The organism is Dehalococcoidia bacterium (assembly GCA_030018455.1).
In the GTDB taxonomy this organism is placed as follows: Bacteria; Chloroflexota; Dehalococcoidia; order DSTF01; family JALHUB01; genus JASEFU01.
Map to the genome: position 1 here is coordinate 115,343 of JASEFU010000002.1, position 230,150 is coordinate 345,492.

Genomic DNA, 230,150 nt, shown 5'->3' on the forward strand with positions numbered 1-230,150 from the left:
GTGACAGGCGACGCAGACGCTACCGTTGTCGTAGCTGGTGTCGCCGATGGTGTCGCCGTTTGTGTCGACGTTGACGAAACGGCTCTTCTCCAGGAACACCCAAGCATCGGAGTGGGCGTCGTGGCACTTGCCGCAGTCGGGCTGCATGCACTTGAGGCACGACGTGCTGGCGGGAGCCTCGCTGAACATGCCCTCGGACTCAGGGAAGCGCCCGTCGCCGTCGGTGTCGGTGCCGGTCTCGTTTTCAGGGCAGCGACCGTCGTGATCGGCGTCGTAGCAGCGGTCCCCCTGCGGGTGGTTGTGATAGTTGGGGTTCACGATGTAGTCGCCGGAAGCGACGGCTTCATCGTGACAACTGAAGCAGAGGGGAAGGATCACCGAGTCGCCGGCGTAGCCGCCGTACGGGGCCTGGGCCCACAGGTAATCGCCCTGGGCCTTGTGGGGGATGTGACAGTGCTCGCATGTCGGAACGTCCGCGGTGCCCATGTCGTGGGCGGTGCCGTAGATGTCACCCTTCCCCGCCTGGCCGACCCCAACGATGAGCAGGGCCGCGGCCGCCGCCGCCAGCGCTACTGCCAGAGGGATTAGCTTCCTGTTCATGACATACCTCCCGCCTAGTATTTCCCGACTAGGTTGCATTGCGTGACCATTCTCACACAGGGGAAAGCGGCGGGTCATAAATTGTCGTGAAAAAGTGGTCTTCCCGCAGGTAGAGAACCGTTCACCTTTGGGTGAGCGCATCCCGGACGCGCCGCCCCGGCGTTTCGCAGCCGTGCGCTTCGCCGTTCGAAGGGCCGCCGTTCCGCAGGCAGTAGCCGTCGCCGTAGTGGGTGATGATGTATTGTGGGTGTCTTGGGTCGACCTCGATCTTGCGACGGAGCCGGTAGACGTAAGTCTTCAGGTACTGTGGCTCGTCGTGGTACTCTTCGCCCCATATGCTGGTCAGCAGGGCCTTGTGACTGACCACCTGCCCCGGGTGCCGCGCCAGCTCCTCGATAATGCGGTACTCCTTAGCGGTCAGGTAGAGCTTTTTCCCCTTCAGTGTCACCTGTCTTCGGACGAAGTCAACCGTCAGGTCGCCGCAGTGAAAGACATCCGGGCGGTCGCCGCCGTTCGCTCCGCCGGCGCGGCGCAGCAGGGCGTCGACGCGGGCCATCAGCGTCCGGTAGCCGAAGGGCTTGGTGATGTAGTCATCGGCGCCCGATTCCAGCCCCTGCACCACGTCCTCTTCGCGGTCCCTGGCGGTGAGATGGATGATGGGCGCCGAAGTCCGCGCCCGGATGTGACGGCACACCTCGAAGCCCTCCATATCGGGCAGCATGACGTCGAGCACGATGAGGTCCGGCCGTTCCTTCTCCACCATCGCCAGCCCCTCCGTGCCTGTGACGGCGGTGATCAGGCGGTACCCGGGCCGGTAGACCTGGAAGGCCACCTCGAGGACCTTGAGGAATTCCTTCTCGTCATCCACCAACAGTATTTTCATTGCCTGTCACCTTCTTTCCGTTGCCGTTGCGTGGCAGCGCGAACGTGAACACAGTGCCCTCGCCGGGCGCGCTCGTCGCCCAGACGCGCCCGCCGTGCAGATCGACGAGCCGCCGCACGATGACCAGCCCGAGGCCGTGGCCGTCGCGCGCGAAGGGGCGCCGCCCTCCGTCGAGGAGACGCTCGAGGCGCTCGCCGGGGATGCCGGGGCCGTCATCCTCCACCGCCACGCTGACGCTCTCGCCCTCGTTTTTCGCCCGGACGGTGATGTGCGTTTTCTCGGGCGTATGGCGGGAGGCGTTGGCTATCAGGTTGAGAAGCACCTGCTGAACGCGGTCGGGGTCGCCGTTGACCGGCGGCAGCCGCGACGGCAGCGCCAGCGAAAGCTCCTGCTCCTTCCCCTCGAGCATCGGCTGCACGCTGTCCGCCACTTCCATGATAAGCGGTCGCAGGTCGATGGCTCGGCGGCGGAGCGTGAGGTTCCCCGCCTCCATTCGGGCGAGGTCCAGCAGGTCGGAAACGCGGCGGCTCATGCGGTCGATGTTGCGGGCGATGACACGCAGCAGCTCCTGGCGGGGCACTTCCGTGGGCTTGCCGGTCTCGTCGAGGAGTATTTCCGTGGCGTTGTGTATGAGCGTGAGAGGCGTCTGTATCTCGTGCGAGGCCATGGCCAGGAACTCCGCCTTGCCGGCCTCGGCGTCCTGGAGACGGGCGGCCATGGAGTTGACGCCCTGTGCCAGCCGTCCCACCTCATCGGCGGAGTCGATGTCGACGCGCTGCCCGAAATCGCCCGCCCCGATGCGTCCGATCACGGACACCACGCGCTCCAGCCGCGAGGCGATGGCGCGGGCGGTGGCGAACCCGAGCACGAGCAGCACGAGCGGCACGATGAGCGCCGCCGCGATACCGGCGCCGAGCACCATGTCGCTGGGCCAAACATCGGACCTGGGGACGAATACGGCGGCCGTTACCCCGCTTTCCGTGCCGAGTGAGTCTACGACGTCATAGGCGGCGGCGTAGGCGCGCCCGTTCACCGCCGACCCCCCTTTGACCGGCCCATCGCCTGCCGGCTGCGGGGGCGGAGGAGGCGCAACGGTGCTCTGGCCGTGCAGATTGGAAAACGTGCCGGCAAGGAGCGAGCCGTCGCGGTACAGCGCGAGCTCGACCGAGGTCGACGGTTTGAGCTCCGTGAGGAGCCGTTCCAGCAGGCGCCCGGCGACGACGTACCCGCGCGGGCTCCCCGTTGACGGAACCGGGGCCGCGACTGCCAGCACGGCGCCGCCCTGCGAAGAGACAATGCCTGCCGTCCCGTCGCCGCTGAGGCCCGCGAAGTCGCCATCAGAAAGGACCCGCCCGGCCCCGACGGCAAGCGTCCGGCCATCCGCCGCGAGCACCTGGAGGGCGTCGAGGGAGCCCGCCCCGTTCGCCAGTATGTGCGATAGCGCCGCGCCGTCGTTCGCCGCCAGGGCCGCCGCCAGGTCCGGCCTCTCGCTCAACGCGAGGGCAGAATCGCGAAGGCGGTCCGTCTCGTGGTCGAGGTGAAGCAGGAAGAGGGAACGGGCGCTATCGAGCCTGAGGTCGACGTTCTCCGACGCCGCCTTCTTTGCCAGGGGCAGCGCGAAACCCACCACGACCACTGCGGTCAGCACGATGAGCAACGAGAAGGGTATCACGATCTGAAAGCGCAGCGGCAGGTCGAAGAAGCGCGTCTTCACGGCGTCCCTCCCCCGGCCGGCGCGGCTGCTTCTTCCCCGTTCAGCCCGAAGAGGTCGTGGGCGGCGGCCAGGTAGTTCGGGTCCGCCCCCTGCGATTTCAGACGGGTGACAGGGGAGTGCAGCAGTTTCTTTACGATCGCCTGCGTCAGGGCGTCGATGCGTTGCCGCTCCGCCGCCTCGAGGTGACGCAGGCGACGGAATGTCTTCTCCATCTCCTGCCGGCGGATCTCTTCTGCTCTCCGCCGCAGCGAGACGATGGTCGGGACGGCGCGCAGCGACTGCCACCAGTCGAGGAAGCGCTGCGCTTCCTCTTCCACAATCGCCTCCGCCCTGGCCTTCTCCTTCTCCTGCTCCTCGGGAGTGACGGGGCACATCGCGCCCAGGTCGTCGATGTCGTATAGCTCCACACCCGGTATCGCGCGGACGGCGACGTCGATGTCGCGGGGCACGGCGATGTCGATGAGCAGGAGGGGGCGTCCGTTGCGCTCCGCCATCGCCGCGGCGACGCGCTCCTCACCGATGAGGAACCCGTCCGACCCGCTGGCGCTGATCATCACGTCGGCGGCAGCGAGCGCTTCGTTCAGACGCGAGAAGGGGACGGCTTCGGCGCCGAGTTGCTGCGCAAGGTCGACGGCGCGCTCGCCGGTGCGGTTGGTGATGACGAGGCGGCGCGCCCCCGCCTTGACGAGGCTGCGCGCCGTGAGGGCGCCGGCCTCGCCCGCGCCGAGGACAAGCACGTCGCGCTGCGAGAGGTCGCCCGTGATGCGCTGGGCGAGCGCCACGGCTGCGGAGCTCACAGACTTGCCGTGGTGGCAAACGAGCGTTTCGCTGTGCACGCGGCGCCCCGCGCGGATCGCCGAGTGGAAGAGACGGCTGAGGACGCCGTTGCACAACCGCGCTTCAGCGGCGAGCGCGAGCGTGCTCCGCACCTGCCCCAGGATCTCCGATTCGCCGAAGATCATGGAGTCGAGGCCCGCGGCCACACGATGCAGGTGGCGCACCGCCGCTTCGTTGCGCAGATAGTACACGTGGCGGGCCAGGCAATCGGTGCGGGCGCCTGTCGCGCCTTCGAGGAGACGGAGGGCGTCGTCGCGCTGCCGCTGCGGGCCGTCGGCGAGGAAGTAAAGCTCCATCCGGTTGCAGGTGGAGAGAGGAACGCCGTTGCCTACATGCTCGCGCAGGTAGGCCAGCGCCTGTGGAAGCTCCTCCGTGCCGAGAGTGAATCGCTCCCGCAGGTAGAGCGGCGCCGTCTTGTGATTAAGCCCGACCAGTACGATGTCCATTTTCGTTTGCCTGACGCCCGGTCAAGTAAGGTCGTAGTAGGCCCTCTGGAACCACTGGTTCAGGTAACCCCACTGTCCGAGCAACAGTAGCACTCCCATCCCGATGAGCAGCGCGCCGGCGACGCCATTGACGACGACGGAATGCCTCCGCACCCAGGAAAAGACGCGCAGCGCGGAAGCGAAGCCCAGACCCGCCAGAATGAATGGGATGCCGAAACCCAGCGAATAGACGAAAAGCAAGAGTCCGCCCCTTCCCGCCGTCTCGGTGGCGCCGGCGTAGAAGAGGATCGATCCGAGGATGGGGCCGACGCACGGCGTCCACGCGAAGGCGAACGCCATGCCCAGCAGCACCGGCGCCGCGGGGCCGAGCACGTCGGTGGGAACGTTCATGCTCCACTCGCGCTGAAGCCAGGCGACACGCGGCAGCCCCATCACCGTCAGCCCGAAGAAGACCATCGCCGCGCCCGCCACCTGGTACATCGTCGACCGGTGCTCCTCGAAGAAGCCGCCGAGGAGCGAGACGGAGGTGCCGAGCAGGACGAAGACGAGCGTGAAGCCGAGCATGAACAGGACGGAGGTCCACAGCGCCCGCATCGTCGCCCGGACGCGGCCGCCGGCGTCGACGGTGCTCCCCGCCACGTAGGCCAGGAAGCCGGGGGCCAGCGGCGCCACGCACGGCGACAGAAACGAGACCATCCCCGCCGTGAAGGCGATGCCCCATCCCGGCTCCGGCACGACGCCTGTCACCGCTGCACCTCCTCGATGAAGGCGGAGAGCGAGTCCGTACTGAGCGGCCCCGCGTACTTGAGGACGATGACGCCCTCGCGGTTGATGAAGAACGTCTCCGGCACGCCGGTGGCGCCGTAGTCGAAGTAGATGCTGCCCTCGTCCGGCCCGTTGGGGTAGGTGATGCCGAACTCCTCGATGTACTTCCTCGCGTCGGCGTCGTTGTCCAGCACGTTCACCCCCACAAACACGACCCCCTCGTCCCGGTAATCGCGCCAAGCCTGCTCCAGCTCGTCCGCCTCATCGCGGCAGGCCTCGCACCAGGAGGCCCAGATATTCAGGACCACCGGTTTCCCGCGGTTCTCGGAGAGGGTGAAGCTTCCGCCGTCGAAGAGACTGAGGGTGAAGTCGGGGGCCGCGCGGTTGAGGCGAAGCGGCCCGGCCCCGGCTTCGCCCTTGTTGGCGAGACCGTAGGCGAGCAGCGCCACCAGCCCCAGGGCGACGGCGACCACGAAGGCAAAGCCGAGGCGGCGCGTCCAGCGCGCCCACGCCGGAATATGGGCCCCCTCGCCTGCCGCCGCTTCTTCCTCAAATGTCATTCCGCTCATCCCGCCGCCTCACGCGTGATACCGGCGACGAGGCGTTCGGGCTGCTCTTCCGCCTCTCCGACGCGCGTCCCCTGCAACGTCGCCTTGAGGAAAGTCACTTCTTTGCGCAGCGCCTCCGCCTGGCCGGCGAGACGAAACAGGTACACGACAAGCCCCAGCCAGACGGCGCCGTACGCCAGCGCCAGGTACCAGACGTCGCTCATGGCTAGCCTCTCCTTTCCTCCATCCAACTGATGCGCCTTCTCAGCTCTGTTACCTCCTGACGGGAGCGTTCCAGCATCGAGCGCAAGAGCGTCAGGTGCAGGAGGACGGCGCTGAAGGCGGCCAGCGATAGGAACAGGGCGGGGAGCATGGCTGGCTCCACGCTGAAGCCGTTGCCCGTCAGCACCGTCGGGTGCATGGTCCGCCACCACCGGATTGACATGAAAGCGATCGGGACATCCAAGAACGCGATGATTCCGAACACGGCGGCGAACGTCGCGCGTCGCTGCCCCTCCTCCACCATGCTCCGCATCACCAGATACGAAACGTATATCAACCAGAGGAGGAACGTCGTCGTCAGGCGGGGGTCCCACGTCCACCAGGTGCCCCACGTGCTCCGCGCCCAGATCGAGCCCGAGACGAGGGCAATGCTGACGAAGACCACGCCCGTCTCCGCCGCCGATACGGCGACGACGTCCCAGCGGGCGGACTTCGTGCGCAGATAGGCGACGCTTGCCGCAAAAACAATGAAGAACGCCAGGAAGGCCGCCCACGCCGCCGCAACGTGGAAGTAGAAGATGCGCTGGATGTCGCCCATCGCCGCCTCGGTGGGGGCGATGACCAGCGCCTCGGTCAGCGCCGCCAAAAGCAGCGCGGCGGCGAGGACGGGCAGGCCGAACCGGAGCCCGGGCAGGCCGGCCGTCGCGGAGCCGGCGAGAGCGTTCAATCTGATGTTCACGAGGCCATCTCCTCGATAACGTACTCGAAAAGCGGCGGGCAGAGCGTCAGGAAGAGGGCGTCGAACGCGGCCAGCACCGACAGCGCCGGCAGGAGCTCGCCCCACGACTGGCCTTGCAGAGCGATGCGCGTCCCCTCCACAGCGGCGATGATCAGCGGTATCGCGACCGGCAACAGCAGCAGGGGGAGCATCAGCTCCCGTGAGCGCGTGGTCACCGCCATCGCCGAGAAAAGCGTGCCGACGGTGACGAAGCCCAGCGTGCCGAGAACGACAATGACGATCAGTCCCGGTGACAGCAGGGAGGCATCGGCGAAGACGGCGAAAAGGGGCAGCAGGAAGAGTTCGAGCGCCGATGTCAGCAGCAGCGCGCCCGCCGCCTTGCCAATAAAGATGACGCTGCGGTCCATGGGGGCGAGGAGCAGCCCTTCCAGCCCTCCCTGCGCCCTCTCCTTGGCGAAGACGTAGCTCAGCCCCATCATCCCGGCGAGGACGATGGCCACCCAGAGGACGCCCGGCCCCGCTGTCTCCTTCATCTCGCCACCGAGATCGAACGCGAAGTTAAAGATGACAAGCGTCAGCAGCGCGAAGACGAGGCTGCCGCTCAGCGCCTCGCGGCTGCGCAGCTCGACGCGCACGTCCTTGGCGACGATCGCGAGCGCAAAGCCGAGCGACGACAGAAAGCCGTCAGCGGGCTGCGCTTGTGTGGCTGAAGTAGACTTCCTTAAGGCTTCCCACATCTAACTCGTCTCGCTTGCCGTTGAAAACAATTTTGCCCCTGTCCAGCACGGCCACGCGGTCGGCCAGGTCCAGGGCGCGCTCCAGGTTATGGGTGGTGAGCAGCACAGTCCGTCCCTGGCCGGCGGCGCGTGCCAGCATATCGACGACGAAGGCCACCCACTGCTGGTCGAGGCCGGTGTCCAGCTCGTCCAGCAGGAGGACGAGCGGCTCGTGGATCAGGGCGCGCGCCAGCGCCAGCCGCTGCTGCATGCCCCGCGAGAGGGACCGCTGCAGCGAATGCGCCTGCGCCGTCAAACCGACCAGGCGCAACTGCTCCCACGCCCGCTCCCTGGGGTCGGACAGCCCGTGTAGGCGGGCGTAGAAATCGAGGTTCTCCAGCGCCGTCAACTCGCCGTAGAGGAACGTCTCGTGGCAGACGACGCCGATCTGCTGGCGGGCCTCCGTCCGCTGCCGCAGGATATCGAAGCCGGCGATCCGCGCCGTCCCCGATGACGGGCGCAGCATGGTGCTCAACACCCTTATCAGCGTCGACTTCCCCGAGCCGTTGGAGCCGACGATGGCCAGGCGCTCGCGGGGACGGACCGTGAGGTCGACGCCGCGCAGTGCGGCCACCGGCCCGAAGTTCTTCCACACGCCGATTGCCTCGATGCCGCCGTTCGTGGCGGCGGCCGGCTGAGAAGGCGTGCTGGCGGCAGCGACGGCGGCGTCTTTCGCTTCGATCATGGCTGTTTCCCTTTTAAAGGCGTCCCGCAGCCGGCGCAAAAGCGGTCGTCGGGCTGCGCGGGCGCGCCACACTCCGGGCAGCCTCCGCCCAGGCGGGCGCCGCAGCTCCAGCAAAAGCGGTCGGAGGCGCCCTGCGGCTTTCCGCAGGAAGGGCAAACGCGTTCGGCCGCTGCCGCGGCGACGGTCGCGCGCTCCGCCTCTTCAGCCTTCGTGGCGTCGTCGAGCTGCTGGAGTACGCTCGCCGCCTCCCGGCGATAGCGTTCGCGGAGACCCTGGTAATCGGAGTCAGAAAGATTTCCCAGCTCGTGCTCGAAATCGAGGTCCTTTATGGCTTGATAGGCGGAGTCGCGCCTGCGCAACAGGGCGTCGAGCCGGGGCGACCCTTCCCCTTGCGCCGCGAGAGCGCGCGAAGAGCCGACGAGGGGCCAGCCCACAACGGTGAACGCCACCAGCATCAAAACAATGATTGCGAGGTAAATCATCGGCCGTCACCCCAGTCCAGCCGGCCCACGTCCTGGTCGACCCGTTCTTCGTAAGCCTTCAGCTCATCGGGCGGCGGCGCGGGCGCGGCCGCTTCCCGCCGGACGCCACCGCGTCGGGTCCAGAACCAGGCGAGGCCGGAGATGAACACGGCCCCCGCCGAAAGCGCGAGGAACGGCGCGACCCATGCCGCCAGGCTGAAGCCGCTCTTTTGCGGCACGGCGAGCACCGCTTCGCCGTAGCTCGCCACGAAGTAATCGAAGATCTCCTGCTTGCTCTTGCCCTCGTCGATAAGACGCTGGATCTCCGCGACCATGGCGTCGGAGGTGGTGCACGGCATCGACTCCTGGCAGGCGGCCACTGTCATGCCGCAGCCGCACAGGCACATCAGCTCGCCCGCTACCTGGCGGAGCGTCGGCGGCTCTTCGGCGACAGCGCTCTCGAACGGCGTCGCGAGGGTGAGCGCCAGGAAAGCGGCCACGAGGAGGAGCCATCTACGCACGGCCCGCCTCCAGCTCTCCGACCGGCGCCCGCGCAGGCAGCGTTGCGCGGCGGGACCCGCGGCTGTCGGGCCAGAGGGCGACGAGCGTGCCCGCGACGATCACAGCGCCGCCGATCCATATCCACATCACGAGCGGCTTCACCTCCACCTTCAGGATCGCTTCCCCCGCCTCCGTCCAGCCGATGAGGGTGACGTACAGGTCTTCCCGCAGCGAGCTGCGCAGCCCGATGTCGGTCACCGGCTGCTCGTCCTGCCCCTCGAAGCGCTTGCTCGTCTCGATGGTGCCGGCGTCGCTTCCCCCGCGTGACACGTCGAGCATCGCCGTCACCTTCACGGAGTTCGCGCCCGCCGTCTCCTTCAGCTCCCGGAACGTGACCTCGTAGTCGCCGGCCTCGATGCTTTCGCCGGGAGCGACCGTCCGCTCCGCGCCGGTGGAGAACATCTGCGAGGCTGCGATGCCCATCGCCAGCAGGACGACGCCCAGGTGGACGATGTGTCCGCCGTAGCGCCGTCGGTTCTGCCGGACCAGACGGGGAAGAGCGGTGACGATGCTGTCGCCGTGGCCCCGCAGGCGGGCGCGGACGCCGCGCCAGAACTCGAGCGCGATCGCGCCCACGACGAAGGCCAGCGCCGAGAAAGCGATGAGGGCGTATGGGGAGCGCATCCCCAGCACGTACAGGATGAGCGCCACCGGCAGCGCCGCCGCCACGGGGAAGACGAAGTTGCGCGCCAGGTTCTCCAGCGACGCCTTGCGCCAGCCGATGAGGGGGCACACGCCCATCAGGACGATGAGCGCGAGAAAGATCGGCGCCGTCGTCTGCTCATAGAAGGGCGCGCCGACCCCCACCTTCACGCCCCTGATTGCCTCCGACAGCACAGGGAACATGGTCCCCCAGAACACGGCGAAGGCGGCCGCCAGCAGCACCAGGTTGTTGGCAAGGAAGCTCGCCTCACGCGAAACCAGGGAGTCGAGACGGTGCTCGCTGCGCAGGCGGGGAAGACGCGTCCAGAGCAGCGCCAAAGACCCCACCAGCACGAGGCCGGTAAGCGCCAGCAGGAGCGGCCCAACGGCGCCCGTCGCGAAGGCGTGAACGGAGCTGAGCATCCCGCTTCGCGTGAGCAGCACCCCGAACAGGCACAGCACATACGTAACGATGATGAGCAGCATGTTCCAGACCTTAAGCATGCCGCGCCGCTCCTGGAGCATGAGCGAATGGAAGAAGGCAGTCGCCGCAAGCCAGGGCATGAACGCCGCGTTCTCCACCGGGTCCCATCCCCAGTAGCCGCCCCAGCCGAGGACGGTGTACGCCCAGAGCATCCCGAACAGGTTGCCGAGACTGAGGAAGACCCAGGCGACAATCGTCCAGTTGCGCGCGGAGCGGAGCCACCAGTCGTCGAGACGCCCGCTGATGAGGGCGCTCATGGCGAAAGCGAAGGGGACGGTAAAGGTCACGAAGCCCAGGAGAAGGGTCGTGGGATGAGAGAACATGTCGGACGTGCGCAGCAGGGGGTTGAGGCCCATCCCTTCCGAGAGCGCCATGGGCATCTTCTCAAGCGGGTTGGCGGCGAAGGAGATCATGCCGAGGAAGTACGCCAGGATGCCCGTCAGGACGGCGACCACGTACGGCATCATCTCGCGGTTCCGCCGCCGCCCCTGGACAACGACGATCACGCTCAGCAGCGAAAGGACCCAGGCCATGAACAGCATCGAACCGGCCTGTCCCGCCCACCAGCCGGCCAGCGTATAGCTCGCGGGCAGGTCGGAGCTCGAGTACTCGGCCACGTACGCGATGCTGAAGTCGCGCGCAAAGAAGGAGTAGACGAGCGCGGCTGAGGCGAGCGTCGTCAGGCCGAAGACGACGAACACGGCGTTGCGCGCGCTCAGCCACAGCTCGTTGATGCGCGCCCTGCCGCCCACTAAGGCGGCGACCGCGCAGTACACGGATAATATGAAAGCGGTGATTATTGCGGCGTGACCGAGCTCCGCCATGATCAGTCCCCTCCCTCCGCCGCGGCGGACTCCTCCGCCTCGTACTTGCTGGGACACTTCACGAGCAGCTTGTCGGCCTCAAACGTCCCGCTGCGGCTCAACCGCCCGTCGACCACCACTTCGGCGCCCTGTTTGAAGGCGTCGGGAACGGCGCCTTTATACACGACCGGCAGCGGCGCCCCGCTCTCGCTCGCCATGGCGAAGCGGAGCGTGTTCGTCGCCGGGTCCTTCTCCGCCGAGCCGTCGACGACCTTGCCCGCCAGGCGCACCTGCTCCTCGAAGGCCCTGTCGCCGCGGGCGCGCAGCTCGTCAACGGTCAGGTAGTACATGGCGGCGCCGCGGAATGCGACGAATCCCAGGTAAGCGAGAGCGCCGAGCGCGATCACCCCCACCAGCAGGAACCGCTTCGGCGGCAGCGCTGCCCAGCGCGACCGCCGCTGCTCCGGCTCGATGACCTGCTCAGGAGTCCCGTCCGACATCTCAACACCGCCTCGTTTCTTCCGCTACCTCAGATTGGCGAGCGCCTCGGAAAGAAACGCCTGCTCAGCGCCCGGCGGCGTGGCGACCCACACCACGCGTGTCTTCGCCTGAAAGAAGAAATGATGCCCGTTGGCGTCTCTCGCCGCGTACATGGGCATCCCCTCGAACTTGTTCTGGGTCAGCCCCTGGTAAGGCGAGCCGCCATCTTCGATGGCGCGGACCATTGCGTCGAGCAGCGCGAAGGCGCCGTCTTCGCTGGCGGCTTCGGCTACCCACACCGTGCCGCCGCCCTCGTAGCGCCCGATCCAGGCGTCAACTATGTCGAGGCCTTTGCCGTGCAGCCGGTCGACCTCCGCCATTGCCTCCGCGCCCGTCACCACCTGCATCAGCTTGCGGCCCGCGAGTTGCGGCGGCGCGGGCGTTGTATCCCCGCTGGACCCGCCGCCGGAGGCCGAGCGAAGCCCCAGCACCGTCGCGCCCCCTGCCAGCAGCAGCGCGGCGGCCAGCGAGACGCCGAGGAGCAGCGCAAAGCCGCGGGAGCGGGAAGGGCCGGGCCGGCGGAGCAAACGTCTCATCGCCGCTCCTCCGTGCGGCGTACCGCCTGTCCGCAGGCGGAGCAGAAACCGGCGCCACGGCGGGTGCGCGCGCCGCAATGCGCGCAGTAGGATGCTTCTTCATCGGGCAGAATGCTGGCGTCGGCGGCCCCTGCGCCGGACGGGGCCAGGCGGCGGGCGCGGACGCGGCGAATCAACGCTGCGTACAGCGCGAAGGCGAGAACGGCGGCGGCGGCGACCCCCAGAAGGAAGAACGGGCCTTCAGGGATGCCGGCGGGACTGCTATCGCCGGCAGGCAGCGTCGAGGCTGCGAACGCTGAGACCGACGGCTCGTCCGTGTCACGGCTGTAGGCGATCTGGATGGTCACGGGCTCGCCGGCGCCGAGACCCTGGTAGTTGTAGCTGTGATGGCGGAACCGTTCGTCGCCGAGTGTCTCCGCGGGCGCCGGCGACAGCGCGAAATCGGAGGCCCCCCGCGGCTCCTGCACGAAGAGGTCGAGGTTGTCGACCGGATAGGGGGGCAGCAGGGTGAAGTCAAGGGAGCGCTCGCCCGCCCCGGAAGTCGAGCCGTAGTAAAACTCGACATAAATGATAGGAGTCACAGCCTCGTACGTCAGAAGTAGGCTGTCGCCGTCAGGCTGCGTGGAATACTCGCCGCAGACGTACTCCTCGGTGGCGGAGCTGACGGAGCACGCCCGCTCGACCGTGGCATCGGCGGGTATCTGCAGGCGCATCTCCAGAGGAAGGGGGACATCCTCGTTCAGCTCGCCGTAGTAAGACACCAGCACCCGCGGCTCGTCGTACTCGGGCATGACGGCCACCGCCAGCCTGGTAAAGCGCGCGTTGCTCTCGGCGAGCGCCGGCGGGGAAGCGAACGCTGCGGCGGCCGCTACCAGCGCCATGACGCCGAGCATGGCCACAATCTTCGCCCGACGGCGGCCGGCTACGGAAGTACACCTCATCGCATCACCAACATAAAGAGATGTGCACTATTTCCCGCCTTGAGACGCGAATATGGGAGGCAAACTCCCGGACTGTTCATTTTCTTCACCTTTGCAGAGTAGGAGATGACAAGAAGGTCAACAATGGCACCATCGCCCCATATAGGGGGCCGGAGGGTGCCAATCTCATTCCACCCTGCGTGTCAGTCGGGCGGCGGTGGACGAGGGCGGTGTGAGAGAAGCAGGGGGCGGTTACGCACGCGCGCGCCTTAAGTGATACGCGAACCTCAACAGATTGACACCCGTCGCGGCGCCACATGGGACGTTAGGGCCATTGCCGCCCCTGTCGAAGTGTCCTAATTTCAAGGACGAAGCGAATAGACGGCTGTCGGATGAAGACCAGGCAATGAGTCTATCCATAAAGCTCGGATTGCCGGCCCTCGTGGGCGTGCTCGGCGTGCTTGCCGTCATGGGCTATCTGGGCCTGCGCGCCGTCGGCGAGAGCACGGACCGCGCCATGGACGAACGTCTCGTCCTCGCCCGCATGATGGCGCAGGACCTCGACCAGGACATCTCGCAGGGGCTGCGACTGCTCCAACAGACCGCCTCTGAGCTCTCCCCCGCTTCATGCGCCGATTGCGCGGTGGACGCGGCCGCGATCTTGGAACAGCTCCACCGCTACGCCGGCCCGCACACGCGCAGCACCTTCCTCCTCGACGCGGAGGGCAACGTTCTCTCCGCCGTCTCCGCCGATGGGTTCGCGGGCGCCCCGCCCGGTGGCTACCCCAACGTCGCCGAGACGCTGCGTAGCGGCAAGCCCGCCGTCTCCGGCGCCGTCGGTTCCGACGGCGAGGGCGACTTCATGGTCTCGCTGTCGGTCCCGCTCCTCGATGCTGACGGCGACGTCGCGGGCGTGCTCGGCACCACGTTCGGGCCGACCTCGTCGTTCCTGCAAACGCTGCTCTCGCCTGTCGACCTCGGCGAGACCGGTTACGCGCAGGTCATAAACGAGCGCGGCCTGGTGATGGCCACCAGCGATGCCCGTCGTGAGGACAGCAGCTTTCCGGTGACGGCGCACGCCGCGCGCTTCGCCCGCCTCATCGAGGAGGGGGAGCAGGGAGCGTGGACGTGCCATCGCTGCCACGAACCGGGGGGAGAAGGAGGGCGGCGCCGCGATATGACGGCGTTTGTGCCCCTGACGGCGGCGCCCTGGGGGATCGCCATCCGCCAGGACGAGGGCGAAGCGTTCGGTCCCAGGAACCACCTCCGCAGCGAGGTGCTGTTCTTCGGCGGCGCGGCCCTCGGCCTCTCGCTGGCAGCGGCGCTGGTGATCGGCCGCGTCCTCACCCGCCCGCTGCGACGGCTGACGCTCGCCTGTGAGCGCATCGCCGGCGGCGACCTCGACGAAAGCATCGCCGTCGGTGGGAAGGACGAGATCGGGCAGCTCGGCGCCGCCTTCGAGTCGATGCGACGCCGGCTCAAGGAGTCGCGCCGCGAACTCGAGGAGCGGAGTAAAGCCCTCGCCATCCTCGAAGAGCGCGACCGGATCGCCCGCGAGATGCACGACAGCCTCTCCCAGGTGCTCGGCTACATCCGGCTCGCCACGACCGTTACCGAGGAGCGCCTGGACCGTGGTGACATACCGGCCGCGCGGGAGGAGCTGCGGGAGATGCGACAGGCAAGCCGCGACGCCTACGAGGACGTGCGGCAAGGCATCCTGGCGCTGCGCTCGAGCGGCACGCTGAAGAAGGGCTTCCTCGCCGCCCTCGAGGAGTTCCTCGATAGCTATCGCACGCAGACGAAGCTGGAGGTTGAGCTCGCCGCCGCCAACGGAGAAGCGGTGGGCCTCAGCGAGGCGGCGCAGGTGCAGCTACTGCGCGTCGTCCAGGAAGCGCTGGCCAACGTCTGGAAGCACGCGCGCGCCCGCAGGGTGGAGGTCGGGATCGAGCGCGGGAACGGCACGTTGCGCGTCAGCGTCGCCGACGACGGCTGCGGATTCGACCCCGCGGAGACCGCCTCCAACGGCCACCGCTACGGCCTTCAGATAATGCGGGAGCGCGTCGAGAGCATCGGCGGCGCCCTCGAAGTGGTGTCCCGCCCCGGTTTGGGCACCCGCGTTATCGTCGAGGCGCCGGCAACTGTCAGCGAGGAAGAATCATGAAGCCGCTCAGGGTCCTTCTTGTCGACGACCACATTCTTTTCCGCAAGGGGCTGCGCGGCCTCCTCTCCGCCCGCGACGACATCGAAATCGTGGGCGAGTGCGGCGACGGCGCGGACGCGGTCGAGCAGACGCGGAGGCTCGCGCCCGACATCGTCCTCATGGACATCCGCATGTGCGGACTCGACGGCCTCGAAGCGACGCGTCGCATCGCGGCGGAGATGCCGGACGTGAAGGTGGTCATGCTCACGGTGTCGGAGCAGGACGACGATCTGTTTGAGGCGATCAAGAGCGGGGCGCGCGGCTACCTGTTGAAGAACGTCGAGCCGGAAGAGCTGCTGCGCCTCGTGCGGGCCGTGGCCGACGGCGAGGCGGCCCTCTCACCCGCGGTGGCCGCGAAGATGCTCGATCAGTTCAACCGCGGCCCCGAGCGCGAGAGCGAAGGCGCCACCGGGGAGCAGCCGCTGACGGAAAGGGAGAAGGAGGTGCTGTCGCTGCTGGTGGAGGGACTGGGGAACAAGCAGATCGCCCACCGCCTCTCCGTCAGCGAGAGCACGGTGCGCAACCACCTTCACAACGCCCTCTACAAGCTGCGCCTGGAGAACCGCATCCAGCTCGCACTCTACGTGTACAAGCAGGGCCTGGCCGGCCAGCGCCCGGCGCAGCAAAGATGAAGACTCGCAGAGACGACACCTTTTCGCTGGTACGCAACCCCCTGAGCCTGCTGGGAGCCATCCTCGCCGTGCTCGGGCTGGGGGGACTCGTCTTCGTTCTCGGCATCAGCTTCCTTCAAGTCCGTCCCAGCGCCTACGTGAGCGCCTTCGCCGTGATCTTCCTGCCCGCGCTGGTAGTCATGGGGCTGCTGGTCATACCCGCGGGCATGCTGTGGGAGCACCGGCGTCGCGCCAGGGCTGCCCGCCGCGGGGAAGGCATGCGCCCGGCCCTCCGCATCGACTTCGAAGACCCGCGTCACGTGCGGGCGGCGGCCTTCTTCAGCATCGCCACTGTTGTCATTCTCGCCGTGCTGGGGGCCAGCGCCTACCGCGCCGTCGAGTTCATGGACTCCCCCACGTTCTGCGGCGAGACCTGTCACCAGGTGATGGCGCCTCAGTACGAGACCTACAAGGAATCGCCCCACGCGGAGGTGGCCTGCACGTACTGCCACATCGGGCCGGGCGCCGACTGGTACGTACAGTCGAAGCTGTCCGGCGGACGCCAGGTACTGGCGACCCTCCTCGACACCTACCCGCGGCCGATCCCGGCGCCCATCGAGAACCTGCGGCCGTCGCGCGATACCTGCGAGGACTGCCACTGGCGCGAGCGCGCCTACGGGCTGCGCCTCCGCGTCTTCCACTACTACCTGGCGGACGAGGACAACACCCTCGAGATCTTCCCGCTCGTGTTCCGCGTCGGTACCGGCGGCGACCGCGCCCGCGGTGTCCACTGGCACACCTCCGCCCGCCTCTGGTACCGTCCGGCGACGGAAGACCGCCAGACCATCGCATGGGTCGGCCTCGAAGAGGACGGCGAGATCGTGAGGGAGTTCGTCAACCCGAAGGTGGAGAGCGGCGCGCCCGAGATGCCAAGGCGGCTGATGGACTGCATCGATTGCCACAACCGCGCCGCCCACGACATCCCGTCGCCCGTCGATCTCGTCGACGAGGCGCTGGCGGCGGGACGGCTCGATTCGAGCCTCCCGTATTTGAAGCGGCAGAGTCTCCGCCTCCTCATGGCCGACCAGGCCGACCCCGACGCCAACGAACTGCGGGCCCTGTGGACAGAGGATTGGTTCCAGCAGCTCGCCCGTTTCTACGAGGAGGAGTACCCGGACGTGGCGCGCGAGAAGGCAGACTCGATCCAGCAAGCCATCGATGAGCTGGAGAGAATATCGGAGGAGGTCATCTACCCGGGGATGAACAGCACCTGGCGCACCTACCCCGAGAACCTGGGGCACCCGGGAGCGGGCAAGGGCGACCCTGGGTGCTTCCGGTGCCACGGGGCGCTCGTCGAGGCAACGACGGGCGAGCCCATACGCGGGTCGGAGCAGGGGCTGACCGATTGCGTGGCCTGCCACAAGCCGGGCGCCATCACCGAGGACCCGGCCATAGGCGGGATACACGTCCTCGGGCCGGGCGAAGGCTGCGACCTCTGTCATTTTATAGTGCCGCTGGAGGACATTCCGGCCGGCGTCGTCGACCTTCCCGTTCGCTAAAGGGACGGGCCGACGGCGCGGGCCGCAGTTGGAGGGCAGTGAAGGTGTTGAGAGCAGGAATACGTTGCACGGCTGGAATCATTTCCCGGCGCAGGCTCATCGCGCTGGCGAGCCTCGCGGCGCTCGTTGCGACGGCGGTCTGGGCATCGCCCGCCGCGACGGCGGCCCCCGCCGCGCAGGAAAGCCCGCGGCTGCAGAGCCTCGATATCGATTTGTGGCCGGAGTACGACCGCCCGGCAATGCTGGTCATCCTCCACGCCGCCTTGCCCCAAGACGCCGCCCTGCCCGCCGACCTGTCGCTGCGCATTCCCGCGACCTCCGGCGGGCCGTCAGCCGTCGCTTCCGCCGAGACGGAAGGGGGACGGCTCATTAACCTCGACTACGAGACCGTCGAGGAAGGCGACGCGCTCGCGCTGAAGATAACCACTCCCGACCGCTTCGTGCAGATCGAGTTCTACGATGCCCTCGCCACCAACACCGCCGACCGCAGTTACACCTACGTCTGGCCCGGCGACCTGGCGGTGGATGAGTTGACGGTGCGGGTGCAGGAGCCGCTGGGGGCCGCCGGCCTCTCGGTCGAGCCCGACATAGGGGCAGGGACGCTCGACCAGGACGGCTTCGCCTACAGGAGCGCTTCGCTGGGGGCAATGGAGAGCGGCCGGACTCTCTCGATATCGACGAAGTACCAGAAGAGCGACCCCCGCACCTCGCTCGAGATCCTGAACGCGGCGAGGGAGGCGGACAGCGGCGCGCCTGTTTGGCTGCTGCCCCTGACGGTCGCGGTGCTCGTCGTCACGGCGGCGGGAGTAGCGGTCTACTGGCGGTCGCGTCACCAGCCCGAGCCGCTCCCGCTGGAGACGGGCAGGGCGTCGCGTCGTGCTGCGGCGCGGCGCGCCCGGGCGCAGCGGCAGGCGTCGAGCGGCTTCTGCACCCAGTGCGGCCGCGCGCTGCGGGAGGGCAGCCGCTTTTGCTCTCGCTGCGGGGCGCCCGCCCGCGCGGGCTAGCGCCGGGCGGGGAAAGGGGCGCTGGGGTCAGGCGTCGCAAGCTGGCCCGGTTGCGCCGGCCGCCGGATTCGCCGCAGGTTCCCGAGAAGGGGTACCGCCACTCTCGCGCTCTCATGCCGGATGATCCGCGTCTGAATCGAAGCTCTATCCTGTTTTTTCGCAAAATTGGCCGGACGTGCTCTTGACACAGCGTTGCGGGGGGCGATTATAATGACTACCAAAACGATAGGCATAGTTCCGCCAAAGGACGCAGCCCATGAAGCTCTCCACCAAAGGCAGATATGGCGCCAGGGCCATGCTCGACGTCGCCACGCACAGCGACGAGGGCTTCTGTCATCTCAAGGACATCGCGCGGCGGCAGGAGGTGTCGAAGAAGTACCTCGAACATCTCGTCACCCGCCTGGAGGCGAGCGGACTGCTGAGAACGGCCCGCGGCGCCGGGGGCGGCGTCGCCCTCGCGAAGGCGCCGTCCGAGATCACCCTGCTCGACATCCTTCACGCCCTTGAAGGCTCGCTTGCCGTCGCCGAGTGCGTCGACCGCCCGGAAATCTGTTCCCGCTCCCCTAACTGCGCCACCCGGGACGTGTGGATAGAACTGGGCGGCATGGTGAGCGAGTTCCTGAAATCGATCTCGCTCGAGGAGCTCCGCGAACGCCAGCGGCAGAAGGAAGCGCCCGCCCTCACCTACTCCATCTAGCGGGCAACGGCACAAGGAGGAAAGTCCCATGAGCGTCACTGTCCACATTCCCCTTCCCCTGCGGACCTTGACGGGCGGCCGCGCCGAGACGGAGGCAACCGGCAGAACGGTGGCCGAAGTCATAAGTCATCTCGATTCCCTCTATCCCGGCGTGGCCGACCGCATCTACCAGGGCGGCGCTACGCCCAACCGTTTCGTCTCCATCTTCGTGAACAACCAGGACATCCGCCTGCTCGCGGGCGAGCACACTCCCGTCAGTGACGGCGACGTAATCACGATACTGCCGCTCATCGCCGGCGGGCGGCGCGACGGACAGCCCTTGACGCTGTACCGGCCCGACCGCTACTCGCGCCAGATGATCTTCCCCGGCATCGGCAGGGCGGGCCAGGAGAAGCTCGCCCGCAGCACCGCCGTAATCGTCGGCTGCGGCGCCCTCGGCACCGTGACCGCCGCCTCCCTCGCCCGCGCCGGCGTCGGCTCCCTCCGCATCATCGACCGCGACTTCATCGAGTACCACAACCTGCAGCGCCAGGTGCTGTTCGATGAGGAAGACGTGCGGATGAAGGTCCCGAAGGCGATCGCGGCGGAACGCCACCTGCGGGCCGCCAACTCCGAGATCGAGGTCGAGGGAGTCGTGGCCGACGTCAACTGCCGCAACGTGGAACGCCTCGTGCGCGGCGCCGACGTCATCGTCGACGGCCTCGATAACCTGGAGACGCGCTACCTCCTCAACGACGCCTCCCAGAAACTCGGCATTCCCTGGATATACGGCGCCGCCGTCGCCTCCTGCGGCATGATGATGGCCATCGTGCCCGGCCGCACGCCCTGCATCCGCTGCCTCTTCCCTTTGCCGCCGCCGGTGGGACGGAACGCGACCTGCGATACCGCCGGCGTCGTGAACGCCGCGCCGATGCTTGTGGGCGCGCTGCAGGCGGCGGAAACGATCAAGCTGATGTTGGGGGTAGAGACGATGGGCCTGGTCAGCGTCGACGTGTGGTCGGGCCAGTTCAGCCGGCTGGACGTCATACCCAGGCCCTCTCCCGATTGCCCCGCTTGCCAGGGCCGTTATGATTTCCTCGACATGCAGACCGGCGCCCGCACCACCTCCCTCTGCGGACAGAACTCGGTGCAGGTGCTGCGGCCCGCCGATGAGCTGCTCTCCTTCGAAGAGCTGGCGCGCGTCCTGCGCCCCCTCGGCGACGTCGAGTACAACGAGTTCATGCTGACCTTCAGCGTCGACGGCTACGAAATGGTCGTCTTCCTGGACGGGAGGGCAATCGTCAAAGGGACGGACGACGAGTCCGTCGCCCGCGGCCTCTACTCCAAGTACATCGGGATGTAAAAGGCGAGAGGGACATGATCTACCTCGATAACGCCGCTACGTCGTGGCCCAAGCCGGAAAGCGTCTACCAGACCATGGACAGCTTCTTGCGCGAGAAGGGCGCCAACCCCGGCAGGTCGGGGCACCGCATGGCCGTGGCCGCGGAGCAGGTTATCGAGGAGACGCGGACGCTTGCCGCCCGCCTTCTCAACGCCCCCGCCGAGAAGGAGATCGTCTTCGGCGCCAACTGCACGGAAGGGCTCAACCTTGCCCTCCGGGGGCTGCTCCGTCCCGGCGACCACGTCGTTACCGACGCCATCGGCCACAACTCGCTGGTCCGCCCCTTGACGCGCCTGGAGCGGCTGGGCGTGCGGGTTACGCGGGTCGCGCCGGCGCCGGGAAGCTTCTCAGTGTCGCCGGAAGCGGTGGCTGATGCGATCACGCCGTCGACGCGGCTCATAGCGTTGACGCACGCTTCCAACGTCACCGGCGTCGTGCAGCCGGTCGAGGAGATCGGCGGGCTGGCGCGGAAGCGCGGCGTTCCTTTGCTCATCGACGCCGCGCAGTCGGCGGGCGTCCTGCCGCTCGACGTGCAGGCCGGTAACATCGACCTCCTGGCGCTGTCCGGCCACAAGGGGCCGCTGGGCCCGACAGGCACGGGCGTCCTCTACGTCAGCAGCCGGTTGGAGCTGGAGCCGCTGAAGGAAGGCGGAACCGGCACGGTGTCGGAGTCGGAAGAGCAGCCGCTCGACCGGCCCTCCCGCTACGAGAGCGGCACCCCCAATACCGTCGGCATCGCCGGGCTGGGGGCGGGCCTGAGGCACGTGCTTTCGGAGGGCGTGGAAACGATAAGACGCCGCGAGCTTGAGCTGACCGCCCTGCTGCTCGATGGTCTGGCGGCGAACCCGAAGGTCACCGTCTACGGGCCGCTAGACGGCAACCGCGTGGGCGTCGTTTCGTTCCGCATCGAAGGCTGGAGCCCGGGCGACGCGGGCGCCGTCCTCGACCAGGCGTTCGATATCCAGGTCCGCACCGGGCTGCACTGCGCGCCCGCGGCCCACCGCACGCTCGGCACTTTCCCCGAGGGCACCGTGCGCGCGAGCGTCGGCTGCTTCAACACCCGCGACCACGTCGAGGCGCTGCTCGACGCCATCGGGCGGATCGCCCGGGCCGAGCCGGCGGCGCCGCGGTTTTCGGCCAGGCTGTAGAAACGATTGTGAGGGAACGATGGCAAAGATAGCGCAAGACATAACCGAACTCATCGGCAACACGCCTCTCGTCCGGCTGAACAAGCTTGCGGAGGGGTCGGCCGCGACGGTAGTGGCGAAACTGGAATCGTTCAACCCCTGCGGCAGCGTGAAGGACCGCATCGGCTACTCCATGATCGCCGCCGCGGAAAAAGAAGGGCTGATCCGCCCCGGCAGCGTCATCATCGAGCCGACGAGCGGCAACACGGGGATTGCGCTCGCTTTCGTTTGCGCCGCCCGTGGCTACCGCCTCGTCCTCACCATGCCCGACACGATGTCGATAGAGCGGAGGCAGCTCCTCGCCGCCTTCGGCGCTGAAGTCGTCCTCACGGAGGGCGCAAAGGGGATGCGCGGCGCCGTCGAGAAGGCGGAAGAGCTGCTGGCGGAGACGCCGGGCGCGTTCCTGCCGCAGCAGTTCCGGAACCCCGCCAACCCCGAGATCCACCGTCAGACCACCGCGGAGGAGATCTGGCGCGACACCGACGGCCAGGTCGACATCCTCGTTTCCGGCGTGGGGACCGGCGGGACGATTACGGGCGTCGCCGAGGTAATCAAGCAGCGCAAGCCGTCGTTCGCGGCGATCGCCGTCGAGCCGGAGGACTCGCCCGTCCTTTCGGGCGGGAAGCCGGGCCCCCACAAGATTCAGGGGATCGGCGCCGGCTTCGTGCCGGAAGTCTTGAACATGGGCGTCATCGACGAAGTGATCCGCGTATCTAACGAGGACGCGGGGGAGACTGCGAGGCGGCTGGCGCGCGAGGAAGGAATACTGGCGGGAATATCGTCCGGCGCGGCCGCCTGGGCTGCCCGGCAAGTGGCGGGGCGCCCGGAGAACGCGGGGAAGCTGATAGTGGTGGTGCTCCCGGACACCGGCGAGCGCTATCTTACGACGTGGCTGTTCCGCACCGAGAACGCCACCACCCCACGGATCTGACACCAGGGGAAGCGCTGTCAGCGTCTGGAGGGAGGCGGAGATCATCATCAGGCGAGGACTTTTGCATCGCGGCAGATGGGTGGGGCTGATTGCGGCCGTCTCGCTCTCCGTGCTGGCGGTGGCCGCCGGAAGCTTCCTGCCGTTTCCAGCAAGCACTCCCCAGACGCGCGAGATCACGCTGGAAGCGAGGCGGTTCGCATACTCGCCGGAGCGGATCGAGGTCAACAAGGGCGACCGCGTAATTCTGACCGTCGCCTCGCAAGACGTGACCCACGGGGTCTACGTGGAGGGCTACGGCGTCAAGGCGGAGGCGGCCCCCGGAGAGAACACCGTCCTCGAGTTCGTGGCCGACAAACCCGGGACCTTCCGCATCCGCTGCCCCGTGAACTGCGGCGAGCTGCACCCGTTTATGATCGGGCTGCTCACCGTGCGGCCGAACAGTCCGTTCATCGGGGCGGCAATGGCGGTGCTCGCCATAGGGCTGGCTGCGACCACCCTCGGCTGGTGGCGGAGAGGACGGGACAGTGCTTAGGGTGGCGGAGAGGCCGTGTCCGACGGCGACGGCAGAGAGCCGCATCGATCTGCTGCGATGGGGGCCGCTGAGGCGCGCTCTGACCCACCGACTGTTCCCCTTCGTTCTCGTGTTGCCAGCGCTTTTCGCGTTCGTGCTCGTCATCCTCACCGGCCTGCTGGGCACGCCGGTGGGCAGCGCGAACTTTTCGATAGTCTTCACCTGGATCGTCTGGTGGGGAGCCCTGATCCTGCTCCTCATACCGCTGGGAGCGCGCGCCTGGTGCTCGGTGTGTCCGCTTGCCGCTACCGGGGAGTGGGTCCAGAGGCGGGCCATCCTTGTCGCGGGGCGCCGCCCCCTGACGCTGAGACTCGACTGGCCGCGCTCGCTTCGGGGGCTGTGGGTCCAGAACGGCGCCATCGCCGGCATGGCCGTGTTCAGCGTCGTCATACTGACGCGCCCGGCCGCGACGGCGACAGCGCTGCTCGCCCTCTCGCTGCTCGCGCTTGGGCTATTCCTCGTCTTCAAGCGCCGCGCGTTCTGCCGTTACGTCTGCCCCATGGGCGGCTTCATCGGCGCGTACGCGGGCGCGGCGCCCCTCGAAGTGCGGGCCGTCGATCCCGACGTCTGCCTTGCGCACTGCGGCCCGAACGCGAAGGAGTGTCTGAAGGGATCGTCCGCGGGGTTCGGGTGCCCCTGGTTGGAGTACCCGGGCACCATGGAGCGCAACCTGTACTGCGGCATGTGCGGAGAGTGCGTGAAGACGTGCCCGAAGGAGAACGTTGCCCTCAACCTCCGGCCCTTTGGCGCCGATCTGTTGGCGCCGCGCTACCGGACAGACGAGGCGCATAAGGCGGTGATGCTGCTGTCCGCCGCCCTCCTGTATTCGGCGGTGATGGCGGGCCCCTGGGGCTGGCTCAGGGACTGGGCGAATCTGGGCAGCGGCGAGCCGGCGACGTTCCTCGCGTATGCCGGACTGCTGCTGGTCGCGATGCTGGCGCTGGCGCCTGGCGCCTTCTTCGCCGCGGCGTGGCTGGGGAAGGCGGTATCGAGGGCAAGGGAGGCTTCCGACCGGCGGCTGTTCGTCGCTTTCGCGTATGCGGCGGCGCCGCTCGGCCTCGCGGCCTGGGTCGCCTTCAGCCTCGATTTTCTGTTCGCCAACGCGTCGAACGTCCCGCCTGTGCTGTCGGACCCCTTCGGTTGGGGATGGGACCTGTTCGGCACGGCCGGCTACGCGTGGGAGCCGTACGCGCCCCGTGTGCTGCCGTACCTCCAGGCGCCCGTTCTGGGCGTTGGGCTTGCAGCGTCGATATCGGCGGCCCGGCGCGCCGCCGGCGCATGCCTGGGAGACGAAACGGCTGCGCGGCGCTCAGTCGTGCCGGTGGCGGCGCTGCTCACGCTGATCGCGCTGATATTCCTGTGGCTGTTCATGGGATAGCGTGGGCAGGAAGAGATGAGAAAAGAACTGCCTGTCATCGTCGGGGCGTTCGCCGAGGAGGAGCAGGCCGACGCGGCAGTCGCCGGGTTGAAGGCTTTCGACCTTGAACCCGACCTCATCGGGGTGTCGATGCGGGTCGACGGGCGCGCCGGCGACGCGGTCCATCTCGTGGGCGTGATGGCCCCACCGCGCCTTCGCGGGCAGATCGAGCGGTTATTTCTGGCCTGCGACGCGCTCTTGCTCGGAGGCCCCGCCGAAGCGCTCGCCGCCTTCGGCGCCGTGCCGCATCCCGGCGTCATCGAGGACGGCGACGTGAAGCTGCCGTCGGGGCGCGAGTACCACGATTCGACGAACGGGAGAGCGAGATGACTGCCCGCGCGCTCGAGAAGCTGGCTCTGGGCCTGGTCATGCTTGTCATCGCAGGCCTGCCGGCGGCGACTGTCGGCTACCAGCGGTACATCGGGGGCGATTCGGGCAATGGGTTCACCCTCGTCGCCGGCGAGAGCGCCTGGACACCCGAGACGCTCCGGGTACGGCAGGGCGAGCTTGTCCGCCTCCGTCTCACCAGCAACGACGTCGTGCACGGCTTCCTGCTGGAAGACCACGACGTCGCTGTCGATGCCGTGTACCCCGGGGAATTCACGTCTGTGGAGTTCGTTGCCGACAAGGCGGGCCGCTTCGGGTTCGTCTGTACCAGGGTGTGCGGCGAAGGGCATCACCGGATGTGGGGAGAGCTGATCGTGGAGGCGGAAGGGTGAAGCAGTGACTTTGACGGCCGCCCGCACACCGGCGCGGCCCGCGGAAGAGGGGAGCGAACGCGCTCCGGGCGTCCCGGGATGTGTTCCAGGACGGTGAGAGAAAGGCGTAGACAAATGAAAAAGTCGGACCGACATAATAGAAGACGTAAACGCGGACTGCAGCGACGCCTAGGTCTCTGGGTGGCAGCGCTGGCGGGGACGGTGGCCGTCGTCGCGGTAGTCGCTGCCTGGGTGGCTACTTCGCAGGGCGGCGCCTCGTCGAACGAGGCCGTGACGGCTGGCGAAATCCGCGAATTCCCAGCCTTCGCCTACACGTCAGACGCAACGCTGGCGGGATATCGGGCGGCGGTCGCGAATCAGGACCTCTTCACACAGATGCCCTGCTACTGCGGCTGCGGGATGCACTCCATCGCCCACCACAACCTCAAGGAGTGCTTCATCAAGCCGGATGGCAGCTTCGAGAGTCATGCGGCGGGCTGCCGGATATGCGTCGATATCGCAGGGGACGTGATGAAGTGGCAGAGCGAGGGCCAGAGCACGCGGCAGATCCGGCAGAACGTCGACGCGAAGTACAGCCGGTACGGCCCTTCTACCGACACGCCGCCGGTGACCGAAGGATAGCCCGAGAGGGCGCTCCACGACGCCGCCGCGAGAGTCATGGGCGGCAGACGTCGCCGCGCACCACGTCGTGTTGCGCCCAGTCCGCTCCGCGCTCGAAACTGAAGACACGATGATGACGCGAATTCAGCGCGAAAAACGAACGGTCGGCGCGATGATCGATCTGTACTGCCGCGCCAACCACGGGGCATCGGACGGGCTCTGCGCAGAGTGCGCAAAACTCCGCGACTACGCCTTCGCTCGCCTCGACCGCTGCCCCTTCGGCGGCAAGAAGCCCACCTGCGCCAAATGCCCGGTCCACTGCTACAAGCCGGACATGAGGGACGAGATCAAGCGTGTGATGCGCTTCGCCGGCCCGCGCATGCCAGGGCGCCACCCGCTCCTGGCGCTGATGCACCAGCTCGATTCGCTGCGCGGCAATCGAAGCCGCCGAGAGCGCAGGTCGACCGGCTAGCGGGCGGGGGAGGCCTTCTCCTCTTCGCGGGAGGCGCGCCGCCAGGGCAGCAGCCCGAAAAGCAGCCTGAACGTCATCTGGACGGCGAAGACCATTACCGCCACGGGCAAGAAGAGTATGAACGCCAGGCCGGCGATGGGCCCCAGCACCATCACAACCGCCAACGGAACCCGGTAGTAGACCGCGCCGTCGTCGGGGAGGTGACCGCCCCCCTCAGGGAGCTGGGTCAGGTCCCATGCCCTCTTCTTCAGGTAAATGCCCTCAGGAGCGGGCTGCCCGCCGCTATAGGTCTTTATTAGCTTCCCCTTCATCTCAGTTTCCCCTCCCGGTCAAGCCGTGCTCTCGTCTTCTAACCGGATCCTACGGCGGGCCGGGCGAGACCAGGAAGAGTCGCCTGTCCGTCCGGAGAAATGCAAACGCCTCAAACGCGGCCAAAAAACGCCCTACTTGCATACGCCTTCTGCACAAGACTGGCGGGAGCAGCCAGACGCAAAGCGGTAGACGGTGGCAGTGTGTGGATTGGAGGGAAGCCGGCGAAGCTAGCGGCCGATGTCCACGAGGCCCGCCCGGATCGCGAGCTTCACCAGCTCCGTGCGGTTGTGGACTTCCAGCTTCTCCATGATGCCGGCGCGGTGGTTGGCGACGGTCTTCGCGCTGAGAAAGAGTAGGCCGGCTATCTCGCGGTTGCTCCGCCCCTCGGCCAGGAGCTTGAGGACTTCCTTTTCGCGGCCGCTCAGCCGGTCGAGCCGCCGCTCCACCTCGTCGTCCTCGCCTTCCCTGAGGTAGCGGTCGATCACCGCTTTCGTGACCGAGGGGTGCAGGAACGATTCGCCGGCGTGCACGGCGCGAATAGCGGAGACAAGCTCGCTGCCGGCGGCCTTCTTGACGATGTAGCCGGCGGCACCCGCCTTGAGCATCTGGAGGACGTACTCCTTGTTATCGTACTGGGTGAGGACGATTACCTTCGCCGGCGACCGCCGCTGACGCAGCTCCAGCGCCGCCTCCAGACCGCCCAGCCGTGGCATCGCGATGTCCATGAGCACAACGTCGGGGGCGAGCTGTACGGCCTTCTCCACCGCCTCCACGCCGTCCGCGGCGTCGCCCACCACCTCCACGTCGTCGTGCGCGTCCAGCAGCGCCCGGATGCCGTCGCGGAGGACGGCGTGGTCATCCGCTATCAGGACCCGAATCTTGCGCATCGTCGTCACTCTCCCTTTCGATGGGAACGACGGCCCGCACCCGCGTTCCCTTGCCCGGCCGCGAGACGATCTCGATGCTGCCGCCGAGGAGCGTCGCCCGCTCTTCCATCCCCATCAGTCCCCAGCCGGAGTGTTTTCCCGACGCTTCGCCTGTTGCCGCGACGTCGAAGCCCTCACCGTCGTCCTCCACTTCGAGCGCGACGCGGCTTTCGTCGAACGTGAGCGTCAGGGCGACCGCGGAAGCGCGGGCGTGGCGCGCGACGTTGTTGACCGCCTCCTGCCCGATGCGGAACAGGGCGGTCTCCGCCTCGGCGGGCAGCCGGCGCTCCTTCCCTTTCACCTGCAGGCGGACGCGCACGCCCGCCGGTTGCAGGCGGCTCTCGGCGTACCAACGGAGACCGGCCACCAGCCCCAGGTCGTCGAGAACGGACGGGCGGAGGTCGTAGATCAGCCCGTGGACGCGCTCCAGCGTCTCCACCGCCAGTTCCTTGAGCGACGCCAGCCTTCGCTGCAGCCCGGCCGCGCCGCTCTCCGACGTCAGGGAGGCGGTCTCCAGCCCGACGGCGAGGGCAGTCAGGCTCTGGCTCGTCTCATCGTGGAGCTCGCGGGCGATGCGCCGGCGCTCTTCTTCCTGAGCGCCGATCACCTTCTTGAGCAGACGGCCGCGCGCCGCCTCTTTTCGCTTCAGCTCCTCGTACAGGGCGGCGTTCTCCTCGGCGACCGCCCGCAGGCTATCGCGCGACTCCTCCAGCTCGCGCGTGCGCTCCCGGACGCGCAATTCCAGCTCGCGGCTCTGCGCCTGTATCGTTTCCAGCGATTCGCTGAGCTTGATCCGCATCACCTCGAAGACCATCGCCAGGTGGCCGATCTCGTCCCGCCCCAGGATGGGCACGCGCCTCGAGAGGTCGCCGGACGCTATCCTCTGCGCGGCGTCCGTCAGGGCCGCCACCGGCCGTGTGACGCTGCGTACGGTTGCCCAGCCGAAGAGCAGCGCGAACGAGAAGGCGCCGACGCCCAGCCACAATGCCCGCTCCTTGAGCCGACGCGCGGGGGCCAGCGCCTCATCCTCCGACTCGCGGATGAGCACTCCCCACGGCGCTGACTGAAGAGGAGCGAACGCCATCACCTCCGTCTCGCGCTCTTTCCCGTTTTCGGACTCGTGGCAGTCGTGGCAGGTGCCCGACGACGTCCGGTTCTCCTCGATGAGCGCGGCCACCTGATGACGGTGGTCCGTCGTTTCGAGCGTCTGGTCGGCGCGGGTGCTGGCGAGGATCGCCCCCTCGCCGTCCACGATCTGCGCGTAGCCGGTCTCGCTCAGCGACGCGAGGTATATGACCTCCTGAAGGTTGCTGCCGCTGAGGCCGATGTCGCCGCCGACCAGTCCGACGAGCTTGCCGCTGAGGTTGCGCACCGGCACCACCATCGAGACGGCGGGTCCCCCGTCAGCCACGGCGGCGGTCAGACCGGACACGGCGCTCGCCCCGCTTTCGAGGGCGTCCGCCACGTGAGGGTTGGTGGAGATGTCTTTCCCCAGCACGGACGGCGTTTCGGGCTCGATCCACAGGAGGCGGCCGCTCGCATCGGTGAGATAGACGCCGCGGCTGAAGATGGTGCCGAAGAAGGCGCGGCGCAGCGCCCGCCGCTCCGGCTCGGGGTCGGCGTCCTCGAGGTCGAACCCATCGCCGAACGGGACTTCGTCCAGCGCCTCCAGGCTCTGGCGCACGACGTAGTCGACGTGGCCGCCGGTCGCCTCGGCGAGGGCGCGGCGCTCGTCAACGGAGCGGTCGATGCTCTCCGAGACGGCGAGCAGGCTGATGATGCTGAAGGCGACGAGTATAGCGACGATGCCGATGGTCACCAGAAGCATGATGCGCCACTGGAGGCTTCTCCTGATGATCCCGGGTCGGCCGCCTCGAGGGGTCTTGTCGCCGTCGAGCCCCTGGCCCATCGCGAGTCCCCCGCTACCCGCCCGGCGGCTTCTCCGCTGTGCCGCCCGCAGCGGGCTCCGACGACAGGTGCGCGGGGAGCTCCTTGATGCCCATCAGGCGCATGTACTCGCGCAGGTGCTCCTCGATCATCCTTTCGCGCGATATCTTGCCGTTGATCATCGACTGGTCGAGAGGAAACACGTTCGGGCTGAAGACCACGCTGTAGAAGTGCCAGATGACGATGACCAGGAAGGCGAGCAGGGCTTCGCCGCTGTGCGTCTCCTTTGCCGCGGCCACAAACTCGCCGGGGAGCACGCGCGTGACGTAGGTGGGAAACCAGAGCATGAGGCCGGTGGCGATCATAATGACGGCCCCGAATACGATCCCCCAGTACTCGAAGATCTGCCGGAAGTCGTAGCGGTCGAACTCCGGCCGGCGGGAGCTGAGGCCGACGGAGTAGCGCAGCCAGTCGAACGCATCGAGGAAATCGCGGGGCGTCGGTATCATCGAGGGAGTGAAGCGCTTCAGAGCAACGGACGCCGCTATCGCTCCCAGGTGGAAGCTGGACTCGAAGATGAAGAGGGTGGCGAAGATACGGTGGAAGAGGCGGACGTTATCGATGCCGCCGAGCGCGGAAATGACCCACAACGAAGGGGCGGCCTCGTGGAACTTCTGGGGCAGGCCCGTCGTGACAAGAGCAAGGAACGTGAACACGAGCACCCAATGCTCAAGCCGCTGCCCCAGGGTGAAGCGGAGGAACTCCTCCGGTTCCGGAACCTCGCGTATGCCCTCTCTGTGCGCCTCTGCCTTTATCATCTCGGCGTCCCCCTATCGATTGCGGGCCAGCCGCCACAGATCGACCATGATATACAGGACCAGCCCGCCGACCATGAAAGGAATGAGAAAGCGGTAGTACGTCTTGACGAGGTATACCAGGGTCGCCTTGTCTAAGCTGGGCTCGTAGTGCGACAGCCACGCGGAAGGGAAGTTGACGGTGGCATCCGGGTGGCACTTGCGACACGTGGTCAGCAGGTTCTCCTTTATGACGCGCGACTCGGGATCGTCCACGGCCTTGATGTCGTGGACGCCGTGGCAGTCGCTGCACACGGGCTGGTCGGGCCAGACGTCCGTCCCCTCCTTCTGGTAAAAGCCGACAGTCTTGCCGTGGAAATCGTCGAGGTACGTCTTGAGGACGTTGGAGGAGATACCGTATTTGTCCATCAGCTCCTTGTCGGCGTGGCAGCCGGCGCAGAGATTGAGCGAATCGAGCCGGAAAGAGGCGGTCGTAGCGCTGGGTATGTTGTGGACGCCGTGGCAGGTTGTGCACACGGGCACGTCGGGGTTTTCCTCACGTAGAGCGGAGCCGTGGATGCTGGAGCTGTACGCCTCGTAAATGCCTTCGTGACATTTTGAGCACGCCTGGGCGATCTGCGTCCGTGATTCGCGGATCGGCGTGGCCGCGTGGGCGGTGTGGCAGTCGGTGCAAAGCGGGGCGTAGGTGAAGCCCTTCGAAAGCGCCTCGAAGTGCACGCTATCGAGGGTCAGCGTGTAGTTCTTGAAGTGGCAGCGCTTGCACAGCTCGTACTGCGCCTGGGAGTACTCCCGTCGCCCGGAGACCTCCGGCAACGGGTGAGGGTAGCGGCGGTTCCGCTCGTGGCAATCGAGGCAGTTCAGCTTGTCGCCGTGGACGGAGCTGCGATAGGCCTCTTCATTGAACGTGAGTGAAAGAGCATCGCCGTTGGGGAACGTCATCGCGATCTCAGGCCGCAGGTGGCAGCGCAGGCACGACGCGTTCGGGTCCTGGGCCGGCGGCGAGGGCGGCGGCGCGGACTGCGCGACCGGGGCCGCGCGCAAGAAGACCAGGCCAAGGGAGGCGGCAGCGCATGCGCCCAACAGCAGCCGCGAGAGCGCGCCCCGTTTCCGTCTGTTCATGACCCGCCTCCCGCCGGCCCGAAAGCGTCGCTTTCCGCTCCGCGGGCACGGGCCGCCTGGTCGCCGGAGGAAGCCGCCCGCCGCTTTGCCGCCTCATCGATGGCCGCCAGCTCCAGCGGGTGCTCCTCGGCGTAGAGGCGGCGCTGCATCTTGCCGGTGAAGATCGACCGGTTCAGGGGGAAGAAACGCGGGTTGAAGTGGACGAAGAAGAAGTGCACAACGAATATCCACAGCACGGCCAGCACCGCCTCGTCGCTGTGGGCGAGGAAAGCCACCGAGATCATGTCGCCGGGAAGGAAGCGCGCGGCCATCGTCGGGAACATGAGCATCAGCCCGGAGAGGCCTATCACCGGCATCCCCCAGAAGATCGCCCAATAGTCGAACTTTTCCCGGTAGCTGAAGCGCCCGAACTTCGGCCGCTCCGACGAATGGCCGAACCAGAACTGCAGGTCCTGGAAGAAATCGGCGATATCTTTGGGCGCGGGAATCATCCAGATGGGCAGCGGCTTCTTCAACACCAGCGAACCGAAGGCGACGTACCCCAGGTGGTAGACGCAGTCCGCCAGCATCACCAGCCCGGCGAAACGGTGGATGGCGCGGGCGCTATCCAGCCCTCCCCACGCGTCGATGAGCCAGCGGCTCGCGCCCCACTCGGAGAACTTCTGCGGCAGGCCGGTGAAGGCGAGGACGAGGAAGCAGGCCATCATCAGGAAGTGCTGCGCCCGCTGATGGACCTCGAAGCGAAGGATTTCCTGCGAGGGATGGGCCGAATCGAGACCTTGCGCCCCGGCGGGCCGATTTCCCGCCGGGTCGCCGGATGCGCCTGAGAGCGCGACATGCCGGTGGCCGCCGGCACCTCCGCCGACGCCGGGCCCGCCGGACGAGGGGCCTCGTCCGTCGCCATCGCCGTGGCCGTCGCCGCCGCCGCCGCGCCCCGTCAGCCAGCCGAACCCCTCGAGCCCGACCATCAGCAGCCCCAGGCCGACCACCGATGTGGTGAGGATGAAGAAGAAGCGCTCGCCGTAGTAGACAAGCGGCGACTCGTCGGCGGAAGGCTCCTGGTGATAAGCGAGGCTGCGCGCGAAGCTCTCGTTCGCGTCGGAGTGGCAGCGGGCGCAAACGATCGCCAGGGTCGCCGCGCTGCGCACGGGCGACGTCCTGTCGTCCACCCTCTTCGCGTCATGGCTGCCGTGACAGGTAGCGCAGGTGGCGGGACTAAGGGCGGAGAGGTCGGCCCGCGAGAGGCGGAGCGCTTTGGCGTGGGGGCTGCCCATGTAGGTCTCGAACACGTCCGTCTTCAGCCCGTACCGCGCCATCAGCGCCTCGTCGGCGTGGCACTTTCCGCAGGTGGCGGCCACGTTTTTTCGGTACACGGGCGACTGGGCCGACAGGACGGGCTGAATTGCATGGCCGGATCCGCCAGGATTGTGGCAATCGAGGCAGGTGGCGACGTGGGCGTCGGAGTGGACGCTCCTCGCCTGGAGCGCCTGCTCTTGCCGGTGGCAGCGGCCGCAAAGCTCGATCACCGCCTGCCCCTCGATGCGGCGGCCGGCGTCGTCCTCGTCGTGGGTGGAGTGGCAGCTCGCGCAGTCGACCCCCTCATGCACGGAGGAGGCGAGCGGCGCCTCGTCCACGTACAGGCGGCGGCCGGGGTCGCTCTCGCTCACCGGCGGGTTGTCGGCGTTGCCGTGGCAGCCGAGGCAGCCGCTGAGGTCGACGGCGCTCTCGCTCTTCGGCGGCTCGCCGACCTGGCTCCTGCTGGCGTAGACGACAACGCCTATGCCCGCGAGCACCGCGCAGGCGACCATGAGTCCGAGAAGGTACGCGAGCGGCTTTCCCACAGACACTTTTCCATCCATCCTCTAGCCGAATACCTCGTCGTAGAGCAGCAGCATGGCGGAGACGGCCACTACCGCTCCGAGCAGGAGGAGGAAGAGGTCGCGCAGCCCGGACAACACCCGCCATCCGGAGGCGAGGACGCCGCGGACGGTGCTGGCCTCGCTTTCGGGGCTGAGCCGGCGCACCAGGCCCGCCATCCCCGTCACGGCAAGGTATGCCCCCGCCAGCATCACCGACCAGCAGGACAGGTACGATACGATGAAACGGGCCGCCTCCAACCGTCATCTCCCTTCCATTTGCCCTAGACAAGAGCCTGGGCAAGCACCACTATCCCCTGCGTCACGAGGGCGAGACCGGCGCAAAGGAACGCCAGGCCGGGCACCAGCATGCGCGGGCTCCCGTTCCGTCCGAGGCGCGGCAGCCGCCCGCTCACGCGGACAGCGACGCCGGACAGCCGGGAAATGCCCAGGCCCACGAGTTGCAGGCCGACAGCAGCGGCCGTGCCATAGGCGAGCATCCGTAGCGGCGTCAGGAGGTCACTCATGCCGCTCCCTCGAAAGCTCGCCGCGCTTGCCTGCGCCCGCCTCCCGAAGGGCGCGGAGCAGGTCTTCCACCTTCGCTACCTTCATCTGGCTGTCCCTGTAAATATGAAGAAGGTTCTCCGCTGGGCAGAGGCGGACTACCGCGCCGCCCGGGTTGCAGTCGAAGATGGCGGACGCAGTGGCCAGCGATTGCGGTTCGTTGATTTCGCTGGCCAGGATCACGACATCGGGTCGCAGCGCAGCGATGCGCTCCATCCCCGCCTCGATATCGATCTCGGAGCCGACGACGCGCAGCCCGCGCTGCCCCCGCAGCAGGGTCTCGACGCCGCGGGCGAGCAGGACGTGGCGGCTCAGGATGAAGATGCGCTGCGTTCTCATCGCACCCATGCTAGACCGCATGCAGCGCCGCGCCATCGTACCGGCGATTCAAATCAGAGGGTACTTACGGTCAGCCGGAGGAGCGGATTTCCTAGACGGACGTCTAGACGATTAAACGCCGCGGCCATGGGTGGGATCGGCGTGTCTGTGGTGAGGCCCCGAGCCAGACGGAGCGGGCGACGGGACTCGGGCCCGCTTGCCGGCAGGCAGACCCGCGACCCTCCGCGGCCTTGCGTTTGGACCGCATCTCCACTTTCAGAGGGACGTTGGTGGCAGCCCCACCGTCTTCTACTTCGTTGGGTATCCGGGACGGGCTGCGGGTGGGCCAACGGGTCACCGCTCAGAACAAGCCGCCTGTGGTGACACCGCCGCCCACACCCAAACCGTCACCCACCACCATGCCGAAGCCGCCCGCCTGTTCGGGAATATCGTTAACGACTGCGTACCCGCAAGCAGCTCGTGGACCCGTGTCCGGCGACTTCAACAACGATGGGTACGACGATCTGGCGGTGGGGGTGCCCGGCGAGGATGTGGGCGCCACTGCTGATGTTGGAGTGGCCAGCATCACCTACGGCTCTGCCAGCGGCCTACAGGCGGGCGGGAACCGCATGTGGTATCAGGGCCTGGACGGCATCCAGGGTGCTGCCGAGGCGGGGGATTCATTTGGCGGGTTGCCCCTGACCTGCTCGCTGGGCTGAACATCCGGCTTTGTGGGGGCGGACGACCCTGTGTCCGCCCCCACATCATCACCTGCCCCTGCGCCGATGCAAAGCATTCCAACAGCTTCGATCCGCCGAAGGATCTCCGCTGTGCTCCGCCATTGACCGCTCCGCGACTCGGGCAGCCAATCGGAACTGTAAGAAATCTCCTCCTTCCTGGTGTAACAGGCAGAGACAGAAACAGATCCACTTCAGAAGGAGCAGCCCGTATGAGCGTCTCGAGACGAGCGCAGTAATGCAGCACGCCATTCAGTCCCTCACCGATAACGAACTAGAACGCTTCACTGCGAGTGGCAGTCGTGATGCGTTCGGCGAGCTATACGAGCGCCACTGCGGGAGAGTATACGACTTCCTGCTCCCCATGGTCCGGGACGAGGACAGAGCGGCCGACCTGACTCAGGAGACGTTCATGCGAGCTATGAAAGCCTTGTCGAAGGAACGGGCGGGACGAGCAGCCTTCTGCACTTGGTTGCTGACCATCGCCCGCAACCGCGCCGTCAACGAAATCGATCTAGAGAAGCGGAGTGTTCCCCTGGTCGAGGAGGAGAGCGACGAGGGGGCGCCAGGGTTTCCATGTTGTGGACACGAAAGGGCTAGGGAATCCCGAGGAGGCAGCTGAAGCGACGGAGATGGCGGCGCCCGCGCGGGAGGCCGCAAAAGCGCTCGATCCAAGTATTCGCTGCTTGACCTCCACGTCCGCCAGGGCCTCGACAGCGCCGAGATTGCCGCTGTTCTTGGCGTGAGCAAAGGGAACGCCTACACGATGCTCAGCCGGCTCAAGGACGCCTTCGAGGAAGCCGTCGCCAGTCTGGTGATGTTTAGGCGGGGGCGCCGCTACTGCGCAGAGTTGCATCGCCTCACCAAGGAATACCGAGTTGAGGGCATCTCAGCCTCAGCCCGCAAGCTCATCGCGACACACCGGCGAATGCGCCGTCTGCCAGGAGCGGCGGCTACGGCTTGTTTCGGCCGAGAGTGTCCTGCGGTCGCTGGTTCCTCTGCCCCTCCTGCTCAAGAAGAGAACTGCCGAGACAGCGACCCAAGCGTGGCCTTTGGTCAGCGGCGGAGCGTCCGGAGCGAGTGGGGTCGGTGGCAGCTGGGTGCGGTTGTCTCGCAGTGGCGGCCTGGTACAATCGCAGAAGTACGTCCGCAACAACCTGCGCCAAATCCCCCTGTGCCGCCGGGAGCCCGTTCTGCACAATTCGACGTTCTGGGACCACGCTCCCGCATCGCGCGCCGCATGCATCGATGGCTTGTTACCAGCGCCGGGCCTGCAAGAGGAACGGTAGCTCGAAAAGCAGAGGGTCGGAGAGCTTTCAATACAAGAGGCCGGGTGAACCCCCGGCCTGACTGCGTCTACCGCATGTGGAGCGGGAAACGGGACTCGAACCCGCGACCCTCTGCTTGGGAAGCAGTGACTGTTGCGGGTTCATCCGGCGCGCTCGAGGGCGCGGGCGAGGCGGTCGTGAGGGCCTCGGGACCTAGCGGCGCGAACGGAGCGCTCGACGTAGGAGAGGGGGCGGCGGTCGGCCTTCGAGGGCCTCCCGGGCTTGCGGGGCTTGGCGGGGATCCCGCGGGTGATGACGCCGGCCTTGATGAGGGTGACGGCGCGGTGGAGGTTCTGCAGGGCGCGGTCGGCGTCGGGGGAGTTGAGGGCGCGATAGAACAGGCGCTGGAGCTGCTGGCTACGGCGCCCGTGCTTAAGGGCGTTGAGGTTTCCTCGGGGCGCGCCCGCGCCTGATCGTCTTCCTCCGCGCATTTTTGGGGGGTGTTTCTGAATCTGGCGTTTGATTGTTTGGGCGGGGCGGGCGCCGTCAAGGGCGCGCGTGAGCGCGGGCCGGAGGCCTCGGAGACCCTTGACGGCGTGGTGGTGGCGACGATCGCGGTCGCCGTCGCCGCCGTCGACCGTCGGCGGCGACGGCATACCTAACCGCCGCGCCCACTTCCTGCCGCGACGGCGGGCGGCTGCGAGCACGAGGGCGGCCCGCTGGTCGAGCTAGCTGGTCGTTTCGAACATGGCCCGGGGGCATCCGTGGGGCACCGATACTTTCGGGCCGCCGGAGGGCCGCACCGCCCGCCGGATTGTAGCACGGGGTGGCTGCTGGCTTCGAGGGGAGCCCGCCGCAGGCGGGACCCGCGAAGCGCCCGCGAGCCGGACGGCGACGTGGGCGCGAGCGGATCAGCCAAAGAGCGCGCGGCGGGTGGGCGGGCAAGCGCGATACCGCTTTGACGACGACGAACGACGGCAGGCGCGCCGTGCGGTGTGGCGTGGAAGCGGGCCGCGAGAGCGGGCCGCGCGGGCGGCTCCCGGGCCGTCAGGAGGCGGCCTTGCGGGCTGCGCGGGTGATTTCGGGGGGTGTGTCGTCGTCGACGAGCACGGCGGCGCCGGTGGAGTAGAGGGTGAGTATGAAGCCGCGGGGGTTGTCGGCGAGGTAGCGGTCGGGGTGGCGTTGCGCGGGGAGGTCGGGGCGGTTGAGCTTGACGATGACGGTGAGGGCGCCGTTGTCGCGGTCGACGAGTACGTCGGTGAGACGGCCGTGTTTGACCTTGAGCATGTCGTCATTGTAGCAGGCGGCCCTGGGCGGCTGCGGGCCTTCGGGCGATGGGGCTGAAGCGGGCGTGCTGGGCGCGGACGTCGCGTAGGTCCATGTCGACGTATCGCTTCGTGGTGTCGATCTGGCGGTGGCCGAGGATTCGTTGGAGGGAGAACACGTCGCCCCCGGCGGTGATGTAGAGGCGGGCGAAGGTGTGGCGTAGGAGGTGGGGGCCGCCGGGGATCCCCGCGCGCTTGAGGGACCGGCGGACGGCTTGGGAGACGCCTGAGGGGGTGAGGGGGCCTTTGCGCCCGGCCCAGAGGGTGGTTGCGTCTCCGAGGCCGACGAGGGCGGCGAGGACCTGCGGGCTGACGGGGATTTCGCGCATTCCGGTTTTGCCGGTGACGAGGGTAGCGGGGCCGAGGTGGGCGCGGGAGAGGGTGGCGACCTCGCCGATTCGGAGGCCGGTGTCGAGTAGGAGCAGCAGCAGGGCGCGGTCGCGGCGGGCTGCGGGGCCGGTGCGCGCTGCTGCGGTGGCGAGCAGGTGGTCGACCTGGTCGTCGGATAGGGCGCGGGGGAGTAGCTGGCGGCGCCGGGGCGGCGCGAGCTCGAGGGCGGGGTTCGGGACGCCGAGGCGTGCCGAGGCCCAGCGAAAAAACGTGCGCCAGACGCGAAACACGTCGTGGCGGCTTTCGGGGGATAGTGGGAGTGCGGCGAGCGCGTTTTCGAGGGGCTCAGGGGCGCTAGGGAGCGCGTGGGAGGCGTTTTTGAGGGGACGGAGGGCCCAGAGGTAGGCCTGCAGGGTCTTGGGCGCGAGGTTGCGGGCCCTGCAGGAGGCGATGAAGGCGTTGACGGCTGCCTCTGTGGTCAGGGTTTCGGGCGGTGGCGCTGTTCTACGAGCCATCGGATGAAGCCGGCAGGGTTGCGGATTGCGCGGCGGTCGCCTTCGTAGTAGTCGCGGACGGCGCGCTGGATTGTGTGCTGTCCGTACTGGGCGACGAAGGCCTCGGCGCCCGCGAAGCCGAACATTGTTCGGAGGTAGTCGACGAATTCGAGTTCGTCGGGCGAGAGGGGGATCGCGCGCGCGTGCGGGGGCGCGCCCCTCCCCTCCCCCCTTTGTTGAGAGATCCCCTCCCGGGCCCGTTGTTGAGAGAGAGAGGGATGATCCTCACTCTCTCTCTCAAGATCCAGACCGCGCGCGTGCGCGTGAAGCGGGCGGGGGCGGGCGGGCGCGTCGAGGGGTGGTTTGCGGTCGAGGTGGTGCGGCTGGCGGGTGTGTGGAGACTGCTGAGCGGGCATTTCGGCCCCCCTTTCGTGGTGTAGCTGAGCCGAGGGTAGCGGGGGCAAAGCTTAGCGTCAAGGGGGTAGTTGGGGAAGAGGCCCCGGCCGTCAAGTAGCTACACCTGGGGGCCGTACGTTGGCCTCTGCGGACTCGAGGCCTCTCCCGGCATTTTAGCATGTGGAGCGGGAAACGGGACTCGAACCCGCGACCCTCTGCTTGGGAAGCAGATGCTCTGCCAACTGAGCTATTCCCGCTCGAATCTCATTGTATGAACGACACCCGCGACTGTCAACGGGGTCACGCGGCAGCCCGGCACAAAGCCCACCGGCGCGAAGAGTGACGACGGATAGGCTCCGGGTCACCCGTCGCGCAGCCACCTCAGGAACCGCGACGCCTCGACTTCTTTGCGCCATCGCTGACGCGTCTCGACGAGTTCTTCCGTGCTCTCCGCAACGCGGCAGCGGCCGTCGCTAGCTCTGTGGCCGCTGGCTGAAGCGACGGCCGAAGAGCGCGCTCGCCATCGTGATCCGCAGCATCTGGACGGTGCCCCCGGCGACCCGCCACGCCAGCGCATCGCGGTGCATCCTCTCCACCGGGAACTGTTTGCTGTACCCGTACCCGCCGAGCACCTGCATCGCTGTGCTCGTCACCTCGGCCGCCATCTCGTTCGCGTAGCACTTGCCCATGACCGACTCGAGGATCGAGGGGAACTCGCGGCCCGCCCCGCACGCCGCGCGATAGACCAGCAGACGGGCGGCGTCCAACTTCATCGCCATGTTCACGACCATGAACTGCACGTCCTGGAACTCGCAGATCGGCCGGCCGAACGCCTTCCGCTCCAGCGCGTATGCCCGCGCCTCCTCGAGCGCGCCGCCCGCGACGCCGAGACACATCGCCGCGTTGCCGCAGCGCTCCAGGTCGAATGTCGTCATCAGCTCGCGGAAGCGGCCCGCTTCCAGCACCACGTTGCCTCTCGGCACCCGCACGTCGTCGAAGATGAGGTCGCACGAGGGCATGCCGCGGAGCCCCATGAACTGCTCCTGCTCCCCGAACGCGAACCCGGGCATGCCCTTTTCGACGATGACCGCTCCGATACCGCGCGCGCCCGGCTCGTTCCCAAACCGGCAGTACACGAGGTAGTGGCTCGACTCGCCGCCGCCGGAGATGAAAGTCTTGCGCCCGTTCAACACCAGGCTGTCGCCGTCTTCCACCACCCGCGTCGAGAGCGACGTCAAATCCGAGCCCGCCTCCGGCTCGGTCATGGCGACCGACACGCTAAACTCACCACTGCACACGCCGGGAATAATGGCCCGCTTCTGCGCATCGCTGCCGAAGCTATCGATAACCTTTACCGGCCCGATATTCGACTCGAACACGGGCGTCGCTATTACCGGACTGAACTTCGCCAGCTCCTCGATGGCAAGGATGGCGTTGATCCCCGGCCGTCCGCCGCCGCCGTACTGGGGTGACAGGGTCATCCCCAGCAGGCCCAGGTCCGCGTACGTCTCCACGAGATGCCTCGGCAACTCCCCCGTCCTGTCGACCTCCGCCGCCAGCGTCCGCAGGTTCTCGCGCTTGCCCAGCTCCCGCAGCGTGTTGACGAGCATGCGCTGCTCTTCGTCCAGCTCGAAGTCCATGGCTGCCTCCCCTTGTCTTTGGCCCGTGGTTGCGCCAGTGTAGGTGCGCCTCTTCGAAGGTGTCAAGGCGGGCGACCCTTGGCGCGGCCTGAATGGTTCCGCTCTTCGCTCCGACGATATAGACTGTCAGCGTCTCTTTGACTGCGACTCGCGGCGGTGGCAGCAAAGTCGGAAGGAGCGCCCCGGACGACATGCCGTTTGCGAAGATAAACGGGTTCGATATGCACTACGAAGTGCAGGGCGAAGGGCCGCCGATCGTCTTCGCGCACGGCCTGCTCAGCAGCATCGCGATGGCGGAACTGCTCGGCGAGGTGCCGCCCTCGCTTTTCGGTGAGTTCACCATCATACGCTACGATTCTCGCGGCCACGGCGAGTCCGGCTACACTACCGCCGTCCGCGACTACATGTGGGACACCCTCGCCGAGGACCTCCACGGCCTCTTCCTCCATCTCGGGCTGGAGAGCGCGCACCTCAGCGGCAGCTCGATGGGAGGGGGAGCGGCGATAGTGTTCGCGCTGAGGCACCCGGAGATGGTGCGAAAGCTGGTACTGCAATCACCGCCGCCGATCGGGCAGCGAGAGTCGTCGTACGGGGCGGCGCTGTTTGGCGGCCTGGCGCTGCTCGTCGAAGGACTGGGCCTCCGGGAAGCCGTCGACATTGCGCTGCGGCTCAAGCCCTGGTGCGACGTCAAAGAGGCGGCGCCCCCCGTCTTCGAGTGGATCCGCAACTGGCTCCTTTCGCTGAAAGAAGAGGCGATCGTGCCCGCCATCCGTGGTGTCGTGCACGGGCCGGCGCTATCGGGGGAAGACTTCGCGCGGATTGCGGCGCCCACGCTGCTAGTCGCCCACCCGGACGACGAAATTCACCCCCTCGAATCGGCGGAGTTGCTGCACAGCCTCATCCCCGACTCGCGCCTCGTCGTCGCGCCCAACGGGCTGCACTTCATGCTCCACCGCGACGAGCTGGGGCAGATCATGAGCGACTTCCTGAAGGAGTGATGCGGGCGTCGCTTTGGGGCGCGACCGGCGAAGGGCAGATCGAGGACGGATAGTGCTAGCGCGCCACTTCCGGCGCCTCCCGCAGGCGCGACTCGTTCCGACGGCCGTGGAGCCAGCCGGCCGCCACGCCCAGCGTCGCGAACACGACGCCGAGGAGCACGAAGCCGATCCCCGTGTGTATCGGGAGCCAGATAACGTCCTTCCCTAGGGAATATAGCTGCGCCGTGAGGTAATCGCCCTCGCTCTCCGACGCCAGCTTCAGCGCGAACCGCACACCCACGGCCAGCAGGAGGTAGGGCAGCGCGGCCGCCATCAGTATGACGCCCAGCGCCGTGAGCCTTCCGTACCCGCGACTGAGGAGCACGAGGACCAGCGTGAGCACGAGCGTCGCGCCCAGCAGGGCCGCCGTCACCACGCGCGCGATCTCGTACGTGTCCTCTGTGACCAGCCCCACCGTATACCTCACCGCACCCGGCGCCGACAGCAGCGATATGTCCCCCGACGCAGCCTCCCGCTCCTCGAACGCGGCAAGACCCCGTTCGTAGAACCTGTCGGCCGAGCGCGACAAGATCACCTCGCGCAGCTCTCCGGTGGAGAGCCGCTGCACCTCCTCGCCCGAAAGCGGCACGTCTATCGGATAGTGCGCGAGCCTCAGCTCTTCCTCCGGCGACTCCTCGGCGGCTGCCCTGAGGTCGTCCTCGCTCTCCACCAGCAGGGCGTCGATCTCCGTCAGGCTGGCAAGCGCGCGGTGCAAAGTCTCAGAGGCGGGTTCGGGCGACGTTATCTGAAGTATGTTCACCGAGAGGAGGAGCGCGCCCATCACCGCCACGAGGATCACGCCGCTCCCCCACGTGAAGAGAGTGCGCCAGAAGCCGCGCGAGACGCTGACCGTGAAGGACGCGGCCGGGGGCTCGGTGGTTATCGTGTTGTCGCCGGCGCTCGCGCCCATTCGCCTCCCTCCGGCGCCTCAAGCCATCCGCACTACAAGCGTGCCCGCAATACGGTCGTGCAGGCCCCGTCGCTGCTCGTCGAAGGCCATTGCGCCGAGGGCGATGAGCGGCGAGAGCAGCGAAAGCAGCGCCAGGCTGACGGTCACGACGAGGACGACGACGTTTAGGGTGAGCGAAGTCGCGAATATCGCCAGGAGGGCCCACGGCACCGCCAGCAACGGGTGGAACAGGAGAGGGTCAAGCAGGAGGATTCGGGCCGCCGCCTGCCCGAGCGTCAGCCCGCTGCCGTTGGCGCCCGCCACTCGTATCCCCACGATGTACTTGCCCACGCTCTGCCCCTTCCACATCAGCAGCCACAGGTTGAAAGCGAACCAGAAGGGGACAACCGCCACTATCATGCCGAGAGAAGTGTAGAAGGCCGAATCGGGCGGGTCCACCTCGCCGAAGTCGCTGCGCAGGAGGAGCTGGAAGAGCGAGGCCGTGAGGAAGACGGACGAGAAAGCCAGCAGGATTATCGTGTCGAACAGAAAGGCGACTACTCTCGCTTCCAGTCCGGCGTAGCGGGGAACCGGTGCTGTCATATTCTCATGTCTCCGCGCGCTGATTATATCACGCCCGGCGAAGGCGGCTCAAAGAAGGACAGTGGTCATAATCGACTCGACATAAGGTCGCCGCTCGGGAAAGCCGACGGCGGGGAGCGTGCGGCCCGCCGCGCTCATCGATGGCCACGACGCGGCGAGGCGGTGTTGTCGGGTGACAAACCCTGTGCTAGACTGCTTTTATCGGTTACGCTCTAAATGACTGCCCTGCTCTCCATGCTCAGACGCGTTCCCCAGGCGCCCTCCCTCATCGCCGTCGCCCTCATCGTGTTCTTCTCGCTGCTCGCAAGCTGGCGCTTTGTCGTCCTCCTCGGCCTGCCCCTCTCGCCCGACGATTACGACCTCGCCGGTTGGGAGGTGCGGCATGTCACCAACAAGTGGCTGCACGCCCTGGGCAGCGTGGGAAGGGAAGGCCCCAATGTCGAGGAGGAGAACGCGGCAATCGACGATTACATCCGTTTGCAGAAGCAGGTGGAGGAACTGGAGGCGGGGCTGGTCCGGCTCCCCCGGGACAATCCCGGCGCGCCCGAAAACGAAGCGCTGCTCGCGGAACTGGAAAAACGCCGCCGGGAGAGAGACCGTTTGGAGAATGAGGTCGAAGCGGCGATCGAGCGGCGGCTAAGCGACGAGATCGTGCGCCTCGGGCTCCAGCGCTCGCTGCCCCTCTTCTCCAACGTCCGCTGGGTCTTTCCGCCGGTCGACATCGAGTTCGACAGCCCCCCGTGGGTGCTGGTGAAGTCACCGAGGAGGGAAATCCGCCTGGAGAGTGCCCGGCTCCTCAACATCGATCTGACGCTCGAAGAGGTGCTGGAGCTGGAAGAGGCGTCCGAGGGCCCGGACACTTCGGCGCTGGCGGTGAGCAGCGGTGGCGTCGCCACCTATCCCAGCGTCATCCCGCCGATGGACGACTACGCCCGCACCCTGGAGCTGGCCGCCCACGAATGGCTCCACCAGTACCTTTTCTTTCAGCCGCTGGGCGCCCGGTACTTCGGCGGGACGGCGGTAAGGACGATAAACGAGACCGTGGCCGACATCGCGGGGGAGGAGATCGGACGGCTTGTCCTCGCGAACGGGCCTCTTCCGCAGTCCGCCGCCCAGCTGGAGACGGCGCCGCCCGCCGAAGACAGCGACGGAGAAACATTTCAGGTGATGCGCCAGCTACGCCTGGACGTCGACCGTCTGCTCGCCGAAGGAAGGGTGGACGAGGCGGAAGCGCTGATGGAGGAAAAGCGCCTCTACCTGGCCGAGAACGGGTACTACGTTCGGAGAATAAACCAGGCCTACTTCGCCTTTCACGGGCTCTACGGCACCTCGCCCGCTTCCAGCAGTCCCATCGGCCCCAAGGTCGAGAGGCTACGGGAGTGCGCCCCTTCGCTGAGGGAATTCGTCAGGTCGGTATCGCAGGTGACAAGCGAAGGGGACCTGGACAGGCTCTTGGAGGAGTGCGAGGCGGCTGCTACTCCACCCTGATCTCTGTCCGGCGCGCTTTCTGCTCCTTCTCTTCCTTTTCCGTCAGGCCCGCGAGCGCGGCGTCGATGAGATTGCGCATCGCCATCAGCATCTCCTTGCGCGCGCTCAGCAGGTGGCCGCGCACCTCCGGCGAAAACATGCGCATGCCCGGCTTCCTGATGCGCAGGACAATCTCCTCGTCCTCAGTCAGCTCGCACTCAAACACCTTTTCAGCCATATCGGACCTCCTGGGGCCGCTAGTCTTCCGGCCGCAAGAAACGGATGATAAGCTCATCTCCCTCAAGTTTAGCACTCGTATTTTCCAGCGCCAGCAGGGCCCGCGGCAGGATGATGTTTCGCTTTTGCGTCCCCACGTGCACGATGAGCTCATCGGCCACGCGAGTCAGCCGGATGTTCTCCTTCTCAGCGAAGGGAAGCTTGAGCCGGAGCACGAAATCGCCGTCCTCTTGCGAGATGTCCTGTGCCCGGCCCTTGAACTGAATCGGCGTCGGGTCGTCATCCCCGTAGAGGGCTTCCGCGAAGCGGGCGAGCATCTTCATGCCCACGACCTCCTGCTCCATCAGCGGCGCCCTCAGTATGGGCAACGGGCTGAACGCCTCCTCCACCAGCCCGTAGTACTGCTCCTGCGCGTCCTTCCACTCAGAAAAGTAATCGTCGACCACCTCCTGCGGTATGAGGCGGTTGCAGACCACGAGGTCGGTGCGGTAGCCGTAGAGGTTGAGGTAGGTGTAGGTGCGCTGCGTCTCCTTTATCACCATCTTTTCGGGGTTGAGGACGAGACGCACGGAGCAGGTATTGCCGTCGCTGAGCACCTCCCGCATGTCATCGAGCTTGTCGAAGAGGTTCTTCACGGCGTCGAAGACCTCGTCCTCGGGGAGAGGCAGGTCGGTGACGCGCTTCAGCACGGGCCGGGCGATGCGGGCGGCGGTGCGCTGTATCGGAAAGATGCGGTGCAGCCACCAGCGCGTGACGTCGGGGAAGCTGAGGAGGCGCAGCGTCTCGGCGGTGGGCGCGCAGTCGACGATGATGATGTCGTATTCATTCTCGTGGTAGTAGTTCGTGAGTTGGATGAGGCCCGCCAGTTCCTCCATGCCGGGGAGGATAGCCATCTCTTCCGCCAGCACTTCATCGACGCCGCGCCAGGCCATGACGATCTTGATGTAGTTCTCCAGCGTCCCCCAGTGGGCCTCGGTCTCGCGAAAAACATCGAGCTCCTGCCCCCACAGGTTGTCGGCGATGGGGACGATGCCGGCGCCGATCGGCCTGTCGAACGAGTCGCCGAGGCTGTGGGCGGCGTCGGTGCTGAGCGCGAGCGTCCTGTAGCCGAGCTGCGCCGCGCGAAGGGCGGTCGCCGCCGCGACGCTGGTCTTGCCGACGCCTCCTTTGCCCGTATAGAGGATGATTCTCATGAGTCTCGGCCCCCTTGCGCGCAGGCGAAGCGCGGCGTCTTCATTGTCTCCGGCGGGGTCGGGCCTCTGTGCCCGACCCGGGCCCGATAGCGGACGATACTTCGCCGGGCGGGTTGTTTGTCCCCGTCCGCCGGCCGGGCTGGCGGCACGCGATTTCTCTGTCGGGCGCCACCTCTAATTTAGCGCAAGTGGTACAGGACGTCGACCACCGCCGTGTTGGGCCGGGCGAGGAGGGCGCGCTTCAAGCGCAGCGCCGGTTGATTGTGAAGGAGCCCCTGCCAGACGTGGACGGGCACGAACTCCGGAAGAACGACGGTGATCCGCGCGTTTGGGTTGGCGCGGTCGACGGCGTCGATGTACGCGAGGAAGGGCGCCACGAGGGCGCGGTAAGGCGACTCGACGATCACTATCGGCACGTCGGGGATCTTCTCCTCCCATTCGGCCCGCAGTTGCTCGGCCGCCTGCAGGTCGTCGGTCACGTGGACCGCCGTCACGTCGTCGGAAAGGGAGCGAGCGTAGTCGACAGTGCGGAGGACGGCGCGGTTCACGCCGTCGACGGGGACGATCACCGTCTGACCGCGGCCGTTGCCCACGGGCGCCTCTATCTCCCGCAGGTCCGTGTCGCGCACCGCCAGTTGCTCGCTCACCCGTGTGTAGTGGTGGTGGATCCGCTGGAACAAGAGCACCAGGATGGGTATGGCCACGAGCACCATCCATGCTCCCTGCGTGAACTTGCTCGCCGCGATAATCACCGCTACGGTCGCGGTCGCCGCGGCGCCGATGCCGTTGATGATCATGCTTCGTTTTCGGCCACGGTCATCCGAACGCAGCCAGTGTCTCACCATGCCTGTCTGTGACAGGCTAAAGCATATGAACACGCCGACGGCGTAGAGCGGTATGAGCCGGTGGGTCTCGGCCTGGTATATGACGAGCAGGCTGCCGGCGAGCAGTCCCAGAAGAAAGATTCCAGTCGAGAAGGCCAGCCGGTCGCCGCGGAAGGTCATGTGGTAGGGCAGAAACCTGTCCATCGCCATCACCGAGGCCAGACGGGGGAATCCGGCAAACGCCCCGTTTGTCGCCATCAGCAGGATGAGCATCGTCGCGACCTGCAAAACGTAGTACGGGGGCGTCTCGCCGAACGCGGTCTTCCCTATTTGCGAGACCACCGTCGGCTGCTCAACAGGGACAATATCGAACAGGTTGGCGAGCGCCGTGAGGCCGAGGAAGAATGTCGCCAGGATCGCCGCCATCCATACGAGCGTCGTGGCCGCGTTTTTCGATTCCGGAGGCTTGAACGCGGGAACACCGTTGGCCATGGCCTCTATGCCCGTTAGCGCGGCCGAACCGGACGAAAAGGCGCGAAGGACAAGGAAAACCGTGAGAGTGCCCGTGGTCGTCTCTGCCGTCTCTGCTGCCAATGGTTCCGCTTCCGCCCCCAGGGCATACCTGATAAACCCGGTCACCAGCATCGCGCCGAAGCTGACTATGAACAGGTAGGTGGGGATTGAGAATATGTTCCCCGACTCACGGACGCCGCGCAGATTGCCGAGGACGATGATCGACACCAGGAGGACAGCGAGCAGGACCCGCTCGTCGTAGAGAGCCGGCGCTGCAGACGTGATTGCCGCCACACCGGCGGATACGCTGACAGCCACCGTCAGCACGTAGTCCACCATCAGCGCTGACGCCGCCACCAGCCCCGGGAGCACCCCCAGGTTCTCTTTGGCGACGGTGTACGAGCCTCCGCCGCCGGGGTACGCACGGACCGTCTGGCGGTAGGAGAAGGCGACGGTGATCAGCAAGGCGGTGATAGCCGCCGCGATGGGCAGAGAAGCGTTGAGGGCGCCGCTGCCCGCAAGAATGAGGACGAGCAGGATCTCTTCTGTGGCGTATGCGCTGGAGGAGAGGGCGTCGGACGAAAAGATGGCGAGCGCCCGCACCTTGTCCAGCCGCTCGTGGATGGCCTGCGACGTCGCCAGCGGCGAGCCGATGAGGACCCGTCGCAGTCCGGACCAGATCTGGCCGGGAAGGGTCCGCGGCCGCAGGAGGACGGCGGTAGCCTGGAGGTATGCAGGCGCCATGCGCTTCAGCGGCTGCTGGGAGCTGGGGGTGATGCGGACGTAGCGTGAACCCGGCTTGGTGCCGCGCCGCACTTCGTAGAGCTGGAGGTCGGGCCTCAGCGGTTCCTGGCGACGCGGCACGCGGTAGACGCCGCGTCGCTCCATGTCATCGTGTCGCTGTCTGTCGGGAGGCGGCTCCGGAGGCGTGCTCACTTTGTTTGGCCAGTTCTCCTCGTTAGTGCCTTCCGGGCCCCGGCGTCGTGATGGCTACAGGCGTCGGTGTCGGTGTCGCCGTCGATCGGGTCGTCACCGAGCGCGGAGTGGGCGTAGGCTTCTCCTCCTCGGCGACGACTTTGACCGTGACCATCGTGATAAGCTCGCCCCGCGCCCTGTCCTTGACCACCAGCCTGAGAACGTAGGTATCGGGCGCGAGGCCGCTCGTGTCCCATGCTCCCAGTGTCGTGTCTGAGAGGGGAGTGTTCGACTCGTGGATTACCGTCCACGATGACGGGGCGGCGCCCTGTCCGAATTCGAGACGGTACCATTCGAATTCGCCCGAGACCGCCCGTCCCGTTATCGTTACCGTGCCTGAGAGCTCCGCCCCTTCTGCGGGCGACATAATGGCGATGGGGATTTTGTCGGGGGTACTGATCTCCCTCGGCGGCGACGCGGCGCCCAGCTCCTTTGCCCATTCGAGGGCCCACTGTCTCTGGCCTTCGGGAAGATTATCCGGGATGACGAGGAACACCCGTTCCTGTATGAACTGCGGCGGAGTAGTCTCCCCTGCCAGCAGTCCGTTGCGGATATCGATCTTGACGGGGCGCCACCAGTCGTCCTTTTCCTTCGGCAGGCTGCTGGCGACGAAAAGGTCCTCGATGACCTTGCCGCAGTGCTCGCTGGGCAGTTTGCCGGAGGGGAAGCAGACCTTTGCCTTCACCACGCCTTCGGGCTTCTGGAAAGTAGACGCGGGCTGTCCCTCGAGGGCGGCTACCATAAAGTCGCGCAGGCTCCGCCACGAGATCGAGGTGCTGCTGATGTTCCACATGGGCGAGTTGTCGGCGTTGCCGGCCCAGACACCGACTACCAGTTCCGGCGTGTACCCCATGGCCCAGGTGTCGCCGATAGCGCGGCTGTTTTCGTAGGGCTCGCTTGTTCCGGTCTTGATGGCGGCCTGGCGTCCGGGGATACTGAGTCCGCCGCAGCCGAACGTCGCGCACTGGGCCTGCGGGTCGGAGAGTATGTCGGTTATCAAGTACGCGTATTCCGGCGGCACTACCGGCACGTCCACCCGCTCCTGATTGATGTCGAACAGCACCTCTCCCGAGGCGTCCACGACCTTCAGGATCGAGACCGGATCGATCTGCCTGCTCCCTTCCGGCAGGTCGAGCGCCGTCGCCACGCCGCGCATCACGCCGTTGTTCGCGAACACGGAATAGCCGTACACCATGTCCACCAGCTTAACGTCGACGCCGCCGATGGTCAGAGACGGCCCGTAATGTCCTTCAAGCTCGGTCAGGCCCATCTTCCTGGCGGTCGCCACCACATCTTCGACGCCCGTGGCGAGGATCGTCTTGAAGGCGGGGACGTTCAACGAGTTCCCGAGCGCGTTGCGGATGCTGATCGGTCCCTTGAAGTCGCCGCTGGGGTTGCGAGGCGTGAACACGGAGCCGTCGGCCTCCGTCCAACTGATGGGAGTATCGAGTATGAGGGTGCCGGGGCCCCATCCCAGCTTCATGAACGAGGTTATGTAGGTAAACGGCTTGAGCGCAGAGCCCGGTGAGTTGAGAGCCTGCGCCATATCGTTGCGGCCCAGGATGTCGTCGCGGAAGTAGTCGCGGCTGCCCACGTAGACCAGTATTTCGCCCGTGCGGGGGTCCATCGCCACCAGGGCGCCGTTGTGGCCGCCGGAGCTCTCGAACGTCGTAATCCATTCCTCGAGTATTCCTTCCGCTTTCTTCTGGAGGTCGAGGTCGAGAGTTGTCGTGACTTCCAGTCCTCCGCGGTAGACCGCCTGGTGGCCGAACCTGGCCTCCAGCTCCGGCTGTATGTACGACAGCACCCAGTGGGGTGCGTCGATGTCGAACCAGCGGGGGACGACCTCAAGCGGCGTGTTCACGGCTATCCAGCCCTCTTCGGGCGTGATCTTCCCTTTCTCCACCATGAGCAGCAGGACCTGGGTGCGCCGCGCGACCGCCGCCTCGGGGTTTTCCAGCGGGTTGTAGCAGCTCGGGCAGGCCGGTATGCCGGCGAGGAGCGCAGCCTCAGCGAGCGTAAGGTCTTTCGCCTTCTTGCCGAAGTAGCCCTCGGCGGCCGCTTCCACGCCGTTGTAGACGCTTCCATACGATATCTGGTTGAGGTACCACTCGAGTATCTGGTCTTTCGAGTAGCGGTTTGTCAGCTCCAGCGCGTATACGGTCTCCTTCAGCTTGCGGGAGATAGAGCGTTTCTGCCGGTCTTCCTCGGAGATGTAGATGTTCTTGACGAGTTGCTGCGTGATCGAGCTGCCACCGGTACCCTGGAGGAAACCGAGCTGGCCGGGGAAGAAGTTCTCGTAGGCGGCGCGTAGCAGACCCTTGATGTTGACGCCGGGGTTGGAGTAGAAGCTGGAGTCCTCCGTGGCGATCGTGGCGTCGATGAGGTAGGGGGAGACCTCCGAAAGCGGCACCGGACGCCGCAGCCCCGCGAGGTCGTCGACGAACTCATAGAGCAGACGGCCGTTGCGGTCGTATATCCTCGCGCCGCCCGACGACTGCTTCGCGAGCATCTCCTCCATCGGGAGGAGGTCGTTTGCGTAGACGCGGTAGATGATGAAACCGGCGGTGGCGACGGCCGCCGAGCCGATGGCGAACAGCCCCAAAAGGATGAGCGGAAGGAGGACCCAGAAGTTGAGCCTTTTCCTGTCCTTCCCGTTGCGGCTGCGCCAGCGGCGGCGGCGGTTGAAGAGTCTAGCCATTGTTGGTCGTCCTCCCTCCGGCCTTCTCGAGGATGAGGAGGTGGGAGAGGCCGAAAGCCCTCAGCCACGTGTTTTCCAGGCGATATAGTATCGCCCTCAGCGCGCCACCCAACAGTCTACTGCGGGCAGCGATGTTGTCGAATCCGGGGTAGACGATTGTGTGCGTTACCCACGACACGTCGAGCGCATGGGTGAGCGATCGCAGGTTGCCCCTGGTGTATGCGCGGACGTGCGGGGCGAGACGGCGCCGCAGAAAGTCCGGCAGGTAGTTGACAAACGGTATGTTGCCGAAGATGTACCGTTTGCCGATGAAGACGCCGTGCGTCTCGAACGGGTAGAGGCGGTTGGGAGCGTAGACGACGATCTTGCCCCCCGGCCGGGCGACGCGCGTCGCCTCGCGCAGTGTCGCCGCGTCGCTGGAGACGTGTTCGATGACCTCGTTCAGGAGGACGGCGTCGAAGGTGTCATTTCGGAAGGGCATACGCTCGGCGGCGGCGAGGACGAGGTTCGGAAGGGACGCTGAACCACGTCTTACGTGTTCGATCTCTACGTCGATGCCGTACACCTCCGGCGATAGCTCGCGCAGCCGCCGTACGTAGGCCCCGATTCCGCACCCGACGTCGAGGATGCGGGCGTTCTCCAGAGCGACATGCCGGCGGATGAGCGCCAGCCGGCGCTCCTGCCCAGCCCTCCACACGTAGCTCGGCCGGCCGCGCACCGCGGCCTTCGGCGGAGCTCCTGCCATCTGCGCCTCGCTTCCCGCCAATTGCATAATGGTATCACTGCGCCCAACGATATTCAACGTCGATTGTCCCGCCCCAACCCCGATGCTATAATCGCAGGCAAAGGGACTCAGAGGGAAGGAATTGGGTCTTACACGCGAGGAAGTGGAGCATCTGGCCAAGCTGGCGCGGCTGGGCCTCAGCGAGGCCGACAAGGCCAGGTTCGAGGAGCAGCTTTCGGAAATACTCGACCACTTCGACGTCCTGCGCCAGATCGACACTGAAGGCGTTCCCCCTACGGCGCACACGCTGCCCCTGGAAAACGTCTACGACTCCGACCACGCGCGGCCCTCGTTCCCGTCTGACGATATCCTGGCGAACGCGCCTTTGCGTGAAGACAGCCTCTTCCGGGTGCGCGCCATCCTCGAATGACGCGGCCTTTACCCGCGCCTTGCTCTTGCACAGGAGGGATTTCTGGACCTCTGCTATCTCACCATTCACGAAGCGGCGGCGCTCCTCTCGAAACGGGAGATATCCTCCCGCGAGTTGACGCAGGCGGTGCTCGACCGCATCGCCCTGGTGGAGGACAGCGTCAAGGCTTACGTCACGCTCACGCCCGAGCTCGCGCTCAAGCAGGCGGCGCACGCCGACGCCCGCATCGCTGAGGGCGCGGCTACGCCTCTTACGGGCATCCCCGTCTGCATCAAAGATGTCATCTGCACGAAGGGCGTTCCCACTACCTGCTCCTCGCGCATGCTCGCCAACTTCGTCCCCCCGTACGACGCCTCCGTCACGCGACGCCTTCTCGACGCGGGCGCGGTGATGGTGGGCAAGGCAAACATGGACGAGTTCGCGATGGGCTCGTCGACGGAGAACTCGGCCTTCTTCCCCACGCACAACCCGTGGGACCTCGAGCGCGTGCCCGGCGGCTCTTCCGGCGGCTCGGCGGCGGCGACAGCGGCGGGCGAGTGCATTTTCGCCCTCGGCTCCGACACCGGCGGCAGCATTCGGCAGCCGGCGGGGCTTTGCGGCGTCGTCGGACTCAAGCCCACCTACGGCCGCGTCAGCCGCTTCGGCCTCGTCGCCTTCGCCAGCTCGCTCGACCAGATCGGCCCCATTACCCGCGATGTCGAAGACTGCGCTATCGTGCTCAACCACATCGGCGGCTACGACCCCTCCGATTCCACCTCCGCGAACGTGGAAATGCCCGACTTCGCTTCGTTCCTCCAGCGCGACCTCAAGGGCGTACGCATCGGCGTCCCGAAAGAGTACCTCCCCGACGAGATGGACGCGGGCGTGCGGCAGGCCGTTGTGGAGGCGATCAAGGTCATGGAGTCGCTGGGCGCGAGCGTCGATTGGGACGTCTCTCTTCCCAGCACGCCCTACGCTCTCGCCGTGTACTACATCATCGCCCCCAGCGAGGCGATGGCGAACCTCGCCCGCTACGACGGCGTGAAGTACGGCTTCTCCTATCAGGAGGGCGAGAGCATGTGGGACAACATGGAGAAGACGCGCCAGTTCGGCTTCGGCGACGAGGTGAAGCGGCGCATCATGCTCGGCACGTTCGCGCTCTCCGCCGGTTACTACGACGCGTACTATCTTAAGGCTCAGAAGGTGCGCACGCTCATCCGTCGCGAATTCGACGCCGCGTTCGAGAAGTACGATGCGCTGGTAACGCCGGTGAGCCCGACGCCCGCGTTCCGTCTGGGGGAGAAGGTGGACACGCCGTATCAGATGTACCTGAGCGATATCTTCACCCTGCCCATCAACATCGCCGGCATACCGGGGATATCGGTGCCCGGCGGGTTCTCGGAAGGGTTGCCGGTGGGCGTGCAGATACTGGCGAAGCCGTTCGACGAGGGGTCGCTCTTCCGGGTTGCGTACGCGTACGAGCAGGCAACCGAGTGGCACAAGTCCCGCCCGCCGCTGTGAATGTTGCGTCCGCAGGGTGCGGCGCCAGGGGAGTGCAGAGGGGGCTTCCCCTCTGCTGGGCCTGCCTGCCGGCAGGCAGGTGGGAAGATAGACGTTGATGTTTCGGCGACCACGCCGACGCAGCTTGCAGGCACAAGTCTGATTCCGCTGTCGGACGCCGGAGACGACGAGGGAGGGAAAGATGGAGCTGAATCCGGCGCAACAGATGCTCGCCAAGGGCTACCACTGATCGGAGTCCGTCCTCACGGCCGTGTGCCGTGAACTCGGGGTCGAAAGCCCGCTTTTCCCGCGTATCGCCACCGCCTTCGCCGCCGGCATGGGACGCACCGGGGAGGTCTGCGGCGCCGTCGTCGGCGGCATCATGTGCATCGGCGTCGCCCACGGCCGCGACAAGAGCGACCAGCCGGACGACAAGGCCGTGCTGCTGACCCGCCGCTTCCTCAGCGCCTTCCGCGACGAGATGGGCGAGGTCCACTGCCGCGCCCTTACCGGCGTCGACTTCACGGTGGAGGAAGAGGTCCAGCGGTTCCGCACCTCTGACATACCTGTCAGGGTGTGCCTCCGCGCGGGCGGGCTCGCGTACGACCTCGCGCTCAAGCTGATACGAGAGGAGTAGCGGCGAGAGGTGGCGGAAGGCGGCCCCGTTCGCGTCGGGTGCTACTCCGGTGGACGCTACGGCGAGCGTCCACAATGGGTGGAGAGCGAAGGGCTGCGACGCAACGTCGTCAGCGTCGACGCGGAGCGCCGCCAGCCGGAGCGTCACGTGTTCGAGGTCACCCTGGAAGACAACGCGCGCATGGTCTTGTATTATTACCCGCATAAAGACGTGTGGCTGGGAGTTGAGAGATGACCGATTACATTCACTGCGCCGACGGCACCCGTCGCGGCTACGTTTCGCGCCGCATCAACGCCATCGCGCCCTCGGGGATACGCCGCTTCTTCGATCTGCTGGCGGAGATGGACAACGTCATCTCCCTCGGGGTCGGCCAGCCCGACTTCGTGACGCCGGACATCATCCGCAACGCCGCCATCCGCTCCATCGAAGAGGGCGAGACGCATTACACGTCCAACTACGGCATCCTCCGGTTGCGCGAGGCGATCTCCCGCCACATCGAGCACCACTACGGCGTCTACTACGACCCGGCGACGGAGATCATCGTGACCACGGGTGTGAGCGAAGGACTGAACATCGCCATGTCGGCGCTGGTCGACCTAGGCGACGAGGTCCTCGGCCCCGACCCGCACTTCGTGGCCTACCCGCCGGCCGTCGTCCTCGCCGACGGCGTCTTCGTCCCCATCCCCACGAACGATGCCAACGCCTTCAAGATCCGCGCCAGCGACATGGAAGAGGGCATTACGCCCCGCACGAAGGCCATAATCCTCGGCTACCCGGCGAACCCCACGGGAGCCGTCATGGAGCGCGACGATTTGCTGGCGGTGGCGGAGGTGGCCGAGAAGCACAACCTGTTCGTGATCTCCGACGAGATATACGACCGGCTGGTCTACGGCGGCCACAAACACGTCTGCGTCGCCTCCCTGCCCGGCATGCGAGAGCGCACCGTCCTCCTTGGCGGCTTTTCGAAGGCGTACGCCATGACCGGCTGGCGCCTGGGCTACGTCGCCGCCCGCGCCGACCTCGTCGAGGCGATGATGAAGGCGCACCAGTACGTTATGATGTCGGCGCCGACGACCTCGCAGTACGCGGGACTGGAGGCGCTGGCGCACGGCGAAGAAGACGTGCGGGGCATGGTCTCGGAGTACGACAGGCGGCGGCGGCTTATCGTCAAAGGTTTCAACGACATCGGGCTGAAGTGCTTCGAGCCGCGCGGCGCCTTCTACGCCTTCCCCTCGATCAGCGTCACCGGCCTCTCCGACGAGGCGTTCGCGGAGATGCTGCTCATGGAGGAAAAGGTGGCGGTGATACCGGGCTCCGCGTTCGGGGAGTGCGGCGCGGGGCACGTGCGGGCGTGCTACGCGCAGTCGTATGAGCTGATCGAGGAGGCGCTGGAGCGCATCCGCCGCTTCGTGGAGCGCCACAAGCACGGCGCGCGCTAGCTAGGGCGGCGTAGGCGTCGCGGTAGGAGTGGGAGGCGCACCGCCCATCGCCTCAGGGTAGCGGAGCCAGTCGCCCGCCACCCAGCCGCTGCGCCCCTGCGGACGCCACCACTGGAAGCCGTCTACTTCCACAGGGCCTTCTTCCAGCACCAGCTCCGTGCCATCTGCCAGGCAGTCGACCGCCGCTTCCTTGAGGCCGGGCGCGACTCTCACGTTCAGGCAGTTGCCCGTGCCGGCAGTGACCACCGTCGCGCCGACCTGCAGTGGCCAGGGCGCGCCCGGCACTCCGGCCGTCTCCGGCTTTACGGGCAGCGTCAGATATACTTTCCAGCCCCTTCCTTCCGGCTCCAGGAACACCCACAGGTTCAAGTCGTATGAGCTCGCGCCGACGAGGAACGCCTTGCGTCCGTCCTTCTCGCCTTTGTACGCCGAGCACAGCTTCCCCTCTTCCTTCGGCTGGAGGGTCGCGCCGCAGTCACCTAGGTACTCCTGGCCCAGCGTCTCGCGCACGTACGACTCCAGCACCTGCTCGGCCGTGACCGACTCCTCGGGCGTGACGACGGGCGTGGGCGTGGGCTCCGCCTCGTCGCCGCCTCCGAGGCCGAAGGCATCGAAGCTGACCGCGGCGAAAGCGACCACGGCGACGAGTCCTGCCACCCCGCCTCCCAACATGAGCAGCCGCATTGTCGAGGAACGCTTTCCGAGAGGTGGCAGATTACTCATGTTCGTCCCCCCTCTTCACCACTCTGCCGCCAGGGCCTGCCCGCCGCCAGCCGGAGAAAGTCGGAGTGCACGTGGCCACCTCCGGCGATGATCCCCTCGCTGAAGATGCTTACCGGCCCACCGTCGCGATCGGTGATGATGCCGCCCGCCTCTCTCACCAACAGAATACCCGCCGCGATATCCCATGGGAAGACGTTGTTGTGGACAAAAAGGTCGTAGCGCCCGCAGGCAGCGTATGCTATGCCGAGGGCGGCGCTGCCGGGGATGCGCACGCTCTGCATCCCCGGCCAGAGGGCGCGCACGAGCTCGAGCATGTAGCCGGCGCGGATGTCGTCGTAGCCCATGTCGATGCCGAGCACGGACGCCTGGAGCGTCGCCTTCTCGGAGACGCGGATGGGCTCGCCGTTTAGCCGCACACCCTGTCCCTTAATGGCGTGGAACATCTCGTCGTGGTTGGGGTCATATGTGACGGCGAGGACGGGTTCCCCAACGTAGCAGAGGGCGAGGTTGATGCAAAAGAAGGGGATGCCGCTGGCGTAGTTGCGCGTACCGTCGAGGGGGTCGAGGACCCACGTCCAGCCGTCGGCTACGTCCGTGCCGGCGGGATGGCTTTCCTCGGAGAAGAGGGCGTGGTCGGGGAACTCGCGGGCGAGGATACGGACGACGTGGGCTTCGACTGCGAGGTCGGCCTCGGTGACGATATTGCCGCGTCCCTTGACGGCGATGTCCTGCGGCTTGCGGAACATGTTGAGGGCGATGCGTCCGCCCTCTTCCACGCACCGCCTCGCCACTGTCAGCGCACGGGAAGAGTTGCCGCTAAAGGGTAGCACTTGTTCTGGCATTTTGACGGCGGACGCCCCGACAGAATCCTAGCTCACGTAGAGACAAGTGGCAAAAGTAGGCAGCGGCCACACCGAACGGCCCTGGTCAAGACAACCTCTCACGCCACCAGCGCTTGGTGTGTTGCGCCCAGATACTTGGGGACCACAGGGTTTGGAAAGGTTCTAGCATAAGCGCCGCAGCCCCGCTGGCGGAATCGAAAGGAAAATTGCTACATCCGCTCCGGCGCGGCGACGCCCATCAGCGACAGCGTCCGCCACAACGTGAGCCGCGCCGCCTCCACCAGCTTCAGCCGCGCCTTCGTCAGCGGAACGTCGTCCGTCACCACCCGGCAGCGCTCGTAGAAGTCGTGGAAGGCGGTCGCCAGGTCGAGCGCGTAGTGCGGCAGGTGGTGGGGCGCCAGGTTGCGCGCTACCGCCTCCACGAGCTCGGGGAGGCGCAGCATCTTGCGGATGAGCGCCAGCTCCTGGGGCTGCGTGAGCAGGCGCGTGTCGCCGTCGCTGAAATCGATGCCGCGTTCGCGCGCCAGCTTGAGGATGCCTGCGATGCGGGCGTAAGCGTACTGAACATAGTACACGGGGTTCTCGGCGCTCTGCTGCTTCGCCAGCTCGAGGTCGAACTCGACGGTGGCGTCCGCCGAGCGCATGAGGAAGAGAAAGCGGCAGGCGTCCCTCCCCACCTCGGCGATGGCCTCCGCGACGCGCTCGACCCTAGGCAGCGATGAGAGAACAGGAGAAAGGCTGCCGGAACGCGGCCTTTCTCCCCCCGCGTCCTTTTCCTTTCAAAGCGCCTCTCTGCTTATAATGGTCGTGCAGCCCCGACGGAGACCTTCAGGCAGGGGCAGCGTGATCCCGCCCACGTCAGATTTGAGGAAAGGTGACGGCGATGTCAGACAAGACCGCCCTCTCGGAGACCAGCGCCGGCAGTGATCTCGAAGCCCTCTTTCGACCGCAGAGCATCGCGGTCGTGGGGGCTTCTTCAAACGTGAGGAGCCAGGGCTACGAGTACGTCGAAGGGCTCGTCAAGTTCGGATTCCCGGGCCCGATCTACCCCGTCAACCCCAAGCTCGACGAGTTGCTCGGCCTGAAAGCGTACCCGCGCCTTCAGGACATCCCCGGCGGCGTCGACTTCGTGATTTCCGCCGTCCCCGCGAGCGCCGTCTTCGAACTCGTGGAAGGAGCGAAAGAGAAAGGGGTCAAGCTCATCCATTTCTTCACCGCCCGCTTCAGCGAGACCGGCCGCGCCGACGCCATCGAAATGGAGCGCGAGCTTCGGAAGAGAACGCAGGAAGCAGGTATCCGCGTCATCGGGCCGAACTGCATGGGACTGTATTACCCAAAGCAGCGCATCACCTTCGACCCCATGGTGCTGGAAGAGGAGCCCGGCAACATCGGCTTTCTATCGCAGAGCGGCAGCCACGCCTTCCGGGTCATCGGCAGGGGGAAGAACCGCGGACTGCGCTTCAGCAAGGTCATCAGCTACGGCAACGCCCTCGACTTGAATGAGGTCGATTTCCTCTACCACTTCGCCGATGACCCCGAGACGGAGATCATCGCGGCCTACATCGAAGGCCTGCGCGACGGCAAGCGCTTCTTCGAAGCGCTACGGTATGCGGCCTCCCGCAAGCCGGTGCTGGTGATGAAGGGCGGGCGTACCCCGGCCGGCCATGCCGCCGCCTCCTCACACACCGCAGCCCTCGCAAGCGAACGCTCGATATGGAGGGTCGCGGTCGAGCAGGCGGGCGCGCTCGAGGTCGCGAGCCTGAACGAGCTCATCGACCTGCTGGTGGCCTATCGCTGCGCGGGCCCGGTGAAGGGGCGGCGCGTCGCAGTGCTGGGCGGCGCCGGCGGCGGCACCGTCGAGGCGGCCGACCTCTGCGCCGAGGCCGGCCTTGAGCTAACGCCAGTTCCCCAGGAGATCAGGGAAGCCCTGCGCGACAAGCTCCCGCACGCTTGGGACTGGATCGGCAACCCGCTCGATGCGTCGATACTCGGCTGGGGGCCGCTGCGGGCGAACGAGATGGACATCCTGGGCATGATGGCGGCCCACCCCGCCTACGACGGCGTGCTGCTCAACTTCCACGTCGAGCGGGCGCTGCACCGCATGGGCCTGGAGAAGCTGCCCCCGGAAGCGATAGAGATGGTGGCGCGGCTGGGCAGGGACAACGATAAAGCGCTTGTCCTCGTCGTCGAGGAGCCGGAAGCGCGAGAGGAAGAGCGGGTGAGGGCTGTCCTCGAAGCGCGCGACCAGCTCGCGGCGGCGGGGCTCGCCGTCTACCCCGACATCGAGCGCGGCATCCGGGCGATGGGACGCTACGTGTCGTACGAGATGCAACGCGCGTCCCGCTGACGCGACACAGCCGGCGCACCGCGTTCTGCAACGTACGTTTTGCCCTGAGCCTCGTCGAGTCCGGCAGCAAGAAGACTTTCTGGCAAGGAGGCAGGATGTGACAGATAAAGGCCACGGCTTCAGCGCGCGCGACGGCTGGTTCATCGACCCGCAGGGACGGCATGCCATCCTGCGGGGCGTCAACCTCAGCGGCAGCTCTAAGGTGCCCTACACCCCCAACGGCGCTACCCACCTCGGCGCCGAAATCGAGGGCTGGCGGGACGTCAGCTTCATCGGGCGGCCGTTTCCGCTCGAGGAGGCGGACGAGCACCTGGGGCGCATCGCCCACTGGGGTTTCAACGTCCTGCGGCTGCTCGTCACCTGGGAGGCGATCGAGCACGCTGGCCCACGCCGATACGACGAGGCGTACCTCGACTACGCGCGCGAGGTGGTGAAGAAGGCGCGAGAGCACGGGCTGCTCGTCTTCATCGACCCCCACCACGACGTCTGGAGCCGCTGGACGGGCGGCGACGGCGCCCCCTTCTGGTGCTTTGAGTGGGCGGGCCTCCTGCCGGAGCGCTTTCTCGACGCCCAGGCGGTCGAGGTCGACGCCATCGACTGGCCGTACAACTACAACCGCGTCCCCATCGCGACCATGTGGACGCTGTTCTACGGCGGCGACACGTTTTGCCCCGGGCTTTCAGGCGTGCAGGAGCGCCTGCAATCGCACTACATCGACGCCATCTGCGCCCTCGCCGAGCGTCTCGCGGACCTCGATAACGTTCTCGGCTACGACACTTTGAACGAGCCCAGCGGCGGCTACATCGGCCGGGGGCAAGACCTGGCGGAGCCGCCTCCCGCTGTGGGTGGCCGCGGAGAGCGCCCTTTCTCCTGTCTCGACTACCTTGCCGCCGCCGACGGCCACACCATCACCGCTGCAAACGGCGCCGTCCTCAACCCGAACGGCGTTTCCATCTGGAAGGACGGCTGCCCGTGGCGGAAAGCGGGTGTGTGGGACGTGGATGGTAACGGGGAGCCGGTGTTACGTTCGCCGGAGCATTTCCAGCAGGCCGGGGGACGGACGGCGACGGCATGGGACTTCATGGTGCCGTTCATGCAGCGCTTCCGCGACTCGCTGCGGCGCGTCCATCCCGGCTGCTTCGTCTTCATCGAGGGGGCGCCGCGCGACATCAACACTCCCTGGGACGACCCCGACCCGCTGGTCTGCAACGCCCGCCACTGGTACGACGTCGTAACCCTTAGCACTCGCCGGTTCGACCCAAGCGCCTACCGTACGTTTTCCGGTGATGTCCTTTCCGGCGTAGAGCAGATCGCCGGGGAGTTCACGCGCCAGCTCGCGGTCATGCAGTCGATCTCTCGGGAGCGGATGGGCAATCCGCCGATGCTTCTGGGAGAGTTCGGCATCCCCTATGACATGAATGACGGCGAGGCCTATCGCACGGGCGACTACGGCGCTCAGGAGATCGCGCTGGACGCCAACTACCGCGCGCTGGAGGCGCTCCTGCTGAACTCCACGCAGTGGAACTACACGCCCGACAACACGCACGAGCACGGCGACCAGTGGAACAAGGAAGACCTCTCGATATGGAGCGCCGATGACGGCCGCGACCCGCGCGATCCTGACGCCGGCGGACGGGCCGTGCGCGCCTTCTGCCGTCCGTACGTCCGGTGGGCAGCGGGGCGCCCCCTGCGCATGGCGTTCGACCCCACAAGCAGCGTCTTCGAGGCATCGATCGAGAGCGACGCGCGGGCGGCGGGCCCAACGCTGGTCTACGCGCCGCGCCTGCACTATCCGGGCGGCCCGCAGGTAGAGGCTTCGAGCGGCACGGCCTTCTATGATGAAGCGACGCAGATGATAACGTGGAAGGGGCACTCAGGCACGGCTGAGTTGCGGTTGCGGCGAAAGTAGAAAAATGTGCCTCTGCGTCTCCTAGTCCTTGTCGATCCAGTAGTCGTACTTGAAGAGGCCGAACCCGTAGCAGGTCGGCGTGTAGCCCTTGATGTAGTCGTAGGCGCACCAGTGGCCGTACGGCTGGTAGAGGTGAAGCGTAGGCCCGTGCCGCTTCAGCACCAGCCTTTGCGCTTCCCACGCCAGCTTCTTCCGTTCCTCGTCGTCGATCGTTTGCTGCGCTTGGTCGAGGATGGCGTCCACCTCCGGATCGTCCACGCCCAGGTAGTTCCGGTCCGTGCGGGTATCGCCGTGGCTGTGGTGCGACTGCAGCGGTATCTCGTCCGTAATGTAGGGGTAGTGGGTGAAGACGGTGGTCTGGAAGTTGCCGAGCATCATGTTGGAGAGCCAGGCGCCGACCTCGCCGGCGTCGATGTCGATGGTGATGCCGGCCTCAGCCAGGTTGGCCTTGATAATCGCCGCCTGGTCGGGGAAATCGCTGTAGTTGCCGATGCTCAGCTTCAACCGCAGCCCTTCCTGCCCGGCAGCGGCGAGGAGCTGCTTCGCTTTCGCGACGTCCCGCTTGTAGGCCGCTTCCACCTCCTCCTTCGGCAGGGCGGTATCGAACGCCGGCGGCACGGGGCCCGCCAGCTCGCCGTCGCCGAACTGCAACCTGTCGATCATCGCCTTCCGGTCGAGCGCGATGTCGAAGGCCTCGCGCACGCGCTGGTCCTTCAAGGCGGGAGCGTTGTTGGCGTTCATGCGGAGACAGCCATAAGCGCGGTCGAGGTAGCGCGTGACGGTCGTGCCGGGAACGCCCCTGACAGCGTCGGCCTTCATTTTGTTGCTGGCAACATAGATGTCGATGGCGTTCGCGCGGTACGCCGCCTGAATCGACGCCTCGTCCGGTATGACCCTCAGACTGTGGCCATCAACGTAGGGGTAATCGTGATAGTAGAAGGGGTTGCGGACGACTTCGAGCCCTGTGTCCTGGCTGAACGAGCCGAGCATGAAGGGGCCCGTGCCGATAGCGTGGTTTGTGAGGTCGCCGAACTCCTCGACAGCCTCGACGGGGATGACGGCGCACATGCCCACGAGGTTCAGCAGGTAGGCGTACGGGTTCTTGGTGCGGGCGGTGAATGTGACGTCATCGGGCGCTTCGTACCTGTCGACCCACGTGTCCCAAGATTCACTGGCGCCGGGCATCGACTTCTCGCGGTCGACGCTATGGACGACGTCGGAGGCGACGAACGCTCGGCCGCTTGCGGGCGGGATGTCCTGGAAGCGCACGTCGGGGCGCAGGGTGAATATCCATTCCAGCCCGTCGACCACTTCCCACGAGGTTGCCAGGTCGCCCACCGTGCCCCGCCAGTCGGTGTGCTGGACAAGGACGCTGTAGAAGAGGCCGGCCAGCGGCGAGCCTGCCGCCGTCATGGGGTCGAGGCTGAGGAGCACCGTGCTTGCCCTGCGTATCGTTCCGCCTCGCTTCGGCTCTCCCTGTTCGGCCGGGACGGTTGCGGGCGGGCTTTCCTTCTCCTCGCCGCCGCAGCCCGCAAGCGCCATGCCGCCCGCGGCGATGGTTGTGGCGGCGCCGCCCAGAAAGGCCCTGCGTGACACCCTCGATCTGCCAAACATCTTCGGTACTCCTTCAGTCCTGGGTTCGCTCCCAACTCATCTTGACTCTAGCCTTTGTCCAGCCAGTAGTCATACTTGAAGAGGCCCAGGCCGAACGCGCTCGGCTGGAACCCCTTCAAATAGTCGCGCACACAAAGATAGGCGTAGGGCTGGTACAGGTGAAGCGTGGGGCCATGGCGCTTCAGGACGAGGCGCTCCGCCTCCCAGGCGATCTGCTTTCTCTCCTCGTCGTCCACGGTTTGCTGCGCCTTATCGAGCAGAGCATCCACGTCGGGGTCGTCCACGCCCAGGTAGTCGCGTTGCTCACGGGACGACCCCAGGCTGTGGTGCGACTGCAGGGGGATCTCGTCGGAGAGGAACTTGAGGTGAGAAAAGACGGTGGCCTGGAAATTGCCCAGCAGCATGTTGGCGAGCCACGTTCCGAGCTCCGCGGGCTGAAGGTTGACGTTGATGCCCGCTTCCGCGAGGTTGGCCTTGATGATCGCCGCCTGGTCGGGCATGTCGCCGTAGTTCCCCATGCTCAGGTCAATGCTCAGCTCGTCGTGGCCGGCCGCCGAGAGAAGCTGCCTGGCCCTGGCGACGTCCCGCTTGTAGGCCTGCTCGATCTCCTCTTTGGGCAAGGACGTGTCCCAGGCGGGAGGGACAGGGCCTGCAAGCTCTGCGTCGCCGAAGTGCAATCTGTCGATCATTGCGCGGCGGTCGAGCGCGATGTCGAAGGCCTCCCGAACGCGCGGGTCTTTGAACGGCTCGAACTTGACTGCGTTCAAGCGGATGCAGGCGTAGGCGCGGTCGAGAAACCGGTGAACGGCGACGCCCTTCACATCCTTTACGGCCTCGGCCTTAATCCGGTTGCTCGCGCCGTAGGTGTCGAGGGCGCCGGCGCGGAAGGCGGCCTGAATGGAGGCTTCATCGGACATGACGCGGACGCTGATGCCGTCGAGGTAGGGGAAATCATGGTAGTAGCCGGGGTTGCGCACCATCTCAAGCCCCTTGTCGCGGTCGAACTCCGACAGGACGTAGGGGCCGCTACCCAAAACGTGGTTGCGAAGGTCGCCGAACTGATCGACAGCCTCCATGCAAACGATGCCCGATATCGTGCTGCCGACCAGCGTGGGAAGGACGTATCCATAAGGGGTCTTAGTGCGCAGGACGAATGTGCTGTCGTCGGGCGCCTCGTACCGGTCAACCCACTGGTTCCACGTGCCCGTGACCGGCAGCGACCTGTAGCGGTCGATGCTCTTGACAACGTCCTCAGCGACAAGGCGGCGCCCGTTCGCGGGCGCGACGTCCTGGAAATTGACGTCCTGACGCAGCGAGAACACCCACTCGAGACCATCGACGATCTCCCACGACGTGGCGACGTCGCCCACGTTTCCCTGCCAGTCAGTAGCGTGCACGAGGTAGCTGTAGAAGTAGGGCGCTGTGCCAACCCCCTCCGTGGTCTGCGGGTCGAGGCTCAGTATGGTGGCCGTGATGGCGACGCGGAGAGTCCCGCCGCGCACGGGCTGGCCGGCAGGCGGGGTGTCCGTCCCGGAGACGGCCGGCTGTTCGGCGTCCTCGCCGCCGCAGGCCGCGAGAGCCAGGCCGCCCGTTCCGGCAGCAAGGGCACCCCCGAGGAGTCTCCGGCGCGTAAGCCTGGTATTCGATAGAGAGCGCATTGTTTTCCGTCCTTGCACTTTCGGGATCGCGCGTATTATATTGGGCCGCGTCGCTTCGGCCAACGGGTCAACGCGGGCCGGTGGATTCACGCATCTTTCACGGAACGGCGAGGAGCTTTTACGTCTGCTGTATGGCCCTCCGGTATTCTTGCAGAGAGGCACGCGATGACGCGCGAGACGCTGCATATCAGAGCGCCGGAGTTCCCGCCGGGCGCTACTTGGCTCCAGGGCGGGCCTTTGAGCATGACGGAACTTCGCGGCCGGCCCGTCCTGATCGATTTCTGGGACTACACCTGCATAAATTGCATCCGCACTCTGCCCTACCTGAGGGAGTGGCATAACCGCTATGCTCCGATGGGGCTCACGATCGTTGGGGTGCACTCTCCTGAGTTCAGCTTCGCGCGACAACGCGGCAACGTGGCCAGAGCGGTGCGGGAGATGGGGATCGAGTACGCAGTGGTGCTGGACAACGACTACCAGATATGGCAGGCCTACACCAACCGCTACTGGCCGGCGAAGTACCTGATCGATAAGGACGGCTACATCCGGTTCTACCACTTCGGCGAGGGGGCATACGCTCAGACGGAGGAGAACCTGCAGGCGCTGCTCCTGGAAGCGTCGCCGGGACTGGAGCTGCCGGAGGTGATGGCGCCGGTGCGCCCGGAAGACGGGCCGGGAGCCGTCTGCTACCGGGTTACGCCGGAGCTGTACCTGGGGTACGAGCGCGGGCGCATCGGCAACGTAACCGACCTGCAGGCAGACCGTCCGTCGCGTTACCGCGACGCCGGGCGCCACGTGGAAGGCTTCGCCTACCTGGACGGTGACTGGCTTCTGGCGAGCGAAAGCCTGGAACGCCCCCCGGGGTCAGAGGGCCGGAGCAAGCTGACCATGCGCTACATGGCGAAAGAGGCAAACCTGGTCATGCATCCGCCGCCGGCGCCGCCCGGCGAGGTGGAGCTGTTGCAGGACGGCAACCCGCTGTCGGAGATGGCAGCGGGGCCGGACGTGCAGCGCGAAGGCGGTCGCACGTTTGTGGTGGTAGACGAGCCGCGGATGTATGAGCTGGTGAAGAACGATGACATCGGCGCGCACGAGCTTACGCTCGTCACCGAGAGCGACGGCATCCGTCTGTTCGCCTTTACGTTCGTGAGTTGCATGGCTGAGGCCGCGTAGCGCGCGGGGACTCCCGGGCGCCACTTCCGAGCAGGCTTGCCCCGGCCGCGAACAGGACGCCTGCGCTGCTGCCGGCCGCCGCGCGTCAGTGCCCCATCATGCCTGATCCCTGAAGATGGCGACGCCGTTCTTGACTGCCGGCTCGCCGCGGGCGTTCAGTACCTCGAAGAACGCCGTTTCGCATCCATCCTGCGACGCCGATACTTTTTCGCAGACGACGCGGATTGCGCTGCCGGGGATTACCATTGCCCGGAACTGTCCCGCCAGGCGCGCCAGCCGCGCCGGATCACCGCCCGCGACACGGTTAACGAGCTCGCGCGCCGCCAGCGCCATCGTCAGGCTTCCCTGCACGATGATGTCAGGCAGCCCTGCCGCCAGCGCGAAGCGACGCTCGGTGTGGATAGGGTTCCAGATGTCGGCGCACTCGGTGTAGACGTGGGTCGCCTCTCTTGCGATGGCGATCTCCGCCGTCCAACCTGTCTCCCCGTCGGCGATGCGCTCCGGCAGCGGCGGCGTCTCCTCCAGCGTCACCTCTTCGCCGTCGGTGCGCGCGCCGCGAATGATCGCGCCGTCGTCCACCGTCGCCACCAGCGCGCCCGCCGCATCTCGCATCTGATAGCGGGTAAGGAGGTAGACCCCCGGTGGTATCTGGCGCACCGCTATCCGCCTGCCCTGCACCGTGAGCGTATCGCCGGCGCGTATCGCTCTCTCCCAACGGAGATCGGTGGCGGCATGGACGCCGCGTATCGGGGGAGCTGTGCCCTGGTACACGCCCGGCATGTTGCGGCTGTTCCACTGCAACGAGTAGACGAGGCAGGGCGGCGCAAGAACGCCCTCGGGGGCATCGTCATTGAAATAGCGGGGGTTAAAGTCGCCAACGCCGGCCGCGTACGCCTGCGCCACGCGCACCGTGATCTCGTACGTGCGCGCCACCGTCAGGCACCCCGCGGATGCCGTCGGCACAACCCACTCATTGCCGGGCTCCATTCCTGTATTGCCCCGTTTCCAGTGCGAACAATGCAAAGGTCTGCAGAAGAAGCCGCTGTCGGCGGCAATAACCTAGCACGGCGTCGAGAACGTGTCCAGCGATGCCGCGTCGGGCGGCGGCGCCAGCGGGCCACGCGACCGGGCGCGTCGAGGGTAAGGCCGGCTTGGGAGGCGTTAAGCGGCCGCGGCTACTCGCAGGGCCTGAGGCTTACGTTGACGATCTCCTCGTCTCCGTCGGCCGTGAGGTGCCTTGAGAGCGACCCCGTCACCTTCGCCTCCAGGATGGCGGGATCGGTTTCCCCGTCCACGCGGGCACGCAGCAGGGCCCACGACGTCCCGCGCTCCTGCACCCGCAGCTCCCGCAGGTCGCGCACACCTTCGAGGGCGTCCAGCACCTCCGCCGTGTCGAGCGGACCCTGCGCCTTCTCGACCCGCAGCTCAATCGATTGGAAACCGCCGTTGGAGGAAGGCGCTGGGGCCGGGCCGCCGACCTGCACCAGTTGCAGGCTCGCTTGCAGACGGCTCACCACTGCCGACAGCTCCTCCATTGCCGGCAAGATGGATGCGAGCGCTTCCTGGCTGCGGGCCGCGGCCAGCTTTATCTGCTCCATCTCACTGATGACGGTGGCGATGCGCCCGCTGAGCGAGGCTTCCTCCTCCGCCTGTGTGGCCGCGACGGTTTCGCCTCTTGCGGGGATGCTCCACCCTTCTTTGCTTGCGGCTTTCGTCATAACCTCTCTCCCCTCCTCTTTCAACGACCCGCCGTTTTCTTTGCCCGTCCGGGCATGCATTGGTGACCTTCTGCCCCGGCCCGTCGGCTCGAGGCGTTGGGTCTGCTGGGGCGGACGCCCCTTGTCGAGCAGGCGCACGCTCGCCCTTAGCTCGGCGAGCGCCGCCTTGTCCAGCGTCTTCCTGTTGCGCAGCACCCTGTCGCACGACTCCTGGCCCGCCTCCGACCACAGCCAGTCGACAAGCAGGGCGTCGTGTTTCTCGCCGGCGCGCAGCGCCTTCAGCGCCTGAGGGATGCGCGCTTTCGGGGCGCCTCGCCAGTCCCGCGTTAGCTCATCGAATTCCTCTGCCAGCGCCAGCACCTGTCCCTCTATGGGCGGTTCCTTGCCGCGCTTTGAAAGCGGCTGGCTATCGTCATACCCCGGACGCAGCCCGTGCAGGACGTTTGTCGCTATCTGGAGCCAGCGCCACGTCCAGAGCTTCTCTTCCCACAGCGCTGCCTCCTGGCGTCGCCCCGCGGGTCCCGGCAGCGGGACGGGAGCGACCCGAGACAGCGCCGAGAGGAAGGCAGAGGCGCGTATCGCGGCGGTGTTCCACTCCGACAGGCCGAGGAACGAGGCCATGTCGTCGCCCAGTTCTGCCACCCGCGAGTAGCGCTCCCAGGCGGCGGGCTCCTGATCGTAAAAGGTGACGCACAGCTTCTGAAGCCAGCGGACGTCGCGGGACGGCTTGAGACGCCACTGCTGAAGGAGCAAGGCAAGCCTGGCTACCGGGTCGTCGACTGTTGGGGCGGCTCGTTGTTCAGCGACCATCCACAGAGTCTCCTCTCCCCATTTACCTCTTATACAATCGGCAATAGGGCCGGATCGTGAACGGGCCGCGCTCTGGAGCGAGGCGGGCAGCCGGTGTTAGCATAATGCCGCTGGACCAGCAGGGACTATCCGTTTCCGGGTCGAGGCAACAGAAGGCGAGGAACGAGATGACCACCGTCCGTACAGTGAAAGGCCCCCTGGACGCCAGCGAGTTGGGGAGCGCCCTGACCCACGAGCACATCGTCACCGGCTCCGCGGGCATGGAACGCTACCCCGGCCTCTTCAACGCGAAGGAAGCGGTCGAGTGGGGCATCGAGGCGCTGTCGCAGGCCAAGCGGGACGGCATCGATACGGTGATCGACGTGACGACGGTTGACCTTGGCCGCCAGATAGACATAATCCAGCAGGTGGCGGAGAGGTCGCCGGTGAACGTCATCGCCTGCACGGGCGTCTATCGCTGGGTGCCGCCGCCCCTCTGGGGCTTCGATCCCGACGGCCTGGCTGAGCTCTTCTTGCGTGAGATCGAGGACGGCATCGAGGGGACGGACGTGCGGGCGGGCATTATAAAGATCGCCTGGGACGAGGAAGCGCTCGCCCCGTTGCTGCGCCCGCGGTTCGAGACGATTGCTCGCGCGGCCGCCCGCGCCTCGAAGAAGGGGGGCGTGCCCATCTCCTGCCACACGCTTGCCGCCGCCCGCCTCGGCGAGCCGCTGCTCGACATCCTCGAGGAGGAAGGGGTTGCGCCGGGCGCAGTCTACCTGGGTCACAGCAACGATACGAGCGATCTCGACTACCTACTGGGGCTGGCGAAGCGCGGCGCCGTTTTGGGAATGGACCGCTACTTCGCGGGAGTCGTCCCGTCCTGGCGCGAGCGCTCCGCCTGCGTCAAGGCGCTGGTCGAGGCCGGCTACGGAGAGCAGGTCTGCCTCTCGCACGACCACGCGGCCTACGGCCTGTGGGCATCGCCGCCCAACCGCGACCCATCCACGTACTCGTTCGTCCCTGCGCGCGTCCTGCCGTGGCTGAGGGAGAACGGCCTCACGGAGGACCAGATTGAGGGGATTATGGTGCGGGCGCCGCGGCGCATGTTCGAGGAGGCGGCGTCGCAGCTTTCGAGATAAGACTGGAGGAGGGACGGGATGATTGACGACAAGTACCTTGCGTCGCGACCGGAGGAGGTGGGGATCGATAGCGAGAAGCTGGAGAAGGTGTTCGCCCGCGCCAAACGCGACGTCGACCAGGGGGTGCTGCCGAGCGCCCAGGTCGCGGTCGCGCGGCGGGGGAAAGTGGCCGGCGTCCGCACCTTCGGCAGCGCTGTCCAGGGCGGCGCGGAGAAGCCGGCGACCAACGAGACGCTGTACTGCATCTTTTCCTGCACGAAGGCGATGGTGGCCGCCGCCGTCTGGAAACTGCTCGAGGAGGAGCTGCTGCGGCTCGACGAGCGCGTGGCCGACATAATACCGGAGTTCGGGACGAACGGGAAGGACGTGATAAGGGTCGAGCACGTGCTCCTGCACATCGCCGGCTTCCCGTACGCGCAGTACATTCCCACCTGGCCCGATGACCGCTCGCGTCTCCTCAAGGCGTTCGCGGAGTGGAAGCTGGAGTGGGAGCCGGGAAGCCGCTGGGAGTACCACCCCACGTCGGCGCATTGGGTCCTCTCGGAGATTATCGAGCGCCGCACCGGCGTCGACTATCGCGCCTTCATCCGCGAGCACATCCTCGATCCTGCGGGGGCGCGCGAGTTGTTTATCGGCCTGCCGCCGGAGCACGACGGGCGCGTGGCGGACGTGATGCACGTCGGCGAGCCGGTGCCGCCGCCCGGCGGGTGGCGCGGCGTGACGCCCGACGCCATTCTCTCCTTCAACCGGCCGGAGGCGCGGCGGGTGGGCATCCCCGGCGGCGGCGGCATCGCCAGCGCGGCCGAGCTTGCCCTCTTCTACCAGCCGCTGGTCAACGGCGGCGAGACGGTCGACGGCAAGCGTCTGCTCAAGCCGGAGACGATCGAGTTCGCGACAACGGTGCGGACCACGGACCGACACCGCGACCCGGTGACGGACGTGCCGGTGAACCGCGGCCTCAGCATAATCGTCGGCGGCAGCGACGGGAACGCGTACCTGCGCGGCTTCGGACGGGTGGGCTGCGAGCGCGCTTTCGGGCACGGCGGCGCCGGCGGCCAGGTCGCTTGGGGCGACCCGGAGACGGGGATATCGGTGGGTTATTGCACGAACGGCTTCGTCGACTGGATGACGCAGGGGCGGCGCGTCACGGCGATATCCAGCCTTGCGGCCTCCTGCGCCGTCGAGGGCTGAGCCGCGCTATCGGGGAAAGGAGAGAGACCAAGCCCCTCGGCCGGGGAAAGGAGAGGAGCACGTGGAGAAGGTGATCATCAGCGCCGCGCTGGCCGGGGCCGCCACGCGAAAAGAGCAGAACCCCGCGGTCCCGTATACGCCTCAGGAGTTCGCGGAAGAGTCCTACAAATGCTGGAAGGCCGGCGCGGCCATCGTCCACATTCATGTCCGGGACCCGAAGACCGGCGCTCCCACCGCCGACATCCCGCAGATCCGGGAGACGATCGACGCCATTCGCAACCGCTGCCCTGAGCTGATCATCAACATGAGTTCGGCCATCGGGGCGTGGGGAATCACGCCGGAGCAGCGGATCGCTCCGATCGTGGAAATGAAGCCGGAGATGGCCTCTCTCAACACCAACTCCATGAACTTCGCCATTGCCGATCACAAGACCGGGAAGATTTACGGCGAGAGCATCTTCGAGAACACCTTCAAGATGCTCGTCGATTTCGCCGTCGCCATGAGGGAAAACGGCGTCAAGCCGGAATGCGAAGCGTACGATTTCGGGGGCATCTACAACGTACTTCTGGTCAGGAAGCAGGGGATCTTCGTCGAGCCCCTGCACTTCCAGCTCGTCTTCGGAGTCGCGGGCGGCGTCCCCTTTTCCCCCATGAACATGGTCCACATGCAGAGCCTCTTGCCCGAGGGAGCGACCTGGTCCACGTGCGGCGTCGGTCCCAATCAGTTCCCCGCCGCGATCATGGCGTCCATCATGGGTGGTCACATCCGGGTGGGACTGGAGGACAACATCCGCGTCCCCGGGGGGAGGCTGGCGAAGGGCAGTTGGGAGCAGGTGGAAGTGGCAAGGCGGATCGCTGAGCTGGCCGAGCGCGAGATCGCCAGCACCGATGAGACAAGGGAGATGCTGGGCCTCAGGCGTCGGTGAGAGGATTCTCTGCAGCGGGAACGCCTGTCGTCGACGGCATCGTCACGCACTTGTAGTATCGAAGGAGGACCGCGATGAAAGCGCCGCGCGAATGGGAAACCGGGCTCGTGGAGGTGGCCGACGGTGTCTTCGCTTACGTCCAGGCGACGGGCGGCTACTGCATCAGCAACGCCGGCCTGATCCTGGGGGACGACGACGCGCTTATCGTCGATACCCTTTTCACCCCGTCGATGAACCGCGCTTTCCGGGCCGCCGTCCGCCGCGTTACAAAGAAGGCGCCGCGGCAACTCGTCCTTACTCACCACCATATCGACCACACGCTCGGCAACTGCCTCTATCCGGAGTGCCGCATCATCTCCCACGCGAAAGCGCGCGTCGAAATCGAGCGCTTCGGGCTGCCCGACTACTTTCTGCAGATGGTGCCGCAGTTCTGTGACGAGATCCGCGACGTTCCGGTGCGTCTTCCCGATGTCACGTTCGAGGGGTCGATGACGTTCCACCTCGGCGGGCGGCGCGTCGAGCTGCTGCACTTCGGGACGGCGCACACGGTCGGGGACATCGCCGTCTGGTTGCCGGAGGAGCGCGTCCTCTTTGCCGGCGACCTCGCGTTCTTCTGGGTCACGCCCGTCGCCTTCGAGGGGCACATCAGCAAGTGGATTCGCGTCATCGACCGCCTGCTGGAGATGGAGATCGACGCCGTCGTTCCCGGGCACGGCCCCGTGGGCGGCCTCGACGACCTGCGTTCGGTGCGCCGGTACCTGGCGCTGGTGCGGCGACAGGCGCGGCGGGCGTATAACCGGGGCCTTGATGAGCGGGAGGCGGCGCAGGGGCTGCGCCTGGGCGAATTCGCGTCGTGGGGCGAGCCGGAGCGGGCGCGGGTTAACATCCACCGGCTGTACAGCGAATTCCGCCACGAAATCTAGTCCCCGGCCTCGAGGGACGGACAATGGAACGAAGAGTCGAGTACTATTCGCAGGGGGCGCGCATCAGCGCCGTCCTCTACACGCCGGACGGCGCGCCTGCCGGCGAGCGGCTGCCCGCCGTGCTCCTATGCCACGGCTTTACCGGCATCAAAGAGCTCATCCTCCCCGACTACGCCCGCCGCTTCGCCGCCGCCGGCTACGCCGCCCTCGCCTTCGATTACCGCGGCTTCGGCGAGAGCGAGGGCGAGCGCGGACGCCTCATCCCCCTGGAGCAAGTGGCCGACATCCGCAACAGCATCACTTTCCTCGAGACGCAGGACGAAGTCGACCCGCAGCGCATCGCCCTCTGGGGCACGAGCTTCGGCGGCGCGAACGTCATCTACGTCGCCGGCATCGATCCGCGCCCGAAGTGCGTCGTGGCGCAGGTGGGCTTCGGCGACGGCCGCCGCATGCTCTCGCGCGCGACGCCGGAGCAGCGGGCGCTCGTCGACCAGGTAATCGCCGCCGACCGCCGCCAGCGCGTGCTAACCGGCCACGGCGCGAAGATCGACCCCTTCCTCGTCTTGAGCGACCCCGATTCCGTTGCCTTCTTCAACGAGGCGTCGAAGGCCCTGCCGCAGCTCAAGACCGAGATAACGCTCGAGACGGCGGAGGCGACGCTGGAGTACAGCCCGGAGGAGGTCGTCGAGCGAATCGCGCCGCGCGCCCTGCTGCTCATCGCCGCCGAACGCGACGAGACGACACCCGCCGACGAGTTCCGAGCGGTCTACGAGCGGGCGCTGGAGCCGAAGAAGCTCGTCGTCATTGAGGGGATACGCCACTACGAGGTCTATTCAGGGGACGGCTTCGAGCGCTCCGTGCGCGAGGCGCTGGACTGGTTCGAGCGCTATCTGTAGTCAGGCCTGCTCTCTGTGGCCCTTGTGCAGGTCGTGGCCGCGCCTTTCTTCCACGCGGTGCATCGCGCGGCCCTTATCGGGGTGCGGGTCCAGTATGACGCCGTATATCTCGCGGCCCTCGTGTCCCTCCGGCAGGTGCTCTGTTATCGGAAGACCTTCCGAATTACAGAACAGCATTCAGTGGCAGTACTTGAAGCGCTGCATCTCCTCGCAGGGACACGACCACACGCTCGACTTCGCCTCCTCCGCCTTGTCCTCGTAGAAGTTGCAGGGGCAAAGCGGGCGGCCCACCTCGTCGATGTGTTTGGCGAGACCGATTACGAGGTACTCCGTGATCGCGGGGTCGGGGTGCAGGTAAGCGCCGGCCTTTTCGGCGTAGCGTTCCGCGAACCGTCGCATCTTCTCGACGTTCGCCGCCGACGCCTGCATGCGGTCTTTCTCCGTCGGGCGCTCGATGGCCAAGTGTCTCTCCTTCTGATTCTACCGTCCAGTCTAAAGAACCCTACACGCTCGTTCAACCGATATCGGCTGGCCGGAGTCGCCGGCAAAAGGGGGAGCCCTGAGGGGGAATTGTCCCCCTCAGGCAGGGGTTTCAGGGGATGTGCCCCTGAGAGGCAAGACGCTTGTGGGCGGGTGGGTGGGAAGAAAAGCGTTTATGTTGACGGCCGCGGCAGCGAACACAGCAGGGCGGCGATAGCCTCTCCCACCATTGACCCTCACGTCTGTGAGAGTATACTTGCCCGTAAGTCCGGCCTTTCGAGCAGCGGAAGACAAAGGAGGATTACCATGGAGTCTTCCCCGTACTGGCGTCGTTTTTCTGAGCAACGTCTTTCCCGGAGGAGGGCGCTTAAGGCGGGGCTTGTCGGGCTTGGGGGAGCAGGCGTCGCCCTTGCTGGCTGCGGCGGCGGCGAAGAAGAGCCCGCAGCGGAAGGGACGCCGGCGCCCGAGGGGACGGCCACGCCACGCCCTTACGGCACGCCGCGATACGGAGACCGCCTCATCCTCGGCCTGAGCGCCGACCCCGGCGGTCTCGACCCTCACCTCTGCGTCACGTGCTACTGGGTCGCGGGCAACATCCACGGCTTCATGTACAGCGTCGACATCCGCGATCAGAGCACGCAGCTCCAGATGGCAGAAAGCTACGAACGCGTCGACGAGGTCACGTACATCTGGAAGCTCAAGCCGGGGATCAAGTTCCATGATGTCGACCCGACGTTCGGCCGCGAAGTCGTGGCCGATGACATCGTCTACAGCATGACGCGACGCCGCGACGACCCGGCCTCGCAAAACGATAAGCAACTGCTGCGCGACTTCACCGCCAGCTTCGAGGCGACCGACAAGTACACCTTCCAGTTGGTAACCACGCGCCCCTACGCGCCCGCCTACGACGAGATCGGCAACCCCAGCTACGCCATCGTGCCGCACGAGGCGGTCGAGAAGTGGGGCGACCTCCAGCACCACGCCGTCGGCTGCGGCGCCTTCATACTGCGCGATTTCGTCAAGGCAGAGAAGGTCATCCTCGACAGGAACCCCGACTTCTACATGAAAGGCCTGCCTTACACCGACGGCCGCGATTGGATCATCGTGACCGATCCCTCAACCCTGCTGCAGGCGTTCAAGACCAAGCAGCACGACTACACGACCGCCGCCCTCGACAAGCTGAAGGTGCAGGACCTCAAGAAGATAGAAGGCGTCATCGTTCGCGAGTCGGACAACTTCTGGCACCCGACGCTGCTCCTGCGCGTCGACAGGCCCCCCTTCGTGGACAAGCGAATGTGGGAGGCGGTCGACCTGGCGGTAGACCGGCAGGACCTGATCGACAAGATCGCGTTCGGCGACGGCAAGTTCGCCGGGCCGATAGTCGCCGACCTCAAGTACTGGGCGCTGCCCCAGGAAGAACTGCGCGAGTTCTACAAGGTCGACCTCCAGAAGGCAAAGCAGCTCATGGAGGCGGCCGGCTACGGCGACGGCGTCACCGTCGATGTGCCGGTGGAGAACGTCACCAACATGGCCAAGTACGCCGAGGTGGTCAAAGAGCACCTCGCGAAGATCGGGATCAACTGCAACCTCCAGCTCAAAGAGCTCGGCGTCTACCTGGCGCAGCATTTGTACCAGGGCAACTTCCAGATGACCTGGTACATAAACCTCCCCTACGTCGAGCCCGATAGGCCGCTGGGCAACTGGTTCAGTAAGGGCGCCGCCGGCTTCAACTTCGCTGGCTACAACAACCCCGAAATGGACGAATGGGTGTGGAAGGAGCGCTCGGAGTTCGACCCTGAGAAGCGGCGGGAAATCATACATGAGGCCCAGCGCGCAATGATGCGCGAGCACGGCCCGCAGATCAACACCACGACCTCGCAGGGCTGGGTCGCCTACTGGGACTGGGTCCACGGGCCGGAGACCTCGGCGGGTATGGGGAGCTGGGGCTGGCTGGGCGTCGATACGTACCTGACGGACCGGCACTAGGCGGCGGCGGGAGAACGTAGCGCGAGGCATCGCTCCTCGTCGCGGCGGCTGGCCGTTGCCCTGCGCTAAGAGCTGAGGCTTCTCGCGCCACCGTTGTCTGCGGCGGTGGACGGGGTCCTGACTGCGGCGCTTCTCGGAGACCAGGGCGCCTCCGCTTTTCAACGCACGGGGGCCGAGGGCATCGCATCCGCAAAGCATCCAAGGAGGTACCATGTCCGACCTTACTTCGCTCGACGCCACCGCCCAGGCCGATCTCGTCCGCCGCAAAGAGGTGAAGCCGATTGAGCTCGTCGACGCGACGATCGAGCGCATCGAGCGCGTCAACCCACAACTGAACGCTGTCATCCTACCCCTCTACGATCGCGCGCGGCAGGCTGCCGAAGGCCCCCTTCCGCAGGGCCCTTTCACCGGGGTGCCCTATCTTCTTAAAGACATCATCGCATCTTACGCCGGCGTCCCGCTTACCAGCGGCTCCGCCTTCACGAAGGACTTCGTCCCCGACCACGATAGCGAGCTCGTATGCCGCCTCAAGAAGGCCGGACTCATAATCGTCGGCAAGACGAACACGCCCGAGCTCGGCATCCTCCCCACAACGGAGCCGCGGCTCTTCGGGCCGACCCGCAACCCCTGGGACACGACCCGTACTACCGGCGGCTCCAGCGGCGGCTCGGCTGCCGCGGTCGCTTCCGGCGTCCTGCCGATGGCGCACGCCAACGACGGCGGCGGCTCCATACGCATTCCCGCCTCCTGCTGCGGGGTCTTCGGCCTGAAACCCACCCGCGCGCGCAACCCTCTCGGCCCTGACCTCGGAGACATCCAGAGCGGCCTCGTCGTCGAGCACGCTGTCACCCGCTCCGTCCGCGACAGCGCCGCCCTCCTCGATGCCACGTGCGGCCCCGACGTCGGCGACCCCTACTGGGCGCCGCCGCCCGCGCGGCCGTTCATCGAAGAGGTGGGCGCCGACCCGGGCCGGCTGCGCATCGCCTTCACCACGAAGACGCTCACCGGCGCCGACGTCCACCCCGACTGTGCGGCCGCTGTCGAGGACGCCGCCGCCCTCTGTCAGGAGCTCGGCCACGAGGTGTCGGAAGGGGCGCCGGAGATTAATATCGAGGCGCTGACGCCCGCCTTCATGGTCCTCTGGGCCGCCGGCTGCGCCGCCAACATCGACGGCGTAGCCCTCCTCACCGGCCGCGTGCCCACGCCGGACCAGTTCGAGCCCCTTACCTGGGCGCTCGCCGAGCAGGGACGTTTGCAGAGCGCGCCTGCCTACGTGCTTTCCGTCGGGATCCTCCAGCGGGTCGCGCGGGACATCGCCCGCTTCTTCCTCGATTACGACCTCTGGCTGACGCCCACGCTGGCGGAGCCGCCGGTGCCGCTGGGCTCGTTCGATTCGCCGCCGGAGAACCCGTTGCTGGGCATGATCCGCGCCGGTGAATTCGTCCCCTTCACGCCCATCTGCAACGTGACCGGCCAGCCCGCGATGTCGGTGCCACTGTACTGGAACGCCGAGGGGCTGCCCGTGGGCACCCACTTCGTCGCCCGCTTCGGCGACGAGGCGACCCTGTTCCGGCTCGCCGCCCAGCTCGAAGAGGCGCGTCCCTGGGCCAACCGCCACCCGCCCGTCTGGGCCGGCGACTGAACGCGACGGAATGCAGGCAGACGATGACATGGCCCGGGCGGAGGAGACGTGCCCGCGCCGGTGGGGCCGCGGAAGACTCGTCGCGGTGGCCGTCGCGGCGGTGGTCGTTGCCCTGCTGCTGCCCATCTCCGGCCACGGCGACTTCTACCTCAGCACCTTCAACACGTCACTCATCCTCACCGACCACCCGAACTTCTACCATGCCCTCGCCGACGAGCCTACCGGCGTCCTGCCGACGGGCCTCTCCGGCGGCCCTTACGGCCCCCTCTTCTACTACCCCAACGCCGCCTGGCTCGGTCTCCTCGATGCGCTCGATCTGGTCAACGTCGGCGGCTGGCAGCACACCACGCTCGATACCGTCCTCCGCGACGTTCCTGTCACCTTCCTGCTCAAGCTTCCCTACCTCGCCGTCTACGTCCTCGTTGCCCTCGTGATGCTGCGGCTCTTCGACGACCGGCGCGGCGAGACGGCCGCCCTCCTCTGGCTCGTGAACCCTGCAGTCATTCTCTACGCGCTTCTGATGGGGCAGAACGACGCCTGGGCTTTCCTGGCTGCCGTCTTCGCCCTGCTGCTGGGCAAGCACGCGCTGGAGCGAACGAACGCGGGGAAACAGCGGGAGACCTTCTTGCTGGCGCTCGCGGCCGCCGCCGCCCTCGCAGCCGGCGCGGCGACAAAGCTCACCCCGATCCTTCTCGTCCCGCCGTTCGCCCTCGTCCTCGGCCGAAGTCTCCGGCAAAAGGCGGCGATAGCTGTCGCCGGCGGCGCCACCTTCGCGCTGCTGGTGCTACCCTTTCTCTGGACGTCGTTCTTCTGGGACTACGGGCTGTTCGGCACGCAGACCGGCAAGGCGGAGCGCGGCGATATCGCGCTGTTCGCAGCCCTTTACGCGCTGCTGGTGGCGTTCCTTTTCGTTCAGCGGCGCCGTCCCGCCGGCCAAGCGTTCCCCATGCTGGTCTACTCGTTTCTCGCCGTCCATGCCCTCATCTACTTCTTCCCCGACTGGAACCCGCAGCGGTCGATACTCATGGTCGGCGCCCTCGCCCTCGCCGTGCCCCAGAGGCGTGTCTTCCTGCTCCCCTACCTCGCAGCGACCGCGTACGCCCTCGCGCTCACGCTCGAGCACGGCAACGAGCTGGGGTCGGCGCTGTTCGCGCCCCTTACCGAACGCGCGCTCAACTTCCCACCGCTCGAACACGCCGTGCCGCGCGAGCCCCTGACGACGATTCTCTTCTGGCTCGGCGGCCTCTCGTGGGTGGCGGCCCTCGCGTGGCTGTGGCTCCAGCGGATGCGGCCGGCTGCATACGCGCCGTCGCCTTTTCTGGCGCCGGCGTTGCTCCTCTCGCTCGGCGGCTATCTCGCAGCGGTGTTCACGGTCGGCGGAGAGGTAGCGGTTGAAACGTTTCCGGAAGGGTCGACGCCGCAAGTCGTCAATGCTGGTGACATCTTCGCCTTCTCGTTCTTCTCCAGCCGCGACGACGTTCGCGCCATCAGCTTCAGCGTTCTGCGCGGCGACGCGCTCGCGAAGATGGCGGTTGTAGACGGCGACGGCACGGTGCTGGCATCCAGCGAACGGTTCTCGGTGGAGCCGGGACTGAACCGTATCGAGACGGGGCATATCGAGGGGGCGAAGGGGCGGCTCTTCCACGTGACTCTTATTCCCGAGGAGCCGCTGGAGATAGAGATGCGGCAGGCGCCGGCGGAGATGGCGGTGGCCTCGGCAGCGCTGAACGGCGAGGCGCTGGAGGGCACCGCCGGCTTCAGCGTCCACGTGCGCACCCCACGCTCCGCCCTCCTCTCGGACGCCGCTTCGCGTCTGGGCGACGAGTGGAAGAGCGTCGCCGCCAGTCTCATCGTGTGCCTGGGCGCCGTGGGTCTGCTGGCTGCGCCGGGCCTCGCCCTTCTTCCCGCGCGCGCCCGCATGCGATCGCCGTAAGAGAAGATGGCGGTCTGTTGGGGATGCCCGGCTTGGCGGCGGACGTGGAGCGAACCCTCGCTAGCGCAGGTTGCGGGCGGCCTCGACGAGCGCCTCGTTCAGCGACGGGTGCCAGTGCGCGATGTCGGCGAGCTCGTCGACAGTGTTCTCCAGAGCTATCGCCTGCGCCGCCAGCCCGATGAGCTCGCCGGCGCCCGGCCCGAGCACGTGGACGCCCAGTACCTCGCCGTCCGGTCCCGCCAGCAGCTTCACGGCTCCTTCGGCCCGGCCGCGCGCCGCGGCGCTCGAGTTTGCGGCCAGGTCTGCCATCCCCGTCCGCGCGTCGAGCCCCTGCTCTCGCGCCTGCGCCTCGTTCAGCCCCACCCACGCCAGCTCCGGCTCGGTGTGAAGGGCGCGGGGCACCGCACCAAGACGCACGCGCGAAGCCAGCCCCAGGGCGTTCTCGGCGGCAACGCGGCCCTGCAGCATGGCGGCGTTCGAGAACATGGGCCGGCCCGTGACGTCGCCGACGGCGAAAATGTTCTCCACATTTGTCCGGCAGGCGGCGTCGACGCTGATGCCGTCCGGCGCCGCGCTCACGCCCGCCTCCTCCAGCCCCAGCCCTTCGAAGTGCGGCCGACGGCAGTCGGGCGCGGCGATGACCTCCGCCGCAACCCGCTCGTCGCCGATCCCTTCGACGGCGACCAGCGCTTCCCAGGCGGCGCCGTTGCCGCTCACCTCTTTGACCGTGCCGTTGAGTATGACGCGCACTCCTGCTGCCGCAAGCGCCTGGAGCAGATAGTCGAGCATCTCGCGGTCGGCGCCGGGCAGGGGATCGTCGCTTTCGTCCACGACTGTGACGGCCGTCCCGAAAACAGCGAGGACGAACGCCTGCTCCAGAGCGAAGCCCAGCCCCTCTGGCCCGCCGCCGAGGAAGAGGGCCGACGACGGCGCTTCGGGGAGGCGCAGCGCCTGGTCCATCACCAGCACCTCGCCGGAGTAACCGGGGACGAGCGGCGGCTGCGGGCGCGCGCCCGTGGCGATGACGAAGGCGCGCGCGGAGAGCTCGACGGCGCCGCCTTGCTTAAGACTGACAACCACCGAACGCGGCGAGGCGAACCGCGCAACCCCCTCGATCAGCTCGATTCCGCGGCCGCGCAACTGGTTCCGGATTCCATGGGAGATGCCGCCGACGATACGGTTCTTGCGCGCCTCCGCCCGCGCAAAGCTTGCGCCTTCGCCCAACGATAGCACGCCGGCAAGCGCCAGATCCTGCGCTTCGATGCGCGCCCGCGCCGTCTCCAGCATCACTGTGTTGGGCAGGCAGCCGAAGTTAACGCAGTTGCCGCCCGGCAAATCGGCCTCGACGATGGCTACGCTCGCCCCCAGTTCCGATGCGCGCAGCGCCGCCGCGTGCCCGCCCGGCCCGCTACCGATAACAACGATGTCTCTCTCTTCCACGGCCCGTCCTTTCTCAAACGTCGAGCGGCAGGAGCTTTGGGTTCTCCAGCAGTTCCGTCAGCCGCGCCATGAACCGCGCCGCCGGCAGCCCGTCGATGACGCGGTGGTCGAACGTGAAGCTGTACGTCATCACCGGCGCCGCCACCACCTGACCGTCGCGGACGATCGCTCTTTCGACGATGGCGCCCGTGCCCAGGATGGCCGACTGCGGCTGGTTGATGATCGGCGTGCCGAAGCCCCATCCGCCGCCGAACGCGCCCAGGTTAGTGATGGTGAAGGTGCCCGCCGCAACGTCGTCGGGCAGGAGCGCTCCCGACCGCGCCTTCTCCGCCAGCGACGACGCCTCCCGGCTTATCTCGATGAGCGACTTCTTATCGGCGTCCCTGATCACGGGCACGATGAGTCCTTCTTCGAGCGCCACCGCCATCCCGATGTTGATGTCTTCCCAGGTGACGAGCTCGTTGTTGATGATGCTGGAATTGACGATCGGGTTGTCGAGGAGCGCCCTGGCGGCGGCGACGATCAGGATGTCGGTGTAGGAGATGCGGACGCCCAGGTCAGCTTCCCGCTTCACCAACTCGTTGCGCGCTTTGACCAGCTCCGTGGCGTCGATCTCGCCCATCGACGTAAGCTGCGCCGAGACCGCGAGGCTGCGCTGCATGTGCTCGGCGATGGCGGCGCGCATGCCCCGGAGCGGTGTCTTCCCTTTCACGCGCCGCCCCTGGTAGGCGATCTCGATCTCGCGCGCCCGCGCCTCGATTGCCGCCTCCACGTCCTCCCTGATGATGCGGCCGCCTGGCCCCGTGCCGGCTATGGCCGTCACATCGATGCCGTGCTCCTCTGCCAGCTTCCGCGCCAGCGGCGACACGGCTACCCGCTCGCCCGGGGCGCGCGGCGGCGCTGCCGCTCCTGCGCCGGCTGCGGCAGGCGCTCTCGCTGGAGGAGCGGCGCCTGTGGTGTATAGCTCCTTCGGCGGCTCCTTCTGCAACTGTTCCAGCTCCTCCTTCGTTGCCGCTATCAGGCCGACGACGCGTCCGACGGCCGCCTTCACGTCCTGCTGCACGAGGATGTGCACAAAGCCCGATGCCGCGGCCTGCACGTCCCACAGCGTCTTCTCCGTTTGGATGACGAGAACGACGTCGCCCTTATTGACGTGGTCGCCCTCGGCCACCTTCCACTCGACGAGCGTGGCCTCAGTCATTGTCATGCCCAGCTTCGGGATCGCTATGTATTCAGCCATTTCAGTCCCTCGTTCGATAAACGGTCTACCTGCGGAAGAAGCCCTTCGCGGCGGCCTGCCTCACCGTCTTGACGACGTCGATGACGCGCGGGCCGTCGCGCTGTAGCCGCAACCTGACGTCTTGCCCCGCCGCGACGTGGGCCTCGCGCTCGCCGTCCAGCGCGATGAGGCAGGGCGTGGTCTCCACCGCTACTTCTTCGCCCAGAGCGACCACAGCGCACGCCTCTACGCCGATCTCCCCCACGACGCCCGGCAGCACAGGCGCCCGGACGCGCTCGCCGCCGCTCCCGATCCTGAGGTGAAGCCCGCAGTCGTCGTCGGGCCCGACAGCGCGAAGGCAGCCGCCGATGGACGATAGCCCCATCGTCCCCGGCTCCGCGCGCGTGCAGACGATTTCCCGCACCTCCGACATGTCCCACACTGCCTTCGAGCCGACGAACGGCTGGTCGAGCACGACGGCGTCGATGAGCGCCATGTCCCGCTCGGCGCCATCCTCGAGGAGCAGCAGCCGCTTGTGCACGCTGCTCACCTCCTCCACGTCGACGGCGCCCATCGCGATTATGCCCGCCGCCACTCCGGCCGTCGTCGCCTCCACCATGAGAGGGAAGACGTTGTTGGTGCCGGTGGAGACGGGGACGAGCGGGATGGAGCGGTCGCCCTTGACCACGGCGCGGTTCGTGCCGTCGCCGCCCAGAGTGACGACGCAGTCGACGCCGCGCTTGCGCATCAGCGCCATCGCCGCTGTGGAGTCGGTGTGAGTGGCAGTGAGCGGCATTTCGAGCAGCGACGTCTGCGCTCGCAGCCCGTCGGCAGGGAGGCCGGCGAGCGCCGCTTCGCCGAGGCCACAGTAGTCGGGGGCGATGACGATTTCGCCCACGCCGGTCGAGTCGATGCCGAGGATGATGCGCTTGAGCAGGTTGATCTTGTCGCGGTTGCTGGTGACGCCGGCATACGCGACGAGCCGTCTGATGTCCTTGCCCGCCGCCGGGTTAGCGATGATTCCGACTTTGCCCATGGCCTTACGGCCCACCCAATTGATCTCGCTGACTTCTGCTCCGGCCCGGCGCGCGTGCGTGTGGGCGGCGTTGGGCGTGGTCGCCGCAACATGGGCGCCGATCTTCCCACCCACCCGCCCACAGGCGTTTTCTGGGGATCTGGGGGACACCCCTGCCCTGCCGGCAGGCGGGCCCAGACCCCCGTCAGAGGGGAGAACCCCCTCTGAACTCCCCCAGTTGGGGGTCTATCGACTCGCTAGGCGCGGCCGGTCACGGCTTCGATCGCTGTCACGAGGTCCTTCGGCTGCGGTAGCACGTACTGCTCCATGTACCCCGCCGCTATTGGCAGGTTCGCCGCTCCCACTCGCTGTATCGGCGCGTCCAGCGCGTCGAACGCGTGCTCCATCACCTGCATCGCGATCTCCGCGCTCACGCCGCACCGCTTCGTGTCTTCGTCCGCGATCACCAGACGTCCCGTCTTCTGCACCGACCTGACGATGGTGTCGATGTCGAGAGGCTCCAGCGTTCGCGGATCGATTACTTCCACGCTCACGCGACCCTCGAGCTCGCCCGCCACGGCGAGCGCGGCGTGCACCATCGCCGACGTGGCAACGACCGTGACGTCTGTCCCCTCGCGCTTCACGTCGGCCACGCCCAGCGGCACCGTGTAGTCTTCTTCGGGCACGTCGCCCTGCACGCCCAAAAGCCGCTTGTGATAGAAGTAGACGACGGGGTTGTCGTCCCTGATCGCCGACTTCATCAGCCCCTTCGCGTCATACGGCGTCGATGGCACGACCAGCTTGAGGCCGGGAACGTGCATGATGTAGGACTCGGGGCACTGCGAGTGCTCCGGCCCCAGCCGGGCGCCGCCGCCGATGCAGGCGAGGAACACCAGCGGCAGGTCCACCTTCCCGGCGTGAATGAAGCGCCACTTGGCGGCGTTGTTGATGATCTCATTGCCGGCGATGTACATAAAATCCGCGAACATGAAGTCGGCGACGGGACGGTAGCCGGCCATCGCCGCCCCCACGCAGGCGCCGGCGACGGCGGTCTCGCTGAGGGGGGTGTCCATCACCCGCTCCGGGCCGAACTGCTGCATAAGCCCTGTAGTGATGAAGAAGGCGCCCTGCTGGACGTCCTCTCCCAGCACGAAGACGGACTCGTCTCGCGCCATCTCTTCCGCCAGGGCCTCTCTTATCGCCAGCAGATAAGGCAACTGTCTCATCTCTCACCCCTTCTATCCCGCGTACAGCATCCCGTCGAGCAGCGACGGCTCGGGCAGGGGGCTCTCCAGCGCAAAGCGCTCCGCTTCCTGTATCTCCGCCGTCGCCTCCGCGTCGATCCTGTCCAGCTCTTCCTGCGTCGCCACGCCCTGCCGGACCAGCTTCTCGGCGAAGAGCTTGATGGGGTCGCGCCGCTTCCAGGCCTCGATCTCTTCCGGCGGCCGCGGGTCGGCGTGGGACACGTCCGGTATCCCTTCGGCGTGCGCCCGGAAGCGGTACGTCTTGCACTCGATGAGCGACGGCCCGTCGCCCGCCCTAGCGCGAGCGACCGCCGCCTGCACGGCTTCGTGCACTGCGATCACGTCCTGCCCGTCCACGACGACGCCGGGGATCCCGTAGGTCGCCGCGATATCGGCGATATCCTCCCTGGGGAAGGCGTCCCTTATCGGCATGAACTGGGCGTAAAGGTTGTTGTGGCAGACGTAGACGATGGGGAGCTTCCACAGGGTCGCGAGGTTCATCGCCTCGTGGAGGGTACCGCGGTTGGATGCCCCGTCGCCGAAGAAGCAGACGACAACCTGTCCGGCGCCCCTCTTCTTCGCCGCCAGCGCCCACCCCAGTGAAAGGGGAAAGGCGGAGCCTATGGTGCCGGCGCCGCCCAGCATGCCGCGTTCCGGCTCGACGTAGTGGTTGGCGGCGATGCCCAGACACGACCCAGTGCACTTCCCGAAGTGCTCGGCGATGAACTGCCGCGGAGAGCCGCCCTTGCCGATTACGTGAGCGATGCCGTGCCCGCGGTGCTGCGCGTAGACGTAGTCGTCGTCGCGCAGGAACGTGCAGCCGCCGACACCCACCGCCTCTTCGCCCTGGCCGCTATGGAAGAACGAGGCCGTCTTCCCCTCAGCGATCCCCTTCACTATCGTCTCGTCGACACGACGCGCCCGCAGCATGTTCCGGTAAAGGGTGAGAAGCTGTTCTTTGTCCAGTGCCATCTCCCGCTCCTCCTCGGTTCTCGCTTCACGATCAAAGCCGCCGCCGGGATCCGGTTACGGCTTGAGGACTACCTTGATGCACTCGTCCGCGGAGAGGGCCGTCTCGTAGGCCTCCTTCGCCCTCTCCAGCGGGAACTCATGTGTCACGAGGCACTGCCGCTCGACCCTTTTGTCAGCGATGAGCGCAAGCGCCTCGCGGAACTCGTCGAGCGTCCATGCCCACGAGCCGATAATCGACGCCCCTTTGCGCACGAGCAGTGCGGACTGGATTTCGACCGGCCGCTCCGGCACGGCGACGACGATCACCTTCCCGTTCTCCTTAACCAGCCGCAGCCCTTCTTGCAGGCTCGACCCTTCCTGGCCGATGGCGGCCCCCGCGCAATCGAACACGACGTCGACGTTTGCGGCCGGCTCGGCTGTCTCCGTCCAGCCGATGGGCACGGAGCCCGTGAGATCGATGACCCGCGCGTAGGCGTCCTCCCTGGCGGCGTTGATGACCACTTCCGCGCCCAGCTCCTTCGCCATCTCCAGCCGCCTGTCTGACAGGTCGACAGCGATGATCGTGCCCGGCGCTTTCGCCTTCAACACCTGGATCATGCCCAGGCCGATGATGCCGACGCCCAGCACGACGCACGTCTCGCCGCCGCCGACGTTCGCCAGGCCGACGGCGTGCACGGAGTTCGCCAGCGGCTCGACCGTCGCCGCCTCCTCGTAGCTCACGCTGTCGGGGAGACGGAACACGGCAGGGGTCACGAGCGCCGGTATGCGCACCAGCTCGGCGTTGCCCCCCATGAAGATGGACGTGACGCGATCGCCGACGCTTATCCCGGGCACCTCGCCGTTCACGTCCGCCACGTCGCCGCTGAACTCATGCCCGAGAATGCGGCCGGAGTCGATGGGGACGCCCAGCTCGGGAAAGAGACCGTGCTTGTAGGTATGGAGGTCGGAGCCGCAGATGCCGCAGGCGCGGACCCTAATAAGCACGTCGCCCGGCAGGAGAACGGGATCGGGGACGTCTTCCGTCCTCACGTCTCGCGGGCCGTGGAAGACCGCTGCTTTCACTTCTGCCCCACTTTCCGGCTTCAGTTCATCTGGGCGCCGCCGTCGACGTTTAGCGCCTGCCCGGTAATGTTTTTCGCATCGTCCGACGCCAGGAAGGCGACGGCCCGCCCGATGTCCTCAGGCGTTTGCTCTCTCTGCATCGCAATCGTCCCCGAGACCGCGAAGTCAAAGACCTGCTTCAGCTCCAGGTTCTCCAGGCCCGGCATCTCGTGCCGGATCTCGGCGGCGAGCTGCTCCCACATGCTCGTCCAGATGATCCCCGGACAGACGGCGTTCACGTTGACGCCGTAGGGCGCCATCTGCGCCGCCATCGACTGCGACAGGTTGATGACGCCCGCCTTCGTCGCCCGGTAGGGAATGAGGAACCAGGGGCCGCCGCCCTGTCTGCCGGCAATCGACGCCACGTTGATGATCTTTCCGTAACGTCGCTCTATCATTTGCGGCGATATCGCCCTGTACGTCAGGTAGTAGGCGCGGAGGTTCACTTTGTATACGTAGTCCCAGTCTTCGACCGTCTCCGGCTCCCCCGTCTGCCGTCCCGGACGGGAGCCGGCCCCCGCGTTGTTCACGAGGATGTCGAGCTTGCCGAACTCCTTCAACGCCCGCGCCATCATCTCGTCGATCTGTTCCGGCACGGAGACGTCGACCTGCAGGGGGAAGCAGCGCGGCCCCAGTTTCGACGCCTCTTCGGCGACCGCGCGCGCCCGCTCGAGATCGATGTCCGCCACCGCGACAGCCGCCCCTTCTTCGGCGAGACAGAGCGTTATGCCCCGCCCGATGCCGCCCCCGCCGCCGGTCACCAGCGCCGTCTTGCCCTCCAGCTTCATCACGACACCTCCTGTCCGGAGAAGGCTTTGCCAAATCTTAGCACAGTACCTCTATAAAGCACTGCAACCGGAATCGTTGAACGATAGCGGCAGCGGCGTTGTATACTGCTTTTGCGCACCGGACAGCATGTCGATTCAGTCTCTCAGGAGGAACCGTGCCCGACCCCTTCGATCCCCTCACAATTGGACAGATGTCTATCCCCAATCGCTTCATGCGCTCAGCCACTTGGGACAGCACCGCCACCGATGACGGCGAGGTCACTGACGACTCCGTTCGCATTATCCGCGGGCTGGCCGAGGGCGGCGTGGGCCTCATCGTCACGGGCTACGCTTACGTCTCCGACGAAGGCAAGGCCGCCGGCCGCCAATACGGCATATCCCACGACCGGCACGTCGCCGGGATGCGGCGCCTGGCGCAGGCCGCCCATGATCACGGCGCGCGCATCGCCGTGCAGATAGCGCACGGCGGTCTGAACCTCGGCCTTCTGAGCAAGAAGGAAGGCGTCGCCCTGGCCCCGTCTGAGATCGAAGGCCACCGCTGGCCGCACCGCGCCATGACCGGCGATGAGGTGTGGGGGCTGGTCGCGGCTTTCGCTGCCGCCGCCGCCCGCGTCAAAGAGGCCGGCTTCGATGCCGTCCAGCTCCACGGCGCCCACGGCTACCTGATTAGCCAGTTCCTATCGCCGCTCATGAACAAGCGCACGGACGAGTGGGGCGGCTCGCCGGAGAACCGCCGCCGCTTTGCCGTCGAAGCGCTGAAGGCGGTGCGAAAGGCGGTCGGGGCCGACTACCCGGTCATGGTCAAGATCGGGCTGCGCGACCGGGCTGACGGTGGCCTCACCCTCGATGAAGGGCTGGCGGCGTTGAAGGCGTTGACCGACGCCGGGCTCGACGCCGTCGAGATCAGCACCGGCTTTGGGGGACGCTCCGCCGCCGAGAGGCCCGAGGCCCCCGAACACGTCTACTTTCGCGACGACGCCGTGGCCGCGCGGCGCGCCGTCGATATCCCGCTCATGCTCGTCGGCGGCATACGGCGGTTTGAGACAGCCCGCGAGATCATCAAGAGCGGCGACGCCGACATGGTGTCGCTGGCGCGGCCGCTGATTCGAGAGAGCTCCCTCATCGCCCGCTGGCGGGACGGCGACAGGGCGCCCGCGAAATGCCTGAGCTGCAACAAGTGCTTCAGCTTCGGCATGCGCGGCGAGCCTCTCGAATGCGGTGAGGAGTACCGACTGCGACAGGAAGCGGCCGCCGGCGGCGCCGCAGACGCTTAGCGAGTTGGCGCCGTCGCAGCAGAGCGCTTCGAGGCCTCCGCGCCTGCGTGTCTGAGAGGCTGAGGGTCTTAACCCTCAGAACCGTCCAAGCCGGCACAGCGATGACATACCGCCCGGTACCGCCGGCCGAAAACGCGATAGAGGAGCACAACGATGACTGACGCCGTAATCTGCAACCCCGTGCGCACACCCGTCGGACGCTACGGCGGCGCGCTCAGAGACGTTGACGCCGAGACCCTCGCGTCCATCGTCGTCGCCGCCGTCCTCGAACGCAGCGGGCTTGACCCGTCGTTTATCGACGACTGCATCTTCGGCCAGTGCTACCCCAACGGCGAGAACCCCGCCATCGGGCGCCTCGCCGCCCTCCGCGCCGGCTTGCCCGTCGACGTGCCCGGCTTCCAGCTCGACCGCCGCTGTGGCTCCGGTCTCCAGGCGATCTGCCTCGCCGCCATGGAGGTGCAGACGGGCGTAGCCGATGTCGTCCTCGCCGGCGGCGTCGAGAGTATGAGCAACGCCGAGTTCTACGTCATCGGTACCCGCTGGGGACCCAACCGCGGCAACCTCACCCTCTACGACCGGCTCGACCGCGGCCGCGTGACCGCGGGAAGCGCCCGCTACATCGTCGAAGGGGGCATGCTGGAGACGGCGGAGAACCTGCGAAAGCAGTACAACATCCCGCGCGAGGAGCAGGACGAGTACGCCCTCCGCTCCCATCAGCGCGCCGTTGCCGCCTGGGATGCCGGCAAGTTCGACGCCGAGACGGTGCCCGTGCCCGTCACGTCGCGAAAGGGCGAGACGACGATGGTGACACGCGACGAGCACCCGCGCGCCGACACATCGCTCGAGAAGCTGGCGGCCCTGCGGCCCATCCGCGCCCGCATCGATCCCGAGTCCACCGTCACCGCCGGCAACGCCAGCGGCGAGAACGACGCCGCCGCCTGCTGCATCGTCACCTCGTCGGAGAAGGCGGTCGAACTGGGCCTGCGGCCCATGGGCAGGCTGCTCGGCTGGGCGGCCGCGGGCGTCCATCCGGCGTATATGGGTATCGGGCCTGTCCCCGCAACAAAGAAAGTGCTCGATCGCCTGGGGATGAGCCTGAAGGACATGGACCTCATCGAGCTGAACGAGGCGTTCGCCGCCCAGGTTCTCGCCGTGACCCGCGAGTGGGGCTTCAAGGAGAGCGACTTCGACCGGACGAACGTGAACGGCTCCGGCATCTCCATCGGGCACCCCGTAGGCGCGACAGGAGCGCGTATAATGGCTACGTTGCTCCACGAGATGGAGCGCCGCGACGCCCACCTGGCGCTGGAGACGATGTGCATCGGCGGCGGGCAGGGCATCGCCGCGGTCATCGAGCGCGTCGTCTGACAGGCGGCAGAGGCAAATGGGGGTCGGGCGGGCAGGATGCCGCGTCCTTCAGGGCGCGGCGCCGGAAACCGCCGTCATCGAGCGCGTCAGATGGTCGATGCTGGCGGCGGAAAAAGCCGTGGCGTTGGAGGAGTAGGATGACCTCGTTCCGTCGCACGAAGATTGTCGCCACGCTTGGCCCCGCAACCGATGACGAAGCCGTGCTGCGACGCCTGCTCGAGTCCGGCGTCGATGTCGTCCGCCTCAACTTCTCCCACGAGGACCGCGCTGCCCACGGCCGTCGCATCGCCCTGGTCCGGCGCATCGCTTCCGAGCTGGGGCGCGTGGTTGCCGTGATGCAGGACCTCCAGGGGCCGCGCATTCGCGTGGGCGAGATGGCCGGCGGCAAGCCCGTGCGGCTAAAGGCGGGCGAGCGGCTCGACATAAGCGCGCGCCCCGTCGAAGGGACGGAAAGCGTCATCTCCACCAGCTACGAGAAGCTCCCCCAGGTCGTCCGGCCCGGCGATCCCGTCCTTCTCAACGATGGTCTGCTCCAGCTCCGCGTTACCGCCGTCCACTCCGACCGTGTCGAGACCGTTGTCGTTCAGGGCGGCGTGCTCTCGGCCCGCAAGGGCGTCAACCTGCCGCAGTCCACCATCGACGCGCCCGCCCTGACCGCGAAAGACCGCGACGACCTGCGGTTCGGGCTGGAGCAAGGGGTCGATATGGTGGCCCTCAGCTTCGTGCGGCGCCCTCGGGACGCCGACCCGGCGCGCAGGCTGATGCGGGAGCGCGGCGCCAGGGTTCCGCTGCTCGCCAAGATCGAGAGGCCGGAGGCGCTCGACGCCCTCGACGGCATCCTCGGCGCGTTCGACGGCGTGATGGTCGCGCGCGGCGACCTTGCGATCGAGGTGTCGCCCGAGAAGGTACCGGTGGAGCAGAAACGCATCATCGAGCGGGCAAACATAGTGGGGAAGGCCGTCATCACGGCCACCCAGATGCTGGAATCGATGACGCGCAACCCCACGCCAACGCGCGCCGAGGCGTCGGACGTCGCGAACGCCGTGCTCGACGGCAGCGACGCGGTCATGCTCAGCGCCGAGACGTCGATAGGGCGCTACCCCGTCCTCGCCGTCCAGGCCATGGACCGCATTATCCGGCAGGCGGAGACGCTCCCCGTGAGCGCGCCCGTCTCCCGTCGCCGTGGCCGCGGCCATGCCGTCGCACGCGCCGCCGCCACCCTTGCCGTCGAGGTCGATGCCCGCGCTCTTGCCGCCTACACGCGCTCCGGGCGGACGGCGCGCACCCTCTCGAAACTGCTCCCGCCGCTGCCGATCTTCGCCCTCACCGACCGCGAGGCGATGGCGCGACAGCTTGCTCTCTGGCGCGGTGTCTATCCCCTATTTGTCGAGGGCACAGAGCATATCGAGGAGGTGACGGCCGAGATCGACCGCGAACTGGGGCGCAGGCAGTTGCTCGCGCCCGGCGACCTCGTGGTCATCGTCGGCGCCGCCCCACAGGCGCCTGCCGGCGAGACGAACTTCATCCGTCTCGTGGCTATCTCCTGACGTCCGGCAAGAGAGGAGTGCAGAGGAGCACCCCTCTGCCGGGGGTTTCAGGGGGTGTCCCCGGAAAAGATCTCTCGCGGGTGGGAGGGCCCGCCTGCAGGCAGGCAGGTGGGAAGAAGAGCGCTCATGTTACGGCGACATCGTCGCACGCTGTCCCTTGGCCCGGACGTCCGCTCTCGAAGGAACGGCTGCCTCGGGGAAGTGCACACGGCGGCGTAGCTCGGATTCGCCCTCCCCGCTATAATTGGGCGTATGGAAAGTCCTTCTCTTGCCCGGCAGCTGGAGTCGATCTTCAACCCCGGCCCGGTCGCCGTGATCGGCGCTTCTAACACCCCCGGCAAGTGGGGGTTCAACATCTTCAGCCGCGTCATCGCCTCGGCCGCCGTCCGGCAGGTCTACCCGGTGAACAGCCGCGCCCGCGACGTTCTCGGTGTTCCGGCCTATCCGAGCATCCTCGATATCCCCGGTCCCGTCGAGCTGGCGATAATCGTCGTCCCCGTCGAGAGCGTCCCGCTGGCCATGCAGCACTGTGTGCAAAAGGGGGTGAAGGCGGCCGTCGTCATCACCGCAGGCTTCGGCGAAGTGGGGGAGGAAGGCAAGGCGGCGGAGCGCGAGATCGTCAGGATCGCCCGCGAGGGCGGGCTCCGGTTCGTCGGCCCGAATTGCATGGGGCACTTCAGCACCGCGAGCAAGCTCTTCACCACCGGCGAGGTGGGCGAGAACGCGATACGCGAGGGGCCCATCGCCTGCGTTTCCCAGAGCGGCAACTTCGGTGGCTACATCCTCCGCCGCGGCGCCGAGATGGGCGTCGGCTTCAGCAAGTTCGTCAGCACGGGCAACGAGGCCGATCTGCACCTGGAGGACTACATTGAGTACCTGGCGCAGGATGAGCAGACGAAGGTGATAACCACCTACGTCGAGGGGCTGCGGGACCGCCGTCGCTTCTTCACCCTCGCGAAGGAGGTGACGCGGCGCAAGCCCATCGTCGTCATGAAGGTGGGGCGGACGCCGCAGGGGGCGCAGGCCGCGTGGTCGCACACGGCGGCCCTTGCCGGCGAAGACGCGGTGCACGACGCCGCCTTTCGCCAGTCGGGGGTTATACGCGTGGAAGAGATCGACGAGATGTTCGATGTCGCCGTTGCGCTTATTGGGCAGCCACGGCCGCGCGGCCGTCGCGTCGCCATACTCACCGGCGGCGGCGGCTTCGGCGTCGTCGCTACAGACGCCTGCGTGCGCCTCGGCCTGGAGATGGCGACGCTCCCGCCCGAGACGCTGGAGACGCTCGACAGGCAGCTTCCGCCCCGGTGGTCGCACGGCAACCCGGTCGATATGGCGGGCACCTCCGACATGTCTTACTTCTGCCTCGGCACGCTGCTAAAGTCGCCCGCGGTCGACGCCGTTCTCGGCATATCGTGTGTGGGCTACCCATCCGGCCCGGCGCCGGAGCGGATCGAGGACCCGGTGACGCGGAAGCTGGCCGAGCACGCGTCTGCGATGGCGCAGGCAGAAGCGGGCCTCGTCGACGGGCTGGTGGAGCGCGTGTGGCGCTACGGCAAGCCCCTCCTCCTGGCCGATGCCCCCGCCGGGAGGCGCTCGCCCGCCGTCTTGGCGCTGCAGGAGAAGGGGATCTTCGTCTATCCGACGCCGGAACGGGCGGCAAAGGTCCTCGGCCACCTCGTCCGTTACGGCGAATACCTCGCCGATACCAACGGCTAGTCTTCCTGACTCCCGGTTCTTCTCCTCCGCGTTCGGTGGCCTCGCCTCGTGGCGCGCGCGGGCGCGCAGGGGCGCCCTCAGCCGGGAGGATCGGCGGTTGCTTCAGCCGTGAGCGATGGGCGCTCCGGCGGCGCCGGTCGCTTCGCTGCCGCGGCCAGCGCTTCCTTGTCGCTGAGCAGCAGCGCGGCGAAGAATGCGAGCACGGGGAAGATGGAGGCAACAACGAACGCTTCGTGGAAGGCGAGGAGCGCGCCGTCTCGCGTCATCGGGTTGCCGAGCTGGGCGCCGTGATAGACGAGCCGGTCCGTGAGAACTGTGGCGATAAGCGCAACCCCAAAGCTGGCCGCCACCTGAGGGATAGCCATCCCCATCGCTGTGGCGCGGCCCGTTTCCTGCGGCCTGATCGTGAGGTAGGCCGTCGTCTGACCGGGTACCATGACGAAGGCGAAGGCGCAGCCGCGGAGCAGCATCAGCAGCCTTATCCACCAGACATCGGTCTGCAGGTCGACGAGTAGGAAGGCGAGGGTCGTCGCCAGCAACCCCGCCGTGCCGAACATGATCATGCGCCGGGGGCCGATGAGCGGAAAGATGCGCCCCGCGGGCTGCGCCATCAGGGCGATGCCGATGGCCTGGGGGAACGTGGCCAGGCCCGACTCCAGCGGCGTCAGACCCATCTCGGCCTGGAGGAGGAGGGGGAGCAGGAAGAGGGCGCCGATGAACGCCGCCTGGCCGGGCAGGAAGATGATCATGATGGCGCGAAACAGTCTGTCCCTCAGCAGCCGCACGTCGATGAGGGGCATCTTCGTCCGCAGCTCCACGGCCGCGAACGCCGCCAGCAAAGCCGCTCCCGTCGCGGCGACAGCAACCACGCGCCCATCATCAAGGCCGCGCGTCCCCGCCTCCGCGAACGCGTAAAGCAGCAGCGCCAGCCCGGAAGCCGATAGCAGGAATCCCGGAACGTCCAGCCGGCCCGGCTGCGCCTGCTTCTCCTCCCGCAAGAAAATGCCGGCGATCAGCAGTGCCAGCGCGCCCACGGGAATATTGATCAGGAAAATCCAGGGCCACGACTGGTATTCGACGAGATAGCCCCCGAGCACGGGGCCGCTCGCCGGCGCGACTGCTGTCGGGATGGCGATTATCGCCGCCGACTGAGCCCTTTCATGCGGGGGGAACGCCCGGAACAGAATAGCCATCCCCACCGGAGTGAGCATTCCGGCGCCGATGCCCTGCAGGACGCGGAAGGCGATGAGCGCTTCGACGCGGCCCGCAAGTGCGCACAGGAAGGACGCCGCCGTGAATGTTCCCAGCGCCAGCATGAGTGTGCGCTTGGTGCCAAAGCGATCGCCGATCCAGCCGCTCATCGGGATAGCGACAGCCAGGCTGAGAAGGTAGCCGGTGACTATCCACTGAATGGTGGCGGCCGAAGCCTGGAACTCACGCGCGAAGGTGGGAAGCGCGACGTTAACGATCGTCGCGTCCAGCAGGTTCATGAACATGCCGAACGCGAAGACGATCCCAACGATCCACTTGTACTCGAGCCGCACTCTGCCCCTCCTGCGATTGAGGCGTATCTGGGGTCAGTTGCAGTATGCGGTACGGCGAGTCTGCGGGGAAGAGGAGACTAGGCGATCCCCAAATGGTAGGCGGGTGTGAAGTGACTGCGGCTGAGCTGAGTGGGATCGGCGGGAGTCGCCGGTTCCCATTCGACTCTCAGTTCCTCCAGCCGCGCCCCGTCGAGCCGGATCGCCTCCTCGCGTATCTCGCCCAGCCCCTGCTCGTATGCCATGGTGAGCTGACGCGTCGTCCACACATCGTGGTTGATCATTCGGGCCGCCGTCGCGTCCACCGCCACGAGGTCGGTGCCGGCGAGCAGCAGCCAGGAGCCGTTTCGGACCCGCATATCCACTGTCTCGCCTCGCTCCGGTCCGGCCGAAGGCCCGTCGCCCTCCACGCATATCGAACAGTCGATTATCGCCAGGTCCGGCTTCACCCCCGCCACGATGTCGAGGAACACCTGCTCGATCCCCGCCAGGTGCAGGCCGATGCGCGGCAGAGTCCCGTCCGTCTTCGCCTGATAGCGCGCCAGCGGCGTCGTTCCCACGAAGTTCTTGAGCGAGAGGGTGAGCTGCGCCCACTGGTGCGTCTTGAGGACGGGTATCGAGATTACGCGGTCTGCTTCGGCGACGAGGCTTGAGACGGCAATCGTGCCGAGCGAGGTCTTCGTGGGTACGTCCACCCACGAAGGCGAGTCGACATCAAGGCAGGCGAGGTGGACCTTCTCTCCGTACTGCGCGTTGAGACGTTTGACCTCTTGATAAAGGTTAGTCGAGCCGTCAAGGGTCGTGGCGTACTCCCAGGAGAAGTTCGACATCTGCGAGCCATCGCCGATGGTCACGCGCGAGGCGCCGGCGCGGATGCATTCTTCCGCCACGGCTGCCAGTATCTCCGGCTTGGTGCACTCGCCGGTCTTGAAGGCGTCGCGGCCTATGCTGGCCCAGCCGAGGGTCACCATGTTCGGCTTTATGAAAACGCTCTCGCCCTCGTGGACGATGGCGCCGATACCGCCCACGGCTTCGAGGGCCTCGCGCGCCATCGCGGCGAGGTCGCTTCCGCGCACGGCCGTCACCACCGTTTGCCCGGGGGCCGGCTCCGCGGGACTCTGCGCCTCTTCAGGCCCGTTGGATGAGCAGCCGGCAAGCGTCGCTCCGGCTCCCGCGGCGATGCCCATGCCTGCGCCCAGCCGCAGCAGCCCGCGGCGCGTCAGCCTCTCGTGTAGCATGACAGTCCCTTTCGAGCGCTTCCCCGATGTAAAGAGAATGCGGGATCGACGGCGGGAGATCAAGTTGCGCGACGGGGCGTCGAGGAGAGTGCGAGAGAAGCGGTCAGAAGCGGACGGGCGCTGCTTCTACCTTGCGCCGCTGCAACTGCTGATGACGTACGTGCACGACGGTCAGCAGAATCGCGACACCCAGCAGGATGGCGGCGAAGTGGAAGGGCGCGAGCGGCCCGTACATTTCGCTTACCTTCCCACCGACCGCCTGCCCCGCGGCGCCTCCCAGCCCCTGCAACGTGGCGAGCGTGCCGAGAAGCAGGCCTCGACAGTGCACCTGCGTCGCGTCGATAGCGGCGGCGCACCACGCGGGCACGCTCACGGCGTAAGCCAGACCGGCAAGCACGGCGAGGTTCACCGCCAGGAAGGGGCTGCGCGTCAGCGTCAGAGCGAACAACGATAGCGCCGTCACCGTCAGTCCGACAATGAGCGGAAGGTGGCGCCCGAAACGGTCGGCAAGGTGGGAGCACTTCAGCGCCACGACGACGGCGACGGCTCCCGGAAGCAACAGCAGGTAGGCCGCCTGGTGCATCTCGACGCGGAGCACCTGGTCGGTGTAAGTCCCGATGGCCGGCGTCTGCACCGCAATCCCCAGGCTGAGGAATAGGATGATGGCGCCCAGTATCATCACGCCCGGCCGCAGCATCGAACGAAGGGCGCTAAGCTGCACCTCTTCACCGCACTCCCTGCCCACAGGGCACATGGGCGCCGACTGGTGGCGGAGCGATACGAACAGCGCCAGGAGGTTGAAGCTCAGGCAGGCGATGAACACGGAAGTGTAGGAGACGAGATCGCCGAGGAAGACGCCTATCATCGTGCCCAACCCGAGGCCGAGAAGTTGCGCCATGTTGAGAAAGTGCAGGGCGCGTCCCCGCCGGTCGGGCTCGTGCGTGTCTCCCACGTGCGCGAGGAGGGCGGGCCACATCGTCGCCGCGCTCAGACCATAGAGTCCGGAGAACGCGAGGAACAGGTGCTTGCTGGGCAGGGCCATCATCAGCGCCAGCGCTGGCAGCCCGATGGCGATGCCCGCGCAGAGCATGACGCGCCGCCCCAGCCTGTCGGCGAGCCAGCCCGCTGGCGTCTGCCACACAAACCGCGCCAGGCTGTAGGAAGCGAGCGCGTATCCGGGAAACGCCGCCGAGGCGCCCAGCTCCTGCCGGAGGTACTGCTGCACCAGCGCCAGGAAGAAGATGCCCAGCGCCGCATGCCACAGGAACACGAGGAGGATAAGATCGAGGCCGCGGAGCCTGCGGAACATGACGTCGAGGGGGCGCGACGGAGATATCATGGCTTCCTGCTCGACCCGATGGCTCTTTCCAGCAACGGCCTTCTCTTTCTTAGAATCGGCCGTTGCGCCTCGGTTCTGGAGACGCAAAACAACCCTGATGTAGCCTGGGCCACCGGAAGGGACCTCCTCCTCTCCGCATCCTCCCAACGAAGCGGGCTACCGCCGCCCGCTGAGGGGCCGTCGAAGACTGGCCTTTGAGTGGAAAACCGCGCCGCCTCCACCTGCCTGTCGCGGGACAGGCCCAGCCGCGCTTATTGTCGCATGCCGGGAAGGGAAAGGCAAGGCCGGGACGGCAAGAAGGAGAAGCAAGTCGCTCGGTCGCTCGGCGGCCGATGACTGGCGACCGGCGTTTCCCCGGCGATAGGTGGGGCGTGGGGTGGGGACTGCGCTTGTGGGCGGGCGGGCCTGCCCGCCCCCGGTGGGTGGGAAGACAGACGCAAATGTTTCGCGAAGCGGCAGCGGCCGCACAGATGGCCGCGGACGTCATCCGCTTCCACGGCCGATCACGAGGCTCTGCCGGCGGCTTACCGCTTCAGCGCCGCCTCGACCTCGTCGAGGTGCGCGGCCTCGTGCTCGCAGCACGACCCCTTGATCATCTCCAGCGGCGTCGACATTCCGCCTCTAAACGGGTCAGGCATCTGCTTGCTCAACAGATCGTCCGCCGCCGACCGTATCATTGCGATACCTTGCTCGTGTCCCTGGCGGAACTCGTCCAGCAGCTCCTTCAGAGTCTTCTCCTTGCGCGCGCTCACCTGTTGCGCATTGAACGCGTCGATGTCGAACCCTGCGCCCAGGCCGCCGCCTCCGCTGCCCCCTCCCGATTGCGCTCGCTGCGCCATCGCCAGAAAGAAGCCGGGCGAGCCGCCCATCGATGCGAGGTGCGCGAAGACCTCCTTCACCGTCCAGCCGCCCTCGCACGTCGGACACTCCAGGTCCTTCTGATCGAGACGGGCTGCCAGCGCCTCCGCGCGCTCGACAACTGCCTGCAATTCGCTTGCTACCTCTTCTCTCGTCGCCACTGTTTTCTCCTTCCACCTGTGAGGATGCGCCGTCGTTGCGGCTAGCCTCGCAGCCAGCCGATTAGCTCAGCCGCCACGTCATACCGGTTGAACGAGGGCATCACGCAGACACCCTGCACCTTGTCGCGGACCTGCCCGAGGAGCTCGCGCGCCAGCCTCATCCCTTCAGCGAGACCGTTGTCTCCCGCCTGGCGCATCCGCTCCCGCACCTCGTCCGGCACCGTCACGCCGCCCATCTCGCGGTGGATGAACTCCGCGTGACGGTGGCTGTGTAGAGGCATGATCCCCAGAATGATGGGAATGCGCAAGTGGCCTACTGCCTGCAGGTACCTTTCGACCAGCGCCGCGTCGAAGACGGGCTGCGTCACCAGGAAGTCGGCCCCTGCTTCCCTCTTGCGCCGTAGCAGCCTCTCCTCCACCTCCAGCGGCGCCATCGGGTTGGCGGCCGCGCCGATGAAGAAAGAAGCCCGCTCGCCTATCGGGTTGCCGGCCGCGTCTACCCCCTCGTTCATCCCCTTCAGGATGCGGATGAGGCCGACAGGGCTCACGTCCCACACGCCGACAGGGGTCGCGTATCCAACGCCTTTGGGGAAGTCGCCGCGCAGGCAGAGGATGTTGCGCAGGCCCATCGCGTGCGCCCCTAGCAAATCGGCCTGGAGCGCCATCAGATTGCGGTCGCGAGTGACGAAGTGGAGGATCGTCTCCGTTCCTGTGCGCTGATGGACCATGATAGCCATCACGACGGCGCTCAGGTGCATGCGCGCGAGCGGGCTGTCGCTGACGTTAATGCAGTCGACGCCGGCCTCCGTCAGCAGCGTCGCCCCTTCGAGCGAGCGCCTCGGATCGAGGCCGCGCGGCGGGTCTACCTCCGCCGTCACCACAAAGCGGCCCGCCGCCAGCTTCTCGCGTAGCGTCTGAGGGGCGCCCGATGCTCGTTTTTCTACCAGCGGTATTCTCCTTCGGGAATCGCTTTGCGCCGGCTGAAAGCACCGTAATTGAGAGGCTCGAACGGACCGAAGGTCGCCGCGCCCCCATCGCACGGGTTCAGCGACGGCGCATGAGCAGGAACACGCCGATGATAATCAGCAGGAGCGGCCAGAACCTTCCCCAATAGAACCATCGCAGGAGGTCGAGGCTGCTGAGGAGAAACAGCACGCCCGCGACGATGAGGATGAGCCCGAGCAGCGGCAGCCGGTCCCTTCGCTCCTCTGCTCTGCCTTCGCGGCTGAGCGTCGCCTGCACCTCGCTGCCCAGGTTGCGCGCCGATTGCGCCATCTCCTCCACGTTTTGCCGCATCGAATCGCGGATCGGCCGGTCGACCGCATCCTCGCTGGGAATAATGAGCCAGAGCACGAGGTAAGCGACAATCCCGAGGAGGAAGCCTGTCGCTATCGTCACGATGACGAAGATCACGCGGATGATCGTGGGGTCGACGCCGAAGTACTCGCCGAACCCCCCGAGCACGCCCGCGACCATCCTCTGGTCCGAGCTGCGATACAGTCTGTCCATGAAAGCGGCCTCTTCAAGGTATTATAGCAGGGGCTTTCCCCTCACGCGCATGTGCCGCCGGTCTCGCCGACCTTTCACCTCCGGGGTCTGGCGCCGGGACGTGGAATTTCGTTGCACTGGCCTGCCCGCGGGACTTGATCGCCGCCAGTTGTTGGTTATGATGATTCTGACCACTTCTGCCACACGTGTGGCCCCCAAACGACAGCCCGGTTGGGATTGCGCAGCGAAAGGAGGTACCCGCGGCGATACCTGATACCCGGATGGGGAGCGGCATTAGGCAGGGATAGCCCAAAGCTCCCGAGATGACTTGAAGCATAGCTTACGGAAACCGCGCATGAGAACGAGTACAGAAAGGAAGGTACATGCGAAGGCGCGCGTTGTTAGTACTGCTCATGGCAGCCATCGTGGCCGGTCTTGGGGCGTTCTCGTCGACAGGCACAACGATGGCGGCAGATACCGGTCTGAAGAGTCCGAGCGCGAACGCCGCGGATACCGGCGGGGACAACAACGGCTTCGAGGTCAACCCCACAAATGCATATGCTGACGCCGGCGGCTACGCGGAGAACGTAAACGGCGCCGCGGACCGCCACCGCTACTACAACTACGGTATTTCCGTGCCCGCCGGATCGACGATAAACGGTATCGAGGTGCGCCTCGACTGGTGGCTCGATTCCAAGACGGGCACCAATAGCATGGATGTCCAGCTCTCCTGGGACGGCGGCACGTCCTGGACTTCCACAAAGAGGGACTCCACAGAATCGACAAGCGAGCACTCGAAGACGCTCGGCAGCTCGACGGACAAGTGGGGCCGCACCGCCTGGACAACGTCCGAGCTGAGCGACTCGAATTTCCGCGTTCGCCTCATCTGCAACTCCACAGACGCCAACCGCGACTTCCGTCTGGACTGGGTTGCGGTGAAGGTGTACTACACCGCGGGTTCACCGATTGAAAACACGTACAAGGCGCAGGGCCCCTGGGCGGTTAGCACGGGGACCGCGAACGACGGTCAGGGAAACGCCTTCCACCTGTGGTATCCGACGAACCTGGGTGCCGGGGGCTACCTGCACCCGATCCTGACCTGGGGCAACGGCACCGGCGCAAGCCCGACTCAGTACGCGGACACCCTGGACCACCTCGCATCGTGGGGCTTCGTCATCATAGCCTCCGACAGCGGCTCCGTGGGCGAGGGCTACGAGATGCTGGCCGGAGCCAACTACATGATCGCTAAGAACAGCGACTCGGGCAGCATCTTCTACCAGAAGCTCGCCACGAACAAAGTGGGCGCTTTCGGTCACTCCCAGGGCGCCGGCGGGACTCTCAACTGTGTTCTGCTGTCGCCGGCCACGTTCAAGAGCGCCATTACCAACGCGCTGCCCAACCCGATATGGTGGTCCACGCCCGTGCCCGACATGACCACCTGGCCGACCTCAGTCCCCATTTGGTTCACCAGGGGCTCGGGCGATACATTCATCGCCACGGAGTCGGCAGCGGTCACGTGGTACAACGCGGTGCCCGGGCCGGCGGCGAAGGCCACGCTCATAGGGGCGGACCACAACACAATTCAAACGGCAAACAACGGCTATCAGGGCTACTACGTAGCCTGGTTCAAGTACACTCTCGAAGGTGACACCTACGCGCGAGGCGCGTTTGTGGGGAGCCCGCCTGAGCTCAACGCGAATAGCGCCTGGCAGAACCAGGCAGAGAAGAACCTGCCCTAGAATCGACGGCAAGTAGCGAGCGCCGCCGGTGACCGCCAGCAGCCGCAATCCCGACTGCGATAGGTGAGGAAGCGAGGCGCCGGAGCCTGAGCTCCGGCGCCTCTGGGTCTTCAACAGGCTGTCAGCGGCATTGAGGGACGGTGCGATGGGGGCCCGCTAAGAGAACCGGCCGCTCTTCTCGGCCTGAAGGGTCACGGCCGCATCCGCGGCGTCGACTTGCCGATAAGGCGTCGGACGCCCGCGCGCATCGACAGGTATCCTCTTATGATCGGGCTCTGGCGCACCATCGTACCCGCCGTCGTCGCGCCGTCGATGGTATAGGCGATTCCGGACACGAACGAGGCCTCGTCGCTGGCGAGGAAAGCTATCGAGGCGGCGACGTCTTCAGGGGTCGCCATGCGGCCGAGAGGCGCGCTGGCCCGTAGCGCTGCCCGCCCCGTCCAGCCGCCGACCGCGTCCCACACGGGTTCCAGGAAGGGGGTATCCACCCATCCGGGGCAGATCGCTATTGCCCGTATGCCCTCCCCACCGTAGACGACCGCCACGTGACGGATCAGCATCACGACGCCGATCTTGGAGACGCTGTACTCGATGCCGGCGGGCATCGGGGTGTGCGCCGCGACACTGGAGGTCGCCAGTATCACGCCGCTCTTCTGACGACGCATCGGGCGCAAAGCTTCCTTCACACAGAGGTAGACGCCTGTGAGGTTGACGTCGAGCACGTGGCGCCAGGACTCCTCGGGGCAATCGCCGACGGGGGAGAGGCAGGGCGTGACGCCCGCGTTGGCGAGCATTACGTCCAGGCGGCCGAACCTGCGCAGGGTCTCCTGGAATGCCGCCTCTACCTGGCTGCTCTGAGTGACATCGGCGACGAGTGATATCGCTTCGCCGCCGGCGTCTTTGATCCGCTGCGCCACCACGTCGGCCGCTGCCGCGTCGATGTCGACGACGGCGACCTTCGCCCCTTCCTGCGCCAGACGTCGCGCTGTCGCCGCGCCGATGCCCGATCCAGCGCCCGTGATAAGCGCCGTCTTGTTCGCAAATCGCTCGCTCATTCAGTGCCTCCCGCCGGGATCTGTATGATGCCGCAATTGTACCGGGAGTGGGCGATATGCGCACCTTGCGAGGCCCTTTGCGCGGTGGCAGACGGCAGAAGGTGCGCAAACGCGACAGCGGCTGTGGTAGACAAAGCAAGAGGCCGGCCTTCGCGGCCGGCCTCCGGCGGGAATTGTGCCCGCGGTCCCCTTTCTTATCCAAGCGCGATCGTTGCTACCCGGTTCTTCTTCACCCAGGGCAGACGCTCGACCAGGGCATCGAGACCGAGGATGCGGCCGGCGCCCAACGCCCCCAGCAGAGCGAACACAATGATGTAGATCAGGTGGTAATCCACGAACGGGTTGTTCTCGGGCGGGAACTGCGCCAGGTAGAACATCATCATCATCGCTCCCGCCCAGAAGAGGCCGAAGCGGGTGAACAATCCCAGGGCGAGAGAGAGCCCGATCAGTATCTGCCCCCAGATGACCAACGGATTGATTACGTCCAGCGCCAGATCGTTCCTGCCGAGGCTCTGGAACCACCCGCCGAGAGGGCCCGAAGTAGCGTTGGTGAGGAAGCCGGCGGCGCTGAAGTCCGTCACCAGCTTGTCGAACCCTGACCAAAGGAATATGAACGCCATCGATACCCGCAGGAACAAAGCGAAGGGCATTATAAGCACCTCCGCCAGTCTTTCGGGCAATGAGTCGAGCCAGGCGCGTGTGAGAACGCTGTGCTGAACCCAGGTGACTGTTCTTTCCACTGGACGCGTGATCGCAGCCATGTAACCGTTCCCCTTTCTGCCTCCCCGGGGTCGTCCGGAGGAGAATATACCTAAGGTTTGTACTATTTTATGCACAGAAAGCGCGCTAAGTCAAGTGGATTGGGTCACGTTCTGACAAAGAAAGCGGAGCCGATCGCCGTTGCCTCGGACCGGCGCGCAGTGTAATCTCGCCCGTAGCAATTCGCCCAACGCCGAGGAGAGCCCGAGATGCGATTGTGCAACTTCTATCAGCGGGACGCGGTGCGGGTCGGCGCCGTCGCGAACGAATGGATCGTCGATCTCGAGCGGGCGGCGAAGGCGGCGGGAGCGAGCCGCTGGCCGTCCGGCGCCGACATGAAGGGCTTGCTCGAGACGGGGCCCGCGGCGCTCGATGAGGCGAGACGTCTGACGGACTACGTGGCGCAGCGTCTGGAATCAGGGGAAGGGGAGCTGCTGCTGTCGGAAGGTCTGCTGCTCCCGGCGGCGGAAACGAGACTCGCCGCGCCTGTCCCGAATCCGTCGAAGGTCGTCGCTATCGGGCTGAACTACCGCGACCACGCCCGCGAGCAGGGGGCGCGCATCCCCGACCGTCCCATCATCTTCGCCAAGTTCCCGACATCCGTCATCGGGCCCGGCGACGAGATCGTTTGGGACCCCGCCTTGACCGAGCAGGTGGACTATGAGGCTGAGCTGGCGTTCGTAATCGGGCGGGCGGCGCGCAACGTGCCGCCGGAGCACGCCTACGACTACATCGCCGGCTATACCTGTCTCGACGACGTCAGCGCCCGCGATCTGCAGTTCGGGGACCGGCAGTGGGTGCGGGGCAAAAGCCTCGATACGTTCTGCCCTATCGGCCCCGTCCTGGTGACCACGGACGAGATCGCCGACCCGCACAACTTGCGCATCCGCGCCCTCCTCAACGGTGAAGTGATGCAGGACTCGAACACGTCGGAGTTAATCTTCGGCGTGCCGGAGCTTGTCGCCTTCATTAGCCGCGCTTTCACTCTGCTGCCGGGCGACGTCGTGGCGACGGGGACGCCGCACGGCGTGGGGATGTTCCGCGATCCGCCAGTGTTCATGAAGGACGGCGACCGCATCGTGATCGAGATCGAGGGGATAGGCCGTCTGGAAAACGTGTGCCGCACAGTGCGAGCGAGCGGCTAACAGGGGCTGGACTGTCAACGCATAGAGAACTGATAGGCGGATGACGAAGAGCGTGTGTCCGGTAATCGGGCTCTGCGTGATGAATCCCGCAGTTTCTCGTGAAGCGACTGCGTCGCCGCTCTGCTGAAGCGGCGCCTGGCCGCTGGCATCGCGGCGTTTGTCTGCTGAAGCGGCGCTTGGCCGCAAGCCTGCCTGCGCAGGCGGGCAAGCGCCGTCCGGCAGCAAACAAAGGCCCGCCGTCCTGCGAGGCGGGCGCTAGCGGAGCGGCGAGTAGGGCAGCGCAAACACCGGGTACAGCCGTTCCCGCGGCGCCAGCGTGCGCACGCCGCGGAAGAACTGGTTCGTTCCCTCGTTCGACGGTTCGTACCCCGACTGCCGCATCGGCCCCTTCCAGAGGTCGATCACCTCGTTCTGCTTTCCCGTGATTGCGCGCCAGTTCGCGACAAGCGGCAGCGCCTTCGCCGCCGCCTCCATCCCCTGCTTTAGCTGCGCCATCTTTCCCGGGGCAACATCCATCGCGGCCACCGTGTACACCTTGAGGGGCGTCTCGCGGCTCTGCGCCGATGCCTCCTTCAGCGTCTCCGGCGGCACGGCAAACGGCTCGAACAGGCGCCGCGATCGCTCGGGCGCGGCCTCTTCCAGCCGCTTTTCGCACTCCGCCCAGCCTTCGTCCTGCCGCGCTCTCTCGCGAAATTCCCCGAGCGCCGCGAAGTCATCGAACTCCAGCACCTGCGTCACCTGACAAAACCACTCGATGTCGCTGTACCAGGCCGCCGCCAGCCGCGCCCTCAGGCGCTCGTACGCCGGTAGCAGCGTCTCCCCGGCCAGCGTGACGAACTTGTCCAGCCCCTCGGGGCTCGCCGGCTCCACGTTGAAGGTTTCCCACAAGTAGATCATCATTTCCTCCTGCTAGCGCTTGCAGCACAAAGGCTCCACCCAGCGGGGAATGCTGCGTCCGCGCCGGTACAGCACCCCGAGGACGAGCAGCGCCGCTATCGATACCGTGAGAAAGGCGATCCCGCCGAAAAGAGTGATTGTCGCGGCTGCGTCCAGCGCCCCGATGGTTTCGTCCGTCAGAACGTCCGCCAGCTCGAAGGCGGTACCCGCCGCCGCCAGGCCGACCGCCAACGCCAGAACGAGGCGCACGGTGGGCCCGGTAACGTAGGCCGTCGCCACCGCGCCCACCTGCGTGCCCAGCGAGGCGCCGATCAGGAGAAGGAGCGAGGCGAATATCAGGACGTTCGCGCTCATGGTGTGTCTCAGCGTGCCGTAGCTTGCGGTGAAGATCATCTGGAGCAGGCCGGTGCCCACCGCCAGGTGCGAGGGCACGCCGACCAGGTAAATCAGCGCCGGGTTCAGCACGAAGCCGCCGCCTACGCCGATAAGGCCGGCGAGGACGCCCGTAAAGAACCCTATCACTATCAGCACCCAGAACGAGATGCGCACCCGCGAACGCGGCAAGTCGACCATCGGCCACAGACGCAGCGCGTGCAGGCGGCGCCACAGCCCCGACGACACCAGCTCCCTCGGTGAAATGTCGCCGGCGAGCCCCGGCATCGCCATAAGTTGCTGCGAACGTCGCGTCTCCCAGACCGTAAACACGCTGATGAACGCCATCAGCGCCAGCGACGCCGAGAGGACGCCTTCGTCGGCCACGCCTCTGTCCTTCAGCCAGTTCACCAGCGCGACGCCCCCCTCGACGCCCGCCAGCGTGCCGATCACCGTCAGCGCCCCCAGCCTCAGGTCGACGTTGCCCAACTGACGGTGTCGCATCGTCGCCACCACGGCGTTGCCGGAGATGTGGGCGAGCCCGGTGCCGACGGCAATCGGCGCCGGGAACCCCATGACGATCAGCGCCGGCGTGACGATGAACCCTCCGCCGACGCCCACGAATCCCGCGAGCACCCCCAGCGCGAACCCGAGGAACAGGAGAACGACGGGGCTTGCCTCGAGGCCGGGCACCTCGGAGAAGGTGATCACTCCTGGCCGTCCTCCTCGAAATGGCGGATCTCGCGCACGCGGTATCCCAGCGCCTCCGTCAGACGGATGAGCAGCAGGCCGAGGAGCGACCCCGTGACGAGCATCAGCCCGACGTTGTAGAGGACGGGGAAGAGATCGCGGCCTTCCTGCGCGTCGCGGAAGAGCTCGGCGAGCTCGCCCTCGATATGCCAGTAGACGGCGTGCCCGATGATCGCGGCGAGCGCCAGGGCAAGGAAGAACGCCTGGATGAAGGCTCTTCGCCTCGATCGGTCGTCCGGCTCCATTAGTGGCCTCCAGCGGAACGAAAGCAAGAGGGGCGCGCCCCGATCTTAAGCGCGCCCCCGCCTGGCGTCAAAAGCGGCGCTTACTCGCCGATGACCTTGACGACCACCCGCTTGCGGCGCTGCCCGTCGAATTCGGCGTAGAACACCTGCTCCCACGGCCCGAGGTCGAGCCGGCCGTCGGTCACCGGCAGCACCACCTGGTGATGCAGGAGCGAGCGCTTCAGGTGGGCGTCGGCGTTGGTCTCGCCGGTGCGGTGGTGCCGGTAGTCAGGCCGGAACGGCGCGAGCTGCTCCAGCCACTCCCAGAGGTCCTGCCACAACCCCGGTTCGTTATCGTTCACCCAGATCGCCGACGTGATGTGCATGGCGCTAACGAGGCACAGGCCCTCGCGCACACCCGATTCCCTGACCGCCGCCTGCACGTCGTCCGTCACGTTTACGAGCTCTCGAGGCGACTTCGTATTGAACCAGAGGTAGTGGGTGTGCGTCTTCATCAGATGCGCGACCCGGCCTATGCGGTGACGACGCCGGGGATGAACTCCGGAGGGCGCACCACCTTCATCTTCAACGCCTCCATTGAGCAGCCGACGACGCAGGCGCCGCAGCCGAAGCACTTCTCCGCCTCGATCGCCGCCTTGAGGCCGTCATCCGTCTCCACCATCTCCACGGCGTCGAACTGGCAGCGGTCGACGCACAGGCCGCAACCGTTGCAGTCGTCCGGCGACGCCAGATAGGCCTCGTAGCGGCTCTTCTCCCACCACTGCGAGACCGGCACGCCGCCCTGGTCCATCGCCACGTACTCTTCACAGCAGTCGCGACAGCACTGGCAGCTCGTGTTGATGCCCGTCATGTTGGCGTTGTTCGCCCAGCGGTGGATAAGACCGTCCTCCTCGACGTCGTCGCAGAGCAGGAGCGCCTCCTCCAGCGACAGCTTGCGCCCCGAGCCGCGGTTGATGACGTATTCGGCGCCGCGCCCGAACTGGAGGCAGTGCCACGTCTTCGCCTCTTCCGTGTGGGCGCACTGCTCGCCGACCGCTGTCGTGCGGTAGCGGCAGGAGCAGGGCACGACGGCGATGATGTCCTGCGCCTTCAGGATTTCGTGGAAGTTCTCGGCGGGAAGGATGTCCGGCAGGTCTTTGATGGCGCGGTAAGCGGGGATTACCCGCGTGATGCGGGTGGTGGCCCCTTTGAACATCGCCGCCATGCGCGGGTACATCTCTTCCTTGCAGAAGTCGTGCCACTTCTGGAAGAACGGGCGGTCTTTTTCCGGGTCGAGGTTGCTGGTGGCCTGAACCGCGTCGTGGAGTTGGATGATCTGGCGCGCGAAGCGGTAGTACTCGCGGTTCGCGAAGTCCCCCTTCGGGAAGACCACGCCCTTGTAGTACAGTCTGTCGAGGCTCGCGCGCACCTGTTCCTCGGGGACGCCGGTCTTCTGCGCGACCTCGGCGATGCTGCCGGGCAGCGCCTCGGCGAGCGCGGCCTCTTCTTTTGTCATCAGCATCTCGAGGATGGAACGCAGGCGGGTCGATCCGGGAAAACCGAGCCTCTCGGTCAGCGTGTCGTATGCGTCTGTTTGAGTCATGTCGGCGACACTCCAATCTGCCTTCTTGGTCAAGGGATGGGCCAGTTTGATGCTCCAAATGCTACACGACAAGGCGCATAAGCGAAAGCAGCGGCGGGCGCCGCCGCTCAGGTGACGGCCTGCCGCGAGGCATTACCCCTCTTTCGGGCCCGCCTCGTAGTGGATCCAGGCCAGGCGCTTCTTCACGTCCTCGAGGTGCTCGGTGATGAGCTGCGCGTGCTTCGCCTCCTCACCGGCCAGCCAGTCGAGCATCTGCTTGCTTTCCGGCTTCCACGGCCGCTTCTGCGCCGATTCGAGGTAGAAGGCGCGCGCTTCGTGCTCTCGTCGCAGCGCGTCCTCCAGCACGCCGATTAGCTCATCCTCGTAGTACTCGTACTTCGTTCCCGCCGTCTGCTCCGACATCAGTCCCCCCAAAATCTCCGCTGATCTAACACGTTTGCAACGACCGTAAGATCGTATTTCAAAAGGCAGGAAAAGGGTAGTACCCGCCGCCTTAGTACGGCTGCACGTTCTCGAATATGCGGCGAGGGTTCTCCCGCGTCATTGTGTCTATCTGCACCTCAGTTACTCCCGCTTCCAGCAGCATCGGGATCACGTTGTCGATGATGTGGAAGTAGTTCCAGTCCGGCCCCAGCGCCGGCAGCGCCTCGGGCGGGAACCAGTCGAAATACACCATCGCGTCGTGCGAAAGCACCATCCGCTCCGTGTACCCCAGCTTGCAGAGCTCGGCAATGGTGGCCACCCGCTTCTCGGTGGACAGGTAGACTTCGAGGCCGAAGCGGTCCATCCCGATGTATGAGCCGCGGTCGAGCAGCTTCGTGAGGTAGCCAAGGTCGTCCGTGTCGCCGCTGTGCCCGATGATCACCCTCGACAGGTCGACGCCCTCGCTCTCGAAGATATCCTGCTGCTCCAGTCCGCGCTCCGTCCTCGCGTGGGTGTGCGTGGTTATGGGCGCGCCCGTGCGGAGGTGCGCCTGCGCCGCCGCCCGCAGCACCTTTTCCACGCCCGGCGTCACTCCGGGCTGATCGGTGGCGCACTTGATGACGGCGGCCCGCACGCTCGTGCCCTGGATGCCCTCCTCGATCTCGCGGACGAAGACATCCGCCATGTGCTCGACGCTGCGGCTGGCGAAATAGTGCGGCAGCTCGTCGTAGGTGTAGAGGCCGGTCGCGGGGATGACGTTTATCCCCGCCTTCTCGGCGATGGGGATGAGGAGCGGCACGTCGCGTCCCAGGCCGAGGACCGTCGGGTCGAGGATGGTGTCGACGCCCTTCGCCTTGAGCCGCGTGAGCGTTTCGACGGCGCGGTCGACCTCCGTCTGCTGGTCCCACAGGAACGGGAACTGGAACTGCACTCCCTCCGACCGCGAAAAGATGTGCTCGTGCATGAGGGTGAAGCCCATCTCGCCGGTGCTGATGGGGCCCGTCAGCGTCTCGACTGAGGGGCCGCTGATCTCCCGCCGCTGGGCGGTCGCCGTCGCCACAGGCTCCTCCTCCTTTTCGTCGCCGCCGCAGGCCGCGAGCGCGGCGCCCGCCAGCCCGGCCGCGGCGCCGGCTTCGAGCAATCTCCGCCGCGAGAGCCTCTTGCCCAGGACCTCCAGTCCCTCGACCCGTCGTTGCATCTTTCACCTCCATGACCGGCGTTTCGGGCCGCCGGCTAGCCCAGGCGCTCTTGCGCCTCCGCGGCCGCCCACTTGAAGGTGTTGCGCGCCATCATGTTGCCTTCGACGGCCGCCCGCGCTTCGAAAAGCTCTTTCGACAGCCGGCAGGCGTCCGTGTTGTCGGGCTGGGCCTTTCGCACCCAGCCGACGAGGTGGCACGCCAGCGTCAGGTCGCCTGCCGCCTGCAGCTCGCGCGCCCGCGCCAGCACGCGGTCGCTTCCCGCCAGCGCGACGATCTCTTGCGCCTGGGCGTCTGTCGCCGCAGGGAAGAAGTTCGCCGGGTCGCCGTCGTACCAGCCGCCGTACTCTCGCCACACGCCGTGGACGATGAACTTCGGGTGGCCGTATATCGGCGCAAGGTACGGCTCCGAAACGAGGTCCGCCGGCGGCTCCACTTCGCGCAGGATTTGCTCGAGCCACTGCCCGCGGTTCATCCGCTCTATCACCTGGTCGTGTATCGAGCGCAGGTAGCGGGCGACGTTGAGGGCTTTCGTCTGGACGTCCTGTTCACCCTCTATGGGCGCGCCGTGTCCCGGCAGCAGCAGCGAGGGCCGGACGCCCGCCATCGCTTCCAGGCCTTCTGCCCAGCCTTCGGCGAACCGCTGCACCTTCCACGGATTGCCGACGTTGGGGCACGCCCAGATGAAGAAGTCTCCCGAACAAACGAGTTTGCGCTCCGGCGCGTGGACCCACGTGTGGTCGTCCGTCTCGCCGATGCCGTGCACGAGCTCGAACTTCTCGCCGCCGACCTCCAGCGTCAGGCGGTCATCGTATGTCTCATCGGGGTAGACGAAGACAGGGGTCGGAGGTGGTTCGAAATCGGGTTCGATGGGGACGCCGAACTGGATGGAGTTGATGAACTTCGTCCAGCCGGCCATGCGTTCGTAGCGACGAAAGCGGCCGAGCACGCGCGAATGCGCGATGACGCGGGGCCGCGGATAACCCCTCTGCTGCGCGTCTTCCAGGAAAGCGGGGGCGCCGCCGACGTGGTCGTAGTGGCCGTGCGTGTAGACGATCGTGTGGACCGGCTCGTCCGTGCGCTTGCGCAGCTCTTCGACGATCGGCGGCCCGTTACCCTGAAGAGACGTATCGACGATGACGATGCCTTCGTCGGTGATGAGCGCGATGACGTTTCCAAAGTAGGGGAAGAAGATGGTACCCGGCGCCACTTCGCGTATGCCCTCCGGATTGCCGCCGATGCTGACGATGGAGCCGCTCGGCGGGGTGGCTGTGGGCGGCCCTTCACCCGGCGATGCAGCCCCCGGCGTCACTGTCTCTGTCGCCGCTTCCTCGCCTTCGTCGCAGCCCGCCAGGCTCAGGCCGGCGGCGCCCATCGCGAGGGCCCCCGCCTGCAACAGCTCGCGCCGCGAGAGGCGGCATCCCAGCAGTCCCCAGTCATTCTCCCAGGGTCTCATAGCACCACCCTTTCCAGGTTGCGAGGCAGGGCCTGCTGGGGCTATGAGCCCAAGCGTCGCTCCGCCTCTCTTGCCGCGCCCTTGAAGGTGTTGCGCGCCATCATGTTCACTTCTCGGGCGGCCCGAGCCTCGTAGAGCTCCTTGCTTAGCTGCCAGGCGTCGCGGTTCTCCGGCTCGGCCTTCGTCAGCCAGTCAACGATGTGGCAGGCAAGCGTCAGATCGCCTTCGGATTGAAGCTCACGCGCCCGCGCCAGCAGCTTCGCGGCGCCTGCCGCCGCGACGATCTCCTTTGCCTGGCTCACGGTCGGCGCGGGGAAGAAGTTCGCGGGATTGCCGTCATACCAGCCGCCGTACTGCCGCCACACGCCGTGAACGATGAACTTGGGGTGGCCATAGACCGGCTGGAGATATGGCTTTGCCGCCAGCTCCGGCGGCGGTTCCACCTCCCGCAGTATCTGCTCCAGCCATTGCCCCTGGTTCATCCGCTCGATAACCTCCTCGGCGATCGAGCGGAGGTAGCGGGCGGTATCGAGGAGGACGGTCTGCGCTGCCTCGTCGCCGCGAACGGCGGGCCCGTGCCCGGGGAGAAGCAGGTCGGGGTGCAGGCTGGCCATCGCTTCCAGCGCTTCCGCCCATCCCTCGGCGTAGCGTTGCACTTTCCAGGGGTTGCCGACGTTCGGACAGGCGGAAACGACGAAGTCGCCCGCGCAGATGGCGTTCCGCTGCGGCGCCCAGACCCAGGTGGCGTCGTCCGTCTCGCCGACGCCTGCGCGGAGTTCGAAGGGCTCGCCGCCCACCACCAGGGTCATGCGCTCATCGTAGAGGACGTCTGGATAGATGAACGGCGGCTGAGGCGGCGGCTCGGCGCTTGGCCCCGCCCGTCGCGCCCACTGGATCGAGTTGATGAACCAGGTCTGGCGCGCCATTCGTTCGTAGCGGTGCAGCCGGTCGGGCACCCGCCGCTGGCCGATGACGCGCGGCCGTGGGTGGCCCCGTTCGCGGGCGTCCTCGATGAAGTGGTTGGCGCCGGGCGCGTGGTCGAGATGGCCGTGCGTGTAGATGATGCTGTGGATGGGCAGGTCCGTTATCTCTCGCAGCTCCTGCAGCACCTCCTTGCCGCTGGCATAGCTGGACGCGTCGACGAGGACGATGCCGTCGCCGGTCAGAAACGCGACGACGTTTCCGAAGTAGGGGAAGAAGAAGGTGCCCGGGGCAACCTCCTGCGTTCTTCCCAGTCGCCCCCGTGTCTCGATTTCGACGATTGACGCCCTTTCGGGCGACTGCTCCGACACCATGGTCTAGTCCTCCAGCAACCTGACGAAACTCGTGTTCGGGCGGCGGAGCGCAGCTCCTAGTCCTTCGGCTCCACGCCGGCGGCGAGCAGCGCCATGTCCCGGTACTGCTTCAGCGGCGATTCGTAGAGGATCATCATCCGCTGGGCCGCCATCGAGCCCTCCGCGTGGACTGTCGTCACCTCCATGTGGGCGCTGTCGGCGGAAGCGACCATGTTGTGCGCTAGCTGCACCACCCGCATGCGTTCCTCGGCCGTGTACTTCGGCGACGCGCTGAGGTAGTGGTTCAGGTAGCCGTGTATCTCCTCGTTCTGCCAGTCCAGGTACGTCGGCATCGTCGTGATGATCCCGCCGGAGATATCCTGGATGAGCTTAATGATCTCGTGGTAGTTCTTGGCGAAGTGCAGCTTCGCCATGTTGGTGATGAGCGGGCTGGGAACGCAGATCTCGCCGTAGTAGACAGGCGTCTTGATCGCCGCCTGGCCCAGCGCCTTCAACGTCTCAACGTAGGCGACCACTTCCGACAGCTTGTCGCGGATGTGCCCGACGTTGCCAAGTCCGTTCACGTCGGCCATCGCCAGGGCGATCCCGCCGAGGATCTCGACGATCGGGATCTTGTAGGAGACGGCGGTGAAGCGGTGGTAGGTCGCGAAGGTGTAGGCGAGGAGCATAGAGTATTGCCATTCGCCCGCCAGGAACACTCGCTCCCAGGGCACGAACACGTTGTCGAAGACGATCATCGCCTCGACGAGCCCGCGGTTCGGCCGGTTGGAGGGGAACTCCGCCGGCGAGCGGTCGCCGTGGCCGGGGCGGCAGATGAGGCTGATCCCGGGGGTCGCGACCGGGATCGCGAACGAAACGGCGTAGTCGGCCTCGTCCTCGCGCATCTGGCGCGTCGGCACCACGAGCAGCTCGTTGGCGGCGGGAGCGCCGGTGATGTGTATCTTCGCCCCCTTGACCACGATGCCGTCCTTGTTGCGGTCGACGATGTGGACATAGTAGTCGGGGTGGACCTGCTTCGAGGGCACCTTGCTGCGGTCGCCCTTCACGTCGGTGACGGCGCCGCATAGCATGAGGTCGTTCGCGCGCAGGTGCTCGAGGTAGGCCTTCGCGCGCTCTTTGTACTCGGGCTTCCCCATCTGCTCTGCGGTGGCCATGATGGCGTTCAGGCAGTCGGTGCCGATGTCTTTGCCGAAGGGGAGCCCGCCGGTGAGCCGGATCGACTGCTGGACCATCTGCATCCGCTTTTCGATGTCGTCAGGCGTCTTCGGCGTGGTGAAGTAGCGGCTTATCGGCTCGCCCGTCTCCGGGTGTTCGGCGACGAAGAGGTCGCGTATCGCCGGGTCCTTCGACTCCGTGAGGACGAAATCGGCGGCGGCGGTCTCAGTGTTTATCTTGAGGATGCGATGGGTCGTTACGTCCTCCACGCGCTCGCCGAACATGTAGACGACGCGCCCGTCTCTCAGACTCTGCCTGTACTCTTCTGGTGTGCGGATAGCCATGTCTCACCTCTCCTGCTACCGGCTCCCCTGTTGCGGAGAGCGCCCTTTTTCGCAGGGCTACAATAGGCAACGCCCATTTAACACGCAAGGCAGCCGAGATGGAGCGCTCTTGCCTGCGCTTCTTTCGCTTCCCCTCCTGCCGGACAGTCCATAGGAGGTAGTTGCGGCCTAATGTAGAATGATTATAGTAAAGGCAGACTCAAGATGCGTGCGGACAACAGTTCCAGCTTCCTTACATACGAACTTCCACCCATACGCCCACCGAGCGAAGCGCGCTCCCTGCTGATCAGGGTGATGCGCGGCTGCCCCTGGAATTACTGCACGTTCTGTTCCGTGTACAAGGACCTGCCGCGAAAGAACATGCTCCGCTCCACCGATGAGGTGAAGGGCGACATCGATGCGCTGCGGGCGAGCGCCGACGAGCTGCGCGCGCAGGGGTACCGCGTGGAGCCGAGGACTGCCTTCCTCGCCGATTCGAACGCCGTGATCATCAAGACCGAAGATCTCATTGACATAATCGCCTACCTGCGGGCGGCCTTCCCCTCGCTGGAGCGGGTCACTTCGTATGCGCGCGCCAAGACGCTGCTTGCGAAGGACACGGGCGAGCTGCGGTTGCTACACGACGCGGGGCTTGACCGCCTGCACGTCGGTCTGGAAAGCGGCGACGACGGCGTCCTCGCCACCGTGAAAAAGGGCGCGACGGCACGAGAGATGACGGAGGGCGGCCGCAAGGCGAAAGAGGCGGGCTTCGAGCTGTCGCTGTACATCATGCCCGGTCTGGGAGGCACGGCGCGGTCGGCCGACCACATCAGGGGCACCGTGGACGTGCTGAACGCGGTCGACCCCGACTTCATCCGTGTCCGCCCGCTTCAGGTCGTCCCCGGCACGCCTCTTTTCGACGACATGATAGCGGGCGCGTTCGAGCCCCTGTCGCTGGTGGAGATGCTGGAAGAGTTGCGGCACATCGTCGCCGGTCTCCAGACGACGGGCAACATCTGTTTCGATCACTTTATGAACGCGCCGATCTTCGACCAGAGCTGGGAGGGGTACAAGCTCCCCGAATCGAAGGAGCACTTGCTGACGATCATGGATGAGGCGCTTGCCTCAGCGGCGAGGCGCAAATGAAGCGGCGCGCGGAGGGGTCATAGGGGATTTCCCGATGCGCCCTTTTCTCTCTGATCGTGATAATCGAAAGAGAGGGTGTTCAGGCGCCCCCTTCAGATTGACGTCGGGTTGGGCCTCGAAGGGATCGGTTGAACTGCGAAGGACCGCGAAAGATGCACCTTGTCTATAGCCTCTTCACATTCCTCTGGAGTATTACTTTTCCCCTTGCCGGAAACGGTTCAGCGAACGTATACGGCGACATCAGCCAGGCGTGCAGCACCGCCGCGCCCGGCACCGCTGCGGTCACGTTCCGGTGGCCGCAGGCGGGTGGCGCCCTTCAAGTGTGGGTCGATCTCAGCCTGTACGATAACGGCTTTCGGTCCGGCAGCTTTGTCGGCGCGGGGCCTTTCGGTTCCCAGGCCACGTCTTACACCTGGCATGGCATCAGGCCCGGCCTCCCGCACTACTATCGTGTCACCGCCCTGTACGCCGACGGCTGGCGCACAATCAAGAGCGGCGGCTTCATCTCCGGCCACTGCAGCCCAGCGGCGGCGCTTCTTCTGCCGCCTCAACAGCAGTGCAGCGTCCAGGAGCCCGGGAAGGTGCAGGTCACGTTCCGTTGGGCGCCTGCCCTTGCCGCCGGCGCGGAGCAGTGGCTGGACCTCAGCCTTTTCGATAACGGCTTTGCGCCCGACACCTTCGTAAGCCACGGGCCGATACAAGGCGGCGTTTGGGAGCACACGTGGGACGGGCTGGCCCCGGGACTCCGGCATCAGTGGCGTGTCAATACGCTCCAGGGAGGCGCCTGGTATCCTTCCACCGCCTCTTTCACGACCCTTAGCTGCGGGGCATCCGCTGCGCCCAATCCTGCCTTGCTCCAATTGAGGGACAGTCTCGCCGCCCAGATGCAACAGTGGAGCTTTGATTCGGCGGTGGCCGTGACCGATCTGCAGACCGGGGAAACCATAGATGTCAACGGGAACGTCCCTCACCACGCCGGCTGCAGCATCAACTTCTTCGTCCTTCTCTCCGTAGTCATGGACTTGGAGCAGGGGCGCTACCCGGAAAGCTACGTCGGCGACCTCATTGCCCGCACGATCTACAGCAGTAACCCCATCACTGCCCGCACGCTCCTGATCCAGACCGGCGGAAGCGTGCCGGCGGGCGTCTTGAAGATCGGCGATCTGATGCGGCGGCTGGGTCTCCAGGTCTCCTTCTTCGATCATCCGCCGGCGTACTACGAAGAGTTCTCACTGATGGGGCTGGCCAACGTCCTCACGGCGAACGAGATGAACCGCGCCCTCGCTTCCTTCTACCACGGCGGAGTCGTCGGCTTCTTCTGGCGCGATTACTTGATGCAGAAGATGGTGGGCGTGAAGCCGGGGTTACAGTACCTCATCCCGGCGGGCGTGGGCGGCGGCGTCGTCTCCCACAAGAACGGCTTCAGCTGGGTCCCCGGCGGCTGGATCGATAACGACATCGGCATCGTCACCTTCAGCCGCGGCGGCGTGACGTATGCCTACGCGATTTCGTTCTTCACCCAGAACGTCCCTTACGAGTACGCCGATATCCCCCTCGGCCAGACCGTCTCGCGGCTGGTCTGGCAGTACTTCTCCAACCGCTACCCGTAACAATTGGCCGCCGACCAGGGCCTGTTCCGGCGCCGTCCAGGAGCGCCATCCTGTGCCCACGGTGCGTCTGCCCCAACCGAGACCGAAGGCGGCGAGACGGGATTCTGACGGTATTCCGCCGCTGGCGGCAAGAACTACGCTCCGCATATAATCAGAAGTTGCCGCTGAGCGCAGTCCGGGAGTCGATAAGGAGGGACTAATGGCCCGTGTGAAGTACGTGAGCGCTGCTGACGCCATCGGAGATGCCCGCGTGGTGTTCGCGAAGTGGGAGCAGGAGGGCCGCGACCCCATAAACCTGCACCGCATCGTCGCCAATAGCCCCAACGCCCTGCGCAACTTTCTGCGGCTGGGCAACTCGCTCCTTCTCTACGGACAGCTTGCTCCCCGCTTGCGTGAGCTCGCCATCCTGCGCATTGCCCAGATCACGGGCGCCGAGTACGAGTGGGTGCACCACGTCCCGATAGCGGAGGAAGTCGGCGTCAACCATGCGGAGATATCCCATCTCGATGATTGGCAGTACCGCCCCGAGTTCGATGATCGGGAGAAGGCGGTGGTCCGGTATACGGAGGCGGTGACAAGGGACGTTGAGGTGCCTGACGAAGTCTTCGATGAGCTGCGCAAGCACCTGAGCGAGCCGGAGATAGTGGAGCTGACGCTCGTCTGCGGCTACTGGGGAATGGTAGCGCGACTCATCGTCGCCCTCAAGATCGATATCGAGCCCGATTTCCAGCGCTTTCTCTCTGCTTAGGGGCAGCGTGCCGCGCGATATCCGGTGATGAGATGAGGCGACAAAGGAGCCGGCGATGAGGGTGAAGGTCCCCCAATTGATCTTTGACGGCAATACGGAACTGGAGCTGGACTTTCCGTCCGGCTGGGAGGTGACATTCTGCGCTCCGCCGGCCTACGACCGTCCCGAGATGTCGCCGGGGCAGATGCAGCAGGCGTTTGACCGGCCGGTCGGGTCGCCGCGGCTGCGCGAGATGGCGGCGGGGAAGCGGGAAGCGGTGATCATCTTCGACGACATCACGAGGCCCACGCCCGTCGGGCAGATCGCGCCGTATGTGCTGGGCGAGCTGGATGCGGCGGGAATGGCCGACGAGCAGATACGGTTCGTCGTCGCCTCCGGTACGCACGGCGCCCACGACAACCACGCGCTGCGCAAGAAGCTGGGCCAGGAGATAGTGGAGCGCTACGCCGTCTACAACCACAACCCGTACGAGAACTGTGTCGAAGTGGGCACAACGGGCCTGGGCACTGTCCTTTCCATCAACCGCGAGGTCATGGCGTGCGATTTGAGAATCGCCATCGGCGGCGTGCTGCCGCATCCGCAGGCGGGCTTCGGCGGCGGCGGGAAGATACTGCTTCCCGGCGTCTCTCACATCGACAGCATCGACCAGTTCCACCGCACGATATTCGGCAGCCCGCCGAACGTCGTCGGCATGGGAAACTGGGACGAGAACCCGATGCGCCGCGAGACGGAGGATGCGGTGCGGCTGGTGGGGCTCGACTTCCTCGTGAACGTGCTGATGAACGGTCACGGGGCGGTGATGGACCTCGTGGCGGGGGCGCCGCTGCCAGCGCATCATGAGGGGGTCCGGCGCGCGAAGGAGGCGTACGCCACCGTGCCCGCGACTAACGTCGACATAGCGGTAACCAACGCCTACGCCAAGGCCGGCGAGGCCGCGATTGCGATCATCGCCGCCGTCCGCTCGCTAAAGCCGCAAGGCGGGACCATCGTCATGATCATGAACTGCCCCGAAGGACAGGTGGTGCACTATTTGCTGCGCCAGTTCGGCAAGGAGTACGGCGGCCGGCAGTACACGCCGCGGGGGATGCTGCCGCCTCAGTTCAAGCTGATCATCCTTAACCCGCTGCCTGACCTGACATGCACCGACCTCTTCGTGGACCGCCGCTCGGTGATCTGGGCGAAGACGTGGGATGAGGTGATGTCGCGCCTGCGGGAGCTGCACCCGGACGGCGCGAAGGTGGCGGTCTACCCCGATGGTACAGCACAGTACCTGCGCGCGCCGGACTAGCGATGGCGTGAGTCCGGCCGGTCTGTCAGCGGAGAGGAAACGGATAAGCGGATGGCTGAAGCGGCGCCTGCGGTGAAGCTGCGCCGACGGCGCTCTGCGGATGCAACGTCTGGCCGCTAGCATCGCGCCGCTCATACGCTGAAGGGGCGACCATCTGCAAGCAAGCGCCGTTGTTCTGCTGAAGCGGTGTCCAGCCACTTGGCACTCCGTCGTGGCGGGCAAGAAGCCCGCTCTATTGTGGGCGTCCAGCCACTTGGCACTCAGTCGTGGCGGGCAAGATGCCCGCTCTATTGTGGGCGTCCAGCCACTTGGCACTCCGTCGTGGCGGGCAAGAAGCCCGCTCTATTGGAGAGATGTGGCCGTCAACGATAGCCGCCCCAGTCTGTTCTTTCAGTCCGGCTTCCTGCTATCATCCCCCCAGAGTTGTAGATAGCGCCGCGCCGCAGTTCGGCCGCCTCTTCGGCCGTGCACGCGGCTGGCCTCCTGTGCGGCGTAATGCTACAATTTGACATGTGGATACTTTCAAAATCGCTAGCCGGCCGAGGACCGGACTCGACCGTCTCTGAAGGGGGGAGGAGATGAGCCCCGACATCAAGGGCGGCCGCCAGCTACTGGCCGACGTCATAAACCGTGACCTGTGCAGCCTCTGCGGCGCCTGCGTCGGCATGTGCCCCTACCTCACCGCCTACAAGGGACGCGTCGTTGCCCTCGACGACTGCAACCTCGACCAGGGCCGTTGCTACGCCTTCTGCCCCCGCACCACGACCGACCTCGATGCCGCGTCCCGCGCCGTCTTCGGCGCCCCGTACGACGCCGGGCCCATCGGCAAGGCGAGGGATGTCTTCATGACGCGCTCCGCCGCCGGCGACGTGCGGTCGCGCGGCCAGTACGGGGGCACCGTCAGCGCCCTGGCCGCCTTCGCCCTGGAGCGCGGCCTCATCGATTCCGCCGTCCTCACCGCTACCGGCGGCGGCATGCTGCCCGAAGGGACGCTCGTGCGCGCCGCTTCGGAGGTCATCGGCTGCGCGCGTTCGAACTACGTCGCCGCGCCGACGCTCGCCGCCTTCAACCGGGAAGCGCGCCGCGAGGACGTCGCGAAGGTGGGCGTCGTGGCCACCCCCTGCCAGGCGCTGGCGCTGGCGAAGATGCGCGCCTCGCCGCTCGAGAACCGCAACAACGCCGATAAGCTCGGCCCCGTCATCGGTCTCTTCTGCACCTGGGCGCTGCGCTACCAGGAGTTCGCTCGCTTTCTGCGGGAGAAGGTGGCGCTCAACGAGATCAAGAAGTTCGACATTCCGCCGCCGCCTGCCAACGTCTTTCAGGTCTTTTCCGACTCCACGTCGCTTTCCATCCCCCTCGACGACGTCCGCGGCTTTATCCGCAACACCTGCAACCTCTGCCTCGACATGACGGCGGAGCTTGCCGACGTATCCGTGGGCGCGGCCGAGGGCGTCGAGGGATGGAACACGCTCATCGTGCGCAGCGACCGCGGCGCGGAGCTGGTCGAGGCCGCGCGCGCGGCCGGCGTCCTTGAGGTCGACGCTCTCCCTGACGAGAACCTGAACCACCTGAAAGGCGCGTCGCTGGGAAAGCGGCGGCGGGCGTTCGCCAACATCGCGGCGATGACGGGCAGCGAGAGCGACCTGTTGTATCTCGACATAAGCGACGAGCTGCGCCGCAGGCTCGTCGAGGGCGAATAACCGGAGCGTCTTCTGGCAAAGGGGCTGCTGACATGGCAAACGTAGCGACGTTCGAAGCGGGCACCGCCCAGCTCCTCATGGGCAACGAGGGGATCGCCAGGGGCGCGCTGGAGGCCGGCATCGGCTTCGCCAGCGCCTACCCCGGGAACCCGTCGTCGGAGATAATCGGCACCCTCGCGGACGTGGCCGCCGACGCCGGCATCTACGTCGAGTGGTCGATCAACGAAAAGGTGGCGCTGGAAGCCGCTGCTGCCGCCGCATTCGCGGGCGTGCGGTCTATCTGCGCCATGAAGCACAACGGGCTCAACGTCGTCCTTGACTTCCTCATGGGGCTGAACGTGACGGGCACAAAAGCCGGCCTTGTCCTCGTTACCTGCGACGACCCCGGCGCACTCTCCAGCACCGAAGAGGAGGACTCGCGGCCGGTCGCGAAGTGGGCCTGCGTCCCCCTCCTCGAACCGGCGACCTTCCAGGAAGAGAAGGACATGACCCGCTGGGCGTTCGAGCTCTCGGAGCAGTTCAAGACGATGTTCCTGCTCCGCGGCGTCACGCGCACCTCCCACGCCCGCGGCGACGTGCGCATCGGCGAGCGCCTGCCCCCTAACCGGGAAGCGCGCTTCACCGTCGACGTGCCCCTCCAGTACACGGCGATCCCGGCGCCTCCCAAGCACATGGCCGCTCACCAGCGGCAGGAGCGCATCCGCGAGGTCTTCGAGGAGGCGCCCTTCAACTGGTACCAGGGCCCCGAGAAGCCCGAACTGCTCATCGCCACGTGCGGCAGCGGCTGGTTCTACTCCATCGAGGCCGTGCGGGCGCTGAAGGCGGAGGACCGCGTCGGCATCCTCAAGCTGGGCACGACCTGGCCCCTGCCGGAGAAGCTGGTGCGCCGGAACTTGGCCCGCGCCGAGAAGGTGCTCGTCGTCGAGGAAATCGACCCCTTCCTCGAGAATAACCTCAAGGAGCTCGTGGGCGAGGACCCGGCCGCCGTCGGCCCGAAGAAGTTCTACGGCAAGCGCAGCGGCCACATCCCGTCGGCGGGCGAGATCAACCCCGACATCGTGACGGCGGCGCTGGCGAAGATTCTCGATATCGAGCACGCGCCCGTCGACCCCGACTACTCGCAGAAGGCGCTTGCCCTCACTTCGTTCTTCGTCCACCCGCGCATGGTCGGGTTCTGCGCCGGCTGTCCACACCGCGCGACGTTCTGGTCGGTCAAGAACGCCCTCAAGCTCGACGGACGCGACGGCTTCGTGACCGGCGATATCGGCTGCTACACGATGGCCGTCGGGCCCACCGGCTTCTGGCAGCTCAAGACGGCGCAGGCGATGGGCTCGGCGGCGGGCATGGCGTGCGGCTTCGGCAACCTGAAGGGCCTCGGTTTCAAGCAGCCGGTCATCGCGGCCTGCGGCGACTCCACCTTCTTCCACGCGACGATCCCGGCGCTTATCAGCGGCATCTACAACAAGGCCGATTACATCCTGCTGGTGCTCGATAACAGCGCCACCGCCATGACCGGCTTCCAGCCTCACCCCGGGACGGGACGCACCGCCACCGGCGGGCCCGCGCCCGCCATCGACATCGCCGACGTCTGCCGCGCCCTCGGCGTCCGCACCGAGGTCACGGACCCGTTCGATCTTCAGGGCACGACGGAGAAGCTGCTCGACCTGCTGGAGGACGATGGCAAGGTGAGGGTGCTGGTATCGCGGCGCGAGTGCCAGCTCGTGCGGGCGCGTCGCGAGAAGGCGCCCTACGTCATGCGGGTGGACCAGGAGAAGTGCATCGGCGAGACCTGCGGCTGCGCACGCCTCTGCACGCGCGTCTTCCAGTGCCCCGGCCTGATATGGGACGCGGCGAAGGGCGCCGCCCGTATCGACGAGGTGATTTGCGCGGGGTGCGGCGTCTGCGCCGACATCTGCTCGGCGGGGGCGATTATCAGAGAGGCTGCCCAATGACGAAGAACAAGGACCCGCTGAACATAATAATCACCGGCGTCGGTGGCCAGGGGAACGTCCTGCTGTCGCAGTTCGTGGGCAAGGCGCTCGTTCGCGAGGGCTACCACGCGACCATCGGCGAGACGTACGGCGCGTCGCAGCGGGGAGGCGCCGTCATGAGCCACCTGCGCGTGTCTCGCGACACCCAGTACGGGCCGCTGATCGCGCAGGGCCAGGCCGACATTGTCCTCGGCCTCGAGCCCCTGGAGACGATGCGCGTCCTCTCGCAGTATGGCAACTCGGAGGTCGTCGTCATCACCAACTCGCGCCCCATCTTCCCCGTCGCCGTCACCACCGGCGAAGGCGTCTACCCATCGCCGGAGCAGATACAGTCGACCCTCGAAGCGCTGTCGAGCAAGTGCTGGGTGGTCGACGCCACGGAGATCGCGCTCGAGATGGGGGCGCCGATCCTGGCGAACATCATCATGATGGGCGCGCTCGTGGGCGCGGGACTGCTGCCGATCGGCGCGGCGGCGTTCGAGGCGGAGCTGCGCGACAGCTTTGCGGGCGAGCGGCTGGAGACGAACCTCGCCGCGTTCCGCCGCGGCATGTCCCTCACCGCTTCCTGACGGTCTTGTTTTCCATGCTGTTGTTCACAATGTAGGGGAGGGCTTCAGCCCTCCCGAAACGTGTCCCCTGTGAAGCGCGGCCGCGAGAACGGCCGCGCAGTTCGTCCCTCCGCCGTGTCTCTTGCGGCTTTGGCGGCGCGATTCATCGCGCGCACAGCGGCGGGCGGCGCCGGTCACCACGGGCGCAAGCGCTGGTGGATGCGGATGCTCTGTAATATCCCCAGGGCGATGAACAACGTGATCAGCGAGCTGCCCCCCTGACTGATGAACGGAAGCGGGATCCCGGTTACCGGCAGCAACCGGATGTTGACCCCCACGTTGATGAACACCTGGAACAGGATGTAGGCGACGATCCCTATCGCCGTCAGGCGCCCGAACGGATCCTGGCACAGCCGCGCCGTCCGCAGCGCCCTCAGCAGCAACACCACGAACAGCGCGAACAGCACCATCGCCCCCACGAAGCCGAGCTCTTCCCCCAGCACGCTGAATATGTAGTCGGTCGTCTGCGTCCGCAGATAGTCGAGCTGCGTCTGCGTCCCCTCCGTCAGCCCTTTCCCGAACCACCCGCCGGAGCCAATGCCGATCTCCGCCTGTAAGGTGTTGAAGCCCGAACCCAGCGGGTCGCTCTCCGGGTCGAGAAACGTCTGGATGCGCTCGCGCTGATAGTCGGTGATGAGGGCTATCAGGATGAAGGGCAGCGACGCCAGCAGTGCGCCGGCGAGACCGAGGATGTGGGCCGACCGCGCCCCGGCGATGATAATCATCGACAGCCAGATCGCGAGCAGGATCACCGCCGATCCGAGGTCGGGCTCGGCGAAAACGAGCAGCGTCGGCAGCAACGCTATCCCCAGCGAGGTGAGGAAGACCTTGAGTTCGCCCAGGCGCTCCTGGCGGTCGCTGAGGTACTTGGCGAGCACGATGATCAGCGCCAGCTTGGTTATCTCCGACGGCTGCACCTGCGTCCCGCCGATCTCGATCCAGCGCCGCGAGCCGTATATGGCGTCGCCGAGGACGAGGACGAACAGGAGGGTGGCGATGGACAGCAGGTACAGGAGGCCGGCGGCGTAGCCCCACAGGTGGTAGTCCGTCCGCGTCGCCAGCAGCATGACGGCCACCCCCAGGACGGCGAAGGTGATCTGGCGCGCAACAGGGTTTGCCAGGGTCTCTGCCGCGCTCTCGTAGCTGGGGAGGCTGCCGCTGTAGATGAGGATGATGCCGTAGGCCACGAGCGCCAGGCTCGTAAGCAGCAGGACGAGGTCGAAGTTGCGGATGTGCCGGACGTACAAATTGCTACCCCGCGCTCTTCCGACTGAAGAAGTAGTTGAGAATCTGGCCACCGATGGGTGCGGCGTTCTTGGCGCCGTTCCCTTTCTCGAGGAAGACGACGACCGCGACCTGCGGGTCGTTCGCGGGGGCGAAGCCGGTGAACCAGCCGTGGGTGGCGTAGTGGCCGCCGCCGAGGTCGGGCCCGAATTCCGCCGTGCCGGTCTTGCCTGCCACGCTCACGCTCGATGCGGCAGCCGTCGTCGCCGTGCCCCAGCTCACCGCCTGTCGCATCCCTTCCCGCAGCACCGACAGGTTCTCGTCGCTGACGCCCGTCTCTCCCGTGACCCGCGGCACAAAGGGGACGACGGTGTTGCCAGCCGGATCGATGATCTCCCTCACCACCCGCGGCAGCATCACGTGGCCGCCGTTGGCGACCGCGGCCGTGACTTGCAGCATCTGGAGCGGGGTCGTCGTCACGTACCCCTGTCCGATGCTGAAGTTGTACGTGTCGCCGATGAACCAGCCCTCGCCCAGCTCGCGCTCCTTCCACTCCGGGTCGGGCACGTTGCCCTCGGCCTCGCCGGGCAAGTCGACGCCCGTCGGTCTGCCCAGACCAAAGCGACGGCAGTACTCCGCGAGGCGCTCTGCGCCGAGGCCGCGGAACAGCTCCACGCCGTTTTCGTAGTACCCTCCGCCCAGGTAGTAGAAGTACACATCGGAGGACATGGCCACGCCGCCGTAGAAGTTGAGCGTCCCCAGCGCCGACCAGTCGCGGAAGACGTAGAGGATGCTCGGGTCGTACTCGTTGGGCACGGTGATCGATCCGTGGCTGGTGATCGTCGTGCCCGCGTTCGCCACCCCCTCCTGGAGGGCTGCCGACGCTGTGATCTGCTTGAACGTGCTTCCCGGCGGGTATACCTCCGAGATGGCGTGGTTCACGAGCGGCTTGCGCGGGTCGTCGAGCAGCGCTCTGAACTGCTCCTCCGTGATGTCTGTGAACATGTTGTCGTCGAAGCCGGGCAGCGAGACCAGCGCCAGCAGCTCGCCGGTGTGCACGTCCATCACCGCCGCGACCGCGTTGAGGGAGTCGCCCATGGCGGCCTGCAGGATCTCCGCCGTCTTTTGTTGCAGATCGAGGTCGATGGATAGCACGAGGCTGTTCCCGGGCACCGCGGGCGACGAATCGAGCGTCGAGATCTCGCGGCCGCTGGCATCGACCTCCACCTGGCGGTAGCCCGGCGTCCCGCGCAGCACCTCCTCGTACTGGAGCTCCACGCCGGACTTGCCCACGCGGTCGTTCATGCCGTAGCCCTTCGACTTCAGCTCTTCGTACTCGTAGTCCGCCACCTGTCCCACGTAGCCGAGAATGTGCGAAAGCACGGGCTGTCCCCCGTAGCGCCGGACGGGCTCGACGACCAGCCGGACGCCCGCCAGCTCGGCCTCGGCCTCCCGCACGGCGAACGCCTTCTCCGGCTCGATGCCCGATTTCACGATCAGCGGCGTGTAGGGGTCATTGCTCGAGCGTCTCTCTTCCAGGTCCTTCGATACGTCGGCCGGGGAGACGCCGAGCAGCTTCTCCAGCCACTGGAGCACCGGCTCCTCCTTCTCCTCCGGCAGGTCGGCGGGGACAACGCCGACAGAGAAGCGGGGGACGTTCTCGACCAGAGGGACGCCGTTGCGGTCGAAGATGAGGCCGCGCGAGGGCATGACGGGGACGACGCGCAGGCGGTTGTTCTCCGCCCGCTGCTGGTAGGCCTCGCCCTCGAACACCTGCAGGCGCAGGAGTTGCAGCGTGAGGACCGCGAACGCCGTGAGGACGAGGAGACGGAAGTAGAAGAACTTGTCCCTTAGCCGTTCGGCGTCGCTTAATGGTTCGCTCTTCGGCGAGCGCCAGCGTCTTTGCTGCTGTCTGAAGAGCCGCATCGACACTCCCTGTTCTGCACGCTGGAAAACCCGCTCAGGTTATCGCAGGCTGCGGGCTCTTCGCAGGTCTCTGCTCATCCAGTTGACGAGCCAGTACAGCGGCGGCGTAAACAAAGAGCTTACTATCGATACCGGCAGGGTGACCCAGAAGAAGCTTTCCCACCACTGCACCGTCTCCCCTCTGAGTGCCAAGGTTACCAAAAAGATGGTCTCGTAGACCATAGCGGAGACGAACACCATCACTATCGAAAGAAGGACGTCGCTTTCCGTGAGGCGGGCCTCGCGCACCTCCGCCAGCAGTATCAGCGGGGACACGGCCAGCAGGGCGACGCCCATCGGTTGCCCATCGACGAGGCCGAGCGCGAGGCCGCCCAGCGGCACGACGATAAGTCCTTCCCGCTGTCCTCGCAGCACGACCCAGCTCACGAGGACGATCAGCACCAAGTTCGGCGTTGCCCCGAAGATGGGGAACGATGGCAGCACGGCCGATTGCAGGAGGGCGGCCGCCAGCAGCAGCGCCGCCGCAAGCCAGTACCTCATGGCCCCACAAGCTCCAGCGGCAAGAAGCTCGTCAGCACGAGCACCGTTTCCAGGTGACCCAGGCGGGCCAGCGGCTGCACCGAGACCTTCTTGAACAGCTCCTGACGGGTGCTCTCCACCGCCGTAACCTCGCCGATGACAAGTCCCGCCGGATAATGCCCTCCGATTGCCGACGTCACCACGACGTCGCCTTCGTTCACGGCCGCGCCCTGAGAGACGAACTCGATCGAGAGCGTGTGGTTGTAGCTCCCCGTTACCACGCCCTGCGCCCGCGACTCCTGCACCATCGCGGAGACGGCGCTGTTGGGGTCGGTTATGAGGGTGACCCAGGCGTGGTTCTCAAGCACGGCCGTCACCGTTCCGACAAGGCTGTGCCCTTCGCTGACCACCACCATCCCCTCGCGAAGGCCGTCGCGCTTCCCGCGGTCGATGGCGACCAGCTCCTTCAGGTTGCTGGGGTCTTTCGCCAGGACGTTCGCCGCCAGGTACTCCTCCTCCGGGTGGGCCTGCTCGATGCGCAGCAGCTCCTCGAGCTGCTCGAAGCGTATCTCGCTCTCGCGCAGCCGCGTCAGCTCCTCTTTGAGCTTTTCGTTTTCCTCGCGCAGCGCCTTGTTCTCGTCCGACAGCTCGCCCACTTCGGTCACGTTCGACAGCCAGTCGGCGATGGGGTCGGAAACGTTTCTCAGCCCGCGCTGGAGCGGAGAGATGGCGCGGTGCGTCCACTCTTCCACGGGGTCGAGGACGCCCCACCGCGAACCGGCGATGAGCGCAACGCTGATGACGAGAAGCGCCGCTGTCCAGTGCACGGGCCGCGAGGTCAAGGTCGCACGTTCCTTCCATTCACAGCGTCGCTAGAGTAGAGCAGCGCGGGGGATGCCGCAAGCGGAGAAACAGGGCGAACAGGGGGTGGAAGCCTAGCGCAGCGGCTTCCTCGCTGCCAGGTTCGATTGCACTTTCGCCAGCAGCGCCGCCTCCTCCAGCACCTCCCCCGTGCCGCGCACGACGCAGCTCAGCGGGTCCTCGGCGACGTATACGGGGAACTTCGTCTCCTGCGCCAGCCGCCGGTCGAGGCCGCGCAGCAAGGCGCCTCCGCCCGCGAGCGCGATCCCCCGGTACATGAGGTCCGCCACCAGCTCGGGCGGCGTTATCTCGATGGTGGAGCGCACGGCGTCGACGATGGCGCTTATCGAGCCGGAGAGGGCGTCGCGGATCTCGACGGTGCTCACCTCGACCGATTTCGGGAGGCCCGTCGCGAGGTCGCGTCCGCGTAGCACGACGGTACTCTCTTCCTCCAGCGCGAACGCCGATCCTGCCTCGATCTTTATCTCCTCCGCCGTCCGCTCGCCGATGAGCAGGTTGTGGACCTGGCGGGCGTAGGCCATGATCTCCTGGTCCATCTCGTCGCCGGCGACGCGTATCGACGTGGCGACGACGATGCCGCCGAGGGCGATGACCGCTACCTCGGTCGTGCCGCCGCCGATGTCGACGATCATGCAGCCGCTGGGCTCCATGATCGGGAGGCCGGAGCCTATGGCCGCCGCCATCGGTTCCTCGACCAGGTAGCAGGCGCGGGCGCCGGCGTTAAGGGCGGCGTCGTGGACGGCCCGCTTCTCCACCTCGGTCACGCCGCTGGGGATGCCGATGACGACGCGCGGCCGCGGAATACCGAACCCCGACCGCTCGTGCACGGTGCGTATGAAGTACTGGAGCATGCGCTCGGTGACCTGGAAGTCGGAGATGACGCCGTCGCGCATGGGCCGGACGGCGATTATGTTCGAGGGGGTGCGGCCGACCATCCGCTTGGCCTCAGCGCCGATGGCGAGGATCTTCTTGGAGACGCGGTCGATGGCGACGACGGACGGCTCGTCGATGACGATGCCGCGCCCCTTGACCATGACCATAGTATTGGCGGTGCCCAGGTCGACCCCGATGTCGTGAGAGAAGAGGCCGAGCAGGGCGGAGAGCGGGTTGATCAAGATGCCTCTCCCTGGCGTGGCGGGAATTACGCCACACAGCGCGAAGGGCATTATAGCCCAGGCGCGGCGTGAAGAGAAGAGGGGGAGAAAAAGAAGTCTGCTTAGCGCTTAGGAATGGGCCGAAACCCTATCCAAAGCTGAACACATGAAGCACCTCAGCGGCTTTCGCGCTGTTGAACGAGTTGTGGGAACCCATTCCGAATGGTTACCGGTCGACCTGCTGATGCCCCGCCGGGCCGCAAGCCTGCCCGGCCGGCAGGCGGGCAAGCCCCGTCCCGCTCCTGAAGCGTCGTCCGGCCGCAAGCGACCTTCGTCTTTCCCTTCTCCGGGCCAATCGCCTAGGCGGCGCCGTGGCGGCGGAGCAGCTCCAGGAACTCCTCTTCCGATAGCGTCTTCGTGCCGTACTGCTGCGCCTTCTGGAGCTTCGAGCCCGGGTTCTCGCCCACCACCAGGTAGTCGGTCTTGCGGGTCACGCTGGAGCCTGTCTTAGCCCCCAGTCGCTCAAGCTTCTCCTCCGCCTCCGCGCGCGAGAAGCTGCTCAGCGTGCCGGTGACGACGAACTGCTGTCCGCCGAGGGGCCCTTCCGCCGGCCGCCCGGCCCGCTCACCCTCAAGGCGGACGCCCGCTTTCCGCAGCTTTTCGATGAGCCGCCGGTTGCCCTCGACCTGGAAGTAGGCGCGGATGCTCTCAGCGATCTTGGGCCCGATGCTGGGGATAGACTGCAACTCCTCGACGCTCGCGTTCGCCAGGGCGTCGAGGCTGCCGTACTCCTGCGCCAGGATTTCCGCCACCTCGCTGCCCACGTGCCGGATGCCGAGGGCGAAGATCACGCGCGACAGCGGCCGCTCCTTGCTCCCTTCGATTGCGTCGAGCACGTTCCGGGCGCTCTTTTCCGCCATGCGCTCGAGGCCGACGAGCTGTTCCATCTTGAGGTAGTACACGTCGGCGGGGTCTTTCACGAGGCCTGCCTGCATGAGGGCGGCGGCCAGCTTCTCGCCGATGCCCTCGATGTCCATCGCCCCGCGGGAGACGAAATGCTCGAGCTGCCGGAACGCCTGCGCCGGACAGGCTGCGTTGGGGCAGTAGCTCATCGCCTCGCCCTCCTCGCGGTACACGGGCGCGCCGCATGACGGGCAGCGCTCCGGCATCCTGTACTCGCGCTCCTTCCCCGTCCGCAGGCTGACCACCGGCCCGACGACCTGCGGAATGACGTCGCCCGCGCGTTGCACGATGACCGTGTCGCCGACGCGGATATCCTTGCGCCGGATGTCGTCCTCGTTGTGGAGGGTGGCCAGCTTGATCGTGACGCCGCCCACCTTCACCGGTTCGAGGACGGCGTAGGGGTTGAGGCTGCCCGTGCGACCCACGTTCACGCCGATGTCGACGAGCTTCGTTGTGGCCTGGATGGCGGGGAACTTGTACGCGATCGCCCATCGCGGCTCGCGCCCGACGACGCCGAGGCGGTCGTGCAGCTCCATGTCGTCGATCTTCACCACCATGCCGTCGATGTCGTAGTCGAGCCGTTCCCGCTGTTCGAGCAACTCCTTCCCCACCTCTTGCGCCTGGTCGATCGTGTTCACGAGGCGGTTGCCGGGGTTTGTGCGGAACCCCAGCGAACCCAGCCATTTGAGCGATTCCCAGTGCGAGCGCGGCGCCGAGTCTTCCGACCAGCCGAGCTGGTACACGAAGATATCGAGAGGTCGGCGGGCGGTCACGCGCGGGTCGAGCTGGCGGACGGAGCCGGCGGCGGCGTTGCGCGGGTTGGCGAAGAGCGGCTGGCCTTCGTTGGCGCGCTCCTCGTTCAGGCGCTCGAACCCCTTCTTCGTCATGTACACTTCGCCGCGCACCTCGAAGCGCGACGGCGCGTCCCTGCCCACGCTCAACGGGATGCTGCGGATGGTGCGCAGGTTCTCGGTGATGTTCTCGCCGCGCCAGCCGTCGCCGCGCGTGGCCCCCTGCACGAAGCGGCCGCCCTCATACACCAGCGCCACCGCCAGCCCGTCCATCTTCGGCTCGCACACCAGCGCGAAGTCGTCGCGACCGGAGAGGGCGGTGGCGCGACGGTGCCAGGCGCGCAGTTCTTCTTCGTTGAAGGCGTTCGCGAGGCTGAGCAGCGGCAACCGGTGCTGGACTATTCCGAACGCTTCCACCGGCTGCCCGCTCACCCGTTGCGTCGGCGAGTCGGGCGTGATGAGCTGCGGAAAGCGCTGCTCGAGCGACCGCAGCTCGCGCATCAGCTCGTCGTACTCGGCGTCGCTTATCTCCGGGCTATCGAGGACGTAGTAGCGGTAGTCGTGGTAGGAGATGAGCGAGCGCAGCTCTTCGACCCGTTGTTTTGCCTCTTGCAGCGCAACGTCTTCGGCCATTTCCGACGCTCCAATGAGGATGATAAGCGCTTCGAATCGAGTATAGCAGGCGTAACGCACTCTTAACAGAACGGTGCATGTTGCTGTGTTAGAATAAGAAACCGAGGTCTGGAAATGCGTATCGTGGTTGTCGATTACGGAGCGGGGAATCTGCGCAGCGTCGAGCGCGCCGCCGACCACGCCGGCTATCGCGCGGCCATCAGCAGCAACCCGGCCGACGTGGCGTCGGCGGACTGCCTCATCGTGCCCGGTGTGGGCGCCGCCGCCGACACGATGCGCAACCTGCGGGAGCGGCGCCTGGTTGAGCCCGTCCTCGGCTTTCTGGCCTCGGGACGCCCCTTCCTTGGCATATGCATGGGGATGCAGGCGCTCCTCACTGTCAGCGAAGAAGGCGGTGAGCACGCCTGTCTGGGCGTCATACCCGGCCGGGTGCGGCGTCTGCCCCCCGGCCTCAAGGTGCCGCAGATGGGCTGGAACACCGTCGACCAAAGGCATCGCCACCCCGTCTTCGAGGGCATCCCCGACGGCTCGTACTTCTACTTCGTCCACAGCTACTACCCGGCGCCGGACGACGATGCCGTCGTGATCGGCGAGACCGACTACGGAGTCGTTTTCCCGAGCGTCGTCGCGCGAGATAACATCGTCGCTACCCAGTTCCACCCCGAGAAGAGCGGCGACGTGGGGTTGCGCTTCTACCGTAACTTCCTGGCCTGGGCCGCGGAGCGCAGCCGGGACAGGACGCTCGCGACCGGGAGGTAGAGTGATCGAGATCATCCCTGCCATTGACATCCGCGGCGGGCGGTGCGTCCGTCTCTATCAGGGCGACTATGCCCGCGAGACCGTCTTCTCCGACGACCCCGTTTCCATCGCCCGGCGCTGGCAGAAAGAGGGCGCGACCCGTCTTCACCTCGTCGACCTCGACGGCGCGCGCGAGGGAGTGCCCGTGAACGATACGGTCATCAGGGAAATCGCCCGCACCGTGAGCGTTCCCTGCCAGGTGGGCGGCGGCATCCGCACCGTCGAGGCCATCGGACGCTATCTTCAGTCGGGCGTCGACCGGGTGATCTTCGGGACGGCGGCGGTCGAGGACGAGCCGCTTGTAGCCAGCGCCTGCGAGGCCTTTCCCGGCGCCGTCGTAGTCGCTGTGGACGCCCGCGGCGGGCAGATCGTGATCAGGGGCTGGCTCCAGCAGTCGGGCGAGAATGCCGAGGAGCTGATGCGGCGGCTTGCCGGGCTGGGCGTTTCCCGTTTCGTCTACACCGACATCGCCCGCGACGGCACGCTCTTGGGGCCGAACTTCGTCGCCATCGAACGCGCCGCCAGGGTGGTGAACGTACCCGTCATCGCTTCCGGCGGCGTGAGCAGCGTCGACCACGTGCGGCGTCTGGCCGAGATCGGCGTCGAAGGGGTCATCCTCGGCCGCGCCCTGTACGAGGGCGCTCTCACGCTGAAGGACGCCCTTAACGCCGCTTCCTGAGGCGGGCTAACCTCTCCCTGCTCCCCCTGACCGCGCGATTCATAAGTCCGATGGTTGAGCGGCGCGGGCGCGTGGGCGAAGATAGGCGCATGGCGGACGTGACGCTCAAGCTGCGGGTGACGCCCAGGGCACGATCGACGGAGATCGACGGCTGGGACGGCGAGACGGTATCGATGCGGGTTACCGCTCCTCCCGAGCGGGGGAAGGCCAACGAGGCGGTGCTGCGCCTGCTGGCAGACGCGCTGGGCGTTCCCGTGTCGTCGCTGCGGCTCGTGCGCGGGCGGGCTTCGCGCGACAAGCTGGTGGCGGTTGACGGGCTGGCGACGGAAGAGGTTCGGCGGCGGATGGAGCGTTGTATCGCTGAGAGGAATGGCGGGTGAAGGGGGCTAGGCGTAGCTTGCGACCAGCCGCTGTATGAGTATCAGTATCAGTATCGCCACCATCGGCGTGATATCGATCATCCCCAGTCGCGGCACGACGCGCCGCAGCGGCTCCAGTATCGGCTCCGTTATCTGGTCGAGGGCGTTCACCAGGGGGTTTCGCGGGTCGAGCATGAACCACGAGAGGACGGCGCGGATGAATATGGCCGCGATCATGATGGAAGTGAAGATCTCGACGAAACGCACCAGCAAGCTCATGTTGCAGGACCGCTCCCTAAAGACTTCGATTTCTCGTACGCCGCGATGAGCGCCTCGGCGATGGCCGCCCGCACTCCCGCCGCCTCGAGCGCCAGCAGCCCTTCCGCCGTCGTGCCGCCGGGCGTCGTGACGAGTGCGCGAAGCTCAGCCGCCGTTTTCCCGCTTTCCCGCGCGAGGCGGGCGGCGCCGGCAAAGGTCTGCACCACCATCTCCGCCGCCGCCTGACGCGGCACTCCGATGTGGACCGCGCCGTCGATGAACGCCTCCATGAGCACGAAGACGAAGCCGATGCCGCTCCCCGATACCGCCGTCGCCATGTCGATGTACCTCTCGTCGTCGAAGTAGACCTCGCTCCCCAGCGCCCGCAGGAGGCCGCCGACCCGCTCTCGCGCGTCCGACGTCACGTCCGCTGCCGCCGTCCACGCGGTCGCGGCTTCGCCCACCTGGGCGGCGGTGTTGGGCATCGCGCGCACGACGGCAAGATGGCGGAGGGCGCCGCGAATTGCGCCGATAGTGATGCCGGCCATGATGGACAGGACGGTCTGCTCCGGCTTCAGCTTGCCGCTCAGCTCCGCGGCGGCGGCCGGGAACTGCCCCGGCTTGACGGCGAAGACAACGATGTCAGCGCCCTCGAGCGCCTCGACGTTGCCGGAAGCGGCGGTGACGCCGTAGGCGTCGCGCAGGTGCCGCAGCCGCTCCGGCGCGACGTCGGCGACGACGATATCGGATGGCCGGACGGCATTCTCCCGCAGGAAGGCGCTCACCATCGCCTCCGCCATCGTCCCGCCGCCGATGAAAGCGATTCGCATTTCTTCTCCTGTCACCCCTCGCTCGGACGCGGCATCTCGAACGCGTTCGGCCGCTCCCCAAAGATGGCGCGTCCAATGCGGACCATCGTTGCCCCTTCTTCGATCGCGACCTCGAAATCGTCCGTCATCCCCATCGACAAATGCAGCAGGCCAAGCGACCGCGCGAGTTCCCGTAGACGCCGGAAGACGGGGCGCACGCGTTCAGGGTCGTCTGTGATGGGGGCGACGGTCATGAGCCCGAGGACGTCGATGTTCGGCAGCGCGCGCGCCCGCGCCAGCACCCCGGGGGCGTCGTCGGGCGCGAGACCGAACTTCGATTCCTCGCCCGCCACGTTCACCTCGAAGAGGACGGGCACGGGCGCGCGCGCCTCCCGCGAGACCAACTCCGCCAGACGGAGCGAATCCACGCTGTGGATTATATCAAACACCCTCAGGGCTGTCTTTACCTTGTTCGACTGCAGGTGCCCCACCATGTGCCAGCGCGGACGCTCGACAAGCGACTGCTCGAGACCGGCGCGCGCCCCCAGCGCGGCCGCCGCCTCGAACTTGGTCGCCGCCTCCTGGACGCGGTTTTCGCCCAGGTCGCGGAGTCCCGCCTCGTATGCTGCGACGACGGCGCTCACAGGGAACCCCTTGGTCACGCCGACGACCGTCACCTCGTCGGGGGAGCGCCCCGAGCGCTCGCAGGCGGCGGCTATGCGCTCCCTGAGCCGCCGCAGGTTGCCGGCGATGCGCTGCTTCAGGTCGAGGAAGGCGACGTCGTCGGCTAGTGTCATATCGGGAAGCCTACCGTTTGGGGGGAGTGAAACGTCTTCGTTCCCAGCGGGCGACCGCCAGGGCCGCCAGCAGGAGCAGGGCGATGGGTATGAGGGCGAGCACGGGGTTCACGAGGAACAGGTATATCACGAGGATGAGTCCTGCCATCGCCGCGAAGAGGGCGAGCAGGGGCCACATGAGCACCGCGAAGGCGGCGCGCGTCAGGACCAGCACGTCGAGGCAGCCCGGCGGCTTCTCCTCGGGCGGCTTCTGCTCGTAGTACAAGGGCCCTGTCCCTTTCTCCGGCGGCGCCGGCCGTTAGCCGCACTTCTCGTAGCCGCAGGAGCGGCACACAAGGCACCCCTCTGCGAACACAAGGAGCGAGCCGCAGTCAGGGCACGCTACCCCCGTGCTGATGTCCCCCGTCTGGGCCCGCGACCCGCCGGTGTGCGCCCCCTTTCGCGCCCTCGCACGACGGCGCCGCGCCGGCCGCTCCTCGCCGAAGCGCTGCTCCAGCCAGCGGAAGATATAGTCGACAATTGACGTCGCTTGCGGCAAATCGGGGTTGTTCGTGAAGCCGTGCGGCTCGAAACGCACGCCGCCGAACTTCCGCGACAGGTCCTCGACCGGCACGCCGTACTGCAGCGCGAGCGACGTCAGCACCGCCACCGAGTCCATGAGACCCCGTATCGTTGAGCCTTCCTTGGAGATGGTCACGAAGACCTCGCCCGGCTTCCCGTCCTCGAACAGGCCGACGGTGATGTACCCTTCCTGGTCGCCGACGCGGAACTTGTGCGTTATCGATTCGCGCTCGTCCGGCAGGCGGCGGCGGTAGGGTTGACCGGGCCTGCGCTCGGGTAGGGGCGCCGGCGCCAGCAAGCGCTCGGCGGCGGCGGCCTCCGCCTGCTCGGGGCCGCGCGTGGTCGCGTGCGACAGCACCTGCAGCTCGCGCGAGCGGTCGCGGTATACCGTTATACCCTTGCAGCCTTCGCGGTAGGCTAGCAGATAGGCCTTCTCGACCTCCTCGACCGTGGCGTCCTGGCGGAAGTTTATCGTCTTGCTGACGGCGTTGTTCGTGTGGCGCTGGAAGGCCGCCTGCATGCGCACATGCCACTCGGGCGTCACGTCGTGGGCGGTGACGAAGACGCGCTGCGCCCACTCGGGCACGTTGGAGCGGCCCTTCAGCGGGCGGCCCGCCGCCAGCTCATCGATGAGGCGCCTGGAGTAGAAGCCGTTTTCGCGCGCGGCCCGCTCGAAGTGCTGGTTGATCTCGGTGAGCTGGACGGTGCGCTCCGGGCGCCTCGGATCGAGGAAATGCTGGCGGGTGAAGGCGAGAGCGAACGCGGGCTCGATGCCGCCCGAGCAGTCGGCGATTATGGAGAGCGTGCCGGTGGGCGCCACCGTCGTCCGCGTCGAGTTGCGGAGGCGGCGCCCGGAGCCTTTGCGGGCGTAAATGCTGCCCTCCCACGCCGGGAAGACGCCCCGCTCGCGCGCCAGTTCTTCAGAGGCGTCGTCCGCTTTCTCCTGGATGAAGGCCATCATCCGCTCACCGAGGCGCAGCGCCTCTTCCGAGTCGTAAGGGATGCGTAGCTGGAAGAGGAGGTCGGCCCAGCCCATGACGCCGAGGCCGATCTTGCGCGTCTTCTTTGTCATTTCCTCGATCTGGGGCACAGGGTAGCGGTTTACGTCGATCACGTCATCAAGGAAGCGCACGGCGACGGAGATGGTCTCGTTGAGCGCCTCCCAGTCGACATCGAGGGTGGTCGTCCCGTCGGTCGCCCGTGCGCCCCTCTTCCGCTTGACGAACTTCGACAGGTTGATCGAGCCCAGGTTGCACGACTCGTAGGGCAGCAGCGGCTGTTCGCCGCAGGGGTTCGTCGCCTCGATGGCGCCGAGGTGCGGTGTCGGGTTGTCCTTGTTCACGCGGTCGAGGAAGACGAGGCCGGGGTCGCCGTTGAGCCAGGCGTTCTCGACGATCATGCGGAAGATGTCGCGGGCGCGGCGGCGTCCCGTCACTTCGCCGGTGCGCGGGTTGACGAGGTCGTACTCCTCGTTGCGTTCCACCGCCCTCATGAACGGCTCGTTGACGGCGACGGAGATGTTGAAGTTCGTGAGCGTCTGCATGTCGGCCTTGACGGTGATGAACTGCTCGATGTCGGGGTGGGTGACGGAGAGGATCGCCATGTTGGCGCCGCGGCGCGTGCCGCCCTGTTTGATCGCCTCTGTCGCCGCGTCGAAGACCTTCATAAAGGAGACGGGGCCGCTGGCGAGTCCCGCCGTCGTGCGCACCATATCGCCGGCGGGGCGCAGGCGGCTGAACGAGAAGCCGGTGCCGCCGCCGCTTTTGTGGATGATCGCCATGTCGCGTATCGCCCCGAAGATCTCCTCCATCGAGTCGCCGACGGGGAGGACGAAGCATGCGGCGAGCTGCTGGAGGGGGCGGCCGGCGTTGCCCAGCGTAGGCGAGTTGGGGAGGAAGCGGAGGTCGGTCATGATGTCGTAGAAGCGCGCCTCCCATTCCGCCGTCTGGGCGGGCGACGCGCCGTACGCCGTCTCCGCCTCAGTGATGGCGTGAGCGACGCGACGGAAGAGCTCACCCGGCGTCTCGATTATCCGTCCGCGGTCGTCCTTCGCCAGGTAGCGTCGTTCCAGCACGACGCGGGCGTTTTCGGAGAGCTGGACGCCCTCGCGTTCTTTGACTGCTTTCGCCATGGTTCACCTCCGACGCGCGCCGGCTTCCTGCCGGTCCTGCGGGAGTCTCATCACTTCAGTTTATCACTTCGCCGGCGGGGACGAAGTGGCGTCCCCGAGGGCTCGAGGACGCCACTTCCGGAACCCGCCGTCGGCCTAACTGGTGGCGGGGGAGGGGAACTGGCCGGCGGCGACCAACTCTACGAGCACCCGCTCGTGCTCCCGCAGTTCTCGCAGCGATAGCACGTGCCGCTGCGAGTCATTATCCAGCCGCAGTTCATGCACGGCGGCGCGTCGTCCTGGCCGTTGCGCCCGCCGCCGTTCACCTCGATCACAAACTGGCCCTGGTGCGCGTACTCCGCCGCCAGCCGCGCCCGCACCTCCTCCGACAGGATGCCCAGCTCCGCCTTCTCGTCCTCGCTCAGGAACTGCGACCCCAGCCAGCGGAACACGTAGTCCACCACCGATTGCGCCACCGGTATCTCGCGGTTTTGCGTGCGGCCCGCAGGCTCGAAGCGCATGTGGCTGAACTTGTTCACCAGGTCCTTCAAAGGCACGCCGTACTGCAGAGTGAGCGATATCGAGGTGGCGAAAGCGTCCATCATCCCCGAGATCGTGCTCCCTTCCTTCGCCATGGTGATGAATATCTCCCCCGGCGACCCGTCCTCGTACGTGCCGACGGTGATGTACCCTTCGTGCCCCTCGATGGAGAACTTGTGGGTGATGGAGTGGCGCGTGTCGGGGAGGCGGCGTCGCACCGGCTTCTGCTTCGGCGCTTCGCCGCCCTTGTCCGTGCTCACCGGCTGGGTCCGCTTCGAGCCGTCGCGGTAGACGGCGATCGCTTTCAGCCCTTGCCGCCACGACTCCACGAACGTCTCCATCACCTCGTCGACGCTTATGCTGTTGGGCAGGTTGACCGTCTTGGAGATGGCGCCGGAGATGAACGGCTGCACGGCCGCCATCATCCGGACATGCCCCATCGGCTCGATGCAGCGCGTTCCCTTCGTGCAGAGCGCGCAATCGAAAACGGGCAGGTGCTCCTCTTTGATGTGCGGCGCCCCTTCCATGTGCCCTTCGGCGTCGATGTGCGCCACGATCTCCTCGATCTGCTCGTCCGAGTAGCCGAGGCGCCGCAGCGCGATGGGGACGATACGGTTCACCATCCTGATCATGCCGCCGCCGACGAGCCGCTTGTAGCTCACGAGGGCGATGTCGGGCTCGATGCCCGTCGTATCGCAGTCCATCATGAACGCGATCGTGCCCGTAGGCGCGAGGACGCTGACCTGGGCGTTGCGGTATCCGTGTGTCCTGCCCAGCTGGAGCGCCTCGTCCCAGGCGGCGCGCGCCGCTTCCGAAAGGTTTTCGGGGAGCAGCGAGGCATCCACCTCTTCCAGCGCTCGGGCGTGCTTCTCGATTACGCGGAGCATGGGAGCGCGGTTCTTTTCGAATTCGGCGAACGGCCCCATGCGCGCCGCCAGTTGCGCCGACGCGACGTAGGCGTGGCCGGTCATCAGGGCGGTGACGGCGGCGGCGAAGGCGCGGCCGGCGTCGGAGTCGTAAGGGAGGCCGAGCGCCATCAGCAGCGCGCCCAGGTTGGCGTAGCCGAGGCCGAGGGCGCGGAAACGCTCCGCGTTCTCCGCTATCTTGGGCGTTGGGTAGGCGGCGTTGCCGACGATTATTTCCTGGGCCGTGATCATGACTGCCACCGCCTGCCGGAACGCCTCGACGTCGAACCGGCCCGCCTCGTCGAGAAACCGCATCAGGTTGAGCGAGGCGAGGTTGCAGGCGGAGTCGTCGACGTGCATGTACTCGGAGCAGGGATTGGAGGCGTTGATGCGGCCGCTGTTGGGGCAGGTGTGCCACTCATTGATCGTGGTATCGAACTGCATGCCGGGGTCGCCGCAGGCCCAGGCCGCCTCCGCGATCTTTCTCAGCAGGTCGCGCGCGGGCAGCGTCTCCAGCGTCTGGCCGGTGGTGACCGCCCGCAGCGCCCACTCTTTGTCTTCGACGGCCGCCCGCATGAACTCGTCGGTGGCGCGGACGGAGTTATTTGCGTTCTGGAACTGTATCGATGTCCATGCCTCGCCGTCGAGCGAGAGGTCGTAGCCGGCCTCGCCCAGGGCGTAGGCCTTGCGCTCCTCCTTCGACTTGCACTCGATGAACTCGATTATGTCGGGATGCTCGGCGTTGAGAATGACCATCTTCGCTGCCCGTCTTGTTTTTCCGCCCGACTTGATGGAGCCGGCGATAGCGTCGGCGCCGCGCATGAAGGAGACGGGGCCGGAGGCGAGACCGCCGGTCGAGAGGGGTTCGCGCGAGGAGCGCAGGCGCGAGAGGTTGACGCCGGAGCCGGAGCCGCCCTTGAAGATCATCCCTTCTGTGCGGCACCACTCGAGGATCGAGTCCATCGTGTCCTCGACGGAGAGGATGAAGCAGGCGGAGCACTGCGGCTTCTCTTCCACGCCGACGTTGAACCAGACGGGGCTGTTGAAGGTCGCGGTCTGATGGAGGATGAGATGAGTCAGCTCGTCGGAGAAGGTCTGCGCCTCGTCCTCCGTTGCGAAATAGCCGTCTTTCCTCCCCCAGGCGGTGATCGTATTCACGACGCGGTCGATGAGCTGGCGGACGCTGGTCTCGCGCTTGATCTCGCCGTGGCGGTGGTGGACCACCGTGTCGCTCACAAGCGGCCCGCGGAAATACTTGGAGACGACGACGTTGGTCGCCCGCTGCGACCACTCTTTCGGCATCTCGACGTCCTGTTGCTCGAAGACGGGCTGCCCGTCCTCGCCGATGATCACGGCGGTGCGGATCTCCCACTCGATTTCGTCGTAGGGGTGCGTGCCGGGGCGCGTGAAAAAGCGCTTGATTCCGATAGCCGCCGCGGATGGTCTGTCTGTTACCGTCGTCATGACTCGCCGCCGTTCAAGAATCGTTATGCCTGCGGATGAGAGAAGCGGCCCTCGAAGAGGGTAGTTCGCTACTGGCCCGATGCTATGGAATGTGGCTGCTCCCCGACCACATACCGGAAGCGGTATATCTCCCTACGCTCACCGTCGGCGTCGTACAGGCGGAAGCGCATGTACTTGCGCTCGAGTTCGAGCCGTCGCCCGTCGTCCAGCTCCATGAAGAGGGGCGCGCTCGTCTTATCGATGAGATAGGTATCGATAGCGGGCCGGAAGGTGATCTCCGGCCGCTCCTCACTAACGTCGCCGACGCCGGAGGCAATGAGCTCTCCGTCGCCGTTCAGCACTCGACATTGATGTGACACTTCGCCCCCCTTCCATCGCGTCTCAAGGGATTATCTCCTGGGCCGCCTCATTCGACTGACGGAGAGGCGAGTCCTTTCGCCCTACCGGCAACCGACGAGGCGGCCCCGCTCTTCGCCCTGCCCGGCGGGCCGTGCCTCTTCTTGCTGTCAACGCGCTAAAGCTGGCGGGCCGCGCGAGCGCGCCCAGGTCTTCTTCGGGGATAAGCGGCGGCTGCTGCCCGCCGCGCGTCCCAGCCGGCGTTTCTTCCAGAATGCGCAGCTCGTCCTTGAGCTCGTCGATGTCCTCGAACTGGCGGTAGACGCTGGCAAAGCGGATGTACGCTATCTGGTCGAGGCCGCGCAGCTCTTCCATCGCCATCTCGCCGATCTGCCGGCTGGAGACCTCCGCCATCCCCTGCTCGTAGAGCGCCGACTCGATGCCGTCGACGATCGCCTCCAGCCTGCCGATGGCGAGCGGCCGCTTCTCGCAGGCCTTGCGTATGCCGAGGAGGAGCTTCTCGCGCGTGAACTCCTCGCGGCGGCCGTCCTTCTTCACCACCATGAGTCCGGTGGCCTGCGGGCGCTCGTAGGTGGTGAAGCGCTCGCCGCAGGAGACGCACTCTCGGCGACGGCGAACCCCCTCGTCGCTTTCACGCGAGTCGATGACTCTCGAGTCCTGAAAGCCGCAGTAGGGGCAGCGCATCCTCCGGCTACCGTCCCTTCACAAACTAGAGACAACCCTGTTGATAGCACAACATCTTGTGCCTGTCAAGCTTTTTCTTTCTATATATTGTGGTAAAGTTGTCAAACCGTTTTGTCAATTCGGTCAGATTGAAGGGTGTGGCGCGTAGATTCAGGGCGTCATCGACATAAAGTTGAGGATGACCGTATAATGGCGTATGAAAGATTTGTGAAGGATGACGGCCGCGGGCGGCGCATCTCCCCGAACGCCACCCGCGGCCCCAGCGCCTCGCTCTCCACTCAGTGAGGCGCTTTCAGCTCCCGAATCCTTTCGGGGACCTGGTTGCTCGGCTGGACAGATACCTCCTTTCTATCCAGTATTTGCGCCCCCTTACCGCAACGAGACCGTGCGGCGAAGGAAGGTTGGCAACTCTGTGTCTCCTATCGTCTGAAGGGGCTGGACGTGGAGTTGTCTGATCCGCGTCTCCCCCGCCTCCGTCGTCTGGCTCTCGGCGGGCGTGAAGCCGGTGGCGATGAGCGTTACCTTTATCTCGTCGCCCAGGTCGGGGTCCGTCGCCGTTCCAAAGATGACCTCGGCGTCGGGGTCGACCACCTCGGCGATGACCTGCGCCGCCATATTCAGCTCGTGCAGGCCGATGCTCCGCGACCCCGTCACGTTGAACAGCACTCCTTTGGCGCCGCTGATGCTGGTATCGAGGAGGGGGCTCGTGATCGCCGCTCTCGCCGCCTCGACGGCGCGGTTCTCCCCCGAGCCGCGGCCGATGGCGAGCAGGGCGGGGCCCGCTTCCGCCATGATCTTGCGCACGTCCGCGAAGTCGAGGTTGATGTCGCCGGGGACGGTGATGATCTCCGATATGCCCTGGATGGACTGACGGAGGACTTCGTCGCCCATGCGGAACGCTTCGGGGACGCTGACGTCGGGGCTGCATACCGCCAGCAGGCGGTCGTTGGGGATGACGATGAGCGCGTCGACCTTGTCGCGGAGGTGGGTGATGCCGTCCTCCGCCTGGAAGCGCCGCTTCGCGCCCTCGAAAGCGAAAGGTTTGGTGACGATGGCGATGGTGAGGGCGCCGGCCTCCCGGGCGACCTCGCCGACGATGGTGGAGGCGCCGGTACCGGTGCCGCCCCCCATGCCGGCGGTGATGAACACCATTTCCGCGCCCTTGACGGCGTCGAACAGCTCCTCGCGGCTTTCTTCGGCGGCGCGCAGCCCCTTCGCGGGGTCGCCGCCCACACCGAGGCCTTTCGTGAGCCGGTCGCCGATGCGTATGCGCACCTGGGCCTCCGTATGGGCGAGCGCCTGCGCGTCCGTGTTGACGGCCACAAGCTGCACCCCCGGGATCCGTTCCGATGCCATGCGGCTGACAGCGTTGCAGCCGCCGCCTCCCACCCCCACGACCTTGATGGGAGGAAGATTGTCTGTTCCCTCTCTTAGCGTCACCGTCGCCTCCTTTCGTCTTGCTTTCGGATTACTCCGGGATCAGCACCCTTATAAACTGGCCGAAGCGTCGGAAGATGCCGCCCAACGCCAGGTTTGCGCCCGAACGCTTCCCCTCGTAAAGCAGGCTGTTCTCTTTGAGCGCCCACTGCAACAGGCCTACGCTCGTCGCGTAGGCGGGGTCGGACAGCGTCTCCGATAGCCCCTGCAAATGGCCCGGCACGCCCACCCGCACCGGCAGCCCCGTGATCTGTTCCGCCAGAATATCGATGCCACGCAGGTTCGCGGTGCCGCCCGTCAGCACGACGCCCGCCGACAGTATGTCGTCGTGCACGGAGCGCTTGACCTCGCCCATCACCATCTCGATAATCTCCTCGCTGCGGGCCTGCAAGATCTCGCAGAGCCGGCGCCGCGGCACCGTCTTCTGGCGCTCCGAGCCGAAGCAGTCGAGATCGACCGAATCGTTCGCGTCCACCATGCTGGGGATGGCATGCCCGTGGCTCGCTTTCGCTTCTTCGGCGACGTGGTAGGGGCAGCGCAGCCCGACGACGAGGTCGCGGGTGAGATGGTTGCCGCCCACAGGGAGGACGGCAGTGTGATGGACGGCGCCCTCCAGGAAGAGCGCTATCCCCGTCGTGCCGCCGCCGATGTCGGCGACGACGACGCCCTGCTTCTTCTCCTCCTCTTCGAGCACCGCCTCGGCGCTTGCCAACGGCTCCAGTATCAGGCTTTCGACCTCGACGGCGGCGCCCTCGACGCACTTGCCGATGTTCTGCATCGCCGTCACGGAAGCGGTCACGATGTGCGTCTCCACGTCCAGCCGCTGGCCGTGCATGCCGACGGGGTCGCTGACGGTGTCCTGCCCGTCGACGACGTAGCGCCGGGGCACGGCGTGGAGCACCTCACGGTTGGAGGGCAGGTTGACGACGCGGGCGGCTTCGAGGACGCGGTCTATGTCGTCGACGGAGATGGGATGATGACGGTCGGCGATAGCGGCGATGCCGCGGCTGTTGAGCGATTGTATGTGCGAGCCGGCGATGCCGACGTGCGCGGAGAGGATGCGCGTGCCGCTGGAGCGCTCCGCCTTCTCCACCGAGTCACGTATCGACTGCGTGGCGTCGCGGATGTTATCGACCATCCCGCGGCTGAACCCTCTCGCCGGTGAGACGCCCACGCCGAGGATCCGCAGCGAGCCCTCTTCCACTACCTCGCCCACGACGGTGCATACTTTGGTGGTGCCGACGTCGATTGCGGCGATGGTGCCGTTTCTTGCCACCTCGGGTCCCTCCTTCCTGAGTTGCCGCCCACCCCGGTGCGGGCAACCCTTGCCTTCGTCATCCGCCGGCCTGCTATTGAAAGGAGATCGTATCTCCGAACCGCAGGTCGACGGCGTGGACCTCTAATCCTTCCTTGCGCGCTTTCTCCAGCAACACGTAGAGGGCGCTTACCTTGTAGTCGAGGTCGCGGCCGTCGCCGAAGGTGGCGCGCACGCCGCCTTCCAGAATCACGGTGAGGCCGCTCCCGTCGCTGTACTCCAGGCCGGTGACCGCGCGCCCCAGGGAGCGCGGGCTAGATTTGATGAGTTCTTTCGCGAGGGCGACGGCGTTCGGGTCGATGCGCTCCCCCGGAAGCCAGCGCCGCTCGCTATCGATGTGCACTATCGTCGGCGCCTCCTCAGGCGGGCGGGTGTTGTCGAGGACAAATCCCTCGTCGTCGATGACGTAAAGCTGGTCCTTCACCTGCCAGTAGCCCCAGGGCTGGCGCTCCTGCACCCTAAGCACCGCCTTGCCCGGCCAGCGCCGTTCCACCGATACGTCCTTGACCATCGGCAGCGCCTTCAGCCGCGTTTCTGCTCCGGCAGAATCGAGAAGGAATAGCATCTGCCCCTTGAGGCCCGACGCCTCGGCGAGGAGCGCCGGGTCGATGGTCTGCGCGCCCACCACTTCGACCTGCGTCACCTTCAGCAGCGGCGACTGGCAGGCGAACCAGCCGAGCGCCGTCACCGCAGCGAGCAGCGGGAGGAGCAGCAGGGCGCGCCACAGGCGTCTGTGACTGCCCTGGCCGTCGCGCGGCGCGGGCCGCCGCCGTCGCTGCTGATAGCTATAGCGACGCAAGCTCCCTCCTTCGCCGGAAGCGTTCCATGCCCAGCTCGACCAGCCGGGTGATGAGCCCCGCATACGAAAGCCCCGCCTCCTGCCACAGGCGCGGGTACATGCTGCCGGGAGTGAAGCCCGGTACTGTGTTCAACTCGTCGATGTAGAGCTGGCCCGCGGGCGTCAGGAAGCAGTCGACGCGCGCCATCCCCGAGCAGTCGATTGCCCGATAGGCGGCGACGGCGGTCTCCTGGATGCGCGCCGTCAAATCGGGCGGGAGCCGGGCGGGCGCTATCAGCTCTGTCGAGCCGTCGAGGTACTTCGCCTCGTAGTCGTAGAACTCGCGCTGGTAGCGGATCTCGCCCAGCGGCGACGCCTCCGGCTCGTCGTTCCCCAGCACAGCGCACTCGATCTCGCGGCACTCCACCCCCTGCTCGATTATTAGCTTGCGGTCGTAGCGCAACGCCTCGAGCACGGAGTCGGCGAGGTCTTCGCGGGAACGCACCTTGCTTATGCCGACGCTGCTGCCGCCGTTGCACGGCTTCACGAAGACGGGGTAAGAGAGGACGCTCTCGACCTCGGCCGCGACTGCCTTCGGCTCCCGCTCCCACCGCGTCTCCGTCACGACGACGTAGTCGACGACGGGGAGCCCGGAGGCCCGGAGCAGCCCCTTCATGAATGCTTTGTCGAGGCCGACGGCGCTCGCGCCCACTCCAGCGCCGACGTACGGGATCTCCGCTAGCTCCAGCAGGCCCTGTAGCGTCCCGTCTTCGCCGCCGGGGCCGTGAATGAGGGGGAACGCCACATCGATGTCGCGCAGCACGGCGAGCGCCTGCGGCCTCGCCAGCAGCCCCCGCGACTCGCCGAGGCGGAGCGTCTTGCGGTAGGGCTCCGACGGCTCGTCAAGCTGCGCCTGCGTCTCCGACGGCGTGAGCCAGGCGCCCGCTTTGGTGACGCCGATGGGCGCCACTTCGAAGCGTTCCCTGTCTGCCGCCGCCATCACGTGCTGCGCCGACACCACCGACACCTCGTGCTCGCCGGAGGCCCCGCCGAATATGACGCCCAGGCGAGTCTTTCGCGCCGTCATGTCAGAAACCCTCTCCCACCAGCGCCACCTCCGGTTGCAGTTTGACGGCGAACTCAGCCAGCACGCGCTCCTGCGCCAGCTCCATCAGCGCCTTGACGTCGGATGCGCGCGCCTTGCCGACGTTCAGAATGAAGTTCGGGTGTTTCTCCGAGATTTCGGCGTCTCCGATGCGATAGCCGCGCAGCCCCACCTGGTCGATCAGCCACCAGGCGGGGTACTCACGCGTGTTCTTGAATATGGAGCCGGCGCTGCGGCCCCGCGGCTGCGATTCCGACCGGCTCCTGTCGAACTCCCGCATCTGGCGCACGAGGTCATCGGGATCGCCGGGGAAGAGGCCGATCTCGGCCCAGAGGATCACCTGCCCGGCGAAGAGCCGTCGGGTAAAGGCGCTCTCGCGGTAGCCGAGGCCGAGGTCGGCGGCGCTGAGGATGTGTCCCCTTCCCCGCGCGTCGACCATGCCCACGCGTTTGAGCACGTCGGCAAGCGAGCACTCGTAGGCGCCGGCGTTGTAGACTACGGCGCCGCCGATAGTGCCTGGAATGCCGCCCGCCCATTCGAGGCCGCTGAAGCCTTTGGCCGAGAGGTCGCGGGCGAGCTTCGCCAGGGGCATTCCGGACTCGATCCGGAATACGCTTCTGCCGTTACTGCTCGCTTTCGGCCCCTGGACCTGTCGCGCCCTGTTTTCAGCCGTTACGCCGCGTATCCCAAGCTCGCCGACGAGGATGTTGCTGCCGGCGCCCAGTATGAACAGGGGAGTGTCATGGCGGTGGCAGAGAGCGACCAGGCGCCGGAGACGCCTTGCGCTGTCGACCGTGACGAACGCGTCGGCGGGGCCGCCGATGCCGAAAGTGGTGTGGCGCGATAGGGGCTCGTCCAGCCGGACTTCGCCTATCCTGCGCAACGCCGCGATCAACTTCTCGTCCATGAGCTAGGGATGCGTCCTTTCCTTCTCCCGGAGCCGTTGCAGCACCAGCGGGCCGACGCGGTCGACGTCGCCGGCGCCGATGGTGAAGAAGACATCGCCTTCGCGGAGTGCCTTCGCCGCCTCATCCGCCGCCTCCTCGAAGGTGGCGACGTAGCGCGCCTTCGGCTTGACCACCTGCCTCGCCAGCTCAGCGGCGTCGATCCCCTCGGCGATGGCCTCGCGGGCGGCGTAGGTCTCGAGGATGAACAGACGGTGCAGCCCGTGGAAGCAGGCGCGGAACTCCTCGAGCAGGTAGAGCGTGCGGCTGTAGGTGTGGGGCTGGAAGACGGCTATGAGGCGCCGCTTAGGGAAGCGCTCGCGGGCGGCGGCGATGGTGGCCCTGATTTCTGTCGGGTGGTGGGCGTAGTCGTCCATCACGGTGACGCCCGCCGCCTCTCCCACGAGCTGGAAGCGGCGTCCGGCGCCCCGGAACTCGCGCACCGCTTTCTGCATCACCGCCAGGGGCACGCCCGCGTAATGTCCGACGGCGATGGCCGCCAGGGCGTTGCTGACGTTGTGGCGGCCGGGTATCCGGAGGTGGAACTCGCCGTAGGGGCGACCCTCGTGGCCCACCAGGAACTCGTGCTCTCCTCCCGGTAGTTTGCCCAGGTGGGAGACGACCCAATCGACAGGCGTCTTCAGCCCGTAGAACTCGACCTGCGAGGTCTGGAGCGGCAGCGGCGGTGATTTGCCGCGGCCGAGCATCTCGGCGGTTACAGGGTCGTCGGCGCAGGCGATGATACGGCCCTGCGGGGGTACGTTCTTGAGGAACTGCGCGAAGGCCGACTTCAGTTCGTCGAAGGTGCCGTAGAAGTCGAGGTGGTCGGGCTCGATATTGGTGACGACGGCGGTCTCCGGCTCGTAGCTCAGGAAAGCGGCGTCGAACTCGTCGGCCTCGACGACGATATGGGGGCCGTCGCCGGCGCGGGAGTTCGTCGCCAGGTTAACGACGTCGCCGCCGACGAGGAACGTGGGTGAGAGGCCGGCCTCGACGAGCATCAGCGACACGAGGGAGGTGGTCGTCGTCTTGCCGTGCGTGCCGGCGATAGCGATCGAGCGCTTTCCTTCCATCAGGCGCGCGACCATGTCCGCACGTTTGACGACGGGGATGCCGCGGCGCCGCGCCTCGTTGATCTCCGGGTTGTCTTTCGTCGCCGCGGACGTGGTGACGACAAGCTCGGCGTTGTCCACATACTCGGCGCTGTGCCCCTCGTGGACAGCGGCGCCGCGGGCGGCAAGACGCTCGGTGAGCGCGGAGAGACGGAGGTCGGAGCCGCTGATCTCGTGGCCCCGCGTGAGCAGGATATCGGCGATAGCGGACATGTGCACGCCGCCGATGCCGACGAGGTGGATCCGTCGCGGGATGGGCCGGCTGACGCTTGGCTCCGTCATCGCTTCCGCTTCTCTTGCGCGATCTCGATCAGCAGATCGGCTATGCGTTCGGCGGCGTCCGGCTGCGCCAGGCTGCGCGCCGCCTGCGACATCTTCTTCAGGCGGTCCTCGTCGTTGAGGAGCCGTTCAATTTCTTCCTTCGCCAGCGCGAGGTGGCTGTTCGTCAATGTGAGCGCCGCGCCTTTCTCGCTGAGGTAGCGGGCGTTCTCCTTCTGGTCGGAGAAGGGGCCGGGGATGAGGACGGCCGGCAGTCCGAGGGCGGGCAGCTCGCCGAGGGTCGAGGCGCCGGCGCGGGTAAGGGCGAGGTCGGCGGCGGCCATCGCCCAGGGCATCTCGTCGCGCAGATAGCGGTAAAGGTGGTAGCGGCCGGCGAGTTCGGGGGGCAGTTTGTCGCGCAGGCCGGCGAGCCAGGTGTAATCGGAATCACCGGAGATGTGGATGACTTGACATAACGCCACTAGCTGCGGGAGGTGCTCGGCGGCCATCTTGTTGATGCTGTGAGCGCCCTGGCTGCCGCCGGCGATCAGAAGCGTCTTGCGTGCGGCATCGAGGCCGAGGCGCTCGTAGGCCTCCTCTCGGGCGGCCGCGGTGAACGCTTTGCGCACCGGATAGCCGGTGACGCGCGTCTTTCCGGCGGGGAGATAGGGGAGCGAGGCCTCATTCGTGACGGCGATGACGCGGGCGAGACGGCCCATCAGACGCACGGCCCATCCCGGACGTATATCGGGCAGGTAGACGAGAAGGGGACGACCTGAAAGCTTTGCGGCGATGGCGACGGGGACGCTGGCGTAGCCGCCGGTGGCGAACACGACGTGGGGCCGGAAGCGCTTGAGGAGCCGGCGGGCTTCGAGGGTGCCGAGAGAGAGGTTGAAGACGCTGCGCATGAACTGCCAGGGGGAGCGGCCGCGAAGGGCGCCCGCCCGCACCGTCCGAAACGGCACGATCTCCGACGTCATGAGTTCTTCATCGAGCCGCCCCCGAATGCCGATGTACAGCAGTTCTAGGGGGCCGTTGCCGGAAAAGCGTTGCTGCAGGGCGGCGGCCACCGCCAGGGCAGGGTAGACGTGACCGCCGGTCCCTCCGCCGGAAAGCACTACTCTCATGCCGGCTCCCTCTCTGGTTCGCGCCTGACCGCTGGCCGCGGGACCCGTTCCCTCTGTCGCGCCTGTCGCTTTCCGTACCTCGAGACACTGAGCAATATGCCAACGCCGGCGAGCATCGCCGCGAGGGCGGAGCCGCCGAAGCTCAGGAAGGGCAGGGGAATGCCGGTCATGGGTATCGTCCTCGTTATGCCGCCGATGTTGATCAGCGCCTGGTAGGCAATCCACGTGGTGATCCCCACGGCGAGTAGGGCGCCGAAGTTGTCGGGGGCGTTCACCATCACCCGAATGCCGCGGTAAACAAGGAGCGCGAAGAGGACGATGACGAAGGTGGCGCCGATGAAGCCCATCTCTTCGCCAATGACTGCGAAGATGCCGTCGGTGTGGGCGCTCGGTATGTAGAAGAACTTCTGACGGCTGGCGCCGATCCCCAGGCCGCTGATGCCGCCGCTGCCGAGGGCGATGAGAAGCTGGAGGATGTGGAAGCCGCGCCCGGCGGGGTCATCCTCGGCGGAGATGAATGCGAATATGCGGTCCATTCGATACCCGCCGCTGAGCACGAGGAAGCTGGCGGTGACGCCGCCGATGGACAAGAGCGTGAAAAGATGGGTTAGAGCGCCGCCGGCGATGAAGAAGAGGGTCACGGTTGTCAGGACGATGATGATGGTGGTGCCCATATCGGGCTCGGCCATGACGAGTCCGGCGACCATTCCCACCATGATGACGAAAGGCAGGAAGCCGGTGAGGAAGCTCCGGAGCTTGAGTTGCCTGCTGGAAAGCCAGGCGGAGACGTAGATGATGAGAGCGAGCTTGGCGAACTCGCTCGGCTGGATAGGCGGTAGCGGCCCGAGCGCGATCCAGCGTTGCGCACCATACCTCTCGACGCCGGTTCCGGGGACGAGGACGGCGGCGAGCCCGATTAGCGCTCCGAGCATGAGCAAAGGGCTGACGGCGCGCAGCCGGTGATAGTCCATCCGCATGAAGGCGATAAGCAAGGCGGCGCCGATTACGGCCCATATGGCCTGACGGGTGACGAAGTAGTAGGGGTTGTCGTATTCGAGGCTGCCGAGGGCGAAGCTGGCGCTGTACACGGTGATAAGGCCCAGCACGACCAGTATCAGCACGAGGCTGATGATGACCGAGTCGGGCTGGCCGGCGCGCAGGCGAGTAGTCTCGGCGGTTATGGCTGCTGCCCTCCTTGCCGTGCGAGTTCGAGAACGAGGCGGCGGAAGTGCTCGCCGCGTTCCTCAAAGTTGTCGTAGGCGTCGAAGCTGGTAGAGGCGGGCGACAGCAGGACGACGTCGCCGGCTTTGGCGGCGGCGCGGGCCGCCGCGACCGCTTCCTCCAGGGATGCGACGCTCTCCATGTGCAGCGCTTTCTCGGGGGCGACGACCTCGCCCGCGGCCCGCGCCGCCGCCACCAGCGTCTCCCTCGCCTCCCCGAAGAACACCGCCGCTCGGCATCGACGCCGCATCTCTCTCATCATCTCCTCCAGCGGCAGATGCTTCTCGCGACCCCCCAGCAGCAGCACCAGCGGCTCCTTGAACGACCGCATCCCTGCCAGCGTCCGCTCCGGCGTCGTCGCGATGCTATCGTTGTAGTAGCGCACGCCGTCGATCTCCGCCACGAACTCCAGCCGGTGCGGGACGGCCTTGAAGTCGCGCACCGCTTTCGCGATATCCCGTGCGTCGACCCCGGCTTCGGAGGCCACCGCCGTCGCGGCGAGCACGTTGGACACGTTGTGCTCGCCTCGCAGCGGTATGTCGCCGACAGCCATCACCCGCTCCTCGCGGCCGCCGGCGCGCCGGACGACCTGCCCGTCGCGCGTGAACGCCCCGTCGCCCTCGAAACCGCCCCGCAGGCCGAAGCGCACGACCTTCCCCCGCGCCTTCGACGCCATGAGCCGGCTCTGCTCATCGTCGTGGTTCATCACGGCAACGTCGTCGCCGGTCTGATAGCGCAGGATGTTCTCCTTCAGCGCCAGGTACTCCGGCCAGCTATACTGGTCGAGGTGGTTAGGCGTGACGTTAAGCACGCAGGCTATGTGCGGGCTCTTCCCCGCCAGCTCGAGTTGGGTGTGGCTCATCTCCAACACCACCAGCGTGTCGGGCGTGATCTCATCCAGCAGCGCCAGCAGGCCCACGCCGATGTTTCCGCCCACAACGTGACGCTTCCCTGCTGCCGCCAGAATTGCCCCCGCCAGGCTCGTCACTGTTGTCTTGCCGCTGCTGCCCGTGACGCCGATGACCGGCCCCGGACACAGCTCCAGGAAGAGCCGCGTCATCGAGCTCAGGGGCACGCCCTTCTCTCGGGCGGCCGCGAGCGCCGGTATGCGCAGCGGCACCCCCTGCGAGACGAACACGATATCGGCCGCGACGGTGTCCGCGGGGTCGTTGGCACCGAGGGCGAGCCTTACGGGCAGGCCGTCGAGCTCACGCAGGCGTGGCGCCAGCCGGTCGGCCGTCCTGACGTCGCTTACGGTGACGTCGGCGCCCTGGAACACGAGGTATCGCGCCAGGTCCACGCCCTCGATGCCCAGCCCCACCACCGTCACCTTCTTGCCCCTGAGTTCCGGTTTATCTGTCATAGCATTTTAACTAATCTGTCAAGGCCAGCGCTATACCTAACAGGCCTCCAACCATGCCAATTAACCAGAATCTTGTGACGATCTGCGGCTCCGACCAGCCCATAAGCTCGAAGTGATGGTGCAGCGGCGTCATCCGGAAGATGCGCTTCCCGCCGCTCAGCCGGAAATAGGCGATCTGGATCAGCGTGGCCGCGCCCTCGAGCACGAAGACGACGCCCACGACAGGCAACAGCAGCCACCAGCCGGTCATCAACGCCACCACCGCCAGCGTCGAGCCGAGCGCCAGCGCTCCCGTGTCGCCCATGAACAGCCGGGCGGGATGGGCGTTGTACCAGAGAAATCCCAGCGTCGCCCCGACGACCGTGAGGCAGAAGGTGGCGAGAAAGTCCTGCTCCTGGAGGAAGGCGATGACCCCGTAGACCGCGAACGCGAGCGCGGTCGTGCCGCCTGCCAGCGCATCGAGCCCGTCGGTGATTGCCACGGCGCTTGTGGTCACAAGAAAGATCACCACCGCCGTGGGAATGTACCAGAGCCCCATGTTGTACTTGCCGAGCGCGGGCACGTTGATACTTTGCGCTTCGAGCCCGTAATAGAGCACGAGCGCCGCGCTCAGTCCCAGCGCCAGCAGCAGCCCCACTTTCAGCCGTTTGTTCAGCCCCCGACCGTCGCCGCGCCCTTCCAGCGTGAGAAAGTCATCGATAAGTCCCAGGGTGCCGGTAGCGACGATGATGCCGAGAGGAAGAAAGATCGATAGCTTATCGAAAAGGTTCGTCGGCGCCGTCACCAGGAAGACCGTCCCGAAGATCAGTAGCCCGCCCATTGTCGGAGTACCCGCCTTCACGGCGTGCGATGCCGGCCCGAGGGCGGAGATACGCTTCCCCCAGTTGCGGCCGCCCAGGAAGTTGACGACCCAGTGTCCGGCGATGACCGACACCACGAACGCGGACGCTCCGACAAACAGCGCGTATACCATGTCTATCCTTTCAGCTCCGGGAGCACCGTCTCCAGCTCCAGCGCCCGCGATGCCTTCAGGAGCACCACGTCGCCCTTGTCCAGCTTTTTCGCCACCGCGCGCGCCGCCTCCTCCTTCGTCGCCCAGTCCCGCACGGCCTCGTGTCCGCCCCGGCGCGCCTCATCGGCGATGATCCGTCCTAGCTCTCCCACCGTGTGCAACTCGTCGACGACTCGCGCCGCCTCTCTGCCCACGACCCGGTGCCCTTCTTCCTCCTGCGCCCCCAGTTCCCGCATGTCGCCCAAAACGGCGATGCGTCGCCCGGGAACGTCTGCCAGGAGCGCGAGGGCGGCGAGCATCGACGCCGGGCTGGCGTTGTACGTGTCGTCGAGGATGACGGAGCCTTTGCGCCCCCTGTACACTTTCAGCCGTAGCTGCGACCGCGCCTGCGACAGGGCGTCGGCTACCTCCTCCAGCGTCATCCCTTCCATCAGGCCGACGGCGGCGGCGGCGAGGAAGTTGTGCAGCAGGTGGGGGCCGGGAAGCCTCGTTTGCACCCGCGCCTTCCGGCCCTCGCGCTCGATATCGAACGAGAAGCCGCGCAGTCCGCCGCTCTCCAGCCCGGTGCCGCGCACGTCGCATCCTTCCGACGCTCCGTACAGGAGGACCGCCGCCCGCGTCCGGCCGGACATTGCCCTGACGCGCGGATCGTCGCCGTTGAGGACGGCGTACCCGTCCGCGGGCAGCGCTTCGACGAGCTCCGTCTTCGCCTCCGCTATCGCCTCGATGCTGCCGAGGCGCGCCAGATGCACTGGGCCCACGTTCGTCACCACGCCAGCGTGCGGCAGCGCTATCCCGCACAACTGGCGGATCTCGCCCGGCGCGTACATCCCCATTTCGAGGACGGCCCGTTCGTGGCGTCGTGTCAGCTTGAGCAGCGTCAGCGGCAGGCCAATCTCGTTGTTGTAGTTCGCCTCGTTCTTCAGCACCCGGTAGCGGCGCGACAGGACCGACGCGGTTATCTCCTTCGTGGTTGTCTTGCCGACGCTGCCGGTTACGCCGATGACCCGGACGGGGAAGCGTCGCCGGCGTCCGGCCGCCATCATCTGCAGCGCCTGGAGCGTGTCGCCGACGACGTAGACGGCAACGCCTTCCGGCCTGCTCGCCGGCGGGCGCCGTACGAGCAGACCGCGCGCGCCCAGCGACAGCGCATCGCCCAGGAAATCGTGCCCATCGTGTCGCTCTCCCTTCAGCGCGACGAAGAGGTCGCCGGGGCGCACCTGCTTGGAGTCGGTGACCACCCGTGAAAAGCGGGCGGGTATCTCCCCCGCCTTATCGAGAAGGACCGGCCGCAGGCTGCTCTCGACCTCCACCGCCCTTATCATCATCCCGCCTCACTCAAGGTCAGCCGCCCTGCTGTACCAGTTGCGGCGCGTCCGGCCGCACGCCGAGGTATGAGAGGATACGGGGAGCAAGCTCAGCGAAGACCGGCGCCGCCACCATTCCTCCCAGCGTCTCGTTCTGGGGCTCGTCGATCTTGACCAGTACGATGATCCGCGGATCCTCTGCGGGCGCAAAGCCCACGAACGAGGCGATCGTCCGGTCTGGAGCGTAACCTCCCGCCACCGAGATGAAGCTGGTCCCCGTTTTTCCGCCCACATGATAACCCGAAATGCGCGCAAGGTGGGAGGGATTCCCTTCTACGACCTCTCGCAACATCTCGCGCAGCGTCTCCGCCGCTTCCTCGGATATCACCCGCCGCACAACCACCGGCTCGAAAACGCGGTGCTCTCGCGGGCCTTTCACTTCCTGGACTACGTAGGGCCGCATCAGTTCGCCGCCGTTGACGATGGCTGCGATGGCGGTGATCATTTGTAGCGGCGTGACGCTTATCCCCTGGCCGAATGAGTTGGTCGCCAGATCGACGGGGTACCACTCGGGGTCGTCTTGCGTGCGGTACACCCCCGCCGCTTCGCCGCTCAGCCCAACATGCGTCGGCTCCCCGAAACCGAAGCGTTCGATGTACTCGTAGAACCGCTCCGGCCCGATCAACCCCGAGACCCACACGGCGCCTGTGTTGAGGCTCTTCTGCAGGAGCTGCACCATCGTTTGTGTGCCGTTGGCAGAGAAGTCCCAGTTGGCGATCGCCGCGCCACCGACGTAGGCGTGGCCGGTGTCCTCGTACGTCGTCTGCGGCCCGACCAGTCCCAGGTCGACCGCCGCGGCCATCGTCACCACCTTCATCGCCGAGCCCGGCTCGTAGAGGTCGGTCACCGCGCGGTTGCGGTAGAACTCCATCCTCGCCTCGTCGCTCAGGTCGAGTTCCGTGAGCTTGAAGCTGGGGCGGCTCGCCATCGCCAGTATCGCGCCCGTATCCGGTTCCATGACAATGATGGTCCCGCCCTTGGCGCCCCTGGCCTCGATCGTCGCGTCAAGCTGCTCCTCGACACTGCGCTGTATGTACCGGTCGATGGTGAGCCGGACATCGGCGCTGGCCTGCGGCTCGATAAGCCGCTGGTAGCCGAAGGGAATGGGGTTGCCCAGGCTGTCCCGTTCGAAGTATAAGGTTCCCGCTTCTCCGCCCAGTTCAGGGTCGAGGTCGGCCTCCAGGCCTGCCAGCCCCGTCTTGTCGCGGCCGATGAAGCCGAGGAGGCCGGACGCCAGGTCGCCTTCGGGGTAGAAGCGCTTTATCGTTGGGGTGGCGCGCACCCCCGGCAGACCCAGGGCGACAATCTTGGCGCCCTGGGCGTAGTCGAGCCCGCTCGCCAGCAGGTAGTCGCCTTCCTTCTCCGGGCCCATTGCGGCGAGGATGTCATCAGGGGAGCGATTGAGGAACGAAGAGAGCGCCTCCGCACCCTCGCGGGCGAGTTCCGCGTCCTGCCAAACTTCGCGGTCGATTGAGATGTCGTAGGCGTCGAGGGTGAGGGCGAGAGGGAAGCCGTTCCTGTCCAGTATCGCGCCCCGCGGCGGCAGCAGCTTTCGGACGCCGAGGTGCTCGTCCTCTGCTTCCACCGAGTAGCGTCCGTGGCTCACTATCTGGAGGTAAGCCAGGCGCCCAACGAGGACGGCGGCGCCGGCGAAAAGAAGAAACCCCAGCAGGAGAAGCCGCCAGGACACTCGCGCCACTCTTACGGGCATAATTAGCTTCCTTGCCGGATATTGTCGGCGCCCCGCTCACCCGCCGAGCCGAGGGAGGGGACGCGATGGTCCTAGTAGAAAGGCAAGAGCCGCAGCAGACGGCTTTGCCAGGAAGGGCTTTCAGCCGGCGGCTCTTCCATCAGGTAGCGCTGGGGCACGAGCTGCTGCGCCGGCGGCTCCGAGTGCACCTCCAGCGTCAGCACGCGCTCCGGCGGCGCCATGCCCAGCCTGCCGCGCGCTTCCTGCTCAATCCGTTGCATGGAAGTAAGGCCCGCAATCTCCGCCTCGATCTCGTGCACGCGGGCCTGCCAGCCGAGGCGCTGCTGCTCCAACTCACGGAGGTTATAGCCGCTCGTGGTGGCGTCGCTTGTCTGGAGCACCTGGAGCAGTCCTATGGCGGCGATCACCAGGAAGGCCCCCAGCAGCAGCGGCCGCAGAGGCACCGGCCGCGAGAGGGGCCTGGAAAGGGGTCTCGGGATCAAACGGTCAAGAGATGCCATGTCTCTCACTCGTTCGCGGACTTGCCCCGTTTAGAGACGTTCCGCTACTCTGAGCCGGGCGCTGCGGGACCGGGGGTTGATCGCCACCTCCAGAGCAGATGGTCTTGCCGGCTTTTTCGTCAGTACTCGCAAAGTAGCGTGATGATTGCAGGTGCAGATGGGGGTGCCGGGAGGACACACACAGTCCTGCGACTCGCGGCGGAAGAAGTCCTTGACCAGGCGGTCCTCAAGGGAGTGGTAAGAGATGACCGCCAGTCGGGCGCCGGAATAGTCGAGCAGGCCGTGGGCCTCGGTGAGCGCGGTAGCTAAGTGGGCTAGCTCTTGGTTTACCGCAATGCGAAGGGCCTGGAACGTCCTGGTGGCGGGGTGGATGACGTTTCGGCCCCTTCTTCCCACGGCCTGCTCGACGACTCCAGCGAGTTGGGTGGTGGTGAGGATCGGTCGCTCCTCAACGATGCAGCGTGCGATCTGCCTGGCCCTGCGCTCTTCACCAAAGCGCCAGATAAGGTCGGCCAGCTCTTCCTCCCGGTACCCATTGACGATATCGTCTGCGGTGAGAGTTTGCCCGGGGCTGAAACGCATATCCAGCGGTCCTTCGCGACTGAAGCTGAACCCGCGTCTCGCCGTTTCAAGCTGAAACGAAGAGATGCCCAGGTCCAGCAGAATCCCATCTACAGGGCCGAAGCCGCGGCTCCGGCATATTCGGCGGACGTCGGCGAAGTTGCCTTCGACGAGCGTCACTCTGTCGCCGTAGGGCGAGAGGCGCTCTTCGGCCACCGCCAGCGCCTGCGAATCGAGATCGATCCCGAGCAGCCGGCCGTCCGGCGAAGCGGCCTCGATGATGGCTTCGGCGTGACCGCCTTCGCCTACCGTGCAGTCGACGTAGCGGCCTCCTGCCCTCACCGCCAGGCCATCTATGACCTCGCGCACCATCACCGGAATGTGTATTGCCGTCATCATCACCACTGTCATGGCCGCTCTTCCATGGACTCGCGGGTGACCTCGTACTCTGCGTCTACGGCCTCTTCCTCTTCCGCCCAGCGCTGCCCGTTCCAGATCTCGAGGCACTCGCCGCGTCCCACCATTAGCACGCTGCCCTCGAGGCCGGCGCGTTGTCGCAGTCTGGGCGGCAGGAGAATGCGGCCCTGGGCGTCCAGCTCCACGTCCCACGACCTGCCGAAGAACCCCCGGCGCAGGCGGCGCGCCTTCTTGCGGGTAGGGCGCTGCTTCAGCAGGAACTCCGCTTCTTCCTCATAGGACTCGGCGGTGTACACTTCCACGCAGCCGTCCTGGCTTTCCGCCAGCACAGCGCCTCTGGCAAAGGAGGGTCGGTAACGGGCGGGGATCGGGATCCTTCCCCGGTCGTCCAATGTGTACTCAAATGTGCCTCGAAAGACCATGCGACATCCCCGCCCGTTGACCAGCGCTCTTCCCCACAGACCACCACAACGCTCCACATACTACCACATCGTCCCCAACTGTCAAGCCTTTTCCCCTGCTTCCTCCAATCTTTTTTCGCCCTTCTGCGCTGTGCTATCATGAACTGTTGACAGGAGGAATTTTACATGCCCATACGCGCCGGCATTCTAACGGTCAGCGATAAAGCGTCGCGGGGCGAGCGCGAGGACACGAGCGGCCCCGCGATGCGCGAGCTACTGTCCGCGATAGACTCGATTGTCGAGAAGTACGAAGTTGTGCCGGACGAGGCGGACGAGATAAGCGATCGTCTTCGTCGCTGGTGTGATGAGGACGGGCTCGACCTCATACTCACCACCGGCGGCAGCGGCCTCGGGCCGCGCGACGTCACGCCGGAAGCGACCGCCGCTGTGGTGGACCGCCTGGCGCCCGGCATCCCGGAGGCGTTGCGTCAGGACGGACTACGCCACACGCCGATGGCGATGTTGAGCCGAAACGTTGCCGGAGTGCGGGGCAAAACGCTCATCGTAAACTTCCCCGGCAGCGAACCGGCGGTCCGCGAGGGGCTCTCGTTCCTTATGCCGGTGCTCGTCCACGCGATCGAGATCATCCGGGGCGTCCCCTCCGACCATCTGCCGCCGGCGCCGCCTGTTTGGGAGTAGGCGCCGATGCGTTTCGATGTCCTCACCCTCTTCCCCGAGATGTTCCGCGGGCCGCTCGAGAGCAGCATCATGAAGCGCGCCGTCGAGGCGGGACTTATCGAGGTGGCGCTGCACAACATACGTGACTACACTGAAGACCGGCACCGCGTAGTAGACGACTACCCCTACGGCGGCGGGCCGGGCATGGTCATGAAGCCGGAGCCGATATTCCGCGCCGTCGAGGAGGTGAACGCGATGGCGTCGCCGGCGGCGCACGTCGTGCTGATGACTCCGCAGGGCCGCCTCCTCAGCCAGCAGGTGGCGGTCGAGCTATCGCAGCGGCCGCGGCTCATGCTGGTCTGTGGTCACTACGAGGGCGTCGACGAGCGGGTGCGAGAGCACCTTGTAGACGATGAGGTAAGCATCGGCGACTACGTCCTCTCAGGCGGCGAGCTGCCGGCGATGGTGCTCATCGAGGCGGTGGCGCGGCGGGTGCCCGGCGTCCTCGGCTCGGGGGAATCGCTCTCGGAGGAGTCGCACGCCCAGGGGCTGTTGGAGTATCCTCAGTACACGAGGCCTCCCGAGTTCCGCGGTTGGGCCGTCCCCGAGGTGCTGCTATCGGGCCATCATGGCGAGATTGCCAAATGGCGCCGCCGGCAGAGTATAATTCATACGGCCAAACGACGCCCTGACCTGCTCGAGCGCGCCGCGCTGTCTCCGGAGGAGCGGCGGCTTGCGGCGGCGGCGATGGCGGGCGAGGTCTGAGCGGCGACAATACGCATTGGAGAACGATTGTGGTAGACGTTAATTCCATCATCGATCTGAAGCCGAACCCAAATATCGAAGAGTTCAACATCGGCGACACTGTCCGCGTCACCTCAAAAGTGGTCGAGGGCGACAGGGAGCGGAGCCAGGCCTTTCAGGGCGTCATCATCCGTGCGCGGCGCGGCGCCGGCCCGAGCGCCAACGTGACCGTGCGGCGCGTCACTCACGGTGTGGGCGTTGAACGGACGTTTCTGCTCAACTCGCCGCGCTTTGAAAAGCTGGAAGTGGTGCGTCGCGGCAAGGTGCGGCGGGCGAAGCTGTACTATCTGCGGGGCCGCACGGGCAAGGCGGCGCGCATCAAAGAGAAGACGCGCGCCCGCGAGTAGCGTCACATCGCTCCCGCCGGATTCTTGCCGAAGCAGCTTAGGGCGCCGCGTTCCGAAGCTTTCCGTTCTCGTGGGTTCGTTGGTTAGCCCTCCTTCCCGCTCCGTCGGCTCCCTATTACAATAGGGTCAGAGAGCTTCGCTGGAGATACCTGTGGCTGTTCTCCCCATCCGTGTTGCCGGCGACCCCGTCCTCCGTCAGAAGACGCGGCGCGTGCGCGCCATCGATGCCTCCGTCCAGAAGCTGATCGACGACATGATCGAGACGATGAGGGCGGCGCCCGGCGTCGGGCTTGCCGGCCCCCAGGTCGGGTCGCCTCTCCGCATCGCCGTCATCGAGATCCCCGGGCAGGAAGTCATCGTTCTCATCAACCCGGAGATCGTGCGCCGTTCGGGCCAGCGACGGGTCGAGGAAGGCTGCCTCTCCGTCCCCGGCTACTACGGCGAGATCACGCGCTCCCAATCGGTGACGGTCAAGGCGCTCGACCGTCAGGGGAAGCCGTTCCGCATAAAGGCGAAAGACGATCTCCTGGCGCAGGCGCTGGAGCACGAGACCGACCACCTCGACGGCTTTCTTTACATCGACCGCCTGGAAAGCCTCGACCAGCTCGTGAAGGTCGAGCCGCAGGAGGCCGCCGCGGAGCCGGGAAAAGAGAAGCCCGGCCTGTAGCCGCGCCCAGCATGACCCTACCGAGGCGTTCCCCTTTCATCCCTCGCCCTATCAGACGCCTCCTCGCAAAGCTGCGGGACATCTGGCAGGAGAGAGGCGCCGAAGCCTACCTCGTCGGCGGCTTCCTCCGCGATCTCATCCTCGGGCGTCCCACGGGCGACATCGACATCGCGCTCACCGGCGATGCTCTCAAGCTTTCGCGCCTCGCCGCCGATGCCTTGCACGGCCACTGGGTCCCCCTGCACGAGGAGCACGCCGTCGCCCGCACTGTGCTCCCCCAGCGGGCAGCCGTGCGCTACGTCGACGTCGCCGCTCTGCGAGGCGGTAGCATCGAGACCGACCTGGCGAGCCGCGACTTCACCATCGACGCCATGGCCCTGCCGCTCGACGCCACCGGCAAAGGCTCCCGGGACGCGCTGATCGACCCTTTCGGCGGGCGCGACGATCTGGATTCGGGGACGATACGGGCGGTGGGCAGCACAGTGTTCCGCGACGATGGGCTGCGTCTCCTTCGCGCCGTGCGCCTGGCCGCCGAGCTCGATTTCTCGATCGAGCCTCTCACCGCCGCCCTCATCGAGCGCGACGCGTCGCATCTGACGGACGCCGCCCGCGAGCGCCAGCGCGACGAGCTGGTACGGACTCTCCTCACGCCGCGCTCCGCTGCGGCCCTGCGCCTCGCCGACAGGCTTGGCTTGCTCGACCGGCTGCTGCCGGAGCTGGGTCCGGCGCGCGGCGTCGTCCAACCGAAGGGGCACTTCTGGGACGTCTTCAATCATCTGCTGGAGACGCTGGCCGCCCTCGACTTCATGCTTTCGGAGGAGGAGCCGTCGCAGCCGGCGCAAGCGGCCTTCTGGCGCGAGCTCTGGGGTCAGCTCTCATGGCTGCCCGGGCTGCGCGAGCACTTTCGTCGCGAAGCCGTGCAGGGGAGGCCGCGGACCGCGCTGCTCAAGCTCGCCGGCCTCTTGCACGACATCGACAAGCCGGAGGCGAAGTTCATCGATGCCGGCGGGCGGATACGTTTCTTCGGCCACCCGCAGAAGGGGGCGGAGAAGGCGGAGCGCCTGATGTCGAGGCTGCGCTTCGGGGCTGCGGAGCGAAAGCTCGTCGGGCTCATGGTGCGGCACCACATGCGGCCGGGCCAGCTCAGCGCGGGGAAGCCGCCGAGCCGCCGCGCTCTCTACCGCTTCTTTCGCGACGCCGGCGACGCGGCGATCGACGTGCTCTTCCTCTTCCTGGCCGATCACATGGCGGCGCGCGGCCCTCGTCTCCAGCTATCGACGTGGCGCAGGCAGGTCGCCTACGTCAGTTACGTCCTCCGGCAGCACTACTTTGAGACGGCGCTCACCGCCCCGCCCCGGCTCGTCACCGGCGACGACCTGATGGAGGCGCTGAGGATAGGCCCCGGCCCGCTGGTAGGGCGTCTGTTGTCGCAAATCGAGGAGGCGCAGGCCGCGGGAGAGGTCGGTTCGCGGGAAGAGGCCCTGGACCTGGCGAAAAGGCTGCTGGCAGGAGAAAAGGGGTAGCCCCAGAGCTTCGAACGTCCTAGCATGTAATAGACAGTGTGTTATAGTTGTTATCGCTTGCGTGAGGATGCGTGGGCGCAGAGATCGCCGGGAAGGCGAGGAACAGGAGTCGCCTAGGCCAGCGTGCGCAGAAGCAACTGGATTCTTCTCGGGTTCATAGGGGTCCTTACGGCCTTTTCTCTGGTGGTTATGTGGCCGTCGGAGCCCTGGCGTTACCTCCCCGACGCGATTCCCTGGCCTGAGGGTCAGGGGATCAAGTTTCCCTTCATCAAGCTGGACGGCGCGAACATCGAGGGGACGACCGTCGAGCGGCGGGCGATGCGCCTCGGCCTCGACCTGCGCGGCGGCACCCGCCTCGTGCTCGAAGCCGACACCAGCGAGCTCTCGGACGACGAGCTCGACCGCGCTCTCGAAGGGGCGTCGGACATAATCGAGCGGCGCGTGAACGCCTTCGGTGTCGCCGAGTCGGAGATACAACGGCAGGGCGATAACCGTATCGCCGTGCAGCTCCCCGGCATCGAGGCGGACGAAGCGATAAGGAAGATCGGCAAGACGGCGCTGCTTGAGTTCCGCGAGCTCCAACGCGACGACCAGGGGAACGTCGCCGTCAACCAGAACGGCGAAGTCACCTACGTGCCTATGCCTGTCCCCACCGGCGAGAACGACATTACTTTCGCTGCCCGCTACAACCAGCTCCTCGAAAGCGCCGTCTGGGTCCCTGCCAAGGCGACCGGAAGGGACGGGGTCGAGAAAGAGCTTACGGGCAGGTACCTTTCCGGCGCTTACTTCGGCACCGACAACCTCGGCAGGGCAGTCGTGAACTTCGAAATGAATGACGAGGGCGCCCACCTCTTCAAGCAAATCACGACCCGGCTCATCGATCAGCCGCTTGCCTTCTTCCTCGATGGAGAGCCGATCCGGGGCGCCGACGGCAGCATTCAGGCGCCGAGGGTGAACAGCGTAATATCGGACCAGGGCCAGATCACGGGCCTGTCCTTCGATGACGCCGATTACCTCGCCAAACTGCTGCGCGCAGGGGCGTTCCCCGTCCCTCTGACCGTCGTGCAGCAGGAGGACGTCGACGCCACGCTCGGCGAGGACTCCGTCCGTCAGAGCGTCATCGCCGGCGAGGTGGCGATGCTCGTCATCATCCTCTTCATGGTGCTGCACTATCGCCTGCCCGGGCTACTCGCGGGCGCTGCGCTCTTTGTGTACACGACGGTTGTGCTCGCCGTGTTCAAGCTGTGGCCGGTCACCCTTACGCTCGCCGGCATCGCAGCCTTCGTGCTGTCGGTGGGCATGGCGGTCGACGCGAACATACTCATATTCGAGCGCATGAAGGAGGAGTTACGCATTGGTCGCAGCCTCGTGATTGCGCTTGATGAGGGTTTCAACCGCGCCTGGTCGTCCATCCGCGACAGCAACGTGTCGACGCTCATTACCTGCGCCATCCTATTCTGGTTCGGCGACCAGTTCGGCGCCAGTCTGGTGAAGGGCTTTGCCCTCACGCTGGCGATCGGCGTCATCATAAGCATGTTTTCGGCGATCCTTGTGACGCGCACCTTCCTGCGTCTCGTCATCGGCGCAAGGTGGCTGAGGAACCCCGCGTTCTGGGCGCCCGACCTGCGTCAGCGGGGCGCGCTAATAGAGCAGGAAGCGGGCGCCACACCCGGCGGAGGAGGTGGCGGAAGCTGATGTTCGATTTCGTACGCAGGCGCAACTTCTACTATCTGCTGTCGCTGCTCGTGTTGCTGCCGGGCGTCATCTCTCTGATCATTCCGCCCGCCCTGAAGGCCGGCATCGAGTTCACGAGCGGCACAACTTTCACCGCCCGTTTTCAGAACGAGGTGGAAGAGGACGAACTGCGCTCTGCTCTTGGCGACCTCGGCCACCCCGAGGCGAGGGTGCAGCGGACGGGCGAAAACAAGTTTCTGGTGCGGACATCGGAGCTGAAGGGGACGACGGAGGCCCCGCCGCTTGGCCCCGCTCCCGAGGGAGAGCGCGACATCCTGGAAGCGGCGCTGGTGGAGCGCTTCGGTAGCATGGTCGACGCCGACGGCGAAGTGGTCGACCGCTTCATCGAGTACGCTTCGGTGTCTGCTACCGTTTCCCGCGAAATCGGGCGGAACGCGGCGATTGCGGTGGGCGCGGCCTCCGTCGCTATTCTTCTCTACATAAGCTGGGCCTTCCGCTCCATCCCCAACCCGTTCCGCTGCGGTATTGCGGCTACGATCGCCACTCTGCACGACGTGGTGCTCGTCGTTGGGGCTTACTCGCTGCTGGGCAAGCTGTTCGACATGGAAGTCAACACAATGTTCATAACGGGACTGCTTACCGTCATCGGCTTCAGCGTCCACGACACCATCGTCGTCTTCGACCGCATCCGCGAAAACAACGCCCGCTACCCCGACCTCGACCTGCCGACTTCAGTCAACAACAGCATCCTGCAGACACTCGGCCGCTCCATCAACACGTCGTTTACGGTTGTGCTGGCGGTAGTTGCGCTGCTGCTGATAGGCGGCGTGACAATCCGGCCGTTCCTCGTCGTGATGCTAATCGGCGTGATTACGGGGACGTACAGCTCGATATTCGTCGCCAGCCAGATACTGGTGACGTGGGAGGAGCGCGATATCCCGCGCCTCTTCCGGCGCATCGCGTTCCGGCGCGCCCCCGCTCCCAGCGAAGGATAGCCCGGCACCCGCCGCCGTCGCCTCCGTGCGGCCATCCTTGCCCTGCGCTTGTTGCCTATCCCGCCCCTCTGCCCTCCGAGTCGAGGCTCCGCACCCGACCCGACCCGCTTTCTTTTCGACGCCAGATGCAAGACGCTCGCTCAGGCGGCGCGGTCCAGGGCTGACGCGTCCTCATCGCTTCGCAGTAGCGACGGCCGGGCTTCGATGCGGCGGGTCCTCCGGAAGACGAGACGGTCGTTGAGGGCGAAGTTCGTGACGGCAGCGACGCCGATGCCGGCAGCGGCGGCAGGCAAATAGGAAATGAAGACGTTCAGAACTGCAAACGCGCCCATGTTCAGCAACCCCGTCGAGGTGGCCGAGCCGTTGAACAGCGCCAGGCGGCGAAGCATGGTCGAGCGGCCCAGCGCCGGCGACCAGCGGTCGCGCCAGGTGAAGAACTGACTGAGGAAGAAGTTGAGCTGGACGGACAGGGCGAAGCCGGCGAGATTGGCGAGGTGCTCTTCCGCGCCGAGCGTGACGAACCCGTGGAGCAGGGCGAGCTGCGCCAGTCCGCAGGCGCCTCCCACGAGCGCGAAGCGGCCCGCTCGCGCTGTCAGGCCGCCGCCGGGCAGATGTCGGCGTCGCCGCGCTGCGAGACTATCCCAACCGAGAGCACGCATCCCGCCCCCTCGGCACCGCCCGTCTCGGTCTACTGCCCCTTCGTCCGCCCCTCGCGCAGGACGCGCTCGTCGCCCACGCGCTGCGTTATCCGACGTTCGTCCAGGTGCTCGAGGAGCGCCTGCGCGTACTTGCGGCTGGTGCCAAACATGTCCCGCACCTCCGCCAGCGCGATGCGCCCCTGCTCCGTCAGGCGCCCGACGATGCGCGCGACCATCTCCTCGTATGCTGCGCTGTGGAAAGCGATTCCGTTCACCGTCACGACGAGCCCCTGGTCTTCGAGGTAGGCCAGCAGCTCATCGTCGAGGCGGCTGTCTGTTGGAGGCGCGTAGGGGCTGGCGCTTAGCGCGCGCAGGAAAGCGTCGATTTGCGCCTGTTGCCGCGCCGACGGCTCGACGCGACGTCCGGGAAGCGCAAGGCCGGCGCCCACCTCCTCCAGCAGCCCGGTGTCGAGCCATGCCTTCGCTGCCTGTCCGAACGTTCGCGGATCGAGCTTGAGGCGGCTGCGAAGCTCCTCCTTTGGCATCGCGCGGCGCAGGGGGTGGTCCCTGTAATACGAAGCGACCGCTTGGCGGGCCTTCTCGCCCAGAGCGTCGAACCCCTCGCGGGTGAACAACACGCCGTTCTCGGGGTCGCCGCCGGGCGCCACGACGTCGCCGCTGTCCAGCAGCCCCGCCAGCGCCTGCCGCGACTCGTCCTCTGACCACTCCGACAGCTTCAGTAGCGACTTCACGTCCAGCGGCTGCCGCGACCCGATCAGCGCCAGCAGCGTGTCTTTGGGCGAGCCGCGTTCGAGCGCCGCCAGCGTCCGCAGCGTCGCCGGGTCGTGACGGCGGTGGCGACGCACGTTGATATCGAGCACCGCGCCGCCGCCAAGGGTTTCGTTGGCGTCGCGTATCACGAAGAGATCTCCCTTGAGCAGCGCCGCCGGGGCGTCGAGGCGTATCTGCGCCCACGCCTCGTCGCCGGGGCGCAGCTCGTCGCGGTCGAGCAGGCGCAGCCGTCCCCAGACCTCCGCCGCGCCGGAGTGGAAGGAGACGCGGGCGTTGTGCCGGATGGGCCGCGGCAGCGAGGAGAGCGCGCGCACCCGCGCGTCGACGGCGATGGTGGGCCTGACTGCGCCGGGGAGCGCCACAACCTGCCCGCGCGCAAGCTCGTGCGGCGACACGCCCGACAGGTTCACCGCCGTGCGGCTGCCGGGAAGCGCCGTCTCCACCTTCTGCCCGTGCGTCTGCAACCCGCGGACGCGCGACCGCAGGCCGCCGGGCGTGATCTCGACCTCCTGACCCAGGCGCAGGCTCCCGTCGATGAGCGTGCCCGTGACCACCGTGCCGAACCCGGCGACCGTGAACACGCGGTCGATAGGCAGGCGCGGCCGGCCGATGTCGCGCCGGGGCGGCGTCTGCGCCAGCTCGCGTTCCAGCGTCTGCACGAGCTCGTCGAGCCCCTCGCGGGTGACGCCCGAGCAGGCGACGACGGGCGCGTCCTCAAGCGCGGTGCCCTTGACGACGTCGCTAACGTCGGCCGCGACCATCTCCAGCCAGTCGCTGTCGACGAGGTCTTTCTTGGTGATGGCGATTACGCCGTTCTTCACGTGGAGGAGGTCGAGGATGGCGAGGTGCTCGCGAGTCTGCGGCATGACGCCTTCGTCGGCGGCGATGACGAGCAGGGCGAGGTCGATACCGCCCACGCCGGCGAGCATGTTCTTGATGAAGCGCTCGTGGCCCGGCACGTCGACGATGCTGACCTCGTGGCCGCCGGGCAGCTTGAGCCAGGCGAAGCCGAGGTCGATGGTCATGCCGCGTTCGCGCTCCTCAGGCAGGCGGTCGGGGTCGATGCCGGTGAGGGCGCGGACGAGGACGGACTTTCCGTGGTCGACGTGGCCGGCGGTGCCGATTACGTACATCCTGAATCGAGTATAGCACGGGGCCTCGGGGAAGCGGGAAGCAACGCGCACGCGCCGTTGTCTTCGGTGCAAGAAAAGGGGGTGGCCGTGACAAGGACACCCCCCGGCCAGTTAGCGGGGCTGATCACTTGCAAACACGATGAGGGTTCTCGATCGACTGCAGGCCGACGGCCATGTAGTCCAGACTGTTGACCCTGCCGTCTCTGTTTACATCATAGCGGTCATCGTAGTCCCGCCCAGGATACATGTCGTTGATGGGGTCGGTTTCGGAAACGGCGTCTGCGAGGCGATAGGCCACCTCGATCAGATCGAAGTCAGGTTCCACGAGTTATCGTAGACGTAGACAAGGACGTTGTAGATATCGCTCCTGTAGGCGTGCATGTGCCCGAACTCGAAGTCCTGCTGGCCGATGTATGTGCCGACGGCGTACTCCTCACCGATAGGGCGCCCCAGCACTTCGTAAACCCATTTGTACGGGGGATGAGGGGGCGGGCCTATGGGTATTCGCCTGCCGTAGGCCTTCCACATGGTGCCCATGATTCGGTAGGCGGTGCCGCTGGGATACCCTTCCGTGATGCTGAGGGGTATCTGAAGGCCAGCGTAGTCAGTGACGAAGCTCTGGCTGTACGCGTAAACGCCAGAGCCGAAGTAGCAGCCCTTCACCCATCGCCGGTTGGCGCCGCACGGCCCCTGGATGGCCGCGCGGGTAGATCCCGCGTCCTGCGCGAAGGCGGCCATGTCCCTTGCGTACGTTCGGATCGGCCACACGAGGGGACGGTTGTCCGGGCCTCTATCGGCCCAGAGACCTCCGGGGACCCATGGGGGACATGCGCCTGTATATGGTCGGCCGTACCCCGGCCCCGTGTTGTTGGAGGCGTGGCCGGTCATGTTGTCGTCGCTCAGATGCTGGAGGTCGTAGCCGGTCCAGGGCCAGACGCCGGACATCCAGAGATTGAGACTGGGGTTCCAGCTGTACGTACCGTCCGTGACGAAGAAGTGTAGATGGCAGTCCATGGGCGACGGTGTTTCGATCGGCCTATCCACGTTGCTCATGCGTGCCACGAAATCGCCCTGCGCGTAGACACTGTCCCATGGGTAACACGTCTGCCCCTCACAGGAGACGGCGTCATCATTGTATGATACGTGGACATACCAGGTCTCGTCCAGATCTCCGGGGGCGTTGTAATGCTCGACACCGAGATAGCTGCTACCACCCACCTGTCCCGGCTTGTAGAACTCTGATCCTCCCAAACGCGTCGCTTTGAGAGGATCCCCGCAATCAGAGTTTGGCCCTTCTGTTTCGTCGCTCTCGTCGTTTAGGTCAATGGCCCACCGATAGGCAGGGACGGCCGTGGCGTGATATTGGCAGGGAGGTGAACCATCGCTCCCGACGGGGCATCCGCCGTCCCTCTCGTACTTCACACGCTCTGGCCAGGGAGCTCGATATCTTTCCCAACTGTCGTTGCCCGGTGTGCCGCTAGCGCCGACAAGGCTCAGCCATGCAAGTGATCCGCCGAAAGCTGCCGCTATGAGGGTCAGCCAGAGCGCCTTCTTCATGGCAGTTCCTCCGCTGCAAGCGCAATCCGAAGAGCAAGCCACTTGTTTTCCAGCGTCGGCTCGCTGATGAAGTACGACACGGTATGCCTACCGGGTAGAGCCACCTCGTGGCCCTGCCCCTTTTCTGCCGCGTTTGGGCGGTATTCGCAAAGGCTGGCCTGCCCCTTAGGTGTGCCGATAGCAACGGGGACGGGACAATTGAGCTTCGGCTCTGCCGTAGTCGTGCGAGTGAAGTACATAACGATGGTATCGTTGCCGATGCTCACCTCTGGCTCTTCTGCGAAGACGCTCCAGTCCGGGGGATAGCACAGCTGAATTCCCACGCCTGTAAAGTCCTTCGCTGTCCAGGATGGGTCACAGCCGGCCAAGACGGTGGCCTGCATTGTTTCAGGGGCGGGCAAGGCGGGCGTGACAAACATCTCCTCCTTCGCCTTCGCATCGGCCGTTGCCATCTGGTTCCGGGGGTTCTCTTCCGGATGCTCCTTGTAGTAGGCTTCCAGCTCCGCCAGCGTCGGCGGACTGACGCTGAAGACGTGGCCCTGCTCGTCGATGATGACCTCGTAGCCGATTTCGGAGCGGCAGCGGCGGTACTCGACCATTCCTGGCTCCATCTCCGCCAGCTCCGGGCGCGTCCCCTTCACGCTGTCGATGTCCTCCTGTGTCAGCTCATCCTCCCATGAGCCCACAAGCTCCCCATGGCCGAAGCAGGGGTCTTCTTCGGCCGTGCCGCCGAGCCGTTCGCGCAGCACCACCGCCAGGGTGAACCCGAGCGTGATGCAGGCGAGGAAGGCGGCGAGCAAGAGCAGGCGGTTGGGGGTCCTTGGAGCGTGCATCGTGCATCCCTCGTTCGATATATCGCGCCCGAGAGGCTAATTGAACGCATTGTAAATAGACGCCGCTTTTTGTCAATATCTCCACAACGTGCAACTATATAGTTTTCGGCAGCGCGCTGCTTGACGCTTGTTTTTCGGGTTGCCTACGGGATTCTTATGATGAGATTGGGGGAGGCCTAGACCGTCTTGAGGCGCTCCAGCGTGGCGATGTAGTCGTCGGGGAGGGCGTAGGCGCGCGCGCCGCGCAGGATCACCTCCACGTACGAGCGGCCGGGGTAGAAGTCGCCTGTCTTGTTCGCCACGTAGGTCAGCGCCTCGCGCGCGTCGCCGGCGTCGTCGACCACCGTCACGCGCTCGCGGCGGTACGCGGTCGGCACCCCTTCCACGCGGTCCATCGTCGCGATGCACGTATCGTCCACCTCGTACAGCACGCCCCAGACCTCGCAGGCGGCGTCTTCGACGATGTCCGCGGAACCGCCCTTTCGCTGACGGGAGTAGCGGGTGAAGGCGAGGCGGTATCCGGGCAGGCGCGCGCGGCCGAGTGGAACGGCGCGGGGGCAGCGGCGACGGTAGGTGTGGGGGTCCATGTTGGAGGCGTACGCGAAGTAGAGACCGGCCATGGCTTTCTGGAAGCGGCGCTTTGATTTACAATAACCAGGGACGCCGACCAGTGTAGCGGAATATCGCGCATAGCGGAACGATCCTACCGCCGCGTCCCATGGAGGCCCCGTATTGGTGAAGGTCGGCCTCATCTATGACCCGCTCTACCTGTGGCACGACACCGGCGCCCACCCCGAGAGCGCCCTGCGTCTGACCGCCGTAATGCACACGCTGACGGAAGCGGGGCTCACTTCGCGACTCACGCTGCTGCCCGCCCGCGACGCCACGGAAGAAGAGGTGGCGATGGTGCACGACCTCGATTACATGCAGGGAGTGCACTCGATGGCGCAACGAGGCGGCGCCTGGGCGGACCCCGACACGTACATCTCGCCGCGGTCGTACGACGCCGCGATGCGGGCCGCCGGCGGCTGTCTCGCCGCGACCGACGCTGCCCTCGACGGCGAGATCGACAGCGCGTTCTGCCTCGTGCGGCCGCCGGGGCACCACGCCACCGCCGACCGCGCGATGGGGTTCTGCATCTTCAACAACATCGCTATCGCCGCCCGCCACGCCGTCCGCGCGCGCGGCCTCGAGCGCGTCGCCATCGTCGACTTCGACATCCACCATGGCAACGGCACCCAGGAAGCATTCTACGACGACGGCAACGTCCTCTACTTCTCCACCCATCAGTACCCGTACTATCCCGGCACAGGACGCCTTGAAGAGACCGGCGAGGGCCCGGGGCGCGGGTTGAACGTGAACGTCCCTCTGCCTGCGGGCTGCGGCGACGAGGAGTTCCGGCGGGTCTTCAACGAGGTGCTGGCGCCGCTGCTCGATCGGTTCGCGCCCCAGCTCATCCTCGTTTCCGCCGGCTACGACGGCCACTTCCAGGACCCACTCGCCAGCATGTCGCTGAGCGTGGCAGGCTACGGGGAGATGATGTCCTTCCTGAAGGAGAAGGCGGAGCAGTACTGCGACGGGAAGCTGGTCGCGACCCTCGAGGGCGGCTATCACCTGCTGGCGCAGGCGTGGTCGATACGCGCGTCGCTCGAAGTGCTTATGGGCGATGCGATCACCGCCGATCCCTTCGGCAAGCCGCAGCACGCCGCAACACCGCAGATCGACAAGGTGGTGGCGGCGGCGAAGGCGCTGCACGGGATCAAGGAGCTGGCGCCGAAGGGCGATTAGGGCAGGAAGCGGAGGGCGACCTCGCTGGCCAGGAGCCTGCCGCGGGCTGTGAGCCGCAGCCGGTCGTCGCGCAGCTCGGTCAAGCCCAGGTCTTGCAGCTCGGCGATCTCTTTCGCGTAGCGGTCCGTCAGGTCAAAGCCGAAGCGACGTGAGAATTCGTTGAGGGGGACGCCGTCGATGAGGCGGAGGCCGAGGATGATGGTGTCGGCGATGTCCGTAGCGGGGCCGATTTCTTCGAACGAGGCGATCTGCGGCATTCGATGGGGGGCGGAGGGGCTGGGCGCGGGCGCGCGGTCCGTAAGCGAGCGGACGTATCGCTCGGGCGACCGGCGGTTCGCAAGCCGCAGACCTCCCACACGCGAGTGCGCGCCCGCGCCCAGCCCCACGTACCATCGGTTCCCCCAGTACGTCAGGTTGTGCCGGCAGCGACGCCCCGCCAGCGCCCAGTTCGAGATCTCGTAGTGCTCGTAGCCCGCCCGCGCCATGATCTGCTCGCTCCGGACGTACATCTCCGCCTGCGCGTCGTCGTCCGGCGGCGGGGCTTCTCCCCGTTCGATCATCGCCGCGAGAGGCGTCCCCTCTTCGACCGTCAGCGCGTACAGCGACAGGTGCTCCGGCCGCAGCGCAAGGGCGCGCTCCAGCGTCTGCTGCCAGCCCTCGGGCGACTGCCCGGGCAGCCCGAACACGAGGTCGAGATTCACGTTATCGAAGCCCGCTGCCCTCGCCTCGTGGCAGGCCTCCTCCGCCCTCGCCGCCGTGTGTATGCGGCCGAGGAAGCGGAGCTCGTCGTCGTCGAAGCTCTGAACGCCGAGGCTCAAACGGTTGAATCCGAGGCGTCGCAGCCCTTGCAGGTGGGCGGCGTCCGCGCTCTCGGGGTTCGCCTCAAGCGAGATCTCGGCGTCGGGCGCGATGTCGAAGCCCGAAGAGAGTCCCTCCATCAGCCTCGCCATCTCGTCGAGCGGAAGGAGGCTGGGCGTCCCGCCGCCGAAGAAGACCGTATCGACGCGGCGCTCGCGGCACGCGGTCGACCACGCATTTGCCTCCGTGAGCAGCGCATCGACGTATGAGGGAATGAGCGTCTCTCTGCCGGCGTACGAGTTGAAGTCGCAATAGACGCACTTCGAGCGACAAAACGGGACGTGTACGTAGAGGCTGAGGCTTTCCTGCATGACGCCCTTCAATCGTAGACCGCCGATTTCGTCACCGCAACTCGACGCTGCTTGTGCCGTTTTGCAGGTCCTTCTTTGGGGCGGCACGGTCATCACGGGACGGCCCGCGCGCAGGAAGGGGAGTCCAGAGGGGAATCCCCTCTGGCGGGGGTCTGGGCGTGTCCCCCAGTCCCCAAAACGCGTCGCGGGCGGGTGGGTGGGAAGATCGACGTTCATGTTACGCGAAAGGCGCCGACGCTGCCCTGAGCACGCGGCGGGACGGCCGCGCAAATCACTTCGCATTGACTTGCCGCCCACTGCATGCGACACTCTACAGGCAATACCCAATCCGCCTCAGAGGGAGCTTGAACGTGCGCTACAAGACACATTATTGCGGCGACCTGACCGCCGCCAACGCTGGCGAAGAGGTCCTCCTCGCCGGATGGGTGAACCGACGCCGCGACCACGGTCGCCTCATCTTCATCGACCTGCGCGATAGCCGCGGCCTCGTCCAGGTCGTCTTCAACCCGTCCGTCGCCCCCGAGGCCCACGCCGTCGCGGAGCAGGTGCGGCCGGAGTACGTGCTGCAGGTGAAGGGCGTTGTCGCCGCGCGCCGGCCCGGCACCGAGAACCGCTCCCTCCCCACGGGCGAGATCGAGGTCCAGGCGGGCGAGGCGACAATCCTTAACCCCTCGAAGACGCCGCCCTTCTACATCAGCGAGGACAGCGAGGTCGAAGATGTCCTCCGCCTCCGCTACCGCTACCTCGACCTGCGCCGAGCGAAAATGCAGGAGCGCGTCCAGACGCGGTACCGCGTCATTAAGTACATGCGCGACTTCTTCTTCGCGAAGGGGTTCATCGAGGTCGAGACGCCGATACTCGCCAACCCGACGCCCGAGGGCGCGCGCGATTACCTCGTCCCCAGCCGCGTGAGCAAAGGCTCGTTCTACGCCCTGCCGCAGTCGCCGCAGCAGTTCAAGCAGTTGCTGATGGTCGCGGGCTACGAGCGCTACTTCCAGATCGCCCGCTGCTTCCGCGACGAAGACCTGCGCGCCGACCGCCAGCCCGAGTTCACGCAGCTCGACTTGGAGATGAGTTTCGTCTCAAGCGACGACGTACTCGACATCATGGAAGAGCTGTACATTGGGCTGTCCGAGGCCATCCGGCCCGACATGAAGGTGCGCAAGCCCTTCGCGCGCCTCACCTACGACGAGGCGATGCGCCGCTTCGGCACCGACAAGCCCGACCTGCGCTTCGAGATGGAGCTGGTCGACGTCAGCGACCTCGCGCCAACGTGCGACTTCGCGGTCTTTCGCGACGTGCTTGCGGCCGGCGGCCAGGTGCGCGGCTTCGCCCTTCCCGGGGGCGCCGCGCTCACCCGCCGCGACATAGACAGTCTCACCCGCTTCGTCGAGGAGCAGGGAGGGAAAGGGTTGATATCCGTCGGCCTGCTCGGCGAGGGCGGCATCGACACCCTCGGCGAAGAGGACATCCGCTCGCCCATGCACCGCTACCTGAGCATGGAGCTGATAAAGGGCATGGCGCAGCGCACGGGCGCGAAACGGGGCGACCTGCTCATCATCGTCGCCGACCAGCCGGCGATCGCCAGCGCCGCGCTCGACGCCCTGCGCCGCGAAACGGCCCAGCGGCTCGGCCTCATCGATCCAGGTGTCCTCGCCTGGTGCGCTATTACCGACTTCCCTCTCCTTACCTGGGACGAGGAAGAGAAGCGCTGGTACGCCGTCCATCATCCTTTCACGGCGCCGCACCCCGAGGATATCCCCTTGCTGGAGTCGGATCCGGGGCGGGCGCGCGCCCAGCAGTACGATATCGTCTGCAACGGCTGGGAAATGGCCGGCGGCAGCATCCGTATTCATCAGAGGGACGTGCAGACGCAAATGTTCAAGCTCATGGGCATTGGCGAGGAGGAGGCGAAACGCAAGTTCGGCCACCTGCTGGAGGCGTTCGAGTACGGCGCGCCGCCCCACGGCGGCATCGCTGCCGGCCTCGACCGCAACGTCGCCGTCCTCCTTGGGCTGGATGACATCCGCGAGGTGATCGCCTTCCCCAAGACGAAGACCGCCTCCGACCCGATGACGGGCGCGCCTTCGCCCGTCCCTGAAGAGCAACTGGAAGAGCTGGGCCTCGCTTTGCGAAAGCCCGCTACTGTTGCCGATGAAGGATAGACCGATACTCTTGTGAAGCTGAAGACGCGGGCGCCGGGCGGCCTTGGCGAATGGCCTGTGCCGTCATGCTCGCGTTACGTGAGGAGACGTGGGGTCATGATCAGGTTGCTTCAGGCGACGAGAGGCATAGTCCTGTCGCTGCTGGTTGTCTTCGGCAGCACCGGCATTTTCATTTTCAACCAGGGGTGCAGCAGCGACGGCAACGGTGAGCCCATCGAGCAGAATGGGGAAAGCGCGGACGGCGGGTCGACGTCAGCGGACGGGACCTTGCGGGTGCCCGGCGGCGATCCCGTAACCCTCGATCCCGCGCTCGCCGGTGACGCGATATCCGCCACCTACGTCGTCGAGCTTTTCGGCGGCCTCGTCACCATCGACAAAGACCTGAACGTCGTCGGCGATATCGCCGAATCGTGGGAAATAAGCCCCGACGGCAGGGTCTATACCTTCCATCTCCGCGACAACGTTGTCTTCCACTACAGCAACCGCCTGGTTACAGCTGAGGACTTCAAGTACTCGATGGAAAGGGCGGCCGACCCCCAGACAGCGTCGATCGTGGCCGAGGCCTACCTGGGCGATATCGTCGGCGCGCGGGATATGATCCGGGGCCGCGCCGACGAGATCAGCGGCATCAAGGTGGTCGACGACTTCACGCTGGAGATAACAATCGACGAGCCCAAGCCGTACTTCCTCGCCAAGCTCACCTACCCAACCGCATTCGTCGTCGACAAAGACCAGATCGAGAGCAACCCCCGCAACTGGCTGCGGAAGCCGCACGGAACAGGCCCCTACAAGCTCAAGGAGTGGCGCCTCGGCGAAAGCATCTTGCTCGAGGCCAACGACCGCTACCACCTCGGCGCTCCGTCCGTGAAGACGGTCGAGTTCCTGCTGTCGGGCGGCTCGATCCTCACCATGTACCAGAACAACGAGCTTGACGTCGCCGGCGTGTCGATAAACGACATCGAGAGGGTGCAGGACCCGAACGACCCCCTGAGCGACGAGTACGTGAGCGCCGATGAGTTGTCGATTTCTTATCTCGGCTTCAACACGCAGAAACCCCCGTTCGATGACGCAAATGTGCGCCGCGCCTTCGGCATGGCGATCGATCGGGAGAAGATCGCTGAAGTCCTCCTCATGGACATGTTGCCCGTCGCCCACAGCATCATGCCGCCCGGACTGCCGGGCTACAACCCCGACGCGCGCGGCCCGACCTACGACCCCGAGCAGGCAAGACAATTGCTCGCCGAGTCGAAGTACGGTGGGCCGGGTGGGCTGCCCAAGGTCACGATCACCGAGATCGGCGGCGGCGCCACCGCAGGCTCGGACACGCAGGCGATGATCGAAATGTGGAAGGACAATCTGGGCGTGGAGGTCGAGATCGAGCAGACGGAGGAGGCCACCTTCTGGCAGGACCTGGACAAGGGCCAGTACCAGATGTTCACCGCCGGCTGGATCATGGACTACCCCGACCCGGAGGACATACTCGATATCCTCTTCTACAGCAAGAGCCGCCAGAACAACACCCGCTACAGCAACGCCGAAGTCGATGCGCTCCTGCTGCAGGCGCGCACGGAGCAGGACGTGGCGGCGCGGATGGCCCTTTATCAGCAGGCGGAACAGATCATCCTTGACGAGGCGCCATGGATACCGCTCTACTACGGGCGCGACCACGTGGTCGTGAAGCCGTACGTGAAGAACTATCTCCTGCCGCCGATGGTCATTCCGAAGCTGCGTTACGTGACACTCGAACAGTAGGGCGTTCGCACGGGGCGCAACGCCTTTCGAGCGGCGCTTGCCGGACAGGCCGAAAGCGTGGGCGCAACGAGTCAACGACATCGAGCACGACGGGCGCTCCTCGGTTGAGCAGGAGTGCGCCCCGGGCGAAAGAGGCGGGCGCCCCTGATGCCGCGCTTTTCAGGGCGCGGTGTGGCAAACAATCTCGCCCGCCCGAGAGCAGCTCGCGGCAGGTCTGACCATGGAGACTCGGAACGCAGTCTAGAAATGCAAGGCCTCCTCCCCTACGTAGTGCGACGGCTCGCCTGGGCGCCGGTCATTCTCCTTGCGGTATCGTTTATCACTTTCGCCATCATCCGGCTCGGCCCCGGCGATCCCGTCAGCGTGGCCCAGGGGCAGTACCGCGACCCCGAGGTGCTGGAGCGCATCCGCCACACGAAGGGGCTCGACAAGCCCTTCCTTGAGCAGTACGGCATCTACCTGAAGAACGTGCTGCACGGAGACCTGGGGGAAAGCTTCCGCTACCCTACGATGACTGTGCCCGAGATCATCTTCCGCAAGATGTGGGTCTCGGCGCAGATCGGCATCGTGGCGCTGGCCGTGATCTTCGGGGTGGGCATTCCTATCGGCATCTACGCCGCCGTGAAGCAGGGCACCTGGGCCGACCCCTTCTCCATCAGCGTCTTCCTCTTCTTCCAGTCGATACCGGTCCTTGTTACCGTGCCGGTCATGCTTCTCGTGTTCGTGCTCAAACTGCACTGGCTGCCCACCGGAGGTTGGGCGTGCCCCGTCGACCTCGGCTTCCTCCCGGAGCCTGTGAACTGCATCGGCGTCTTCGACAAACGGATCATTATGCCCGTCCTCGCCCTATCGCTGCCCGGAGTCGCCGGTGTCGCCCGCCTAACGCGCGCAACGACGCTCAGCGTGCTCGGCGAGGAGTACGTGCGGACGGCGCGCGCGAAGGGGCTTCGGGAGTTTACTGTGATGAGCCGGCACGTGGCCCGAAACGCCCTCCTGCCGCTCGTGACCGTCATCGGGCTGTCGCTGGCGGCGCTGCTTGAAGGCGCGTTCTTCACCGAGACGCTGCTGGGCATCCCCGGCATCGGGCGCCTCGCCTTTGAGTCGGTGGGAGAGCGTGACTACGACGTGATAATGGCCATGACCATGGTCTTGGCGACGGCGTTTATAGTCGCCAACATCGTCATCGATATCGTTTACACGTTCATCGACCCGCGTATCCGCTATGAGCGACAGAGAGCTGGATAGCACCGTCGAAATTGTCGCGGAAGAGCCGCAAGACGAAGCGTTAGTGCCGACTCGCGCGCGGGGGCCGCTTGCCATCGCCCTGCGCCGTCTCCTGCGCAAGAAGATAGCGGTAGCGGCGATTGTCTTCATCGCCGTCTTCTACTTCTGCGGCATCTTCGCCCCCTGGGTGGCGCCGCACAGCTTCACCGACCAGGACCTCGACCACGCGCGCGAGGGCCCTTCCATCGAACACCCCCTGGGCACCGACCGTCACGGCCGCGACATGCTGAGCCGCGTCATCTGGGCCTCTCGCACCACCGTCATCGTCACCGTTGCCACGCTGATCACGGGCGGCATCGTCCTCGCTGTGGGGCTCGGCCTGCTTGCCGGGTACGCCGGCGGCAAGGTCGACATGTTCATCATGCGGCTGGGCGACGTGTTCTGGGCGCTTCCCGGCCTGGCAATGCTGATAATGATTAACGCTGCTCTTGGTTCGCGCATTCGGTCGATCGGCTGGCTGGAGAACATTGAGGACGCGCTGAGGATCGACGGTTTCCCCGACTACGTCGTCGTGTTCGGGGCGCTTTCGCTGTTCTCGTGGGTGGGCGGCGCGCGGGTCATCCGGTCGCAGGTGCTGGCGCTGCGGGAGACGGATTACGTGCAGGCGGCGCGAGCGATGGGCGCGTCGACGGCGCGGGTCATCGTGAGCCACCTCCTGCCGAACGTGAGCAACATCGTTATCGTGAGTCTCTCTGCCTCCCTGGGGGCGATCGCGGGCACGGAGATCGCTCTTACCTGGTTCGGGGTCGGAGTCCAGCCGCCGACGCCGTCGTTCGGCGCCATGCTGTACGAGGGCGGCTCGATCCGCACCCTCCAGGCCGACCCGCACCTGCTGCTCGTGCCCGGCGCGGTGGTGGCGATGCTGATCTTCTCCTTCAACCTCCTGGGCGATGCCCTCATGGATGTCCTCACGCCGCACGCCCGCTGAGGCCGGGGCCTTTGGCGCCGCGTTTTGGGGCGTGTCCTGTTATCCCGGAGCAATACTCTTTCCGCCCTTGAAACCCGCATGTTATAATAGAATCAATCCAAGGAGTCTTCATCGCGTGAAGGTTTCCGCCGAGAGAATCCCCCAGAGCCAGGTTGTCCTTCAGATTGAAGTTGAGCCGGAGCGAGTCGAGAAATCGCTCGACGCCGCGTACCGGCGTCTTGTGCAGCGCGCCAGCGTCCCCGGCTTTCGCAAGGGGAAGGCGCCGCGCGCCATGCTGGAGCGGCACCTGGGGCGGGACGTACTTCTGCAGGAGGCCCTCGACCGACTGATCCCGGAGGTATACCGCGAGGCGGTGGAAGCGGAGGAGATCGAGCCCATAGAGCTGCCGGAACTCGAGATGGTGAGCACTGAGCCGCTGGTAATGAAAGCTACCGTTCCCATCCGTCCCACCATCGAGCTGGGCGACTACCGCAGCCTGCGCGTGCCGCGCGAGCCGGTCGTCGTGCCGGAGGAGCGGATCGATGAGGCCCTCGAAGGGCTGCGACACCGTTACGCGAACTTGGAGCCGGTGGAACGGCCCGTCCGGTGGGGCGATTTCATCCGCATCGACGCGTCGATAAGCGTGGGCAATCGCCGCATCATCGAACAGAAGGATGTCGAGTTCCCGTTGCGGGAAGGCGCATCGGTCTATCTGCCGGGGTTCGCCGACAGGCTTGTCGGGCTCGAAAAGGGGCAGGAGAGCGAGTTCGTTCTGCCTGTCGCCGAGGACTACGGCGACGCGGGGCTGGCGGGAAAGGAGTGCGCCTGTCGGGTCGTGGTGCACGAGGTGAAAGAGGAGAAGCTGCCGCCTCTCGACGACAGCTTCGCCCGCCAGGTCGGCGAAGGCTTCGCGAGCCTCGACGCGCTGCGCGAACGCCTCGCGGCCGACATCCGCGAAGCGGAGGAGCAGGCGGCGATGGACCGCTACCGGGCGGAGGTAATCTCGGTCCTCGAGAAGAACGCCCGCCTCGAGTACCCGCCGGTGCTGGTCGAAAAGGAAGTCGACCGGATGCTGCGGGAGCAGGCTGGGCCGCGCGGCGACGGCGACCTGGAGCGCTACCTGCAGCGGGCCGGCAAGTCGGAGGAGCAGCTCCGCGAGGAGATGCGCCCCCTCGCCGAGCAGCGTTTGCGACGGTCGCTACTGTTGTCCAAAGTCGCGGAAGTCGAGAATATAGAGGTTGACGAAAGCGAGGTGGGACAGGAGATCGAGCGGATGGCTTCCAGTGCGGGGCCTCAGGCGGACGAGATCCGGCGCCTGTTCGATAACCCCGGCGGCCGGGAGGCCATTCAAGGATCGCTGTTCACCCGCAAGACGTGGGACAGACTGATAGAGATCGTATCCGGCGCGGAGCCGGCCGAGGGGGACGAGGAGACCGGAGCGGAGGAGGAAGAATAGCCCTGTAACGGCGGCTCTCCGCAATCGTTTTGTTAGAGGGCTGCGTCGACAGGTGGAGTGGGGAGCAAACCATGAGAACTGATCCAACTAGTCTTATACCGATGGTCATCGAGAGCGGCGCCCGCGGCGAGCGCGCCTTCGACATCTACTCGCTGCTGTTGAAGGAACGCATCATCTTCCTGGGCACGCCGATCGATGACCAGATAGCCAACCTTATAATCGCGCAGCTCCTGTACCTGGAACGGGAAGACCCGGACAGAGACATTAGCATGTACATACACTCACCGGGCGGCATCGTTCCCGCGGGCCTGGCGATCTACGACACCATGCAGCTTGTCCGGCCGGACGTGTCGACCATCTGCGTTGGAATGTCGGCGAGCTTCGCCACCGTACTGCTGGCGGCGGGCACCGCGGGCAAGCGCTACGCCCTGCCCAACGCCACAGTGCACATGCACCAGGCGGCGGGCGGCGTGCGCGGCCAGGCGGCCGACATCGAAATCCACGCCAAGGAGATACTGCGCGAGCAACAGATAATCCGTGATATACTCTCGCGCCATACCGGCCAGCCGCCGGAACGGATCGCGCGAGATTCCGACCGTGACTTCTATATGGACGCCCAGCAGGCAAAAGAGTACGGGATCGTCGACGAGATCCTGGAAAAGCCGCCGGCTTAGGGTTTTGCTAATAGGGGATCACTGTTACACTAGCCCACTGTGTTGAGGGGAATGGACAATGCCGAATAGTCGGGGCAGCCGAATACAATACCACTGCTCCTTCTGTGGAAAGAACCAGGACCAGGTAAAGAGACTTATTGCCGGGCCGGGCGCCGTATACATCTGCGACGAGTGCGTCGAGCTGTGCCGCGAGATAATCGAGGAAGAGGCGGCGGGCCCCGTCAAGACGAAGGCGCGGGCGCAGCGCGTGCCGCCGCCCAAGTTCATCTATGAACAGCTCGGCGAGTGGGTCATCGGCCAGGAGCAGGCGAAGAAAGTCCTTAGCGTCGCCGTCTACAATCACTACAAGCGCATCGGCGCCGGCCGCCAGGCGGGCGACGTTGAGCTGGAGAAGACGAACATACTCCTTGTCGGTCCCACCGGTACCGGCAAGACCCTGCTTGCGCGCACCCTTGCCCGCATACTCGACGTGCCGTTCACCATCGCCGACGCCACCGCCCTTACCGAAGCCGGATACGTGGGCGAGGACGTGGAAAACATCCTCCTCCATCTCATCCAGGCGGCCGATTACGACATCCAGAGGGCGGAGCGCGGCATCGTCTACATCGACGAGATCGACAAGATCGCCCGCAAGAGCGACAACCCATCGATCACGCGCGATGTCTCGGGCGAAGGCGTGCAGCAGGCGCTCCTCAAGATAATCGAGGGGACGGTGGCCAACGTGCCGCCGCAGGGAGGGCGCAAGCACCCGCATCAGGACTTCATCCAGATAAACACGGCGAACATCCTGTTCATCTGCGGCGGCGCCTTCGAAGGGCTGGAGAAGATCGTCGACAGGCGTCTCGGCGCCAGCAGGCGGTCCATAGGCTTCGCAGCCGACTTCCGCAACCGCTCCGGACAGGACCTGACCGACGAGTTGCTGAAGCACACGACCCACGACGACCTGCTTCACTACGGTCTTATACCTGAGTTCGTCGGCCGGCTGCCTATGGTGGTGAGCCTCAGTTCCCTCGGCAAAGAGGAGCTGGTCAGGATACTGACGGAGCCCAAGAACGCCCTCATGAAGCAGTTCCAACGCTTCTTCGCCTTCGATGACGTGGAGCTTACGTTCACGGAGGAGGCGCTCGCGGCCTGCGCTGAGCAGGCGATCCGCCACCGGACAGGGGCGCGCGGCCTCCGCACAGTACTGGAGGACGTGCTGCTGGATGTGATGTACGAGATACCCTCGCGCGGCGACGTGCGGAAGTGCATCGTCAACGCCGAGACGATACAGGGGCACAAGAAGCCCCTGCTGATCACACAATCGGGCCAGACGATCGAGCCGCTGGAGGTGCCGCTCAGCGAAGAGTCCGCCTAGCGGGGGTGATCGCCCCGTAGGGTCGGGACTCTGTGCCCGACCAGCACCGATGACGAAAGAGAGGCCGGTCGTGTGGAACGGCCTCTCTCTTTGTTCGGAACTCTCGGCCGGTGATCGGCCTACTCTCGCGCGACACCCAGTATCGCCGCCGATACAGCTACCCACAAAAGAATGTCCACGATAAGCGGCCAGTCCTTCAGGAGCACCTCTTCAGGGCTGCCGCCCTCGCCGCGCACGTGCACGAGATACAGGTAGCGGAAGATGCCGTAAAGCACGAACGGCGTGGTCAGCATCATCGAGTGGTTCTCGGGCAGGTTCTCCGCCGTGAACGTGTACAGCCCGTAGGCGACGAGCGTGGAGGCGGTCACGATGGACGCCATCTGGTCGAGAAGGTGCGGCGTGTACTCGTCGAGGATGGGACGGTGCTGGTTCGCGTCCTCCTTCAGCAGGGCAAGCTCCGCCCGCCGCTTGTTTATCGCTAGGAAGAGTGCCCCCAGCGCCGTCACGGCGTACAGCCAGGGCGATATCGGCACGTCGATAACGAGCGCGCCTGCCATCGCCCGCAGGACGAAGCCCGCCGCGATCAGCATGAGGTCGAGCAGGACGACGTGCTTGAGATTGTACGAGTACGCGAAGGTCATCGCCGTGTAGCCGGTGACCACCGCGCCGACCTGCCACGAGAGCGCGAAGCTGCCCGCTATCCCGACGACGCCCAGCGCCAGCGCCGCCGTCGCCGCGGTCTGCACCGAGAGCTTGCCCGACGCTATCGGCCGCAAACGCTTCCGGGGGTGTAGCAGGTCGGTCTCACGGTCGCGGATGTCGTTGACGAGATACTCCGCGCTGCAGACGAGGCAGAAGAGGAGGAAGGTCGCCGTCGTCCTGCCGAGGAGCGGCAGCCAGGAGTTGACGTCGCTCAGGTGCCAGGCCTGCCCGACGGAGAACAGCATCGCCATGTAGACGAGAAGGTTCTTCGTCCACTGCCTGGGGCGCGTGGAGACGATGAGATAGCGGGCGAAGGAAAGGACGCCTCTTTCGGGTGCGGCGCTCAATTTCTGGGACGCCGCGAGGGAGGCCGTCGGTTCGGAGAGGACGTTTTCGCCGTCTGCCATACGCCGATGATAGATGCTCGCGCCGACCCCCGTCAATCGCAGCCCGATTCTTCGGACGCGTGCCGAAGCCGCGAACTTCCCGGTCGCCGTCGCAGCCGCGCAACGCGCTTCCTTGACTTCTGTTATTCCTGTCACTATGCTCTTTTTGTGACACCGAAGAGCCGCCTGGATGTCCTGCTCGTCCAGCGCGGCCTGGCTGAAAGCCGGGAGAAGGCGCAGGCTTTCGTGATGAGCGGCGCAGTCCTCGTCGATGGAAAGCCCGCCTCCAAGCCCGGCGTTCTCGTGTCTGACGGGGCCGAACTCGAGCTGGCCGAGAGCGCCCGCTACGTCGGCAGGGGCGGTGAGAAGCTGGAGCACGCTCTCGGCGTCTTCGCTCTCGACGTGCGCGGACTCGTGGCCGTCGACGCCGGCGCGTCTACCGGCGGCTTCACCGACTGCCTCCTGCAGCGCGGCGCCGCCCGTGTTTACGCCGTCGACGTGGGCTACGGGCTGCTCGACCCGCGGCTCCGCGCCGACCCGCGCGTCCGCGTGATGGAAAGGGTAAACGTGAGATACTTGGAAGACCTTCCCGAGGCGCCCGACCTGGCGACTGTCGACGTGTCGTTCATCTCGCTTCAGAAAGTGGTGCCGCCGTTGGTGAAGCTTCTGAAGGGCGGCGGCCACGTCCTCGCGCTCATCAAGCCGCAGTTCGAGGCGCGCCGCGAGGAGGTCGGCAAGCGGGGCGTCGTCCGCGACCCTCAGGTCCACGCCGCCGTAATCGGACGGACGGTCGCATGGGCGGCGTCGCAGGGCTTGCGGCTGCGCGGCCTCACCACGTCCCCGTTGCGCGGGCCCGCCGGCAACAAGGAGTTCTTCGTGCTCTGGCGAAAGGAAGCGGGAGCGTAGCGGCCATGGACAAGGTGGGCATTCTCTACCACCCGAAGATGCCCGAGGCGGAGGCGCTCGCCGGGGAGCTGCATTCCCTTGCTTCGCCGCACGTGGGCGAAGTCTGGGTCGCCGCCGCCTGGGACGAACAGGCCGTCAAGGACAACGTCGCCGGCAGCGACCTCCTGATCTCCATCGGCGGCGACGGCACCATCCTCAGAGCGGCGCGGGCGAGCGTCCCCCACGACATCCTGCTGCTGGGGGTAAACCTCGGCCGGCTCGGCTTCCTCACGGAGCTGAGGGGCGAGGAGGCGCGCGAACGCGTACCGGAGATACTCGCCGATTCGAAGTGGACGGTGGAAGAGCGGGGCATACTACACGCGCAGGTGCTGGCGGCTCGCGGGGGGCGCGTCGTCATGGGCGAGCAGCCTTATCTCCACGCGCTGAACGACCTCGTGGTCGGGCGCCCCGCTCTGGGGAGGACGATCGTTGCCAGCGCCTACATCGACGGCGAGCTCGTCGCCGACTACCGCGCCGACGGCATCCTCGTCGCCACCGCGACCGGAAGCACGGCCTACTGCCAGGCCATCGGGGGTCCTATCCTGCACCCTGAGTCGAAGGAGATGGTGCTGGCGCCCATCGCGCCTCACCTCGGCCAGACGAACGCCCTCGTCCTGCCGCCGACGGCCGTCGTCGAGCTCGTGCTCGACCCCGATCAGCAGGCCGTTTTCAGCCTCGACGGCGAGGCCACCGTCGGCCTTGCGCCCGGGCAGGCCGTCCGCGTCACAATGAGCCACCATGTCGCCCGCTTCATCCGTCTCCCGCAGGAGCCCGGGTTCTATCAGCGGGTGGCGGTGCGCCTGCGCTGGCGGCGGACCCCCGATCCCAACGAGAAGGAAGCCCGATAATGGTCGTCAAGGCGGGAAAGAGAGAGAAGTTGCTCCACGGCCCGTTTCTCGTCGAGAAGGCAAGCACCCGCGACGTCTCGGGTCTCCACGAGATCATCAGCTCATTTGCGGAGAAGGGCGAGATGCTGCCCCGCACGATGGGCGAGGTCTACGAGAATCTGCGCGACTTCTTCGTCGTGCGGCGCAGCGACGAGATTGTCGCTTGTGTGGCCCTGCACATAGTGTGGGAGGACCTCGCCGAGGTCCGCTCGCTCGCCGTGCGCGAGGAGCGTCAGGCGCTGGGGCTGGGAGGGCTGCTGGTGCGGGCCTGCATCGAAGAGGCGCGCGGTCTCGGGCTGAGCCGCGTCTTCGCGCTCACGCTCAAGCCCGGCTTCTTCGAAAAGCTCGGCTTCAAACAGGCGGATGTCATGACTCTGCCTCACAAGGTCTGGAACGAGTGCTACCGCTGCCCCAAGTTCCCCAACTGCGACGAGGTGGCGATGGTGCTGGAGCTGGATTAGGGGGTTGACGTGCCCGAGGAAGAAGAAAACCTGCCGTGGACGATTCACAGCCGCCGCGTCTACAAAGGGCGGCTGGTAAATGTCCGTCTCGACAACGTGGTCGTCGATGATGGCCCTGCCAGAGTCAGGGAGGTGGTCGAGCACCCCGGCGCCGTGCTCTTACTCGCCCTCGACGACGTCGACAACGTCTTTCTCGTGCGGCAGTACCGACATCCCGTAGGTCGCCATCTTTACGAGCTTCCCGCCGGCACGATAGACGATGGCGAAGAGCCCGCGGTCTGCGCCGAGCGCGAGCTGCGCGAGGAGACCGGCTTCCGCCCCCGCCGCCTGGAGCCTCTCGGTGGCTTCTTCCTGAGCCCCGGCTACAGCAACGAGTACATCCACCTTTTCCTCGCCACAGGCCTCGAGGAGAGTCCTCTCGAGGCGGCAGAGGAAGAACACCTGACGGCCCTGCGTGTGCCCCTCGCGGAGGCGCTGCGCATGATCGAGCGGCGCGAGATCGAAGACGCAAAGTCGATCGCTGGTCTGCTGTTGCTGGCGCAACGCCGGGCCGTTTCCTGAGCTTTCCGATACCGCGAATGCCTGACCAGTACCCGCCCGTTCCGCCAGAAAACCGGAAGATATATCGGTTTCCTCGCCTCGGCCTTCTGCTATTTGCCGTCAACCTCCTGTTCGGAGTGAAGCGGTCGGTATCGCGCGACTCGCAGTGGATAATGCGGGTTAACCCGCCCCCTCCGCACGTCATCGGCCTTGAGAACGTGCCGCCACGTGGCCCCTTTGTCCTCGTCGCCAACCACTACGAGCGCCCCGGTCTGCAAATGCACTTCATCGGCATCGCAATTGCCGCGGTTGTGGCCGAACGTCGCGAGGAGAGTCGCGACATCCACTGGGTGATCACGAACCAGTGGGAGGGGCGCCGCTTTGGGCCGATTCCCATCCCTGTCTGGCTCACGCGCTGGACCTTCGGACGGGTGGCGCGCGTATACGGCTTCGTCGCGATGCCACAGAGCGAACAGCAGGTCGCGGGACGGGCGGCGGCCCTTAAGCAGGCAGCGGCGATTGTCGCCGCGCGCGTCCGCGATGGGAAGCGGATCGAGGGCGAGCCCGTGGGCATGATGCCGGAGGCGAGAGGAAAAGGCGTCCTCGTCGAGGCGACGCCGGGCGCGGGCCTCTTCCTCCAACTGCTGAACCGCCGCGGCGCGCCCATCCTGCCCGCGGCGGCGTACGAGGAGCCGGGACGCCTGGTGCTTCGCTTCGGCGAGCCGTTCGACCCCCTCGTTCCTCGACGCGCCAGCCGCGAAGAGCAGGACCGCCTGATCCGGGAGCAGACGATGGTCGCCATCGGGCGGTTACTTCCGGAGAGCATGTGGGGCTTTTACGCGGAGGCCATCCGCCGCTCCTTCGAAAGGTGACCGGCAGACACGTTATGGACAGGCGCCTGCGAATGCCATAAACTGCCGTAATGGTAGCCCGCGTCTGAATTCGCAGCGACAAGTCAAACACGGCATCTGAGCCCGGCGGAGACCTGGCATGATCCCTGATATCGAGACCAACCGCGCGGAGTTGGAAGCGCTGTGCAAGCGTTTTGGAGTGCGCCGGCTCGAAGCCTTCGGTTCGGCGGTGACGGGTCGTTTTCAGTCCGAGACCAGCGACATTGACCTGCTGGTGGAGTTTGAGCAGCCGGACAGCCCCGGCTACGCCGATCGGTACTTCGGGCTGCTGGAGTCGCTGGGGGCGCTGTTTCGGCGACACGTTGACCTTGTCGTCGCATCGGCGATCAAGAACCCCTATTTTCGCCAGTCAGTTGACGCCACGAGGGTCTTGCTCTAGGCAGCTTGAGGCAATGAAGTGCGTGCGTGATATTGCGGGAGCTTGCGAGCAGATAACCGCCTTCACCGCAGGCAGGACGTTCCCCCAGTACGAAGACGATGCCATGCTGCGCTCAGCCGTCGAGCGTCAATTCGAAATCATCGGCGAACCGCTGTTACATCTGTCACGGCTCAACCCGGCTGCAGCGAACCGGATCACCGAATACCGCCGCATCATCGCTTTTCGAAACATTCTGGCGCATGGCTACGCGCAAGTGGACGACCGCTTGGTATGGGATATCGTCGAGACCAAGCTTCCGACGCTGCGTGAAGAGGTGGCCTCTCCGCTGGCGGGAACAGACTAACGCGCTGCTTGCCGGCGTAATTCGAGAATGCCGCCCCCCTGTTCCGCCGCTGCTCTCCGTCTCCTTTCCGTGGGCCCGCAACCGTCTGCAGTTTCGGTTGCCCGGATGCCGACTGGTCGAACCCATGGACGCCTCGCTGCTCTCGCTGGATTCAGAATCCCGTATCGCCTAATATGTCGATGGCTTCGTCGTTCACCCATCGAACGCCTCGAAAACCGGTTGTTCTGAAGAATGCTGCAGCATGACGTCCTCGTGATCGGAGCGGGCCTGGCGGGCCTGAGGGCGGCCCTCGAGGCGGCCCGTTCGGGCGCCGACGTAGGCGTCCTCACCAAGGTCTACCCCCTTCGCAGCCACTCCGTCGCCGCCCAGGGCGGGATCAACGCCGCCCTCAGCGAGGACGATTCGTGGGAGACGCACGCCTACGATACCGTCAAAGGCAGCGACTACCTCGGCGACCAGGACGCGATCGAGACGATGTGCCGCGAGGCGCCGTCAGACATCGTCGAGCTCGAGCGCATGGGCACCGCCTTCAGCCGGCGGCCGGACGGACGCATTGACCAGCGGCCCTTCGGCGGCGCCGGCTTCCCCCGCACCTGCTACGTCGCGGATATCACCGGCCAGGCGATACTCCACACCCTGCACGAGCAGGCGCTCAAGCTGAACGTCCCCACGTACGATGAGTGGTTCGTCCTCTCGCTCGTTGTGGAGGACGGCGAGTGCCGCGGCGCCGTCGCCCTGAACATGCGCACGGGCGAGATCGAGGCGCTGGCCGCCAAGGCGGTCGTGATGGCGGGCGGCGGCTTCGGACGCGTATATACGCCGACGTCCAACTCCCTGATCTCCACCGGCGACGGCCATGCCCTCGCCTATCGCGCCGGCGCTCCCCTCATGGACATGGAGTTCGTGCAGTTTCATCCCACCACCCTGCGCGACAGCGGCGTCCTCATCACCGAGGGAGCCCGCGGCGAAGGCGGCTACCTGCTAAACGCCCTCGGCGAGCGCTTCATGGAGAAATACGCGCCGAACAAGATGGAGCTCGCCGCCCGCGACGTCGTCTCGCGCGCGGAGCAGACGGAGATCGACGAGGGACGCGGCGTCGACGGCTGCGTGCTGCTCGACCTGCGGCACCTGGGCAAAGCGAAGATCATGGAGAAGCTGTTCCAGATCCGCGAGCTCGCCCTCGACCTCACGAACACCGACTTCATTACCGACCCCGTGCCTGTGCGTCCCGGCATGCACTACGCGATGGGCGGCGTCAAAACGGATATCCACGGCGCGACGCCTCTGCCAGGCCTCTTCGCTGCCGGCGAGTGCGCCTGCGTCAGCGTCCACGGCGCGAACCGTCTCGGCGGCAACTCCATGCTGGAAACGATCACCTTCGGACGCCGCGCGGGTAGGGCAGCGGCAGAGCACGCCCGCTCGAAACCTTCACCCTCCGTTCTCGCGTCCGCCGTCCAGCGCGACCGCGAGATGATCGCCGAGATACTGGCGCGGCCGCGGAACGGCGAACGCATGGCCGACCTCCGCGCCGAGATGGCGGCGGCGATGAACCGGGGCGTCGGCATCTTCCGGACGAAGCAGGGCATGGAAGAGGCGCTCTCCACCGTGCGCCAACTCAAGGAGCGGGCCAAGAGTGTGCCCGTGGCAAGCAAGGGGCTCGTCTTCAACATGGAGCTGCTTTCCGTCATCGAGCTCGGCTTCATGCTCGACCTTGCCGAGGTCATCGCTCTCGGAGCGCTGATGCGCGAGGAAAGCAGGGGCGCGCACTCGCGGCGCGACTTCCCGGAGCGCGACGACGAGCGCTGGATGAAGCACACGCTCGCGCGCTACCGTCCCGAAGGGCCGGTCCTGGAGTACGCGCCGGTGACGGTGACGCGCTGGCAGCCGGAGAAGAGGGTGTACTAGTGGAAGTAAAGCTCAGGGTGCGACGCTTCGATCCGTCGCAGGGAGATGAGGCGTACTATCAACGGTACGCCGTCGAGGTTCCGCCGTCGGCGACCATCCTCGACTCGCTGCTCGCGGTGCGCGAGCGGGTGGACGGCTCGCTCGCCTTCCGCTGCGCCTGCCGGAGCGCCATCTGCGGCTCCTGCGCCATGCGCGTGAACGGCGTCTCGCGCCTCGCCTGCAAGACGAAGGCAATCGACGTAGCCCCGAATGGCGGCGAGATCACGCTCGAACCGCTCGCCAACCTTCCCGTGATCAAGGACCTCGTCGCGGAGATGGCACCGTTCTACGAGAAGATGCGCGCCGTCCTGCCCTGGCTGGTCGTCGATCCGGAGAGGCCGGAGCCCGAGCGGGAGTACCTGATGGAGCCGGAGCGCGCGCTGCGCCTGGGCCACCTGGTCTCGTGTATTCAGTGCGCGGCCTGCTACTCCGCCTGTCCCATCGTCGCCATCGACGACGGCTACCTGGGGCCGGCCGCCCTCACGAAGGCATGCCGCTACTGCCAGGACACGCGCGACGACGCCAGAGCCCAGCGGCTGGCGCGCATCGCCGACGAGGAAGGGCTGTGGCGCTGCCATACGGTGTTCAGTTGCATGGAGCAGTGCCCAAAGGGGATCAACCCCACGGAAGCGATCCAGCAGTTGAAGAAGATGGTCATCTTTGACAGGCTGGGGCTCGACCGCTCCGGCAAAAGGCGGAAGCGCGATGTATAAGCCGCTCGACGCCCAGTTCCAGGCAAAGGCGATGAGGACGGGCACCGCCGCGTGGGCGCTGCAGCGGCTCTCCGGTCTTTTCCTCACCGTCTATCTCATCGCTCACATCTTCGTCATCGGCACGGCGCTCCAGGGGGAGCGGACCTTCGACGACCTGCTGGAGACGTTCGAGCACACGCCGTTCCTCGTCCTCGACGCCGGCCTGGTGGGCGTGGTGGCGTTCCACGCCTTCAACGGACTGCGTCTCATCCTGTTTGACTTCGCGATCGGCCTGCGCTTTCAGAAGGCGATGTTCTGGGCCGCTTTCGCGGGCGCAGTGGCCGTGTTCGCGGCGTCGGTGTTCGCGGTGCGGAACCTGTTGTAGGGGAAGAGTCTAAATGGCGCGACTGGAGCTTGAACGAGAGATGCTGGCGGCGCCACAGGCCAGCTTCAGCTTCTGGCCGTGGCTCTTCCAGCGGATATCGGCGGTGGGGCTGATCGTGCTGCTGCCCTTGCACATCGTGGTTACGCACCTGTTCAACATCGCCGAAGTCGAGGAGGGCGCGCTGCCCGCGCTCGTCGTCTTCTCCGACGTCGTGCAGCGCATGGAATCGCCGGTCTACTGGACAATCGACCTGCTGCTTTTGGGCTTCGCGCTGTTTCACGGCCTGAACGGCGTGCGCAACATCCTCCTTGATTACGGGATGAGGGGCGCCGTCGGGAGAGTGACGACGGGAGCGCTTTCGCTGCTGGGGGTAGCAGCCTTCGCTTACGGCGTGGTCGTCCTCGCCTCGTTCATCGACTGAGTCGCGGGCGCGACGCTAGACGCCGCCGCCGTCCGACGACTCCGCTTTCTGCTCCACCGGCTCGTAGCTTCCCAGCAGGTCGCGCCGCTGGTAGCGCGCCTTCCCTTGCTCGAGGAGGTCGTTCCCGTACATGTCGTCGGCCACGATGACGGGGAAGTCCTCCACATCGAGGCGCCGCACGGCCTCCGTCCCCAGGTCGTCGTAGGCGACGACCTCCGCCTTCCTGATCCGCCTCGACAGCAGGGCGCCGAGCCCGCCGACGGCGATGAAGTAGACGCCGCCGTACTGCTTGAGGGCGTCGCGCACGGCCCGGTCGCGGCCCCCCTTGCCGATGGTGGCCTTGAGGCCGTGCTTCATGAGGATCGGCGTGTAGGGGTTGAGGCGCATGGCGGTTGTGGGCCCGGCGGCGCCGATGACGCGGCCGGGACGCGCAGGCGTGGGGCCGACGTAGTAGATGACCTGCCCCCTGATGTCGAACGGGAGCGGCTCGCCATTTTCCAGCGCCTCGACCATCCGGCGGTGCGCGGCGTCGCGGGCCGCATAGATGACGCCGGTGAGGCGGACGTGGTCGCCGGCGCGCAGCCCCGCCACCGTTTCGTCGCTCAGTGGAAGCTGAACGCGTTTACCTTTCGCTTCGTCGCCGCTCATAGCTCCGCCTCTTTCAGCCGCGCGCTGTGGCACTGCATGTTGACGGCAACCGGCAGCGCGGTGATGTGCGTGGGGAACGTCTCAACGTGTACGGCGAGGGCGGTGTTCGTGCCGCCGACCGCCTGCGGCCCCAGCCCGAGCGCGTTCACCTTCGTGAGCAGCTCGCGCTCCAGGTCGGCGGTCTCCGCGTCAGGGCTCGGCTCGCCGACCCGCCGCGTGATCGCCTTCTTGGCCAGCAGCATGCAGTGCTCCGCCGTCCCGCCGATGCCCACACCGAGGACGAGTGGCGGACAGGGGTTGCCGGCCGCTTCCTCGACGGCCCTGAGGACGAAGTTGACCACGCCCTCGCGGCCCTGGCCGGGGAGGAGAACCGTCATGCGGCTCATGTTCTCGCAGCCGCCGCCCTTGGGCATGACTTTTATCCTGAGCCTATCGCCGGGGACGGGATCGACGTGGATGACGGCGGGCGTGTTGTCGCCGGTGTTCTTGCGGGCGGAAAAGGGCCGCTCGACGATGGACTTGCGCAGGAAGCCTTCGGTGTAGGCTTTCGCGACGCCCCGGTTTATCGCTTCTCCCAGGCCGCCGCCGGTGACGTGGACGTCCTGCCCCAGCTCCACGAACACGACGGACGTGCCCGTGTCCTGGCAGAGCGGGACCATCTCTTCGGCGGCGATGGCGGCATTCGTCAGGATGTCATCGAGGATCTGGCGTCCGAGGGGCGACCCCTCGGACTCGCGGGCGCGTTGCAGGGCGGCGATGACGTCCTGGGGCAGGAAGTGCGCCGCCTCAATGAATAGCTGCGCCACCTTCTCACTGATCTCGCCGGCTGTTATCTCTCTCATATCACAGCAATCGGGTCTATCACATCCCCGTTGCCTTTATCACCTCCCGCACCGATTCCGCCGACCTCTCGAACATCTGGCGTTCGTCGTCCGTCAGCGGAATATCGAGGATTTGCTCGACCCCCTTCGCGCCCAGCTTCACCGGCACGCCCATGTAGATGTCGTTCAGGCCGTATTCCCCTTCGAGGTAGGCGGCGCAGGGAAGGATCCGCTGGCGGTCGAGCAGCACGGCGTCGACCATCTCGATCGTCGCCGCTGCGGGGGCGTAGTAGGCGCTGCCCGTCTTCAGCAGCGCGACGATCTCGCCGCCGCCCTTGCGCGTGCGCTCGACGAGGGCGTCGATGCGCTCTTTCGGCAGGAGATCGCCGATGGGGATGCCGCAGACGGTGGTGTGACGGACGAGCGGGACCATGTCGTCGCCGTGGCCGCCGAGCACGTACGACTGCACGTCCTCCACCGACACGTTCAGCTCCCGGGCGATGAACGTGCGAAAGCGGGCGGCGTCGAGGATGCCGGACTGCCCGAAGACGCGCTCGCGGGGGAAGCCGCTCACCTTCTTCGCCACGTAGCACATAGCGTCGAGCGGGTTCACGAAGACGATGATGATGGCGTTTGGCGAGTGCCTGACCGCCTGCTCGGTGACGGACTTGACGATATCGGTGTTCGCAGTGACCAGGTCTTCGCGGCTCATGCCGGGAAGACGCGGCTTGCCGGAGGTGATGATGACGATGTCGGAGCCGGCGGTATCGAACCAGTCGTTCGTGCCGGTGATCTTGGAGTCGAAGCCGACGATGGGGCCGGCCTGGGAGATGTCGAGGGCCTTGCCCTGGGGCAGTCCTTCGACAACATCAAGCATTACGATGTCGGCATACTCTTTGGCCGCCAGGTCGCGGGCCATGCTGCCGCCGGTCTGCCCGGCGCCGACGATTGTGACTTTCGCGCGCAACGCCTCTGCCTCCTTACTCTGCTACGCGCGACCCGCGTGGGGCCGCGATGTCTTTACATAATTGAGCGCCCCGCCGGCCAGCAGAACGTCGACCTGGCGCGGCGACAGGGTGTGACGGGCCGTGAACTCGAACCCGCGCGTGAGGTTGCGGACGCGCACCTCGGGGCCGCGCTTGAGCGCCTCGCGGACGTCCGTCGCCTCCAGCTCATCGCCTTGCGCCACGCGGTCGTAGTCGGCCGGGTCGTTGAAGACGAGCGGAAGGATGCCGAAGTTGACGAGGTTCGCGGCGTGAATGCGGGCGAATGACTTCGCGAGCACCATCTTCAGCCCCAGTGACATCGGCGCGAGGGCGGCGTGCTCGCGGCTGGAGCCCTGCCCGTAGTTGCCGCCGCCGACGACCAGCCAGCGCCGCGTTTGCCTTGCGCGCGCGGGCAGCGTGGGGTCGATGCGCTCGAAGGCGTGCTCCGCCATCGCCGGTATGTTCGAGCGCAGCGGCAGCAGCTTCGCTCCCGCGGGCGCGATGTCGTCGGTGGAGACGTTGTCGCCGGTCTTGAGGAGCACGGGCGCTCGAATCGTATCGGGAAGGGGCTCGGCGAGAGGCAGCGGCTTGATGTTGGGGCCGCGCACGATTTCGACGTCGCGCCGCTTGTCCGACGGCGGGATGATCATGCGGTCGTCCACAGGGAACTCCGCTGGCAGCTCGACCTCCGGCGCGTTGCCGAGGTCGCGCGGGTCGGTGATGACGCCGCGAAGGGCTGTCGCCGCCGCGACCTGCGGGCTGCACAGGTAGACGGCGTCGCCCGTCGTGCCGCTGCGGCCGGGGAAGTTGCGGTTGAAGGTGCGCAGCGAGGCCGTCCCCGTCGCCGGCGCCTGACCCATGCCGATGCAGGGCCCGCAGGCGCACTCAAGGATGCGGAAACCGGCCGCGATCAGGTCGGCGAGGGCGCCGTTTTCCGCAATCGACATCAGCGCCTGGCGCGAGCCGGGGTTGAGCGCGGCGCTCAGCGAGGGGGCAATCGTCTTGCCCCTCACGGCCGCGGCCACCGTCATCAGGTCGATGTACGACGAGTTGGTGCAACTGCCGAGGATGACCTGGGCGACCTCGCGGCCTGCCGCCTCGCGCACGGGGACCACGTTGTCGGGGCTCGACGGCAGGGCGATGAGCGGCTCGAGCGCCGAGAGGTCGATCTCGACCGCGTCGTCGTACTCCGCGTCGGCGTCGGCGCTCAGGGGTATCCACGCCTCTTCGCGCTTTTGCGCCCGCAGGTACTCGCGCGTCCGTTCGTCGCTGGCGAAAAGCGACGAGGTGGCGCCCAGCTCAGCGCCCATGTTGCATATTGTCGCGCGTTCGGGCACCGAGAGGGTCGCCGCGCCCTCGCCGCCGTACTCGAAGATGCGTCCGACGCCGCCCTTCACGGTGAGGCGCCGCAGCATCTCGAGGATAACGTCCTTCGCCGAGACCCAGGGCGGCAGGCGGCCCTTCAGCTCCACGCGCACGATCTGGGGCATCGTCAGGTAGAACGGCTCGCCCGCCATCGCCATCGCCACGTCGAGGCCGCCCGCGCCAATCGCCAGCATGCCCGCCCCGCCGCAGGTGGGGGTGTGGCTGTCGGAGCCGAGCAGCGTGCGGCCGGGGGCGCTGAAGCGTTCGAGGTGGACCTGGTGGCAGATGCCGTTGCCGGGGCGCGAGAAGTAGATGCCGTACCGGGCGGCGACGCTTTGCAGATAGCGGTGGTCGTCGGCGTTCTCGAAGCCGGTCTGTAGCATGTTGTGGTCGACATAACTCACGGAGAGGGCGGTCTGGACGCGGGGGACGCCCATGGCCTCGAACTGGAGGTAGGCCATGGTGCCGGTGGCGTCCTGGGTGAGCGTCTGGTCGATACGGAGCGCGATCTCACGTCCGGCGACGGGTTCGCCGGCGACGAGGTGGTCTTCGATGATCTTACGGGCCAGGCTTTTCCCCACGGGGGCTCCTTCTGCGGAGGGCTTTCGAATCGATTATATAGCGGGGGAGCGCTTAGCCCAAACCGGCAAGAAACAGGGCGGGCATCGAGTAACGGTGATCGTCTCGCCTTTCTCAACCCCGTCGAGAAGGCGAGAAAGATGTGTCTTTGCTTAGCGCACTCCGACTTGTCTCATATCGCTAGAGGGGGATGTTGCCGTGCTTCTTGCGAGGCGTCGTGTCCGTCTTGTTGCGCAGCATCTCCAGCGCCTTGATTATCTGCCACCGCGTCTCCCGAGGGTCGATCACGTCGTCGATGTACCCGCGCTCCGCCGCAACGTATGGGCTGGCGAACCGCTCCTGATAGTCCTTGATTAGCTGCGCCCGCAGCGCCTCCGGGTCGGCCGACTCCTGCAACTGGTTGCGGAAGATGATGTTCACCGCCGCGTCCGGCCCCATCACCGCGATCTCCGCTATCGGCCAGGCGTAGTTGATGTCGGCGCGCAGGTGCTTCGACCCCATGGCGTCGTAGGCGCCGCCGAACCCCTTGCGCACGATGATCGTCACCTTGGGCACCGTCGCCTCCGAGTAGGCGTAGACGAGCTTCGCGCCGTGGGAGATGATGCCGCCGAACTCCTGCGCCGTGCCGGGGAGGAAGCCGGGGACGTCGACGAGGGTGATGATGGGTATGTTGAAGGCGTCGCAGAAGCGCACGAAGCGCGCCGCCTTCCGCGACGAGTCGATGTCGAGCACGCCCGCCAGGTACAGCGGCTGGTTGGCGACGATCCCCACCGTGCGGCCGGCCATCCGCGCGAAGCCGACGACGATGTTCTGGGCAAAGTGCGCGTGCACCTCCATGAAGTCGCCGCTGTCAACGACACGGTATATCACCTCGCGCATGTCGTAAGGCTTCACCGGGTCGTCGGGCACGAGCACCAGCATGTCTTCCGAGCGCCGGTGGGGGTCATCGGCGGAAGCGACGACGGGCGGGTCTTCCATGTTGTTGAGGGGGAGGAACGACATGAGCTCCCGCACGGAGTTGAGGCACTCCTCCTCGTTCTGCGACGCGAAGTGAGCGACGCCGCTGCGGGTGGCGTGGGTCATGGCGCCGCCCAGCTCCTCGTGCGTCACCTCCTCCTGCGTCACCGCGCGGATGACATCGGGGCCGGTGATGTACATCTGAGAGGTCTTCTGCACCATGAAGATGAAGTCGGTCATTGCCGGCGAGTAGACGGCGCCGCCGGCGCACGGCCCCATGATTACCGATATCTGGGGGATGACACCGGAAGCGAGGGCGTTGCGCAGGAAGATGTCGGCGTAGCCGGCGAGGCTGGCGACCCCCTCCTGTATGCGCGCGCCGCCGGAGTCGTTCAGCCCGATGACGGGCGCCCCCGTCTTCATCGCCAGGTCCATGATCTTGCATATCTTCTCGCCGACGACCTCCGACAGGGAGCCGCCGAACACGGTGAAGTCCTGCGAGAAGACGAAGACGGGGCGGCCGTCGATGCGCCCGTAGCCGGTCACGACCGCGTCGCCGTAGTAGCGCTGCTTCTCGGCGCCGAACTCCGTGCAGCGGTGGGTCACCAGCGCGTCGACCTCGGTGAAGCTCGCCTCGTCGAGGAGGATGTCGAGACGCTCGCGGGCTGTGAGCTTGCCGCGGGCGTGCTGCGCCTCGATGCGCTTCTCGCCGCCGCCGAGCAGCGCCTGCTCTTTCATCTTCCGCAATCGTTCCAGCTTCTCTTCAACCGACATCAGTTGTCTCCTGTCACTGGTCTCATTTTTCGAGGCGCCGGCGCCCCCGGCCCTGCCTGTCGACGCTTCTCTACGGCTCCGGCGTCGGCGTCTCCGGTGGAGGTTCCGTTTCCTCGGGTGGAGGCGGCTCGGTTTCCTCAGGGGGAGGAGCAGGGGGAGCGGAGGATACGGGGATTATCAGCACGTCGCCGACATCGAGGCTGCGAAGGTCGTCGACGGTGGTGTTGTTGGCGGCCGCGAGCTCTTCGACGGTGATGCCGAAGCGGAGCGCGATATCGTTCGCGTTGTCCCCCGACTGGACGACGTAGGTGGTCTGCCCCTCCCGCGGCGTCGGCTGCGAGGCGCGTGTGCCCTCCGGTGTCGGTGTCTTTGGTTGTGGCGCGGGTGTAGAGGTGACGGTCCGTGGCATCGCGGTCTTCCCGGGCGTCGGTGTTTTCCCCGTCGACCCGGGCAGCCGCAGGACCTGTCCCACTTCCAGCCCTGTCGGATCGACTGAGGGGTTCAGCTCCATCAGCTCCTCCAGGCTTATTCCCAGGCGTTGCGCGATCTCGTACATGTTGTCGCCGGCCTGGATCACGTAAGTGTTGCCGGAAGGGCCGGGAGCGGAGCGCACGTCCTCGAGGAAGAGCGCCTCGGGAAGGACGGCGGGAAGCGTGGCTGTCGGTATCTTCTTCGGATCAAGGGCGGCCGAGGACGAATCGGAGCCGCCGCAGGCAGAAAGGACCGCCGCGCCGGCGAGCATCGTCCCGCCCAGAAGAAGACAACTCTTCAGCATGTTCGTTCCCACTGGGGAGGATACTACTATAGGGCCTGCAACGCGACAAGTAGCGCGAGACCGGATGGGGAGAATGGCCTACTGCCGGTTCTGGTTGCGTCTCGCTCGCAGCCAGTCCTTTATCCTGTCGGCCAGGCTGGGGCCGGACAGGTCGATCGGCTGGCCCCGCCAGCGTTTCTCCGGGCCGGCGCGGCGCGAGGTGAAGAACGAGATCGCTATCGTCGAGAAGAGGAGGATGAGGCCCGCGATAAGGGCATAGCGCCCCATCACGCTCCAGCGAAAGGCGAAGGCGAAAAGCACGAGGAGCAGGGAGACGATCATCAGGTGGCCGAGCGAGATCCGCGACAGCAGGTGGGCGACGTTGCGCTGGAACCGGTAGAAGGCGTTGCTGACGCGCTTGCGTAGCCGCTGCGCCGCTGACTCCTCAGGCAGGAACTTGTCCAGCCGGTTGAGGATGTCTTCGATTTCCCGTTCCAGATCGTCGGGCATGTTCCCCTTCCCTTTTAGATTCTACATCCCGCTCGATAAGCAGGTCTATGCCGCCTGGACACATGAGGTCGTTGGGAGGGCCCGTTCTCTATGCTCTTTGGAGACTGCGGCCGGACTTTTACAAGCTTTTTACACCTGTTTAGCACGCGATTGCGCGACACCGCTTATCCTGGGAGCGTAACGAACGCTTCAACCGGCAGCGAGAGAGGGGCGCGGAGCCGAAAAGCAGGGAGTCCATCGGTTGAGGAGGTTGCCGTTGCTTCTTCGACCGAATTCCGCCGGAGATGCGCCCTCCGACCGCTGGAACGAAGAAGAACGATGTTACGAGCGCTTTATCTAGGCGTCGCCTCTTGTTGAACAGCAAGAGTACGCAAGCCCCGCCGAAGCGGTCGCCCTCATGGACGGCCGCTTCTCATTGTCCGGACGGTTCCTCCCGCTCAGGTACGTTCAACGCCTCGTTGAGGCTGCCGCTGCGAAAGCCCGCCAGATCGAGCGTTACGTAGAGGTAGCCCAGAGACTTGAGCCGTTCGACGATCGCCTTTCGGGCCTCTCCCTTCGCCAGTGTTTCCAGCGCCTGCGGCTCGACCTCGATGCGGGCCAGCTCGCCGTGATGCCGCACGCGCACCTGCCGGCAGCCGAGGGAACGGATGAAGTCCTCCGCCGCTTCCACCTGTTGCAGCGCCGCTTCCGTGACCGGTGTGCCATAGGGTAGGCGAGAGGCAAGGCAGGCCATGGAGGGCTTGTCCCAGGTGGGAAGGTTGCTGCGGCGGGAGAGTTCGCGGATATCGGCCTTCCTGAGGCCCGCCTCGCGCAGAGGGCTGCGCACGCGCTGCTCCAGCGCCGCGCGGTTTCCGGGCCGGTAATCGCCGTCATCGTCCACGTTGCTGCCATCGACCACGCCTGCTATCCCCATCTCCCGCGCCATGGCCTGGAGACGGCTGAACAGCTCGCTCTTGCAGTGGTAGCAGCGGTCGGGCAGGTTGCTGGTGTAGGCGGGAAGCTCCATCTCGCGCGTCTCAACCGTGAGGTGCCGTATTCCGATCTGTCGGGCCAGGGCCGCCGCCGCTTCCGTTTCCGACCTGGGGACGGATGGCGAGAGCGCAGTCACGGCGACGGCATTCGGCCCCAGCGTCTGGTGCGCCACGGCGGCGAGATAGGTGCTATCTACGCCGCCGGAGAAGGCGACGAGCACCGATCCCATGTCACGGAGTATCTCTTCGAGGCGTCGTTGCTTCCAGGCCGGGTCTGTCATCGCATCCTCCAACCGAACACTGCATCGATCTTAACATTCGCCCGCCTACGTGACGAGAGCGAAGCCACCGGGGGCTGCTGTGGTGGGCAGGCGGCAATCTAAAGGATCGCCTGCCGCTACCGATACATATTCAGTGGAAGCGTTTGCCACATTTGCCCTCATAGGACTGTGAGGCATGCAAAAAGCCATCAAAGGCGCGATCTTATATCCGTTTGCTACGCTTACTCTCATTGCCCTCATCCTCGCCGGGGTTGCGCTCGCTTTGCTCCTCGGCGTGGGAATCGAGAGCAAGATGAAGGAGAACGCCACAAAAGTCGCGGCCGCTGCCGCCACGTCCGCCCTTCAACCTCACGTGGCCGGATACAACTTAGAAACGCCGCTCTTGAACTCCGATTATGACCGTCTACAGGCCGCTGTCACGGAGGCTGTGCTTTCCGACAGCATATCGAAGGTCAGCATCTACAACGATGAGGGCGTCGTTGTTTACTCGAGCAGCCGGAGCGATTTGGGCCGCACGGCAGAAGATATGTCGGCGGTAGAGAGCGCGTTGCGCAAAGAGACGGTGGGCACCACGTCGGGAGCGGCTGAGGGCGGTGAAAGCGGGTCCGCCGGCGGACCCATGCTCACCGTCTACACTCCGCTCATATCGTCGGAAGGGGAGCTCCTCGGCGCGCTGCAGGTCCAGCAGGACTACTCCGCCACGGCACAGAGCGTCAGGGAGGCGAAGAGAGAGCTGTATTTCGCCCTGGCGGGCGCCATGGCCACCCTTTACGTCGTCATTCAATTGGGAGCGTTCGGGATGACGCGGGCGCTCTCCAAAGACCACGCCCGCCTGGCCTACCTCTACGAGACGGGCGAGCACGTCCGCTCGTCCCTCGATTTGCAGGACGTGTTGACGCAGATCGTGCGCGACGCCACTGTAATGGCGCAGGGGCAGTACGGTCTCGTCTGCCTGCTGGAGCCGGACTCGGGCGATCTGGTGGCGCGCAGCAGCTACGACCACGAGAAAGGTTCAGTGTCGCTGCACCACACGAAGATGGACGAGTGGTTATTCCACCGCGTCGTGGCGACCGGCAAGACCAGCGTCGCAAACCAGAAAGTGGTGCGCTACGGCCCCGTCTTCGGCTCCGACATCCACGATATGTCCGTCGTCTGCGTCCCCATGACGTTGCGCAGCAAGGTCAACGGCGTCATCGCCGTCTTGCGGCGCTCCGCCAATGACGGTTTCGGGAAGGCGGAGACGAAGCTACTGGAGGAGCTGGCCGGCCAGGCAGCGATGGCAGTGGAGCAGGCGAACCTGTTCGCGAAGGTGCGCGCCTACGCCGACGAGCTCGAGCTCAGTTACGACACCACCCTCAAGGCCCTCACCGCCGCCCTCGACGCCAAGGATGCGGCAACGGAGGGACACTCAGAGCGCGTGGCAAACCTTACGGTCGCTATCGCGAAAGAGATGCAGGTCGGCGAAGAGAAGCTCGTCGATATCGAGCGGGGGGCGCTTCTCCACGACGTGGGCAAGATCGGCGTGCCGGACGCGGTTCTGCGCAAGCCGCGCACACTCACCAAGCGGGAATGGCAGGCGATGCAGCGGCACCCGCTGCTGGCGGGGCTCCTCGTGTCCAAGGTCGGCTTCCTGGAGGGGGCGCTGCCCATCCTTCTCTACCACCACGAGCGCTACGATGGCCGGGGCTACCCCTTCGGGCTCGCCGGCGACCGCATACCTCTCGAAGCGCGAATCTTCGCCGTCGTTGACGCCTACGATGCCATGACCTCCGACCGCCCCTATCGAAAGGCGATATCGCATGAAGAGGCGGTGCAGGAGATAATCGCCAACGCAGGCACCCAGTTCGACCCGGCGGTCGTGGAGGTGTTCAGGAACGTCATCGAGCGGGTCCCGCTCGTCGACGAACCGGAGATCGAGCGCGCCGCCGCCTGAGCGGCCCTGTTTTCTTGACTCCTCTTGTCCCCTCTGCTACCGTGAGTAGCGACCCCATTCCGCCCGTCAGGAGGCGTTGACATGCAGCAGCCGCCGTTCGAGGAAGTCCGTTCGGAAAGCGTCCACATATCGCAGAGCGCCGTCCGCTCCGTTTCGGCGCGGCAGGTGGACGCGCGGATGTCGGCGGTGCAGCGCATGGTCGCTGGCGACGCGACAGTGGGGCAGAGCGCCGTCGGCCTGGTGAGCGGCGAGAGCATCAACGTTAGGGACAGCCTGCTGGCGGCGGCGGTCGGGCGTCAGATTTCGGCGGAGAATTCGTCCGCGGTGTTCCTTCTTTCGCCGTCGGTCACCGGAAACGTTCGCGCCGTCTTCACCCTTCCCGCTGCTTTCGCGCTGGGCTTCGGCTACGTCACGGGGAGATGGCTGGTGAAGCTGCTGACCCGCGGCTTGAAGAGATTGATCGGTTAGGAGGGAAGTCAGACAGTGCAAGAATTCGAGCTGTCCGCTGCGCCGCGCAGCGTCCTCGGCAAGAAGGTGAAAGGGCTGCGACGCCAGGGAATCACCCCTGCCAACATCTACGGACGCGGCATCGAGTCGCAGGCGGTGCAGGTAGACACCAAGACCCTAACTCACACGCTGCGCCGCGCCGGCCGCAACACAATCCTTTCCCTGAGCGTCGAGGGGGAAAGAGTCCGCCGGCCGGTCATGGTCAGGGATATCCAGCGCAACCCCGTCACCGACGAGCTGCTGCATCTCGATTTCTACCAGATATCTCTGACGGAGAAGATGCACGCGGAAGTGACGGTGGTGGTGACGGGCACGGCGCCCGCCGTCTCGGAACTGGGCGGCATCCTGCTGCAGCCGGTGGAGACCGTCACGGTCGAGGCGTTGCCGGCCGAAATACCGCCGCACCTGGAAGCGGACGCCTCACGTCTGGAGGCGCTGGACGCGGCGATTCACGTCCGCGACCTCGAGGCGCCCGCCGGCGTCACGATCCTCACAGACCCCGACGTCGTGCTCGCGCGCGTTGCGGCGCCGAGGCGGGTGGAGGAAGAGGTGGCGGTAGAGGCAGCAGTAGAGGAAGCGCCGGCCGAGGAACGCGTCGAAGAAGTGACGGAGGAGCGGGAGGAAGAAGAGCCGGCGGAGTAGCCACCGTGGCCGGCTCCGAAAGGCCGGGGCGCCCTCAGCTGTCAGTGAAGCCGCCGCCCGAGGAAGCCGCGCTCCCCGCGCAGGAACTCGGCGGCGGGAAGCGCGCGCCGGCCCTCCTTCTGTACCTCAAGCACCGCCAGCATCCCTTTTCCCGTCTGCACGGCAAACGCGCCCTCGAGTGCTTTCCCCGCGCCCTTCGGCGGCGGCAACACCGTCCCCGCTGGCTGAGCGCTCTCCTCCTGGAGGGGAAATGCCCTCAAGATCCTGATGAGCGTCTCGTCGTAGCGGGCGAAGGCGGAGGGCCACGGGTTGTAGGCGCGGACCCGCCGCCAGATGTCGACTGCGGGCACCTGCCAGTCGATGTGCCCGTCCTCCTTCTGCACCATCGTCGTGTAGGTTGCCTTCGCCTCGTCCTGCGGTTGCGGCGTCAGGCGTCCCCCGAGGTAGGCCGGCAGCGTCTCCATCAGCAGGTCCGCCCCGAGCACCGAAAGCTTGTTCAGCAGCGTCCCCGTTGTGTCGTCGGGCTCGATGGCGAGCCGTGCCTGACTCAGGATGGGGCCCTCGTCCATGCCCGGCGTCAGGAGCATGATCGTAACGCCTGTCTCGTCGTCGCCCGCAAGAATGGCGCCGGCCACAGGCGACGCCCCGCGGTGCCGCGGCAAGAGCGATGGGTGGATGTTGATGACGCCCTTCGGCGGGATGTCGAGGACGCGCTGGCGAAGGAGCTGCCCGTAGGCGGCGACGACGATGAGGTCGGGCTTCAGGGCCGCGAGCTCGGCGGCGTCGTCGGGGGCGCTCACGCGCTGCGGCTGACGGACGGGCAGGCCGTATTCAAGCGCCTTCGCCTTCACCGGCGACGGCGCGGGCTGACGGCCGCGTCCCGCCGGACGGTCGGGTGGCGTATAGACGGCCACTACCTCGTACTCGCTCTCGACGAGACGCTGGAGCGCCGGCAGCGCAAACGCCGGCGTGCCCATGAACACGATCCGCACGGTTCCCTCCTGTCTAGATTCTAACATAGCCGCTCTCGGAGACTTGAAGACCGGGGTTGACGGCTCGTTTATACTAGGAGACTGGCGGTAGGAAAGGAGGAGGTCGATGAGAGGATTCCGTCCGTTACTGGGGTTGGCGCTGCTCTTCACCACTCCGGCGCTCCTCCTTCTGGCCTGCGATACGGCGGAGGCGCCGCCTTCCACCGTCACTCCCGAAACGCCGACGCCACAAGCGACGCCGGGAGAGGCGGCGATCACCATCGATTTCCCCGCTGAAGGCGAGACTGTGACGTCGCCGGTCGAGGTCTTGGGCACCGCCAGCGTCTTCGAGGCGACGCTGTTCGTGGGCGTGAGGGACTTGGACGGCAGGACGCTCTGCGAGGTCGTCACGATGGCGAGCGAGGGCGCGCCCGGTAGAGGCGACTTCTCCGTCAGCCTGGGCCTCGTCCCGCCGGACGAGGAGACGGACGCCGAGGTAATCGCTTACACCCGCAGTCCGAAAGACGGCAGCATCCAGGACGAAGTGATCGTGCCCGTTACCCTCTCTGCGGAGGCGCCGCCCGTGGTGGTCACGTCGCCGAGGTGCGGCCAGGAGGTGACGAGCCCCGTTCTCGTCGAGGGCTCCGCTGGTCCGGGAGCGGACGTCGAAATCGTTGTAGGCGGGCTGTTCGGCGGCGAGCTGGGGCGGGCCACGCTTCAGACGGACGCCCAGGGCAACTTCTCGGGCGAGGTGGAACTCCAGATCGACCAGGCGCAGACGGGCGTAGTCGAGGCGTCGCTGGCGGGCGATGCGACGACGCTTTTCCCTGTGCCGGTCGTGCTCACTCCCTGACGCCGCGGTCTCTCACGCGGACGGGCGTTCCCACACGCGCCCCAAGCGCCGCTGCCGCGTCCCCCTGCGTGACCGCGACCTCCAGGTAGCCGCCGCTGCCGATGAGGGCGACAAGTCTTCCCTTCTCAAGGCCGTACGTCGCGCTCAGGCCGTCGATCCTTCTGCCCGCGATCTCCACGCGCACAGGGCCGCGCGCGAGGTCGCTTCCGCGAACGTCCGTCACCAGGTTGCCGAAGCGGTCGATGTGGACGACCCTGCCCGCAAGCGCGCCGTCCGCGTCCCTGCTCGCCCTGAACGGCGGCAGGGAGACGAGCGAGCGTATGGGATCGCCCAGTTCCTCCAGCGGGACGCCGAGGGTCAGGCGGGCGGCAGCGGGCGCGAAGATGTCGCGGCCGTGAAACGTGCGGCTTATCTCTCCCCGTCCTAGCCTCTCGGGTCTGATGGCGACGGCGCGGAATCCCTCAGGGAGAGCGACCTCCCCCGCTTTGCGCGCATCCTCCGGGAGGGCGACGGCGAGGACACCGTTGTCCGGCCCCACCAAGAAGCCGGCCGGCGACGCGACGACCAGCGGCCGCCGCCCGGTGCCCACGCCAGGGTCCACCACCACGATATGCACCGTCCCCTTCGGAAAGTAGGGGATTGCCGCCTCGAGCACGAAGACGGCTTCCTCGATTTCCTGCGGAGGGATGTCGTGGGTGAGGTCTACGATTGTGGCGGCGGGATTGACGCTGAGGATGACCCCTTTCATCGCCGCCACGTAGGGGTCGGAGAGGCCGAAGTCGGAGGTGAGGGTGACGATGGGCGGCGCTTCCAACGCGTCCCTCACGTCTTAGCGGCCGCTTGCCGGCAGGCCGAGGATGGCCGAGAAGCGGGAACCGCTATCGAAGAGGACGGGCGCTTCCGCGGGTCGAAACCGGTCGTCCGTGACGTAGGTGTAGGTGTTGTGGAACAGCGGCACACTGGGCACATTGCGGGCGAATATCTCCTGGAAGACGCGGTACAGGGCGCTACGCCGGGTCGGATCGTCGGTCAGGCGGCCGTCTTCCAGCACCTCGTCCGCCTGCGCGTCGACGAAGCCGGCGAGGTTGCCCTTCTCGCCGCCGATCTGTGTGCTGTGCCAGGTGGGATAGGGATCGGGGTCGAGGCCGGCGTCAAAGCCGTAGATGGCAGCGTTGAAGTTGCGGGGCATTAGGGTCTCCCGAAGGAGGACCGTCGCCTTCTGCGTGCGCACCGTCGCCTTCACGCCCAGTATCGCCCAGGAGCGCGCCAACTCCTCCGCGATGGCGATACGCGACCGCTCCTCGTTGGTCACGAGGTCGAACTCCATCGCCTGTCCTGCCTTCTCGCGTATCCCGAAGATGTTCAACTGCCATCCTGCCTCGTCGAGCAGCCTCGACGCCTCGAATACGTCGAAATCGTAGCGCTCGAGCGCCGGATAGTAGGCCCACGTTCCCGCGGGTATCGGGCTGTCGGCGCGGACGGCCTGTCCGTCCAGAAAGTTGGCGATGATCTTCTCCTTGTCGATAGCCAGGGCCAGGGCCTGCCGGACGCGCTCATCGGCAAAGAGCGGCGAGCTGTTGTTCAGGTAGAGAATGGTGTAAGTGGTGGAAGTGAGGTCATGCACCTGCCAGCGCTTCTCGTTTTGCAGGTATAACTTGTCTTCGATACTTAAGGGCGAGCGGAAGAAGGCGCCGTCGATCTCGCCCTCGCGCAGGGCGAGCAGGAGCCGCGGCTCGTTGAGAAAGAACCGCATCTCAAGGTGCCCGATTGCCGGCTCGCCGAGATAGTGGCCGGGGACGCTTTCGAGCACTGCCCGCTCTTTCGTCATCTCCAGCAGACGGAAGGGCCCTGTGCCCACCGGTTGCTGGTTGAAGGGGGCGTTGTAGAGGTCTTCGGCGCTCAGCCCTTTCAGAAGATGTTCCGGCAACAAGCCTATCGACGCGTAGGCGAGAAAGGGCGCGAACGGCTGCGCGAGAGTGATATCGACGGTGGAGTCGTCGAGTTTCTCCACGGAGACACTACGAAAGAGATCGGCGAGAAAGGAAGGACCGCGGTACTCCGGGTCCTGGAGCAACCCGACGGTGAAGACGACGTCGTCGGCGGTGAAAGGGTGGCCGTCGTGCCAGGTGACGCCCCGGCGGAGATGGAAGGTGTACGTCTTATTGTTGGCGCTGATGTCCCAGCTCTCAGCAAGGCCGGGCAGGACGTCGCCTTTGGGGCCGAGACGGGTGAGGCCGGAGAACACGAGTGAGGCAAGGTCGGTGTCGACGGCGTTGAGCGGGGCGAAGAGGGGGTTTACGCGGCTGGGCGCGCCCGCCGTGCCCTCGATGTAGACGCCGGCTGCCGCCGGTTCTCTGATGCGGGGCGGGTGCGAAGCGGTGTACCACAGCCCGCCCAGCGCCGCTACGCTGAAGGCGAGGATTGCAGGAAGAAGCCAGCGGGAACCCACATCACTTGCCTTGGTGAGGCGCTGGAAGCGTCAGGGCTCGTACTTCAAGAGGCGGTAACGCTCCACATGGAGATGAGGATGAAGACGGCCGCGAGAACGATGGTCAATTGAAAAAGCGTCTTTTCGACGCCGCGGCGCGTCCGGAAGACCGACTGCGTCCCCAACTCTCCAAAGCCGGAACCGCGCACCTGCAGCAGGATCACCACGATGAGGACGGCAGAGATGATGATCTGAATAACGTTGAGATAAGTGATGCCTATGTTCATGCTTTGTTCATTCTAACCGAAACCGGTCACGCAGTCACGCCCTCTGTCGCCGCTTCCGATATCATCTGCTCGATCTGGTGTCGCTCGTAGTAGAGGTGCACCAGCGCGTCCGCCAGCTTCTTCGGATCGTGGTGGTAGCGGTTGTCCTCGCTCACCACGTCGGCGGTGACGATGCGTACACCGTTGATGAGCGCACTGTCCGAAACGACGGGCTGCGAATGCGCTCCTTCCGGCAGGCGGCCCTTCACGTTGCTGTTGGCGAGCACGTAGTGGAAGAGGTCGCCGCCGATATGGCGCTCGAGTATCCGGTAGTGGTCGCCCACTGTAAACCCGTCGGTCTCGCCGTGCTGTGTGGCCACGTTGCAGACGTACACTTTCAGCGCCGGCGACACCTGGATGGCGCGCCGCACTCCCTCGACGAGGAGGTTGGGGAGCACGCTGGTGAAGAGACTGCCCGGCCCCACGACCACGAGGTCGGCGTTGAGCACGGCCCTGACCGCCTCCGGGTTGGCCTCGGCGTTCCCAGGCTGCAGGAACACTTCGCGGATGCGGCTGGGGCTGTCGGTGATGTTCGACTCGCCGTGGATCTCTTCTTCGTCCTCTGTGTGGGCGCAGAGCGTGACGTTGGCGAGCGTGGAGGGCAGGATCTGGCCGCGGACAGCGAGGACGCGGCTGGTCTCGCGCACCGCCTCTTCGAAGTTGCCGATCACGCCGGACATGGCGACGATGAACAGGTTGCCGAAGCTGTGCCCCTCGAGCCCTGAGCCGTCGCGGAAGCGGTACTGGAAGAGACGCGTCATGAGCGGCTCGGCGTCGGCGAGGGCAGCGATGCAGTTGCGGACGTCGCCCGGCGGGAGAATGCCCAGCTCGCGGCGCAGGCGGCCGGAGCTGCCGCCGTCGTCGGCGACAGTGACTATCGCCGTGAGGTTGCCCGTGTACTCCTTGAGGCCGCGCAGCAGCGTCGAGAGGCCGGTCCCGCCGCCGATGGCGACGATCTTCGGGCCGCGGTTAAGGTAGCGGTAGTTGTAGAGGATGTTCACCAGACTTTCGTCGCGCCCCGGCCGTACAAAGGCGGAGAGGAGGGACCGGTTCAATTTCCAGATGGAGAGAAGGATGATGCCGACGCTTCCGCAGATGAACATGGCTCCTCTGAGCCAGCGGGGCAGGAACTGGAGGGTGATGTAATAGACGAAATCGGGGAAGGTATAGGAGACGTAGGCCTCGCGCAGCAGGTACGAGAAACCGAGGCCCATTATCGCCACGCCCACGAGCAGCAGCAGCAGCCACCGCTTTATGTGCATGCCGAAGTAGAACCACTTTATAAAGTTGCTCTGCCGGAGGGCCCGCATTTCCCGTATTATGCTAAACAAGAGAGGGAGGGGCAAACTTCCTACGCCTGCCCCAGGCGTTCTCTCAGCAGGCTGTTCACCAGATCAGCGTTCGCGCGACCCTTCGTCTCCCTCATGACCTGCCCGACAAGGAAGCGGACCGCTTCCGTCTTCCCCGACCGGTAGTCCTGGACAGCTTTCGGATTGGCCTCCAGTATTCTGTCCACTATAGTCGAGATTTCGTCGGCGCCGCTGATCTGTGTGAGGCCCAGCTCTTCCACCAGCACGCGCGGGCTCTTGCCCGTCTCAAACATCTTCTCAAAGACGGTCTTGGCGCTCCTTCCGCTAATGGTGCCGTCTTCGACCAGGGTAATCATATCATAAAGGTCTTGCGGTTCAATCTTGGACTGATCGATTTCGATTCCAAGAGAATTGAGCAGGTGCATGAAATCGCCGAGTATCCAGTTGGTCAGCGACTTTGCGCGTCGTCGCAGCGTTTCCGGCGGAGCGTCCTTGAGTGGCGCCAGCGCCGCGTCCAGATAATCGGCGCGCGGCCGCGTTTCCGTCAGCAGGCCCGCTTCGTACTCGGTGAGGCCATACTGCTGCATGAAGCGCTGCTTGCGGGCGTCGGGCAGCTCCGGCAGGCGGGTGCGGATTGCCTCGACATAATCGCGATCGAGCCGCAGCGGTGGTAAATCGGGCTCAGGGAAGTAGCGGTAGTCGTGGGCGTACTCCTTGGTGCGCTGCGGCACCGTCTTCCCCTGCTCCTCCAGCCAGCCGCGCGTCTCCTGGGGCAGGCGCCGGCCCCTCTGGAGAAGCTCGCGTTGCCTCTCCACCTCGAAGCTGAGGGCGCGGAAGACGGCGCGAAAGCTGTTCATGTTCTTGACTTCGACCTTGGCGCCGAGCTCGGTCTCCCCCACGGGACGGAGGCTGATGTTGGCGTCGCATCGGAAGCTGCCCTCTTCCATGTTGGCGGTGCTCACGCCGATGTAGCGCAGGATCTGTCGCAGCTTCACCAGATACTGCCGCGCCTCTTCCGGGGAGCGCATGTCCGGCTCGGAGACGATCTCCATCAGGGGCACGCCGGCGCGGTTAACGTCGATGAGGCTGTAGGTCTCGCCCGCTTCGTTCTGGCGGTGCAGCAGCTTCGCCACGTCCTCTTCGAGGTGGACGCGGGTGATCCCGATGCGCTTGCGGCCGCCGTCGAGGTCGATTTCGAGCCAGCCGTTGCGAGAGAGGGGCATATCGTACTGGGAGATCTGGTACCCCTTCATGAGATCGGGGTAGGGGTAGTTCTTTCGGTCGAACTTGGAGTACTCGGGGATTTCGCAGTTGAGGGCGAGGGCGGTCATGATGGTGTACTCGACCGCCTGCTGGTTGATGACGGGCAGGACGCCCGGCATGCCGAGGCAGATGGGGCAGACGTGCGTATTGGGGGGTGAGTCGGCGTAGTCGGCGCTGCAGCGGCAGTACATTTTGCTTCGTGTGGAGAGTTGTACGTGCACCTCCAGCCCGATCACCGTCTCGTACTCAACCTGCGTTTTGGTCGTCACTGTCGTTAGCTGCCTTTCGTCCCCGGCGTCAGGTAGTGTGATACCGGCGCACTGGTGCCGGGGGTGGGAATCGAACCCACCCGCCTGCCGGCAGGCAGGCAAGCCGCGAGGCCAGCGGATTCTAAGTCCGCCGCGCCCGCCTGCCTGCATCCAGGTCTGCGAATTCCGCCATCCCGGTTCGCTTGTGCCTTTCTAAGAAAAAACCTTCCGGCTCGGCGGTTTGTGGTGAACGCGAGAGCCCGTCTCCAAACGCTCACGTCCCCAGCCGGTGAGGCCGACATAGAGTCCACCGTCGCGCAGGCTCCTGAGCACGTACACGTAAAACATGTTGCCTGCGTTCTCAGCACGATTGGTGCCGGGGGTGGGAATCGAACCCACCCGCCTGCCGGCAGGCAGGCAAGCCGCGAGGCCAGCGGATTCTAAGTCCGCCGCGCCCGCCTGCCTGCATCCAGGTCTGCGAATTCCGCCATCCCGGTTCGCTTGTGCCTTTCTAAGAAAAAACCTTCCGGCTCGGCGGTTTGTGGTGAACGCGAGAGCCCGTCTCCAAACGCTCACGTCCCCAGCCGGTGAGGCCGACATAGAGTCCACCGTCGCGCAGGCTCCTGAGCACGTACACGTAAAACATGTTGCCTGCGTTCTCAGCACGATTGGTGCCGGGGGTGGGAATCGAACCCACAAGGCCGCGAGGCCAGCGGATTTTAAGTCCGCCGCGTTTACCGGTTTCGCCACCCCGGCACAGATTCCGATTAGATGGGAAAGGCCCAGACCGCGTCGGCGGTGCTGAGCCATCATCTCGGTTTTGGAGGCGACGACCGGATTCGAACCGGTGATCGGGGTTTTGCAGACCCCTGCCTTACCACTTGGCTACGTCGCCGCACGTCTTCCTTTGCGCTGGTGCCGAGGAGGGGATTTGAACCCCTACGCCCGAAGGCACGGCCCCCTCAAGACCGCGTGTCTGCCTATTCCACCACCTCGGCCGCCGCTATTCCTGGATTGTTGGCAGGAGTGGAGGGATTCGAACCCCCGACCGGCGGTTTTGGAGACCGCTGCTCTGCCAGACTGAGCTACACTCCTACCCCGGATCGCAGTATAGCAAGCGCTCCCAGGCGCGTCAAGGCGATATGGCGTGTGCGCGTGTCTGCTACCCGCTTGCCGCCGCCTCGACAATCGGTCGCAGGAAATCGGCGTCGCTCCAGCCTTCGTCGTCGCCCTCGCCCAGCCGCACGGCGACGATGTCCAGGCTTGGGATCACGTAAATGCGCTTCGTCTGGAAGCCCATCGCCATAAACGCGTCCTCAGGCACTCCCGGGAAGTCCCACAGCCACCAGTACAGGCCGTAGTTCGGGTTCTCCATTTGCGACGGCCGGACCGACGCCTCCACCCAGCTCTCCGGCACGACCTGCTCGTCCCCCCACTTGCCGTCGCGCAGGAACAGGTACCCGAAGCGCGCGAAGTCCCTCGCCGTGGCGAAGACGCAGCAAAACGTTAACGGCTGGCCGAGCGTGTCGGTCTTCCAGTCGGCGCTCTCGATGCCGATGGGCCCGAAAAGCGCCTCCTCAGCGTACGCGGCGGCGTTCATGCCCGTGGCCGCTTCCAGAATGCGCGCCCAGCTCTGGGCGTCGCCGTCGGAGTAGTACCAGTCGGAGCCGGGCTCGCGGTAGAGCGGACGGCTGATGGCGTAGCCCGCGGCGTCGTCACTGCGCAGCATGTTGATCGTGTCGCCGGTTGGCGGGTCGTATATCATGCTCCAGGAGAGGCCGGAGGACATCGACAGCAGGTGCCCCAGGGTAATCTTCTCCCTATCCGTTCCCCGCCACTCGGGGATGAAGTCGACGGCGGGCTGGCCCAGCCCTTCGATCTTCCCTTCGGCGATGGCGATGCCCACAAGCGCGCTGGTGATGCTCTTGGCCATCGACCAGCTATTGTCGGTGGAGTCCTTGTCCCAGCCGTCCCAATAACGCTCCCACACGATGCGCCCGTGCCGGACGATTACGACGGCGCGGCAGCCGTGCTCGTCGCAGTAGTCGGCCACCCCGTCCAGCCTGTCGCCGTCCATGCCCTCCGTCTCCGGCTCCGAAGTCTCCCAGTCGTCGGCGGGCCACGTGATCGAGTACGCGGGCGTAGTGGCGGTAGCGGCGGCCGGCGCCGTCGACTCGTCCTCGTTGTCGCTGCAGGCTGCGAACAAGATAAGTGCAAGGACGGGGAGAAACAGCAGGGCCAGTCGGGACGCTTTCGGCCGTATCATCGATATCCTCCTCAGGAAGCCCGGCGCGGGACGGGGGGCGAGACTTGCCGTCTGGGAGGAGCATAGGCGCGTGTGGGCGACGGGTCAAGACGAAGAAAGGGGCGCAAGCAGGGCCCGTGAAAGGATGCTTGCGCCCAAACGCTTGCAGGAAGACCGCCTGCGCCGGCTGAGGGCTATTCGACCTCCTCTTCCCCTTCGTCCTCTACGTCATCGCCGTCCTCAACCGTCGCGTCGCCGCCCTTCTTGCCCTTGCTGAAATCAGGCGGGCCGCGCTCGACCGCGTGACAGGGGACGTTGACTTGCTTGCCGCTGGGCGTGGTCTTCACCACCGTCTCGCCCTTCTCGCAGGTGCCGTCGCCGTTCTCCGGCCCGAAGTTGGGGTTCTCGTCCGGTATGCCGACTGTCTCGCGCGGTAGGTCTTCGTCCTCACCGTCTTCGACTTCGCCGTCGGTTTCAGTCTCATCGACGCCGTCCTCAGTTTCGTCAGCGTCTTCATCGACGGTGCCGTCGTCCTCGGTGTCGCCGTCGGTTTCCTCTGTGGTCCCGTCGGTATCCGTGTCCGTCTGATCGACGTCGCCCTCGGTGTCACCGGATGTCTCGTCTCCGGTTGCGCCGTCATCCGTGACGCCGTCGTCGGTCTCCGTCGCTACCGTGTCCGCCGACGTGCCGGGCAGCACGTCCTGCGAAGCGAACGCGCCGACGGCGGCGCCCATTGCAAGCACTGCTACTACGATGCCGATGGACGCTTTGTGGCTCAGAAATGCCGGCAATATCCTCATCCGCTCACCTCCTCCAAAATTGGGGTCATTTTATCAATCGGAACAACCCTTCTCAATCTGTGATCGTGAACGCTCTCGAAGCGCCCTCTCGGATCTCATGCGTTTCCTGGAATCGGTCGCCTGAACACGGCGGGCGGGTCTCTTCCTGGCCCGCCCTGGTTGACACGGCAGGTCACACGTAGACTGGGTCGAGGTAGACAGAGCGCTCGATGGCCGCGGGCGTGGGAATTCCGGGCGCGATGATCTGGAAGAGCGTCGTCGAGTGGGGCAGCGGCTCCATCAGGCCAAACAGGCGGCCCTCCACCGCCAGCGAGACCATAAGCTCGTTTCGGCCGCGGTCAGCCGCGAGCTTCATCAGCTCCAGGAACACCGCCAGCATCGCCTCTTCGTGGCCTTCAGCGTAGCCGTAGTCGAGCACGAATGCGGGCGCGGAGACGTGCTCTTCGCCCGTCGCCTTGAGCCGCTCGATGATTTTCAGGCAGCAGCCGAAGTCCCAGAAGCCGGCGGCGGCCACCAGCTCTCCGCCCAGCCAGTAGCCGCGCCAGTGACGCCAGCCGTAAGTCGGGCTGAGGCTGAGACGCCGCGCGAGGAACTCGGTGGTGTAGGGCATGAACATCTCGCGGCCGGCGTGCGTGCGGTTTATCAGGTCGACGATGCAGCGCGACTCGTCGAGGCCGACCGCTTTCACGTGTTCGTCCGCCGTTTGCCCCGCGGCCGTCACGTCGAAGGCATCGAGCCGGCCCTGGGCGGGCCAGCTTTCCATGTTCAGGCGCTCCCCAAACGCGAGCGACGTCTTGTTGTCGGGGCTGATGAGCCAGTAAGGCGTGTCGACGTTGGCGTCCATTGTCAGCGCGATGTTCTTCAGAACGAGATCGGTGGCTACGTGGCGGCGCCGGTATTCGGGAAGGATGCGGCCCTGGTGGATATACAGCAGGCGCCGCCGCTGCCCCTCGACCAACGCGTCGTGCCAGGCGCCCGCCACCACGCCGATGAGGTCGCCGTCCTCCTCCGCCACGACGACGTGTCCGTGCTCCTGCATCTCCTGGTGAACAAAGAAATTGGGCGCGCGATCGAAGAACAGCAACCGGTCGCCGAGGTCGAGCGGGGCGCCCAGCTCCATTTCGATGAGGGCGTCGTTGTCGTCCGGTCGGGCTTCTCTGACGATATGCACGGCAGGAGAATACTAGATCATTCGCCGGATGCAGACAAAGCCCCTACTCGTAACGGAGCGCTTCGGCGATGGGGATGCCCGCCGCCTGCCGCGACGGGATGAACGTCATCACCAGCGACGCAATGTAGGCGAAAAGGCAGATAAAGGAAAGCTCCAGCCAGGGGATGTAGAACCCCTTAATCCCCGTCGCCGCGAACTCGTCACTCGTTATGAGGAAGTACGACAGCAGGATCGCCAGCCCGAGCCCCGACAGGATGCCCAGCAGGGTGACGAAAGATGACTCCATCAGGAGGCTCAGCGCCACGGTGCCGCGCGAGTAACCTATCGCCCGCAGCATCCCGATCTGCTGTCTTCGCTCCACCACGGTTCGGAAGGCGATGACGCCAACGGCGGCAATCCCCACAATCAGGCCAAGGCCCATGAAGCCCTGCATCAGGTACTGCAGCCCCCGGAAGAGCGCCTGGTCGCTCTCGCGCTCCGCCTTGATGGAAGACGCCTGCGCCCCGGACGTGAACAGCGCCGCTTCGATTGCCTTCGCCGTGTCCTCGGCAGCCCCCGGGTCGGAGAGCCTGATCACATAGGTCGAGTACTCCGGCTGCCCGAAGACCTCCTGGATGAAGCGCTGGGAAGTAATGAGGCCGCCGAAGGTGGAGAAAGGGCCCATTCCCGTGGCGCCGACGTTGAGGACGCCCACGAGCGTCACCTCGCCGACCACTGCCGTCGCCCTGTCGCGCACCTGGATGGTAATGGGATCGAATTCGGTGGTCTGGGCGTCGATGCCATCAAGCCGGAAGATTTCCATCCCGCCGCCGAACCCGAAGTCCTGTGGTATCGCGCTGTTGTCGATTACCGCCAGGTTGCGGTTCGACCGCACGGCCTGCCACACTGCTTCGTCGCTGACGTAGCCCCTGGCGCGCGCCTGTAGCCCCAGCCTCGTATCTGCGAGGAACTCCTCGTCCGCGCCCTTCACCACGAAGAAGCTGAATTCCTCCTGCCCCCTCTGCCGCAACTCCGTAGCGAAGGGCTGCGCGATGTCCAGCCTGCCGACGTCGGCGAAGGCGTCGGTGTTGACGGAGCCCTCCGCCTCCAGGGCCGCGCGCAGGTCGCCCAGGGGGTTGTTCGGGTTTTCGATGACTTCGATGTCCCAGCCGCCGCGCGACTCCTCGCTCAGGAATAGCCGGTCGAAATTCGCGTTCATTGCCGACATCATCGTCAGAGCGAAGACAACGAGCGCGATCATGGCCATTGTCATGCCGGTACGGAATTTGCTCGCCAGCGGGTATGCCACGGCCGTCTTCAACGCGGGGAGTATGCGTGTCATCCGGCTCCCCAGCAGCGTGAAGAAGTGGAGGAGAAGGTCGGCGTTGTAGACGATAACGAAAGTGGCGGCGGCGACCATTGTGATCCCGCTCAAGAAAAATATCTCTACCCCGCCGGCCATCTCACGGTTGGCAGTCAGGAATTCAGGCAGGTGGCCGCCCGCTCCCAGGAGCCACCACACGAGCAGGATGAGCCCCGTGGCCGTGAATAAAGGCCGTTCCGGCAGCCGCGCGTAGCGTCCGCCGATAGCGACCGCGAACATGATTAGCGAGAAGCCGAAGGCGTACGGGAATAGCTGCTCGACTGAGACGCCCGTGAACATCAGGAACGCCCCGAAGAGGATGAGGACAATGGCGGAGAGGAGGGTCCGCCAGCCCGGCCGCGATTCCGGCTCCGGCAGGTCGCGGATGGCGCGCACGATGTTGAGGCTGCTCGCCCGCCATGAGGCGAAGACGACGGTCAGGAACGTCATCACCACGCCGAGAGAATACGAGATGATGAGGCTGCGGGCGGTCACGTTCGGCTCGACGCTGATGTCGAACTCGGAGAAGACTGCGGCCATCACGCCGGTAAGCAGCAGCGACACGAGGACGCCCAGCATCACGCCTACCGCCGCCGACAGCAGGTTGTAGCCCATGCCCTCCGACATGAACATCTGCACCAGGTGGCGGCGCTTCGTGCCCACCGCTCGCGATATGCCCATCTCCGTCTTTCGCTCGGCTGCGAGCATCACGAAGATCATGATGATGAGCAGGATGCCCGCCGCTATGGAGAACAGCCCCAGGATGATGAAGAAGGTCATTATTCCGTTGCCGAACTCCTCGGCGAACTCCAGGTTCTCCTGCTTCGTCGGCTCCACCGTGAGATCGAGCCGCTGCTGCTCGATAGCCGTCTCCAGCCTCTCGACCACCTGATCGGTCACGCCGACGGAGTCGCGGACACCGCCGGTGTTCGAGATGACAACGAAATCGACGTTGCCCTCGCGCCCGAAGAGACGCTGAAGCACGTCCAGCCGCGCGGCTATTCCGCTCCTCGACTCGAAGCCCACGGCGCCCGTCACCGCCTTGTCCTGGACGACTTCGGCGACGCGGAAGCGCAGCGGCTCGCCTCTGAAGTAGACGGTGACCGTGTCGCCGGCTTGCACGTCCAGTTCGTCGGCCGCGCTCTCGTTGAGGTAGACTTCGTCTTCGGCGAGATCGCCCACGCGGAGGGTTCGACCGTCGAGGGAGACGACGTCGGGGAACGCCTCCATGCGCTCGGGATCGAGACCGACCATTCCCACGTTCGGTATCGAGAGCCGCGTCTCCTCGTTCACCGCCGGTACCCGCTCGAGCAGCACCGGCGCCATGCCGTCGATGTCCGGGTCGGCGCTTGTGACCGCCTCCAGGTCATCGACGACGGCGCTGGGGATCGTCAGATCGCTTCCGGCGAAGGCGACGCCTTCCGCCTGCGTCTCGAACTGCACGATCTCGTCGACGTGCCCCAGGACGTCGTATGCCGTCTTGGTGATCGTGTGGTCGACCGTGTCGCCGGTGGTGAAGGCGGCAGAGACGATAAGGGTGCTGAGCATGAGCCCGATGATTATCAGCACGGTTTGGGCCACGCGCCGCGGTATGTTGCGCAGTCCGATGAGGAACATGACGCGATTGCGGAACGCTGTGAAAGCGACGGTGAAGAGCGCGATCGCGAGGAGGACGATCATGGCGATCATGATCGAGTTCATCGGAATGCCGAAGAGACTGTCCACCGCCGTCCTCCCGGGCCGCTCAGCGGCTTTCCTGGCCGTTGTTGCGTTTTTCGTCGACGATGAGGCCGTCGATCATGTAGACGGTGCGATGAGCGCGGGCGGCGATGTTCGGGTCATGGGTGACGAGCACGAACGTCTGCTGCCTTTTTGCGTTGAGCTCGCAGATGAGGTCCATTATTTCCTGGGCGTTTGTGCTGTCGAGGTCGCCGGTGGGCTCGTCGCCCCAGACGATGGCGGGGTCGTTGACGAGCGCGCGGGCGACAGTCACGCGTTGCCGTTGGCCGCCGGAGAGTTCGCCCGGGCGGTGGTTGGCCCAATCCGCCAGGTGCACCTGATCGAGCGCGGCCATGGCGCGCCGGCGCGCCTCTTTGACGCTGCTCCCCGAGACGAGGAGGGGCAACTCGACGTTCTCAACGGCCGTCAGCACGGGAAGCAGGTTGTAGAACTGGAAGACGAAGCCCATGCGGCGCGCTCGGAACTCCGTCTTCTTGTTGTCGGACATGCGGTTGATGTCGGCGCCGTCGACCATGATCCGTCCGTTGTCGATGGTGTCGAGGCCGCTGAGGCAGTTGAGCAGCGTCGTCTTGCCGCAGCCGGAAGGCCCCATGATGGCGATTATCTCGCCTCGCGTGACGGAGAGCGTGACTCCACGCAACGCCCGGACGGATACCTTCCCCGTGTTGTACGTTTTCACGACGTTCGTCGCCTCGACGATGAAGCCGTCCGTACGTTCATTAGGGGTGAGGTCTTTCATGTTCACCTTCCATCTGCCCGGCACTGCAAAGAAAGGGCGCCAGCCTTCCAAAAGGTGACGCTTCATTATTCATGATAAGCGACCGGGCAGGCGCCGGTCAAACAGATGGCGGTGTGACCGGCTGTCGAAGAAGCGGGCGCAACTAGCGGGCCGTCCGCCACCGTTGGAGCGCCGCCATGGTGATGGTGTACTCGCGGGGCATGGCCGTCTGCCAGTCGCCGGGAAGGAGAGTTGAGGGCGGGGACTCGCGCGCGAACTTCATGTGATAGTAGACGTAGCCGATCTCGTAGTAGCGGACGGGGCCGGCCCACATGGGCTCCAGTCCCTCGAGCCGTCGGACAAGTTTTTCCGGCACCTGCCCCGGGGGATAGGTGTCGCCCAGCAGCACCATCGATTCCGCTTCTCCCAGTTGCGAACCCAGGATCCACTCTTGCCGCGCGCTCTCGATGTCGCCCTCATGAGCGTACCACTTTCCGAGGGCGGTGCGGGCGCGGCCGAAGTCGGGCTGGCGCTGCACCGCGAGCTTGAGGTGGTCGCGGGCCTGGTCGTAGTCGCCGAGGGCCATGAGCATCTCGCCGAAGTCTACCCGCGCCTCCATGTTGTCGGGGTTGCCGAGCACGGAAAGGGCGCAGTCGTCGACTAGGCCGGCGGCGCCCGGCGATAGCGCCTCCTGCTGCTCGCCGATCAGCGCCAGCACCCTCCCTTTGCCGCACGGGTTCAACGCGAGGGCCGACCCGTCGATGATCTCCTGGTAGTGTTCGCGCCGGAAGTCGGAGGCCATCCAGAAGCTGGATCCCGCGAGCGAGGACATGCGGGTGATGGCCATGGCGTAGGTCTCGACGGCGTCTTCCTCCGCGCCGATGTCCTCAAGAACGGCGGCGGCGGCCAGCAGCACCGTCGGGTCGGCGCCGGCGAGTCTTTGCGCTTCCAGCGCCTCGCTTCGCGCCTCCTCGTCTCGTCCCGCCATCTCCAGCGCCCTCGCCAGGTTGGCGTGCCCGATCGGTCCGCGCGGCTCCAGCTCGACCCCTCGTTGAAGATGCTCGATCGCCTGCTGGAGCAGGACCTGCGGCCCGTCGGCGTTGAAGGCGAGGACCTCCGTGAGGCCGAGCTGCAGGTGGTAGATGGCGAGTCCCTCCTCGCCTGAGACCGCGTCGCGCGCCTCACGCACCGCTTCCATCTTGCGGCCCTCGTTCAGGTACCCGATGCTCTGCGAGTAGTCATGGTGCGCAATGTCGATGCGGGCCCAGAGGAGGAAAAGACCGGCAATGGCGATGGCAATGACGACGCGGGGGAGCGCGGGCAGCAGCCGGGGCAGCGACAGGCGGCCGCCGGCGGGATCGCCCGGGTTGGCAGGAGTGCTGCGCTCGGCGACGACCGCGCGGTAGTTTGCGACGACAAGGGCCAGCACGGCGGCAAGCGCGATCAGCGGCGCCTTCCAGGTGTTGGCGGCGTCGGCCATGTTATGGGCCGCAAAGCCGGCGAGCGCGCCGCCGGCAGCAATCACCGTCAGCCTGTCGCCCGTCGAGCCCGCGCGGTACGTCCGGACGAGCATCCAGGCGACGAAGCCGCCGAGAAGAACGAGAGCGAGCAGGCCGAGGACGCCGGCGTCGACGGCGGCCTGGATCAGACCGTTGTGGGCGTGAATGGCGTGAACGGGGTACTCGCCGCTGTATTCAGGGTAGAGGAGGCTGAACGTGCCGGGGCCGCTTCCAAGCAGAGGGAAGTCGCGGAACATGTCGATTCCGGCGGAGAAGACGTCCTGCCGGGGGGAAAGGGACTCGCGGAACAACCACTGAGGCCGCGATTCCCAACGCATGAGCACGACGACAGCAAGCGCAGCGACGAGGGCTGCCGCCGCCAACGCCCCGGCTGCGATCAGGAGCGAGCGCCGTCGCAGGGCAGCGCGCAGCTCACGGATGCGCTCCTGCCGCTCCCGCCCGGCCAATTGAACGGCCATTGCCACGGCCGTCAGCGCTCCCCCTGTCAGAGCGCCCACCCAGGCGCCTCTCGAAAGAGTGAGGAACACTGCCCAGGCGGCTGCCAGCAGGGCGACTCCCCAGAAGAGCCGCTCCCACGCGTAGGGCGCCCGATAGGCGGCAAGAACGTAGAAGGGGATGATTAACGTTAGCACCATGCCCAGGATGTTCGGGTGGTCGCTCACGCCGTGCACCTTCGGCACCGTGGGGGGGATCAGGTCGCCGAGGTGGAAGGAGCCGCGGGTGGCGCGGGCGAAATCGAGCCAGTCGCCGTAGCTGCCGGCGACGTTCCAGAGCGCCCAGAAGGAGGCCGCCATCCCTGCCAGCATTAGCCCGCGCTGCAGCGTGGCCGGACCCAACAGATGTATATCACTCAGGATGTAGAAGATGAGCACCGCCGCCACCAGCATCAGCGTATTCTCCAGGCTTACCTGGGGATTGACCGAGGCGAGCGTGGCGACAAAGTAGACGGCGAGGAGGGCTGTCAGCGGCCAGTCGAGGGGCGAGCCCCCGGGCAGCCGGCGCCGCGCCAGCAGATAGACGGCGTAGCCAGCCGCAAGGGCGAATGTGACGGCGTGCAAGGCCATCGTCTGAGGGAATACGTGCTCGCTTGCCTGGGGCATGCCGCTGCAGATGTAGTAGCCGAGCACAGACGCGACCAGGACGAGGCCCAAGGCCCGCACGGCCCATGCGCCTTCTCCCGCTCGCTCGTTTCTTTCCAGGGTACGTTCGGCCAGCAACTTTCGCGACCGTTCCGGCTTCCGCCGCAGGTGTAAAGCCCGCGGGCGGCTGTTCGAGACAGTAGCCCATTGTACCCGCTACCCGACGCTTCACGCCACTTCGCTGCCGCCGGCAGGGGGCAAAGAATATCGCCCTCGAGGACGATCCTTATGTATGGAAGATGCCGCCGGCCGAGAGAGAGTCCGGCGGCAGGCGCGGAGCGAGGCGACGAGACGCTATGACGATGCGGGACAAGTTCCGGCGAAGAGACCGGCCCGAGAGACGCCTGAACATGCTCAAAGGGGCGGTGCTGGCCGTCCTCTTTGTTCTGGTCGCGGCAATAGTCCTCGACCTCGCCGTCTTCTTCGCTAAAGTGCGAAAGGCGCAATGGGTAGCCGATGGGGTCGCGATGGCCGCCGCCGCCGAACTGAGCAAGGGCGGCAGCGAGACAAGCGCGCTGAACGCGGTCACCGACTGGCTCCATCGAAACGAGGTCGCTCCGCTGAAGGGCGAGTGCTGCGTCTTCGAGGACAAGCGTCCTTTCACGGCCCCCGACGGCGCTCCCGACACGGTGACGGCGATGGCCCGCGCCACCCATAGCACCGTCTTCCTGAGTCTTTTCGGACTGCCCGAGGAGATATCGGTGGAGCGGACGGCGACCGCTCATGTCGTCGGGTCTGCGGGTGGCGCTCTCTGCCCCCTGGCCGTCCTTGGCGACCCGACCGATCTCAATCCGGACGATGGCACGTACCTGGGCCTGGGCGCCGGCAGGGTGTACGCCATCGACCTGGCGGATGCGCCACGGCAGCCGGGCGATTTCTTGCCCCTTGACTTCGATGGCACAGGTATCGACGGGTTCTATGAGAGGATCGCCGGCGGCTGCAAGGCGAGCGCGCAAAGCGTCAGGTCGGAGGGGGACGTGACGACGCCTTTGGCGAGCGACGGCGACGCAAGCCGTCTCGCGTTGCGGGGGCTGAGCGAGCACTACGCGAATGAGCTCGGCGATGGTGTTGCCGACTACCTGAATTTCGCCTGGTGTGACATCGATTTCGCGATGGACGGCGCGGGACCGGGGATTGGCCATGCGACGGGTTTCGACCCGAACATCCAGTTGCCGCGCAAGGAGTGCGTGCGCGGGACCGCCGATGGAGGGATGGGCCGGATAGTCCTTGTCCCCGTCGTGAGCGCGGCGGGAGGGGAGAGCGGCCTGACGGTGCTCGGTGTGGCGGCGATGTATGTCGTGGGCTGGGACAGGGGGTCTGCCGACGACGGCATGGCTTACGGGATGTTCTTGGAACGCGCGCTCGCCGGCGACGAGCTGACGGGGGAAGACGACATCAATCCGCTGGCGCCGCTGCGCGTCGTGCTCGCCGACTGATTGCTGCTACGACGGCGGCAGCTTACCTTCCTCGCGCAGGAACTGCTCGATGGCGTCCGCAAGCCGGATAGCCATCGCCTCGCGGGCGCGGTCGTCTTTGAGCGCGGCGGCGTCGGCGTCGTTCGTGAGGAAGAGCAGCTCGGTAAGGATCGCCGGCGTGTCGACTTCGCGGGTGACGAGGAACTGGCAGAACCCTTCGGAGCGGTGAACGGAAGCGTCCTCCTGCACCCCGCGGCGCACCGCCTCGTACCCGTAATCGCGCAGTCCGGTCATCGCCGCATCCAGCGCCAACTCGGCCAGACGCGCGCTCTCCTTTCCGAACTGGTGCTCCCCGCAGTACCACATCTCGACGCCCGCCTGGTTCGGATTGACGGAACCGTTGCTGTGCACCGATACGAAGAGGTCGCTCTCCACCGATTGGGCAAGGCGGACGCGGGCCATGAGGTCGGCGGAGATGAGCGCGTGGGCGAGCGGTCGCGGCCCCAGCGGCTTTCCGTCGCCGGCGCGGGTCATGTAGACGTCGAAGCCCTTTTCCTCCAGCAGCCGACGAAGATGCTCGGCGATTGCCAGGTTGGATTCCGCCTCCGTGAGGTCGACCTCGCCGCCCGGCGCGTGGTGCACGGCTCCCGGGTCCCCGCGGCCGTGCCCGGGGTCGAGGATGATCGTGGGGCGTCGGGGCGCCGGCGTGGGACGCCGCGGCACGAGTGATTCTCCCGCCATCGCCCGGGCTTGCGTGGAAGCGACAGCCTCTTCCGGCACGGGAAACACCTTTTGCGGCTCGCCGCGCTCAACCGGAGGCGTCTCGTCTTCGCGCTCGACGGCCGGCGGGGCTGTGGCGTTCGCTGCTGCCGCCGGCTCCTCTTGCGCTAACGGAAAAGGTGGTTCTTCCGATGGCCGGGCGCGCGCCGCCACGATCGAAGCCGTGAAGAGGCTTACCGCAATGGCCAGCGAGCAACCAGCCAGAATGCTGAAGCGCGCTTTCAATCGCACGTCGTCCTTCCTTTTGAGGGCAACGCGGCGGCCCGAAGCGGGGCTAGCCGGCGTCTGCTCGGGCCGAGGGGAGATTGAGCGCGCGCGCGACTCCTCTGAGCTCGGCCAGCAGCTCAGCGGCGGATACTTCATCTACCTCGGAGACAAGGGCCGAGGTATCGGCGTACTCTTCCTCCGCCGCCAGGAAGACGCTCAACAGGTCATCTCTGGCCGGCGGCGAGCCCTCGCTGTCGGTGCTCTCATCCGTTGTTTCCGTCTCTTCCTCTTCGTCCTTCTCGCTCTCCTTCTCGGCATCCTCTTCGACGAGTCCCTCAGATTCTTGTTCTTTCATGAACTGCAAGGCGTCCTCCGTCAGCTCGTCCAGCAGGTCCTCCTCCTCTTCCGGCTTCCGTCGTTTTTCCCAGAACTTCAGCAATGGAACAAGTTTCATTCCGGGGCCTCCCTTCTCACCTACATTGGGCTTGCGACGCTGGTGAAGATGGCCTGCACAATGAACGGCACCACCAGCATGCAGATCCCAGAGAGGAAAGTCATTATTGCGCCGTACAGGCACAGCTTGTACGTGTGTCCCCCCGCGGCGGCGAAGGGAGCGAAAGAGTCGGCGGCCGTCAAGACAAGGATCACGGCCACCACGAACGCCTTCACGAAGGCAGTATCGGGGGAGACGAAGGCAAGGTCTGTGCTCACCTGCGCTTCCGCCGCTATTCCTTCGGCAAAGCCCTGCTGCTGCACCTCCGCCAGCTTCGCCCCGAAGATCACCAGCACTTCACTGACAAAGAGGAGGATGGCCAGCAGCGCCACGTGCAGGGGGATCATGATAAAAGTAAAAGTCGATGACACCAGCTTGCGGCTCGCCCGCAGGAGCGAAATCTTCATGCTGAACTGCGAAGCGAGCAGGGCGACGCGCTCCGCGTCGCCGCCCAGGCGAATGCCGTCCCAGAACACGCGCACCGCCCGCGTCACGAGCTCGCTGCCCGACTCGGCTGCGAAGCGAAGCCACGAAAGCTCGGAGCGCAGGCCGCTCTTGAGCCGTATGTGCAGCCGCCTGACCTGCGGTTCGAGGGAGCCGAGCGAGCGGCGGTTGAGCCTCGAGATGCCCTCGCTCACGGTGCTCGACATCGCCGAGACCATGCTGCCGATCGCCCGCAGCACGCTCGATATGTCGCGGTCGCGGCGGTCGATCTGCAGGTCTTCGCGGAGCGCCAGGAGGCCGACGGGAAGAAGAAACACCGAAATCGTGATGAGAGCGAGAGGGAGGCCGAATCCGAGCAGCATGACGCCTGCCGCGGCCGCCCCGCCGATGGGGACGGTGTAGCGGGCCAAGAGCGCGGCGAAGTGCCGCTCGTGAGAATAGTCGGCGAGGGTACAGGCTTTTATCTCCAGAGGGGCGACGCTGTACACGAGCCACGATCCCACGAAGGTCACGGCGATGACAATTGCCGCCATCACCAGTATGTAGCCGGCCCCCATGCTGTAGATAAGCATCGAAACGAAGGAGATGACGACGATAAGGGTGGCCGAGACCATGAGGGCTACGTAGGCGTCGGTCCACTTCTGGAGGGTCTCCAGGTCGCGCTCGTACTGCTTTCCGTACAGCTCGAGCTGAATCTCCATCTCGCGGGCAAGGAACTGTTCTTCACCTTCGCCCGAGGAGAGCGAGCTCGCGAGGCGGAGCAGCAGGCTGCGCATGTTCTCGTCGGCGAGCGTTTCCGCCACCACCTCGCACGCCTGGGCGTAGTCGTAGTTGAGACGTTGCGCCGCCCAGTGGATACGCCGGAAAAGAATCGAAGTGCTGTACCCGAGGGCGGAGGTATGCTCGAATAGCTGGTCGCGCGAGATGCCGGCGGTGGCAATGGCCGACATGTGAGTAAGCTGGGTCACCAGGTCGAACGCCACCGGCTCCCGCCCGAAGAACCGGGCCGGCTTTTCCAGGCGCGCTCGCTCCTTGACGGCGCTAGAAGAGTCCCTCGCGCCCCGCTTTTGCCAGAAGTTGATAGAGATCATAGAAGTTCGTGGCCCCCTGGTGCGAAAGCTTCTCGAGCACCGAGGCCTTCTTCTCCAGTTCTGTGTATATGTGCCGTTTGTCCTTCGACGTCAGCCCCCTGCGAGGCGCGACACGGTTCTCCAGCAGGTAGCTGTTCATGTTGCCGGTGAACTCGAACGAGTCCTCGGCGGGATTCCAGCGAAAGACCTCGACGAAGGAGAAGGAGTCGGATGAGAGGTCGTAGCCAATGATTTCGTTGATGCTCAGTATGCGGCGTCCGACCTTTCCGTTGGGCAGCCGCACGGCGCTGCAGACGACGACGACGTTCAGGTTGTCAATGTAGGGCTTGGGCACGTTGATAGGGTTTCCCGTGACACGCTGGATCAGCTTCTCCACCGTCGCCGCGTGGAAAGTCGACATCACCTGGTGGCCCGTTTGCATCGCCTGGAAGGCTACCGCTCCCTCTTCGCCGCGGATCTCGCCCACAAGGATGGCGTTGGGGCGCTGGCGGAGGGCCGCCTTGAGCAGCCCGAACATATCCACGGATGCCCCCTGGGTCGTGTCGCCGGACATTCTCACCACCTCGCGCACCCAGTTGATGTGCGGCACCTGGAGCTCCGGCGTGTCTTCGATGGTGACGATTTTGGCGTCGGAGCGGATGAACGTGGTCAGCGCGTTTAGGAGCGTCGTCTTTCCGGAGGCCGTCTCCCCCGAGACCCAGAGGTTCATTCCGTCTCCCACCACCATCGCCAGATAAGCGGCCATCTTGTAATCGAGGGTGTCAAAGTTCACCAGCTCGAGTATGCTTATGGGCACCTCCGAGAACTTGCGGATGGTGAAGTTGCTCCCTCTCTTCGAGACCTCGCCGCCGTAAACGATGTTGATACGAGAGCCGTCCGGCAAGGCGGCGTCGACGATGGGGTGCTTGTAAGTAACCGGCTTCTTGATGTTCTCGGAGAGCCTGAGGACAAAGTCGTCGAGCTCCTCGTGAGCGGTGAAGACGATGCTGCTCTTGAGTCCTTTGAACACCTTGTGCTCCACGAAGACGGGGCCGAGGCCGCTGCAGCTTATGTCCTCTATGTTGCTGTCCTTGATCAGGGGGTCGAGGGCGCCCATGCCGATCTTGTCGCGGAGGACCACGTACTTGAGCGTCTCCAGTTCCCTCGGCGTGACCGGTACCTTCCCCTCTTTGCTCGTAGTGCGGGAGAACACGGCCAGTTTCTGCTTGGGCTGCCGCTGCCCGTTGCCCCCTTTGATCGAACCCTTGACTTCGCACGACATCTCCACTGCCAGCGCCAGGGCCTGCGCCTTCTCCTCGTTTGTCTCTGCCTCGGCGAGGATGTCGACGTAGTCCAGCAGCCGCCGCTCGACCTCCTTCAAGAGCTCATCGATGTCGAGGCCGACGGGAGGCTCGATGGTGATGTAGTAGTTGCGGGGGTCCTCCACGTCGGGGTAGATGTGCACAAAGACGTGCTCATCAACGGGGTAGATGATGTTGGGGTGGGCTATCTCGCCCAGCTTGCGCGTGATTTCGGGGTGGAACTCAGGGACACCGGCGGTGGCGATCGGGATCATGTGGAGGTAGTCCATCAGATGGGGCGACGCCTGTGCCCGCTCGATCAGCGGCTTGGGGAGCATCTTCAGTAGTAGACACTCCCCTTTCGTGTGGTCGTCGACCACATTCTCTCCGGAGAACGGAAGGCCACTGCCCATCTCAAGCCTTTGCTTTTGTTATGGGGACAATCCTCATGCCCAGGCCCGGCTCCACGTCAAAGCTCACGACGTTGCCGGTCGTCTTCTCCGCGCCGCGGATCTTCGCCACCTGAAGCACCTTCACAAGCTGCTCGCCTACCTCTTCCGTGCGAAGCCGCAAATGGGCGTCGCAGATGGAGCGGATGCGTATGAACATCGACTCGTCGAATGCGTAGGAGTGCAGCGTGATGAATACCGTCTTGTTTCGATCGCAGATCTGCTTGCAGTTTGTGAAGAACGAGAGCGTGTCGCCCTCAGGCAGGTTAGACACAAACGGTGTGAGAGAGTCCATTATGGCGATGTCGTAGTTGTGGTGGCGGGCTATGTGCTCGATGAGCCGCGTGAACACGTCTGCCGATTGTTCGGGCGTAAGCGCCGAGGGGACGGGGTAGACGTTGAGCTTGCCGAGCAGGAAATGGTCGGTCACGCTCATGCTGAGGCTGTCCATCTGTCGCAGGAGGCTGCGCGTCGTGTTTTCCGTTGTGTAGTACACAACGCGGAAGCCTTCCGTGAGGGCGCCGTAGGTGAGCTGTTGCACGAGGACGCTCTTGCCGGCGTCGGACTGGCCCTCCACAAGCGAGAGCGAGCCTTCAGGGATGCCGCCCCCGATTTTCTTGTCGACCTCCGGATTCCCGGTGGTGACGATCCTTTTGATTTCTCCGCTCTTGGCCGGTTCCATGTTTTCACTCCTAGGCAGTTACATAAGCGGACAGGGTTACCCCGTTCTCAGCCGCGATGATTACCCAGCCGGTTGTGCCCGGCCCGAGCGGCGGGTTTACCCTTATCTGCATCTCCATGGTCTCGCCTGGATTGAGCACGTCGGGCTCGAAGGCGTCGTTCGAGATCGAGATGACCGTCCATGTGTTCGATTGCAGTGAGCCGGTAACGTACGGTATCCAGCCCACGTAGCGCGTTCCGGTTTCCGAAAAGTACTCCACCACCACATCCATCCGCGAGTAGTCGACCGCCTTTGTCTGGCCGTCGTTTCGGAGCATGACTGTGATGTTGGCCTTGCCCTCGTCTATGCTCGTTTGCGTCACCGAAAACTGGGTGTGCGTCTGATCGCTCAGCCGCTCCTCCATGACCTGCCACGACTGGCCCAGAGTGTCGAGCGACGAGTAACCGCTCCTGGCAAGGACCACCGTGGTGATCATCAGGAGGGCGGTTACGAGCAGGGCAGGGATGCTTGTCTCCATCTTTGCTGTCCGTCACACAGTGAAGTACTTGGCGTCGCTCGACCCGTTGGGCGCGATTATCTTCGTGTAATAGACGACGTCGCTCTCGAGAGCGTCGCTCAGGTGGACGGTGATGTGAAGCGTGGCCGTCGGACGCCAGTCGGTATCGTTCTCCAGTGAGTACTCCCAGCAGGGCGCCGAGCAGCTGGCGCCGCCGTAGGGAATGCGGCCGAACTCACCCTGGGGTCCGAAGAACACGTCGATCTTGTCGAGGGGATCGATGATGCTTGCCCCCACGTTCTTCACCCAGAGGTCGGCCGTCGTTTCTCCTGATTTTCCCGTGGCGTGGACGATCTCCACCTGGCTGCTGAGCCTGTCGTCGAGGACGCTGGCCGTGGACGTCAGAGCGCCGCTCGTGCGGTGAACAGCAGGGAGTATCGTGTTCACCACGGCGACGACGGCGATTATGCCCGCTACCGTAAGCAGGATGGTGGTAATGGCCTTTTCGATGCCGGCACCCCCTTTTGGTCCTTCATAACGGGGGACGGAAGCATGCCGCTTCCCGGGTCCCTACTTCGCGCCCGATAGCCGCCCTCGCAGCGCCTCCGGTTTCTCTCCCTCCATGAGGGCGTGAAGCTGATAGAGGATGACCAGGCACTCGTTTACAGACGGCGGCTCCGTGCGCTCGTCGATGGCGATGCCGAGGTTCATCACCCGCATGAGGGCTTCCTTGGCGGACTTCGGCAAGTAGCCGGCGAACTCGCACAGGTCGAGCAGTATCTCGAGCCGTTCGGGTCCCACCTGCTTCAGCGCCTCTTCCGCCCAGACGGCGAGTCCGGCGACTTTTATCAGGCTCCAGCTCAGGCCGTTGTCTGTCGCCGGCGCCTCCTGTCGGGGAAGGGCAGCCGGCTTTTGCATGGCAGGCGCCTCGTCGCGGGCGGGTGGCGTACCTGTCATCGCTTGCGGCGCGGTTTCCGCGGCCCGTCGCGGCGGCGGCTGCGGGTCCTCCCTCTGGGCCGGCGGCGTCTCGACTTGCGGTGCGGCTACGCGCGCGTCTTCGCCCTCGTCCCAAGAGTTTGCAGCGCTTATTGCAGGTGTCCCCTCTTCCTCCTCATCCTGTTCTTCTGCCAGCTTTACGACGCGGATCGGCGGACGCGTGTCCGATGCGTCGACTCCGATCACTGCGCCCTGGCCGCCGCCGAAGGGGTTGTTCTGGCTTAGGATGGCCGCCCTGATCTCGCTCAAGATCAGTTTGACCTCCCCCTTCAGAAGCTTCACCTCATCCTCGAGTGACGAGATCTTTGCGTTGAGTTCCATGCTTCTGCCTCCCTGCCTCTTGGGGCGGCGCCGTTCCCTGTCATTCGCACCGCCCCTGTGGCAATGAACTCGAACTAGTGCAGATCGACCACCGTGTCGAGGCCGGCAGGCGTCGTTCGCGCTATCACCATCGTCCCTCCCAGTGCCGGCTTCAGCTCCAGGACGAACGCCTG

218 protein-coding genes, 5 tRNA genes and 3 pseudogenes (2 of these 226 running past the window's edge) are annotated in these 230,150 nt (G+C 66.1%); 84 read left to right on the forward strand and 142 right to left on the reverse strand.

Features of this window, described 5'->3' with window-relative positions; genetic code table 11:
- The 16 genes from QME71_03965 to QME71_04040 form a co-directional block, all read right to left on the reverse strand.
- Positions 1–600, reverse strand: partial view of a hypothetical protein gene (locus tag QME71_03965; GenBank protein MDI6857456.1) — the 5' portion only. The gene continues 303 nt to the left of window position 1, outside the view; 600 of the gene's 903 nt are visible here — the first part of the coding sequence; the start codon lies at positions 598–600; the stop codon falls past the left edge of the window.
- Positions 601–721: 121 nt separating this feature from the next.
- Positions 722–1,483 carry a response regulator transcription factor gene (locus QME71_03970; protein MDI6857457.1) on the reverse strand — a complete coding sequence of 254 codons (762 nt, stop codon included), beginning with the start codon at positions 1,481–1,483 and terminating at the stop codon, positions 722–724.
- Positions 1,461–3,197, reverse strand: coding sequence for an ATP-binding protein (locus QME71_03975; protein MDI6857458.1), 1,737 nt, complete (start codon positions 3,195–3,197; stop codon positions 1,461–1,463). The genes QME71_03970 and QME71_03975 overlap by 23 nt, the downstream gene beginning before the upstream one ends.
- Positions 3,194–4,480 (reverse strand): glutamyl-tRNA reductase, encoded by a 1,287-nt coding sequence (hemA, locus tag QME71_03980; protein ID MDI6857459.1) that lies wholly within the window; start codon positions 4,478–4,480, stop codon positions 3,194–3,196. The genes QME71_03975 and hemA overlap by 4 nt, the downstream gene beginning before the upstream one ends.
- A gap of 21 nt (positions 4,481–4,501) precedes the next feature.
- Complete coding sequence (locus tag QME71_03985) at positions 4,502–5,227, reverse strand: cytochrome c biogenesis protein CcdA (protein ID MDI6857460.1); 726 nt, start codon at positions 5,225–5,227, stop codon at positions 4,502–4,504.
- Positions 5,224–5,814, reverse strand: a complete 591-nt coding sequence (locus QME71_03990; protein MDI6857461.1) for a TlpA disulfide reductase family protein — start codon at positions 5,812–5,814, stop codon at positions 5,224–5,226. Before QME71_03990 ends, QME71_03985 begins: the two co-directional genes overlap by 4 nt.
- A complete protein-coding gene (locus QME71_03995; GenBank protein ID MDI6857462.1) occupies positions 5,811–6,017 on the reverse strand; it encodes a CcmD family protein in 207 nt (68 codons plus the stop codon). The genes QME71_03990 and QME71_03995 overlap by 4 nt, the downstream gene beginning before the upstream one ends.
- A gap of 2 nt (positions 6,018–6,019) precedes the next feature.
- Entirely contained in the window at positions 6,020–6,754 is a 735-nt protein-coding gene (ccsA, locus tag QME71_04000) for a cytochrome c biogenesis protein CcsA (GenBank protein MDI6857463.1), read from the reverse strand.
- The gene (locus QME71_04005; protein ID MDI6857464.1) at positions 6,751–7,491 is read right to left on the reverse strand and encodes a heme exporter protein CcmB; all 741 of its coding nucleotides are present in this window, start codon (positions 7,489–7,491) and stop codon (positions 6,751–6,753) included. The genes ccsA and QME71_04005 overlap by 4 nt, the downstream gene beginning before the upstream one ends.
- The gene (locus tag QME71_04010) at positions 7,439–8,215 is read right to left on the reverse strand and encodes an ABC transporter ATP-binding protein (GenBank protein ID MDI6857465.1); all 777 of its coding nucleotides are present in this window, start codon (positions 8,213–8,215) and stop codon (positions 7,439–7,441) included. The genes QME71_04005 and QME71_04010 overlap by 53 nt, the downstream gene beginning before the upstream one ends.
- Positions 8,212–8,697, reverse strand: coding sequence for a zinc ribbon domain-containing protein (locus tag QME71_04015; protein MDI6857466.1), 486 nt, complete (start codon positions 8,695–8,697; stop codon positions 8,212–8,214). Before QME71_04015 ends, QME71_04010 begins: the two co-directional genes overlap by 4 nt.
- Positions 8,694–9,197 (reverse strand): cytochrome c-type biogenesis protein CcmH, encoded by a 504-nt coding sequence (locus QME71_04020; GenBank protein ID MDI6857467.1) that lies wholly within the window; start codon positions 9,195–9,197, stop codon positions 8,694–8,696. The genes QME71_04015 and QME71_04020 overlap by 4 nt, the downstream gene beginning before the upstream one ends.
- Positions 9,190–11,187, reverse strand: a complete 1,998-nt coding sequence (locus tag QME71_04025; GenBank protein MDI6857468.1) for a heme lyase CcmF/NrfE family subunit — start codon at positions 11,185–11,187, stop codon at positions 9,190–9,192. Before QME71_04025 ends, QME71_04020 begins: the two co-directional genes overlap by 8 nt.
- 2 nt (positions 11,188–11,189) lie before the next feature.
- Positions 11,190–11,666 (reverse strand): cytochrome c maturation protein CcmE, encoded by a 477-nt coding sequence (locus QME71_04030; protein ID MDI6857469.1) that lies wholly within the window; start codon positions 11,664–11,666, stop codon positions 11,190–11,192.
- 24 nt (positions 11,667–11,690) lie between these two features.
- On the reverse strand, positions 11,691–12,242 hold the full coding sequence (locus tag QME71_04035) for a hypothetical protein (GenBank protein MDI6857470.1): 552 nt from the start codon (positions 12,240–12,242) through the stop codon (positions 11,691–11,693).
- Positions 12,239–13,183: a zinc ribbon domain-containing protein gene (locus QME71_04040; protein MDI6857471.1), complete on the reverse strand. Its 945-nt coding sequence runs from the start codon at positions 13,181–13,183 to the stop codon at positions 12,239–12,241. The genes QME71_04035 and QME71_04040 overlap by 4 nt, the downstream gene beginning before the upstream one ends.
- A gap of 385 nt (positions 13,184–13,568) precedes the next feature.
- On the opposite strand from QME71_04040, the gene QME71_04045 reads away from it, so the two are divergent.
- The 15 genes and pseudogenes from QME71_04045 (at position 13,569) to QME71_04115 (ending at position 26,511) form a co-directional block, all read left to right on the forward strand.
- Positions 13,569–15,323: a HAMP domain-containing protein gene (locus tag QME71_04045; protein ID MDI6857472.1), complete on the forward strand. Its 1,755-nt coding sequence runs from the start codon at positions 13,569–13,571 to the stop codon at positions 15,321–15,323.
- Complete coding sequence (locus QME71_04050) at positions 15,320–15,994, forward strand: response regulator transcription factor (GenBank protein MDI6857473.1); 675 nt, start codon at positions 15,320–15,322, stop codon at positions 15,992–15,994. Before QME71_04045 ends, QME71_04050 begins: the two co-directional genes overlap by 4 nt.
- Entirely contained in the window at positions 15,991–17,532 is a 1,542-nt protein-coding gene (locus tag QME71_04055; protein ID MDI6857474.1) for a NapC/NirT family cytochrome c, read from the forward strand. The genes QME71_04050 and QME71_04055 overlap by 4 nt, the downstream gene beginning before the upstream one ends.
- 38 nt (positions 17,533–17,570) lie before the next feature.
- On the forward strand, positions 17,571–18,536 hold the full coding sequence (locus QME71_04060; GenBank protein ID MDI6857475.1) for a zinc ribbon domain-containing protein: 966 nt from the start codon (positions 17,571–17,573) through the stop codon (positions 18,534–18,536).
- A 256-nt stretch (positions 18,537–18,792) separates the two neighbouring features.
- Positions 18,793–19,233, forward strand: a complete 441-nt coding sequence (locus QME71_04065; GenBank protein MDI6857476.1) for an Rrf2 family transcriptional regulator — start codon at positions 18,793–18,795, stop codon at positions 19,231–19,233.
- Positions 19,234–19,261: 28 nt separating this feature from the next.
- Positions 19,262–19,522, forward strand: a pseudogene (locus QME71_04070) (MoaD/ThiS family protein).
- 66 nt (positions 19,523–19,588) lie between these two features.
- Positions 19,589–20,575, forward strand: a complete 987-nt coding sequence (locus QME71_04075; GenBank protein ID MDI6857477.1) for a ThiF family adenylyltransferase — start codon at positions 19,589–19,591, stop codon at positions 20,573–20,575.
- 14 nt (positions 20,576–20,589) lie between these two features.
- Positions 20,590–21,762, forward strand: coding sequence for an aminotransferase class V-fold PLP-dependent enzyme (locus QME71_04080; protein ID MDI6857478.1), 1,173 nt, complete (start codon positions 20,590–20,592; stop codon positions 21,760–21,762).
- 19 nt (positions 21,763–21,781) lie between these two features.
- Positions 21,782–22,732 carry a cysteine synthase A gene (gene cysK, locus QME71_04085; protein MDI6857479.1) on the forward strand — a complete coding sequence of 317 codons (951 nt, stop codon included), beginning with the start codon at positions 21,782–21,784 and terminating at the stop codon, positions 22,730–22,732.
- A gap of 61 nt (positions 22,733–22,793) precedes the next feature.
- Positions 22,794–23,264: a cupredoxin domain-containing protein gene (locus QME71_04090; protein MDI6857480.1), complete on the forward strand. Its 471-nt coding sequence runs from the start codon at positions 22,794–22,796 to the stop codon at positions 23,262–23,264.
- The gene (locus QME71_04095; GenBank protein ID MDI6857481.1) at positions 23,257–24,681 is read left to right on the forward strand and encodes a 4Fe-4S binding protein; all 1,425 of its coding nucleotides are present in this window, start codon (positions 23,257–23,259) and stop codon (positions 24,679–24,681) included. The genes QME71_04090 and QME71_04095 overlap by 8 nt, the downstream gene beginning before the upstream one ends.
- Before the next feature lie 15 nt (positions 24,682–24,696).
- Entirely contained in the window at positions 24,697–25,050 is a 354-nt protein-coding gene (locus QME71_04100) for a hypothetical protein (GenBank protein ID MDI6857482.1), read from the forward strand.
- Positions 25,047–25,439: a hypothetical protein gene (locus QME71_04105; protein MDI6857483.1), complete on the forward strand. Its 393-nt coding sequence runs from the start codon at positions 25,047–25,049 to the stop codon at positions 25,437–25,439. Before QME71_04100 ends, QME71_04105 begins: the two co-directional genes overlap by 4 nt.
- Positions 25,440–25,553: 114 nt before the next feature.
- Positions 25,554–26,060, forward strand: a complete 507-nt coding sequence (locus QME71_04110) for a PCYCGC motif-containing (lipo)protein (protein ID MDI6857484.1) — start codon at positions 25,554–25,556, stop codon at positions 26,058–26,060.
- Positions 26,061–26,169: 109 nt separating this feature from the next.
- Positions 26,170–26,511: a nitrous oxide-stimulated promoter family protein gene (locus QME71_04115; protein MDI6857485.1), complete on the forward strand. Its 342-nt coding sequence runs from the start codon at positions 26,170–26,172 to the stop codon at positions 26,509–26,511.
- Here QME71_04115 and QME71_04120 read toward each other — a convergent pair.
- The 9 genes from QME71_04120 to QME71_04160 all read right to left on the reverse strand — a co-directional run bounded on the left by QME71_04120 (position 26,508) and on the right by QME71_04160 (position 34,338).
- A complete protein-coding gene (locus QME71_04120; GenBank protein ID MDI6857486.1) occupies positions 26,508–26,822 on the reverse strand; it encodes a hypothetical protein in 315 nt (104 codons plus the stop codon). The genes QME71_04115 and QME71_04120 overlap by 4 nt on opposite strands.
- Positions 26,823–27,050: 228 nt before the next feature.
- On the reverse strand, positions 27,051–27,710 hold the full coding sequence (locus QME71_04125) for a response regulator transcription factor (protein ID MDI6857487.1): 660 nt from the start codon (positions 27,708–27,710) through the stop codon (positions 27,051–27,053).
- Positions 27,679–29,658 (reverse strand): cache domain-containing protein, encoded by a 1,980-nt coding sequence (locus QME71_04130; protein ID MDI6857488.1) that lies wholly within the window; start codon positions 29,656–29,658, stop codon positions 27,679–27,681. The genes QME71_04125 and QME71_04130 overlap by 32 nt, the downstream gene beginning before the upstream one ends.
- Before the next feature lie 13 nt (positions 29,659–29,671).
- A complete protein-coding gene (locus QME71_04135) occupies positions 29,672–30,454 on the reverse strand; it encodes a cytochrome b/b6 domain-containing protein (protein ID MDI6857489.1) in 783 nt (260 codons plus the stop codon).
- Between the two features lie 12 nt (positions 30,455–30,466).
- The gene (locus tag QME71_04140) at positions 30,467–31,570 is read right to left on the reverse strand and encodes a cytochrome c3 family protein (GenBank protein MDI6857490.1); all 1,104 of its coding nucleotides are present in this window, start codon (positions 31,568–31,570) and stop codon (positions 30,467–30,469) included.
- Complete coding sequence (locus QME71_04145) at positions 31,567–33,411, reverse strand: cytochrome c3 family protein (GenBank protein MDI6857491.1); 1,845 nt, start codon at positions 33,409–33,411, stop codon at positions 31,567–31,569. The genes QME71_04140 and QME71_04145 overlap by 4 nt, the downstream gene beginning before the upstream one ends.
- Before the next feature lie 21 nt (positions 33,412–33,432).
- On the reverse strand, positions 33,433–33,687 hold the full coding sequence (locus QME71_04150) for a hypothetical protein (protein MDI6857492.1): 255 nt from the start codon (positions 33,685–33,687) through the stop codon (positions 33,433–33,435).
- A 23-nt stretch (positions 33,688–33,710) separates the two neighbouring features.
- Positions 33,711–33,953 carry a hypothetical protein gene (locus tag QME71_04155; protein MDI6857493.1) on the reverse strand — a complete coding sequence of 81 codons (243 nt, stop codon included), beginning with the start codon at positions 33,951–33,953 and terminating at the stop codon, positions 33,711–33,713.
- On the reverse strand, positions 33,946–34,338 hold the full coding sequence (locus QME71_04160) for a hypothetical protein (protein ID MDI6857494.1): 393 nt from the start codon (positions 34,336–34,338) through the stop codon (positions 33,946–33,948). Before QME71_04160 ends, QME71_04155 begins: the two co-directional genes overlap by 8 nt.
- A 458-nt stretch (positions 34,339–34,796) precedes the next feature.
- On the opposite strand from QME71_04160, the gene QME71_04165 reads away from it, so the two are divergent.
- Together QME71_04165 and QME71_04170 are read left to right on the forward strand one after the other, a co-directional pair.
- Entirely contained in the window at positions 34,797–35,027 is a 231-nt protein-coding gene (locus QME71_04165; protein MDI6857495.1) for an FG-GAP repeat protein, read from the forward strand.
- 256 nt (positions 35,028–35,283) lie between these two features.
- Positions 35,284–35,667 (forward strand): sigma factor, encoded by a 384-nt coding sequence (locus QME71_04170; protein MDI6857496.1) that lies wholly within the window; start codon positions 35,284–35,286, stop codon positions 35,665–35,667.
- An 807-nt stretch (positions 35,668–36,474) separates the two neighbouring features.
- On the opposite strand, the gene QME71_04175 is transcribed toward QME71_04170, so the two are convergent.
- Positions 36,475–36,804 carry a hypothetical protein gene (locus QME71_04175; GenBank protein MDI6857497.1) on the reverse strand — a complete coding sequence of 110 codons (330 nt, stop codon included), beginning with the start codon at positions 36,802–36,804 and terminating at the stop codon, positions 36,475–36,477.
- A 9-nt stretch (positions 36,805–36,813) separates the two neighbouring features.
- On the opposite strand from QME71_04175, the gene QME71_04180 reads away from it, so the two are divergent.
- Complete coding sequence (locus QME71_04180; GenBank protein ID MDI6857498.1) at positions 36,814–36,975, forward strand: hypothetical protein; 162 nt, start codon at positions 36,814–36,816, stop codon at positions 36,973–36,975.
- Positions 36,976–37,360: 385 nt separating this feature from the next.
- Here the strand turns inward: QME71_04180 and QME71_04185 are convergent, their stop codons facing one another.
- From QME71_04185 to QME71_04195, 3 genes are read right to left on the reverse strand one after another with little or no spacing between them, the layout of a single operon-like run.
- The gene (locus QME71_04185) at positions 37,361–37,600 is read right to left on the reverse strand and encodes a hypothetical protein (GenBank protein ID MDI6857499.1); all 240 of its coding nucleotides are present in this window, start codon (positions 37,598–37,600) and stop codon (positions 37,361–37,363) included.
- Positions 37,601–37,604: 4 nt separating this feature from the next.
- Entirely contained in the window at positions 37,605–38,483 is an 879-nt protein-coding gene (locus QME71_04190; protein MDI6857500.1) for a tyrosine-type recombinase/integrase, read from the reverse strand.
- Entirely contained in the window at positions 38,447–38,608 is a 162-nt protein-coding gene (locus tag QME71_04195) for a hypothetical protein (protein MDI6857501.1), read from the reverse strand. The genes QME71_04190 and QME71_04195 overlap by 37 nt, the downstream gene beginning before the upstream one ends.
- A gap of 132 nt (positions 38,609–38,740) precedes the next feature.
- Here QME71_04195 and QME71_04200 point away from each other — a divergent pair, with 132 nt between their 5' ends.
- Complete coding sequence (locus QME71_04200) at positions 38,741–38,902, forward strand: hypothetical protein (GenBank protein ID MDI6857502.1); 162 nt, start codon at positions 38,741–38,743, stop codon at positions 38,900–38,902.
- Between the two features lie 137 nt (positions 38,903–39,039).
- Here QME71_04200 and QME71_04205 read toward each other — a convergent pair.
- Together QME71_04205 and QME71_04210 are read right to left on the reverse strand one after the other, a co-directional pair.
- Positions 39,040–39,115 (reverse strand) — tRNA-Gly (locus QME71_04205).
- A 216-nt stretch (positions 39,116–39,331) separates the two neighbouring features.
- Positions 39,332–40,498: an acyl-CoA dehydrogenase family protein gene (locus tag QME71_04210; GenBank protein ID MDI6857503.1), complete on the reverse strand. Its 1,167-nt coding sequence runs from the start codon at positions 40,496–40,498 to the stop codon at positions 39,332–39,334.
- 191 nt (positions 40,499–40,689) lie between these two features.
- On the opposite strand from QME71_04210, the gene QME71_04215 reads away from it, so the two are divergent.
- Positions 40,690–41,496 (forward strand): alpha/beta hydrolase, encoded by an 807-nt coding sequence (locus tag QME71_04215; protein ID MDI6857504.1) that lies wholly within the window; start codon positions 40,690–40,692, stop codon positions 41,494–41,496.
- A 55-nt stretch (positions 41,497–41,551) separates the two neighbouring features.
- Here the strand turns inward: QME71_04215 and QME71_04220 are convergent, their stop codons facing one another.
- Together QME71_04220 and QME71_04225 are read right to left on the reverse strand one after the other, a co-directional pair.
- On the reverse strand, positions 41,552–42,445 hold the full coding sequence (locus tag QME71_04220) for a hypothetical protein (protein MDI6857505.1): 894 nt from the start codon (positions 42,443–42,445) through the stop codon (positions 41,552–41,554).
- A gap of 18 nt (positions 42,446–42,463) precedes the next feature.
- Complete coding sequence (locus QME71_04225) at positions 42,464–43,027, reverse strand: RDD family protein (protein MDI6857506.1); 564 nt, start codon at positions 43,025–43,027, stop codon at positions 42,464–42,466.
- A 234-nt stretch (positions 43,028–43,261) separates the two neighbouring features.
- On the opposite strand from QME71_04225, the gene QME71_04230 reads away from it, so the two are divergent.
- On the forward strand, positions 43,262–44,515 hold the full coding sequence (locus QME71_04230) for a hypothetical protein (protein ID MDI6857507.1): 1,254 nt from the start codon (positions 43,262–43,264) through the stop codon (positions 44,513–44,515).
- Here QME71_04230 and QME71_04235 read toward each other — a convergent pair.
- The 5 genes from QME71_04235 to QME71_04255 all read right to left on the reverse strand — a co-directional run bounded on the left by QME71_04235 (position 44,502) and on the right by QME71_04255 (position 51,682).
- Positions 44,502–44,732 (reverse strand): hypothetical protein, encoded by a 231-nt coding sequence (locus QME71_04235; protein ID MDI6857508.1) that lies wholly within the window; start codon positions 44,730–44,732, stop codon positions 44,502–44,504. The genes QME71_04230 and QME71_04235 overlap by 14 nt on opposite strands.
- Before the next feature lie 19 nt (positions 44,733–44,751).
- Positions 44,752–45,924 carry an ArsA family ATPase gene (locus tag QME71_04240; GenBank protein MDI6857509.1) on the reverse strand — a complete coding sequence of 391 codons (1,173 nt, stop codon included), beginning with the start codon at positions 45,922–45,924 and terminating at the stop codon, positions 44,752–44,754.
- 179 nt (positions 45,925–46,103) lie between these two features.
- Positions 46,104–48,149: an APC family permease gene (locus tag QME71_04245; GenBank protein MDI6857510.1), complete on the reverse strand. Its 2,046-nt coding sequence runs from the start codon at positions 48,147–48,149 to the stop codon at positions 46,104–46,106.
- 70 nt (positions 48,150–48,219) lie between these two features.
- Positions 48,220–50,937, reverse strand: coding sequence for a transglycosylase domain-containing protein (locus QME71_04250; GenBank protein MDI6857511.1), 2,718 nt, complete (start codon positions 50,935–50,937; stop codon positions 48,220–48,222).
- The gene (locus QME71_04255; GenBank protein ID MDI6857512.1) at positions 50,930–51,682 is read right to left on the reverse strand and encodes a class I SAM-dependent methyltransferase; all 753 of its coding nucleotides are present in this window, start codon (positions 51,680–51,682) and stop codon (positions 50,930–50,932) included. Before QME71_04255 ends, QME71_04250 begins: the two co-directional genes overlap by 8 nt.
- Before the next feature lie 121 nt (positions 51,683–51,803).
- Here QME71_04255 and gatC point away from each other — a divergent pair, with 121 nt between their 5' ends.
- The 5 genes and pseudogenes from gatC (at position 51,804) to QME71_04280 (ending at position 55,646) form a co-directional block, all read left to right on the forward strand.
- Positions 51,804–52,091 (forward strand): Asp-tRNA(Asn)/Glu-tRNA(Gln) amidotransferase subunit GatC, encoded by a 288-nt coding sequence (gatC, locus tag QME71_04260; protein ID MDI6857513.1) that lies wholly within the window; start codon positions 51,804–51,806, stop codon positions 52,089–52,091.
- A gap of 42 nt (positions 52,092–52,133) precedes the next feature.
- Positions 52,134–53,591, forward strand: coding sequence for an Asp-tRNA(Asn)/Glu-tRNA(Gln) amidotransferase subunit GatA (gene gatA / locus QME71_04265; GenBank protein MDI6857514.1), 1,458 nt, complete (start codon positions 52,134–52,136; stop codon positions 53,589–53,591).
- A 244-nt stretch (positions 53,592–53,835) separates the two neighbouring features.
- Positions 53,836–54,207, forward strand: a pseudogene (locus QME71_04270) (C-GCAxxG-C-C family protein).
- Between the two features lie 9 nt (positions 54,208–54,216).
- Positions 54,217–54,441, forward strand: coding sequence for a hypothetical protein (locus tag QME71_04275; protein MDI6857515.1), 225 nt, complete (start codon positions 54,217–54,219; stop codon positions 54,439–54,441).
- Positions 54,438–55,646, forward strand: coding sequence for an aminotransferase class I/II-fold pyridoxal phosphate-dependent enzyme (locus QME71_04280; protein ID MDI6857516.1), 1,209 nt, complete (start codon positions 54,438–54,440; stop codon positions 55,644–55,646). The genes QME71_04275 and QME71_04280 overlap by 4 nt, the downstream gene beginning before the upstream one ends.
- Here the strand turns inward: QME71_04280 and QME71_04285 are convergent, their stop codons facing one another.
- From QME71_04285 to QME71_04295, 3 genes are all read right to left on the reverse strand, one after another.
- A complete protein-coding gene (locus tag QME71_04285; GenBank protein MDI6857517.1) occupies positions 55,647–56,303 on the reverse strand; it encodes a hypothetical protein in 657 nt (218 codons plus the stop codon).
- 62 nt (positions 56,304–56,365) lie between these two features.
- On the reverse strand, positions 56,366–57,145 hold the full coding sequence (locus QME71_04290; GenBank protein ID MDI6857518.1) for an inositol monophosphatase family protein: 780 nt from the start codon (positions 57,143–57,145) through the stop codon (positions 56,366–56,368).
- A 275-nt stretch (positions 57,146–57,420) separates the two neighbouring features.
- Positions 57,421–57,888: a DALR anticodon-binding domain-containing protein gene (locus QME71_04295; GenBank protein MDI6857519.1), complete on the reverse strand. Its 468-nt coding sequence runs from the start codon at positions 57,886–57,888 to the stop codon at positions 57,421–57,423.
- A gap of 206 nt (positions 57,889–58,094) precedes the next feature.
- Here QME71_04295 and QME71_04300 point away from each other — a divergent pair, with 206 nt between their 5' ends.
- Both QME71_04300 and QME71_04305 read left to right on the forward strand, forming a co-directional pair.
- The gene (locus QME71_04300; protein ID MDI6857520.1) at positions 58,095–59,558 is read left to right on the forward strand and encodes a CoA-binding protein; all 1,464 of its coding nucleotides are present in this window, start codon (positions 58,095–58,097) and stop codon (positions 59,556–59,558) included.
- Between the two features lie 97 nt (positions 59,559–59,655).
- Entirely contained in the window at positions 59,656–61,467 is a 1,812-nt protein-coding gene (locus QME71_04305) for a cellulase family glycosylhydrolase (GenBank protein MDI6857521.1), read from the forward strand.
- A gap of 21 nt (positions 61,468–61,488) precedes the next feature.
- Here the strand turns inward: QME71_04305 and QME71_04310 are convergent, their stop codons facing one another.
- Complete coding sequence (locus QME71_04310; protein ID MDI6857522.1) at positions 61,489–63,081, reverse strand: ABC transporter substrate-binding protein; 1,593 nt, start codon at positions 63,079–63,081, stop codon at positions 61,489–61,491.
- Positions 63,082–63,128: 47 nt separating this feature from the next.
- Positions 63,129–64,739, reverse strand: a complete 1,611-nt coding sequence (locus tag QME71_04315) for an ABC transporter substrate-binding protein (protein ID MDI6857523.1) — start codon at positions 64,737–64,739, stop codon at positions 63,129–63,131.
- A 165-nt stretch (positions 64,740–64,904) separates the two neighbouring features.
- On the opposite strand from QME71_04315, the gene QME71_04320 reads away from it, so the two are divergent.
- Positions 64,905–65,912, forward strand: coding sequence for a redoxin domain-containing protein (locus tag QME71_04320; protein ID MDI6857524.1), 1,008 nt, complete (start codon positions 64,905–64,907; stop codon positions 65,910–65,912).
- A gap of 96 nt (positions 65,913–66,008) precedes the next feature.
- Here QME71_04320 and QME71_04325 read toward each other — a convergent pair whose 3' ends face one another.
- Positions 66,009–66,875, reverse strand: a complete 867-nt coding sequence (locus QME71_04325; GenBank protein ID MDI6857525.1) for a MaoC/PaaZ C-terminal domain-containing protein — start codon at positions 66,873–66,875, stop codon at positions 66,009–66,011.
- A 212-nt stretch (positions 66,876–67,087) separates the two neighbouring features.
- On the reverse strand, positions 67,088–68,440 hold the full coding sequence (locus QME71_04330; GenBank protein MDI6857526.1) for a hypothetical protein: 1,353 nt from the start codon (positions 68,438–68,440) through the stop codon (positions 67,088–67,090).
- A 167-nt stretch (positions 68,441–68,607) separates the two neighbouring features.
- Here QME71_04330 and QME71_04335 point away from each other — a divergent pair, with 167 nt between their 5' ends.
- The 5 genes from QME71_04335 (at position 68,608) to QME71_04355 (ending at position 73,496) form a co-directional block, all read left to right on the forward strand.
- Complete coding sequence (locus QME71_04335) at positions 68,608–69,561, forward strand: phosphotriesterase-related protein (GenBank protein MDI6857527.1); 954 nt, start codon at positions 68,608–68,610, stop codon at positions 69,559–69,561.
- Positions 69,562–69,579: 18 nt separating this feature from the next.
- Positions 69,580–70,752: a serine hydrolase domain-containing protein gene (locus QME71_04340; protein MDI6857528.1), complete on the forward strand. Its 1,173-nt coding sequence runs from the start codon at positions 69,580–69,582 to the stop codon at positions 70,750–70,752.
- A gap of 61 nt (positions 70,753–70,813) precedes the next feature.
- Positions 70,814–71,677: a 3-keto-5-aminohexanoate cleavage protein gene (locus QME71_04345; GenBank protein ID MDI6857529.1), complete on the forward strand. Its 864-nt coding sequence runs from the start codon at positions 70,814–70,816 to the stop codon at positions 71,675–71,677.
- Between the two features lie 74 nt (positions 71,678–71,751).
- Positions 71,752–72,600: an MBL fold metallo-hydrolase gene (locus QME71_04350; protein ID MDI6857530.1), complete on the forward strand. Its 849-nt coding sequence runs from the start codon at positions 71,752–71,754 to the stop codon at positions 72,598–72,600.
- A 23-nt stretch (positions 72,601–72,623) separates the two neighbouring features.
- On the forward strand, positions 72,624–73,496 hold the full coding sequence (locus tag QME71_04355) for an alpha/beta fold hydrolase (protein MDI6857531.1): 873 nt from the start codon (positions 72,624–72,626) through the stop codon (positions 73,494–73,496).
- Here QME71_04355 and QME71_04360 read toward each other — a convergent pair whose 3' ends face one another.
- Both QME71_04360 and QME71_04365 read right to left on the reverse strand, forming a co-directional pair.
- On the reverse strand, positions 73,497–73,673 hold the full coding sequence (locus QME71_04360; GenBank protein MDI6857532.1) for a hypothetical protein: 177 nt from the start codon (positions 73,671–73,673) through the stop codon (positions 73,497–73,499).
- The gene (locus QME71_04365; protein ID MDI6857533.1) at positions 73,674–73,958 is read right to left on the reverse strand and encodes a ferredoxin-thioredoxin reductase catalytic domain-containing protein; all 285 of its coding nucleotides are present in this window, start codon (positions 73,956–73,958) and stop codon (positions 73,674–73,676) included.
- A 324-nt stretch (positions 73,959–74,282) separates the two neighbouring features.
- Here QME71_04365 and QME71_04370 point away from each other — a divergent pair, with 324 nt between their 5' ends.
- The 3 genes from QME71_04370 (at position 74,283) to QME71_04380 (ending at position 79,537) form a co-directional block, all read left to right on the forward strand.
- Positions 74,283–75,962: an ABC transporter substrate-binding protein gene (locus QME71_04370; GenBank protein ID MDI6857534.1), complete on the forward strand. Its 1,680-nt coding sequence runs from the start codon at positions 74,283–74,285 to the stop codon at positions 75,960–75,962.
- A 211-nt stretch (positions 75,963–76,173) separates the two neighbouring features.
- Positions 76,174–77,604 carry an amidase gene (locus QME71_04375; GenBank protein MDI6857535.1) on the forward strand — a complete coding sequence of 477 codons (1,431 nt, stop codon included), beginning with the start codon at positions 76,174–76,176 and terminating at the stop codon, positions 77,602–77,604.
- A 10-nt stretch (positions 77,605–77,614) separates the two neighbouring features.
- On the forward strand, positions 77,615–79,537 hold the full coding sequence (locus tag QME71_04380; protein ID MDI6857536.1) for a hypothetical protein: 1,923 nt from the start codon (positions 77,615–77,617) through the stop codon (positions 79,535–79,537).
- 60 nt (positions 79,538–79,597) lie between these two features.
- Here QME71_04380 and QME71_04385 read toward each other — a convergent pair whose 3' ends face one another.
- The 7 genes from QME71_04385 to QME71_04415 all read right to left on the reverse strand — a co-directional run bounded on the left by QME71_04385 (position 79,598) and on the right by QME71_04415 (position 87,316).
- Entirely contained in the window at positions 79,598–80,977 is a 1,380-nt protein-coding gene (locus QME71_04385; GenBank protein MDI6857537.1) for an NAD(P)/FAD-dependent oxidoreductase, read from the reverse strand.
- Between the two features lie 13 nt (positions 80,978–80,990).
- The gene (locus QME71_04390; GenBank protein MDI6857538.1) at positions 80,991–82,217 is read right to left on the reverse strand and encodes a dihydrolipoamide acetyltransferase family protein; all 1,227 of its coding nucleotides are present in this window, start codon (positions 82,215–82,217) and stop codon (positions 80,991–80,993) included.
- 25 nt (positions 82,218–82,242) lie between these two features.
- On the reverse strand, positions 82,243–83,346 hold the full coding sequence (locus tag QME71_04395) for an NAD(+)/NADH kinase (GenBank protein MDI6857539.1): 1,104 nt from the start codon (positions 83,344–83,346) through the stop codon (positions 82,243–82,245).
- Between the two features lie 122 nt (positions 83,347–83,468).
- A complete protein-coding gene (locus QME71_04400; protein ID MDI6857540.1) occupies positions 83,469–84,437 on the reverse strand; it encodes an alpha-ketoacid dehydrogenase subunit beta in 969 nt (322 codons plus the stop codon).
- 12 nt (positions 84,438–84,449) lie between these two features.
- A complete protein-coding gene (locus QME71_04405) occupies positions 84,450–85,427 on the reverse strand; it encodes a thiamine pyrophosphate-dependent dehydrogenase E1 component subunit alpha (protein ID MDI6857541.1) in 978 nt (325 codons plus the stop codon).
- A gap of 54 nt (positions 85,428–85,481) precedes the next feature.
- Positions 85,482–86,489 carry a zinc-binding dehydrogenase gene (locus QME71_04410; GenBank protein MDI6857542.1) on the reverse strand — a complete coding sequence of 336 codons (1,008 nt, stop codon included), beginning with the start codon at positions 86,487–86,489 and terminating at the stop codon, positions 85,482–85,484.
- A 20-nt stretch (positions 86,490–86,509) separates the two neighbouring features.
- Positions 86,510–87,316 (reverse strand): SDR family oxidoreductase, encoded by an 807-nt coding sequence (locus QME71_04415; GenBank protein ID MDI6857543.1) that lies wholly within the window; start codon positions 87,314–87,316, stop codon positions 86,510–86,512.
- Positions 87,317–87,471: 155 nt separating this feature from the next.
- On the opposite strand from QME71_04415, the gene QME71_04420 reads away from it, so the two are divergent.
- The 4 genes from QME71_04420 to QME71_04435 all read left to right on the forward strand — a co-directional run bounded on the left by QME71_04420 (position 87,472) and on the right by QME71_04435 (position 93,221).
- Entirely contained in the window at positions 87,472–88,590 is a 1,119-nt protein-coding gene (locus tag QME71_04420; GenBank protein ID MDI6857544.1) for an NADH:flavin oxidoreductase, read from the forward strand.
- Positions 88,591–88,743: 153 nt separating this feature from the next.
- Positions 88,744–89,958, forward strand: a complete 1,215-nt coding sequence (locus QME71_04425; protein ID MDI6857545.1) for an acetyl-CoA C-acetyltransferase — start codon at positions 88,744–88,746, stop codon at positions 89,956–89,958.
- A gap of 137 nt (positions 89,959–90,095) precedes the next feature.
- The gene (gene pyk, locus QME71_04430) at positions 90,096–91,505 is read left to right on the forward strand and encodes a pyruvate kinase (GenBank protein ID MDI6857546.1); all 1,410 of its coding nucleotides are present in this window, start codon (positions 90,096–90,098) and stop codon (positions 91,503–91,505) included.
- Positions 91,506–91,757: 252 nt separating this feature from the next.
- Positions 91,758–93,221 carry a CoA-binding protein gene (locus tag QME71_04435; GenBank protein ID MDI6857547.1) on the forward strand — a complete coding sequence of 488 codons (1,464 nt, stop codon included), beginning with the start codon at positions 91,758–91,760 and terminating at the stop codon, positions 93,219–93,221.
- 77 nt (positions 93,222–93,298) lie between these two features.
- Here the strand turns inward: QME71_04435 and QME71_04440 are convergent, their stop codons facing one another.
- The 6 genes from QME71_04440 to QME71_04465 form a co-directional block, all read right to left on the reverse strand.
- Positions 93,299–94,765: an MDR family MFS transporter gene (locus tag QME71_04440; protein MDI6857548.1), complete on the reverse strand. Its 1,467-nt coding sequence runs from the start codon at positions 94,763–94,765 to the stop codon at positions 93,299–93,301.
- Between the two features lie 77 nt (positions 94,766–94,842).
- Positions 94,843–96,000, reverse strand: coding sequence for a DUF362 domain-containing protein (locus tag QME71_04445; GenBank protein MDI6857549.1), 1,158 nt, complete (start codon positions 95,998–96,000; stop codon positions 94,843–94,845).
- Between the two features lie 103 nt (positions 96,001–96,103).
- The gene (locus tag QME71_04450; protein MDI6857550.1) at positions 96,104–97,339 is read right to left on the reverse strand and encodes an MFS transporter; all 1,236 of its coding nucleotides are present in this window, start codon (positions 97,337–97,339) and stop codon (positions 96,104–96,106) included.
- Between the two features lie 524 nt (positions 97,340–97,863).
- On the reverse strand, positions 97,864–98,358 hold the full coding sequence (locus QME71_04455; GenBank protein ID MDI6857551.1) for a DinB family protein: 495 nt from the start codon (positions 98,356–98,358) through the stop codon (positions 97,864–97,866).
- Between the two features lie 41 nt (positions 98,359–98,399).
- Positions 98,400–99,398, reverse strand: coding sequence for a methylenetetrahydrofolate reductase (locus tag QME71_04460; GenBank protein ID MDI6857552.1), 999 nt, complete (start codon positions 99,396–99,398; stop codon positions 98,400–98,402).
- Positions 99,399–99,402: 4 nt separating this feature from the next.
- Positions 99,403–99,867, reverse strand: a complete 465-nt coding sequence (locus QME71_04465) for a PspC domain-containing protein (GenBank protein ID MDI6857553.1) — start codon at positions 99,865–99,867, stop codon at positions 99,403–99,405.
- Between the two features lie 377 nt (positions 99,868–100,244).
- Here QME71_04465 and QME71_04470 point away from each other — a divergent pair, with 377 nt between their 5' ends.
- On the forward strand, positions 100,245–101,585 hold the full coding sequence (locus QME71_04470; protein MDI6857554.1) for a hypothetical protein: 1,341 nt from the start codon (positions 100,245–100,247) through the stop codon (positions 101,583–101,585).
- A 191-nt stretch (positions 101,586–101,776) separates the two neighbouring features.
- Here QME71_04470 and QME71_04475 read toward each other — a convergent pair whose 3' ends face one another.
- A complete protein-coding gene (locus QME71_04475) occupies positions 101,777–102,640 on the reverse strand; it encodes an SDR family oxidoreductase (GenBank protein MDI6857555.1) in 864 nt (287 codons plus the stop codon).
- A 194-nt stretch (positions 102,641–102,834) separates the two neighbouring features.
- Positions 102,835–103,290: a DoxX family protein gene (locus QME71_04480; protein ID MDI6857556.1), complete on the reverse strand. Its 456-nt coding sequence runs from the start codon at positions 103,288–103,290 to the stop codon at positions 102,835–102,837.
- Between the two features lie 318 nt (positions 103,291–103,608).
- Between QME71_04480 and QME71_04485 the strand changes: the two genes are divergently transcribed.
- On the forward strand, positions 103,609–104,544 hold the full coding sequence (locus QME71_04485) for a fumarylacetoacetate hydrolase family protein (GenBank protein ID MDI6857557.1): 936 nt from the start codon (positions 103,609–103,611) through the stop codon (positions 104,542–104,544).
- 255 nt (positions 104,545–104,799) lie between these two features.
- On the opposite strand, the gene QME71_04490 is transcribed toward QME71_04485, so the two are convergent.
- The 10 genes from QME71_04490 to QME71_04535 form a co-directional block, all read right to left on the reverse strand.
- A complete protein-coding gene (locus QME71_04490; protein ID MDI6857558.1) occupies positions 104,800–105,441 on the reverse strand; it encodes an NIPSNAP family protein in 642 nt (213 codons plus the stop codon).
- A gap of 12 nt (positions 105,442–105,453) precedes the next feature.
- Positions 105,454–106,524, reverse strand: a complete 1,071-nt coding sequence (locus tag QME71_04495; protein ID MDI6857559.1) for a sulfite exporter TauE/SafE family protein — start codon at positions 106,522–106,524, stop codon at positions 105,454–105,456.
- Entirely contained in the window at positions 106,521–106,808 is a 288-nt protein-coding gene (locus tag QME71_04500) for a hypothetical protein (protein MDI6857560.1), read from the reverse strand. The genes QME71_04495 and QME71_04500 overlap by 4 nt, the downstream gene beginning before the upstream one ends.
- A gap of 80 nt (positions 106,809–106,888) precedes the next feature.
- A complete protein-coding gene (locus QME71_04505) occupies positions 106,889–107,302 on the reverse strand; it encodes a secondary thiamine-phosphate synthase enzyme YjbQ (GenBank protein MDI6857561.1) in 414 nt (137 codons plus the stop codon).
- Positions 107,303–107,319: 17 nt separating this feature from the next.
- The gene (locus tag QME71_04510; GenBank protein MDI6857562.1) at positions 107,320–108,390 is read right to left on the reverse strand and encodes a 4Fe-4S binding protein; all 1,071 of its coding nucleotides are present in this window, start codon (positions 108,388–108,390) and stop codon (positions 107,320–107,322) included.
- Between the two features lie 132 nt (positions 108,391–108,522).
- Entirely contained in the window at positions 108,523–108,792 is a 270-nt protein-coding gene (locus tag QME71_04515; GenBank protein MDI6857563.1) for a ferritin family protein, read from the reverse strand.
- A gap of 91 nt (positions 108,793–108,883) precedes the next feature.
- On the reverse strand, positions 108,884–110,011 hold the full coding sequence (locus QME71_04520; protein MDI6857564.1) for a phosphotriesterase-related protein: 1,128 nt from the start codon (positions 110,009–110,011) through the stop codon (positions 108,884–108,886).
- 35 nt (positions 110,012–110,046) lie between these two features.
- Positions 110,047–111,465 carry an alkyl sulfatase dimerization domain-containing protein gene (locus tag QME71_04525; protein MDI6857565.1) on the reverse strand — a complete coding sequence of 473 codons (1,419 nt, stop codon included), beginning with the start codon at positions 111,463–111,465 and terminating at the stop codon, positions 110,047–110,049.
- Between the two features lie 41 nt (positions 111,466–111,506).
- Positions 111,507–112,760, reverse strand: a complete 1,254-nt coding sequence (locus tag QME71_04530; protein MDI6857566.1) for an alkyl sulfatase dimerization domain-containing protein — start codon at positions 112,758–112,760, stop codon at positions 111,507–111,509.
- A 56-nt stretch (positions 112,761–112,816) separates the two neighbouring features.
- Complete coding sequence (locus QME71_04535) at positions 112,817–114,259, reverse strand: 4-hydroxyphenylacetate 3-hydroxylase N-terminal domain-containing protein (protein ID MDI6857567.1); 1,443 nt, start codon at positions 114,257–114,259, stop codon at positions 112,817–112,819.
- 204 nt (positions 114,260–114,463) lie between these two features.
- Here QME71_04535 and QME71_04540 point away from each other — a divergent pair, with 204 nt between their 5' ends.
- The 7 genes from QME71_04540 (at position 114,464) to QME71_04570 (ending at position 123,290) form a co-directional block, all read left to right on the forward strand.
- Positions 114,464–115,384 (forward strand): radical SAM protein, encoded by a 921-nt coding sequence (locus QME71_04540; protein MDI6857568.1) that lies wholly within the window; start codon positions 114,464–114,466, stop codon positions 115,382–115,384.
- 152 nt (positions 115,385–115,536) lie between these two features.
- On the forward strand, positions 115,537–116,994 hold the full coding sequence (locus tag QME71_04545) for a hypothetical protein (protein MDI6857569.1): 1,458 nt from the start codon (positions 115,537–115,539) through the stop codon (positions 116,992–116,994).
- 199 nt (positions 116,995–117,193) lie between these two features.
- Positions 117,194–117,742 (forward strand): carboxymuconolactone decarboxylase family protein, encoded by a 549-nt coding sequence (locus QME71_04550; protein MDI6857570.1) that lies wholly within the window; start codon positions 117,194–117,196, stop codon positions 117,740–117,742.
- A gap of 55 nt (positions 117,743–117,797) precedes the next feature.
- On the forward strand, positions 117,798–119,030 hold the full coding sequence (locus tag QME71_04555) for a lactate racemase domain-containing protein (GenBank protein MDI6857571.1): 1,233 nt from the start codon (positions 117,798–117,800) through the stop codon (positions 119,028–119,030).
- A 578-nt stretch (positions 119,031–119,608) separates the two neighbouring features.
- Positions 119,609–120,730, forward strand: a complete 1,122-nt coding sequence (locus QME71_04560; protein MDI6857572.1) for a Coenzyme F420 hydrogenase/dehydrogenase, beta subunit C-terminal domain — start codon at positions 119,609–119,611, stop codon at positions 120,728–120,730.
- A 32-nt stretch (positions 120,731–120,762) separates the two neighbouring features.
- Positions 120,763–122,682 (forward strand): thiamine pyrophosphate-dependent enzyme, encoded by a 1,920-nt coding sequence (locus QME71_04565; GenBank protein MDI6857573.1) that lies wholly within the window; start codon positions 120,763–120,765, stop codon positions 122,680–122,682.
- A complete protein-coding gene (locus QME71_04570) occupies positions 122,679–123,290 on the forward strand; it encodes an indolepyruvate oxidoreductase subunit beta (GenBank protein ID MDI6857574.1) in 612 nt (203 codons plus the stop codon). Before QME71_04565 ends, QME71_04570 begins: the two co-directional genes overlap by 4 nt.
- A 173-nt stretch (positions 123,291–123,463) precedes the next feature.
- Here QME71_04570 and rodA read toward each other — a convergent pair whose 3' ends face one another.
- The 6 genes from rodA to ligA all read right to left on the reverse strand — a co-directional run bounded on the left by rodA (position 123,464) and on the right by ligA (position 131,361).
- Positions 123,464–124,576: a rod shape-determining protein RodA gene (gene rodA, locus QME71_04575; protein ID MDI6857575.1), complete on the reverse strand. Its 1,113-nt coding sequence runs from the start codon at positions 124,574–124,576 to the stop codon at positions 123,464–123,466.
- A 4-nt stretch (positions 124,577–124,580) separates the two neighbouring features.
- Positions 124,581–126,479, reverse strand: coding sequence for a penicillin-binding protein 2 (mrdA, locus tag QME71_04580; protein ID MDI6857576.1), 1,899 nt, complete (start codon positions 126,477–126,479; stop codon positions 124,581–124,583).
- Between the two features lie 39 nt (positions 126,480–126,518).
- Positions 126,519–127,019, reverse strand: coding sequence for a rod shape-determining protein MreD (gene mreD, locus QME71_04585; protein MDI6857577.1), 501 nt, complete (start codon positions 127,017–127,019; stop codon positions 126,519–126,521).
- A complete protein-coding gene (gene mreC / locus QME71_04590; GenBank protein MDI6857578.1) occupies positions 127,016–127,840 on the reverse strand; it encodes a rod shape-determining protein MreC in 825 nt (274 codons plus the stop codon). The genes mreD and mreC overlap by 4 nt, the downstream gene beginning before the upstream one ends.
- 93 nt (positions 127,841–127,933) lie before the next feature.
- Positions 127,934–128,998: a rod shape-determining protein gene (locus tag QME71_04595; GenBank protein ID MDI6857579.1), complete on the reverse strand. Its 1,065-nt coding sequence runs from the start codon at positions 128,996–128,998 to the stop codon at positions 127,934–127,936.
- A gap of 335 nt (positions 128,999–129,333) precedes the next feature.
- Positions 129,334–131,361: an NAD-dependent DNA ligase LigA gene (gene ligA, locus QME71_04600; protein MDI6857580.1), complete on the reverse strand. Its 2,028-nt coding sequence runs from the start codon at positions 131,359–131,361 to the stop codon at positions 129,334–129,336.
- Between the two features lie 114 nt (positions 131,362–131,475).
- Between ligA and hisH the strand changes: the two genes are divergently transcribed.
- The 3 genes from hisH (at position 131,476) to QME71_04615 (ending at position 133,218) form a co-directional block, all read left to right on the forward strand.
- Positions 131,476–132,120: an imidazole glycerol phosphate synthase subunit HisH gene (gene hisH, locus QME71_04605; GenBank protein MDI6857581.1), complete on the forward strand. Its 645-nt coding sequence runs from the start codon at positions 131,476–131,478 to the stop codon at positions 132,118–132,120.
- 4 nt (positions 132,121–132,124) lie between these two features.
- Positions 132,125–132,838, forward strand: coding sequence for a 1-(5-phosphoribosyl)-5-[(5-phosphoribosylamino)methylideneamino]imidazole-4-carboxamide isomerase (hisA, locus tag QME71_04610; protein MDI6857582.1), 714 nt, complete (start codon positions 132,125–132,127; stop codon positions 132,836–132,838).
- A gap of 71 nt (positions 132,839–132,909) precedes the next feature.
- Entirely contained in the window at positions 132,910–133,218 is a 309-nt protein-coding gene (locus QME71_04615; GenBank protein MDI6857583.1) for a DUF167 domain-containing protein, read from the forward strand.
- A gap of 6 nt (positions 133,219–133,224) precedes the next feature.
- Here the strand turns inward: QME71_04615 and QME71_04620 are convergent, their stop codons facing one another.
- The 23 genes and pseudogenes from QME71_04620 to mraZ all read right to left on the reverse strand — a co-directional run bounded on the left by QME71_04620 (position 133,225) and on the right by mraZ (position 158,332).
- Positions 133,225–133,476 carry a YggT family protein gene (locus QME71_04620; GenBank protein MDI6857584.1) on the reverse strand — a complete coding sequence of 84 codons (252 nt, stop codon included), beginning with the start codon at positions 133,474–133,476 and terminating at the stop codon, positions 133,225–133,227.
- On the reverse strand, positions 133,473–134,285 hold the full coding sequence (gene proC / locus QME71_04625) for a pyrroline-5-carboxylate reductase (protein MDI6857585.1): 813 nt from the start codon (positions 134,283–134,285) through the stop codon (positions 133,473–133,475). Before proC ends, QME71_04620 begins: the two co-directional genes overlap by 4 nt.
- 11 nt (positions 134,286–134,296) lie before the next feature.
- Positions 134,297–135,061: a YggS family pyridoxal phosphate-dependent enzyme gene (locus QME71_04630; GenBank protein MDI6857586.1), complete on the reverse strand. Its 765-nt coding sequence runs from the start codon at positions 135,059–135,061 to the stop codon at positions 134,297–134,299.
- A 10-nt stretch (positions 135,062–135,071) separates the two neighbouring features.
- Positions 135,072–135,326 (reverse strand): hypothetical protein, encoded by a 255-nt coding sequence (locus QME71_04635; GenBank protein ID MDI6857587.1) that lies wholly within the window; start codon positions 135,324–135,326, stop codon positions 135,072–135,074.
- Between the two features lie 33 nt (positions 135,327–135,359).
- The gene (locus tag QME71_04640; protein MDI6857588.1) at positions 135,360–137,753 is read right to left on the reverse strand and encodes a vitamin B12-dependent ribonucleotide reductase; all 2,394 of its coding nucleotides are present in this window, start codon (positions 137,751–137,753) and stop codon (positions 135,360–135,362) included.
- A 179-nt stretch (positions 137,754–137,932) separates the two neighbouring features.
- Positions 137,933–140,641 (reverse strand): vitamin B12-dependent ribonucleotide reductase, encoded by a 2,709-nt coding sequence (locus tag QME71_04645; GenBank protein MDI6857589.1) that lies wholly within the window; start codon positions 140,639–140,641, stop codon positions 137,933–137,935.
- A gap of 68 nt (positions 140,642–140,709) precedes the next feature.
- Positions 140,710–141,000: a hypothetical protein gene (locus QME71_04650; GenBank protein MDI6857590.1), complete on the reverse strand. Its 291-nt coding sequence runs from the start codon at positions 140,998–141,000 to the stop codon at positions 140,710–140,712.
- Positions 141,001–141,241: 241 nt separating this feature from the next.
- Positions 141,242–141,682: pseudogene (gene nrdR / locus QME71_04655) on the reverse strand (transcriptional regulator NrdR).
- Between the two features lie 369 nt (positions 141,683–142,051).
- On the reverse strand, positions 142,052–143,122 hold the full coding sequence (gene ftsZ / locus QME71_04660; protein MDI6857591.1) for a cell division protein FtsZ: 1,071 nt from the start codon (positions 143,120–143,122) through the stop codon (positions 142,052–142,054).
- A gap of 28 nt (positions 143,123–143,150) precedes the next feature.
- Complete coding sequence (gene ftsA, locus QME71_04665) at positions 143,151–144,395, reverse strand: cell division protein FtsA (GenBank protein MDI6857592.1); 1,245 nt, start codon at positions 144,393–144,395, stop codon at positions 143,151–143,153.
- A gap of 73 nt (positions 144,396–144,468) precedes the next feature.
- Positions 144,469–145,233 (reverse strand): FtsQ-type POTRA domain-containing protein, encoded by a 765-nt coding sequence (locus QME71_04670; GenBank protein MDI6857593.1) that lies wholly within the window; start codon positions 145,231–145,233, stop codon positions 144,469–144,471.
- The gene (locus QME71_04675; GenBank protein MDI6857594.1) at positions 145,220–146,299 is read right to left on the reverse strand and encodes a D-alanine--D-alanine ligase family protein; all 1,080 of its coding nucleotides are present in this window, start codon (positions 146,297–146,299) and stop codon (positions 145,220–145,222) included. Before QME71_04675 ends, QME71_04670 begins: the two co-directional genes overlap by 14 nt.
- Position 146,300: 1 nt before the next feature.
- Positions 146,301–147,224, reverse strand: coding sequence for a UDP-N-acetylmuramate dehydrogenase (murB, locus tag QME71_04680; GenBank protein MDI6857595.1), 924 nt, complete (start codon positions 147,222–147,224; stop codon positions 146,301–146,303).
- 3 nt (positions 147,225–147,227) lie between these two features.
- Positions 147,228–148,655 (reverse strand): UDP-N-acetylmuramate--L-alanine ligase, encoded by a 1,428-nt coding sequence (murC, locus tag QME71_04685; protein MDI6857596.1) that lies wholly within the window; start codon positions 148,653–148,655, stop codon positions 147,228–147,230.
- Positions 148,652–149,758: an undecaprenyldiphospho-muramoylpentapeptide beta-N-acetylglucosaminyltransferase gene (gene murG, locus QME71_04690; GenBank protein MDI6857597.1), complete on the reverse strand. Its 1,107-nt coding sequence runs from the start codon at positions 149,756–149,758 to the stop codon at positions 148,652–148,654. The genes murC and murG overlap by 4 nt, the downstream gene beginning before the upstream one ends.
- Positions 149,755–150,888 carry a putative lipid II flippase FtsW gene (gene ftsW / locus QME71_04695; protein MDI6857598.1) on the reverse strand — a complete coding sequence of 378 codons (1,134 nt, stop codon included), beginning with the start codon at positions 150,886–150,888 and terminating at the stop codon, positions 149,755–149,757. Before ftsW ends, murG begins: the two co-directional genes overlap by 4 nt.
- A gap of 47 nt (positions 150,889–150,935) precedes the next feature.
- The gene (murD, locus tag QME71_04700) at positions 150,936–152,342 is read right to left on the reverse strand and encodes a UDP-N-acetylmuramoyl-L-alanine--D-glutamate ligase (protein MDI6857599.1); all 1,407 of its coding nucleotides are present in this window, start codon (positions 152,340–152,342) and stop codon (positions 150,936–150,938) included.
- Positions 152,343–152,352: 10 nt separating this feature from the next.
- Positions 152,353–153,315: a phospho-N-acetylmuramoyl-pentapeptide-transferase gene (gene mraY / locus QME71_04705; GenBank protein MDI6857600.1), complete on the reverse strand. Its 963-nt coding sequence runs from the start codon at positions 153,313–153,315 to the stop codon at positions 152,353–152,355.
- 2 nt (positions 153,316–153,317) lie between these two features.
- Entirely contained in the window at positions 153,318–154,682 is a 1,365-nt protein-coding gene (gene murF / locus QME71_04710; protein MDI6857601.1) for a UDP-N-acetylmuramoyl-tripeptide--D-alanyl-D-alanine ligase, read from the reverse strand.
- Positions 154,683–154,698: 16 nt separating this feature from the next.
- Positions 154,699–156,432 (reverse strand): penicillin-binding protein 2, encoded by a 1,734-nt coding sequence (locus tag QME71_04715; GenBank protein ID MDI6857602.1) that lies wholly within the window; start codon positions 156,430–156,432, stop codon positions 154,699–154,701.
- 71 nt (positions 156,433–156,503) lie between these two features.
- A complete protein-coding gene (locus QME71_04720) occupies positions 156,504–156,932 on the reverse strand; it encodes a hypothetical protein (protein ID MDI6857603.1) in 429 nt (142 codons plus the stop codon).
- Positions 156,933–156,962: 30 nt separating this feature from the next.
- Entirely contained in the window at positions 156,963–157,904 is a 942-nt protein-coding gene (rsmH, locus tag QME71_04725) for a 16S rRNA (cytosine(1402)-N(4))-methyltransferase RsmH (protein MDI6857604.1), read from the reverse strand.
- The gene (gene mraZ / locus QME71_04730; protein ID MDI6857605.1) at positions 157,901–158,332 is read right to left on the reverse strand and encodes a division/cell wall cluster transcriptional repressor MraZ; all 432 of its coding nucleotides are present in this window, start codon (positions 158,330–158,332) and stop codon (positions 157,901–157,903) included. Before mraZ ends, rsmH begins: the two co-directional genes overlap by 4 nt.
- A gap of 165 nt (positions 158,333–158,497) precedes the next feature.
- Here mraZ and QME71_04735 point away from each other — a divergent pair, with 165 nt between their 5' ends.
- The 7 genes from QME71_04735 to secF all read left to right on the forward strand — a co-directional run bounded on the left by QME71_04735 (position 158,498) and on the right by secF (position 165,020).
- The gene (locus QME71_04735) at positions 158,498–159,010 is read left to right on the forward strand and encodes a MogA/MoaB family molybdenum cofactor biosynthesis protein (protein ID MDI6857606.1); all 513 of its coding nucleotides are present in this window, start codon (positions 158,498–158,500) and stop codon (positions 159,008–159,010) included.
- 6 nt (positions 159,011–159,016) lie between these two features.
- Positions 159,017–159,754 carry a tRNA (guanosine(37)-N1)-methyltransferase TrmD gene (gene trmD / locus QME71_04740; GenBank protein MDI6857607.1) on the forward strand — a complete coding sequence of 246 codons (738 nt, stop codon included), beginning with the start codon at positions 159,017–159,019 and terminating at the stop codon, positions 159,752–159,754.
- 29 nt (positions 159,755–159,783) lie between these two features.
- Positions 159,784–160,140, forward strand: coding sequence for a 50S ribosomal protein L19 (gene rplS, locus QME71_04745; GenBank protein MDI6857608.1), 357 nt, complete (start codon positions 159,784–159,786; stop codon positions 160,138–160,140).
- 151 nt (positions 160,141–160,291) lie between these two features.
- Positions 160,292–160,807, forward strand: a complete 516-nt coding sequence (gene def / locus QME71_04750) for a peptide deformylase (protein MDI6857609.1) — start codon at positions 160,292–160,294, stop codon at positions 160,805–160,807.
- An 11-nt stretch (positions 160,808–160,818) separates the two neighbouring features.
- Positions 160,819–162,330, forward strand: coding sequence for an HD domain-containing protein (locus tag QME71_04755; protein ID MDI6857610.1), 1,512 nt, complete (start codon positions 160,819–160,821; stop codon positions 162,328–162,330).
- Between the two features lie 123 nt (positions 162,331–162,453).
- Positions 162,454–164,025 carry a protein translocase subunit SecD gene (gene secD, locus QME71_04760; GenBank protein MDI6857611.1) on the forward strand — a complete coding sequence of 524 codons (1,572 nt, stop codon included), beginning with the start codon at positions 162,454–162,456 and terminating at the stop codon, positions 164,023–164,025.
- Complete coding sequence (gene secF / locus QME71_04765) at positions 164,025–165,020, forward strand: protein translocase subunit SecF (protein ID MDI6857612.1); 996 nt, start codon at positions 164,025–164,027, stop codon at positions 165,018–165,020. The genes secD and secF overlap by 1 nt, the downstream gene beginning before the upstream one ends.
- Positions 165,021–165,160: 140 nt before the next feature.
- On the opposite strand, the gene QME71_04770 is transcribed toward secF, so the two are convergent.
- The 6 genes from QME71_04770 to QME71_04795 all read right to left on the reverse strand — a co-directional run bounded on the left by QME71_04770 (position 165,161) and on the right by QME71_04795 (position 170,593).
- Positions 165,161–165,679: a GtrA family protein gene (locus QME71_04770; protein MDI6857613.1), complete on the reverse strand. Its 519-nt coding sequence runs from the start codon at positions 165,677–165,679 to the stop codon at positions 165,161–165,163.
- Positions 165,680–165,708: 29 nt separating this feature from the next.
- Positions 165,709–167,583, reverse strand: coding sequence for a selenocysteine-specific translation elongation factor (gene selB / locus QME71_04775; protein MDI6857614.1), 1,875 nt, complete (start codon positions 167,581–167,583; stop codon positions 165,709–165,711).
- 124 nt (positions 167,584–167,707) lie between these two features.
- Entirely contained in the window at positions 167,708–167,908 is a 201-nt protein-coding gene (locus QME71_04780; GenBank protein MDI6857615.1) for a dockerin type I domain-containing protein, read from the reverse strand.
- Positions 167,887–168,834, reverse strand: coding sequence for a hypothetical protein (locus QME71_04785; protein MDI6857616.1), 948 nt, complete (start codon positions 168,832–168,834; stop codon positions 167,887–167,889). Before QME71_04785 ends, QME71_04780 begins: the two co-directional genes overlap by 22 nt.
- A gap of 302 nt (positions 168,835–169,136) precedes the next feature.
- Positions 169,137–169,973, reverse strand: a complete 837-nt coding sequence (locus QME71_04790; protein MDI6857617.1) for a hypothetical protein — start codon at positions 169,971–169,973, stop codon at positions 169,137–169,139.
- Positions 169,974–170,149: 176 nt separating this feature from the next.
- A complete protein-coding gene (locus QME71_04795; GenBank protein ID MDI6857618.1) occupies positions 170,150–170,593 on the reverse strand; it encodes a gamma-glutamylcyclotransferase in 444 nt (147 codons plus the stop codon).
- Positions 170,594–170,708: 115 nt separating this feature from the next.
- Between QME71_04795 and QME71_04800 the strand changes: the two genes are divergently transcribed.
- The gene (locus tag QME71_04800) at positions 170,709–171,761 is read left to right on the forward strand and encodes a histone deacetylase (GenBank protein ID MDI6857619.1); all 1,053 of its coding nucleotides are present in this window, start codon (positions 170,709–170,711) and stop codon (positions 171,759–171,761) included.
- Here the strand turns inward: QME71_04800 and hemW are convergent.
- Positions 171,758–172,930, reverse strand: coding sequence for a radical SAM family heme chaperone HemW (hemW, locus tag QME71_04805; GenBank protein MDI6857620.1), 1,173 nt, complete (start codon positions 172,928–172,930; stop codon positions 171,758–171,760). The two genes, QME71_04800 and hemW, sit on opposite strands and share 4 nt — an antisense overlap.
- Before the next feature lie 350 nt (positions 172,931–173,280).
- Here hemW and aspS point away from each other — a divergent pair, with 350 nt between their 5' ends.
- The 7 genes from aspS to clpX all read left to right on the forward strand — a co-directional run bounded on the left by aspS (position 173,281) and on the right by clpX (position 182,525).
- Positions 173,281–175,095 (forward strand): aspartate--tRNA ligase, encoded by a 1,815-nt coding sequence (aspS, locus tag QME71_04810; protein ID MDI6857621.1) that lies wholly within the window; start codon positions 173,281–173,283, stop codon positions 175,093–175,095.
- Between the two features lie 96 nt (positions 175,096–175,191).
- Positions 175,192–176,847: a peptide ABC transporter substrate-binding protein gene (locus QME71_04815; GenBank protein MDI6857622.1), complete on the forward strand. Its 1,656-nt coding sequence runs from the start codon at positions 175,192–175,194 to the stop codon at positions 176,845–176,847.
- A gap of 246 nt (positions 176,848–177,093) precedes the next feature.
- Complete coding sequence (locus QME71_04820) at positions 177,094–178,092, forward strand: ABC transporter permease (protein ID MDI6857623.1); 999 nt, start codon at positions 177,094–177,096, stop codon at positions 178,090–178,092.
- A 43-nt stretch (positions 178,093–178,135) separates the two neighbouring features.
- The gene (locus QME71_04825) at positions 178,136–179,059 is read left to right on the forward strand and encodes an ABC transporter permease (GenBank protein ID MDI6857624.1); all 924 of its coding nucleotides are present in this window, start codon (positions 178,136–178,138) and stop codon (positions 179,057–179,059) included.
- Positions 179,060–179,174: 115 nt separating this feature from the next.
- Positions 179,175–180,494: a trigger factor gene (gene tig, locus QME71_04830; protein MDI6857625.1), complete on the forward strand. Its 1,320-nt coding sequence runs from the start codon at positions 179,175–179,177 to the stop codon at positions 180,492–180,494.
- A 71-nt stretch (positions 180,495–180,565) separates the two neighbouring features.
- Positions 180,566–181,168 carry an ATP-dependent Clp protease proteolytic subunit gene (locus QME71_04835; GenBank protein MDI6857626.1) on the forward strand — a complete coding sequence of 201 codons (603 nt, stop codon included), beginning with the start codon at positions 180,566–180,568 and terminating at the stop codon, positions 181,166–181,168.
- Positions 181,169–181,226: 58 nt separating this feature from the next.
- Entirely contained in the window at positions 181,227–182,525 is a 1,299-nt protein-coding gene (gene clpX / locus QME71_04840) for an ATP-dependent Clp protease ATP-binding subunit ClpX (GenBank protein ID MDI6857627.1), read from the forward strand.
- Between the two features lie 119 nt (positions 182,526–182,644).
- Here the strand turns inward: clpX and QME71_04845 are convergent, their stop codons facing one another.
- A complete protein-coding gene (locus tag QME71_04845; GenBank protein MDI6857628.1) occupies positions 182,645–183,634 on the reverse strand; it encodes a decaprenyl-phosphate phosphoribosyltransferase in 990 nt (329 codons plus the stop codon).
- 147 nt (positions 183,635–183,781) lie between these two features.
- Here QME71_04845 and QME71_04850 point away from each other — a divergent pair, with 147 nt between their 5' ends.
- The 11 genes from QME71_04850 (at position 183,782) to QME71_04900 (ending at position 191,521) form a co-directional block, all read left to right on the forward strand.
- Positions 183,782–184,519 (forward strand): TlyA family RNA methyltransferase, encoded by a 738-nt coding sequence (locus QME71_04850; GenBank protein ID MDI6857629.1) that lies wholly within the window; start codon positions 183,782–183,784, stop codon positions 184,517–184,519.
- 5 nt (positions 184,520–184,524) lie between these two features.
- Positions 184,525–185,406 (forward strand): NAD(+)/NADH kinase, encoded by an 882-nt coding sequence (locus tag QME71_04855; protein ID MDI6857630.1) that lies wholly within the window; start codon positions 184,525–184,527, stop codon positions 185,404–185,406.
- The gene (locus QME71_04860; protein ID MDI6857631.1) at positions 185,406–185,906 is read left to right on the forward strand and encodes an N-acetyltransferase; all 501 of its coding nucleotides are present in this window, start codon (positions 185,406–185,408) and stop codon (positions 185,904–185,906) included. Before QME71_04855 ends, QME71_04860 begins: the two co-directional genes overlap by 1 nt.
- A gap of 9 nt (positions 185,907–185,915) precedes the next feature.
- Complete coding sequence (locus QME71_04865) at positions 185,916–186,467, forward strand: NUDIX hydrolase (protein MDI6857632.1); 552 nt, start codon at positions 185,916–185,918, stop codon at positions 186,465–186,467.
- A gap of 17 nt (positions 186,468–186,484) precedes the next feature.
- Positions 186,485–187,318 carry a hypothetical protein gene (locus QME71_04870; protein ID MDI6857633.1) on the forward strand — a complete coding sequence of 278 codons (834 nt, stop codon included), beginning with the start codon at positions 186,485–186,487 and terminating at the stop codon, positions 187,316–187,318.
- A 118-nt stretch (positions 187,319–187,436) separates the two neighbouring features.
- Positions 187,437–187,736, forward strand: a complete 300-nt coding sequence (locus QME71_04875) for a nucleotidyltransferase domain-containing protein (protein ID MDI6857634.1) — start codon at positions 187,437–187,439, stop codon at positions 187,734–187,736.
- Between the two features lie 13 nt (positions 187,737–187,749).
- Positions 187,750–188,079 carry a DUF86 domain-containing protein gene (locus QME71_04880; protein MDI6857635.1) on the forward strand — a complete coding sequence of 110 codons (330 nt, stop codon included), beginning with the start codon at positions 187,750–187,752 and terminating at the stop codon, positions 188,077–188,079.
- Between the two features lie 231 nt (positions 188,080–188,310).
- Positions 188,311–189,984, forward strand: coding sequence for an FAD-binding protein (locus tag QME71_04885; protein MDI6857636.1), 1,674 nt, complete (start codon positions 188,311–188,313; stop codon positions 189,982–189,984).
- Positions 189,984–190,736, forward strand: a complete 753-nt coding sequence (gene sdhB / locus QME71_04890) for a succinate dehydrogenase iron-sulfur subunit (protein ID MDI6857637.1) — start codon at positions 189,984–189,986, stop codon at positions 190,734–190,736. Before QME71_04885 ends, sdhB begins: the two co-directional genes overlap by 1 nt.
- Positions 190,729–191,100, forward strand: a complete 372-nt coding sequence (sdhC, locus tag QME71_04895; protein MDI6857638.1) for a succinate dehydrogenase, cytochrome b556 subunit — start codon at positions 190,729–190,731, stop codon at positions 191,098–191,100. The genes sdhB and sdhC overlap by 8 nt, the downstream gene beginning before the upstream one ends.
- A 13-nt stretch (positions 191,101–191,113) precedes the next feature.
- Positions 191,114–191,521: a hypothetical protein gene (locus tag QME71_04900; GenBank protein ID MDI6857639.1), complete on the forward strand. Its 408-nt coding sequence runs from the start codon at positions 191,114–191,116 to the stop codon at positions 191,519–191,521.
- A gap of 15 nt (positions 191,522–191,536) precedes the next feature.
- On the opposite strand, the gene QME71_04905 is transcribed toward QME71_04900, so the two are convergent.
- The 8 genes from QME71_04905 to larE form a co-directional block, all read right to left on the reverse strand.
- Positions 191,537–192,169: a Fe-S-containing hydro-lyase gene (locus QME71_04905; protein ID MDI6857640.1), complete on the reverse strand. Its 633-nt coding sequence runs from the start codon at positions 192,167–192,169 to the stop codon at positions 191,537–191,539.
- Positions 192,166–193,011 carry a fumarate hydratase gene (locus tag QME71_04910; GenBank protein MDI6857641.1) on the reverse strand — a complete coding sequence of 282 codons (846 nt, stop codon included), beginning with the start codon at positions 193,009–193,011 and terminating at the stop codon, positions 192,166–192,168. Before QME71_04910 ends, QME71_04905 begins: the two co-directional genes overlap by 4 nt.
- A 19-nt stretch (positions 193,012–193,030) precedes the next feature.
- Positions 193,031–193,957: a malate dehydrogenase gene (mdh, locus tag QME71_04915; GenBank protein MDI6857642.1), complete on the reverse strand. Its 927-nt coding sequence runs from the start codon at positions 193,955–193,957 to the stop codon at positions 193,031–193,033.
- 21 nt (positions 193,958–193,978) lie between these two features.
- On the reverse strand, positions 193,979–195,922 hold the full coding sequence (locus tag QME71_04920; GenBank protein MDI6857643.1) for an aconitate hydratase: 1,944 nt from the start codon (positions 195,920–195,922) through the stop codon (positions 193,979–193,981).
- Between the two features lie 178 nt (positions 195,923–196,100).
- Positions 196,101–197,651 (reverse strand): carboxyl transferase domain-containing protein, encoded by a 1,551-nt coding sequence (locus tag QME71_04925; GenBank protein ID MDI6857644.1) that lies wholly within the window; start codon positions 197,649–197,651, stop codon positions 196,101–196,103.
- A 70-nt stretch (positions 197,652–197,721) separates the two neighbouring features.
- The gene (locus QME71_04930) at positions 197,722–198,426 is read right to left on the reverse strand and encodes a LysM peptidoglycan-binding domain-containing protein (GenBank protein ID MDI6857645.1); all 705 of its coding nucleotides are present in this window, start codon (positions 198,424–198,426) and stop codon (positions 197,722–197,724) included.
- 78 nt (positions 198,427–198,504) lie between these two features.
- Positions 198,505–198,915 (reverse strand): hypothetical protein, encoded by a 411-nt coding sequence (locus QME71_04935; GenBank protein ID MDI6857646.1) that lies wholly within the window; start codon positions 198,913–198,915, stop codon positions 198,505–198,507.
- Between the two features lie 412 nt (positions 198,916–199,327).
- Positions 199,328–200,167, reverse strand: a complete 840-nt coding sequence (gene larE / locus QME71_04940) for an ATP-dependent sacrificial sulfur transferase LarE (GenBank protein ID MDI6857647.1) — start codon at positions 200,165–200,167, stop codon at positions 199,328–199,330.
- A gap of 175 nt (positions 200,168–200,342) precedes the next feature.
- On the opposite strand from larE, the gene QME71_04945 reads away from it, so the two are divergent.
- From QME71_04945 to QME71_04955, 3 genes are all read left to right on the forward strand, one after another.
- Entirely contained in the window at positions 200,343–202,100 is a 1,758-nt protein-coding gene (locus QME71_04945) for an HD domain-containing protein (GenBank protein MDI6857648.1), read from the forward strand.
- Positions 202,101–202,181: 81 nt separating this feature from the next.
- Positions 202,182–202,568 (forward strand): hypothetical protein, encoded by a 387-nt coding sequence (locus QME71_04950; GenBank protein MDI6857649.1) that lies wholly within the window; start codon positions 202,182–202,184, stop codon positions 202,566–202,568.
- A gap of 15 nt (positions 202,569–202,583) precedes the next feature.
- Complete coding sequence (locus QME71_04955) at positions 202,584–203,249, forward strand: 50S ribosomal protein L25 (protein MDI6857650.1); 666 nt, start codon at positions 202,584–202,586, stop codon at positions 203,247–203,249.
- A 41-nt stretch (positions 203,250–203,290) separates the two neighbouring features.
- Here QME71_04955 and fmt read toward each other — a convergent pair whose 3' ends face one another.
- Positions 203,291–204,241 carry a methionyl-tRNA formyltransferase gene (fmt, locus tag QME71_04960; GenBank protein MDI6857651.1) on the reverse strand — a complete coding sequence of 317 codons (951 nt, stop codon included), beginning with the start codon at positions 204,239–204,241 and terminating at the stop codon, positions 203,291–203,293.
- A 106-nt stretch (positions 204,242–204,347) separates the two neighbouring features.
- On the opposite strand from fmt, the gene QME71_04965 reads away from it, so the two are divergent.
- Positions 204,348–205,073 carry a Gmad2 immunoglobulin-like domain-containing protein gene (locus tag QME71_04965; GenBank protein ID MDI6857652.1) on the forward strand — a complete coding sequence of 242 codons (726 nt, stop codon included), beginning with the start codon at positions 204,348–204,350 and terminating at the stop codon, positions 205,071–205,073.
- On the opposite strand, the gene QME71_04970 is transcribed toward QME71_04965, so the two are convergent.
- From QME71_04970 to QME71_05040, 15 genes are all read right to left on the reverse strand, one after another.
- Positions 205,063–205,899: an SAM-dependent chlorinase/fluorinase gene (locus QME71_04970; protein ID MDI6857653.1), complete on the reverse strand. Its 837-nt coding sequence runs from the start codon at positions 205,897–205,899 to the stop codon at positions 205,063–205,065. The two genes, QME71_04965 and QME71_04970, sit on opposite strands and share 11 nt — an antisense overlap.
- A gap of 3 nt (positions 205,900–205,902) precedes the next feature.
- Positions 205,903–207,522, reverse strand: a complete 1,620-nt coding sequence (locus QME71_04975; GenBank protein ID MDI6857654.1) for an ABC transporter substrate-binding protein — start codon at positions 207,520–207,522, stop codon at positions 205,903–205,905.
- 44 nt (positions 207,523–207,566) lie between these two features.
- A complete protein-coding gene (secG, locus tag QME71_04980; protein ID MDI6857655.1) occupies positions 207,567–207,788 on the reverse strand; it encodes a preprotein translocase subunit SecG in 222 nt (73 codons plus the stop codon).
- Between the two features lie 26 nt (positions 207,789–207,814).
- The gene (locus QME71_04985; protein MDI6857656.1) at positions 207,815–209,137 is read right to left on the reverse strand and encodes a YvcK family protein; all 1,323 of its coding nucleotides are present in this window, start codon (positions 209,135–209,137) and stop codon (positions 207,815–207,817) included.
- 41 nt (positions 209,138–209,178) lie between these two features.
- On the reverse strand, positions 209,179–210,669 hold the full coding sequence (gatB, locus tag QME71_04990; protein MDI6857657.1) for an Asp-tRNA(Asn)/Glu-tRNA(Gln) amidotransferase subunit GatB: 1,491 nt from the start codon (positions 210,667–210,669) through the stop codon (positions 209,179–209,181).
- Between the two features lie 648 nt (positions 210,670–211,317).
- A tRNA-Leu gene (locus QME71_04995) sits at positions 211,318–211,404 on the reverse strand.
- 65 nt (positions 211,405–211,469) lie between these two features.
- Positions 211,470–211,543, reverse strand: a tRNA-Cys gene (locus tag QME71_05000).
- Between the two features lie 18 nt (positions 211,544–211,561).
- Positions 211,562–211,646: transfer RNA gene (locus tag QME71_05005), tRNA-Leu, on the reverse strand.
- A gap of 20 nt (positions 211,647–211,666) precedes the next feature.
- Positions 211,667–211,743, reverse strand: a tRNA-Trp gene (locus tag QME71_05010).
- 67 nt (positions 211,744–211,810) lie between these two features.
- Entirely contained in the window at positions 211,811–212,914 is a 1,104-nt protein-coding gene (locus tag QME71_05015; protein ID MDI6857658.1) for a serine hydrolase, read from the reverse strand.
- Positions 212,915–213,087: 173 nt separating this feature from the next.
- Positions 213,088–213,693, reverse strand: a complete 606-nt coding sequence (locus QME71_05020; GenBank protein ID MDI6857659.1) for a hypothetical protein — start codon at positions 213,691–213,693, stop codon at positions 213,088–213,090.
- Positions 213,694–213,865: 172 nt separating this feature from the next.
- Positions 213,866–214,864 (reverse strand): GNAT family N-acetyltransferase, encoded by a 999-nt coding sequence (locus QME71_05025; protein MDI6857660.1) that lies wholly within the window; start codon positions 214,862–214,864, stop codon positions 213,866–213,868.
- A 43-nt stretch (positions 214,865–214,907) separates the two neighbouring features.
- Positions 214,908–217,931 carry an FtsX-like permease family protein gene (locus tag QME71_05030; GenBank protein ID MDI6857661.1) on the reverse strand — a complete coding sequence of 1,008 codons (3,024 nt, stop codon included), beginning with the start codon at positions 217,929–217,931 and terminating at the stop codon, positions 214,908–214,910.
- Between the two features lie 19 nt (positions 217,932–217,950).
- Positions 217,951–218,685 (reverse strand): ABC transporter ATP-binding protein, encoded by a 735-nt coding sequence (locus QME71_05035; GenBank protein MDI6857662.1) that lies wholly within the window; start codon positions 218,683–218,685, stop codon positions 217,951–217,953.
- A gap of 142 nt (positions 218,686–218,827) precedes the next feature.
- Complete coding sequence (locus QME71_05040; protein MDI6857663.1) at positions 218,828–221,344, reverse strand: O-antigen ligase family protein; 2,517 nt, start codon at positions 221,342–221,344, stop codon at positions 218,828–218,830.
- A gap of 275 nt (positions 221,345–221,619) precedes the next feature.
- On the opposite strand from QME71_05040, the gene QME71_05045 reads away from it, so the two are divergent.
- On the forward strand, positions 221,620–222,759 hold the full coding sequence (locus QME71_05045) for a hypothetical protein (GenBank protein MDI6857664.1): 1,140 nt from the start codon (positions 221,620–221,622) through the stop codon (positions 222,757–222,759).
- Between the two features lie 6 nt (positions 222,760–222,765).
- Here QME71_05045 and QME71_05050 read toward each other — a convergent pair whose 3' ends face one another.
- The 9 genes from QME71_05050 to QME71_05090 all read right to left on the reverse strand — a co-directional run.
- A complete protein-coding gene (locus QME71_05050) occupies positions 222,766–223,749 on the reverse strand; it encodes an N-acetylmuramoyl-L-alanine amidase (protein MDI6857665.1) in 984 nt (327 codons plus the stop codon).
- Between the two features lie 43 nt (positions 223,750–223,792).
- Positions 223,793–224,179 (reverse strand): hypothetical protein, encoded by a 387-nt coding sequence (locus QME71_05055; protein ID MDI6857666.1) that lies wholly within the window; start codon positions 224,177–224,179, stop codon positions 223,793–223,795.
- 20 nt (positions 224,180–224,199) lie between these two features.
- Positions 224,200–225,753 (reverse strand): hypothetical protein, encoded by a 1,554-nt coding sequence (locus QME71_05060; GenBank protein ID MDI6857667.1) that lies wholly within the window; start codon positions 225,751–225,753, stop codon positions 224,200–224,202.
- Positions 225,704–227,446 carry a type II/IV secretion system ATPase subunit gene (locus QME71_05065; GenBank protein ID MDI6857668.1) on the reverse strand — a complete coding sequence of 581 codons (1,743 nt, stop codon included), beginning with the start codon at positions 227,444–227,446 and terminating at the stop codon, positions 225,704–225,706. The genes QME71_05060 and QME71_05065 overlap by 50 nt, the downstream gene beginning before the upstream one ends.
- A gap of 1 nt (position 227,447) precedes the next feature.
- Positions 227,448–228,164 (reverse strand): ATPase domain-containing protein, encoded by a 717-nt coding sequence (locus QME71_05070; protein MDI6857669.1) that lies wholly within the window; start codon positions 228,162–228,164, stop codon positions 227,448–227,450.
- 10 nt (positions 228,165–228,174) lie between these two features.
- Positions 228,175–228,681 carry a hypothetical protein gene (locus tag QME71_05075; protein ID MDI6857670.1) on the reverse strand — a complete coding sequence of 169 codons (507 nt, stop codon included), beginning with the start codon at positions 228,679–228,681 and terminating at the stop codon, positions 228,175–228,177.
- Between the two features lie 12 nt (positions 228,682–228,693).
- Positions 228,694–229,149: a hypothetical protein gene (locus tag QME71_05080; protein ID MDI6857671.1), complete on the reverse strand. Its 456-nt coding sequence runs from the start codon at positions 229,147–229,149 to the stop codon at positions 228,694–228,696.
- An 81-nt stretch (positions 229,150–229,230) separates the two neighbouring features.
- Positions 229,231–229,977, reverse strand: coding sequence for a hypothetical protein (locus tag QME71_05085; protein ID MDI6857672.1), 747 nt, complete (start codon positions 229,975–229,977; stop codon positions 229,231–229,233).
- A gap of 74 nt (positions 229,978–230,051) precedes the next feature.
- On the reverse strand, positions 230,052–230,150 hold the 3' end of the coding sequence (locus QME71_05090) for a hypothetical protein (protein ID MDI6857673.1). It continues 474 nt past the right edge of the window; 99 of the gene's 573 nt are visible here — the last part of the coding sequence; the start codon falls outside the window, past its right edge — the gene reads right to left on this strand; its stop codon occupies positions 230,052–230,054.

Coding starts and splice junctions, on each gene's coding strand:
- QME71_04510 (MDI6857562.1), bottom strand. CDS start 108,390: ATGACTCAAACAGACGCATACGACACGCTGACCGAGAGGCTCGGTTTT.
- QME71_05070 (MDI6857669.1), bottom strand. CDS start 228,164: ATGGAACCGGCCAAGAGCGGAGAAATCAAAAGGATCGTCACCACCGGG.
- mrdA (MDI6857576.1), bottom strand. CDS start 126,479: ATGCGGCTCTTCAGACAGCAGCAAAGACGCTGGCGCTCGCCGAAGAGC.
- secF (MDI6857612.1), top strand. CDS start 164,025: ATGTTCGATTTCGTACGCAGGCGCAACTTCTACTATCTGCTGTCGCTG.
- QME71_04930 (MDI6857645.1), bottom strand. CDS start 198,426: ATGCTGAAGAGTTGTCTTCTTCTGGGCGGGACGATGCTCGCCGGCGCG.
- QME71_05020 (MDI6857659.1), bottom strand. CDS start 213,693: ATGAGGATATTGCCGGCATTTCTGAGCCACAAAGCGTCCATCGGCATC.
- ligA (MDI6857580.1), bottom strand. CDS start 131,361: ATGGCCGAAGACGTTGCGCTGCAAGAGGCAAAACAACGGGTCGAAGAG.
- QME71_04065 (MDI6857476.1), top strand. CDS start 18,793: ATGAAGCTCTCCACCAAAGGCAGATATGGCGCCAGGGCCATGCTCGAC.
- QME71_04320 (MDI6857524.1), top strand. CDS start 64,905: ATGACGCGCGAGACGCTGCATATCAGAGCGCCGGAGTTCCCGCCGGGC.
- QME71_04875 (MDI6857634.1), top strand. CDS start 187,437: ATGATCCCTGATATCGAGACCAACCGCGCGGAGTTGGAAGCGCTGTGC.
- QME71_04545 (MDI6857569.1), top strand. CDS start 115,537: ATGCACCTTGTCTATAGCCTCTTCACATTCCTCTGGAGTATTACTTTT.
- QME71_04160 (MDI6857494.1), bottom strand. CDS start 34,338: ATGGGTGCGATGAGAACGCAGCGCATCTTCATCCTGAGCCGCCACGTC.
- QME71_04375 (MDI6857535.1), top strand. CDS start 76,174: ATGTCCGACCTTACTTCGCTCGACGCCACCGCCCAGGCCGATCTCGTC.
- QME71_04500 (MDI6857560.1), bottom strand. CDS start 106,808: ATGGAGCCGGACGACCGATCGAGGCGAAGAGCCTTCATCCAGGCGTTC.
- QME71_03970 (MDI6857457.1), bottom strand. CDS start 1,483: ATGAAAATACTGTTGGTGGATGACGAGAAGGAATTCCTCAAGGTCCTC.
- QME71_04565 (MDI6857573.1), top strand. CDS start 120,763: ATGGCAAACGTAGCGACGTTCGAAGCGGGCACCGCCCAGCTCCTCATG.
- QME71_04550 (MDI6857570.1), top strand. CDS start 117,194: ATGGCCCGTGTGAAGTACGTGAGCGCTGCTGACGCCATCGGAGATGCC.
- QME71_04405 (MDI6857541.1), bottom strand. CDS start 85,427: ATGGCACTGGACAAAGAACAGCTTCTCACCCTTTACCGGAACATGCTG.
- QME71_04040 (MDI6857471.1), bottom strand. CDS start 13,183: ATGAGGTGTACTTCCGTAGCCGGCCGCCGTCGGGCGAAGATTGTGGCC.
- QME71_04315 (MDI6857523.1), bottom strand. CDS start 64,739: ATGCGCTCTCTATCGAATACCAGGCTTACGCGCCGGAGACTCCTCGGG.
- QME71_04900 (MDI6857639.1), top strand. CDS start 191,114: ATGGCGCGACTGGAGCTTGAACGAGAGATGCTGGCGGCGCCACAGGCC.
- mreD (MDI6857577.1), bottom strand. CDS start 127,019: ATGAGGTACTGGCTTGCGGCGGCGCTGCTGCTGGCGGCCGCCCTCCTG.
- QME71_04835 (MDI6857626.1), top strand. CDS start 180,566: ATGAGAACTGATCCAACTAGTCTTATACCGATGGTCATCGAGAGCGGC.
- QME71_04555 (MDI6857571.1), top strand. CDS start 117,798: ATGAGGGTGAAGGTCCCCCAATTGATCTTTGACGGCAATACGGAACTG.
- QME71_04350 (MDI6857530.1), top strand. CDS start 71,752: ATGAAAGCGCCGCGCGAATGGGAAACCGGGCTCGTGGAGGTGGCCGAC.
- QME71_04790 (MDI6857617.1), bottom strand. CDS start 169,973: ATGCACGCTCCAAGGACCCCCAACCGCCTGCTCTTGCTCGCCGCCTTC.
- QME71_04755 (MDI6857610.1), top strand. CDS start 160,819: ATGACCCTACCGAGGCGTTCCCCTTTCATCCCTCGCCCTATCAGACGC.
- mraZ (MDI6857605.1), bottom strand. CDS start 158,332: ATGGTCTTTCGAGGCACATTTGAGTACACATTGGACGACCGGGGAAGG.
- QME71_04570 (MDI6857574.1), top strand. CDS start 122,679: ATGACGAAGAACAAGGACCCGCTGAACATAATAATCACCGGCGTCGGT.
- QME71_04255 (MDI6857512.1), bottom strand. CDS start 51,682: ATGGCAGGAGCTCCGCCGAAGGCCGCGGTGCGCGGCCGGCCGAGCTAC.
- QME71_04370 (MDI6857534.1), top strand. CDS start 74,283: ATGGAGTCTTCCCCGTACTGGCGTCGTTTTTCTGAGCAACGTCTTTCC.
- QME71_04720 (MDI6857603.1), bottom strand. CDS start 156,932: ATGGCATCTCTTGACCGTTTGATCCCGAGACCCCTTTCCAGGCCCCTC.
- QME71_04005 (MDI6857464.1), bottom strand. CDS start 7,491: ATGTGGGAAGCCTTAAGGAAGTCTACTTCAGCCACACAAGCGCAGCCC.
- larE (MDI6857647.1), bottom strand. CDS start 200,167: ATGACAGACCCGGCCTGGAAGCAACGACGCCTCGAAGAGATACTCCGT.
- QME71_04030 (MDI6857469.1), bottom strand. CDS start 11,666: ATGTCGGACGGGACTCCTGAGCAGGTCATCGAGCCGGAGCAGCGGCGG.
- QME71_04120 (MDI6857486.1), bottom strand. CDS start 26,822: ATGAAGGGGAAGCTAATAAAGACCTATAGCGGCGGGCAGCCCGCTCCT.
- QME71_04530 (MDI6857566.1), bottom strand. CDS start 112,760: ATGGTGTCGGAGCAGTCGCCCGAAAGGGCGTCAATCGTCGAAATCGAG.
- mraY (MDI6857600.1), bottom strand. CDS start 153,315: ATGGTATACGCGCTGTTTGTCGGAGCGTCCGCGTTCGTGGTGTCGGTC.
- proC (MDI6857585.1), bottom strand. CDS start 134,285: ATGCGAATCGCTTTCATCGGCGGCGGGACGATGGCGGAGGCGATGGTG.
- QME71_05015 (MDI6857658.1), bottom strand. CDS start 212,914: ATGATACGGCCGAAAGCGTCCCGACTGGCCCTGCTGTTTCTCCCCGTC.
- QME71_04280 (MDI6857516.1), top strand. CDS start 54,438: ATGACCGATTACATTCACTGCGCCGACGGCACCCGTCGCGGCTACGTT.
- QME71_04340 (MDI6857528.1), top strand. CDS start 69,580: ATGATTGACGACAAGTACCTTGCGTCGCGACCGGAGGAGGTGGGGATC.
- hisH (MDI6857581.1), top strand. CDS start 131,476: ATGCGTATCGTGGTTGTCGATTACGGAGCGGGGAATCTGCGCAGCGTC.
- QME71_04240 (MDI6857509.1), bottom strand. CDS start 45,924: ATGAGAATCATCCTCTATACGGGCAAAGGAGGCGTCGGCAAGACCAGC.
- QME71_04035 (MDI6857470.1), bottom strand. CDS start 12,242: ATGAGACGTTTGCTCCGCCGGCCCGGCCCTTCCCGCTCCCGCGGCTTT.
- QME71_04525 (MDI6857565.1), bottom strand. CDS start 111,465: ATGAGACCCTGGGAGAATGACTGGGGACTGCTGGGATGCCGCCTCTCG.
- QME71_04770 (MDI6857613.1), bottom strand. CDS start 165,679: ATGCGTGCTCTCGGTTGGGATAGTCTCGCAGCGCGGCGACGCCGACAT.
- QME71_04885 (MDI6857636.1), top strand. CDS start 188,311: ATGCTGCAGCATGACGTCCTCGTGATCGGAGCGGGCCTGGCGGGCCTG.
- QME71_04075 (MDI6857477.1), top strand. CDS start 19,589: ATGATCTTCCCCGGCATCGGCAGGGCGGGCCAGGAGAAGCTCGCCCGC.
- QME71_04445 (MDI6857549.1), bottom strand. CDS start 96,000: ATGCTACACGAGAGGCTGACGCGCCGCGGGCTGCTGCGGCTGGGCGCA.
- QME71_04925 (MDI6857644.1), bottom strand. CDS start 197,651: ATGTCGGTTGAAGAGAAGCTGGAACGATTGCGGAAGATGAAAGAGCAG.
- murC (MDI6857596.1), bottom strand. CDS start 148,655: ATGACGGAGCCAAGCGTCAGCCGGCCCATCCCGCGACGGATCCACCTC.
- cysK (MDI6857479.1), top strand. CDS start 21,782: ATGGCAAAGATAGCGCAAGACATAACCGAACTCATCGGCAACACGCCT.
- QME71_04450 (MDI6857550.1), bottom strand. CDS start 97,339: ATGATATCTCCGTCGCGCCCCCTCGACGTCATGTTCCGCAGGCTCCGC.
- QME71_05065 (MDI6857668.1), bottom strand. CDS start 227,446: ATGGGCAGTGGCCTTCCGTTCTCCGGAGAGAATGTGGTCGACGACCAC.
- trmD (MDI6857607.1), top strand. CDS start 159,017: ATGCGTTTCGATGTCCTCACCCTCTTCCCCGAGATGTTCCGCGGGCCG.
- QME71_04300 (MDI6857520.1), top strand. CDS start 58,095: ATGTCAGACAAGACCGCCCTCTCGGAGACCAGCGCCGGCAGTGATCTC.
- QME71_03995 (MDI6857462.1), bottom strand. CDS start 6,017: ATGAGCGACGTCTGGTACCTGGCGCTGGCGTACGGCGCCGTCTGGCTG.
- QME71_04135 (MDI6857489.1), bottom strand. CDS start 30,454: ATGATAAAGGCAGAGGCGCACAGAGAGGGCATACGCGAGGTTCCGGAA.
- selB (MDI6857614.1), bottom strand. CDS start 167,583: ATGTACGTAATCGGCACCGCCGGCCACGTCGACCACGGAAAGTCCGTC.
- QME71_04515 (MDI6857563.1), bottom strand. CDS start 108,792: ATGTCGGAGCAGACGGCGGGAACGAAGTACGAGTACTACGAGGATGAG.
- QME71_04425 (MDI6857545.1), top strand. CDS start 88,744: ATGACTGACGCCGTAATCTGCAACCCCGTGCGCACACCCGTCGGACGC.
- QME71_04380 (MDI6857536.1), top strand. CDS start 77,615: ATGCAGGCAGACGATGACATGGCCCGGGCGGAGGAGACGTGCCCGCGC.
- QME71_04235 (MDI6857508.1), bottom strand. CDS start 44,732: ATGGCTGAAAAGGTGTTTGAGTGCGAGCTGACTGAGGACGAGGAGATT.
- QME71_04190 (MDI6857500.1), bottom strand. CDS start 38,483: ATGGCTCGTAGAACAGCGCCACCGCCCGAAACCCTGACCACAGAGGCA.
- QME71_05035 (MDI6857662.1), bottom strand. CDS start 218,685: ATGAAAGACCTCACCCCTAATGAACGTACGGACGGCTTCATCGTCGAG.
- QME71_04905 (MDI6857640.1), bottom strand. CDS start 192,169: ATGAGCGGCGACGAAGCGAAAGGTAAACGCGTTCAGCTTCCACTGAGC.
- QME71_04735 (MDI6857606.1), top strand. CDS start 158,498: ATGCCCATACGCGCCGGCATTCTAACGGTCAGCGATAAAGCGTCGCGG.
- QME71_04045 (MDI6857472.1), top strand. CDS start 13,569: ATGAGTCTATCCATAAAGCTCGGATTGCCGGCCCTCGTGGGCGTGCTC.
- QME71_04220 (MDI6857505.1), bottom strand. CDS start 42,445: ATGGGCGCGAGCGCCGGCGACAACACGATAACCACCGAGCCCCCGGCC.
- QME71_05060 (MDI6857667.1), bottom strand. CDS start 225,753: ATGATCTCTATCAACTTCTGGCAAAAGCGGGGCGCGAGGGACTCTTCT.
- QME71_05075 (MDI6857670.1), bottom strand. CDS start 228,681: ATGGAGACAAGCATCCCTGCCCTGCTCGTAACCGCCCTCCTGATGATC.
- QME71_05045 (MDI6857664.1), top strand. CDS start 221,620: ATGACGATGCGGGACAAGTTCCGGCGAAGAGACCGGCCCGAGAGACGC.
- murG (MDI6857597.1), bottom strand. CDS start 149,758: ATGAGAGTAGTGCTTTCCGGCGGAGGGACCGGCGGTCACGTCTACCCT.
- QME71_04870 (MDI6857633.1), top strand. CDS start 186,485: ATGCCTGACCAGTACCCGCCCGTTCCGCCAGAAAACCGGAAGATATAT.
- QME71_04505 (MDI6857561.1), bottom strand. CDS start 107,302: ATGAAGACGCACACCCACTACCTCTGGTTCAATACGAAGTCGCCTCGA.
- QME71_04675 (MDI6857594.1), bottom strand. CDS start 146,299: ATGACGGCGCGAAAGACTCGCCTGGGCGTCATATTCGGCGGGGCCTCC.
- QME71_04855 (MDI6857630.1), top strand. CDS start 184,525: ATGGACAAGGTGGGCATTCTCTACCACCCGAAGATGCCCGAGGCGGAG.
- QME71_04055 (MDI6857474.1), top strand. CDS start 15,991: ATGAAGACTCGCAGAGACGACACCTTTTCGCTGGTACGCAACCCCCTG.
- QME71_04845 (MDI6857628.1), bottom strand. CDS start 183,634: ATGGCAGACGGCGAAAACGTCCTCTCCGAACCGACGGCCTCCCTCGCG.
- QME71_04140 (MDI6857490.1), bottom strand. CDS start 31,570: ATGAACAGACGGAAACGGGGCGCGCTCTCGCGGCTGCTGTTGGGCGCA.
- QME71_04415 (MDI6857543.1), bottom strand. CDS start 87,316: ATGAAGCTGGAGGGCAAGACGGCGCTGGTGACCGGCGGCGGGGGCGGC.
- QME71_04645 (MDI6857589.1), bottom strand. CDS start 140,641: ATGACGACGGTAACAGACAGACCATCCGCGGCGGCTATCGGAATCAAG.
- rsmH (MDI6857604.1), bottom strand. CDS start 157,904: ATGACAGTGGTGATGATGACGGCAATACACATTCCGGTGATGGTGCGC.
- clpX (MDI6857627.1), top strand. CDS start 181,227: ATGCCGAATAGTCGGGGCAGCCGAATACAATACCACTGCTCCTTCTGT.
- QME71_04795 (MDI6857618.1), bottom strand. CDS start 170,593: ATGGCCGGTCTCTACTTCGCGTACGCCTCCAACATGGACCCCCACACC.
- QME71_05085 (MDI6857672.1), bottom strand. CDS start 229,977: ATGGAACTCAACGCAAAGATCTCGTCACTCGAGGATGAGGTGAAGCTT.
- QME71_05055 (MDI6857666.1), bottom strand. CDS start 224,179: ATGAAACTTGTTCCATTGCTGAAGTTCTGGGAAAAACGACGGAAGCCG.
- QME71_04965 (MDI6857652.1), top strand. CDS start 204,348: ATGAGAGGATTCCGTCCGTTACTGGGGTTGGCGCTGCTCTTCACCACT.
- QME71_04520 (MDI6857564.1), bottom strand. CDS start 110,011: ATGCAACGACGGGTCGAGGGACTGGAGGTCCTGGGCAAGAGGCTCTCG.
- QME71_04400 (MDI6857540.1), bottom strand. CDS start 84,437: ATGAGACAGTTGCCTTATCTGCTGGCGATAAGAGAGGCCCTGGCGGAA.
- QME71_03990 (MDI6857461.1), bottom strand. CDS start 5,814: ATGAGCGGAATGACATTTGAGGAAGAAGCGGCGGCAGGCGAGGGGGCC.
- secG (MDI6857655.1), bottom strand. CDS start 207,788: ATGAACATAGGCATCACTTATCTCAACGTTATTCAGATCATCATCTCT.
- QME71_04200 (MDI6857502.1), top strand. CDS start 38,741: ATGATCCTCACTCTCTCTCTCAAGATCCAGACCGCGCGCGTGCGCGTG.
- QME71_04465 (MDI6857553.1), bottom strand. CDS start 99,867: ATGGACAGACTGTATCGCAGCTCGGACCAGAGGATGGTCGCGGGCGTG.
- sdhC (MDI6857638.1), top strand. CDS start 190,729: ATGTATAAGCCGCTCGACGCCCAGTTCCAGGCAAAGGCGATGAGGACG.
- hemA (MDI6857459.1), bottom strand. CDS start 4,480: ATGGACATCGTACTGGTCGGGCTTAATCACAAGACGGCGCCGCTCTAC.
- QME71_04225 (MDI6857506.1), bottom strand. CDS start 43,027: ATGACAGCACCGGTTCCCCGCTACGCCGGACTGGAAGCGAGAGTAGTC.
- murB (MDI6857595.1), bottom strand. CDS start 147,224: ATGGACGAGAAGTTGATCGCGGCGTTGCGCAGGATAGGCGAAGTCCGG.
- QME71_04815 (MDI6857622.1), top strand. CDS start 175,192: ATGATCAGGTTGCTTCAGGCGACGAGAGGCATAGTCCTGTCGCTGCTG.
- QME71_04230 (MDI6857507.1), top strand. CDS start 43,262: ATGCTCAGACGCGTTCCCCAGGCGCCCTCCCTCATCGCCGTCGCCCTC.
- QME71_04100 (MDI6857482.1), top strand. CDS start 24,697: ATGAGAAAAGAACTGCCTGTCATCGTCGGGGCGTTCGCCGAGGAGGAG.
- QME71_04715 (MDI6857602.1), bottom strand. CDS start 156,432: ATGCCCGTAAGAGTGGCGCGAGTGTCCTGGCGGCTTCTCCTGCTGGGG.
- QME71_04820 (MDI6857623.1), top strand. CDS start 177,094: ATGCAAGGCCTCCTCCCCTACGTAGTGCGACGGCTCGCCTGGGCGCCG.
- QME71_04115 (MDI6857485.1), top strand. CDS start 26,170: ATGATGACGCGAATTCAGCGCGAAAAACGAACGGTCGGCGCGATGATC.
- QME71_04010 (MDI6857465.1), bottom strand. CDS start 8,215: ATGATCGAAGCGAAAGACGCCGCCGTCGCTGCCGCCAGCACGCCTTCT.
- QME71_04910 (MDI6857641.1), bottom strand. CDS start 193,011: ATGAGAGAGATAACAGCCGGCGAGATCAGTGAGAAGGTGGCGCAGCTA.
- QME71_04130 (MDI6857488.1), bottom strand. CDS start 29,658: ATGGGCCAGGGGCTCGACGGCGACAAGACCCCTCGAGGCGGCCGACCC.
- QME71_04015 (MDI6857466.1), bottom strand. CDS start 8,697: ATGATTTACCTCGCAATCATTGTTTTGATGCTGGTGGCGTTCACCGTT.
- QME71_04355 (MDI6857531.1), top strand. CDS start 72,624: ATGGAACGAAGAGTCGAGTACTATTCGCAGGGGGCGCGCATCAGCGCC.
- QME71_04335 (MDI6857527.1), top strand. CDS start 68,608: ATGACCACCGTCCGTACAGTGAAAGGCCCCCTGGACGCCAGCGAGTTG.
- QME71_04215 (MDI6857504.1), top strand. CDS start 40,690: ATGCCGTTTGCGAAGATAAACGGGTTCGATATGCACTACGAAGTGCAG.
- QME71_04170 (MDI6857496.1), top strand. CDS start 35,284: ATGCAGCACGCCATTCAGTCCCTCACCGATAACGAACTAGAACGCTTC.
- QME71_04155 (MDI6857493.1), bottom strand. CDS start 33,953: ATGAGTGACCTCCTGACGCCGCTACGGATGCTCGCCTATGGCACGGCC.
- QME71_04435 (MDI6857547.1), top strand. CDS start 91,758: ATGGAAAGTCCTTCTCTTGCCCGGCAGCTGGAGTCGATCTTCAACCCC.
- QME71_04640 (MDI6857588.1), bottom strand. CDS start 137,753: ATGGCGAAAGCAGTCAAAGAACGCGAGGGCGTCCAGCTCTCCGAAAAC.
- murF (MDI6857601.1), bottom strand. CDS start 154,682: ATGATGATAAGGGCGGTGGAGGTCGAGAGCAGCCTGCGGCCGGTCCTT.
- QME71_04490 (MDI6857558.1), bottom strand. CDS start 105,441: ATGATCTACTTGTGGGAAACCTTCAACGTGGAGCCGGCGAGCCCCGAG.
- QME71_04860 (MDI6857631.1), top strand. CDS start 185,406: ATGGTCGTCAAGGCGGGAAAGAGAGAGAAGTTGCTCCACGGCCCGTTT.
- QME71_04175 (MDI6857497.1), bottom strand. CDS start 36,804: ATGCGCGGAGGAAGACGATCAGGCGCGGGCGCGCCCCGAGGAAACCTC.
- QME71_04110 (MDI6857484.1), top strand. CDS start 25,554: ATGAAAAAGTCGGACCGACATAATAGAAGACGTAAACGCGGACTGCAG.
- QME71_04620 (MDI6857584.1), bottom strand. CDS start 133,476: ATGAGCTTGCTGGTGCGTTTCGTCGAGATCTTCACTTCCATCATGATC.
- QME71_04540 (MDI6857568.1), top strand. CDS start 114,464: ATGCGTGCGGACAACAGTTCCAGCTTCCTTACATACGAACTTCCACCC.
- QME71_04330 (MDI6857526.1), bottom strand. CDS start 68,440: ATGGTCGCTGAACAACGAGCCGCCCCAACAGTCGACGACCCGGTAGCC.
- QME71_04985 (MDI6857656.1), bottom strand. CDS start 209,137: ATGCGGGCCCTCCGGCAGAGCAACTTTATAAAGTGGTTCTACTTCGGC.
- QME71_04210 (MDI6857503.1), bottom strand. CDS start 40,498: ATGGACTTCGAGCTGGACGAAGAGCAGCGCATGCTCGTCAACACGCTG.
- QME71_04560 (MDI6857572.1), top strand. CDS start 119,609: ATGAGCCCCGACATCAAGGGCGGCCGCCAGCTACTGGCCGACGTCATA.
- hemW (MDI6857620.1), bottom strand. CDS start 172,930: ATGCAGGAAAGCCTCAGCCTCTACGTACACGTCCCGTTTTGTCGCTCG.
- QME71_04935 (MDI6857646.1), bottom strand. CDS start 198,915: ATGCCCGACGATCTGGAACGGGAAATCGAAGACATCCTCAACCGGCTG.
- QME71_04950 (MDI6857649.1), top strand. CDS start 202,182: ATGCAGCAGCCGCCGTTCGAGGAAGTCCGTTCGGAAAGCGTCCACATA.
- QME71_04195 (MDI6857501.1), bottom strand. CDS start 38,608: ATGTTCGGCTTCGCGGGCGCCGAGGCCTTCGTCGCCCAGTACGGACAG.
- QME71_04125 (MDI6857487.1), bottom strand. CDS start 27,710: ATGCGCAAGATTCGGGTCCTGATAGCGGATGACCACGCCGTCCTCCGC.
- pyk (MDI6857546.1), top strand. CDS start 90,096: ATGACCTCGTTCCGTCGCACGAAGATTGTCGCCACGCTTGGCCCCGCA.
- QME71_04475 (MDI6857555.1), bottom strand. CDS start 102,640: ATGAGCGAGCGATTTGCGAACAAGACGGCGCTTATCACGGGCGCTGGA.
- QME71_04945 (MDI6857648.1), top strand. CDS start 200,343: ATGCAAAAAGCCATCAAAGGCGCGATCTTATATCCGTTTGCTACGCTT.
- QME71_04485 (MDI6857557.1), top strand. CDS start 103,609: ATGCGATTGTGCAACTTCTATCAGCGGGACGCGGTGCGGGTCGGCGCC.
- QME71_04185 (MDI6857499.1), bottom strand. CDS start 37,600: ATGCTCAAGGTCAAACACGGCCGTCTCACCGACGTACTCGTCGACCGC.
- QME71_04360 (MDI6857532.1), bottom strand. CDS start 73,673: ATGCTGTTCTGTAATTCGGAAGGTCTTCCGATAACAGAGCACCTGCCG.
- QME71_04025 (MDI6857468.1), bottom strand. CDS start 11,187: ATGGCGGAGCTCGGTCACGCCGCAATAATCACCGCTTTCATATTATCC.
- QME71_04480 (MDI6857556.1), bottom strand. CDS start 103,290: ATGCCCTTCGCTTTGTTCCTGCGGGTATCGATGGCGTTCATATTCCTT.
- QME71_04250 (MDI6857511.1), bottom strand. CDS start 50,937: ATGGCTAGACTCTTCAACCGCCGCCGCCGCTGGCGCAGCCGCAACGGG.
- QME71_04050 (MDI6857473.1), top strand. CDS start 15,320: ATGAAGCCGCTCAGGGTCCTTCTTGTCGACGACCACATTCTTTTCCGC.
- QME71_04630 (MDI6857586.1), bottom strand. CDS start 135,061: ATGACACTAGCCGACGACGTCGCCTTCCTCGACCTGAAGCAGCGCATC.
- QME71_04310 (MDI6857522.1), bottom strand. CDS start 63,081: ATGTTTGGCAGATCGAGGGTGTCACGCAGGGCCTTTCTGGGCGGCGCC.
- QME71_04535 (MDI6857567.1), bottom strand. CDS start 114,259: ATGGCTATCCGCACACCAGAAGAGTACAGGCAGAGTCTGAGAGACGGG.
- QME71_04080 (MDI6857478.1), top strand. CDS start 20,590: ATGATCTACCTCGATAACGCCGCTACGTCGTGGCCCAAGCCGGAAAGC.
- QME71_04390 (MDI6857538.1), bottom strand. CDS start 82,217: ATGGCTGAATACATAGCGATCCCGAAGCTGGGCATGACAATGACTGAG.
- QME71_04880 (MDI6857635.1), top strand. CDS start 187,750: ATGAAGTGCGTGCGTGATATTGCGGGAGCTTGCGAGCAGATAACCGCC.
- QME71_04245 (MDI6857510.1), bottom strand. CDS start 48,149: ATGGAGCGACGCGGCGTCTACCGCGTGCCGCGTCGCCAGGAACCGCTG.
- QME71_04105 (MDI6857483.1), top strand. CDS start 25,047: ATGACTGCCCGCGCGCTCGAGAAGCTGGCTCTGGGCCTGGTCATGCTT.
- murD (MDI6857599.1), bottom strand. CDS start 152,342: ATGACAGATAAACCGGAACTCAGGGGCAAGAAGGTGACGGTGGTGGGG.